The 225,649-nt window shown below is 60.5% G+C and carries 223 protein-coding genes and 1 tRNA gene (1 of these 224 cut by a window edge); 109 read left to right on the top strand and 115 right to left on the bottom strand.

All coding sequences use genetic code 11. The annotated features are described in order from the left end of the window. Nucleotides 1-1,112, top strand: the 3' portion of a protein-coding gene (locus tag AAD018_RS01120) for an ATP-binding protein (protein ID WP_367313978.1). Its footprint begins 259 nt before the window's first position; the window shows 1,112 of its 1,371 coding nt (coding positions 260-1,371); its start codon lies beyond the left edge, outside the window; the stop codon is at nt 1,110-1,112. Nucleotides 1,113-1,119: 7 nt separating this feature from the next. On the opposite strand, the gene AAD018_RS01115 is transcribed toward AAD018_RS01120, so the two are convergent. After that, nucleotides 1,120-2,175, bottom strand: a complete 1,056-nt coding sequence (locus AAD018_RS01115; protein WP_367314226.1) for an AbrB family transcriptional regulator — start codon at nt 2,173-2,175, stop codon at nt 1,120-1,122. A 54-nt stretch (nt 2,176-2,229) separates the two neighbouring features. Here AAD018_RS01115 and AAD018_RS01110 point away from each other — a divergent pair, with 54 nt between their 5' ends. The 6 genes from AAD018_RS01110 to radC all read left to right on the top strand — a co-directional run bounded on the left by AAD018_RS01110 (nt 2,230) and on the right by radC (nt 9,495). After that, entirely contained in the window at nt 2,230-2,901 is a 672-nt protein-coding gene (locus AAD018_RS01110; protein ID WP_367313979.1) for a GntR family transcriptional regulator, read from the top strand. Continuing rightward, complete coding sequence (gene tcuA, locus AAD018_RS01105; RefSeq protein WP_367313980.1) at nt 2,891-4,291, top strand: FAD-dependent tricarballylate dehydrogenase TcuA; 1,401 nt, start codon at nt 2,891-2,893, stop codon at nt 4,289-4,291. Before AAD018_RS01110 ends, tcuA begins: the two co-directional genes overlap by 11 nt. Continuing rightward, nucleotides 4,281-5,363: a tricarballylate utilization 4Fe-4S protein TcuB gene (tcuB, locus tag AAD018_RS01100; protein WP_367313981.1), complete on the top strand. Its 1,083-nt coding sequence runs from the start codon at nt 4,281-4,283 to the stop codon at nt 5,361-5,363. The genes tcuA and tcuB overlap by 11 nt, the downstream gene beginning before the upstream one ends. Before the next feature lie 167 nt (nt 5,364-5,530). Beyond that, on the top strand, nt 5,531-7,456 hold the full coding sequence (gene dnaK / locus AAD018_RS01095; protein WP_367313982.1) for a molecular chaperone DnaK: 1,926 nt from the start codon (nt 5,531-5,533) through the stop codon (nt 7,454-7,456). Between the two features lie 69 nt (nt 7,457-7,525). After that, complete coding sequence (dnaJ, locus tag AAD018_RS01090; RefSeq protein WP_367313983.1) at nt 7,526-8,674, top strand: molecular chaperone DnaJ; 1,149 nt, start codon at nt 7,526-7,528, stop codon at nt 8,672-8,674. Nucleotides 8,675-8,739: 65 nt separating this feature from the next. After that, nucleotides 8,740-9,495: a RadC family protein gene (gene radC / locus AAD018_RS01085; protein ID WP_367313984.1), complete on the top strand. Its 756-nt coding sequence runs from the start codon at nt 8,740-8,742 to the stop codon at nt 9,493-9,495. 3 nt (nt 9,496-9,498) lie between these two features. On the opposite strand, the gene AAD018_RS01080 is transcribed toward radC, so the two are convergent. Both AAD018_RS01080 and secA read right to left on the bottom strand, forming a co-directional pair. After that, the gene (locus AAD018_RS01080) at nt 9,499-10,419 is read right to left on the bottom strand and encodes a hypothetical protein (protein WP_367313985.1); all 921 of its coding nucleotides are present in this window, start codon (nt 10,417-10,419) and stop codon (nt 9,499-9,501) included. Between the two features lie 101 nt (nt 10,420-10,520). Then, nucleotides 10,521-13,232 carry a preprotein translocase subunit SecA gene (secA, locus tag AAD018_RS01075; RefSeq protein ID WP_367314227.1) on the bottom strand — a complete coding sequence of 904 codons (2,712 nt, stop codon included), beginning with the start codon at nt 13,230-13,232 and terminating at the stop codon, nt 10,521-10,523. A 203-nt stretch (nt 13,233-13,435) separates the two neighbouring features. Between secA and AAD018_RS01070 the strand changes: the two genes are divergently transcribed. Genes AAD018_RS01070 through mutT form a run of 3 tightly spaced genes read left to right on the top strand, consistent with a single transcriptional unit; the run spans nt 13,436 to nt 15,940 of the window. Beyond that, complete coding sequence (locus AAD018_RS01070; RefSeq protein WP_367313986.1) at nt 13,436-14,329, top strand: peptidylprolyl isomerase; 894 nt, start codon at nt 13,436-13,438, stop codon at nt 14,327-14,329. 1 nt (nt 14,330) lies between these two features. Then, nucleotides 14,331-15,545 (top strand): bifunctional glutamate N-acetyltransferase/amino-acid acetyltransferase ArgJ, encoded by a 1,215-nt coding sequence (gene argJ, locus AAD018_RS01065; protein WP_367313987.1) that lies wholly within the window; start codon nt 14,331-14,333, stop codon nt 15,543-15,545. After that, nucleotides 15,542-15,940, top strand: a complete 399-nt coding sequence (mutT, locus tag AAD018_RS01060) for an 8-oxo-dGTP diphosphatase MutT (RefSeq protein ID WP_367313988.1) — start codon at nt 15,542-15,544, stop codon at nt 15,938-15,940. Before argJ ends, mutT begins: the two co-directional genes overlap by 4 nt. 311 nt (nt 15,941-16,251) lie before the next feature. Here mutT and infB read toward each other — a convergent pair whose 3' ends face one another. The 6 genes from infB to pip form a co-directional block, all read right to left on the bottom strand. Beyond that, on the bottom strand, nt 16,252-18,720 hold the full coding sequence (infB, locus tag AAD018_RS01055) for a translation initiation factor IF-2 (RefSeq protein WP_367313989.1): 2,469 nt from the start codon (nt 18,718-18,720) through the stop codon (nt 16,252-16,254). Between the two features lie 9 nt (nt 18,721-18,729). Continuing rightward, complete coding sequence (locus tag AAD018_RS01050; RefSeq protein ID WP_367313990.1) at nt 18,730-19,353, bottom strand: RNA-binding protein; 624 nt, start codon at nt 19,351-19,353, stop codon at nt 18,730-18,732. 17 nt (nt 19,354-19,370) lie between these two features. Further along, nucleotides 19,371-20,987 (bottom strand): transcription termination factor NusA, encoded by a 1,617-nt coding sequence (gene nusA / locus AAD018_RS01045; RefSeq protein WP_367313991.1) that lies wholly within the window; start codon nt 20,985-20,987, stop codon nt 19,371-19,373. Beyond that, nucleotides 20,987-21,568 carry a ribosome maturation factor RimP gene (gene rimP / locus AAD018_RS01040; RefSeq protein ID WP_367313992.1) on the bottom strand — a complete coding sequence of 194 codons (582 nt, stop codon included), beginning with the start codon at nt 21,566-21,568 and terminating at the stop codon, nt 20,987-20,989. The genes nusA and rimP overlap by 1 nt, the downstream gene beginning before the upstream one ends. Before the next feature lie 165 nt (nt 21,569-21,733). Then, entirely contained in the window at nt 21,734-22,366 is a 633-nt protein-coding gene (locus tag AAD018_RS01035; RefSeq protein WP_367313993.1) for a CDGSH iron-sulfur domain-containing protein, read from the bottom strand. A gap of 57 nt (nt 22,367-22,423) precedes the next feature. Further along, nucleotides 22,424-23,431 (bottom strand): prolyl aminopeptidase, encoded by a 1,008-nt coding sequence (gene pip, locus AAD018_RS01030; protein WP_367313994.1) that lies wholly within the window; start codon nt 23,429-23,431, stop codon nt 22,424-22,426. 46 nt (nt 23,432-23,477) lie between these two features. On the opposite strand from pip, the gene ubiG reads away from it, so the two are divergent. Next, on the top strand, nt 23,478-24,233 hold the full coding sequence (ubiG, locus tag AAD018_RS01025; protein ID WP_367313995.1) for a bifunctional 2-polyprenyl-6-hydroxyphenol methylase/3-demethylubiquinol 3-O-methyltransferase UbiG: 756 nt from the start codon (nt 23,478-23,480) through the stop codon (nt 24,231-24,233). Here the strand turns inward: ubiG and AAD018_RS01020 are convergent. The 4 genes from AAD018_RS01020 to AAD018_RS01005 are packed head-to-tail and all read right to left on the bottom strand — an operon-like array spanning nt 24,208 to nt 26,480. Then, nucleotides 24,208-24,654, bottom strand: coding sequence for a MarR family winged helix-turn-helix transcriptional regulator (locus AAD018_RS01020; RefSeq protein ID WP_367313996.1), 447 nt, complete (start codon nt 24,652-24,654; stop codon nt 24,208-24,210). The two genes, ubiG and AAD018_RS01020, sit on opposite strands and share 26 nt — an antisense overlap. Then, nucleotides 24,654-25,475, bottom strand: a complete 822-nt coding sequence (locus tag AAD018_RS01015) for a carbon-nitrogen hydrolase family protein (RefSeq protein ID WP_367313997.1) — start codon at nt 25,473-25,475, stop codon at nt 24,654-24,656. Before AAD018_RS01015 ends, AAD018_RS01020 begins: the two co-directional genes overlap by 1 nt. Beyond that, on the bottom strand, nt 25,472-25,729 hold the full coding sequence (gene grxC / locus AAD018_RS01010) for a glutaredoxin 3 (protein WP_367313998.1): 258 nt from the start codon (nt 25,727-25,729) through the stop codon (nt 25,472-25,474). The genes AAD018_RS01015 and grxC overlap by 4 nt, the downstream gene beginning before the upstream one ends. Nucleotides 25,730-25,766: 37 nt before the next feature. Further along, complete coding sequence (locus tag AAD018_RS01005) at nt 25,767-26,480, bottom strand: ComF family protein (protein ID WP_367313999.1); 714 nt, start codon at nt 26,478-26,480, stop codon at nt 25,767-25,769. Here AAD018_RS01005 and AAD018_RS01000 point away from each other — a divergent pair. Together AAD018_RS01000 and hemH are read left to right on the top strand one after the other, a co-directional pair. After that, entirely contained in the window at nt 26,461-27,333 is an 873-nt protein-coding gene (locus AAD018_RS01000; RefSeq protein WP_367314000.1) for a methyltransferase domain-containing protein, read from the top strand. The genes AAD018_RS01005 and AAD018_RS01000 overlap by 20 nt on opposite strands. A gap of 50 nt (nt 27,334-27,383) precedes the next feature. Then, nucleotides 27,384-28,448 carry a ferrochelatase gene (gene hemH, locus AAD018_RS00995; RefSeq protein ID WP_367314001.1) on the top strand — a complete coding sequence of 355 codons (1,065 nt, stop codon included), beginning with the start codon at nt 27,384-27,386 and terminating at the stop codon, nt 28,446-28,448. Nucleotides 28,449-28,463: 15 nt separating this feature from the next. Here the strand turns inward: hemH and AAD018_RS00990 are convergent, their stop codons facing one another. Beyond that, a complete protein-coding gene (locus tag AAD018_RS00990; protein WP_367314002.1) occupies nt 28,464-28,646 on the bottom strand; it encodes a hypothetical protein in 183 nt (60 codons plus the stop codon). 27 nt (nt 28,647-28,673) lie between these two features. Continuing rightward, on the bottom strand, nt 28,674-29,273 hold the full coding sequence (locus AAD018_RS00985) for a L,D-transpeptidase (protein ID WP_367314003.1): 600 nt from the start codon (nt 29,271-29,273) through the stop codon (nt 28,674-28,676). Nucleotides 29,274-29,439: 166 nt separating this feature from the next. Here AAD018_RS00985 and dalA point away from each other — a divergent pair, with 166 nt between their 5' ends. Next, the gene (gene dalA / locus AAD018_RS00980; protein ID WP_367314004.1) at nt 29,440-29,946 is read left to right on the top strand and encodes a divisome-associated lipoprotein DalA; all 507 of its coding nucleotides are present in this window, start codon (nt 29,440-29,442) and stop codon (nt 29,944-29,946) included. An 18-nt stretch (nt 29,947-29,964) separates the two neighbouring features. Here the strand turns inward: dalA and AAD018_RS00975 are convergent, their stop codons facing one another. From AAD018_RS00975 to hslO, 7 genes are all read right to left on the bottom strand, one after another. Next, nucleotides 29,965-30,456, bottom strand: coding sequence for a L,D-transpeptidase family protein (locus AAD018_RS00975; protein WP_367314005.1), 492 nt, complete (start codon nt 30,454-30,456; stop codon nt 29,965-29,967). Between the two features lie 119 nt (nt 30,457-30,575). Beyond that, on the bottom strand, nt 30,576-31,760 hold the full coding sequence (locus tag AAD018_RS00970) for a class I SAM-dependent RNA methyltransferase (RefSeq protein ID WP_367314006.1): 1,185 nt from the start codon (nt 31,758-31,760) through the stop codon (nt 30,576-30,578). Further along, entirely contained in the window at nt 31,761-33,593 is a 1,833-nt protein-coding gene (locus AAD018_RS00965; RefSeq protein WP_412005196.1) for an ABC transporter ATP-binding protein, read from the bottom strand. A gap of 311 nt (nt 33,594-33,904) precedes the next feature. Next, nucleotides 33,905-35,749, bottom strand: a complete 1,845-nt coding sequence (locus tag AAD018_RS00960) for an ABC transporter ATP-binding protein (RefSeq protein ID WP_367314008.1) — start codon at nt 35,747-35,749, stop codon at nt 33,905-33,907. Between the two features lie 84 nt (nt 35,750-35,833). Beyond that, the gene (locus tag AAD018_RS00955; RefSeq protein ID WP_367314009.1) at nt 35,834-36,979 is read right to left on the bottom strand and encodes a CCA tRNA nucleotidyltransferase; all 1,146 of its coding nucleotides are present in this window, start codon (nt 36,977-36,979) and stop codon (nt 35,834-35,836) included. A 66-nt stretch (nt 36,980-37,045) separates the two neighbouring features. After that, entirely contained in the window at nt 37,046-37,645 is a 600-nt protein-coding gene (locus tag AAD018_RS00950) for a CoA pyrophosphatase (protein ID WP_367314010.1), read from the bottom strand. Then, on the bottom strand, nt 37,632-38,630 hold the full coding sequence (gene hslO / locus AAD018_RS00945; RefSeq protein WP_367314011.1) for an Hsp33 family molecular chaperone HslO: 999 nt from the start codon (nt 38,628-38,630) through the stop codon (nt 37,632-37,634). The genes AAD018_RS00950 and hslO overlap by 14 nt, the downstream gene beginning before the upstream one ends. Nucleotides 38,631-38,699: 69 nt before the next feature. On the opposite strand from hslO, the gene AAD018_RS00940 reads away from it, so the two are divergent. Then, entirely contained in the window at nt 38,700-39,158 is a 459-nt protein-coding gene (locus tag AAD018_RS00940) for an NUDIX domain-containing protein (protein ID WP_367314012.1), read from the top strand. On the opposite strand, the gene AAD018_RS00935 is transcribed toward AAD018_RS00940, so the two are convergent. From AAD018_RS00935 to AAD018_RS00925, 3 genes are all read right to left on the bottom strand, one after another. After that, nucleotides 39,115-40,269 (bottom strand): PP2C family protein-serine/threonine phosphatase, encoded by a 1,155-nt coding sequence (locus AAD018_RS00935; protein WP_367314013.1) that lies wholly within the window; start codon nt 40,267-40,269, stop codon nt 39,115-39,117. The genes AAD018_RS00940 and AAD018_RS00935 overlap by 44 nt on opposite strands. Before the next feature lie 201 nt (nt 40,270-40,470). Next, nucleotides 40,471-41,712: a threonine ammonia-lyase IlvA gene (ilvA, locus tag AAD018_RS00930; protein ID WP_367314014.1), complete on the bottom strand. Its 1,242-nt coding sequence runs from the start codon at nt 41,710-41,712 to the stop codon at nt 40,471-40,473. Continuing rightward, nucleotides 41,705-42,469 carry a hypothetical protein gene (locus tag AAD018_RS00925; RefSeq protein ID WP_367314015.1) on the bottom strand — a complete coding sequence of 255 codons (765 nt, stop codon included), beginning with the start codon at nt 42,467-42,469 and terminating at the stop codon, nt 41,705-41,707. Before AAD018_RS00925 ends, ilvA begins: the two co-directional genes overlap by 8 nt. Before the next feature lie 120 nt (nt 42,470-42,589). Between AAD018_RS00925 and AAD018_RS00920 the strand changes: the two genes are divergently transcribed. Beyond that, complete coding sequence (locus AAD018_RS00920) at nt 42,590-43,807, top strand: argininosuccinate synthase (RefSeq protein ID WP_367314016.1); 1,218 nt, start codon at nt 42,590-42,592, stop codon at nt 43,805-43,807. A 33-nt stretch (nt 43,808-43,840) separates the two neighbouring features. On the opposite strand, the gene AAD018_RS00915 is transcribed toward AAD018_RS00920, so the two are convergent. Next, nucleotides 43,841-43,975: a DUF1508 domain-containing protein gene (locus tag AAD018_RS00915; RefSeq protein ID WP_412005195.1), complete on the bottom strand. Its 135-nt coding sequence runs from the start codon at nt 43,973-43,975 to the stop codon at nt 43,841-43,843. Nucleotides 43,976-44,522: 547 nt separating this feature from the next. Here AAD018_RS00915 and msrA point away from each other — a divergent pair. Continuing rightward, complete coding sequence (msrA, locus tag AAD018_RS00910; RefSeq protein ID WP_367314018.1) at nt 44,523-45,182, top strand: peptide-methionine (S)-S-oxide reductase MsrA; 660 nt, start codon at nt 44,523-44,525, stop codon at nt 45,180-45,182. A 76-nt stretch (nt 45,183-45,258) separates the two neighbouring features. Here the strand turns inward: msrA and AAD018_RS00905 are convergent, their stop codons facing one another. Further along, entirely contained in the window at nt 45,259-46,125 is an 867-nt protein-coding gene (locus AAD018_RS00905) for a ribokinase (RefSeq protein WP_367314019.1), read from the bottom strand. 96 nt (nt 46,126-46,221) lie between these two features. On the opposite strand from AAD018_RS00905, the gene mutS reads away from it, so the two are divergent. Beyond that, the gene (mutS, locus tag AAD018_RS00900; RefSeq protein WP_367314228.1) at nt 46,222-48,804 is read left to right on the top strand and encodes a DNA mismatch repair protein MutS; all 2,583 of its coding nucleotides are present in this window, start codon (nt 46,222-46,224) and stop codon (nt 48,802-48,804) included. Nucleotides 48,805-48,811: 7 nt separating this feature from the next. Here the strand turns inward: mutS and AAD018_RS00895 are convergent, their stop codons facing one another. From AAD018_RS00895 to AAD018_RS00875, 5 genes are all read right to left on the bottom strand, one after another. Next, a complete protein-coding gene (locus AAD018_RS00895; protein WP_367314020.1) occupies nt 48,812-50,218 on the bottom strand; it encodes an efflux transporter outer membrane subunit in 1,407 nt (468 codons plus the stop codon). 167 nt (nt 50,219-50,385) lie between these two features. After that, nucleotides 50,386-51,834 carry an oligosaccharide flippase family protein gene (locus tag AAD018_RS00890; protein ID WP_367314021.1) on the bottom strand — a complete coding sequence of 483 codons (1,449 nt, stop codon included), beginning with the start codon at nt 51,832-51,834 and terminating at the stop codon, nt 50,386-50,388. A 9-nt stretch (nt 51,835-51,843) separates the two neighbouring features. Further along, nucleotides 51,844-53,502, bottom strand: coding sequence for a hypothetical protein (locus AAD018_RS00885; RefSeq protein WP_367314022.1), 1,659 nt, complete (start codon nt 53,500-53,502; stop codon nt 51,844-51,846). A 1-nt stretch (nt 53,503) separates the two neighbouring features. Continuing rightward, nucleotides 53,504-53,932 (bottom strand): GtrA family protein, encoded by a 429-nt coding sequence (locus AAD018_RS00880; protein ID WP_367314023.1) that lies wholly within the window; start codon nt 53,930-53,932, stop codon nt 53,504-53,506. Beyond that, entirely contained in the window at nt 53,929-55,401 is a 1,473-nt protein-coding gene (locus AAD018_RS00875; RefSeq protein WP_367314024.1) for a UbiA family prenyltransferase, read from the bottom strand. The genes AAD018_RS00880 and AAD018_RS00875 overlap by 4 nt, the downstream gene beginning before the upstream one ends. 165 nt (nt 55,402-55,566) lie before the next feature. On the opposite strand from AAD018_RS00875, the gene AAD018_RS00870 reads away from it, so the two are divergent. After that, nucleotides 55,567-56,430 carry a sulfotransferase family protein gene (locus tag AAD018_RS00870; protein WP_367314025.1) on the top strand — a complete coding sequence of 288 codons (864 nt, stop codon included), beginning with the start codon at nt 55,567-55,569 and terminating at the stop codon, nt 56,428-56,430. Here the strand turns inward: AAD018_RS00870 and AAD018_RS00865 are convergent. The 7 genes from AAD018_RS00865 to AAD018_RS00835 all read right to left on the bottom strand — a co-directional run bounded on the left by AAD018_RS00865 (nt 56,427) and on the right by AAD018_RS00835 (nt 65,556). Further along, nucleotides 56,427-58,619 (bottom strand): GumC family protein, encoded by a 2,193-nt coding sequence (locus AAD018_RS00865; protein ID WP_367314026.1) that lies wholly within the window; start codon nt 58,617-58,619, stop codon nt 56,427-56,429. The two genes, AAD018_RS00870 and AAD018_RS00865, sit on opposite strands and share 4 nt — an antisense overlap. Before the next feature lie 147 nt (nt 58,620-58,766). After that, entirely contained in the window at nt 58,767-60,044 is a 1,278-nt protein-coding gene (locus tag AAD018_RS00860; protein WP_367314027.1) for an O-antigen ligase family protein, read from the bottom strand. Continuing rightward, nucleotides 60,041-61,621 (bottom strand): GMC oxidoreductase, encoded by a 1,581-nt coding sequence (locus AAD018_RS00855; protein ID WP_367314028.1) that lies wholly within the window; start codon nt 61,619-61,621, stop codon nt 60,041-60,043. The genes AAD018_RS00860 and AAD018_RS00855 overlap by 4 nt, the downstream gene beginning before the upstream one ends. A 19-nt stretch (nt 61,622-61,640) precedes the next feature. Next, nucleotides 61,641-62,789 (bottom strand): glycosyltransferase family protein, encoded by a 1,149-nt coding sequence (locus AAD018_RS00850; protein ID WP_367314029.1) that lies wholly within the window; start codon nt 62,787-62,789, stop codon nt 61,641-61,643. Next, the gene (locus AAD018_RS00845) at nt 62,786-63,760 is read right to left on the bottom strand and encodes a sulfotransferase family protein (RefSeq protein WP_367314030.1); all 975 of its coding nucleotides are present in this window, start codon (nt 63,758-63,760) and stop codon (nt 62,786-62,788) included. Before AAD018_RS00845 ends, AAD018_RS00850 begins: the two co-directional genes overlap by 4 nt. A gap of 78 nt (nt 63,761-63,838) precedes the next feature. Then, nucleotides 63,839-64,582 carry an acyltransferase gene (locus AAD018_RS00840; protein WP_367314031.1) on the bottom strand — a complete coding sequence of 248 codons (744 nt, stop codon included), beginning with the start codon at nt 64,580-64,582 and terminating at the stop codon, nt 63,839-63,841. Further along, nucleotides 64,582-65,556 (bottom strand): lysylphosphatidylglycerol synthase transmembrane domain-containing protein, encoded by a 975-nt coding sequence (locus tag AAD018_RS00835; protein WP_367314032.1) that lies wholly within the window; start codon nt 65,554-65,556, stop codon nt 64,582-64,584. Before AAD018_RS00835 ends, AAD018_RS00840 begins: the two co-directional genes overlap by 1 nt. 227 nt (nt 65,557-65,783) lie before the next feature. Here AAD018_RS00835 and AAD018_RS00830 point away from each other — a divergent pair, with 227 nt between their 5' ends. Both AAD018_RS00830 and AAD018_RS00825 read left to right on the top strand, forming a co-directional pair. Continuing rightward, nucleotides 65,784-66,674, top strand: coding sequence for a glycosyltransferase family 2 protein (locus AAD018_RS00830; RefSeq protein ID WP_367314229.1), 891 nt, complete (start codon nt 65,784-65,786; stop codon nt 66,672-66,674). Next, on the top strand, nt 66,665-67,753 hold the full coding sequence (locus AAD018_RS00825) for a glycosyl transferase family 2 (RefSeq protein ID WP_367314033.1): 1,089 nt from the start codon (nt 66,665-66,667) through the stop codon (nt 67,751-67,753). Before AAD018_RS00830 ends, AAD018_RS00825 begins: the two co-directional genes overlap by 10 nt. On the opposite strand, the gene AAD018_RS00820 is transcribed toward AAD018_RS00825, so the two are convergent. After that, a complete protein-coding gene (locus AAD018_RS00820) occupies nt 67,691-68,590 on the bottom strand; it encodes a hypothetical protein (RefSeq protein ID WP_367314034.1) in 900 nt (299 codons plus the stop codon). The two genes, AAD018_RS00825 and AAD018_RS00820, sit on opposite strands and share 63 nt — an antisense overlap. A gap of 3 nt (nt 68,591-68,593) precedes the next feature. Beyond that, on the bottom strand, nt 68,594-69,391 hold the full coding sequence (locus AAD018_RS00815; RefSeq protein ID WP_367314035.1) for a hypothetical protein: 798 nt from the start codon (nt 69,389-69,391) through the stop codon (nt 68,594-68,596). A gap of 73 nt (nt 69,392-69,464) precedes the next feature. Here AAD018_RS00815 and AAD018_RS00810 point away from each other — a divergent pair, with 73 nt between their 5' ends. From AAD018_RS00810 to AAD018_RS00790, 5 genes are all read left to right on the top strand, one after another. Then, the gene (locus AAD018_RS00810) at nt 69,465-70,601 is read left to right on the top strand and encodes an FAD-dependent oxidoreductase (RefSeq protein WP_367314036.1); all 1,137 of its coding nucleotides are present in this window, start codon (nt 69,465-69,467) and stop codon (nt 70,599-70,601) included. Between the two features lie 197 nt (nt 70,602-70,798). Then, nucleotides 70,799-73,378: a family 16 glycosylhydrolase gene (locus AAD018_RS00805; RefSeq protein WP_412005153.1), complete on the top strand. Its 2,580-nt coding sequence runs from the start codon at nt 70,799-70,801 to the stop codon at nt 73,376-73,378. Between the two features lies 1 nt (nt 73,379). Next, a complete protein-coding gene (locus AAD018_RS00800) occupies nt 73,380-74,411 on the top strand; it encodes an NAD-dependent epimerase/dehydratase family protein (RefSeq protein WP_367314038.1) in 1,032 nt (343 codons plus the stop codon). After that, the gene (locus tag AAD018_RS00795) at nt 74,408-75,154 is read left to right on the top strand and encodes a class I SAM-dependent methyltransferase (protein ID WP_367314039.1); all 747 of its coding nucleotides are present in this window, start codon (nt 74,408-74,410) and stop codon (nt 75,152-75,154) included. Before AAD018_RS00800 ends, AAD018_RS00795 begins: the two co-directional genes overlap by 4 nt. Nucleotides 75,155-75,163: 9 nt before the next feature. Then, complete coding sequence (locus tag AAD018_RS00790; RefSeq protein WP_367314040.1) at nt 75,164-76,873, top strand: hypothetical protein; 1,710 nt, start codon at nt 75,164-75,166, stop codon at nt 76,871-76,873. Here AAD018_RS00790 and AAD018_RS00785 read toward each other — a convergent pair. From AAD018_RS00785 to AAD018_RS00775, 3 genes are read right to left on the bottom strand one after another with little or no spacing between them, the layout of a single operon-like run. Next, nucleotides 76,840-77,268 (bottom strand): hypothetical protein, encoded by a 429-nt coding sequence (locus AAD018_RS00785; RefSeq protein ID WP_367314041.1) that lies wholly within the window; start codon nt 77,266-77,268, stop codon nt 76,840-76,842. The two genes, AAD018_RS00790 and AAD018_RS00785, sit on opposite strands and share 34 nt — an antisense overlap. After that, nucleotides 77,265-78,677: a GMC oxidoreductase gene (locus tag AAD018_RS00780; protein ID WP_367314042.1), complete on the bottom strand. Its 1,413-nt coding sequence runs from the start codon at nt 78,675-78,677 to the stop codon at nt 77,265-77,267. Before AAD018_RS00780 ends, AAD018_RS00785 begins: the two co-directional genes overlap by 4 nt. Further along, the gene (locus tag AAD018_RS00775) at nt 78,674-80,056 is read right to left on the bottom strand and encodes a glycosyltransferase family 4 protein (protein ID WP_367314043.1); all 1,383 of its coding nucleotides are present in this window, start codon (nt 80,054-80,056) and stop codon (nt 78,674-78,676) included. The genes AAD018_RS00780 and AAD018_RS00775 overlap by 4 nt, the downstream gene beginning before the upstream one ends. Nucleotides 80,057-80,376: 320 nt before the next feature. On the opposite strand from AAD018_RS00775, the gene AAD018_RS00770 reads away from it, so the two are divergent. Continuing rightward, nucleotides 80,377-83,844 (top strand): G8 domain-containing protein, encoded by a 3,468-nt coding sequence (locus AAD018_RS00770; protein WP_367314044.1) that lies wholly within the window; start codon nt 80,377-80,379, stop codon nt 83,842-83,844. 237 nt (nt 83,845-84,081) lie between these two features. Then, entirely contained in the window at nt 84,082-85,239 is a 1,158-nt protein-coding gene (locus tag AAD018_RS00765) for a Gfo/Idh/MocA family protein (RefSeq protein WP_367314045.1), read from the top strand. Here AAD018_RS00765 and AAD018_RS00760 read toward each other — a convergent pair. The 3 genes from AAD018_RS00760 to AAD018_RS00750 are packed head-to-tail and all read right to left on the bottom strand — an operon-like array spanning nt 85,176 to nt 88,566. Further along, on the bottom strand, nt 85,176-86,357 hold the full coding sequence (locus AAD018_RS00760) for a glycosyltransferase family protein (protein WP_367314046.1): 1,182 nt from the start codon (nt 86,355-86,357) through the stop codon (nt 85,176-85,178). The two genes, AAD018_RS00765 and AAD018_RS00760, sit on opposite strands and share 64 nt — an antisense overlap. Beyond that, nucleotides 86,354-87,364 (bottom strand): glycosyltransferase family 2 protein, encoded by a 1,011-nt coding sequence (locus AAD018_RS00755; RefSeq protein WP_412005152.1) that lies wholly within the window; start codon nt 87,362-87,364, stop codon nt 86,354-86,356. The genes AAD018_RS00760 and AAD018_RS00755 overlap by 4 nt, the downstream gene beginning before the upstream one ends. Next, nucleotides 87,361-88,566, bottom strand: coding sequence for a glycosyltransferase family 2 protein (locus tag AAD018_RS00750; protein ID WP_367314048.1), 1,206 nt, complete (start codon nt 88,564-88,566; stop codon nt 87,361-87,363). The genes AAD018_RS00755 and AAD018_RS00750 overlap by 4 nt, the downstream gene beginning before the upstream one ends. Before the next feature lie 195 nt (nt 88,567-88,761). Between AAD018_RS00750 and AAD018_RS00745 the strand changes: the two genes are divergently transcribed. After that, complete coding sequence (locus tag AAD018_RS00745; RefSeq protein ID WP_367314049.1) at nt 88,762-89,922, top strand: polysaccharide biosynthesis/export family protein; 1,161 nt, start codon at nt 88,762-88,764, stop codon at nt 89,920-89,922. Here the strand turns inward: AAD018_RS00745 and AAD018_RS00740 are convergent. Together AAD018_RS00740 and AAD018_RS00735 are read right to left on the bottom strand one after the other, a co-directional pair. After that, nucleotides 89,919-90,917, bottom strand: a complete 999-nt coding sequence (locus AAD018_RS00740) for a glycosyltransferase family protein (RefSeq protein ID WP_367314050.1) — start codon at nt 90,915-90,917, stop codon at nt 89,919-89,921. The genes AAD018_RS00745 and AAD018_RS00740 overlap by 4 nt on opposite strands. A gap of 380 nt (nt 90,918-91,297) precedes the next feature. Continuing rightward, nucleotides 91,298-92,242 carry a glycosyltransferase family 2 protein gene (locus AAD018_RS00735; RefSeq protein WP_367314051.1) on the bottom strand — a complete coding sequence of 315 codons (945 nt, stop codon included), beginning with the start codon at nt 92,240-92,242 and terminating at the stop codon, nt 91,298-91,300. Between the two features lie 14 nt (nt 92,243-92,256). On the opposite strand from AAD018_RS00735, the gene AAD018_RS00730 reads away from it, so the two are divergent. The 3 genes from AAD018_RS00730 to AAD018_RS00720 all read left to right on the top strand — a co-directional run bounded on the left by AAD018_RS00730 (nt 92,257) and on the right by AAD018_RS00720 (nt 95,294). Further along, nucleotides 92,257-93,309, top strand: coding sequence for a glycosyltransferase family 2 protein (locus AAD018_RS00730; RefSeq protein ID WP_412005151.1), 1,053 nt, complete (start codon nt 92,257-92,259; stop codon nt 93,307-93,309). Then, complete coding sequence (locus tag AAD018_RS00725) at nt 93,306-94,379, top strand: Gfo/Idh/MocA family protein (RefSeq protein ID WP_367314053.1); 1,074 nt, start codon at nt 93,306-93,308, stop codon at nt 94,377-94,379. Before AAD018_RS00730 ends, AAD018_RS00725 begins: the two co-directional genes overlap by 4 nt. 177 nt (nt 94,380-94,556) lie before the next feature. Beyond that, nucleotides 94,557-95,294 carry a sugar transferase gene (locus AAD018_RS00720; RefSeq protein WP_367314054.1) on the top strand — a complete coding sequence of 246 codons (738 nt, stop codon included), beginning with the start codon at nt 94,557-94,559 and terminating at the stop codon, nt 95,292-95,294. Between the two features lie 37 nt (nt 95,295-95,331). On the opposite strand, the gene AAD018_RS00715 is transcribed toward AAD018_RS00720, so the two are convergent. Then, nucleotides 95,332-95,577, bottom strand: a complete 246-nt coding sequence (locus tag AAD018_RS00715; RefSeq protein WP_367314055.1) for a hypothetical protein — start codon at nt 95,575-95,577, stop codon at nt 95,332-95,334. Nucleotides 95,578-95,670: 93 nt separating this feature from the next. Here AAD018_RS00715 and AAD018_RS00710 point away from each other — a divergent pair, with 93 nt between their 5' ends. Both AAD018_RS00710 and AAD018_RS00705 read left to right on the top strand, forming a co-directional pair. After that, nucleotides 95,671-96,576: a glycosyltransferase family 2 protein gene (locus AAD018_RS00710; RefSeq protein WP_367314056.1), complete on the top strand. Its 906-nt coding sequence runs from the start codon at nt 95,671-95,673 to the stop codon at nt 96,574-96,576. 431 nt (nt 96,577-97,007) lie between these two features. Beyond that, nucleotides 97,008-97,589, top strand: coding sequence for a glycosyltransferase (locus tag AAD018_RS00705; RefSeq protein ID WP_367314057.1), 582 nt, complete (start codon nt 97,008-97,010; stop codon nt 97,587-97,589). On the opposite strand, the gene AAD018_RS00700 is transcribed toward AAD018_RS00705, so the two are convergent. Continuing rightward, complete coding sequence (locus AAD018_RS00700; RefSeq protein WP_367314058.1) at nt 97,586-98,152, bottom strand: nucleotide exchange factor GrpE; 567 nt, start codon at nt 98,150-98,152, stop codon at nt 97,586-97,588. The two genes, AAD018_RS00705 and AAD018_RS00700, sit on opposite strands and share 4 nt — an antisense overlap. A gap of 14 nt (nt 98,153-98,166) precedes the next feature. After that, the gene (hrcA, locus tag AAD018_RS00695; protein ID WP_367314059.1) at nt 98,167-99,225 is read right to left on the bottom strand and encodes a heat-inducible transcriptional repressor HrcA; all 1,059 of its coding nucleotides are present in this window, start codon (nt 99,223-99,225) and stop codon (nt 98,167-98,169) included. 104 nt (nt 99,226-99,329) lie between these two features. Between hrcA and rph the strand changes: the two genes are divergently transcribed. The 3 genes from rph to hemW are packed head-to-tail and all read left to right on the top strand — an operon-like array spanning nt 99,330 to nt 101,795. Continuing rightward, nucleotides 99,330-100,037 (top strand): ribonuclease PH, encoded by a 708-nt coding sequence (gene rph, locus AAD018_RS00690; RefSeq protein ID WP_367314230.1) that lies wholly within the window; start codon nt 99,330-99,332, stop codon nt 100,035-100,037. Continuing rightward, on the top strand, nt 100,037-100,648 hold the full coding sequence (gene rdgB / locus AAD018_RS00685) for an RdgB/HAM1 family non-canonical purine NTP pyrophosphatase (protein ID WP_367314060.1): 612 nt from the start codon (nt 100,037-100,039) through the stop codon (nt 100,646-100,648). Before rph ends, rdgB begins: the two co-directional genes overlap by 1 nt. Beyond that, the gene (gene hemW, locus AAD018_RS00680; RefSeq protein ID WP_367314061.1) at nt 100,638-101,795 is read left to right on the top strand and encodes a radical SAM family heme chaperone HemW; all 1,158 of its coding nucleotides are present in this window, start codon (nt 100,638-100,640) and stop codon (nt 101,793-101,795) included. Before rdgB ends, hemW begins: the two co-directional genes overlap by 11 nt. Here the strand turns inward: hemW and AAD018_RS00675 are convergent. The 7 genes from AAD018_RS00675 to hemJ form a co-directional block, all read right to left on the bottom strand. Further along, on the bottom strand, nt 101,792-102,658 hold the full coding sequence (locus tag AAD018_RS00675; protein WP_367314062.1) for a ParB/RepB/Spo0J family partition protein: 867 nt from the start codon (nt 102,656-102,658) through the stop codon (nt 101,792-101,794). The two genes, hemW and AAD018_RS00675, sit on opposite strands and share 4 nt — an antisense overlap. Further along, nucleotides 102,655-103,485, bottom strand: a complete 831-nt coding sequence (locus AAD018_RS00670) for a ParA family protein (RefSeq protein ID WP_367314063.1) — start codon at nt 103,483-103,485, stop codon at nt 102,655-102,657. Before AAD018_RS00670 ends, AAD018_RS00675 begins: the two co-directional genes overlap by 4 nt. Continuing rightward, entirely contained in the window at nt 103,478-104,068 is a 591-nt protein-coding gene (gene rsmG, locus AAD018_RS00665) for a 16S rRNA (guanine(527)-N(7))-methyltransferase RsmG (protein ID WP_367314064.1), read from the bottom strand. Before rsmG ends, AAD018_RS00670 begins: the two co-directional genes overlap by 8 nt. A gap of 1 nt (nt 104,069) precedes the next feature. Beyond that, a complete protein-coding gene (gene mnmG, locus AAD018_RS00660) occupies nt 104,070-105,935 on the bottom strand; it encodes a tRNA uridine-5-carboxymethylaminomethyl(34) synthesis enzyme MnmG (RefSeq protein WP_367314065.1) in 1,866 nt (621 codons plus the stop codon). Between the two features lie 8 nt (nt 105,936-105,943). Beyond that, nucleotides 105,944-107,227, bottom strand: a complete 1,284-nt coding sequence (gene mnmE / locus AAD018_RS00655) for a tRNA uridine-5-carboxymethylaminomethyl(34) synthesis GTPase MnmE (protein ID WP_367314066.1) — start codon at nt 107,225-107,227, stop codon at nt 105,944-105,946. A 19-nt stretch (nt 107,228-107,246) separates the two neighbouring features. Beyond that, nucleotides 107,247-108,518: a transcription termination factor Rho gene (rho, locus tag AAD018_RS00650; protein ID WP_367314067.1), complete on the bottom strand. Its 1,272-nt coding sequence runs from the start codon at nt 108,516-108,518 to the stop codon at nt 107,247-107,249. Between the two features lie 113 nt (nt 108,519-108,631). Beyond that, on the bottom strand, nt 108,632-109,081 hold the full coding sequence (hemJ, locus tag AAD018_RS00645; RefSeq protein WP_367314068.1) for a protoporphyrinogen oxidase HemJ: 450 nt from the start codon (nt 109,079-109,081) through the stop codon (nt 108,632-108,634). A 407-nt stretch (nt 109,082-109,488) separates the two neighbouring features. On the opposite strand from hemJ, the gene AAD018_RS00640 reads away from it, so the two are divergent. Genes AAD018_RS00640 through dnaQ form a run of 4 tightly spaced genes read left to right on the top strand, consistent with a single transcriptional unit; the run spans nt 109,489 to nt 112,172 of the window. Further along, nucleotides 109,489-110,088, top strand: coding sequence for a Maf family protein (locus AAD018_RS00640; RefSeq protein ID WP_367314069.1), 600 nt, complete (start codon nt 109,489-109,491; stop codon nt 110,086-110,088). Then, a complete protein-coding gene (locus tag AAD018_RS00635) occupies nt 110,085-110,909 on the top strand; it encodes a shikimate dehydrogenase (RefSeq protein ID WP_367314070.1) in 825 nt (274 codons plus the stop codon). Before AAD018_RS00640 ends, AAD018_RS00635 begins: the two co-directional genes overlap by 4 nt. After that, nucleotides 110,906-111,490: a dephospho-CoA kinase gene (gene coaE, locus AAD018_RS00630; protein ID WP_367314071.1), complete on the top strand. Its 585-nt coding sequence runs from the start codon at nt 110,906-110,908 to the stop codon at nt 111,488-111,490. Before AAD018_RS00635 ends, coaE begins: the two co-directional genes overlap by 4 nt. Next, nucleotides 111,483-112,172 (top strand): DNA polymerase III subunit epsilon, encoded by a 690-nt coding sequence (dnaQ, locus tag AAD018_RS00625; protein ID WP_367314072.1) that lies wholly within the window; start codon nt 111,483-111,485, stop codon nt 112,170-112,172. The genes coaE and dnaQ overlap by 8 nt, the downstream gene beginning before the upstream one ends. Here the strand turns inward: dnaQ and secB are convergent. Further along, nucleotides 112,169-112,693 (bottom strand): protein-export chaperone SecB, encoded by a 525-nt coding sequence (secB, locus tag AAD018_RS00620; RefSeq protein WP_367314073.1) that lies wholly within the window; start codon nt 112,691-112,693, stop codon nt 112,169-112,171. The two genes, dnaQ and secB, sit on opposite strands and share 4 nt — an antisense overlap. A 54-nt stretch (nt 112,694-112,747) precedes the next feature. Continuing rightward, a complete protein-coding gene (locus tag AAD018_RS00615; protein WP_367314074.1) occupies nt 112,748-113,224 on the bottom strand; it encodes an FxsA family protein in 477 nt (158 codons plus the stop codon). Nucleotides 113,225-113,329: 105 nt separating this feature from the next. Between AAD018_RS00615 and AAD018_RS00610 the strand changes: the two genes are divergently transcribed. The 3 genes from AAD018_RS00610 to AAD018_RS00600 all read left to right on the top strand — a co-directional run bounded on the left by AAD018_RS00610 (nt 113,330) and on the right by AAD018_RS00600 (nt 115,592). Then, entirely contained in the window at nt 113,330-113,989 is a 660-nt protein-coding gene (locus AAD018_RS00610) for a Tim44/TimA family putative adaptor protein (protein WP_367314075.1), read from the top strand. A 41-nt stretch (nt 113,990-114,030) separates the two neighbouring features. Further along, complete coding sequence (mltA, locus tag AAD018_RS00605) at nt 114,031-115,008, top strand: murein transglycosylase A (RefSeq protein WP_367314076.1); 978 nt, start codon at nt 114,031-114,033, stop codon at nt 115,006-115,008. 239 nt (nt 115,009-115,247) lie between these two features. Beyond that, the gene (locus AAD018_RS00600; protein WP_367314077.1) at nt 115,248-115,592 is read left to right on the top strand and encodes a Smr/MutS family protein; all 345 of its coding nucleotides are present in this window, start codon (nt 115,248-115,250) and stop codon (nt 115,590-115,592) included. On the opposite strand, the gene bchO is transcribed toward AAD018_RS00600, so the two are convergent. The 4 genes from bchO to crtA all read right to left on the bottom strand — a co-directional run bounded on the left by bchO (nt 115,589) and on the right by crtA (nt 119,783). After that, nucleotides 115,589-116,401, bottom strand: a complete 813-nt coding sequence (bchO, locus tag AAD018_RS00595) for an alpha/beta fold hydrolase BchO (RefSeq protein ID WP_412005150.1) — start codon at nt 116,399-116,401, stop codon at nt 115,589-115,591. The two genes, AAD018_RS00600 and bchO, sit on opposite strands and share 4 nt — an antisense overlap. A 34-nt stretch (nt 116,402-116,435) precedes the next feature. Continuing rightward, nucleotides 116,436-117,788, bottom strand: coding sequence for a VWA domain-containing protein (locus tag AAD018_RS00590; RefSeq protein ID WP_367314079.1), 1,353 nt, complete (start codon nt 117,786-117,788; stop codon nt 116,436-116,438). 271 nt (nt 117,789-118,059) lie between these two features. Beyond that, nucleotides 118,060-119,067, bottom strand: coding sequence for a magnesium chelatase ATPase subunit I (gene bchI, locus AAD018_RS00585; protein ID WP_367314080.1), 1,008 nt, complete (start codon nt 119,065-119,067; stop codon nt 118,060-118,062). Next, nucleotides 119,064-119,783 (bottom strand): spheroidene monooxygenase, encoded by a 720-nt coding sequence (crtA, locus tag AAD018_RS00580; RefSeq protein WP_367314081.1) that lies wholly within the window; start codon nt 119,781-119,783, stop codon nt 119,064-119,066. The genes bchI and crtA overlap by 4 nt, the downstream gene beginning before the upstream one ends. Before the next feature lie 199 nt (nt 119,784-119,982). Between crtA and AAD018_RS00575 the strand changes: the two genes are divergently transcribed. From AAD018_RS00575 to tspO, 3 genes are read left to right on the top strand one after another with little or no spacing between them, the layout of a single operon-like run. Continuing rightward, nucleotides 119,983-121,521, top strand: a complete 1,539-nt coding sequence (locus tag AAD018_RS00575; protein WP_367314082.1) for a phytoene desaturase — start codon at nt 119,983-119,985, stop codon at nt 121,519-121,521. After that, a complete protein-coding gene (gene crtB / locus AAD018_RS00570; RefSeq protein ID WP_367314083.1) occupies nt 121,518-122,534 on the top strand; it encodes a 15-cis-phytoene synthase in 1,017 nt (338 codons plus the stop codon). Before AAD018_RS00575 ends, crtB begins: the two co-directional genes overlap by 4 nt. 36 nt (nt 122,535-122,570) lie before the next feature. Further along, complete coding sequence (gene tspO / locus AAD018_RS00565) at nt 122,571-123,032, top strand: tryptophan-rich sensory protein TspO (protein ID WP_367314084.1); 462 nt, start codon at nt 122,571-122,573, stop codon at nt 123,030-123,032. 57 nt (nt 123,033-123,089) lie between these two features. Here the strand turns inward: tspO and AAD018_RS00560 are convergent, their stop codons facing one another. The 3 genes from AAD018_RS00560 to crtD form a co-directional block, all read right to left on the bottom strand. After that, nucleotides 123,090-123,350, bottom strand: a complete 261-nt coding sequence (locus AAD018_RS00560) for a hypothetical protein (RefSeq protein WP_367314085.1) — start codon at nt 123,348-123,350, stop codon at nt 123,090-123,092. Nucleotides 123,351-123,445: 95 nt separating this feature from the next. Further along, nucleotides 123,446-124,303, bottom strand: a complete 858-nt coding sequence (gene crtC / locus AAD018_RS00555; RefSeq protein WP_367314231.1) for a carotenoid 1,2-hydratase — start codon at nt 124,301-124,303, stop codon at nt 123,446-123,448. Beyond that, entirely contained in the window at nt 124,288-125,853 is a 1,566-nt protein-coding gene (gene crtD / locus AAD018_RS00550; protein ID WP_367314086.1) for a 1-hydroxycarotenoid 3,4-desaturase CrtD, read from the bottom strand. Before crtD ends, crtC begins: the two co-directional genes overlap by 16 nt. Nucleotides 125,854-125,951: 98 nt before the next feature. Here crtD and AAD018_RS00545 point away from each other — a divergent pair, with 98 nt between their 5' ends. From AAD018_RS00545 to AAD018_RS00480, 14 genes are all read left to right on the top strand, one after another. Further along, the gene (locus tag AAD018_RS00545) at nt 125,952-126,830 is read left to right on the top strand and encodes a polyprenyl synthetase family protein (protein WP_367314087.1); all 879 of its coding nucleotides are present in this window, start codon (nt 125,952-125,954) and stop codon (nt 126,828-126,830) included. A 28-nt stretch (nt 126,831-126,858) separates the two neighbouring features. Then, the gene (locus AAD018_RS00540) at nt 126,859-127,959 is read left to right on the top strand and encodes a methyltransferase (RefSeq protein ID WP_412005194.1); all 1,101 of its coding nucleotides are present in this window, start codon (nt 126,859-126,861) and stop codon (nt 127,957-127,959) included. A 117-nt stretch (nt 127,960-128,076) separates the two neighbouring features. Continuing rightward, nucleotides 128,077-129,018 (top strand): chlorophyll synthesis pathway protein BchC, encoded by a 942-nt coding sequence (gene bchC, locus AAD018_RS00535; RefSeq protein WP_367314089.1) that lies wholly within the window; start codon nt 128,077-128,079, stop codon nt 129,016-129,018. Further along, nucleotides 129,015-130,016, top strand: coding sequence for a chlorophyllide a reductase iron protein subunit X (locus AAD018_RS00530; RefSeq protein ID WP_367314090.1), 1,002 nt, complete (start codon nt 129,015-129,017; stop codon nt 130,014-130,016). The genes bchC and AAD018_RS00530 overlap by 4 nt, the downstream gene beginning before the upstream one ends. A gap of 16 nt (nt 130,017-130,032) precedes the next feature. After that, on the top strand, nt 130,033-130,191 hold the full coding sequence (locus AAD018_RS00525; protein WP_367314091.1) for a hypothetical protein: 159 nt from the start codon (nt 130,033-130,035) through the stop codon (nt 130,189-130,191). Next, nucleotides 130,188-131,681: a chlorophyllide a reductase subunit Y gene (gene bchY, locus AAD018_RS00520; RefSeq protein ID WP_367314092.1), complete on the top strand. Its 1,494-nt coding sequence runs from the start codon at nt 130,188-130,190 to the stop codon at nt 131,679-131,681. Before AAD018_RS00525 ends, bchY begins: the two co-directional genes overlap by 4 nt. Nucleotides 131,682-131,838: 157 nt before the next feature. Beyond that, complete coding sequence (bchZ, locus tag AAD018_RS00515) at nt 131,839-133,299, top strand: chlorophyllide a reductase subunit Z (RefSeq protein WP_367314093.1); 1,461 nt, start codon at nt 131,839-131,841, stop codon at nt 133,297-133,299. Between the two features lies 1 nt (nt 133,300). Beyond that, complete coding sequence (gene pufQ, locus AAD018_RS00510) at nt 133,301-133,525, top strand: cytochrome PufQ (RefSeq protein WP_367314094.1); 225 nt, start codon at nt 133,301-133,303, stop codon at nt 133,523-133,525. 105 nt (nt 133,526-133,630) lie between these two features. Continuing rightward, nucleotides 133,631-133,789: a light-harvesting antenna LH1, beta subunit gene (pufB, locus tag AAD018_RS00505; RefSeq protein WP_367314095.1), complete on the top strand. Its 159-nt coding sequence runs from the start codon at nt 133,631-133,633 to the stop codon at nt 133,787-133,789. A gap of 12 nt (nt 133,790-133,801) precedes the next feature. Further along, nucleotides 133,802-133,972 (top strand): light-harvesting antenna LH1, alpha subunit, encoded by a 171-nt coding sequence (pufA, locus tag AAD018_RS00500; protein ID WP_367314096.1) that lies wholly within the window; start codon nt 133,802-133,804, stop codon nt 133,970-133,972. 93 nt (nt 133,973-134,065) lie between these two features. After that, nucleotides 134,066-134,914 (top strand): photosynthetic reaction center subunit L, encoded by an 849-nt coding sequence (gene pufL, locus AAD018_RS00495; protein WP_367314097.1) that lies wholly within the window; start codon nt 134,066-134,068, stop codon nt 134,912-134,914. Further along, nucleotides 134,907-135,833 (top strand): photosynthetic reaction center subunit M, encoded by a 927-nt coding sequence (gene pufM / locus AAD018_RS00490; RefSeq protein WP_367314098.1) that lies wholly within the window; start codon nt 134,907-134,909, stop codon nt 135,831-135,833. Before pufL ends, pufM begins: the two co-directional genes overlap by 8 nt. Nucleotides 135,834-135,846: 13 nt before the next feature. After that, a complete protein-coding gene (gene pufX / locus AAD018_RS00485; protein ID WP_367314099.1) occupies nt 135,847-136,080 on the top strand; it encodes an RC-LH1 core complex protein PufX in 234 nt (77 codons plus the stop codon). A 475-nt stretch (nt 136,081-136,555) separates the two neighbouring features. After that, nucleotides 136,556-136,909: a hypothetical protein gene (locus AAD018_RS00480; RefSeq protein WP_367314100.1), complete on the top strand. Its 354-nt coding sequence runs from the start codon at nt 136,556-136,558 to the stop codon at nt 136,907-136,909. Nucleotides 136,910-137,072: 163 nt separating this feature from the next. Here the strand turns inward: AAD018_RS00480 and AAD018_RS00475 are convergent, their stop codons facing one another. Continuing rightward, nucleotides 137,073-137,711, bottom strand: a complete 639-nt coding sequence (locus AAD018_RS00475) for a winged helix-turn-helix domain-containing protein (protein ID WP_412005193.1) — start codon at nt 137,709-137,711, stop codon at nt 137,073-137,075. Nucleotides 137,712-137,748: 37 nt separating this feature from the next. After that, nucleotides 137,749-138,021 carry a hypothetical protein gene (locus AAD018_RS00470; protein WP_367314102.1) on the bottom strand — a complete coding sequence of 91 codons (273 nt, stop codon included), beginning with the start codon at nt 138,019-138,021 and terminating at the stop codon, nt 137,749-137,751. A 171-nt stretch (nt 138,022-138,192) separates the two neighbouring features. Between AAD018_RS00470 and AAD018_RS00465 the strand changes: the two genes are divergently transcribed. The 5 genes from AAD018_RS00465 (at nt 138,193) to AAD018_RS00445 (ending at nt 141,583) form a co-directional block, all read left to right on the top strand. Then, nucleotides 138,193-138,684: a hypothetical protein gene (locus AAD018_RS00465; RefSeq protein WP_367314103.1), complete on the top strand. Its 492-nt coding sequence runs from the start codon at nt 138,193-138,195 to the stop codon at nt 138,682-138,684. 117 nt (nt 138,685-138,801) lie between these two features. After that, a complete protein-coding gene (locus tag AAD018_RS00460) occupies nt 138,802-139,407 on the top strand; it encodes a ribonuclease HII (RefSeq protein ID WP_367314232.1) in 606 nt (201 codons plus the stop codon). 97 nt (nt 139,408-139,504) lie between these two features. Next, nucleotides 139,505-140,620, top strand: coding sequence for a site-specific DNA-methyltransferase (locus AAD018_RS00455; protein WP_412005149.1), 1,116 nt, complete (start codon nt 139,505-139,507; stop codon nt 140,618-140,620). 179 nt (nt 140,621-140,799) lie between these two features. Continuing rightward, a complete protein-coding gene (locus tag AAD018_RS00450; protein ID WP_367314105.1) occupies nt 140,800-141,135 on the top strand; it encodes an ArsR/SmtB family transcription factor in 336 nt (111 codons plus the stop codon). Next, the gene (locus AAD018_RS00445; RefSeq protein ID WP_367314106.1) at nt 141,128-141,583 is read left to right on the top strand and encodes an SRPBCC domain-containing protein; all 456 of its coding nucleotides are present in this window, start codon (nt 141,128-141,130) and stop codon (nt 141,581-141,583) included. Before AAD018_RS00450 ends, AAD018_RS00445 begins: the two co-directional genes overlap by 8 nt. Before the next feature lie 13 nt (nt 141,584-141,596). On the opposite strand, the gene fliP is transcribed toward AAD018_RS00445, so the two are convergent. Genes fliP through fliF form a run of 4 tightly spaced genes read right to left on the bottom strand, consistent with a single transcriptional unit; the run spans nt 141,597 to nt 144,769 of the window. Beyond that, on the bottom strand, nt 141,597-142,313 hold the full coding sequence (gene fliP / locus AAD018_RS00440; RefSeq protein WP_412005148.1) for a flagellar type III secretion system pore protein FliP: 717 nt from the start codon (nt 142,311-142,313) through the stop codon (nt 141,597-141,599). Between the two features lie 20 nt (nt 142,314-142,333). Further along, a complete protein-coding gene (locus AAD018_RS00435) occupies nt 142,334-142,597 on the bottom strand; it encodes a FliM/FliN family flagellar motor switch protein (protein WP_367314108.1) in 264 nt (87 codons plus the stop codon). Further along, a complete protein-coding gene (locus AAD018_RS00430; RefSeq protein WP_367314109.1) occupies nt 142,590-143,180 on the bottom strand; it encodes a FliH/SctL family protein in 591 nt (196 codons plus the stop codon). Before AAD018_RS00430 ends, AAD018_RS00435 begins: the two co-directional genes overlap by 8 nt. Beyond that, a complete protein-coding gene (gene fliF / locus AAD018_RS00425; protein ID WP_367314110.1) occupies nt 143,180-144,769 on the bottom strand; it encodes a flagellar basal-body MS-ring/collar protein FliF in 1,590 nt (529 codons plus the stop codon). The genes AAD018_RS00430 and fliF overlap by 1 nt, the downstream gene beginning before the upstream one ends. A 111-nt stretch (nt 144,770-144,880) precedes the next feature. Here fliF and AAD018_RS00420 point away from each other — a divergent pair, with 111 nt between their 5' ends. The 10 genes from AAD018_RS00420 (at nt 144,881) to AAD018_RS00375 (ending at nt 154,447) form a co-directional block, all read left to right on the top strand. After that, on the top strand, nt 144,881-145,357 hold the full coding sequence (locus tag AAD018_RS00420) for a flagellar basal body-associated FliL family protein (RefSeq protein WP_367314111.1): 477 nt from the start codon (nt 144,881-144,883) through the stop codon (nt 145,355-145,357). 9 nt (nt 145,358-145,366) lie between these two features. After that, nucleotides 145,367-145,708, top strand: coding sequence for a hypothetical protein (locus tag AAD018_RS00415; protein WP_367314112.1), 342 nt, complete (start codon nt 145,367-145,369; stop codon nt 145,706-145,708). A 2-nt stretch (nt 145,709-145,710) separates the two neighbouring features. After that, nucleotides 145,711-146,271 carry a MotE family protein gene (locus tag AAD018_RS00410; RefSeq protein ID WP_367314113.1) on the top strand — a complete coding sequence of 187 codons (561 nt, stop codon included), beginning with the start codon at nt 145,711-145,713 and terminating at the stop codon, nt 146,269-146,271. Nucleotides 146,272-146,346: 75 nt separating this feature from the next. Continuing rightward, nucleotides 146,347-147,216 (top strand): flagellar motor stator protein MotA, encoded by an 870-nt coding sequence (gene motA / locus AAD018_RS00405; RefSeq protein WP_367314114.1) that lies wholly within the window; start codon nt 146,347-146,349, stop codon nt 147,214-147,216. Then, nucleotides 147,216-149,408 carry a hypothetical protein gene (locus AAD018_RS00400; protein WP_367314115.1) on the top strand — a complete coding sequence of 731 codons (2,193 nt, stop codon included), beginning with the start codon at nt 147,216-147,218 and terminating at the stop codon, nt 149,406-149,408. The genes motA and AAD018_RS00400 overlap by 1 nt, the downstream gene beginning before the upstream one ends. 66 nt (nt 149,409-149,474) lie before the next feature. After that, nucleotides 149,475-150,170: a transglycosylase SLT domain-containing protein gene (locus AAD018_RS00395; RefSeq protein ID WP_367314116.1), complete on the top strand. Its 696-nt coding sequence runs from the start codon at nt 149,475-149,477 to the stop codon at nt 150,168-150,170. After that, nucleotides 150,167-152,254 (top strand): flagellar biosynthesis protein FlhA, encoded by a 2,088-nt coding sequence (gene flhA / locus AAD018_RS00390; protein ID WP_367314117.1) that lies wholly within the window; start codon nt 150,167-150,169, stop codon nt 152,252-152,254. Before AAD018_RS00395 ends, flhA begins: the two co-directional genes overlap by 4 nt. Then, the gene (locus AAD018_RS00385) at nt 152,251-153,021 is read left to right on the top strand and encodes a flagellar biosynthetic protein FliR (RefSeq protein WP_367314118.1); all 771 of its coding nucleotides are present in this window, start codon (nt 152,251-152,253) and stop codon (nt 153,019-153,021) included. Before flhA ends, AAD018_RS00385 begins: the two co-directional genes overlap by 4 nt. Then, nucleotides 153,018-154,091 carry an EscU/YscU/HrcU family type III secretion system export apparatus switch protein gene (locus AAD018_RS00380; RefSeq protein WP_367314119.1) on the top strand — a complete coding sequence of 358 codons (1,074 nt, stop codon included), beginning with the start codon at nt 153,018-153,020 and terminating at the stop codon, nt 154,089-154,091. Before AAD018_RS00385 ends, AAD018_RS00380 begins: the two co-directional genes overlap by 4 nt. Nucleotides 154,092-154,108: 17 nt before the next feature. Beyond that, nucleotides 154,109-154,447, top strand: coding sequence for a hypothetical protein (locus AAD018_RS00375; protein ID WP_367314120.1), 339 nt, complete (start codon nt 154,109-154,111; stop codon nt 154,445-154,447). On the opposite strand, the gene AAD018_RS00370 is transcribed toward AAD018_RS00375, so the two are convergent. The 9 genes from AAD018_RS00370 to AAD018_RS00330 are packed head-to-tail and all read right to left on the bottom strand — an operon-like array spanning nt 154,438 to nt 158,905. Further along, a complete protein-coding gene (locus tag AAD018_RS00370; protein ID WP_367314121.1) occupies nt 154,438-154,899 on the bottom strand; it encodes a flagellar basal body-associated FliL family protein in 462 nt (153 codons plus the stop codon). The two genes, AAD018_RS00375 and AAD018_RS00370, sit on opposite strands and share 10 nt — an antisense overlap. Nucleotides 154,900-154,910: 11 nt before the next feature. Continuing rightward, nucleotides 154,911-155,645 carry a flagellar basal body L-ring protein FlgH gene (flgH, locus tag AAD018_RS00365; protein ID WP_367314122.1) on the bottom strand — a complete coding sequence of 245 codons (735 nt, stop codon included), beginning with the start codon at nt 155,643-155,645 and terminating at the stop codon, nt 154,911-154,913. After that, nucleotides 155,632-156,045: a flagellar basal body P-ring formation chaperone FlgA gene (flgA, locus tag AAD018_RS00360; protein ID WP_367314123.1), complete on the bottom strand. Its 414-nt coding sequence runs from the start codon at nt 156,043-156,045 to the stop codon at nt 155,632-155,634. The genes flgH and flgA overlap by 14 nt, the downstream gene beginning before the upstream one ends. Further along, nucleotides 156,042-156,827, bottom strand: a complete 786-nt coding sequence (flgG, locus tag AAD018_RS00355) for a flagellar basal-body rod protein FlgG (RefSeq protein WP_367314124.1) — start codon at nt 156,825-156,827, stop codon at nt 156,042-156,044. Before flgG ends, flgA begins: the two co-directional genes overlap by 4 nt. Nucleotides 156,828-156,836: 9 nt before the next feature. Further along, nucleotides 156,837-157,553 (bottom strand): flagellar hook-basal body complex protein, encoded by a 717-nt coding sequence (locus AAD018_RS00350; RefSeq protein WP_367314125.1) that lies wholly within the window; start codon nt 157,551-157,553, stop codon nt 156,837-156,839. A gap of 3 nt (nt 157,554-157,556) precedes the next feature. Further along, the gene (locus AAD018_RS00345) at nt 157,557-157,826 is read right to left on the bottom strand and encodes a flagellar biosynthetic protein FliQ (RefSeq protein WP_367314126.1); all 270 of its coding nucleotides are present in this window, start codon (nt 157,824-157,826) and stop codon (nt 157,557-157,559) included. 3 nt (nt 157,827-157,829) lie between these two features. Beyond that, the gene (gene fliE / locus AAD018_RS00340; RefSeq protein ID WP_367314127.1) at nt 157,830-158,108 is read right to left on the bottom strand and encodes a flagellar hook-basal body complex protein FliE; all 279 of its coding nucleotides are present in this window, start codon (nt 158,106-158,108) and stop codon (nt 157,830-157,832) included. 11 nt (nt 158,109-158,119) lie between these two features. After that, the gene (gene flgC / locus AAD018_RS00335) at nt 158,120-158,512 is read right to left on the bottom strand and encodes a flagellar basal body rod protein FlgC (protein WP_367314128.1); all 393 of its coding nucleotides are present in this window, start codon (nt 158,510-158,512) and stop codon (nt 158,120-158,122) included. 3 nt (nt 158,513-158,515) lie between these two features. Further along, on the bottom strand, nt 158,516-158,905 hold the full coding sequence (locus tag AAD018_RS00330; RefSeq protein ID WP_367314129.1) for a FlgB family protein: 390 nt from the start codon (nt 158,903-158,905) through the stop codon (nt 158,516-158,518). 81 nt (nt 158,906-158,986) lie between these two features. Here AAD018_RS00330 and AAD018_RS00325 point away from each other — a divergent pair, with 81 nt between their 5' ends. Then, nucleotides 158,987-160,348 carry a FliI/YscN family ATPase gene (locus AAD018_RS00325; RefSeq protein WP_367314130.1) on the top strand — a complete coding sequence of 454 codons (1,362 nt, stop codon included), beginning with the start codon at nt 158,987-158,989 and terminating at the stop codon, nt 160,346-160,348. Nucleotides 160,349-160,472: 124 nt separating this feature from the next. Here the strand turns inward: AAD018_RS00325 and AAD018_RS00320 are convergent, their stop codons facing one another. Next, nucleotides 160,473-162,059, bottom strand: a complete 1,587-nt coding sequence (locus tag AAD018_RS00320) for an ABC transporter substrate-binding protein (RefSeq protein WP_367314131.1) — start codon at nt 162,057-162,059, stop codon at nt 160,473-160,475. A gap of 148 nt (nt 162,060-162,207) precedes the next feature. Between AAD018_RS00320 and AAD018_RS00315 the strand changes: the two genes are divergently transcribed. The 5 genes from AAD018_RS00315 to AAD018_RS00295 all read left to right on the top strand — a co-directional run bounded on the left by AAD018_RS00315 (nt 162,208) and on the right by AAD018_RS00295 (nt 167,985). Beyond that, nucleotides 162,208-163,008 carry an OmpA/MotB family protein gene (locus AAD018_RS00315; RefSeq protein WP_367314132.1) on the top strand — a complete coding sequence of 267 codons (801 nt, stop codon included), beginning with the start codon at nt 162,208-162,210 and terminating at the stop codon, nt 163,006-163,008. An 87-nt stretch (nt 163,009-163,095) separates the two neighbouring features. Continuing rightward, the gene (locus AAD018_RS00310; protein ID WP_367314133.1) at nt 163,096-164,406 is read left to right on the top strand and encodes a flagellar hook protein FlgE; all 1,311 of its coding nucleotides are present in this window, start codon (nt 163,096-163,098) and stop codon (nt 164,404-164,406) included. A 26-nt stretch (nt 164,407-164,432) separates the two neighbouring features. Then, a complete protein-coding gene (gene flgK / locus AAD018_RS00305; protein ID WP_367314134.1) occupies nt 164,433-165,860 on the top strand; it encodes a flagellar hook-associated protein FlgK in 1,428 nt (475 codons plus the stop codon). 11 nt (nt 165,861-165,871) lie between these two features. Beyond that, nucleotides 165,872-166,873 carry a flagellar biosynthesis protein FlgL gene (locus AAD018_RS00300; RefSeq protein WP_367314135.1) on the top strand — a complete coding sequence of 334 codons (1,002 nt, stop codon included), beginning with the start codon at nt 165,872-165,874 and terminating at the stop codon, nt 166,871-166,873. 41 nt (nt 166,874-166,914) lie between these two features. Continuing rightward, nucleotides 166,915-167,985 (top strand): flagellar basal body P-ring protein FlgI, encoded by a 1,071-nt coding sequence (locus AAD018_RS00295; protein WP_367314233.1) that lies wholly within the window; start codon nt 166,915-166,917, stop codon nt 167,983-167,985. A gap of 296 nt (nt 167,986-168,281) precedes the next feature. Here AAD018_RS00295 and AAD018_RS00290 read toward each other — a convergent pair whose 3' ends face one another. Together AAD018_RS00290 and AAD018_RS00285 are read right to left on the bottom strand one after the other, a co-directional pair. Further along, the gene (locus AAD018_RS00290) at nt 168,282-169,628 is read right to left on the bottom strand and encodes a TrkH family potassium uptake protein (protein ID WP_367314136.1); all 1,347 of its coding nucleotides are present in this window, start codon (nt 169,626-169,628) and stop codon (nt 168,282-168,284) included. 3 nt (nt 169,629-169,631) lie between these two features. Beyond that, nucleotides 169,632-170,267 (bottom strand): potassium channel family protein, encoded by a 636-nt coding sequence (locus tag AAD018_RS00285; RefSeq protein WP_367314234.1) that lies wholly within the window; start codon nt 170,265-170,267, stop codon nt 169,632-169,634. On the opposite strand from AAD018_RS00285, the gene AAD018_RS00280 reads away from it, so the two are divergent. From AAD018_RS00280 to AAD018_RS00270, 3 genes are all read left to right on the top strand, one after another. After that, the gene (locus tag AAD018_RS00280) at nt 170,163-170,474 is read left to right on the top strand and encodes a hypothetical protein (RefSeq protein ID WP_367314237.1); all 312 of its coding nucleotides are present in this window, start codon (nt 170,163-170,165) and stop codon (nt 170,472-170,474) included. The genes AAD018_RS00285 and AAD018_RS00280 overlap by 105 nt on opposite strands. Before the next feature lie 524 nt (nt 170,475-170,998). Next, a complete protein-coding gene (locus tag AAD018_RS00275) occupies nt 170,999-172,561 on the top strand; it encodes an ABC transporter substrate-binding protein (protein WP_367314137.1) in 1,563 nt (520 codons plus the stop codon). Between the two features lie 101 nt (nt 172,562-172,662). Then, on the top strand, nt 172,663-174,636 hold the full coding sequence (locus AAD018_RS00270; protein ID WP_367314138.1) for an OmpA family protein: 1,974 nt from the start codon (nt 172,663-172,665) through the stop codon (nt 174,634-174,636). A gap of 54 nt (nt 174,637-174,690) precedes the next feature. Here the strand turns inward: AAD018_RS00270 and AAD018_RS00265 are convergent, their stop codons facing one another. After that, on the bottom strand, nt 174,691-175,992 hold the full coding sequence (locus tag AAD018_RS00265) for an alpha/beta hydrolase family protein (protein ID WP_367314139.1): 1,302 nt from the start codon (nt 175,990-175,992) through the stop codon (nt 174,691-174,693). A gap of 180 nt (nt 175,993-176,172) precedes the next feature. On the opposite strand from AAD018_RS00265, the gene AAD018_RS00260 reads away from it, so the two are divergent. The 8 genes from AAD018_RS00260 to AAD018_RS00225 all read left to right on the top strand — a co-directional run bounded on the left by AAD018_RS00260 (nt 176,173) and on the right by AAD018_RS00225 (nt 184,388). Next, nucleotides 176,173-177,150: an ABC transporter permease gene (locus AAD018_RS00260; protein WP_367314140.1), complete on the top strand. Its 978-nt coding sequence runs from the start codon at nt 176,173-176,175 to the stop codon at nt 177,148-177,150. Beyond that, nucleotides 177,147-178,109: an ABC transporter permease gene (locus AAD018_RS00255; protein ID WP_367314141.1), complete on the top strand. Its 963-nt coding sequence runs from the start codon at nt 177,147-177,149 to the stop codon at nt 178,107-178,109. The genes AAD018_RS00260 and AAD018_RS00255 overlap by 4 nt, the downstream gene beginning before the upstream one ends. After that, nucleotides 178,106-179,092 carry an ABC transporter ATP-binding protein gene (locus tag AAD018_RS00250; RefSeq protein WP_367314142.1) on the top strand — a complete coding sequence of 329 codons (987 nt, stop codon included), beginning with the start codon at nt 178,106-178,108 and terminating at the stop codon, nt 179,090-179,092. The genes AAD018_RS00255 and AAD018_RS00250 overlap by 4 nt, the downstream gene beginning before the upstream one ends. A 56-nt stretch (nt 179,093-179,148) precedes the next feature. Then, the gene (locus tag AAD018_RS00245; protein ID WP_367314143.1) at nt 179,149-180,132 is read left to right on the top strand and encodes an ABC transporter ATP-binding protein; all 984 of its coding nucleotides are present in this window, start codon (nt 179,149-179,151) and stop codon (nt 180,130-180,132) included. Between the two features lie 85 nt (nt 180,133-180,217). Then, a complete protein-coding gene (locus AAD018_RS00240) occupies nt 180,218-180,829 on the top strand; it encodes a paraquat-inducible protein A (protein ID WP_367314144.1) in 612 nt (203 codons plus the stop codon). Beyond that, a complete protein-coding gene (locus AAD018_RS00235; RefSeq protein WP_367314235.1) occupies nt 180,805-181,443 on the top strand; it encodes a paraquat-inducible protein A in 639 nt (212 codons plus the stop codon). The genes AAD018_RS00240 and AAD018_RS00235 overlap by 25 nt, the downstream gene beginning before the upstream one ends. Continuing rightward, nucleotides 181,440-183,824 (top strand): MlaD family protein, encoded by a 2,385-nt coding sequence (locus AAD018_RS00230; protein WP_367314145.1) that lies wholly within the window; start codon nt 181,440-181,442, stop codon nt 183,822-183,824. Before AAD018_RS00235 ends, AAD018_RS00230 begins: the two co-directional genes overlap by 4 nt. Nucleotides 183,825-183,827: 3 nt before the next feature. Then, on the top strand, nt 183,828-184,388 hold the full coding sequence (locus AAD018_RS00225) for a PqiC family protein (RefSeq protein ID WP_367314146.1): 561 nt from the start codon (nt 183,828-183,830) through the stop codon (nt 184,386-184,388). Here AAD018_RS00225 and AAD018_RS00220 read toward each other — a convergent pair. From AAD018_RS00220 to AAD018_RS00200, 5 genes are all read right to left on the bottom strand, one after another. After that, nucleotides 184,385-185,953 carry a hypothetical protein gene (locus AAD018_RS00220; RefSeq protein ID WP_412005147.1) on the bottom strand — a complete coding sequence of 523 codons (1,569 nt, stop codon included), beginning with the start codon at nt 185,951-185,953 and terminating at the stop codon, nt 184,385-184,387. The two genes, AAD018_RS00225 and AAD018_RS00220, sit on opposite strands and share 4 nt — an antisense overlap. A 229-nt stretch (nt 185,954-186,182) precedes the next feature. Next, nucleotides 186,183-187,376 carry a CaiB/BaiF CoA transferase family protein gene (locus tag AAD018_RS00215; protein WP_367314148.1) on the bottom strand — a complete coding sequence of 398 codons (1,194 nt, stop codon included), beginning with the start codon at nt 187,374-187,376 and terminating at the stop codon, nt 186,183-186,185. After that, nucleotides 187,376-188,884 (bottom strand): tripartite tricarboxylate transporter permease, encoded by a 1,509-nt coding sequence (locus AAD018_RS00210; RefSeq protein ID WP_367314149.1) that lies wholly within the window; start codon nt 188,882-188,884, stop codon nt 187,376-187,378. Before AAD018_RS00210 ends, AAD018_RS00215 begins: the two co-directional genes overlap by 1 nt. A 3-nt stretch (nt 188,885-188,887) precedes the next feature. Then, a complete protein-coding gene (locus AAD018_RS00205; RefSeq protein ID WP_367314150.1) occupies nt 188,888-189,370 on the bottom strand; it encodes a tripartite tricarboxylate transporter TctB family protein in 483 nt (160 codons plus the stop codon). Nucleotides 189,371-189,373: 3 nt separating this feature from the next. Then, nucleotides 189,374-190,342 carry a Bug family tripartite tricarboxylate transporter substrate binding protein gene (locus AAD018_RS00200; protein ID WP_367314151.1) on the bottom strand — a complete coding sequence of 323 codons (969 nt, stop codon included), beginning with the start codon at nt 190,340-190,342 and terminating at the stop codon, nt 189,374-189,376. On the opposite strand from AAD018_RS00200, the gene AAD018_RS00195 reads away from it, so the two are divergent. After that, nucleotides 190,268-191,353 (top strand): LysR family transcriptional regulator, encoded by a 1,086-nt coding sequence (locus AAD018_RS00195; RefSeq protein ID WP_459382419.1) that lies wholly within the window; start codon nt 190,268-190,270, stop codon nt 191,351-191,353. The genes AAD018_RS00200 and AAD018_RS00195 overlap by 75 nt on opposite strands. Before the next feature lie 4 nt (nt 191,354-191,357). Here the strand turns inward: AAD018_RS00195 and comE are convergent, their stop codons facing one another. From comE to AAD018_RS00145, 10 genes are all read right to left on the bottom strand, one after another. Next, a complete protein-coding gene (gene comE, locus AAD018_RS00190; RefSeq protein WP_367314153.1) occupies nt 191,358-191,912 on the bottom strand; it encodes a sulfopyruvate decarboxylase subunit beta in 555 nt (184 codons plus the stop codon). Nucleotide 191,913: 1 nt separating this feature from the next. Then, nucleotides 191,914-192,411, bottom strand: a complete 498-nt coding sequence (locus AAD018_RS00185) for a sulfopyruvate decarboxylase subunit alpha (RefSeq protein WP_367314154.1) — start codon at nt 192,409-192,411, stop codon at nt 191,914-191,916. 51 nt (nt 192,412-192,462) lie between these two features. Then, entirely contained in the window at nt 192,463-193,464 is a 1,002-nt protein-coding gene (locus tag AAD018_RS00180; protein ID WP_367314155.1) for a zinc-dependent alcohol dehydrogenase, read from the bottom strand. Between the two features lie 27 nt (nt 193,465-193,491). Next, nucleotides 193,492-194,799 (bottom strand): histidinol dehydrogenase, encoded by a 1,308-nt coding sequence (hisD, locus tag AAD018_RS00175; RefSeq protein ID WP_367314156.1) that lies wholly within the window; start codon nt 194,797-194,799, stop codon nt 193,492-193,494. A 149-nt stretch (nt 194,800-194,948) separates the two neighbouring features. Beyond that, on the bottom strand, nt 194,949-195,254 hold the full coding sequence (locus AAD018_RS00170; RefSeq protein WP_367314157.1) for a DUF4387 family protein: 306 nt from the start codon (nt 195,252-195,254) through the stop codon (nt 194,949-194,951). Then, on the bottom strand, nt 195,247-196,602 hold the full coding sequence (locus AAD018_RS00165; RefSeq protein ID WP_367314158.1) for an acyclic terpene utilization AtuA family protein: 1,356 nt from the start codon (nt 196,600-196,602) through the stop codon (nt 195,247-195,249). Before AAD018_RS00165 ends, AAD018_RS00170 begins: the two co-directional genes overlap by 8 nt. Then, the gene (locus AAD018_RS00160; RefSeq protein ID WP_367314159.1) at nt 196,602-198,107 is read right to left on the bottom strand and encodes a tripartite tricarboxylate transporter permease; all 1,506 of its coding nucleotides are present in this window, start codon (nt 198,105-198,107) and stop codon (nt 196,602-196,604) included. Before AAD018_RS00160 ends, AAD018_RS00165 begins: the two co-directional genes overlap by 1 nt. Before the next feature lie 9 nt (nt 198,108-198,116). Further along, entirely contained in the window at nt 198,117-198,557 is a 441-nt protein-coding gene (locus AAD018_RS00155; RefSeq protein ID WP_367314160.1) for a tripartite tricarboxylate transporter TctB family protein, read from the bottom strand. Continuing rightward, nucleotides 198,557-199,525: a Bug family tripartite tricarboxylate transporter substrate binding protein gene (locus AAD018_RS00150; protein WP_367314161.1), complete on the bottom strand. Its 969-nt coding sequence runs from the start codon at nt 199,523-199,525 to the stop codon at nt 198,557-198,559. The genes AAD018_RS00155 and AAD018_RS00150 overlap by 1 nt, the downstream gene beginning before the upstream one ends. Before the next feature lie 397 nt (nt 199,526-199,922). Next, nucleotides 199,923-200,954, bottom strand: a complete 1,032-nt coding sequence (locus AAD018_RS00145) for a LacI family DNA-binding transcriptional regulator (RefSeq protein WP_367314162.1) — start codon at nt 200,952-200,954, stop codon at nt 199,923-199,925. 100 nt (nt 200,955-201,054) lie between these two features. Between AAD018_RS00145 and AAD018_RS00140 the strand changes: the two genes are divergently transcribed. Together AAD018_RS00140 and AAD018_RS00135 are read left to right on the top strand one after the other, a co-directional pair. Beyond that, a tRNA-Arg gene (locus AAD018_RS00140) sits at nt 201,055-201,131 on the top strand. A 30-nt stretch (nt 201,132-201,161) separates the two neighbouring features. Continuing rightward, nucleotides 201,162-202,196 carry an NADP-dependent oxidoreductase gene (locus tag AAD018_RS00135; protein ID WP_367314163.1) on the top strand — a complete coding sequence of 345 codons (1,035 nt, stop codon included), beginning with the start codon at nt 201,162-201,164 and terminating at the stop codon, nt 202,194-202,196. On the opposite strand, the gene AAD018_RS00130 is transcribed toward AAD018_RS00135, so the two are convergent. Further along, entirely contained in the window at nt 202,193-203,332 is a 1,140-nt protein-coding gene (locus tag AAD018_RS00130; protein ID WP_367314164.1) for an alkane 1-monooxygenase, read from the bottom strand. The genes AAD018_RS00135 and AAD018_RS00130 overlap by 4 nt on opposite strands. A gap of 53 nt (nt 203,333-203,385) precedes the next feature. Beyond that, a complete protein-coding gene (locus tag AAD018_RS00125; protein WP_367314165.1) occupies nt 203,386-204,429 on the bottom strand; it encodes an A/G-specific adenine glycosylase in 1,044 nt (347 codons plus the stop codon). A gap of 63 nt (nt 204,430-204,492) precedes the next feature. Here AAD018_RS00125 and AAD018_RS00120 point away from each other — a divergent pair, with 63 nt between their 5' ends. Together AAD018_RS00120 and AAD018_RS00115 are read left to right on the top strand one after the other, a co-directional pair. Continuing rightward, nucleotides 204,493-204,996, top strand: coding sequence for a DUF721 domain-containing protein (locus tag AAD018_RS00120; RefSeq protein ID WP_367314166.1), 504 nt, complete (start codon nt 204,493-204,495; stop codon nt 204,994-204,996). A 15-nt stretch (nt 204,997-205,011) separates the two neighbouring features. Beyond that, nucleotides 205,012-205,674, top strand: a complete 663-nt coding sequence (locus AAD018_RS00115; protein WP_367314167.1) for a DsbA family protein — start codon at nt 205,012-205,014, stop codon at nt 205,672-205,674. On the opposite strand, the gene lpxK is transcribed toward AAD018_RS00115, so the two are convergent. The 9 genes from lpxK to AAD018_RS00070 all read right to left on the bottom strand — a co-directional run bounded on the left by lpxK (nt 205,671) and on the right by AAD018_RS00070 (nt 214,553). Beyond that, nucleotides 205,671-206,648: a tetraacyldisaccharide 4'-kinase gene (lpxK, locus tag AAD018_RS00110; RefSeq protein WP_367314168.1), complete on the bottom strand. Its 978-nt coding sequence runs from the start codon at nt 206,646-206,648 to the stop codon at nt 205,671-205,673. The two genes, AAD018_RS00115 and lpxK, sit on opposite strands and share 4 nt — an antisense overlap. Next, complete coding sequence (locus AAD018_RS00105) at nt 206,645-207,730, bottom strand: 3-deoxy-D-manno-octulosonic acid transferase (protein WP_412005192.1); 1,086 nt, start codon at nt 207,728-207,730, stop codon at nt 206,645-206,647. The genes lpxK and AAD018_RS00105 overlap by 4 nt, the downstream gene beginning before the upstream one ends. 122 nt (nt 207,731-207,852) lie before the next feature. Continuing rightward, complete coding sequence (locus AAD018_RS00100; RefSeq protein ID WP_367314169.1) at nt 207,853-208,098, bottom strand: DUF4170 domain-containing protein; 246 nt, start codon at nt 208,096-208,098, stop codon at nt 207,853-207,855. 90 nt (nt 208,099-208,188) lie between these two features. Then, the gene (locus tag AAD018_RS00095; RefSeq protein WP_367314170.1) at nt 208,189-208,977 is read right to left on the bottom strand and encodes a bestrophin-like domain; all 789 of its coding nucleotides are present in this window, start codon (nt 208,975-208,977) and stop codon (nt 208,189-208,191) included. A 68-nt stretch (nt 208,978-209,045) separates the two neighbouring features. After that, the gene (locus tag AAD018_RS00090) at nt 209,046-209,816 is read right to left on the bottom strand and encodes an inositol monophosphatase family protein (RefSeq protein ID WP_367314171.1); all 771 of its coding nucleotides are present in this window, start codon (nt 209,814-209,816) and stop codon (nt 209,046-209,048) included. Further along, nucleotides 209,809-211,158 (bottom strand): TldD/PmbA family protein, encoded by a 1,350-nt coding sequence (locus tag AAD018_RS00085; RefSeq protein ID WP_367314172.1) that lies wholly within the window; start codon nt 211,156-211,158, stop codon nt 209,809-209,811. The genes AAD018_RS00090 and AAD018_RS00085 overlap by 8 nt, the downstream gene beginning before the upstream one ends. 45 nt (nt 211,159-211,203) lie before the next feature. Further along, nucleotides 211,204-213,249 (bottom strand): DNA helicase RecQ, encoded by a 2,046-nt coding sequence (gene recQ, locus AAD018_RS00080; RefSeq protein WP_367314173.1) that lies wholly within the window; start codon nt 213,247-213,249, stop codon nt 211,204-211,206. A gap of 84 nt (nt 213,250-213,333) precedes the next feature. After that, nucleotides 213,334-214,116, bottom strand: a complete 783-nt coding sequence (locus tag AAD018_RS00075) for a Crp/Fnr family transcriptional regulator (protein ID WP_367314174.1) — start codon at nt 214,114-214,116, stop codon at nt 213,334-213,336. Between the two features lie 149 nt (nt 214,117-214,265). Continuing rightward, nucleotides 214,266-214,553: a YggT family protein gene (locus tag AAD018_RS00070; protein ID WP_367314175.1), complete on the bottom strand. Its 288-nt coding sequence runs from the start codon at nt 214,551-214,553 to the stop codon at nt 214,266-214,268. A 112-nt stretch (nt 214,554-214,665) separates the two neighbouring features. On the opposite strand from AAD018_RS00070, the gene AAD018_RS00065 reads away from it, so the two are divergent. The 5 genes from AAD018_RS00065 (at nt 214,666) to AAD018_RS00045 (ending at nt 219,149) form a co-directional block, all read left to right on the top strand. Next, nucleotides 214,666-215,235: an acyl-CoA thioesterase gene (locus AAD018_RS00065; RefSeq protein WP_367314176.1), complete on the top strand. Its 570-nt coding sequence runs from the start codon at nt 214,666-214,668 to the stop codon at nt 215,233-215,235. A 70-nt stretch (nt 215,236-215,305) separates the two neighbouring features. Further along, nucleotides 215,306-216,703, top strand: a complete 1,398-nt coding sequence (locus tag AAD018_RS00060) for an MFS transporter (protein WP_367314177.1) — start codon at nt 215,306-215,308, stop codon at nt 216,701-216,703. Continuing rightward, nucleotides 216,670-217,590: a penicillin-insensitive murein endopeptidase gene (mepA, locus tag AAD018_RS00055; RefSeq protein ID WP_367314178.1), complete on the top strand. Its 921-nt coding sequence runs from the start codon at nt 216,670-216,672 to the stop codon at nt 217,588-217,590. The genes AAD018_RS00060 and mepA overlap by 34 nt, the downstream gene beginning before the upstream one ends. After that, nucleotides 217,563-218,438: an esterase-like activity of phytase family protein gene (locus AAD018_RS00050; protein ID WP_412005146.1), complete on the top strand. Its 876-nt coding sequence runs from the start codon at nt 217,563-217,565 to the stop codon at nt 218,436-218,438. The genes mepA and AAD018_RS00050 overlap by 28 nt, the downstream gene beginning before the upstream one ends. Before the next feature lie 84 nt (nt 218,439-218,522). Next, nucleotides 218,523-219,149 (top strand): queuosine precursor transporter, encoded by a 627-nt coding sequence (locus AAD018_RS00045; protein ID WP_367314180.1) that lies wholly within the window; start codon nt 218,523-218,525, stop codon nt 219,147-219,149. Nucleotides 219,150-219,404: 255 nt separating this feature from the next. Here AAD018_RS00045 and AAD018_RS00040 read toward each other — a convergent pair whose 3' ends face one another. Continuing rightward, entirely contained in the window at nt 219,405-219,797 is a 393-nt protein-coding gene (locus AAD018_RS00040) for a SpoIIAA family protein (protein ID WP_367314181.1), read from the bottom strand. 63 nt (nt 219,798-219,860) lie between these two features. Between AAD018_RS00040 and arfB the strand changes: the two genes are divergently transcribed. From arfB to AAD018_RS00020, 4 genes are all read left to right on the top strand, one after another. Next, nucleotides 219,861-220,277, top strand: a complete 417-nt coding sequence (arfB, locus tag AAD018_RS00035) for an alternative ribosome rescue aminoacyl-tRNA hydrolase ArfB (protein ID WP_367314182.1) — start codon at nt 219,861-219,863, stop codon at nt 220,275-220,277. Nucleotides 220,278-220,316: 39 nt separating this feature from the next. After that, nucleotides 220,317-220,493 (top strand): nicotinate phosphoribosyltransferase, encoded by a 177-nt coding sequence (locus AAD018_RS00030; RefSeq protein ID WP_367314183.1) that lies wholly within the window; start codon nt 220,317-220,319, stop codon nt 220,491-220,493. A gap of 718 nt (nt 220,494-221,211) precedes the next feature. Continuing rightward, nucleotides 221,212-221,508 carry a hypothetical protein gene (locus AAD018_RS00025; RefSeq protein ID WP_367314184.1) on the top strand — a complete coding sequence of 99 codons (297 nt, stop codon included), beginning with the start codon at nt 221,212-221,214 and terminating at the stop codon, nt 221,506-221,508. A 235-nt stretch (nt 221,509-221,743) separates the two neighbouring features. Then, nucleotides 221,744-221,965: a hypothetical protein gene (locus AAD018_RS00020; protein WP_367314185.1), complete on the top strand. Its 222-nt coding sequence runs from the start codon at nt 221,744-221,746 to the stop codon at nt 221,963-221,965. Nucleotides 221,966-222,367: 402 nt separating this feature from the next. Here the strand turns inward: AAD018_RS00020 and pncB are convergent, their stop codons facing one another. After that, entirely contained in the window at nt 222,368-223,660 is a 1,293-nt protein-coding gene (gene pncB / locus AAD018_RS00015) for a nicotinate phosphoribosyltransferase (RefSeq protein ID WP_367314186.1), read from the bottom strand. Nucleotides 223,661-223,787: 127 nt separating this feature from the next. Between pncB and AAD018_RS00010 the strand changes: the two genes are divergently transcribed. Continuing rightward, nucleotides 223,788-224,546, top strand: coding sequence for a hypothetical protein (locus tag AAD018_RS00010; protein WP_367314187.1), 759 nt, complete (start codon nt 223,788-223,790; stop codon nt 224,544-224,546). Then, a complete protein-coding gene (locus AAD018_RS00005; RefSeq protein ID WP_367314188.1) occupies nt 224,543-225,472 on the top strand; it encodes a methionyl-tRNA formyltransferase in 930 nt (309 codons plus the stop codon). Before AAD018_RS00010 ends, AAD018_RS00005 begins: the two co-directional genes overlap by 4 nt. Nucleotides 225,473-225,649: the final 177 nt, after the last annotated feature.

Genomic DNA, 225,649 nt, shown 5'->3' with positions numbered 1-225,649 from the left:
TGTTTGTGACGGGATATGCCGTGCCGCCCATCCCGGTGAGCGGCGTGCCGGAGACGGAGGCGCCGTTCGTTCTTTACGACGGGATCTACAAGGGTCGCGACGTTCGGGTGCTGCGCCTTTGGGATGTCGGGCAGATCGGCGGTCTGAGCGGAACATTCACGATCACGGTCTGGCAGGATGCGGCGATCCGGCAGGATTACGTGAGGGAGACGGCGATCAACGTCATCGCGGTGATGGCGGCCCTGATCGGTGCGGTGGCACTGTGCGTCTGGTTCGGGGTCAAGCTGGGCCTGAAGCCGCTTCTGGATCTGGAGGACGCGATTTCGCGGCGCAGTCCGGACGACCTGACACCGATCCGGCGGCGCGTGCCGCCCGAAGCGGACGGGATCGTCACGCAGCTCAATTCGCTGATCGGGCAAATCCGGACGACCATGACGGCACAGACCGATTTCATCTCGAACGCGGCGCATCAGTTGCGCAATCCGCTGGCCGGGATCCGGGCGCTGGGCGACAGCATCATGACGGCGGGATCTCTTTCGGCAGCCAAGGCGCGGGCAGGCGATTTGATCGAGGCGGCCGGTCAGGCGAGCGATCTGGCCAACCGTCTGCTGACACTTGAGCGGATGCGGGCCGGGTCTGCCGGAGCCGGGTTCGAGGCGGTCGATCTAGCGGTGATCACGGTGCAGGCTGCGCAGGGCTTTGAAGAGCGGGCGGAGGCCGCTGGCGTCACGGTCGATATCGTCAGGCCGGAGCGGGATTGCCTGATCGACGGGGATCCCGTGATGCTGCGTGAGGCGATCGTCAACCTGATCGGCAATGCGCTGGCCCATGGGGGACCGGATCTGACGCGTCTGTCGATCACACTGGATCGGAGCGGGGATATCGTTCGATTGATGCTTGAAGATGACGGGCGCGGGCTGGAGGAGAAAGATATCGACCGGGCATTGGCCCGGTTCGGACAGGCGCAACCCGGGCGGGGCAGCGGGCTGGGATTGCCGATTGCCGAAGCGGTGGTTGCCCAGCATGGAGGGTCGCTCGCGCTCGATACCGGAGGGCCGGGGTTGCGGGTGACGCTGGACTTTCCGGTGCTCGAGCGGGTCGGAGCAATCTGAAGCGGGTCTACTTCTTGATGAAGAGGCGCGCGGCAAGCGGCGCTCCGGTGATGACGAGGAAGACGCGGGTCAGGTGGTGGACGATGACGACGCCGAGGTCGGCGCCGGCGACGATCGCGAGGATGGTCATCTCGGCCTGACCGCCGGGGGCGAAGGAGAGAAAGCCCTCGACCGGCGGGGCGAGTCCGGTCTGAACGACGATTTCGGTGAAGATGAAGGCCAGAACGGCGAGGATCAGAACGAAGGCGACGCCAGCGAGTACGTCCTTGCGCAGCTCGATCAGAGTGACGCCGACATAGCCGACGCCGATGCCCAGCCCGATGAGGAACTGCGCGGCGAGGATCGCCTCGGCCGGGGGGCGGCTGTTGATGAGACCCAACAGGGAGAGGATCGCCGTCAGGATCATCGGTCCAAGGATCGAGGCGCCGAAAAGACCGATCCGTTCGCCTGCTTTCCAGCCGATCAGCGCCGCCGCGATCATGATCGTAATCTCGGCGAGGGGCAGGTCCCGGGCCGGGGCGCCGAGCGGATTGTCGAGGGTGGCTCCGAAGCCGAAGATGAGGACGGCGGGCGCCACGGTCACCACGATCAGGACGCGGGTCGCGTGGATCAGCGACAGCGCGCGCCCGTCTCCGCCCGCCTCCTGACCGAAGATCACCATGTCCTGAAGCCCGCCGGGCATTGAGGCGTACCAGGCCGTCACTCGGTCAAAGCCGCAGATACGCTCGAAGAATGGAATACCGATCAGCGCGATCACGAGGAGATAGAGCGGCATGAAGGCGACCGATGCCGCCATTTGAGGGAGCTGTCCTACAACTTCGGGGGTGATCGACGCTCCGATCGCGACGCCAAGGATTGTCCGGGCCGCGATGCTGAGCTGGCCGAGGCCGTTCAGAGGGCGTTGCGCGAGAGCCGCGATCAGACAGGCAACCATCGGGCCGAAGAGAAATGGAAGCGGCAAGCCGAGCCACCAGAAGATCGCGACCCCGGCGGATGCGATGAGCACTGTCTCAAGACGACGAATGTGAGGTGACCCATTGCTCGAAATAACCGATTTCTCCATCTTGCGTCCGAGTGTATCCATCTGTATGCAATCTGCGGCAAAGGAGCAAGTTGCTTGGCGAAGTCGGATATTCCTCAGGGTCAGGATGCCTATCATCGGATCATAGCCGAGATTCGAAGCGGTGCGATGGTGCCGGGTGATCGGCTGACCGAGGTGGATCTGGCGGAGCGGTTCGGGATCAGCCGGACGCCGGTGCGCGAGGCGATCCGGCAGCTTGAAGCGGATGGGCTGGTGACGCACACGCCGCGGCGCGGGGCCACGATCCGGACGCTGGGGCCTGCGGAGATTTCCGAGCTTTACGACATGCGCGCGGTTCTGGAAGGCGCAGCGGCGCAGTTTGCGGCGCGGGCGGCGTCGGAGGTCGAGTTGGCAGAGCTCTCCGAGATCCATCAGGCGATGACGAAGACGAGCGATGCGGAGGAGCTTTACCGGCTGAACCAGCATTTCCATGCGGGGCTGCTGGATGCGGCGCGCAACCGGTTCCTGATGAAATCCGTCGCGGCGGTGACGAAGACGCTTCTCATCCTCGGACGCTCAACGATGGAAGAGGGGGATCGGGCCTCGGAGGCGCTATCCGAACATGCAAAGATCCTTGCAGCGCTAGAGGCGCGCGACCCGGAGACGGCAGGGAATGTGATGCGCGCGCATATCGCGGCGGCGCATCGGGCGCGGCTGCGGCAGCTTCGGGATCTTCGCGAGGATCGGGAGATTGCCGATGACGCTTGAAACCGTAGCAGCGCAGCATTGGGACGTCATCGTGGCAGGCGGCGGCAACGCCGCCTTGTGCGCTGCGATCGAGGCGGCGGAAAAGGGCGCGCGGGTGCTTATGGTCGAGGCCGCTCCCCTGCCCTATCGCGGCGGCAATTCGCGGCACACCCGCAACTTTCGCTGCATGCATCGTGGGCCGCTGTCGGTTCTGACGGACAGCTACGGCGAGGACGAATATTTCGACGATCTGCTTCGCGTGACCAAGGCCAATACAGATGAAGGTCTGGCGCGGATGGCGATCCGACTGTCCGAGGAGGCTTTGCCCTGGATGGAGGCGCATGGGATCCGGTTTCAGCCGTCGCTGTCGGGGACGCTGTCGCTGAGCCGGACGAATGCGTTTTTTCTTGGCGGCGGGAAGGCTTTGGTCAATGCCTATTACCGGACGGCAGAGGCTTTGGGCGTGCGGTTTCTTTACGAGACGCAGGTGACCCATGTGCATCTCGCTGGGGACCGGTTCGAGGCGGTGGATCTGCTTTGCGGGGAAGAGATGGCGACGGTCAGCGGGTCGGCCATCGTTCTGGCAAGCGGGGGATTTCAGGGCGATCTGGACTGGCTGGCCAGGGCCTGGGGGCCCGCGGCGCGCAACTTCCTGATCCGAGGGACTCCCTACAATCGCGGGGTCGTTCTGCGCGATATGCTCGATCAGGGCACGCAGAGCGTGGGGGATCCGACGCAGTGTCATGCGGTGGCGATTGACGGGCGCGCTCCGAAATTCGATGGGGGGATCGTCACGCGGCTGGATTGCGTGCCGTTCTCGGTTGTCGTGAATAAGGACGGTGCGCGGTTCTATGATGAAGGCGAGGATGTCTGGCCCAAGCGCTATGCGATCTGGGGCCGGTTGGTGGCCGCGCAGCCACATCAGGTGGCGTTTTCGATCATCGACAATAAGAGCCGGGAGCTGTTCATGCCGTCGGTCTACCCGCCCGAGACGGCGGAGACGATTGACGGGCTCGCGCAACGGCTAGGCCTGCCGGGGGTCAAGCTGCGCGAGACGGTGGAGGCCTTTAACGCGGCCTGCCGGGACGGGACGTTTCATCCGACGGAGCTGGACGGGCTGGCGACGGAGGGGCTGTCGCCGCCCAAGACGAACTGGGCGCGTCCGATTTTGGAGCCGCCGTTTTACGGTTATACCCTGCGGCCCGGTGTGACCTTTACCTATCTGGGTCTGAAGGTCGACGACACGGCGCGGGTGCAAGGCGCCAGCCGCGCGCTGGAGAATGTCTGGGCCGCCGGGGAAATCATGGCCGGGTCGATCCTCGGGCAAGGATATCTTGCCGGGTTCGGCATGACGATTGGAACCGTCTTCGGGCGCATCGCAGGCCGGGAGGCTGCCTCTCATGTCCTATGAAACTCCGGCCCTGACCGAGGCTGCGCGGCAAGTGCAGATCTGCAATGCCTGCCGCTATTGCGAGGGCTATTGCAGCGTCTTTCCGGCGATGTTTCGGGAGCGGACCTTTGCCTCTGGGGATCTGACGCAGCTGGCCAATCTCTGCCACAACTGCCGCGGCTGCTATTACGCCTGCCAGTACACCGAGCCGCATGAATTTGCGCTGAACCTGCCTGCGGCCCTGGCGGAGGCGCGGCGCGAGAGCTGGGAGCGGTTCGCCTGGCCCGGAACCTTGTCGCGGCTCTTCCAACGAAGCGGTGTTGCCGTCGCGGCGGCGCTGGTTCTCGGCGTGGTGCTTTTGTTCGCGGCGATCCGGGCGGTGCCGGATACAGGGAACGGGTTCTACGCCTACATGTCCCATGCGCTGATGGTTGCGATTTTCGCGCCTGCCTTTCTGGCTCCGCTCGTCGTGATCGGTATCGGGCTGAGGCGCTATTGGGCGGAGGTCGGAGGGCAGCGGGTTCAATGGTCCGATCTGCGCAACGCCGGGCGGAGCGCCGCGACGATGCGCAACCTGAGCGGCGGTCAGGGACAAGGCTGCAACTTCGAGGATGAGGATCGATTCACGAATACGCGGCGCTATCTGCATCAAGCGACGATGTGGGGCTTTTTGCTGTGCTTTGCGTCGACCTCGTCAGGGACGGTGCTGCATTACGGGTTTGGTCTGGAGGCGCCTTATGGGCTTTTCAGCTTGCCTAAGCTCCTTGGGGTTCCGGGCGGAATCCTGCTGACCGTCGGGGCGTTCGGGCTGGCCTGGCTGAAGACGAAGGCGGATCCTGCCTTGGGTGCTGCGCATCTTTGGGGGGGCGAGATGGCCTTTGTGTTGTTGCTTGGCCTGACCGGGGCGACGGGGCTGGCGCTTTATGCGGCGACGGGAACGGGTGCGGTTCCGGCTTTGCTTGCCATTCACCTGGGCGCGGTTCTGGCCCTTTTCCTGACGACACCCTATTCGAAGATGGCCCACGGCTTTTACAGGTTTGCGGCTCTCGTCCGCGATGCCCAGATTGCGCGGCGGACCGGCACCGCGGATTAGGGAAAAAAGACCGAACGTCACCCCGCCCTCTGGTTGCAGGCCCATTTCGGCAGCACTATATACGCCCGAGCCGCGCAGAAGAGTTTCATTCTGCGCCTGACCAAATGGTGCGGATGCCGACTTGGGTCCGCATTTCTCACATCGCCTGACGAAAGAGGGATATGAATATGGCTAAAGTAATCGGTATCGACCTTGGAACGACGAACTCCTGCGTTGCGATCATGGACGGCTCTCAGCCCCGCGTGATCGAGAATGCGGAAGGCGCTCGGACCACGCCGTCGATCGTGGCCTTCACCGATGAGGAACGCCTCGTCGGTCAGCCTGCCAAGCGGCAGGCGGTCACCAACCCTGACAACACAATCTTTGGCGTGAAGCGCCTTGTCGGCCGCCGGTTCGACGATGCGGATCTGGCCAAGGACAAGAAGAACCTTCCGTTCAACGTGGTGAATGGCGGCAACGGAGATGCCTGGGTCGAAGCGAAGGGCGAGAAGTATTCGCCGTCGCAGATCTCGGCTTTTATCCTTGGTAAGATGAAGGAAACCGCCGAGAGCTACCTTGGCGAAGAGGTGACGCAGGCCGTCATCACGGTTCCTGCCTATTTCAACGACGCCCAGCGTCAGGCCACGAAGGATGCGGGCAAGATCGCGGGCCTTGAGGTTCTGCGGATCATCAACGAGCCGACTGCGGCTGCGTTGGCCTATGGCCTCGACAAGAAAGAGACGCAGACGATTGCTGTCTATGACCTTGGCGGCGGTACGTTCGACGTGACGATCCTTGAGATCGACGACGGCCTTTTCGAAGTGAAGTCCACCAACGGGGACACGTTCCTGGGCGGTGAAGATTTCGACATGCGGATCGTCAATTACCTGGCCGGTGAGTTTAAGAAAGAGAATGGCATCGATCTGACGAAGGACAAAATGGCGCTTCAGCGGCTCAAGGAAGCTGCCGAGAAAGCGAAGATCGAACTGTCGAGCTCGTCCCAGACCGAGATCAACCAGCCGTTCATCTCGATGGATCCCAATGGCGGCCAGCCGCTGCACCTCGTCGTCAAACTGACGCGGGCCAAGCTGGAAAGCCTTGTCGGCGATCTGATCAAGCAGTCGATTGCACCCTGTAAGGCCGCGCTGAAGGATGCGGGGCTGTCTGTGGGCGATATCGACGAGGTCGTGCTGGTCGGTGGTATGACGCGGATGCCCAAGGTCATCGAGGAGGTGACCAAGTTCTTCGGCAAGGAGCCGAATAAGGGTGTGAACCCTGACGAGGTCGTCGCGATGGGCGCCGCCATTCAGGCCGGTGTTCTGCAAGGCGACGTCAAGGATGTGGTTCTGCTGGACGTCACTCCGCTGTCGCTGGGGATCGAGACGCTGGGCGGTGTATTCACCCGCCTGATCGACCGGAACACGACGATCCCGACGAAGAAGTCGCAGATCTTCTCGACCGCCGAGGACAACCAGAACGCGGTGACGATCCGCGTCTTCCAGGGTGAACGTGAGATGGCATCGGACAACAAGATGCTGGGTCAGTTCAACCTCGAGGACATCCCGCCTGCCCCACGCGGCATGCCGCAAATTGAAGTGACGTTCGATATCGATGCCAACGGCATCGTGTCGGTCGGCGCGAGCGACAAGGGCACCGGCAAGGAGCAGAAGATCACGATCCAGGCCTCTGGCGGATTGTCCGATGATGACATCGAACAAATGGTCAAGGATGCCGAAGAGAATGCGGAGGCCGACAAGGAGCGCCGCGAGCTGGTCGAGGCGAAGAACCAGGCGGAGAGCCTTATTCATTCGACCGAAAAGTCGATGGAAGAGCATTCCGACAAGGTCGATCCGACCACGATCGAGGCGATCGAACTGGCCATTGCTGCGCTCAAGGACGATCTGGAGACCGAGGATGCCGGCAAGATCAAGTCGGGCATCCAGAACGTGACCGAAAGCGCCATGAAGCTGGGCGAGGCCATCTACAAGTCGAGCCAGGAAGAGGCGGCTGGTGAGCAGCCCGCCCCCGAAGACGGGCCTGGCGGTGTGGATGACGACATCGTGGACGCCGATTTCGAAGATCTCGGCGACGACGAAAACAAGCGCGCGTCGTAAACGCATAACCGCTTGAGAGGCCGGCCCGTCAGACCGGGCCGGCCTTTGCGTTCCGAAAGGTAACGACCGATGTCAAAGCAAGATTACTACGAAACGCTCGGGGTCTCGAAAGGCGCATCTGCCGACGAGATCAAGAAAGCCTATCGCCGAAAGGCGAAGGAGCTTCATCCCGACCGCAACTCCGACAACCCGAATGCCGAAGCCCAGTTCAAGGAAGCCAACGAGGCCTACGAGGTTCTGAAGGACGCTGACAAAAAGGCAGCCTATGACCGCTTTGGCCATGCCGCTTTTGAAGGCGGTATGGGCGGCGCGCGGCAAGGCGCGGGTGGATTTCAGGGTCAGGGCGATTTCGCCTCGGCATTTTCCGATGTGTTCGACGATCTCTTCGGCGATATCATGGGCGGCCAACGTGGCGGCGGCGGACGGCGCGCGGCGCGTGGATCGGATCTGCGCTATAACCTCAGGATCACTCTGGAGGATGCCTATTCTGGTCTTCAGAAGACCATCAATGTGCCGACAGCTGTCAGCTGTACCGCCTGCAATGGGAATGGTGCCGAAGGTGACAGCGAACCGACGACCTGCCCGACCTGTTCGGGTATGGGCAAGGTGCGCGCCCAGCAAGGTTTTTTCACGGTGGAACGGACCTGCCCGACCTGTAACGGCTTGGGTCAGACGATCAAGGATCCCTGCCGGGTCTGCAATGGCGCGGGCCGTGTGGAAAAAGAGAGGGCGCTGAACGTCAATATTCCTGCGGGTGTCGAGACGGGAACGCGGATCCGTCTAGCCGGAGAGGGCGAGGCTGGCGTTCGTGGCGGGCCGACCGGCGATCTTTATATCTTTATCGAGGTTGCGGATCATCCGCTGTTCCAGCGAGATGCCAGCAATATCTATTGCCGCGTCCCCGTCTCGATGGCCGATGCAGCCCTTGGCGGCGATATTGAGGTTCCGACGATTGATGGTGGTCGCAGCCGGGTTAAGATCCCGAGCGGAAGCCAGTCTGGACGTCAGATGCGGTTGCGCAACAAGGGAATGCCTGCGCTGCGCGGAGGATCTACCGGCGACATGTTCATCGAGCTTGCCGTCGAGACGCCGGTGAACCTCACATCGCGGCAGAAAGAGTTGCTGAAGGAGTTCGACCGGCTGTCGGAAGACAACAATCCGGAGAGTTCGAGCTTTTTCAAGTCGGTGAAAAATTTCTGGGATTCGATGAAGGGATAAGCGGTCGGGAGCAATGCTCCCGGTCGTTAACCCTGTGCTAACATTCATCCCGGCACAGTGCCGGAATGAAGCAGACATCCTTCTTTGCCGAGGCTCCTTCGCCGATTATCGCTCCGGACGATGTGTCAGCGGTCACGCCGAAGACGCCGCCGTCCTACATCAGGGATCACCGCGCCCGGCTACGGGAACGGTTTCTAAGCGGCGGCGCGGAGGCTTTGCCGGACTACGAGCTGCTTGAGCTCGTTCTCTTCCGAGCGATCCCGCGACAGGATGTGAAGCCCTTGGCGCGGCAATTATTGGAGGAGTTCGGCGATTATAATGCTGTTCTGACGGCCGCTCCGTCCCGTCTTCTTGCAGTGCCCGGCGTTGGTCAGGCCGTTGTAACGGAGCTCAAGATCGTGGAAGCGGCGGCGGCGCGTCTGGCCCGGGCGCGCGTTCGCAATCAGCATGTCGTTTCAAGTTGGGAGGCATTGCTCGACTATTGCCATACGGTGATGGCGCATCGCGATACTGAGCAGTTCCATATCCTCTTTCTGAATCGGAAGAACGTTCTGATCATGGACGAGGCGCAGGCACGGGGGACGGTCGATCATGTGCCTGTCTATCCGCGCGAAGTGATCAAGCGCGCGCTGGAGCTGAATGCGTCGGCGCTGATCCTTGTGCATAATCATCCGTCGGGCGATCCAACACCATCGGAGGCAGATATAAGGGTGACCCGCGAGATCGAGGTCGCAGCGCAAACCCTTGGGATCGCGTTGCACGATCACCTGATTATCGGGCGATGCTGCGAATTGAGTTTCCGGTCGGAAGGTTTGCTTTAGACGTCAGATATCCGTCAGCATCCGCTTGAGGATCAGGTTCTCGCCGATAAAGTCGCAGTCGGGCATCGTGACATTAAGCAAACGACGCTCGAGCCCTTCGGTCTGTCCGGCCTGAAAAGCCTGAACGGCGATGGAGTGTCCGCAATTCCGCTCGGTCACGCGGGCCTCGACGGTGAGGCGGACATCGCTTTGAGCCAGGGGAAGCGTGTATATCTCGGCCTGGTATCCGGCTTTGAGGCTTGCATCGCCGAGACGGGTGATGAAGCCACCCGTTCCGTCCATGGCAACTACAGCATCCCGAGGCGCTTCGGCCCTGACATGGCCATCCTGCCAGTAGCCTGCACCGTTTTCCAACGCGTGAAGGCCAACCTCGCGGTGGCCCTGCCATTGCAGAACGACACGGTGGAAATCCGAAAATTCCGGCACATGGGCGGTGGCCATGGCCCCTTCACCACTTTCGAAAGCGGTGATGAAGAGCGCATCTTCCGCCAAAGCAGGCACTTCGAGAGCGACGCGCCCTTTGGTATCCGTGACCGCCGAAAATACCATGCCCTGATGGTGGACCGTCAGCTCTGTTTGAGGGCGGCATGGCGCCTCGACCGAGAGATAGACCAAAGCTGCGGCCTGGACACTTGCCGTAGAGCGGATCGCGCAGTCACGGCCAATCGACATTTCGGTTCCGTCAAGCTGGGTCGAGTAGGCCGCGACAATGGCGGGTCTGTCCAGATCGGACTGACCGATGACATCGACGCCATTCACCGATGCGACCTGAGCCACACCAGCCTGATCGATGGATGCCCAAAGCGCGCTTTCATCCGCATTGTAGCGAGAGCCTGTAATGCTCTCATTCTGCATGATGAAGCCAATTGCGGCAGCGACACCGAACGTGCCCAAAACAGTGGATACCTGTCTCAACCGAACCATGACTCAGCACTCTCCCCCACAGCAACCTCCCTACATTGGGAGGGCAAACTGGCAGCCTGTTGGCCTGCCTAAGGAAGCTTTCTGTTAGGAATGCGGCGGATTTACGCCAATTTGCCGTGACAGTGTTTAAACTTCTTGCCAGACCCGCATGGGCATGGATCGTTCCGTCCCGGTTTTCCCCAAGTCGATGGATCTTCCTCGTCGAAGCCTTCTAGAGCCAGCTCGGGATTCGGCCTAGGCGATTCTGCGAGATCCGATGCCGATGCCGCAGCGTCATTTGCCTGACGCTGCCGCTCTTCGAGATCGGCGATAAGCCGCTCCTGCTCTTCCTTGGACATCGGACGGATGCGGGCGAGTTTCTGGGTCACTTCCAAACGCAGGCTGTCGAGCATGATCTCGAACAGCTGGAAGCTCTCGTTCTTGTATTCGTTCAAGGGATCGCGCTGTGCGTAGCCCCGGAAGCCAACGACGGATCGCAGATGTTCGAGCGTTAGAAGATGCTCTTGCCACTTGTTGCCGATCGTCTCAAGCAGGAGCTGCTTTTCGATCGTCCGCATCGTCTCGTTGCCGAAGGCTTCAGCCTTTTCGGCCATGTAGTCGTCAGAGGCTTTCTCGAGCCGCTCGCGGATGTCAGCGTCGTCGACGCCTTCTTCGTCGGCCCATTCGACCACTGGCACATCGAGGCCGAGCGTCTCGCGCACCTGCGTTTGCAGACCCTCGACATCCCATTGATCCGCGTAGGAGCGCGGCGGCATATGTTCCGTCACAAGATCGTCGATCACCTGATGGCGCATGTCGGCGATGATCTCGTTCAGGTCCTCGGCTTCCATGATCTCGCGACGCTGGCCGAAGATGACCTTGCGCTGGTCGTTCATGACGTCGTCGAACTTGAGGAGCTGCTTGCGGATATCGAAGTTGCGCCCCTCGACCTTGGCTTGGGCTTTCTCGAGGCTCTTATTCACCCAAGGGTGCACGATAGCCTCGCCTTCCTGCATACCGAGGGTCGACAGCACCTTATCGAGCCGTTCGGAGCCGAAGATCCGCATCAGATCGTCTTCGAGGCTGAGGAAGAAAGAGGACTGACCGGGGTCGCCCTGACGGCCCGACCGGCCGCGGAGCTGGTTGTCGATCCGGCGGCTTTCGTGACGTTCGGTGGCCAGAACGAAGAGACCCCCGGCGGCAAGGACTTTTTGCTTTTCGTCCGCATGCTCGGCCTCGATGCGCTTGCGCGTCTCTTCGGGATCGGCGTCGGGGTCGGCCGTCAGCGCTTCGAGCACCTTCATTTCGACATTGCCACCAAGCTGAATGTCGGTGCCCCGCCCTGCCATGTTCGTCGCGATGGTCACCGCACCGAGCTTGCCTGCATCGGCGATGATCTCGGCCTCTTTCTCGTGCTGGCGCGCGTTCAGGACGTTGTGCGGGATACCGGCGGCTTTGAGCAGGCCGGAGAGGAACTCTGATTTTTCGATGGATGTCGTGCCGACGAGGATCGGCTGTCCTGTCTCGTGTGCGGCCTGAATTTCCTCGATGATGCCGTCGAATTTTTCCTTGGTGGTCCGATAAACAGCATCGTCCTTGTCGATGCGCGCGACCTCCCGGTTCGTCGGGATTTCGACCACGCCGAGACCGTAGATCTCGGCAAATTCCTCGGCTTCCGTAAGGGCCGTTCCGGTCATCCCCGCAAGCTTGTCGTAGAGGCGGAAGTAGTTCTGGAAGGTAACGGACGCGAGCGTGACGTTTTCGGGCTGGATCGGGACGCCCTCCTTGGCTTCGATCGCCTGATGAAGACCGTTCGAAAGGCGGCGACCGTACATCATACGGCCTGTAAACTCATCGATCAAAACGACCTTGTCGTCGCGGACAATGTAATCCTTGTCGCGGGTCAGAAGCTTATGCGCACGCAAGCCCTGATTGACATGGTGAACGATTGTTGTGCTTTCAGGGTCGTACATCGTCTGCCCCTCAGGAAGCACGCCCTGACGCGATAGCTCCTCCTCGAGAAATTCGTTGCCTTCATCCGTAAGGCTGATGCCCTGGTTCTTCTCGTCGATCTCGAAATGCTCGTCCTCGAGAGATGGGATGACCTTGTCGACCGTGATGTAGAGCTCGCTGCGATCCTCGGCCGGGCCGGAGATGATCAGGGGCGTCCGCGCCTCGTCGATCAGGATCGAATCGACCTCATCGATGATTGCGTAGTTGTGGCCGCGCTGATGCATCTGCGACAGCTCTGCCTTGCGGTTGTCACGCAGGTAGTCAAAGCCCAGCTCGTTATTGGTCGCATAGGTGATGTCGGCCTGATAAGCGTCGCGCTTTTCATCTTCGCTGCCATCGGAAAGGAGCGAGGCGCAGGTCAGCCCGAGGGCCGCATAGACCTTGCCCATCCACTCGGAATCGCGCTTGGCGAGGTAGTCGTTCACGGTGACGATATGAACGCCTTTACCGGTCAGGGCATTGAGGTAGGCGGGAAATGTCGCAACGAGGGTCTTGCCTTCGCCGGTGCGCATTTCGGCGATATTTCCCTGATGGAGAAAAATCCCGCCCATAAGCTGCACATCGAAGGCCCTGAGGCCGAGCGCCCGCCGCGCGCCTTCTCGGCAATTGGCAAAGGCCTCGACCAGCAGATCATCGAGGCTCTCGCCTTTCATGGCACGCTGGGCCAGTTCTTCGGTCTTGTCTTTCAGACCGTCGTCGCTGAGCGCTTCAAACTGGGGCTCCAACGCGTTGATCTTCTCGATGATAGGGCGGGTGGCCCGGATCTTGCGGTCGTTTGGCGATCCAAAGACCTTCTTCGCAATTGTTCCGATACCCAATATTCCGTCTCCGCTCTTCGCGATCATGTCAAACTGTGGGGAGGTCGCTTGCCCGTCCTGGCTCTGTCGCCTAGATCAAAGGCCAAGACTTGCCCGCTCAGGGCCTCTGAGGCGATGTAAGGGTCGCCTGCACCACTGTCAACGTCGGCCGCGGGCCGGTGCAATCATAACGTTGCGATCTCTCGTCGCTTGCCAAAGGACCCTCCATGATCCGTATTTCTTCCCTTCTTGCCGGCACGGCGCTGGCCCTTTCTTTTGCGTCGGCCTCTTTCGCCCAAGACGCGGCACCAGAGACGGCTGAGACCGTTGAGCCGGTCGAACTGACAGATGCGACGGCAGATACGGTCGTGGCGACCGTGAACGGGACCGATATCACTTTGGGCCATATGATCATCACGCGCGCGCAGCTGCCGGGTCAGTACCAGCAGCTTCCCCCCGACGTTCTGTTCGAGGGGATCCTCGATCAGCTCGTCCAGCAGACGCTTCTGGCCGAAACGCTCGAAGAGGATCCGCGCCGCGTCGAGCTGGCAATGGAGAACGAGGTACGATCGCTTCGGGCTGGAGAGGTCATTACCGGTCTGACCGAAACCGCGATCACCGATGAAACGGTCCAAGACGCCTATGATGCGCGTTTTGCCGAGACCGAGCCGGTAACCGAATACAATGCGTCGCATATCCTTGTGGAGACTGAGGAAGAGGCGACAGATCTGATTGCCCGCCTGACCGACGGGGCCGATTTTGCCGAGCTTGCCATGGAGGCTTCGACCGGGCCGTCTGGACCCAACGGGGGAGAGCTGGGTTGGTTCGGCCCTGGCATGATGGTCGCGCCCTTCGAGGAGGCCGTGGTCGAAATGGAGGTCGATCAAATCTCGGAGCCGGTTCAGACCCAGTTCGGCTGGCATGTCATCAAGTTGAACGAGACACGTCTGCAGGAGGCACCGCCTCTGGAGCAGCTTCGCCCCGAAATCGAAGGCGAGCTGCAGCAGCAGGCGATCGAGGATCGCGTGGCAGAGCTGACCGAGGGTGCCGAAATCGTTCGCCCGGAAGGACAGAACATTGATCCGGCGCTTTTGTCGGATCTCACATTGCTAAATCCTTGAGATGAAGCGATCTCCGCTTGCTCCGGATACCTTTCCGGAGCTGCCCGCTTTGCCCGGCCTGCGGTTTGCGACAGCCGCGACCGGCCTGCGCTACCAGGGCCGGGACGATCTGATGCTGGCCGTTCTGCCGGAAGGGACCGCCGTTGCGGGGGTCTTCACGCGATCCTCCACCCGGGCTGCGCCGGTTCTGGACTGCCAAAGCAAGATCCTTGGCCCGTCGCAGGGGGCCGCCGCTTTTCTTGTGAATGCAGGCAATGCCAACGCATTTACTGGACGGAACGGGACAAAGGCGGTCGAAGCCATCGTCTCGCGTCTGTCCGAAGTTGCGGATGTCCCGGAGACGCGCATTTTCACGGCTTCGACCGGGGTGATCGGAGAGGCGTTGGATCATGCGGCGATCACGCATCACATGAGTGATCTGGTCGAACGACTTGACGATAGTCATGTCGACGCGGCTGCGGCTGCGATCATGACGACCGATACCTTCGCCAAGGGCGCGACCCGCCAGGTTGCTATCGGAGACCAGACCGTGACGATCACGGGGATCGCGAAGGGGTCGGGCATGATCGCCCCCGATATGGCGACGATGCTGGTCTTTCTGTTCACTGACGCCAAGATCGGGCGGGCGGATCTTCAGAACCTCGTTTCGGCCCTGAACCAGCGCACATTCAACTGCATCACAGTGGATAGCGACACGTCGACGTCGGACACCTTGCTGATTGCGGCGACGGGTACATCCGGAGTGGATGTGACGGACAGCGTCGGATTCTCCTCGGCTTTGCATGATGTGATGATCGATCTTGCCCATCAGGTCGTTCGTGATGGCGAAGGCGCCTCGAAGTTTGTCGAAATTACCGTCACAGGCGCTCATTCCGACGCCGATGCCAGAACGATCGGGCTTTCCGTTGCCAATTCCCCTTTGGTCAAGACGGCGATTGCGGGGGAGGATCCCAACTGGGGCCGGATCGTCATGGCCGTGGGGAAATCCGGCGCTTTGGCGGATCGCGACCGGCTGTCGATCAAGTTCGGGGATGTTCTAGTTGCCCGTGAAGGATGGGTCGCACCTGACTACCGTGAAGAGGACGGTGTTGCGGAGATGAAGAAGACCGACATTCGGATCGGCATCGATCTGGGTCTGGGCGGTGGGAATGCGACGGTTTGGACCTGCGATCTGACCCATGGGTATATCGACATCAACGCGGATTACCGCTCTTGAAAGTTGTTCTGGTCTCAGCGGTTGCTTTGATCGACGTGGACGGCCGGGTTTTGTTGGCCCAGCGCCCCGATGGCAAGGATATGGCCGGTTTATGGGAGTTTCCGGGCGGCAAGGTCGAAGATGGCGAAAGTCCAGAGACGGCCTTGATTCGCGAATTGCAGGAAGAGCTGGGCATCGATACGTGGGAAAGTTGTCTCGCCCCCCTCACCTTCGCCAGCCATAGTTATCCCGACTTTCACCTTTTAATGCCGCTTTTTGCTTGCCGAAAATGGAACGGCACACCGCGATCTGTCGAAAACCAGGCGTTGAAATGGGTCAAAGCGTCGGATCTGAGTGAATATCCTATGCCACCAGCGGATATTCCACTCATTCCGATCCTCAGGGACTGGCTTTGACGACACAAAGTTGCGTAAAATTGTAGCAACCATGTAATTTTTTTGTATTTTTTGTGGTCAAGAGCAGTTTCTTAACTATCCTGATCTCATAAGTGTCAAAACGGGGAGAGGATTTGACATGTTGAGAACCATCACACTTGGAAGTTGTGTGTCAGTACAAGGTTTGTTGGTTAAAACTCTGGAGAACGGAAAAATGGTCGTTCAGGTCGGTAAGCAGACCTTTACGGGATCTCCGATCAACTGTTCTTAAGACATGAAAAAGGGCCCTTATGGGCCCCTTTTTATTTTTCGAAGAGGTCAGCGCTGACTTGTTAATCGAGCGTCCGCTCGACTTCCTCGCGTTCGAAGATCTCAATCACATCGCCAGCCCGAACATCGTCGTAGTTCTCGAATGCCATGCCGCATTCCTGACCTGACTGCACTTCTGGCACCTCGTCCTTGAAACGCTTGAGCGTCTTGAGGGTCCCCTCGTGGATGACGACGTTATCGCGCAGCAATCGCACGCCCGCGGACCGGCGGGCCACGCCTTCGGTCACAAGACATCCAGCGACCTTACCAACATTGGAGACCTTGAAGACCTCCTTGATCTCGGCGTAGCCGATGAAGTTCTCGCGAACCTCTGCCGACAGAAGACCCGATGCCGCGGCTTTCACGTCATCCACAAGATCGTAGATGACCGAATAGTAGCGGATCTCGACGCCCTTCTGGTTTGCCGTGTTTCGTGCCGTTGCGTTGGCCCGAACGTTGAACCCGAAAACCGGCGCATTCGACGCTTCCGCCAAGCCGATATCACTTTCGGTAATCGCGCCCACACCGGAATGCAGGACACGCACACGAACCTCGTCATTGCCAATTTTCTCCATCGCCTGAACGATAGCTTCGGCCGAGCCTTGCACATCCGCCTTGACGACAATCGGCATCTCGCTGACGTCTTCGTCCGCCTTGGCGTTGGCCATCAGTTGCTCGAGCGTGGTGGCGGCGCCTGCTGCAGCGCGCTTTTCCTTGGCTGCGTTGGCGCGGTACTCTGCGATTTCGCGCGCCTGAGCCTCGGTTTCGACCACATTCAGAACGTCGCCCGCCTCGGGCGTGCCATTGAGGCCGAGCACCTCGACGGGAACCGATGGGCCGGCTTCCTTGACGCGCTGACCCTGGTCGTTCTCCATTGCGCGGACCTTGCCCCATTGTTCGCCGACGACGAAGATATCGCCTTGGCGGAGGGTGCCGTTCTGCACGAGAACCGTTGCGACCGGGCCGCGACCCACATCGAGCTGGGCCTCGATCACGGCGCCGGATGCAGAGCGATCAGGATTGGCCGTCAGCTCGAGAAGCTCTGACTGAAGCGAGATAGCTTCGAGAAGATCGTCAAGACCGTCGCCTTTGACGGCAGACACTTCGACGTCCTGAACTTCGCCCGACATTTTCTCGACGATCACTTCATGCTGAAGCAGATCCGTCCGAACCTTGTCAGGGTTGGCAGCGGGTACGTCGATCTTGTTGATCGCGACGATCATGGGAACTTCGGCGGCCTTCGCGTGATTGATTGCCTCGATGGTCTGAGGCATCACGGCGTCATCGGCTGCTACGACAAGCACAACGATGTCGGTCACTTGCGCGCCCCGCGCCCGCATGGACGTGAATGCCGCGTGGCCGGGTGTGTCGAGGAAAGTGAGAGCCTTGCCATCCTGATCGACCTGATAGGCGCCGATATGCTGGGTGATCCCGCCGGCTTCTCCCTGAACGACACGCGCATTGCGGATCGCATCGAGAAGCGACGTCTTGCCGTGATCGACATGGCCCATGATCGTGATGACGGGCGCGCGGGGCTTCAGCTCGTCTGCCGAATCCTCTTCCTGCTGGATGACGTCCTCCACATCCGCATCGGAGACGCGGACGACTTTATGGCCAAACTCTTCGATGATGAGCTCTGCGGTATCGGCGTCGATGGTCTGGGTCTGGGTCGCCATGATGCCGCTTTGCATCAGCGATTTCACAACATCGGCGACGCGTTCGGACATGCGGTTCGCCAGCTCGGACACCATGATGGCTTCCGGCAGTCTCACCTCGCGCATGACCTTCTCGCGCTCAACCGGGCCGCCCATAGCCTTTTGGCGGGCGCGCTCCTGCTTGCGCTTCATCGCGGCGAGCGACTTTTGGCGTCCACCCTCGCCGCCGCGCAACGCTTGGTTCACGGTCAGCTTGCCTGACCGACGGCTGTCGTCGCGACTCTTGCCCTTTTGTTCGCGCCGCGGCTCTTCCCGCGTGGTTTTGCGCGCTGCGGGAGCCGCGCTTTTCACGCGACCGTCTTCAGCGGGAGCAGCCGGAGCTGCGGCGGCGGCGCGCGCCGCTTCGGCAGCGGCCTTCTGGCGTGCATCCTCTTCGGCCTTGGCCTTGAGTGCTTCTTCGCGCTCGCGCTCTTCGCGTTCCTTGGCTTCCGCTTCTTCGCGGCGGCGCTCGCGCTCTTCGGCGCGGGCCTTTTCTTCGGCCGCGCGCTTTTCAGCGTCCTCGGCTTCGCGGGCCTTTGCAGCCTGAAGCGCCTTCAGTCGGCGGTCCATCTCGGCATCGGTGATACCTGCGGGCCTACGCGATGGATCACCACCACCCACAGCGTTTCCGCCGGGTCCCTTGCCTCCGCCAGCCGCACCCGGCTTGGGAACGACAACGCGCTTGCGCTTCGTTTCAACCACGACATTTTTGGTCCGGCCATGACTAAAGCTCTGCTTTACGTTCCCCGGACGGGAGCCGCGCAGACCAAGTGTTTTTTTGCCGTCACTATCGCTCATAAAGCTCGTCTATCCTTTCGTGGAGGCCCCATCGCCTTCACCATTTCGTCGCAAACCGCGTAGTTTCGCGGCTTCCTCTACAACACGATTACCGAGTCCACCAGCGGCAAGCGCTGCATGTACCACAGAATGCCGCCCGAACGCCAAGCCCAATTCGGCCTGGGTCAGACAGTCGAAATATCGGGCCCCTTCCGGGGTCCAGAGTTTGGCCTTTCCGCGCTCTGACGCGTCGCTGGCCTGAAGTAAAACGCGGACCCGTTCGCCGCCCGCCAGCCAGCCCTTTACTTTTTCGAAGCCCGTGACCGCACGCCCCGACTTGCGGGACAGCGATATCAGATCGATGACACGTCGGGCCACCTGCCGCTCGACCTCTGCCGCGAGGTTTTCGGGAACCTTCACCGGCATTTTGGCCGCGCGGGCAAAGAGCTTTTTCTGGACCGCCTTGTCCAGAGCCGCCTTGTCAGACGCAACATAGATACCCCGGCCCGGCAGTTTTCCCAAGATATCCGGCACGACTTCATTGTCAGGACCGATCACGAACCGGAGAAGGGCGTCCTTGGGTCCGCTTTCTCCGCTCGCGATACAGCGTCTCTCCGGTTCACTCCGGTCTTTGTCTCGGCCGCCGCGGGTCATGGCGCGCTCCCTGGCGCTCAGGCTTCCGCTTCCTCCGGCTCGCCTTCCTCTTCCGCCTGATCGGCTACCAGATCATCGGGATCGACCCAGCCAAGCATAACGCGGGCGGTCATCACCATGTCCTGAGCTTCCTCGAGCGAGACATCGAACGGTTCGAGCACGCCGTCATCCTTGACGCGTTCACCTTCGACTGTCGTCCAGCCACCGGCCAGCTCCCAGTCGGCGCAAGTCGCGAAGTCTTCCAGCGTTTTCACACCATCCTCGGCCAGCGCTTGAACCATTTGGGGTGTCAGACCCTCGAATTCAACCAGACTATCCTCGACACCCAACTCGCGGGCTTTCTCGAGAGCGGCCTTGTTCTGCGCTTCGATATGATCGCGGGCACGGGCCTGCAATTCGCCCGCCGTTGCTTCATCCACACCGTCGATGACGAGCAGTTCCTCGACTTCGACATAAGCGACCTCTTCGAGGTTCGTGAACCCTTCGGAGACGAGAAGCTGGGCAAAGAATTCGTCCAGATCGAGCGTGTCCATGAAGAGCTTCGTACGCTCTTCGAACTCGGCCTGACGACGCTGGCTTTCCTGCTCTTCGGTCATGATGTCGATATCGAGACCGGTGAGCTGGCTAGCCAGACGGACGTTCTGACCACGACGACCGATGGCGAGCGACAGTTGCTCTTCGGGGACGACGACTTCGATCCGCTCGGCGTCCTCGTCCAGAACAACCTTGCTGACTTCAGCAGGCTGAAGCGCGTTAACGAGGAAGGTCGGCATATCCTCGTTCCAGGGAATGATGTCGATCTTTTCGCCCTGAAGTTCGTTAACGACGGCCTGCACCCGGCTACCGCGCATACCGACACAAGCGCCGACGGGATCAATTGAGGAGTCGTAGGAGATGACAGCAATCTTCGCTCGGCTGCCCGGGTCGCGGGCAACGGCCTTGATCTCGATCACGCCGTCATAGATCTCGGGCACTTCCATCTCGAAGAGCTTGGCCATGAACTCCGGCGCGGTGCGCGACAGGAAGATCTGCGGTCCACGCACTTCGCGGCGGACATCCTTGATGTAGCAGCGGATCCGGTCGTTCGGGCGGTAGCTTTCGCGGCCGATCTTCTCGGTCCGGCGCAGAACGGCCTCGGGTGTCGTACCCAGATCAACCACGACGTTGCCGTATTCCTCGCGCTTGACAAGCGCGTTGACGATGGTTCCGGCGCGGTCCTTGAACTCTTCGAACTGGCGGTCGCGTTCAGCTTCGCGGACCTTCTGGAGGATGACCTGCTTGGCCGATTGCGCGGCGATCCGGCCCATTTCGACCGGAGGAACTTCCTCGACGAAGGTGTCGCCGATTTCGGGGTTCTCCATATACTGCTTGGCCTGATCGACGGTGAACTCGGCCTGATAATTCTCGAGCTCTTCCTCGTCGACGACCGTGCGGACACGGGTAAAGGTCGCCTTGCCGGTTTTGCGATCGATGCTGACGCGGATGTCCATTTCGGCGCCGTAGCGGCTTTTCGCGGCGCGGGCGAGGCTCTCTTCCATGGCCTCGACCACGAGGCCCGGATCGATCATCTTCTCGCGCGCCACGGCCTCGGCCGTCTGCAAGAGCTCAAGCTGGTTTGCTGACGTAATCGCCATCAGGTCTTCTCCTCTTCGGGACCATCCACGATGGTCTGAATCTCATCGAATTGCGTCTCGTCCACCTGCCCCGCATCCTTGCGGGTCTTCAAAACATCGCGGATCAGGTCGTCAGTCAGAACGAGCTTTGCATCGCTCAGCCACTCGAACTTGAGCCCAATCGTGCCTTCCTCGATCTCGATCAGAACCTCGTCGTTCTCGGTCCCGGCCAGCACGCCCTTGAAGCGGCGGCGCCCCTCGATCATCTCGTCGGTTTCGATCTTGGCGACGTAGCCCTCCCACTGCTCGAAATCCTTGAGCCGGGTCAACGGCCGGTCGATCCCGGGGCTGGAGACCTCGAGCGTGTAGGCGTCCAGGATCGGATCCTCGACATCCATAAGCGCCGAGATGGCAGTCGAAATCTCGCCGCATTCGTCGACTTCGATCTGACCGTCGGGACGTTGCACCATGATCTGCAGCGTCGTCGACTTGCCCGACATCAGACGCACGCGCACCAGTTCAAACCCCATCCCCTCGATCAGAGGCTGGATGATTTCGGTGATCCGGCGGTCGATGGCTGCCTTGGCGATGAGGTCCGACATGATGCCTTTCAAGCACAAAAAAACGGGCGCGCGGCCCGTTCGAAGATCCGGTGGAGTATCAGGTTTGGACCCCGACGCGCCGCTGTTGAAAGCGATATAGGCCCCTCTCGGCGGCGATGCAAGCCCAAGGAAAGCGACCTTGGACCCGATCGCGCCAGCAGGCAGTCAATCGTCGTCCGACCACTTCTCGTTATGGTGTGTTCCGTCGCAAAACGGCTTCATTCCAGAAAGGCCGCAACGGCACAGAACATATTTGTCCTTCGTCGCGCCCTTTGCATCAAGCGGCGCATCGATCCAGGCGCCCGTGATCCAGTAAGGGCCGTCCTTTTCGACATGGACGGTCACGCGGTCCGGGATCAGATGGCCCTGATCCTCCATCTGGAGCGCGCCGGAGGGGCAAGCCCGGATCACGGCGGGCAGTTTGGTATCCTCTGCCTTGTCCGGCTTGATCCACGGAGCCTCGCCAGTTGTGAATGCCTCGGGCGCAAGCTTTACGCACTGTGCTGCATGCGAACATAAGCGCGCATTGTAGAGAACCGTCTGATCCGATCCTTCATAGCTGCGCAGCTTGTCCTTTCCGGAAGGTTCATTCTCGGTCCGGCTCTTGAAGCCGGTCTTGCGGTGGGTTCCGTCGCAGAAGGGTTTGGTCGAGGACCGGCCGCACCGACAGAGGCTCATCGTCTCTTTGATCTCGACCGGCTTTCCATCGGTTCCGATCATGCCGGTGGCGTTGTGGACCAGAATGGGGCCGTCTTCTTTTTCCTCGATCCGAGGAGATGCGTTGGCTGGATCGGTCATCGAATGCTCCTTGGGACCTGTCTCGCTACAGGCCCAACACTCGAAACCTTTCTTGGTTCAGCGACCGGTGCCGGCCTGGATCGAGGATCCGGGTGTGCGCCGCGCGAATTTGTCCATGGCGGAGACAAGCTCGGCACTGATCCCAGGCTCTGACAGGGCGTGACCGGCGCGGGTCACCATTCTGAGGCGGGCGGCAGGCCAGGCCTGCGCCAGCTTATAGGCCGATTCCGGCGGGCAGATCATGTCGTAACGGCCTTGAACGATCACGCCAGGAATGTGTTCGATTCGACTCATGTTCTTGAGGATGTGGCCGTCGCAGTCGAGAAAACCGCCGTTGCGGAAATAGTGATTCTCGAGCCGGGCGAAGGCGCGAGCGTAGTCAGCAGGGCTTTCGGCGGAGCCTCCTCCGCTGTCGATGGACGCCAAAGCGTTCTCCCACGCAGCCCAGGCTCGGGCATAGCGCGTCTCGAGCATCAGATCGCCCGAGAACAGGCGATGTGCATAGGCCCCGATCAGGTCGCCCCGTTCATCAGGCGGAATGAGCGAGGTGAACCGCGTCCACAGCTCGGGCCAGAAGCGTCCGGCACCGCCGGAATAGAACCAATCAAGCTCTGCCTTCGTCATCAGGAAGACGCCGCGCAGGATGATCGCCTGAACGTGGTCGGGATGAGTCTGCGCGTAGATGAGCGCAAGTGTCGCACCCCAGCTACCGCCGAAAACCATCCAATCGTCGATCCCGAACGTTTCGCGAATCAATTCGATGTCACGCACGAGGTGCCAGGTCGTGTTGTTGTCGACACTGGCATGGGGACGCGAGCGACCGCACCCGCGCTGATCGAACAGGATGATCCGGTAGAGATTCGGATCGAAATAGCGGCGCATTGCAGGGCTACAGCCGCCTCCGGGCCCGCCATGGAGCACGATGACAGGGATACCGTCGCGATTTCCGCATTGCTCGACGTAAACGCGGTGGCCGTCGCCGACGTCCAGCATCCGCTGATCGAACGGATCAATGGGCGGGTATAGATACTGACCCGCGCCTTTTTGCCCTGCGCTTCTGTCCATAGGAGATCTATATAGAAGAGGAATGATCCCCGCCACGGAGAAACAGATGTCATTCGACACAACAGTCGATCAATCGGAAGTTGCCAAGTTCGAAGCCATGGCGGCGGAGTGGTGGGATCCGGATGGCAAGTTCAAGCCGCTGCATATGCTCAATCCCTGCCGGCTGGACTACATCACGCGCCAAATCTCGACGGAGTTCGACAGGCCGCTTGGGCAGGACATGCCGTTCAAAGGATTGCGGATCCTCGATATCGGATGCGGTGGCGGTCTGTTGTGCGAGCCGATGGCACGGCTTGGTGCGGAGGTTGTTGGCGCCGATGCGGCGGCGGGGAATATTCCTGTGGCGCAGATCCATGCGGAACAATCCGGGCTCGAGATCGACTACAGGCACACGACGGCGGAGGATCTTGCCGAAGCGGGAGAGCTGTTCGACGTCGTTCTGAACATGGAAGTCGTGGAACACGTGAGCGACCCGCTCTCCTATCTTACTGCTTGTTCCGCGCTGCTTAGGCCCGGAGGGCTACATGTCTGCTCCACGCTCAACCGCAATCCGAAGAGCTATGTCGTTGCGATCATCGGGGCTGAGCAGGTCATGCGCTGGCTGCCGAAGGGGACGCATGAATGGTCCAAGTTCATTACGCCCGATGAGCTTTATGATCTTTTGGAGAAGGCCGGGCTCGATCCTGTGGATCGCAAGGGGTTCGTCTTTAATCCGCTGACCTGGTCATGGCGGCTGTCGGACCGGGATCTAAGCGTGAATTACGTCACAGCAAGTCTTAAGCCGGATCCTCGCCCAACCTAAGGCGCAGCTCTCGCAGGACAGGAAGGGTCACGCGGACCCGGTCGCTCCCAAGGGCCTTGATTGTGGTGTCGAAGAGCGGAGAGATCGCGGAAACGGCGGCATCCCGGGCGGCCCGGCCCGACGGGCTGATCGTCACCAGCTTTCTGCGGGCATCGTCCCAGTCAGGCCGCACATGGATATAGCCCTGCCGTTCCATCCGGTTGAGTGTGTTGGTCATGGCGCCGCGTGTCAGGTGAAATGCGCGAGCCAGCTGCGCTGGCGTTCGTTCCTCGCCGCGATGAGCGAGGTGGTTGAGCAGCGTAAAATGCGAGAGCTCCATCCCCTTTGGCAGCGCCTTCGACAGACGGTCGCGCGCCAGTTGATCTATTGTCAGGATCTCGCTGAAAAGAGAGATGGCCAGATTGACGTCGCTCTCTGCCATCAGGGTCCCTCGAAATCGCGGTCATGACTGAGAGACGGGATCCTTTGGCGGGCCTTATCAACTTCGGAGAGATCGAGATCGACAATCGTCAGCCTCGGTTCGGTTCCGGCATCGCTGATGATCTCGCCCCACGGATTGACGACGAGGCTGTGTCCATAGGTCTGACGAGATTTCCCGCGGGTCGCCGGATGTGTTCCGACCTGAGCGGCGGCAACGATGAAACACCCCGTCTCGATCGCGCGGGCGCGCAGCAGCGTATGCCAATGCGCCTCTCCCGTAACCGCCGAGAAGGCGGCGGGCACCAGCAGAACCGTCGCTCCGGCCTGGGCCAAGGCCCTGTAGAGCTGAGGAAACCTCAAGTCATAGCAAATCGACAGGCCGATCTTGGCCTCCTCGACAGGTACCATGACAGCACGATCTCCGGCGGTGTAGGCGTCGGACTCGCGGTAGGTTTCGTCAGGCGAGATTTCGACGTCGAACATATGGATCTTGTCGTAGCGTGCGATCACTTCTCCACGAGGATCGATCATGAAGGATCGGTTCACGAAGCGATCCCCGGATTTCAGCGCAAGCGAGCCGATCGATAGCCAGATCCCCAGAGAGCGAGCGAGGCCGCACAGCTCTTCAAGATGGCGATCTTCACCTTCGGTCTGCAGCACGGCTGTTTGATGTGTCCGGCTGGTCGACACGCAATTCGTGACCTCCGGTGTCGCAATGAAGCGCGCGCCCTTTGAGGCGCCGTGGCGGATGAGCGCGATCGTTCTTGCTAGATTCTCCCCCGGATTGTCCGAGGAGGTCAGCTGAAGAAGGCCAATTCTCACGCCGCTAGAAGACCATCGAGTTTGCCGGCCCGTTCGAGCGCGTAAAGATCGTCATATCCGCCCACATGCGTCTCACCAATAAAGATCTGCGGCACAGTGCGTTTGCCACCCGCACGCTCGATCATCTTGGGCTTTTGCGCGGGGTCCGCCAGGACGTCGATCTCTGAAAAACTGACCCCCTTCTGCGTCAGGAGGCGTTTGGCCGCGTGACAGAATCCGCACAGCGGGGAGGTGTAGATCTCCACAGGGTTCATTGAGACGTCCTTTCGAAGCTTGCGGTCTTCCTCTTATCTAGGGGGGCGAAGCGACGCGGGCCAGTGTCAGAATGCAGACATCTTCGGCCCCGGCGTCCTGCAAAGCTTTTGTGGCGACGGCAAGCGTCGCGCCGGAGGTCATCACATCGTCCACAAGCAGGACGGACTGTCCTGCTACAACGGCGCCATAGGCGAGATGCGCCTCGATCGCGCCATCGAGTGCGGCAAAACGCGCGTCCCGGCTGTGTCCATCGAGCATTCTTGTGCGTTTGGGTCTGATGAGAGCGCGAGGATGGTAGGTCAGGCCGCTTTGGCGGGCGACCTCTTGCGCAAGAACCGCCGCTTGATTGTAGCGGCGCGAGATCCGCCTGCTCCAATGGCTGGGCACGGGCACGACAACCATGTTCGAGTTCAGCAAATCACGGCCTGACGACAGCATCCAGCGTGCGGCGGGCGCTGCGAGATCTAGCCGGTCGCCGTGTTTGAGAGACAGGACAAGCTTTCGGCCGATCCCTGAATAGAGCAACGCCGCCCTGCCCGCTTTCCAGGGCCGCTCCAGCGTCATGCACGCATCGCAGCACAGATCCGGCGTTCCCTCGCCCATTAGAGGGACACCGCACAGATTGCAGATCGCACCTGCGATGAATGTCGTCTCTGCCCAGCAGTCGGAGCACAGGGCGAAATCCTCTTCCGTGAAGGCATCACAGGAGAGACATTGCGGCGGATAGACCATGCGTACGACGCTTTGCATTGGCGTGCGATCCTTCTACATCAGCCACATGTCCACGCAGCCCCCCCTGTTTGACCAAACCAGGCTTGAGCGGAACCGGCAGTCCGCAACCGAGATGTTCCTGCAGGAACGGGCGGCGGATGGTATTCAGGAAAGACTGGCCGAGGTTAACAGGACGTTTACCGCGCCTGCGATTGTTACGCCTTTTCCCCAGCTTTGGAGGGGCCGCCTTGAGAACGTTCTCTGCGTTCCGCCGTCTGACCTGCTATCGCTGGGAGAAAGGCAGCACGATCTGGTCGTACATTCCCTATCGCTTCACGCTGCGAATGATCCGGTTGGCCAGCTTGTGCAGGCGCGTCTTGCCTTGAAACCCGACGGATTGATGATTGCCACAACCTTCGGCGGACAGACGCTGCATGAACTGCGGGCAAGCCTCGCAGAAGCCGAGATTGCGCTGACAGGCGGGCTGTCCCCGCGCGTCTCTCCGATGGCGGATATCCGGGAATTTGGCGGGCTGTTGCAGCGCGCGGGCTTCACCCTTCCTGTGGCGGATCGAGATCGGTTTGATGTGCAGTATCGGGATCTGCGCCACCTGCTGCGGGATCTCAAGGCGATGGGCGAAGGCAACGCGCAAACCGCGCGACAAAAAACCATCGCACCGAAAGATCTGTTTTCGCTGGCCGAGCGTATCTATAGGGATCGTTTCAGTGATGGCGCAGAGACCCTGACGGCCACATTCGAGATGATTACGTTGACGGGATGGGCCCCGGCGCCGGATCAGCCAGTTGCATTGCGGCCCGGTTCGGCCAGTCATCGACTGGCGGAAGCGCTGAACACGACAGAGGTCGCCATCGCGCCGGATGGACTTAAATAAGACAGATCGCCCTTTAGAAGCGGGGCGATGAGACAGACCGAGGACGATAGATGTTTGATGCCAGCCTGCAGCCCGCACGCGTACCCGTCCATGCGGAGGAAGATCATCCTAAGATCAAACCGGCCCGCGTCGGGATCCTCGTAGCAAATCTCGGAACCCCCGATGGGACCGATTATTGGTCCATGCGCCGCTATCTGGGAGAGTTCCTGTCGGACCGGCGGGTCATCGACTATTCCCCATGGCTCTGGCAGCCGCTGCTGCAGCTGATCATCCTGAGCAAGCGTCCTTTCAGCTCGGGGGCGGCCTATAAGTCGATCTGGAACGAGGAGGCGGATGAGAGTCCGCTGATGACGATCACCAAGGAGCAGACGACCGGGATCCGGGACAGGATGCATAACCGCTATGGCGATCAGGTCATGGTGGATTTCTGCATGCGCTATGGCAATCCATCGACCAAATCCAAGATCCGCGAGATGGTAGAGGCCGGATGCCGTAAGATCCTGTTTTTCCCGCTATATCCCCATTACGCGGGTGCGACCTCGGCTACGGCGAACGACCAGTTCTTTCGCGTCTTGATGGAGGAAAAGTGGCAGCCCGCGGCTCGTATCGTGGAGCCTTACTTTGACCGGCCCTCCTATATCGAAGCGCTCGCCCAATCGATCGAGCGGGCCTATGCGAAGCTGGAGAAACGCCCCGATATACTCGTCTGCTCGTATCATGGCGTGCCAAAGCGATATCTGCTCGAGGGTGATCCCTACCATTGCCAATGTCAAAAGACGACGCGGCTGCTGAAAGAGCGGCTGGGCTGGCAGGATACCGAGATCAAGACGACGTTTCAGTCACGGTTCGGACCTGAAGAGTGGCTGAAGCCCTATACGGTCGAAGAGGTTGCGCGGCTTGCTGAAGACGGCAAAAAGAACATCGCCGTTTGTGCGCCCGCCTTTTCTGCCGACTGCATCGAAACGCTCGAAGAGATCAACGAGGAGATCAAGGAGAGCTTTGAAGAGGCGGGCGGCGAGCACTTCACCTACATCCCCTGCCTCAACGCCGATGCGGAGCATCTGGATGCTTTGTCCGAGATCATCGAGGAAAACCTGAAAGGCTGGCTCGACTAAGCCAGCTTTTGCGCGTCAGCTTGATCCGCTTGCGACGAGTAATAGCAGAAGAACCGGAAGAACGAAGGTGGCCGCCGATGGGCCGACCGGCGGCGGCGTGTCTTCGACCACGATCGGCGGGGCGGCCTGAGTGACCTCCTGAGACATTGCGGGCATTGCCGCTCCGATCAGGAAGGTCGCGAGAACGAGTTTCTTCATCATGCCCCCAAGAGCGGTGGATCTGGCTTAGATCAATAGGACCTGAGCACCGTTCCGGGTCAATGCGTAAAGTTCGGCGATATGCTCGTTATAAAGACCGATGCAGCCGTTCGATGACCGACGGCCGATCTTGCGCGTGTCATGCGTTCCGTGGATTCGGTAGTACTTCCAGCTTAGGTAGAGGGCATGAGTGCCAAGCGGATTGTCGGGACCTGGGCCAATGAAATCGGGCCATTCGGGGTTCCGCCGCTTCATCGCTGGTGTCGGTGCCCAGGAGGGGCCTTCGACCTTACGAATAACGGAAGTGCGGCCGCGTCGGGTCAGATCCTCGGTCAGTGGGACCGAGGTCGGGTAAAGCTTGTAGATCGACTGATCCTCCGACCAGTAGTGCAGCGCACGTGACTGGATATCGACCAGCAGCGCGCCGCCCCGCAAAGAGGAGAAATACGGCCGCCAGTCCAGCGTCCGGAAGCTGGAGATGTTACGCCGCTGGCTGTTCGAGAGATCGCCCTCGAACTCTGTCGTGTTTGCGGTCTGCGCGATCGTGCCGGTTCCAAGACTGGCAGCGGCGGTTGCGGTGGCAAGAAAGCCACGGCGGCTGAGCGATTGTGGCGTTTTGCGGTCCATTTTTGCCTCCTGGGCGGGACGAATCGTCGACTTCGTAATTTAGGGACCAGATAGCGCAGGCACAAATCAAAGTCCCGTTAAGACATTGGGGCCAAAAAGACTGCGTTTGATGTGCAACTGCGAAATCGCTATGTCGGTTGCAGCTTTTTTGACAGACAGGACGCAGATGCTTCGTTTTCCCTTTATAATTGCGACATTAGCGATTCTTCTCTCAGCTTGTACCACGACGCCTGCCGGTGTGTCCGGCGGCGGAGAGACGTCGCGGATCTACCAGATCGACCGGCGGGATACCGCGGAGATCCAGTTCCGGATGCTCGATGGCGTGAATGCGCTTAGGTCGGCCTCGGGTCGCGCGCCGCTTGAGTTGGACGCGAACCTGAACGCGGCAGCGGCGACCCATTCGCGCGACATGGCGGTGCAGAACCGGCCTTGGCATTTCGGATCGGACGGGTCTTCGCCCATTGATCGGGCGCGCCGCGTTGGATATCAGGGTCAGCTTTTGGGCGAGAATATCTCGGAGACCTACGAGACCGAGCTGGAGACGCTTGCCGCCTGGATGGAGCTGCGCGAGACACGAGATGTCGTGCTTGCGCCTGATGCCCGGAAGATGGGGTTTGCCTGGTTTCAGGAAGACGGCGGAAAGATCTGGTGGACCTTGGTCACCGGGACCTAAGCCGCAATTCGTTGATCCTTAAGGGAAAATGTCGATCGGCGTGCCATCCTGAACCATGGCGTAGATCTCCTCGATCTCCTTGTTCGAAACCGCGATACAGCCCCAGGTCCAGTCATCGTTCCGGCGAAGTTTTTTTGGCGTGCCGTGAATGAAGATATCCCCGCCGGGAGAGATACCGAGTTGTTCGGCGCGGGCGATATCGAACTCGTTCGGGTAGGAAATCCCGAGAGACAGGTGGAAATTGCTGTTTGGATTGCGCCGGTCGATAAAGTAGGCCCCCTCGGGCGTGCGGCCGTCGCCTTCGATCGATTTATCGCCGGACGGCGCGAAGCCCAGTTCGAATTCGTAGCTGCTAAGCACTTGGTTATGATGGAACAAATGCATCATGCGCTGGTCTTTGAAGACAACGACACGCGTGACTTCGGGGCCATCGTAGCTTTGGAATTTCGAAGACGAGCAGCCGGCCAAAAGCACGGCGGCGAAGAGAAACGCGGCTAATCGGTAAAACATGTCAGACCTGCTCGTGTTCTTGGGTTGCCTGTTCGTTGGAGCATTCGGTGTGCTCCTTTTTCGTTAAAATAGAAGAGTGTTGGAAACAGGGCAATGCGGCAAGACGTGGTTAAAGCTGATTAGCAGCGGGTGAGTTGTGCGGCGAGCTCCACATGAGCGGCCCAGCGAAACTGGTCGATCGGTTGAACCCAGTCGAGCGTATATCCCGCACCGGTTAAAACCTTCGTATCCCGTGCGAACGTTGCGGGGTTGCAGGACAGGGATGCGATCCGGGGCGGGCCGCCCTTGGCAAGTTCCGCCATTTGAGCCGCTGCGCCGGGACGGGGCGGATCGATGACGACCGCGTCGAACTTTCGAAGCTCACCTGTGTCCAAGGGGCGTCTGAACAGGTCCCGCACCTCGGTCGTGATGGGTTTGAGGCCTGTTGCCTGCCGGGCGCCTCTTTCGAGCGCGTGGACCATATCGGCATCCCCCTCAATCGCATGAACGGCAGAGCGTTCAGAGAGGCGCAGGCTGAACGTGCCGCAGCCGCAGAAGAGATCCGCGATGTGGTCTGCAGGTCCCGCCGCCTCAAGCGCTGCAGCGAACAGCGCGTCCTCGCCGGATTGTGTGGCTTGCAGAAAGGCTCCGGGAGGCGGAATAACCTGAACCGTTCCAAAGGTTTGAGCTGCATGACCCGTGTCGTAGACCGGCTCGTCATTCCAGACGAGCCGCGCGAGGCCATTTTGCCCGGCAAGCCGCGACAGGTCTTCCCGCAGCTCTCGCGTCAGGGGTCTTTCCGTCTGTACGAGGATATCGAGGCCGCTTTCAGCTTCGGTGACGGTTAGGGCGATCTCGGTTTTTCGGGAGGCGGCGAGGCGGGTGATCTCTTCGTAGCTGTCCATCCCAGCGAGGAGCGCGGGCGTGATAAGCTGGCAGTCCGGGATCGACACGATCTGATCGGAGCCGATGCGGTGAAACCCGACGAGCGCCCCTGCCTTAGTGCGACGACCGGACAGCTTGGCGCGGCGGCGGCTTTTGGGCGGGGAGGTCAGGATCGGGCGGATCTCGGTCTCCAGCCCTTGTGCGGCGAGGGCAACGCGGATGATATCCGTTTTCCACTCCGCCACAAACGCGTCCGATGCGTGTTGAACCACGCAGCCGCCGCAGGATTTGAAATGACGGCAAGGCGGGCGAACACGGTCGCTGGACGGAGTGATTATCCGTTCATCCTCAACCACTTCGCCCGGAAGTGTTCGAGGGATAAGCGTGCCATCTATCGCACGGCCCAGACCGTGATGCGTCAGCGCGATGATCTGCTGCATCTACTCGGCCGCCTTGGTGGTGAGGAAGCCGCCGGACTGCCGCTGCCAATAGCGCGCATAAAGCCCGTCTTTGGCCAGAAGGGCGCTGTGCGAGCCTGTTTCGACGATATGGCCGTCCTCGAGCACGACGATCCGGTCCATGCGGGCGATGGTCGAGAGGCGGTGGGCAATGGCGATCACGGTCTTGTCCTCCATCACCGTATCGAGAGCCGTTTGGATCACGGCTTCGACCTCGCTGTCGAGGGCGGAGGTCGCCTCGTCAAGGATCAGGATCGGGGCGTTCTTAAGGATCGCGCGGGCCAAAGCGATCCGCTGGCGCTGGCCGCCCGAGAGCTTAACGCCCCGTTCGCCGAGATAGGCGTCGTAACCGGTATTACCTCTGTGATCTTTCAGATCCTGAATGAAATCATGGGCTTCCGCGCGTTTAGCGGCGGCGATGAGTTCCTCCTCGGTGGCGTTGCGCTGGCCATAAAGGATGTTGTCGCGGGCGGTTCGGTTGAACATCGCGGTGTCCTGCGTGACCATTCCGATGGCGCGGCGCAGGCTGTCCTGAGAAACCTTCGAGATGTCCTGACCGTCGATCAGGATCCGGCCCGTTTCGGCGTCGTAGAGACGCAGGAGCAGCGAGACGAGCGTCGACTTCCCGGCCCCCGAGGCGCCGACCAGCCCGATCTTTTCGCCCGGCGCGACGGTCAGATCGATCGCCTCAATCCCACCGGTTTCACGCCCGTAGCTGAAGCTCGCCTTGTCAAAGGAGATCTCAGCGGCGTTTACTTCCAAGGGCTTAGCGTCCGGCGCATCGGTGATCGTGGGGCGCGGCGTAAGGGTGCGCATGCCGTCCTCGACCTCGCCGATATTCGAATAGATGCCCATCAGCGTGAAGCTGACCCAGCCGGTCATTTGCGAGATGCGAAGCGACACTGTTCCGACGGCGGCGATGTCGCCGGGGGTGGCAGCCCCGGCTTGCCAGAGGGCCAGGACAGCGGCTGTCAGAGCCACGGGGAGGATGGCGGCGATGATGGTGAGCAGGAAGCGGAAGAGCGAGGAGATCGAGCCGAAATCGATCATCCGTTCGCGGTAGGTCTCCATGGATTTGATCGCGACATCGTCCTCGTGCTGGGCGCTGGCGAAGAGCTTGACGGTTCGCATATTTGTAATGGTGTCAACGACTTGTCCCGATACGGCGGCGCGCGCTCCGGCGCGGGCGGCGGCGCGGATGCGGATGCGGGGCAGGAACCACGTGATGAAGCGCAGATAGGCCAGCAGCCACAGGGCCAGCAGGATCGCGATGCGCCAGTCGATGGTTAACAGCAAAAGGGTTGCCGCCGTCATGGAGGCGAGGGCGAAGACGACGGTGTTAACTGTTTCGATGGTGACCTCAGTGACGGCACGGGAGGCCTGCATCTGCTTTTGGGCGATGCGACCGGCGAAGTCGTTGTCGAAGAAGGTCACGGATTGCCCGAGTGTCCAGCGGTGCAGGCGGGAGAGAACGAGCGAGCCGAGGCTTGGGCCGATAACGACCGATTGCACGAAGGAGAAAGCGCCGAAGACGATGGGTCTGAGGATCAGGAAGAACGCCGCTATGGCCATGAAAAGAAGCGCGTTTTCCGAGAAGACCTGACCTTCGCCCGAAGCGAGGGCGCTGTCGATCATGATGCCGAGCAGGATTGCTCCGAGCACGTCGAATGTGCCCGTTCCCATGGAGAGAACGACTGCCAAAAGCAAAAACGGCCAGGCGCTGGAGACGCTCCAGACGAGGAACTTCCACAATGTCTGCGGCGGTGGCTGATCTGTCCGGGCGAAGGGCGCGATCAGATTAGCGGCGCGATTTATCCATGCGGGACGGGCGATCGGATTAACCTTTCGCGGCAAAGGGTGAAGCGGGAAGTAGAGATTTGTTCACCTTATTCCCCCGGCCAGCGGTGTCAAAGGTAAGAATATACGGCCGGCTTGTTGCTGCCGGGGTCTGACCCCAATTTCAAGTCCCCGAATCGCAGTTAATACTGAGCAAAACCGAAAATCGGGCTTTCGGTATCCCGTCGGTATTACGTCGGTATATGGTCGGTGGATTTGCACCGACACCCGCAGTTAACGGACCGCCCGGTTGATTTGCCGTGCAACGGCGGGAGCCGAGCGGTCTCGGCCTACTCTGCCGCCTCATTCAGGGCGAGAAATCCACCGGACTGCCGCTTCCAGAAACTGGCATAAAGACCGCTCTCTTCGAGCAGCGCGTCGTGCGTTCCGTCTTCGACGATCCGGCCGTCATCGAGGACGAGGATCCGGTCCATATGCGCGATGGTCGAGAGCCGGTGCGCGATGGCGAGGACGGTCTTGCCCTCCATCATCGTCTGCAGGGTGCGCTGGATGGAGGCCTCGACCTCGCTGTCGAGGGCGGAGGTCGCCTCGTCGAGGATCAGGATCGGCGCGTCCTTGAGGATCACGCGAGCGAGCGCGATCCGCTGGCGCTGACCGCCCGAAAGCTTGACCCCGCGTTCGCCAACCTTGGCGTCGTAGGCAGGACGGCCTTCGTTGTCGGCCAGATCGAGGATGAAGTCATGCGCCTCGGCCCGTTTGGCGGCGTCGATCATCTGTTCATCCGTCGCTCCAGGGTTGCCGTAAAGGATGTTGTCGCGGATCGAACGATGCAGGAGAGAGCTGTCCTGCTGGACCATGCCGATGGCGCGGCGCAGGCTGTCCTGCGTCACATGGCTGATATCCTGTCCGTCGATCAGGATGCGCCCACCTTCGGCGTCGTAGAAGCGCAGCAGCAGCTTGACGAGCGTCGATTTGCCCGCGCCGGAGCGGCCGACGAGGCCGACCTTTTCGCCTGGCGCGATGTTCAGCGTGATGCCGTCGAGGCCGCCAGAGCCCTGACCGTAGTGGTGGCTGAGATCCTCGATCCGGATTTCGCCGTTGGGCACGCTTAAAGCGGGAGCCGATTTGGCGTCGATGAGCGTGACGGGCTGAGCAATCGTTTCCATCCCTTCAGCGACGACGCCGAGGTTCTGGAAGAAGTTCGAGACGGCCCACATGATCCAGCCGGACATGCCGTTCAGGCGCAGGGTCAGCGCGGTCGCCGCCGCTACGACGCCGATGGAGGCCGTGCCGCCGATCCAGAGCGCGACGGCCCAGCCGACGACGCCGACGATCAGGAACCCGTTCAGGATCGTGAGCGCGATATCCATGATCGTGTAGATCCGCATCTCGCGCATGAAGGTCGTGCGGGTGCCTTCGATGGCCTCCTTGGCGTAGGACAGCTCCCGGTCGTGGTGGGCGAAAAGCTTGACCGAATGGATGTTCGTATAGGCGTCGACAACGCGGCCCGTGACCTCGGACCGGGCGTCGGAGCTGGCCTTGGATGCGGGGCCGACGCGGCGGACGGTCCAGACGACGAGCGCCGCATAGAGCGTGAACCAGATCAGAAGCGGAATGGCGAGGCGCAGATCGGCATCCGACAGCAGAACGGCGGCGCCGACCAGATAGGCGAGCGCGAAGGTGAGCGCGTCGAAAATCTGGAAGATCGCCTCTCCGGCGGCGGGTGGGGTCTGCATGATCCGGTTGGAGATCCGGCCCGCGAAATCGTTCTCGAACCAGCCGACGGACTGGCGGAGCACGTGGCGGTGGGCCCGCCAGCGGATCAGGGTGCCGAAATTGGGAAGGATCGAATTGTTCAGGATCAGCACGTCGAGCATCTGGACCGCGGGGCGGATCAGAACGATGAAGGCGGCGATAAAGAGCAGCTCGGTCCCGTAATCGGTCAGCAAGGTGTCGCGATTTGCATTGCTCAGGATGTCGACGACGCGGCCCATGTAGAAGATCAGGCCGACCTCGATCGCGGCAACGACGACCGATAGCAGCGCGGCCAGGATCATCAGCTTTTTGAACGGTTTCGAATAGTCGAGCAGGAACGGCCAAAGCTTGCGCGGCGGAATATCCGTTTCGGCATAGCTTTGGAACGGGTCGATCAGGTTTTCAAAAAACCGGAACATCGGAAGGCCTATCTGTTGTGCCTAATTGACACGTCAGTGAGTCGGGTTCGGTTTACACCAGCGGTTGCCGGATGTCCCGACCCGTCAGACCTGTGCGAGAAGCTCTGCCTTTGAGAGGGTGAAATCAGAGAGGATCCAGTCGGTTTCGAGCTGTTTGAGCATCCGGCCAAGGTCCGGCCCCTCAAGATCGGGCAGGTCGGCGGCGCGCACAGGGAAGGCCTGGGCGCCCGCCCGGTCGATGCGGTCGAATGTGTCGGGACCCGGCGGCATGCCGATATAGGCGGAGCGGATAAGCTCTGCGTCGCGGGCGATGTCGGTGCCGTGGCGGTAGGCCTCCATCCCTGGATCGGCGGGATCGCTGAGGCGCGCGCGCAGGGTCGTCAGGCGGCCCTGATCCTTGCGGGACAGGCGCAGATGGGCGGTCTCTCCGCCGAGGCAGGCGAGGCGGCGCAGAGCGTGGGGGCCGGTTTGGGTGGCCTGTTCGTGATAGACGAGGACCGGGAGCGCGGTGGCATCGGCGCCGGGCATGAGCCGGGTTAGAAGCCCTGCCTGTGCCATCGCAGCGACGGCGGGACCAGGGTCGGGGGCGGAGAGGAGTTTGAGCAGCTCCCCGGTCACGCGTTCGGAGGAGAGATTGTCGGTGAGATAGGCCAGATCGGCGCAGGCGGCGAAACCCTCGGGGTCGAGCCCGCGATCCGGGTTGCCGTACCAGGCGTGGAAGCGAAAGAAGCGGAGGATCCGCAGCGCATCCTCGAGGATGCGGGTCGCGGGATCCTCGATGAAGCGGACGATGCGCTTGTTCAGGTCGGGCAAGCCTTTGAGCGGATCGAGGAGGGTGCCGTCGGGCTGGGCATAGAGCGCGTTCATAGTGAAGTCGCGGCGGCGGGCATCCTCCTCGACCGAGGTCGCGAAGGCGACGGTCGCGCGGCGGCCATCGGTTGCGACATCGCGGCGGAAGGTCGTGATCTCGATCGCCAGATCGTCTGCCACGACGGTGATGGTGCCGTGATCGATACCGGTGGGGATCGCCTTGAGGTTTGCCGTTTCGGCGGCGGCGATGACCTGCTGCGGGGTGGCGGAGGTGGCGATGTCGATATCGGCCACCGGTTTGCGCAGGAGTGCGTTGCGCACGCAGCCGCCAACGAAAAGCGCCTGATGGCCCTGCGAGGCAAGGCTCGCGGTGATCTGTTGCGCGCGGGGGTCGGTGAGCCAGTCGGCGGAGATCTTCATCGGGGCACCTTGAAAATACAGCGCTAGGCTTCCCCTGTTCGGGCGAACTTGTCCAGTCCGGGGCGATCAGACGAGGCGGTCCGCGAGGGCGCGAAGGATCCGGGCGGTGGCGCCCCAGATGTAGTAGGGGCCGTAGGGGACGGTGTAGAAATGGCGCGGTTTCCCCTGCCAGAGGCGCGATTGGACGGCGAAATTGGCCGGGTCGGTGACATGGGCGAGGGGAACGCGGAAGATCTCTTCGACCTCGCCGGGTTCGGGTCTCTGGGCGAAAGGCGCGGCGATGTGGCCAACGATCGGCGTGACGGTGAAGCCGGTGACAGTTTCGTGCGCGGGGAGCGTCCCGACGATGTCGACAAGGCCTTCGGGCAAGCCGGTTTCCTCGCGTGCCTCGCGCAGGGCGGTGGCGGTCAGATTGGCATCGGTGCGGTCGTGTTTGCCACCGGGAAAGGCGATCTGGCCGGGATGCATCTTGAGCTGCGCGCTGCGCTTGGTCAGCAGGACCTCGAGGCCGGAGGGCGCCTCGATCAGCGGCACGAGCACGGCGGCCTGCCGGAGCTTGCGCGTCTCGGGCAGGGTCACGTCGCGGTTCAGATCATAGTCCGAGGAGGGCGCACCGGGGCGGGCGAGGGCCGCCTCGATGCGCTGGATTGGGTCAGTCGGCGGCACGGCGCCGCTCTTCGGCTTCGAAGCCAAGCGTTTCGGGCTGGAATTCGTAATGGGCGCCGCAGAACTGGCAGTCGGCGGTGACGATGCCGTCGTCGGTCGTCATGTGCGCGATGTCCTTGTCGGAATAGATGGACAGGCTTTCGCGGACACGGTCGGCCGAGCAGCTGCATCCAAAGCAGACCAGTTGCGGGTCGTAGACGCGCGGGCTTTCCTCGTGGAAAAGCCGGACCAGAAGATCGGTCGGCTGCACGGAGGGGCCGATCAGTTCGAGCTCTTCGACGGTGTCGAGGAGCAGGTTGGCGCGGGTCCAATTCTCCTCTTCGTCTCCGTCGAGCATGTCGGTCGGCGCAAGCAAGCCGTCCTCGGCGGTGCCGCCGTCGGTTTTGGCGAAGGGGGAGGCCTTGGGCATATGCTGGAGCATCACGCCGCCCGCGCGCCAGTGCTCGGGCCGCCCCGGCGCCTGCGAGCGCCCATAGGAGAGCGCGAAGCGGGTCGGCAACTGCTCGGATTGCGCGAAATAGGTCTCTGCGCAGGACGAGAGCGACCCGCCGGCGATGGGGGTGATGCCCTGATAAGGGGTCATGCCTTGGCCCTGATCGATGAGGATGGCGAAGTAGCCCTTGCCGATCAGCTCGAACGGGGGGACGTCCGCGAGGCGGTCCTCGTCGAAGCTGGCATAGGCGCGGATGCGAGCGGGCGAGCCTTCGGCATCGGGGCCGTAGTAATCGGTCGCGATCAGGCGGGCGGGTCCGTCGCCGCGCACCTGAAGCGACAGCTTCCAGCGCAGGTCGATGGTCTGGCCGATCAACGCGGTCAGCAGGCACATTTCGGCGACGAGCGCCTCGATCATGGGCGGATAGTCGTACTGGGCCAGCACCTGATCAAGGGTGCCGTCGAGCCGCGCGATGCGGCCGCGAATGTCTGAACGGTCGAGCTGAAACGGCAACACGGTGTCGTCCCAGGCAATCTGAGAGCCGAGGGTCATGGGCTTTCCTTAATGGCCGGGGGTTGGCATACCGGCCCAATATAGGGGCGGCAAGCGGGCAACCAAGGGATGCGACGTTACGGGGAAGCGCCAGTGGCCGGTCAACGCTACGTCCTGCGGCCCGGGGTTTATGCGGTTTTGCCCAAAGGCGACGGGGTTCTTCTGACCGTGCAGGCCGGGCCGGACCCGGAGCTGGAACTGCCGGGCGGCGGGGTCGATCCGGGCGAGCAGCCGGTGCGCGCCTTGCACCGCGAGGTGCTGGAGGAAACCGGCTGGACCATTGCGCGACCGCGCCGGATGGGGGCGTTTCGGCGGTTCGTCTGGATGCCGGAATACCGGATCTGGGCCGAGAAGGTCTGCACGATTTATCTGGCCTATCCGGTACGGCCGGTCGGGCCGCCGCTGGAGGCGGAGCATCTGCCTGTGGTTCTGCCGCTGCGCGAGGCGGCCGCGGTGCTGGGCGAGCAGTTCAGCGGCGGATTTGTCAGGGCTCTGGCGAGATCGGAGTTCCACCGGAAAAATCGATGAGCAGGGCCGAGATGTCATCGGGGAAGTCCTGATCGCTGGCAAAGCCGTTCAATGTCCAGATCATCGCGTCAAGAAAGGCAGGACCCTTGAGCGCGCGATTCTCGCGCATCAGCTCGATCAGTCCAGCTTCGAGGAGCATGTTGCCGTCGGGATCGATACAGTCCGTGACGCCGTCCGACAGAAGCAGGAGGCGGTCGCCGGGATGAAGCGTCACCTCGCTTTCTTCGTAGACCGCGTCGGCGATCAGGCCGATGGGGTAGCCGCCGTCGCCCGCCAGTTCGATCGCGCCATCGGCCCGCTGGATCACGGGATGGGGATGACCAGCCTGCACGAAATTCACGCGCCCTGTTTCGAGATCGCAATGGCCCACGATCAGCGTGAAATACTGATCGGTCCGGATGTCGTTCAGGATCGCCTCGTTCAGGTGATAGGCCAGTTCTGCCGGATTGCGGGGCCGCGCGGTGCCATCGGTGTCGAAGGCGATGGCAATGTTTCGGCGCAGGCTTTGGTGGGACATCAGGCCCGCGATGCGCGATGCCATCAGCGCCGACGGGATGCCGTGGCCGGAGACATCGAAGGCGAAAAAACCCACTTTCGTCTTGCCGACGGGGAAATACGAGACAAGGTCGCCGCCCAGGCTGTGCGCCGATTGCAGCATGATCGAAAAGCGGGCGCTGCCGTAGTCCCGCGTGGCGGGCGGCAGTAGCGATTGTTGCAGATGCTTGGCTTCGACCAGATCCCGTTCGAGAACCTCGTAGCGGTCGCGAAGTTGTCCAAGCGAGGTTTCGGCCATTCGTTTGCGAGCGGTGAGGCCGCGCATCTCGGCCGCGATGCGGTCCAGCGCGATCAACCGCGTCTCAAACGCGGCCAGATCGAGCGGTCGGAAAAGCAGGTCGTCGGCCCCTGCATGGATGGCGGTATCCGCCGACATCATCGTGTCGGGATCGGCGAGAAGCAGGATCCGGGGGATATAATCGAGATCCATCTCCATCACGTCTTCGCAGAGCGAAAGGGCGGAGCCGTCGGCAACGGTCTGCGCCACGACGATCAGGTCGGGCGGATCAACCGACAGATGTGATTTCGCCTGGGCGATGGTGGGAACGCGGGTCATCTTGCGATCCGCAAATAGCGGCCGGATCGCCGCAAGAGTGACCGGGTCGAGGCCCACGAACAGGACCGTGCGCGCCCGGCCCTGACCTGAGGACGACCCAGAATGAGCGATAGCTTTGGCGTACAACGGCGTGCCTTTGCGTCCGGTAGTGTTGACCTTTAGCGCTACGCGCGTCGTCTTAAGAACCGGTGAAGATAAACCCTAAACCAGAAACTCGGACAGGATTTCGTTATCGGTGATATCGGTGAAGGCGAAGCCTGCCTTGTCGAGGCGCGAGAAAAGCGCGGGGAAATTCTCCTGCGCTGTCGTCTCGATCCCGATAAGGACGGTGCCGAAGTTGCGCGCGGATTTCTTGAGATACTCGAACCGCGCGATGTCGTCCTGGGGGCCGAGGATCGACAGGAACTCCTTCAGGGCGCCGGGGCGCTGGGGCAGGCGCAGGACGAGGTATTTCTTGAGGCCCGCGCTGCGCTGGGCGCGTTCGCGCACCTCGGGCAGGCGCTCGAAGTCGAAATTGCCCCCCGTGGTCACGCAGACGACGCGCTTGCCTTTCACGCGGTCCTTGATGTCCTTGAGCGCGTCGATGGAGAGGGCTCCGGCCGGTTCGAGAACGATGCCTTCGATGTTCAGCAGCTCGAGGATGGTGGTGCAGATGCGGTCTTCGGAGACGGCATAGAGATCCTCGATCTTCATGTCTGAAAGGCGCGCGAAGGGGCGGTCGCCGATCTTGGCGACGGCGGCGCCGTCCACGAAGCTGTCAAGCGTATCGAGCCTGACCGGCTCGCCCTTCAGGAGCGCGGCGCGCAGGCTTTGGCCGCCTGCCGGTTCGATGAGCGCCATCTCGGGTAGGCTTCCGGTCGCCTTCCAGTAGGCGCGCATGCCCGAGGAGAGGCCGCCGCCGCCGACGGGAAGGACGACGAGGTCGGGCGGGTGAGGGATCTGGTCGTCGATCTCGACCGCGACGGAGGATTGCCCCTCGATCACGTCATCATCGTTGAAAGGGGAGAGGAAATGCGCGCCGGTCTCCTCGCAATGGGCCTGCGCGGCGGCGAGCGTTACGTCGAGGTAATCTCCGGTCAGCTGAACGGTGATGTTGTCGCCACCAAAGATGCGCGTCTTGTTGACCTTCTGGGCAGGCGTGGTGACCGGCATGAAGATCGTGCCTTCGGCGCCGAAATGGCGGCACATGAAAGCGATGCCCTGCGCGTGATTGCCCGCCGACGCGCAAACGAACCGCGTGCGCCCCGCTTCGATCTGCTTACCCATCGCGTTAAAGGCGCCGCGGATCTTGTAGGAGCGGACGGGCGAGAGATCTTCGCGTTTGAGCCAGATCTCGGCATCGTATTTCTCGGACAGATGGGCATTGAGCTGGAGCGGCGTACGCGGGAAGACCGCGCGCATCGCCTCGGTGGCGCGGCGCGCGGCTGAGACGAGATCAGGCAAGCTCCCGGCCTTCGACATAGTGGCCGTAGAGGGTGGTGAGGATCGAGATGCCGATCAGGGTGATCAGAATGTTCGGCACGGCCAGCAGGAAGGGCTGAACCGCGATGGGCAAGAGCTCGGCCAGGAAGGCGAAGGGCAACGCGACGACGAACAGGAAGATGGCGCTGAGCGCCGCGAGGAAGATCATCGTAAGGGTTGTTCCGGAGGTCCTTTCCCATGTAGCCACAAGACCTTCGGCCTGACCGATTGCGGCAGCGGGCAGGATGACCGACAGCCGGTAGAAGGCGGCGATGGCAAAGACGACGGTGGCGGCGACAACGAGAGCAGGAAGCGGAGGCGGCAATGCGCCTGCGAGCAGGACGCCGAGACCCACAAACACCACCAAAACGATGCCGATAAGGATGCTCCACCCGAAATAGGCAAGGATCCGGCCCGCGGGCGCCTTGCCTTCGGACGTCTGGCTATTGCCTGCCAAAAGCACGTAGCGATGCCAGGCCACGGCAAGCCACAGGGTGACGATGAGTTGCACGATCCCCGCAAGAGAGATCACACCGAGCCCCTCTGCCGCCCCGCTTCTTACGGTGCTGTTGAAGTCATTCTGCGTCTCCAGCACCTGCTCGAGGCTGAGCGATGTGGCGGAGGCTACGACGTAAGGGGTAGCGATTGTAACGATGATCAGCGGTATTGCGAGGCGCAGCACCATATCGCGGCTGCCGTTCAGCATCTTGAGCGCGTGGACGAAAATTTTCCAAGCCATGGGGACGTCTCCGAAATTTTGGGTGACACTGCACCGCGCGAGGGAGGCGGACAAGGAGAACTTGCCCCCCCTTCGATCACGCGGTAGCAGCCGCAGAGCACAAGTCCGGAGGCCCGATCCATGTCCGCACCCAAGAAAGTTGTCCTAGCCTATTCGGGCGGGCTCGACACGTCGATCATCCTCAAATGGCTGCAGACGGAATATGACTGCGAGGTCGTGACCTTTACCGCCGATCTGGGACAAGGCGAGGAGCTGGAGCCAGCGCGCAAGAAGGCCGAGATGATGGGTGCGAGCGCCATCTATATCGAGGATCTGCGCGAGGAATTCGTGCGTGATTTCGTCTTTCCGATGTTTCGGGCGAATGCGGTCTATGAAGGGCTTTACCTCCTGGGCACGTCGATTGCGCGGCCCCTGATTTCCAAGCGGCTGGTCGAGATCGCCGAAGCCGAAGGCGCCGATGCGGTGGCGCATGGCGCGACGGGCAAGGGCAACGATCAGGTGCGGTTCGAGCTGGCGGCCTATGCGCTGAACCCCGATATCAAGGTGATCGCGCCGTGGCGGGAATGGGATCTGTCCTCGCGCACCAAGCTGATCGACTTTGCCGAGAAGAACCAGATCCCGATCGCGAAGGACAAGCGGGGGGAAGCTCCGTTTTCGGTGGATGCAAACCTGTTGCACACGTCTTCGGAGGGGAAAGTGCTGGAGGATCCGGCGGTGGCCGCGCCTGATTACGTCTATCAGCGGACGGTCGATCCACGGCACGCACCGGACGAACCTGAGGTTATCGAGGTTGGGTTCGAGCGCGGAGATGCGGTGTCGGTGAACGGGGAGGCGTTGTCACCGGCGGAGTTGCTGACCAAGCTGAACGAGCTGGGCGGCAAGCACGGGGTCGGGCGGCTCGATCTGGTCGAAGGGCGGTTCGTGGGGATGAAGTCGCGCGGGATCTACGAGACGCCGGGCGGGACGATCCTGCTGGAGGCGCATCGCGGGATCGAGCAGATCACGCTCGACCGGGGGGCTGCGCATCTGAAGGACGAGCTGATGCCGCGCTATGCGGAGCTGATCTATAACGGCTTCTGGTTCTCGCCCGAGCGGGAGATGCTGCAAGCGGCCATCGATGCCTCGCAGGGGCATGTGACAGGGACCGTGCGGCTGGAGCTGTATAAGGGCTCTGTCCGGACCATCGGGCGCTGGTCGAAGCATTCGCTGTATTCCGAGGCGCATGTGACGTTCGAAGACGATGCGGGCGCCTATGATCAAGCGGATGCGGCGGGGTTCATCCAGCTGAACGCGCTGCGGCTGAAACTGCTCGCGGCGCGGGATCGGCGTTTGAAGTGAGGCGGGCAAGCTACCGCTCGCCCGCCCCTGAGGTTAGGTTCTAGCTCTCTCGCGTACTGGTGCGCTATTTGAAGCTTTCACCAAATTTACCGCAGATAGAGCATCGACACGGTTTACGTAGCCTTCGCCAGAGTTTGCGATTTTCTTGTGATTTGCTGCGTACAGCATCCATCGCCAACCTTGGTAGGACTCGTAGTATACTTCGAAATACATTCGTCGTTCTCCGTCCAAGTTAGGTGTCGTGCCCGGCGGAGTTGCCGGAAACGACATGGACGCCGCATCTTGCTTGACGAAAGCTCGTATTGCCGCAAAGATTACGACACGTTGAAAGACGAGCTGCCGTATGCGGCAGTCATGGGGCGCCTATTGTGAGTAGGCGCCCCTCATTGATTCCGGGACTTCTCTGATGAGTCGAGTCTTTTCTTCCAATTTCCACCACAATTGGGTGAGAAGCCAATAGATTGTGGATAAGTCGGGTCTCAGACACCTCATGGAGTGTAAACATAAGATGATTGTTGATCTCTTCCTTTAAACCGAGATCTACAGTCGCGGTTGGAGTGTCAAAAAGGACCAGACGCGGCCAGGCGGTGCCGGGCCAAAAAGGGCCGGCTTAACTGAACTGAAACGTCTCTCACGTCCCTGTGCTTCACGGCGGGGTGAGTTGAGGTTGACCGTTGGATGGCGGAGTCTGGCTCCTAACCGATGGAGGACCGTCATGACGACGTTTGAGAATGTGAAGACTGGGCTTTTGGCCCTTGCGATCGTGGCCGGTGCTTTTGTGCAGGCAGGTGAGGCGAAGGCTCAAGCTACGGAGAGCCTTGTCGTGGCCGGGGGCTGTTTCTGGTGCGTGGAATCGGATTTCGAGCGGGTTCCGGGTGTGATCGAGGCGGTGTCGGGCTTTGCCGGGGGCACCGTGGCCAACCCGACCTACAAGCAGGTCGTGCGCGGCGGAACGGGGCATTACGAGGCGGTCGAGATCACCTATGATCCCGCTCAGGTCAGCTATGAGCAGCTTCTGACGCTGTTCTTCCGGTCGGTCGATCCGACGGATGCGAGCGGGCAGTTCTGCGACCGGGGGCAGAGCTATGCCACGGCGATCTTCGCTGAGACATCGCAGCAGCGCGCCATCGCGGAGGCTGTGAAGGCGCAGGCGGCGTCGGATCTGGGACAGGCGGTGGTCACGCCGATCCTGGGGGCCGCGCCGTTCTATCCGGCGGAAGCGTATCATCAGGATTACTACAAGCAGACCGAGGTGATCCTGACCCGGCGCGGACCGAAGTCGAAGACGGAGGCCTATAAGTTCTATCGCTCGGCCTGCGGGCGCGATGCGCGCGTCAAAGAGCTTTGGGGCAGCGCAGCGCCGTTTACGGGGTGAAGCTCGGCGACCGGTCGGGCTTGGCGGCCCGATGCCGCTGGCAGAGGTATTTTTGGCAAGATGAGGACGGCGGCGCCTAGAACTGGGCGTCCTGCACCTCTTTGAGGTCGGGGATGACGTCTGCGGTGCCTTCGCGCTGGACCATGAGGGCGGCGGCGCGCGTGGCCTGGCGGATGGCCTGCGCGATGGGCTGACCCCGGTCGAGACCGGCGAGGAGATAGCCGGTGAAGGTATCACCTGCGCCGGTCGTGTCGACGGGCGTGACCTTGATCGCGGGATGGTGAGTCTCCTGCTCGCGAGCGATGTGAAGGCAGCCCTCGGCGCCTTTTGTGACAACGATATCAGAGAGTCGCAGGTCCATCAGCGTGGTGCCGAGGGCATCGGTGAGTTGCGTCGCCTCGACCTCGTTCAGGACCAGAAGGTCGAGATGGGGGAGGACGGCGCGGACGGCCTCGGCCTCGAACGGGGCGGCGGCATAGGCGATCCGCAGGCCGAGGCTGCGGGCCTTGGCGGCGGTCCCCTCTTGCATGGTGGTTTCGTTTTGCATGACGCAGATGTCTCCCGTCGCGGCGGTCGAGAGGGCGGCGTCGATGGTCTGCTGCGGGATCGCGTGATTGGCGCCGGGATGAAGGATGATCTGGTTCTCGCCGTCCTCGGCCACGGCGATGATCGCGTGGCCCGTCGCGGCCTCGACGTCGGCGATGAAACGGGTATCGACGCCATACTCAAGGAGCCGGTCGCGGGTCCAGAGACCGTCGGAGCCGATGGCTCCGATATGGCAGGTATGGGCACCCGCGCGGGCGGCGGCGACCGACATGTTCGCGCCCTTGCCGCCGAGTCCGGTGGAAAACCCTGTCGAGCCAATGGTTTCGCCAGGCCCGGGCAGGTGCGGGAGGCGGTAGAACCGGTCGATATTGATGGAGCCGAGATTCCAGATCGTCATGGCGCGTGACGGTAGTTGCGAAGGGCGGTGCGGGCAACTAGGCAAGGGGTCCAGGAGGGATGTCTTTTGGCCAAGGATGAGAGCACCGTCACGCCGATGATGGCGCAATATCTGGAGATCAAGGAGGGGCATCCGGACGCTCTGCTGTTCTACCGGATGGGCGATTTCTACGAGATGTTCTTTGACGACGCGGTCGCCGCGGCCGAGGCGCTGGATATCGCGCTGACCAAGCGGGGCAAACATCGCGGCGCCGATATTCCGATGTGCGGGGTGCCGGTGCATTCGGCCGAAGGGTATCTGCTGACGCTGATCCGCAAGGGGTTTCGCGTGGCTGTCTGCGAACAGATGGAGGATCCGGCGGAGGCGAAAAAGCGCGGCTACAAGGCGGTCGTGCGCCGCGAGGTCGTGCGGCTGGTCACGCCCGGGACGCTGACCGAGGAGAGCCTGCTGGAGGCGCGGCGGCACAACTATCTGGCCGCATTCGCCGAGATCCGGGGCGAGGGTGCGCTGGCCTGGTGCGATATCTCGACGGGCATGTTCCGGGTGATGCGCTGCGCGCCGGGGCGGCTGGGACCGGAGCTGGCGCGGCTTGCGCCGCGCGAGATCCTGCTGAGCGAAGGCGCGGGATCGCCGCTGGAGATGGAGGGCGTTTCGGTCACCGAGCACAACCGGCTGGCCTTTGAGAGCGGGCCTGCGAAGGCGCGGTTGGAGCGGTTTTTCGATGTTGCCTCGCTCGATGCGTTTGGATCGTTCGGGCGGGCGGAGGTGGCGGCGATGGGGGCGCTGCTGGATTATCTGGATCTGACACAAAAGGGGCGGCTTCCGCTGCTGCGGCCTCCGGCGCAGGAAAGCGAGGAGGCGGTGGTGCGGATCGATGCCGCGACGCGCCGAAATCTGGAGCTGTCGCAGGCGCTTGGCGGCGGGAAGGCCGGATCGCTCCTGGCGGCAGTGGACTGGACCGTGACGGCGGGCGGCGGACGGCTTTTGGAGCGGCGGCTGTCGTCTCCGTCCCGGCTGCGGGAGGTTGTGACCGGGCGGCTGGATGCGGTGTCGGCGCTGGTCGAGGATCCGCTTTTGCGCGGGGATCTGCGGGATCTGCTGCGCCGGGCGCCGGATCTGGACCGGGCGGTGTCGCGGCTGGCGCTGGACCGGGGCGGGCCGCGGGACCTTGCTGCGGTGCGCAATGCTTTGGACGCGGCGGAGCGGCTTGCCGCGCGGATGCCGGAGGGACTTTCGACGCTTCTGGAGGCGGCGCGCGCCGATCTGGCTGGGCAGGATGAGTTGAGGGATGCGCTTGAAGAGGCGCTTGTGGCGGAGCCGCCGCTTTTGGTGCGGGATGGCGGGTTCGTGGCCGAGGGGCATCTGGAGGCGCTGGATGCGGCGCGGCAATTGCGCGACGAAGGTCGGTCGGTGATTGCCGGGATGCAGGCGGAATTTGCTGATCTGACCGGGATCGGGGCGCTGAAGATCAAGCATAACAACGTGCTGGGTTATTTCGTCGAGGTGACAGCAACCCATTCGGCAAAGATGCTGGGCGAGCCCCTGAGCGAGACGTTCATCCATCGGCAGACCACGGCGAATGCGGTGCGGTTTACCACGGTCGAGCTGTCTTCGCTCGAGACGCGGATCCTGAATGCGGGGGCCGAGGCGCTGGAGCTGGAGAAAGCGGTTTTCGGCGATCTGAGGCAGTTGATTATCAGGCGGGCCGCCGATCTGGCGCAAGTGGCCCGGGCCTTGGCCGAGATCGATCTGGCGGCAGCTTTGGCCGATCTCGCGGTGGCGGAGGACTGGACCCGGCCGGTGCTGGAGGACGGGCGCGCGTTTGAAATCACGGGCGGGCGGCATCCGGTGGTCGAGGCGGCGCTGAAGGCGGACGGCGCGCCGTTCGTGGCGAACGATTGCGATCTGACCGAGCATCGGGTGCAGCTGCTTACCGGGCCGAACATGGCGGGCAAGTCCACGTTCCTGCGGCAGAATGCGCTGATTGCGGTGCTGGCGCAGATGGGATCCTTCGTTCCGGCGGGGGCTGCGCGGATCGGGCTGGTGTCGCAGATCTTCAGCCGGGTCGGGGCCTCGGACGATCTTGCCCGGGGGCGGTCGACTTTTATGGTCGAGATGGTGGAGACGGCGGCGATCCTCAATCAGGCGGATGACCGGGCTTTGGTGATACTCGATGAGATCGGGCGGGGGACGGCCACCTATGACGGGCTGTCGATTGCCTGGGCGACGCTGGAGCATCTGCATGACGTCAATCGGTGCCGGGCACTGTTTGCGACGCATTATCACGAGCTGACCGCCCTGGCCGGGGGGCTTGCAGAGGCGGAGAACCTGACGGTGGCTGTGAAGGAGTGGGAGGGCGATGTCGTCTTCCTGCATGAGGTGCGGCAGGGGGCTGCGGACCGCAGCTATGGCGTTCAGGTTGCCAAGCTAGCAGGGCTGCCCGAGGCGGTTGTGGCGCGGGCGCGAGCGGTTCTGGAGACGCTGGAAGAGGGCGAGCGGGACAAGGATCGGACGACGTTGATCGACGATTTGCCGCTCTTTTCGGTGCCTGCGGCTGCCCCCGCCAAGGCGGAGCCGTCAGAGGTGGAGGCGGCCTTGCGCGAGGTGGATCCGGATGGGCTGTCGGCGCGGGAGGCTCTGGAGCTGATCTATGAGCTGAAGGGAAAGGTGGCGGGGTGACCCCTGCCTATCCGGCGGAGGCGACCTGGAGGGGTGGCACGTTGTAGCCTGCCCCGAGCGCGATCATCAGGGTGATGTAGTCGCGGCTGGTCTGGCGCAGGTTGGAGCGGAAGTCGGTGCGGGCGTCGGCCAGACGGCGCTCAAGCTCGATAATCTGGAGGAGCGTGATCTCTCCGCTTGTGACCAGGCTGCGGGAGAGGCGAAGCGCGCGTTCGTTCTGCTGGACGGCCTCGCCGGATTTGGCGGCGGCCTGCTGGGCGGCGCGGTAGGTGACGAGAGCGGTTTCAACCTCTTCGATGCCTTGCAGGACGGTCTCAGCCCAGAAGAGATAGGCCTCGCGGGCGCGCGCCTCGGCGGCGGTGACATCGGCACGCAGGGCACCCTGATTGAAGATCGGGATATTGAGCGTGGGGCCGAAGGACCAGGTCTGGACCTCGACGGCGCTTTGCTGGCTGGCCTGGATCGAGCCGCCGATCTGCAGGCTGGGATAGAGCGCCGCACGGCGGATGCCGATTTCGGCGAAGGCTTGCAGGTATCTTTGTTCGGCGGCGCGCACGTCAGGACGGTTGCGGATCAGGTCAGCCGGCACGCCGATGATGATGTCGGTCGAGGGGACGGGCTGCCGGGTGACGGCCGAGAGCTGCGGGTCGAGCGTTCCAGCGGGCAGGCCGAGCAAGGTTGCGATGCGGTTCTTCTGACGTTCGATGCTGGCCTGCTGGAGGGGGATCTCAGCCTCGGCGGTGCTGAGCGACGCCTGCGATTGGGCGAGGTCGAGCTGTGTCGCCTCACCGGAGTCGAGCAGGGTGCGGGTATTGCTGAGAGTCAGGTGGCGGGAAGTGACATCGGCCTGACGCGATTGCAGGAGAAGCTGGAAGAAGCGCAAATCGACATAGGCCTCTGTGATCGAAGAGAGAAAGAGGAGGCGCGTGTTGTTCTGGTTCTCGAGCGCTTCGGCAAGAAGGGCCTGATCGCGAGCGCGGCGGTTTCTGAGACCGCCGAAGAGATCGACGATGTAGCTGGCAGAGGCGCCGACCGTCTTGTTGAAGGTGCTGTCGCGGTTCGACGCGCCGCTTTCGGTGGCTTGGGCGGAGCCGCTGGAGGAAAAGGGCCGACCGGAGGCGGCGGCGACCGCTTCGGCGGCGCGGACGCGTTCGAGGACCTGAAGAAGGGTCAGGTTCTGCTCGAAGCCGCGATCCACGAGCGAGTTGAGCGTCGGATCGTCGAATTCAGTCCACCAGCCGATGGTTGCGAGGCTTGCCGGACTGCCGTTTTGGGCAATGGAGAAGGAGGCGGGCACGGCGGGCGCATCGCGCAGGGCGACACCGGTGACGTCGCATCCGGCGAGCGCGACTATGGTGGCCGCTCCGACAAGACGACGGACCCAACTTGGGCAAAATGAACGAAAAATGCGCATAGGACCTGCCCTGCGTTGAAGTGAAACTGCCTCGGTCACCGGCTTCTTTGCGAGCCGATTTGGGAGTTTGTAGCGCGATACGACGCTGTTTCGGAACAGGTTTTCGCCCGAACCCGCTATTTTCGGCGGATTTCGGAGCGGTTTGTGGTTCTGAGGCAACCCGGGGGTCAGGACTGGAAGACGGCGATTGCGGCGCGGATCTTGCGCCGTTCGACCAGAGCGGTGGTGCCCAGAGCGGCGGCTGCGAGGGCCGCGGAGAGGGCAAGTTCGGCGGGATAGCCGATGCCGGAGGATCCCGCGATCCAGATGTGGAGACCGGCGAAAGCCGCTCCGATCGCGGTCGGGACGGCGAGGGTCCTGAGGCAATCGGCCATTCGCAGCGGGACGATGCGGGCGGCGAGTGCCCAGGCGCGGGGCGCGATGAGCAGACCCCAGATCGTGAGCGAGAGGGCGACAGCGTTGAGGCTGATCGCGGCAGCGGCGACGACGAGGACCGACTTAAGCAGCGTTGCCTCAATGGTCAGGCGCACGAGCAGGTCGGTGCGGGCCGTGGCCCGGAAGAGGCAGGCGAGGCAGACGACGGAAATGGCCTCGATCGCGAGGCCGGGGATGGAGAGGGCGAAGATCGTCGCGACCGGGGTCCAGTCGGCGGAGAGGAGGATGGTGAAGACGGCCTCTCCGGCAACGGCGAGGAGCGCGAGCGGCGGGATCAGTGCGACGGAGAGAAGGCGGAGGGAGGCCAGATAGATCGCGACAAGGCGGTCCGGTTTATCCTGCGCCTTGGCCATGCGGACATAGACGACGGTGGACATCGGTCCGGCGAGACCAAGCTGAGGGACGCGGGCGAAGCGCTCGCTCATCGAGTAAAGACCGAGCGGGGACTGGCCGAGTCCCTTGCCGACCGCGACGACGGCGACCTGCGCGCGCACGGTGGAGATGGCCGAGATAAGAAGCGCGTCCTTGGCAAAGATCAGATGCGGCTTGAGCAGGCGGGCCGAGAAGGTGAGGCGCGGCCGAAACTCGGTGAGCCAGAGGATGCCAGCGAGGCGAATGACCGCTATGGCGATCTGCTGGGCGACGAGGGCCCAGACGCCCGCGCCTGCGAGGGCGAGAAGGACGGCGAGGCTGAGGCTGATCACGGTGGTTGCCATCTGGACGGAGGCGATACCTGTATAGTTTTCGCGGCGTTCGATCTCGGCATTGGGGGCGGCAGAGAGCGCGAGAAAGAGTGGCACGACAGAGAGGGCGGCGAGGACCGGGATAAGATCGGTTTCGCCATAGAAAGCGGCCCAGCCGGGGGCGATGGCGAGAATGAGCAGCATCAACGCGATGCCGACGCCGGTCAGGAGCCAGAAGACGCTGGACCATTCGGTGAGGTCATAGCCGGGAGAGCGGATCAGCGAGCGACCCAGACCCGCATCGCTGAGCACGCTGCAGAAGACGACGACGGTCATGGCCATCGCCATGAGCGCGAATTCCTCGACCGTGAGTGCGCGGGCGATGATCGGCAGAACGAGGATCTGCGATAACGCCAGGACGGCGCGCGCCGAGACAAGCGAGCCGACATTGACGAAGAAACCCCGGCGCGGGGCCTCGGGGGTGGGGCCAGCGGTCATCGGCGCGCCTTACTGGCGGATCTCGACGGTGTCCCACTCGAGGCGCTCGAGGCCGGGACCCTCCGCCGTTTCGAGCCAGTCGGGCTGTGCAAACCCGGGCCAGCACTCATCGCCGGAGGTGAAACGGACGGGGATGTAGGCCGCGCGGAAATCGGGATCGGTGAAGAGGCCGTCGAAGGCTGCGTCGTCGGTGGACCAGAAGGCCTGCCCGGTTCCGTTTGCGTTGCGGGTGCAGGCGCGGTTGAAGGCGGAGAGCACGTCGGGCTGATGCGCCCAGAAGGTCGGCTTGTCGAAGCTGGCATGATTGCGCATGCCCTCCTTGACGGGGTTGGCATGGGCCATGACGGTCCAATTGAGGCCGAGAAGGTCATAGATCTGGCCATCATAGGCAAGCGCGATACCGCCCGCGGGGCCAACGCCGATGGAGGGGCGCGGTTCGAACGTGTTGAGGTAGGTGCCGAAGCCGAGGCCACGCTCGACAAGAGCGTATTCCTTCAGGATGTCGAAGCGGGCCTGGTAGTACTGGACCCAGCCGAGGACCATGAGCGCAGCGGCGGCGGCGCCGACGGACCACCAGGCCATGCGCACACGGATCGCGGCGGCCAGGGCCAAGACGAACGCGACCGGCAGGAGCGGGCCGATCGGTTGGTAGAAGCGCCAGAGGACGAAGTGATCGCCGCCCAGCGCGGCATAGATGGCGAGCGTGCCGAAGATCGTGGCGGAGGCCAGAAGGAGCGCCTTGGCGCCGGGGGCCCGCAGGCGCAGAAGCGCGAAGACGGCGGCTCCAGCCCAGGCGACGACGAAGGCTTCGATCAGAAGGCCGCTGAGGACGAAGTCGAAGAGGTATTTCAGCCCGTCCTTGAGACCCTGAAGCGTGTCGGAGGAGACCTTGGCGTAGAAGGTATTGGGGAAGGGCTGACCGAAATAGCTGATGCGGAAGAGGGTCAGCGCGACGAAGGCGGCGACGCTGAGGGCCAGCGCGGCTCCGATCAGGCGCCAGGCGTAGAGACGCAGGATCAGGGCGAGCGCGAGAAGTCCGGCGGAGACGGCGATGCCCTCGGGGCGGATCAGCGGAAGGAGCGTGGCGAGGATGAGGATGCCGGGGGCGGTGACGCGGCCGTCTTCGCCTTCGGCCAGATCGCTGAGCAGGACGAGGAAGGCGAGGAGGGCGGCGGACCAAAGCGCGACCTCCATCATCGTCCAGACGGTCCAGAGGAAGTAGCCGGGGATCGCGAGAAGGATTGCGGCGAGACCCGCGCGGATGACGGTGGGGTCTAGGTCGAACCAGATAGCGAGGCGGTGTGCAAGGCGCAGGGCGGAGTAGACCGCCGTGAAAGAGAGGAGCGCGCAGAGGAGAAGGATGATCGGCTCGGGTGTGGCGGTCAGGCTGTAGACCAGCGTCAGGAGTAACATCCAGAGGAAGGTGGTGGAGCCTTCGACGCGTTCTCCGCCGACATTGTAGACGTAGCCCGCGCCGCTTGCGACGTTTTCGGAGTACGAGCGGGTGATGGCGGCATCGTCGATGCCGATGAGGGGGATCCCACCGACAAGCAGATAGGCGAGGGCCGCTCCGAGGACGACAAGAGCGGCGGCGAGCGCGAGATCGAGCGAGCGCTGACCTGCGAGCGCGGCGGAGAGCGGGCGTGCGGGAGACATGGTCTGGGTCATCTCAAACCGACTTGGCGTCTGAGGCCGCTCCGGTGCCGAAGACGAAGCGCTTGTCGAGCGGATATTTAATGACATAGCCGATGGCGAGCCCGATCACGCCGCCGACCTCGCGCATAAGATGCGTCTCCCAGATGAGCCAGAACGTGTATTCGGTGCCCCAGAAGACAGCGGTCGTGGCGACCCCCATCAGGGTGTAGAGGCCGAAGAGCTTGGCATGAGTCGCCGTTCCGGTCCGGCGGTCGTCAAAGATCCAGACCTTGTCGAGGATGTACTTCACGACGAGCCCGACTAGCGTCCCGACGCCTATGGCAATCTCGACCGAGGCCGCGCCGTCATAGATCGATAGGGACAGGCGTTGGGCGAGAAGGTTGAGGATCGTGGCGATGACGGCAAAGGCCGTATACCGCCGGAGAAGGTCTTTGGTGGTCATAGGAGGGCACTCAATACAAAAATGAAACCGAACATGGCGAAAATAGCGAGGCTGACCCGGTCCTTGATGGCGAAGATGATCGGATCGTCATCCATTAGTCCCCGGTGGGAGATCATGGCCGCGCGGCTGATCCAGTAAAGGATCAGGGGACAGGCGAGCCAGAGAAGGCGCGGTTCTCCGTAAAGGGAGCTGACGCTTTCGCTGGAGACGTAGAGCGCGAGGACGAGCACCGAGCAGTAGCCTGCGGCAAGGACAACGCCGAGGACGACGGGCAGATCCGTCGTCTGGTAGCCGCGCCCATCGGTGGAGGTCTTGCCGCGTTTGACGAGATCGGCCAGTTCGGACTGGCGTTTGACCGCCGCGAGCGCGAGAAAGATGAACATCGAGAAGGCGGCGAGCCATTCGGAGAGGACGACGCCCGCCGCGACCGCTCCGGCGACGAGGCGGACGGTGTAGAGCGCGGCGAGCATCCAGATATCCACCATCAGCTTGCGCTTGAGATAGAAGGAATAGAGCGTCGTCAGCGCCACGTAACCCAGCAGAACCAGCAGGAAGAGCGGGCTGATCAGGACTGCCATCGTCAGCGATACAGCGAGGAGGATTGCGGTCTGGATCGCGCCGTCCTTGACCGACAGCGTGCCGGCCGCGAAGGGGCGGTTGCGCTTGCGGGGGTGGCGGCGGTCGACCTGCAGATCGAGCATATCATTAATGAGGTAGATGCTGGAGGCGGCGAGCGAGAAGGCGATGAAGGCCAATGCTGTGATGCCCAGCGCGCCGGGATTGTGCGCGGCGATGGCGGGCACGAAGATCAGCAGGTTCTTGAGCCATTGGTGCGGGCGCATGGCTTTGAGCCGGATGCGGGCTTGTTTCGCGGGATCGGGGGCGGGAACGAGGGTTTCGACCTCTCCGCCATGGCTGCGGATCGACGGTTTGAGCGACGGGCTGGCGGCAACGGTGATCGCCTTGCGCGCGGCGGACCAGACCGGCAGGTCGGCGCGGGCATCGCCGACATAGTCGAAGCCACCCGCGCCAAAACGGTCGGTGAGATAGGCGGCTTTCTCGGACCCGCCGAGGTTGCGGGTGCCGTCGGAGCCGACGATCTCGTCGAAGAGGTCCAGATCTCCGGCGATGCCGTCCGCCTGCCGTTGGTCGGCTGCCGTGACGAGCAGGACCGTGCGGCCCTCGGCGCGCGCCTTTTTAGCGAGGGCGATCACCTCGTCCCGCAAGGGCAGATCCTCGGATGTCAGGACTACGCTGTCCGCGACGTGGGATTTGAACGCCGCCTTGCCTTCGCGGAGCCAGCCGGGGGTCTTCCTCAAGTCGGACGGCTTGTCGGAGGCGAGTTTGAGCAGCGCCTCGTGCAGGGTGTCGGATGAGGTCAGCGTGCCGTCGAGATCGACGACGAGAGGGAGCTGCGCCTGATCCGCATCCTGTGTCTCGCTCTTTGGGGGGGAGACAACAGTGTTCACGACGGGACTCCGGACATAGCGCAACTCATGACCTGGCTTGATCGGGCGGCCGAAATGGCTCAGCATCCCTGTTAAAATCAGCACGTATACAAATAACTTATTTCCGTTAACTCGTATCGCGGGGCCGCCGAAAAGGCAATATTGTTGGCCCGGACAAGGATCTCCATGACCTCATCTGCTTATCAACCGAGCTTTGTCGGGATCGGCGTGCAGAAATGCGCGACCTCCTGGCTTCATGAAGTGCTGCACACGCATCCTGAGATCTACATGTCAGACCCGAAGGAGATCGAGTTTTTCTCTGCCTTCTATGATCGGGGCTATGAATGGTATGGGCGGCACTTCTCGGACAGCGCAGGAGCGAAAGCACGGGGAGAGACGTCGCCATCTTACTTTTATCATCCAGCGGTGCCACAGCGGATCCGGGCCTACCGGGAGGATATGAAGATCATCGTAATCTTTCGCGATCCGGTGGCGCGGGCGTTTTCGAACCACCTGCACGAGGTGAGGGCCGGGCATTTCACGGCAAGCGAGGCGTTCGAGGACGGGCTGGCCAACAATCCCTGCTATCTGGAGCAAAGCCGTTATGCCACGCATTACCGGCGCTGGGTTGAGGTGTTTCCCGAGGCGCAGCTTTTGCCGTTGATCTTCGAGGAGATCATCGCGGAGCCGGAGACAGCGGTGCGGCAGGTCTACGAGTTTCTGGGTGTCGATCCGGCGGCGGAGTACGATAGGTCGCGCAAAAGCTCGAACGAGAGTGTGGCCTATCGCAATGCCGGGCTGCAGGGCGTGTTGCAGGCCGGGGGACATGCGCTGCGCCGGGCGGGGCTGGGATCGAAGCTGGAGGCGGTCAAGGAGATCGGACCGGTCAAGCGGCTGATGGAGCTGAACAAGCGGGATCTGCGGGCCGAGGTCCCGAAGCCGTCCGAGGCGCTAAAGGCGCAGCTGGCCGAGGAGCTAGCCGGGGAAATGCGCGAGCTGGCCGGGATCATGGGCCGGACGTCGCTTCCTTGGCCGAGCTATCCGGCCTAGGCCGACACGCCCGTCAGCACCGCGCCGCGCTTGCGGGCTTTGAGCCGTTCGAAGACGCGGCGGGCGTTACGTAGGGGTCCGGCGCGGGTCCGCTTGGCGTCGACAACGAGCAGGGCGGAATGCAGAAGCTCGGGTGTCATGATGGCGTCGACATCGGTTTCCATTGACGGGGCGTCGAAGACGATGACGTCGAAATGTTCCTTCATCTGATCGATCATCGTCTGCGCGCGGGCGGTGCTGAAGACCATGGATGGATCGGCGCTGATGACAGAAGCGGGCAAGACGACGAAATCCACATCCTCGGTGATCTTGATCGCATCAAGGAGCGGCGTGTCGCCGTAGAGAACCGAGAGCAGATCGTCCTCGGCTTTAAGGCCCAGCGCCTTGGTCAGGCTGGCGTGGCGCAGATCGGCATCGACGACGAGGCAGCTGCGACCCTTCTTCATCGCGGCCCAGGCGATCATCAGGGCGACCTGCGATTTGGCGGCGGTGCCATCCGAGGTGACGACGACGGTTCGCACGTCCCCTTCGATATTAAGATCGACATTGTTCCAGAGCGCGACTGCGGCCTTACCGATGGAGGAGGACGGACGCTTGAGCTGACGCCAGAGCGCGTTCACCCAGCCGCTGCCGCGCGGCAGACGCGGGGCGCGGCCGAAGAGCGACAGGCCGGTAAGCGAAGTCACATCGCTGGCGGTGGCGATGCGCTTGGGCATCAGATGCAGCAGGAAGGCGAGCGCGAGGCCGACGAAGAACCCGGCCGCGGTGCCAAGGACGGCGACGACCTGCTTGCGCGGATAGGCGGCGGCGCCGGGAGGGGAGGCGTAGGAGATTACCTCGGCATCGGTGCTTTGCAGGTTCTGGATCTCGCTGGTTTCCTTGAACCGGCCCAGGAATTCCTCGTAGACGCGGCGGTTGGCCTCGGCGATGCGTTCGAGCTGGTTAAGCTTGATCTGCTCGTTGGAGCGGACAAGCACGGTCGCTTCGAGATCGCGCAAGCTGCTTTCGAGGGCGAAGACGACATCGCTCATGATCTCGGCGCTGTTGACGAGCTGTTGGACCTCGCGCTGAACCTCGATGGCAACGGCTTCTTCGATCCGCTCCATCGCGCGGCGGATGGACTGGACCTGTATCGCGTCCTCGCCAAAGGAGATGTTGGCGGTGGCCTCGTCCCGGCGCAGGGCGGCAAGATCGTCGCGATAGGCCGAGATCACGTCGGAGGTCAGCACATCGGCGGCGGCAAGCGCGCCTTCGGTTTCGGTCAGATCGGCGAGCTTGGTCGCGCGGGCGGTCGATTCGGCGAGAGTCGCACGGGCATCGGTGAGCTTGGAGGTCAGCTCTCGCATCTGCTGCTCGATGCGTACGCTGCTGTCCGCGCCGGCTTCGATCCGGGTGCGGTAGGCGAGCGCTTCCATCTCGGAGGCTTCGAGTTTGGTTGCCAGATCCTCGACACGGCCTTCGAGCCAACGGGTGAAGCGCTGGGCGGCCTCGAAACGTTTGTCGGTCAGGAAGTTGATGTACTGATCGGTGACTGTGTTGACGATGGCGGCGGCCTTTTGCGGGGATTCCGACGTGGCCGAGACCTGCACCACGAAAGAGCTGCCTTGCTGGCGCACGGAGACGGCGCCGCGAAGATCGCCGACGACGGGTCCTAGATCGCCGAGCACGCGGTCGCGCGCAGTCGATGCGTTCTGGGTCGCCTCGCTGAGCGAATCGGCGGATGGCGGAGGGGCGTTGTCGGGAATGAGCGCGCGTAGCTGATCCTCGACCCAGGAAATCACAGGAATGCGGTCTTCGTCAGGGCGCAGTTCGGGATTGAATTCAGGATCGGTTTCGAGACCGAGCTCTCCGATCACGCGGACCAGAAGCTCGCTGGATCTGAGGATCGCAAGCTCGCCCTGGATGACGGTGTTCGAGACCGCCTGCGCCTCAAGCAGGTCGAAATCGCTCCGGGCGGAGAGGTTCTGTTCGCCCAGAAGCATCTGGCCATAGGCGGTATATTTCGGCGTGATGGAGGTAACGAGGTAGAGCGCGATGGCGCCGCCCGCGACGGTGCAGGCGAAGGTATAGAGCCACCGCTTGCGCAGGATGCCAATGACATCGCCAAGTTCGAGCGGGCGCGTCTTATCCTCGGGCCAGTAAGGCGCCGTTTCTGCGTTTGCCGGATTGATCGCGACGGGATCGTTCATGTCTTCCCCCCAGGGATACTCGTAAATACACACACAATGTCGGCGCGGGGTGCCGGGAAATTCCTGTAAAAATACGCCGAAGCGCCGTTAACTTTTAACGGATGATGGCACATTGCGAAAGATGTGTTTGGCGGATGCGTCATAGGGTCATTCCGCTGCAACAGTGCGGGGCCGGAAGACAGGCAGCGGCGCCCGGCGGGGCGCCTCGGACAGACGGTCGCGCAAGGCAAGGAGCGCGCCGATCGTCAGCAGCATAGGCAACTGGGAGAACGGGGCCATGAGGCCCGCCTCGGTCATGCTGCGAACCATGGTGACGGAGGAGATGGTGAAGAAGAAGACGGTCGGGATGGCGTTGTAGACCAGAACCGCGCGGATCACCTGAAAGAGGCTCCACGATACAGCGAGCACGGCGATGCCGAGGCCGATCAGGCCCTGGTGGACGGCGATTTCAAAATAGGAGTTATGGAAGGAGAAATGAGCGTGGTATTTCTTGTGGAACTCCTCATAGATGCGGCGCGCATCCGACGTCCAGTCCTGCGGGGTCCAGAAGCCGCCATCGCCGACGCCGAGATAGGGGTGCAGGCGGATCTGCTCGGTCGCATAGGCCCAAAGGGTCGTGCGGCCGGTCAGGGTGGTATCCTTGTCGAAGATGGCGAGCACCTGTTCGACCGGATTGACCTCTTCGAAGGCGAGGATGGTGGCCATGAAGGAGAGGGTGATGGCCGTACCTGCAAGGGTGATCACCCAAAAGACGGGGCTGCGCAGGCGGCCTCCGGTCGGGAGGATCCCGAAGAGGAAGATCGCCATGATCGCGCCCGCGCTGAGAATGACGGCGGTGGCCGAATGGGCGACGAAGATCAGGTTAAACGCCAAAAGGGCCGCGGCTGCAGCGCCGAGACGGATCATGCGGGGAAAGCCCTTGTCGAGGACCACGCAAAGCGCGGAGACCAGCAGAATGACCATGGCCGAGCCCATGGCGTTCTTGCTGGAGAAGACGCCGCGCTGGGCGAGCCCTCCGGAGAGCGGTGCGAGGAAAGACAGGACGGCGAAGATCGCGCCAGCGATGACCATGGCCAGCATAATCTGCCGTCGCGAGAGGCGCAGGCTGGCGTAAAAGCAGATCATGATGGTCAGCAGGAGCTGGGCCGCGTTCTTGAGGATCGTCTCGGTTTCGACCCCCCAGCTGACCGACAGGAAGAGCCAGATCGGGAAGAGGAACAGCACCCAGGCGCGTTTGATCAGCGGAAAGAGGAGCGGCAGGTCCCGGACGAAGGCCCAGGAGAAATAGAGCGCCAGCGGGTAGAGCAGCAGCTCGTCATTGGGGAATTGCTTGAAGGTGACTATGAGCCAGAGCGTGACGAGGAGCTGATCGCGCAGGCCATCGCGGCTTTGGGCCAGCCATTCGGAGGAGGAGGTCATCGTCATTGCGCGGCCCTCGAGGCGGAGCGGGCATCGGCCAAATGCTCGGCCAGGCGCAGGGCGAATGCGACGACCGATAGGGTCGGGTTGGCCTGACCGGAGACGGGGAAGACGGACGCGGAGGCGATGTAGAGGTTATCGGTGTCGTGGACGCGGCAGTTTTCGTCGACGACGCCGTTCGAGGGGTCAGCGGACATGCGGGTCATGCCGATCTGGTGATAGCCGTCGCGCGATTGCTGGCGGATCCGCTGGGTCAGGATGACATCTGCATGAGGTATCGTGACTGTCGCCAGACGCGCCTCTTCGAGGCGTTTGGCCAGGACGCGGTGGGCCTCGACCAAGGCGTCGACGGTTGTATCGTCGTAGCGGAAGTCGATCTTGAGCTTGGCGCGGCCGAACCGGTCGGTCTCTCCGGAAAGAGTCACGCGGCTGTCGGGGTCGGGCAGATGTTCGGCATGGTAGGCCAATCGGTAGGGACCCGCGCCGCTGAGCCTGAGGCGATCGGGCGCGCGGGCGCCGGAGCCAACGAGGCGGCTCCAGGCGGCGCCCGCGACGCTGGCGGTGCCGGACGGATCGCGCAGGATGTTGGACAGATGCACGCCGAAGCGGGGGGCGCGGCCTTTGCGGCGCAGGAGTTCCTTGAGCGAGAGCTCTCCGGATCCGTGTCGGGGATCGCTGGCGGGCAGGTTCTCGATCCAGAAGACGATATTGGTTCGCGCGCCGGAGGTGAGCGTCAGCCGCCTGCGATAGGGCGTGGTCTGGCTGCGTTCGTCATAGCCGAAGGCGGCGGCATCGCGGGGGTCAGTGAAAAGCAGCTCTCCGGCGCTGCCGGTGAGGTGGCCCATGTAGTAGCGGCCAAGGGGGCCATCGCGTCCGCCGAAGCGTTTGGCGTCCTTCCGCTGGTGCAGCAGGAGAAGGCGCGTCGTCTCGAGCCCGCCGCAGGCCAGGACGACCTTACGGGTCGGCAGGTACTCAGTTTCCCCCTTGCTGGACAGGGTGAGACCGACCACGCGGGGGCCGTCGAGATCGAGATCGAGCACACTTGTTTCGGGTAGCAGATCGAGACCCGGACCGGCGGTGCGGACCTTGTTCTGGACGTCGCGGATCTGCTCGGGCAGGCCGAGCCGTTCGACACGGTCAGCGCGCAGTCCGTCGACATTGACCCATTGATGGGGCGGGTAGGACAGGAAGTCGCCGGTGCTTTGCAGAAAGTCGGAGGCAGGCATAACCCAGGGCAGATACTCGTCGTAGCGGATGGGCCAGCCGGGTTCGTCGGTGGCTTTGCGGGGGCCGAAATCCTCGGGGTTGAGCGGAACCGAGCGGCGACCCCAGCGGTGGAGCGAGCCGCCGACGGCGCGCACATTGGTCTGGGCGCGGGTGTCGTGGGGGACGCCGGGCGGGATCTGAGGCTCGTCGTCGGGATCGGCCTTGCGCGGAGCGGCGAAGCTACCCTGTTCCAGAAGAAGCGTTGCCAGCCCTGCCTTGGCGGTGCGCAGAGCAAGCGCAATCCCGGCGGCGCCTGCGCCCACGACGACAAGGTCGTAGGACCGCGCCTTTGCCTCGGTCAGGGTTATGACCGCCATGGGAGATCCCTTATCGCCGTCATCCGCGCGCGCCTACCGATTGCCGACGCATCAGGCCGATGGTCTTGCGCAGGGCGGTGATCGGGGTCGCCGCTTTGCTGCCGAGCCGGGAGACCGAGCCGGTATCGCGCCGCAGACGCGCGAGACGGGCGGAGACCGCTGTGGCGCCGTACAGCGTCGCAACGGTGTCGCGGACAGACGCGGCGCGGGCGCGGGTGGCGGTGGCGTTCGTCCTCAGATGCGTGAGGGCTGCGGCGACATCCTGCGGGGCGGCGTAGCTTGCCAGCTCGCCGAAGGTCCCCTTGAGGCGGGGGTCGAGAAGGCAGGGGCGGCCCATGAGCATCGCTTCGGTGACGGTACGGCCGAAGGCTTCGACCCAGCGGTCGCTGTGGTGGAAGGCGAAGACGTCGAGACTGTTCAGGAAGGTTGCGACGGGTTCTTCGTTGAAGGCGAGCAGCTCGGCAGTTGCGGGAAGGGCCGATGTCAGCTCGGGCAGGCAGCCCATGATGCGCACGCGCCAGTCCGGACCGCCGTCGAGGGAGCGGCGGATGTCCTCGTGCGTGTCGGGCCATTTGAGCGGGTCGGGGCGGCTGTGACGGCCGAGGACCGGGGCAGCGGGATCCGAGAACGGCGCGCGGCTTGCGGTCCAGAGGGCGGGGTCGAAGATGTTGAGCCAATCCTCGGAGCTGAGCCGCAGAAACGGGGCGAAGCTGCGCAATTGCTGGCGGACGAGGCCCGACACCGGGGCCCAGAGCGGGCGCAGGCCGAAGGCCCTGTCGATGGTGCGGTTAACGCGGAAGGGGCTGTATTCGAGCGATCCGTCACCCCGGAAGGGCGGGTGATGGGCGACGAGGACGGCGCGGTCCGCCGTGATGGCGATGCGGTCGCTCAGGCCCGCATGGAAGGGAAGCGGGTGGTGCAGGAAGGCGATGTCGGCGCGGATGGTGTCTCCGCTATGGACGGTGACGGTGTCTGGGTGATCAGCGAGTGCAAGCAAGTCGGGGTTGGGCCGGTCGGGGGCGTTCTTAAAGAAATCCGACGAGACAAGCGCGAGGCCCAGCGTGGCGCCCTGCGCGCGGAAGGCGGCCGCATCCGCCAGAAGCGCGGTGGCGCTACCGCCCGAAAAGCGCGGATCGGCGACAAGGAGGATATCGCAGCTGCGCATCATCCTCGGCCCTCGAACCCTTTCCAGACCTGCGAGAGATCCCGGTCCAGCAGGTCGGAGAGGCCTGCATTGCGGGCCGATAGGTGCTGCGCAAGGTAGGCGCGGGTCGCCTCTGCCATCGGGGGGGCCTTTTCGCGGGTCAGCAGAAGCGGCGCGACATAGGCGAACCAGCGGTAATGCATCTTGTGCCAGAAGGGCGAGATCTGTCCCGAGCCTTCGCCCATATGGGTTCGGTAGCGGCGCGCGACGATGTGTTTGCCGACACGGTTCTGAAGCCGCTGGAGCCCCGGGCGGCTGGGATAGAGCGTGCGGTTGAACCACGTCTTGGCCGTCTCGAGCGACATGCGGGGGGCGTCGATAAAATCGGTGAGGCTGTCGATGGTGTCCTGCTGGTCGGCGAGGAAATCCTCGAAAAGGACGACGCGGACCTGCGCGGGATCGAAGGTCTTAAGGTAAGTTCGCAGATGCGGCGCGAAGGTCGAGCCTTTGAGGATCGACGCATGATCGATGATCGCCTGCTCGAAGGTCGCGCTGGTGCGGGCGCTTCGGATCAGGTGCCAATATTGGGAATAGGCGCGCTTGACCGGGTCGCGGAGCATGAAGACCAGTTTGACGTCCGGCAGGAGGCTTTTGATGCGGGCGGGGGCGACCTCGGAGAAGAGATAGGTTGTCGAGTCCTCTCCGATCCGGCGAACGGACTGGAAGGGCGCAAAGCGGGAGGCATACCAGGCGTAGTTGTCTGCATGGGCAGGGCGGGCGTCGAACCACGACAGACCTTGCTGGCCCGCGAAGAGGAAATCGGGATGGGTGATCGGGTCGTCGGCGTCGAAATAGTGGATCTCCTCGTCCGGCAGACCGATCTCGGGGTTCTGGCCGAGAATGAAATGCAGGGAGGTCGTGCCGCATTTGGGCGCGCCGCCGATGATGAAATCCGGAAGACGTGTGGCCTGTTGGCCCGAGACGCTCATATCCATGATCCGACCTTCAAACTCTTTAATAAAAACGGGAGTGACTTTACGTCCATTTCCTTGCGCTGCCAAGGGCGGGCGGGCTTACTCTCTTTGAGCGATCGCCTTGGCCGGGACACCCGCGACGATAGAGTTCGAGGCAACGTCGCGGGTGACGACGGCCCCTGCCCCGACAATGGCGCCGTCTCCAATGGTCACACCGTCGATGATGCGCGCGCCCGCCCCGATCCAGACGTCATTGCCGAGGATCACGGGGCCTTTCGTATTCAGGCCCTGATCGACCATGGGGCCAGCACCGAGAGCGGTTTTGTAGCGTCCGCCGCCGAAATAGCATTGGCCTGCGATGATGGCGTGGTCCCCGATCTCGATGCCGGAGACGGCGCTGAGGCAGCTTTGACTACCGATGGAGCAGGAGTGGCCGATGCGTAGATAGCTGTCTTTGACGACGAGGATGGTATCGCGGGCGATGAGCGTGCGGTCTCCGATCACGAAACTGTCCGGGCCTTGCGCGCCGCGCGCGTCGAGGTGGCAGCCGTCGTCAATGAGGACATTCGCACCGATCCTCATTTGGCCGGGGCAGCGCAGGGAGAGGTTGCGACCGAAGGCCGCGCCGGAGCCGGTTTCGGCGAAAAGACCTGGGAAGAGCGCCTTGCGTAGCGCGAATCCCAGCGCGCCGGAGCGGCCCGCGGCGAGCATCATGGCCAATTCGTAGCGCAGAAAGGCCGCCGTGCCGGGCTGGCCGATAAAGAAGGCGCGGTATTTCGCGATGGCCGATCCGCCGGAGGTGACGGTGTCGACGACGCGGTCCTTGTGGGGGTCTTCGGTCATCACAGCTCCCGGATTGCGGCGGGGCGGGTGCGGCGCAGGGCGAAGACGATACCGCCGATCACGCCCATGACGAGGACCGTGGCGAACTCGACCCAGGCGAAGGCGAGCGCGGCGCTTTCATCGACGGCCCAGAGACCGAGAAGGAGAACGAAGATCGCCTCGCGCAGGCCGATGCCGTTGATCGAGACGGGTGCCATCATGACAAAGATGGCCAGCGGGACGATCACGAAGAAGGCTGGGAAGGGCACGCCAAGGCCCAGCGCTTCGGAGAGGATCCAGTAGAAGACGACGACGTTGATCTGCAGAAGGACCGAGAGGGCGAAGGTGGGGAGCAGGACCCGGTAGCGGCCTTGGTAGAGGCTGAGGGCGTCGGTGAATTTGCGCAGGATGCGGGCGGGTTTGGACACGGGGTCAGATTGCTGGGTGCCCCCGCCCGGCAGCCGGATGAAGGTGAGGGCGAGCAGGGCCGCGATGAGGCCGGCGCCGGCGATGAGCCAGATCCAAAGGTTGCCGAGGTCCAGAAGCTCCGTGCCGAAGTAGGCGACGGCGATCAGGGCAAAGATCGCAAGGGCGGCCAGACCGAGCAGGCGGTCAACGACGAGCGAGACGACGGCGAGGCCCTTGCCTGCCCCTGCACGCCAAGCATCGTGGGCCCGCAGGGCGTCTCCTCCGATGATGGAAGGCATGAACTGGCGCACGAAGATCGAGGCCAGCGTGGAGCCGAAGAGATAGGGCAACCCGGGCCGGACATCGTGTTCGGACAGAAGCAGCGACCAGCGGATGGAGATGATGCCAGCGCCGAGCACCTGAAGGCCGATGGCCAGCGCGATGAGACCGAGATTGGCCAATTCGATGGACGACATGACGGCGCTTAGATCGGCGCGCGCGACGATATAGGCGACGAGACCGAGCGAGATTGCGGCCTTAAGCGCAAAGACACCATATTTGCGGATGGGCGATGGTTCGGATGGCATGGGGTGAACGCTGTCCCCTGATTTACAAAACGATCCGCGCGGGCGGGAAAACTAATAGGTCAATAACACATCCCCAGAGGACATTTGGAAAGGCCCCTTGTCCAGACTTGACAGGGCGAATGTCTGGGTGCGATGCAAAAAGGACTGAATATTGCGTTTTTCTTTTTGTTTCGTGCCTTCATGTGAAGGATTGCCAAGTTTTGACCGTTCGTCCTGAAATCTGCGTCGTGATCCCGATTCTCAATGAAGAGGAGAGCGTGGGTCCCATGTATGACCATGTCATCAAGGCGCTGGACCCTCTGGAGACCCCGTTCGAGATCATCTTTGTGGATGACGGATCGACCGACCGTAGTTTCGAGCTGTTGTCGCAGATGGCGAAGGACGATCCGCGAATCGTCGTGCTGAAGTTCCGCAAGAATGCGGGGCAGACGGCCGCGATGATGGCGGGGATCGAATATGCCCGCGGCGACATGATCGTGACGATGGACGGCGATCTGCAGAACGATCCGGCCGATATTCCGATGATGCTGGCCAAGATCGAAGAGGGCTATGACCTTGTGATCGGGTGGCGGATGAACCGGCAGGACAAGTGGCTGTCGCGCAAGCTGCCGTCGATGGTTGCCAACAAGCTGATCGGAAAGATCACCGGATTGCCGGTGAAGGACAACGGCTGTTCGCTGAAAGTCTATCGGTCGAGTGTCATCAAGCGGGTGCCGCTTTATTCCGATATGCACCGGTTCATTCCGGCGATGACGTTGCCTTTAGGGGCGCGCATTGCGGAGGTGGGCGTGCGGCACCATGCGCGGCAGTTTGGCGTGTCGAAATACGGATTGTCGCGGATCTTCAAAGTGTTGCTGGATCTGATCGCGATCAAGATGCTGCTTCTCTTCGCGGATAAGCCGATCCGGCGGTTCTTTGGCCTGGCCGTTCTGGCCTTTGTTCTGACGCTGGTCAGCCTGTGGCCGTTGCTGGACGCCTGGGCCGGGGATCACAGCGTCATGATGCAGACGACGATTACGATGTTGCTGGGATCATTGAGTGTGTTTTTTCTTTTGTTGGGGGCCGTCGCGTCGCTGGTTCATCAGCGGCTGGGTGGGGTGAATTTGAGATGGGACTAGTGGGAATCGATACGAGCGAAACCGAAGCTGTCGCGATTGGAGGATCTCCGTCGTCGCAGGTGCCGAAGCTGTCCGTTCTTGTCGCCGTAGATGGGGATGGGGTTGGGCTGGAAGAGCTGCTGCTGCTTTACCGTGATGCTTTGGATGCGCATGGGGAAAGCTACGAGCTTACGCTGCTCCATGAGGCAGGAGAGGCTGGATCGCAAAAGGCCATCGAGGCGCTGAAGGGCAACTGGCCGGAATTCGGAACGCTTGGACTGCGGCCCTGGAATGGCGAGGATGCCGCGATCAAGATGGGAATCGGGAGGGCGCGCGGAGAGATCGTCGTGACGCTACCGAGTTGGCCGGAGATCGATCCGGGATCGATCGGCGCGCTGATCGAGGCGGTGGATGGCACCGATATGGCCATCGGGCGGCGACCTGTCCGTGACGCCTCTGCCATGCAGAAGCTGAGAACGGGCGCGACGCATGGGCTGCTTCGGCTGCTGTTTCAGCACAAGTTCAACGATGTCTTTTGCCGCTCCCGGGCCGGGCGCAAGGATGTGTTTGCCGCTGTCACCGAGCTTGGCGTGCGGCAGCATTTTCTGCCGGTGATCGCCGTTTCGGAAGGCTACCGCGTCACCGAGGTCGACGTGGATGTGCCCAGTCAGGAGCAGCTCAAGGGCATCTACCGGTTCAAGGCGCAGGCGCATATCGGCGCCGTCGTCGATCTTCTGACGCTCTTTGTCGGGCTGAAGTTTCTCAAGCGACCCTTGCGGTTTTTCGGGGCCATTGGTCTGCCCTTGATGATCCTCGGGGTTTTCATCACCACCCTTCTCGTTATCGATCGCTTTGCCTTCGGCACATCACTCGCGGACCGCCCGGCGCTCGTTTTTTCGGTTATGATGGTGGTTCTGGGCATCCAGATCGTCGCTTTGGGGCTGGTGGGGGAGATCATCATCTTCTCGTCCAGTCGGCGCATGCGCACCTATGAGATCGACGAGATCATCCGGGGGCGCCCGACAGCGGCGGAGCGGTCAGCGGCGGAGGCGGTGCAGGAGGCTGAAAGCCCACCAAAGGGCGATGACCGCCAGTCCTAGATAGCTCGCCCAGTCGCGGAGTTGGCCGTGATGCCATTGCATGAGGGTGACTTCGAGGGTGGTTGGGCTTTCGAAGCGGCCCCGGATCGAGACCTTGGCAGGCTCGGTCAGGACACCCGTTGCGGAGCCCGTTACAGTCAGGCGCTCGCGGGTCCAGATGGCGAGGGTTGGTTCTCGGTTTTCAATAATGAGGCGAGCGCGGTCGAGCTCGAGTTCCTTGCCGGTGCGGTTTTCGGCATCCGCGAGGGTGGCAACATCGTGCAGGTCGGCGGCGAGGACGGAACTGCGCAAGGCGAGCGGGGCAGTGAGGTAAGCCGTCATGAGGAGGAGTACCGCGAGAGCCGCGCCTTTACGTGGCAGGATGAGGTCCGACCCGTCGGGGCGTTCGCGGACGGCGATGTAGGCCAGCACTCCGAGGCCCAGCGCGAAGAAGATGAGCGTCGCACTGTCCTCGGGCCAGAAGAGGCCGAAGTTCGTCAGATGCCAGTCGAAGGGCGCGAAAAGGAGGACTCCGTTTCCAATCTTGGTTTGCAGGGCGTCGAGAAGAAGATGCAGGAGACTTCCGGCGGCGAGCGTCAGGAAGACTGCGAGCCGGTTGCGGCTGAAAAGCGCGAGCGCAGCGCAGAGCAGAAGGCTGACCGCGAGGCTGCTTTGCGCGATGGCGTAGATCCGGACCTCGATCGGTGGAAGGTCAGTAAAGGCGCCTGCGAGACGCTGACCAATCCAGGGAAGATCGGGGAGGATGCAGCCCAAAAGGATCCATTTGAAATCGGCCCTGCGATAGCCGAGCCGTGTCAGAACCGTCTGGATACCGATATGTCCGAGGGTTGCGGGCATGGGTCAGGTCTTGATCCGGGACGGGGTGCGCAAGAGGATTTGGTTCACGACCATGCCGGGCGTGCTGTCCCGTCTGCCGTAGAATTTGGGCGACGTGGTTTGTTCCATGAGCCACGTTTTGAAAGTGGCGAAGGGTGTCTGAGGATCGAAGGGAGCAGATACCTCGATCCCGTAGCGGCCTGTCCGCGCGACATCGCCGCGAAGTGGAAGAGGATCGGAGCCAGCAAGGCAAAGCCAGCCCGCCTTTTCAGCCTGATCGAGAAGCGACGGACGCGGCCAGAGGCGGGGCCGGACGGCACTGTCGGCGAGGAAAATTTCGCGCGGCGCGGTGCGGCGGTCGATGAGGGAGGCCACGTGATTTCCTCGGTCACCCATCCATTTGCCGACGCCCCAAGGGAGGACGGCGAGCGCCTGTTTTTCAGTGATGTCCGCGACCGTCTCGTCAAGCGAAAGACCGTCCGACGGGGGGGCGGGCATCCCGAGGGCGAGCACCTCCAACCGCTCTTTCGTGACGATCTGACGGCCCGCGACGATGGCGATCCGGGAGCCGTCCTTGTGGTGGGCCAGCTGAGTGACAGCTTCGTCGGTGGACGTGATGTTCCAATCGCGCTCTTGCGCGGGAAGATCGGCGAAGCGGCTCAAAGTGGCCGTTTCCGTGAGGCAAAGCATGCCGGTCACCGGACCTTCCTTTCCCCTCATATTCGCCTGCGCCGCATCAAGCATGTCGGCGGCTGTCGTGCCGGGGTAAAGATGAACATGCGTGTCGACGCGGTAGCCGGTAGAGGGGTCGGTTTGGGACATGAAGGGCCTTTGGGCTGCCGAACTGGTACGACAGGGGTATCCTATCGGACCGAAAGCTCAAATGGAGCGGCGAATGGCCCATGATCTGATCGTGATTGGCGGCGGGATCCATGGGGTGATGACGGCCTGGATCGCGGCGGAGCGTGGGTATGACGTCTGCCTGCTAGAGAAGGATCAGCTGGGCGGGGGCGCCAGCGGGGGGTGGTTTGGCATCCTGCATGGCGGGCTGCGGTATCTACAGGGGATGGATCTGCGGCGCTATCGGCAGTCGGTGATCGAACGGCGCTGGTTCATGCGGACGTTTCCCGAGCATATCACGCTGCAGCCCTTTCTGATGCCGCTGTACGGGCAAGGGTTGAAGCGACCAGAGATCTTTCGAGCCGCATTTGCTGCAGATGCGGCGCTGTCTGTGGATCGGGGGACGGGGGTTGCCCAAGAGCTGCAACTGCCGCGCGGGCGGGTGATTTCTAACGCCGTGGTGCTCGAGCATGCATCATGTGTTTTGGTCGAGGGACTTGAAGGTGGTGCGCTTTGGTCCGAGGCCGTGGTGCCGGATATGAACGCGCTGTTTGCGGCAATCGCTGCGCGGACGTCAGCGGCGGGTGCAATTTTGCGAGATGGCACGGCGGTTGCCGCGCCTCTGGTGCAGGACGGGCGGATTGCAGGCGTGACGCTGGAGGACGGAGAGGAGATTCGGGCGCCAAAGGTTATCAATGCGGGCGGCGGTGCGGCAGATGGTTTGGCGATGCGGCTCGATCCGGACTATCGCGCGGAGGGCGGGTCTGCTCTGGCGTTCAATTTGATGCTGGACCGGCCGCCGCCGTCGGAGTGCGGTCTGGCGCTTTACGGTGGTGCGGGGACAGAAGCGTTGTTTCTTTATCCGTCCGGAGAGCGGACCTTTGCAGGGACGTGGTATTTGCCGTGGACCGATGGATCCGGGACGGAGGTGCCCGAAGATGCTGTTCGGGCCATGCTCGATGCGGTGGATGAACGCACGCGGGGGCTTGGTCTGAGGATCGAGCAGGTACAGCCTGTGCGAGGCGGGCTTTTGCCTGTGACGCGGGCGGGAACAACGCAACTTTGCGGGGCGGACCGCTTCGTCGATCATGCGGCGCATGGGGGACCGAGCGGGCTTTATACGGTGCGGGGCGTGAAATTTACGACGGCCCCTGCGGCTGCGCGGAAGGCCTTGGCGCTCGCGGGGATGTGACGGCCGGGAGCGGGTGATTGATGCAGTCTCGGATTCGCGTTAACGTTACGGTATATTTAAGAAGGCGGCTCTCGCTGCTGCCTATTCGAGTTTGAAAGATCTGGCATCGTCGTCCTGGTGCCGTTGTTTGTGAGAATGGTTTGGTTTCGCTCATGACGTATTTGGTTTCCGCAGGGGTTTTTCTGATCAGTCTTGGAATGGCGGCCTCGCTTTCTGCGGAGGGGCACGGCGAGGCTTTCGTCGATACGTTCGAGACACTGGATGACGCGCGCTGGCGGATCGCGGAGCATACGGTACCGGCGCGGTTCAATCAGACCTCCTGGTCGGCAGCCTATGTGGATCATACTCCCGGGACCCTGACGCTTAGGTTCGACGATACCGAAAAGGACGGAAAGCCGTTCACCGGGTCCGAGATCAAGACGCGGGGCTGGGCGCATTACGGACGCTATGAAGTGACGATGAGGCCCTCGCCGGTCGAGGGGATCCTGTCGTCGTTCTTCGTCTATACAGGACCTTTTTTCGACGATCCTGTCAGCGAGATCGATTTCGAGTTCAAAGGCGAGGATACGACGCAGGTTCTGCTGACCTACCACACACCCGAAGGCAGCGACGGGGAGTTTGTGGATCTTGGGTTCGATGCTGCGCTCGAAGAGCACACATACGCGTTTGAATGGGAGCCTGAACGGATCCGCTGGTATGTAAACGACGTGCTGCTGCGCGAGGTCGAGGCGGACGAGATTGGAATGCCCAGCGCGGCGGGGCAAATCTATATGAGCGTCTGGAGCGGAGCGAGCGATTTCACAGGCGTGCCGCAGCCGGGCGCATCAGGCGAGGCGGTCTATTCGCGGGTGGCCTTCACGCCGCGCGAGGCGCCGGTCGCCCTGCCCGATCAAGCTCATGTCGCATCCGGGGCTTCGGTTGAGATCGACGTTCTGGCCAATGACAGCGCTGTTAAGGGTGCGCTGGATCCAGGCAGTGTGGAAATTGTCGAGGCTCCGTCTGCCGGGACGGCGACGGTGATGGAGGATGGGCGGATCCTTTACGAGGCTGCCGCCGAAGGGGGCATACAGGAGCTGACCTACCGGGTGCGGGCAGGTGAGGCTTGGTCGAATGCGGCGACCCTGGCTCTGGCGGTCGATATGCCGATCCTCGAGACATTCTCGACCGATCGGGGCGGGTTTCATTACTCCGACAGCGCCTTTCGCAACGCCACCGCGCATGACGAGGCCGCGCTGTCCCAACCGCGCGGGCGGATCGGGGTCGCCTTGGGGCAAGGTGAATTTGTGGACACGGTTGAGGACCTCTCGGGCGGGTGGTCGCGATCGTTCACGCTGAGCGAGCCGATGCAGGTGACGCTTGATCTGGGCTACCGGTTACGGATGAGGGGGCCCTTTACCAACCCGGCCCGGGCGGAGGCTTTGGTCAAGCTGAACGAGACGCTTCATCTCGTGAACGAGATCACGGTGGATGGACAGACCGCGCGGGCCGATACCGGCGACCAGACGGCACGTCTGGATCTGGGTGTTCTACCTGCCGGAACCCATGTTCTGACGCTGGGCGGGTATCTCAGCCGGCGGACGTCCGAGGCCGAACGGGCGAACGTGTCATTCGATGATGTGAGACTGAGCCTGTCGCCCGCGCGCGCGGCTCAGGAAGATGCCCGTTTCGCCATTCTGCCGGAAGTGGCAAATCCGCCTGCCCCAGCACTTCTCGAACAGGTGTTCGAGGACGGCTCCGGAGGGTTCTCTTTCACGGCTGATCCTGCAGGAAGCGCGGTTGGATCCGCGACTGACGGCGCTTTGCATCTTGGCTTTGCGGGTCGCGAGGAGGTTCCGGACGAGCAAGGGATCCGGGGGGTCTGGAGCGCGCCGGTTGCCATAGGCAACGGACAAGGCGCGACAGTTACGCTTCGACACCGCATCGTAGCGAGCGATCCGGATGCGGCGCAGTCGGTCGCTGTCTTCGTTTCAATCGGCGACAAGGTGATGCCTCTTTTCGGGCCTGCGCAGGACGCGGGTGGGCCGTTTACGGAAACGGTAATTGAGTTCGAGACATTGGATGCCGGGCGGCAGACAATCAGTCTTGGTGCGGCGACGCGGACTGCGAAGACGGCGGAGTCGAATGTTGATATCAGCTTCGACGCAGTAACCGTCGAGATGAGACCCCAAGATCAGTCGGCTGGTTTGGCCTTGGACGCTCCGGACCCCTGGTTGGACGAAAACGAGGCGCGGCTTGCAACCTTCATCCTATCGGGGATGGAGCGCGGGTCGGAGGCCTTGATCGTGATTTCCGATGGAGCATCGGATGTGATGCAGACGACGGATACGAACGGCGCGATCCTTTTTGATCTTGGCGCGCTGTCGGTGGGTCCGCTGTCGAGCGAGCTGATCGTGACGGACGATGCCGGAGAGATGATGCGCGTGCCTGGGCCACCCCTACAACTGCGGGAGGGCGCGGGCGATGACGATCTGGATCTGGCGCTGACGAATGGACGGCTTGGGCGGGGCGAGGATGGCGCGTTGGCGGTTCGGCTTGATGTGATCGGGCTGGATACGGATGCGACAGCGGTTGTCACCGTCGCGAATGGGGATGAAGTGGTCACGGCGTCAGCGGCCTCGGACGGATCTGTGATCCTGCCCTTGGGCGAGGTGCGGGCCGAGGTGCTGACAAGCCAGGTCGAGGCAGTGGATGCGTTCGGCAATTCGAGCGTTGTCGTCGGTCCCGATCTGGTTCCGGATCCTGCGCTTGTTCCGGCGCAAGACGCGGCAGGGAACTAGGATGGGGGACAGTTTGCTGGCAGATCGCCGCGCGCTGGTGACCGGAGCGACCGGCTTCACCGGATCGCATCTGGCCCATGCGTTGCGCGCGAAAGGGTATCATGTGAGGGCCTTGGTGCGCGATCCGGACGGGGCGAATGCAAAGCGGCTGGCAGAGGGCGGCATCGAGCTGATCCAGGGCGATATCGGCGATGCAGAGGCGATTGACCAGGCTGTGGCAAGGATGACCCACGTCTTCCATATCGCGGCTGTGTACCGGACAGCGAACCACAGCGACGCCTATTACGAGAGGATCAACCGCGATGCGGTCGGCTACGTGTTGGAGGCCGCCAACCGGCACGGGGTAGAGCGCATCGTTCACTGTTCGACCTGCGGTGTGCATGGCGATGTGGCCGAAATCCCCGCGAACGAGGAGACCGCATTCAATCCCGGTGATGTCTATCAGCGCTCGAAGCTGGCCGGAGAGATGCTGGCGCAAGAGGCCGCGCGAGCAGGCGCTCCGGTGTCGATCGTGCGACCGACTGGGATTTACGGGCCCGGGGACGATCGGTTTCTGAAGCTGTTCCGCACGGTCGAGAACGGGACGTTCCGGGTCTTTGGGAAAGGCGATATCGCGTATCATCTGACCTATATCGACGACATGGTGGACGGTCTGATCCTCGCTGGAGAGCATCCGGCGGCAATTGGCGAGGTCTTCTTGATCGGGGACGATAGCTACACGACGCTCGACGGTCTGGTGGCGGAAGTGGCGCGAGCGGTGGGCGTGAAGCCTCCGTCGCTGCATCTGCCGGTGGTGCCTTTGATGCTGGCGGCGACGGCCTGCGAATTCGCGTGCCGCCCGTTCGGAATCGATCCGCCTTTGCATCGAAGGCGGGTGGCCTTCTTCACCAAGGCGCGGGCGTTCTCGGTGGATAAGGCGAAGGATCGGCTGGGGTTTCAGCCGAAGGTGCCGCTGGCGGACGGCATTGCGCGAACCGCTGAGTGGTATCGGCAGGAAGGCTGGCTCAAGGGCTCCGGGAAGACGGCGGCATGAGCGCGAACCCCGTCCAGATCGTGCCCGATATCGGGTCGGATCGGCCTGATCTTGATCCATCGACGGACCGCTATGCGGCGCGGTTTTCCGGTGCTGCCGGGGAATGGCTATTGTCGGTGCAAACCCGGGCGCTGCGCGATCTGATGCCGGAGGGGACGCATCATCTGCTGGATGTCGGCGGGGGGCACGGGCAGATCGCGCGTCCGATGCTGGAGGACGGGCACCGGGTCACGGTCCTTGCCAGTGTGGACGATGCCTTTGGAAGATTGCCGGAGCTTCAATCTGATCGACTGACACTGAAGACCGGGTCCTTGATGGATCTGCCGTTCGAGGATCAGAGTTTCGACGTCGTGACCTCGTTTCGCATGATGGCCCATGTCGGCGATTGGGAACGGCTTCTGCGCGAGATGACGCGGGTGGCGCGGCACGCTGTGATCTTCGATTTTCCGACGCCGTCCGGTGCGAATGCGCTGGAGCCGCTGCTTTTTGGGCTAAAGAAACGGATCGAAGGAGATACGCGGCGTTTCACGGTGATCCGAGCGAGCGCGGTCCGGCAACATCTGGAGAGCCTTGGTTTTGCGCCCGGGCGGTCCATTGGTCAATTCACGCTGCCGATGGTGGTTCACCGTAAGCTGGCCCGGCCCGCGATTTCGCAGCGGATGGAGGACGGTCTGACCGCTGTTGGACTAGCATCGGCCATCGGGAGTCCGGTTGTGATGCGAGCAGACCGGAAGGCAATTTAGGACATGACGATGGCCTTGGCGACAGAACGCAGCAGCCCCGCGCGCCAGAGCGCCCTTTTTGTCGGTGCGCTTCTGCTGGTCTTCGGGCTGGCCTTCGTGAGCCGGATCGCGATGCTGGGCGCGCCACCAATTTATGATGAGCTCTATCAGCTGGTTCCTGCCTTAAGTTACCATGCGGGAGAGGGGTTTTCCGTCCTCGATGGGACCTATGATCGGGCCTCGGACTTCACGCGGCTGATCGCGGCCAGTTTCGACCTAACAGGGGAGCCGTCCTGGTGGGCAGCGCGACTGATCCCGTCGGTGCTGCCTGGTGTTCTGCTGGTCGTCGCGATCTTTGCGTGGGCTTGGCATGTCGACAGACGAGGGACGGCGGTCATCGTCGCGGTGTTCCTGATCCTTTGGCCGAACGGGATCGAGGTGTCTCAATATATCCGGTTCTATGCCCTTCATGGGCTTCTGTTCGTACTGGCTACAATGGCGGTTTATGCGGTTTTTGAGGAAGCGCGAACCGTCGCGATAAGAGTGGGCTTGCTTCTGGGCGCGGGGATCCTTCTGGCAGCGGCCTATCGCTTGCAGATGCTCACGCTGCTTGGCGCCGGTGCTTTGGGACTTTGGGTCGCCATGGCATATGGGCCGCGATGGCTGCGGGAGATCCCGTGGGTGAAGTGGGCCGTTCTGGCGGCGGTCGTCGTCGTGGGGGGAGTTCTGGCAAGCGGAGTGTTGAACGACACTTTGGGGTGGCTTTGGACGACCTATCGCTGGGAGCCATGGCCCGCCTCGGGGGATACGACCTTCTATCATCGCGATTTCAGGGACAACTATCCGACGTTTTGGCCTCTCTTTCCCGTCGCCGCGCTGATCGCGCTGCGAGTCAATTTCAAGCCAGCGTTCTTCTGTTTGGTGCTATTCGCGGTTTGCTTTGTATTGCAGACCTTCGGGGGGCTTAAGAACATCCGGTATCTGTATCCAGTGATGCCGTTCCTCTTTGTGATCTGGGGGATCGCTTTGCGGGCGGTGATCAGTGCGGTCTTTGGGTGGCTCATTGAGACGTCGCGGGAGGCGGTGTCGCCCCTGGTGGCGGAGCGCTGGGTGCGGCCGGTGGCGTGGAGCGGGATCGTCGTCGCGCTTGCCTTTGCGTTTTTTGCCAACGCGGCCTTCGTGCGGAGTGTCGGGTTGATTGCGGGGCTTAATGACGGCGAGCTTTTGGGCAAGGTTCGGTGGCAATGGAGAAGTGCCGAGGAGGTCGTCACCCCCTGGCTGGAGCGGGGCGCGCTGGTCGTGACAACCGAAGAGATGCGGGCCGTGGAATGGCTGGGGGATTACGACGTGGGCTTCAACCGGCCGCGGTTTTCCGAGCTTCTCTATTCCTTGGGGCCCGATACGCAGGCTTTTGCGGCGGATTTTCGGACTGGTCGTCCTTTGACGGGCGATGTCGGTGACATCGAGCGGTTGATTGCATGCCATCCGGTAGGAGTTGTTTTGGCGGACGCGCCGTGGGCGCGATCAGGGAATGCACTGCGGCTGCGAGAGGCTGCGCAGCTGAGCGGCGCCGAGGCGGTACTGTCGCGGCATGACGGGATGGCGATGCTCGGTTGGGAACGCGAGGGGGGCGCAATCGGGTGTAATGCGCTAGCGGAGTTGGAGGGATCCGCGGCGGAGCGGATTTTGAGCGGCGCGCGGCAGCCTCAGACGTTGTCTTCGGCGAAGGCAGAGAGGTAGAGGCCGCAGTCGGGCTCCCACGGGGCGGGGTTGGAGTAGTCGAAACGGTCGGATCGGCCCTGCCGCATCGCGATAATGTTGCTGCGGGTCAGGATCGTCTGGAGAAAACGCTCTTTGAGATTGGAGGCGTCGGGGATCAAGTAGATCCGGTCACCGCGCCATGAGAAATAGACCTCTGCGGCTCGCTTTTTCAGCGACTGGCTGTCGGAGATGACAGCCGTGTAGTCGTCGATGAAGGCGTCGATGCCGTCAATCTTGAGGGCGTCCTTCCCGAAATGCTCGGCGGTGACCCGGCGCAGGAAGCCCGTGGTTCCACCGCCAGCAATTCCGAGAGCTGCGAGCGCCGTTATCGCGCCTCCGCCAGCTAGAAGGGTGCGGCGCGTGAGTTTGTTCATAGCAGGTCTCCGCTGCGTAGCGACAAGGCGGACAGGGTGAGCGTGGGGTTGGCGGCTGCGCCTGTCGGGAAGGTGCTGGCACCGAGGCAGAGAAGGTTGGAGATGCCGTGAACGCGGCCCAATGGATCAACGACGCTGGTGACCGGATCCTTGCCCATCGGGGTGCCGCCGATGACGTGAGCCTCAGTCGGTTCGAGATCGCCGATCCGCGAAACCTCGTAGTCGAAAGGAATAATGTCGGAGAGGTTGTCCACTGCCCGCGCAAGACCGGCGAGGGCGTAGTCGGTGTGACCATGCCAGACGAGTGTCGGCTCATCGTTCTCGAGGATGATGCGGTTGCGGTCCTGCGGTAGATCCTCGGCCACGAATTTTAGCTTGAGCCGCTGGAGCCATTTGCCCGGTTCGAGCCGGAGGGATGGCGGGGCATTCCAGCTTTCGATGAGGACAGAGGCCGCCTCGGACCTGAAAGGGCCGTCGTAAAAGCCGTAGCCCAAGCCGGTAAAGGAGGAGCCACCGTAGTAATTGTCGAACGGGATATCGAGCCAGGCGAACTGGCCGACCTGTTCATGAATGCCTTTGCCGACATGCTCTCCGCCAAGCTCCGATCTGAGGAGGATGGCAGAGGTTCCGATCGGGTTCGCGGCAAGCGCGACGAGGTCCGCGTCGATGCGGTGTTCGGCGCCATCCCCGGTCCGGACGAGAGCGCCGGTCGCTTCACCTGCAGAAGTTTCGACGGTGCGCAGTTCGGTATCGGTCAGGAGGTGGAAGCCGTCATCGGTCATCTCCTCCAGAGCGTTCAGGATCGTGAATTTCGCATCGACCGGGCAAAGTGTGCAGGCTCCCGAGGCGCAACAGGTCGGACGGCGCCCGCCATTGGAGCGGGCAGAGGGCATCGCCTGCCATCCCAGATTGCCCTCGCCGAGTTTGCGATCCGCGCGGGAGAGAATCGGGGCCGGATAGGGATAAGGGGCCGAGCGAGGCGTAAAGGACGTTTCGCTGTCGCCTGCGATCTCCATGATCTCTTCGGTACGGAGGAGATAGGGTTCGAGCGTATCGTAGGAGATTGGCCAATCCTGCGCGATGCCATAGCGCGTCTTGAGTTCGAGATCGCTCGGGTGGAAGCGCGGGGTGTTGCCCCACCAGCAGTTGGAGCCGCCGCCGACCTGATGGCGGATGGTCCAGTCTTTCCGGTGACCCGAGCGGTTATCCTGCCGGACCGGGGCCGGTTTGTCGTGAAAGCGCCGGTCCAGCTGGGTCTGGCGGTCAATGAAGGGTCCTCTTTCAACAAAAAGGATCTGAAGACCACGCTCGCGAAGGGCATAGGCGAAAAAGAGGGTGGCAAAGCTGGATCCCGCGATGACGACGTCCCATTGCCGGGACGTTGCCGAGGCGATCTCGATCCGGTTCATCGGGTGGCGACCGGTCGGGTCCGTCCGGCGAGACGGGGTTCAATTTCGGTTCTCAGGAACTGGTCGAGCTTTTGCCTGTAGGCCGCCGGCGTGAACTCGCGTTTGACATAGGCGCGTGCATTCGTGGCGAGGCGATCGCGGAGGTCCGGATCGGCGAGGAGCATTTCGAACCCTTCGGTCATATCCTTCGGTGCGGCTGTCACGAGATGGGCGACTTCGTCGGTCAGGACCTGAGTGTGGGTCGGCAGGCGTGTCGCGAGGAGGGGACGGCCACTGTCGAGATAGGAATAGACCTTCATCGGCGTATTACGCCCCTGCATGCGTGGCGAGGTCACGATTGTAGCGGCGCGAAGGTAGGGCCCGAGATCGGCAACCGGGCGCGGGCCAAGGAAACTGACGCGGTCGGCGATGCCGAGCTCGAGAGCGCGGATACGGTTCTCGGCGATATGCTGTTCGTTGCCGCCGATCACCACGAGCCGCGCGTGTGTGCGATCGGGGTCGAGACCGGCAAATCCGTCGAGAAGAAGATCTATCCCCTGATAAGGCTCGAGATTGCCGACATAGACGATGGTCGGCTCGTCGAACTCCATGTCCTTCGGCGCCGGCCGCGGGTCGTTGTCGTCAAGCATGGTGACATCTTCAAGCACCTGGACTGGCAAGTCGGCGTCATGTTCACGGACCGAGTCGCGCAGGGCCTTGCAACAGACCATGGCGCCGATGGCGGAGCGGCAGGCCCAGCGCTCGACCGTCGACAATGCACGCAAAATAGGGGCAGGCAGGTCGTATTTGTCATCGAGCTGTTCAGGGATCGAGCTGTCGATATCGGCGATATACGGCACCCGGAAGAGAGGACGCAGCGCCATAGCGATATAGGCAGATTCCTCGACCGCGATAACCAAATCGTAGCGGGACCGGATCATCCGTGCGATGGCGTAGGGGATCATCACGCCGTCGAGCAACAGCTTCTTGAGCGAGAAGCCGGGCGGAATATTCGACAGGCCGGGGATGCGTGGAAGACGGAAGAGACGGCAATTCGCGATCTCGACATCGTCGCCTTCGGGGAAGGTCAAAACGTCGACGGTATCACCGCGCGCGGATAAACCTTCGAGCATCATTTTTATGGCGATGGGGGTGCCGCGCAGCGTCATAAATGGCTGCGGGGCGAGAACAAGAACTCTCATCGAAGCAAACCTCAAACAATGTCTTAGCTTGGCATCAAAAAGAGACACTGTGAAGGCGCAGGACAGCGACGATTCGCCTTTGACGCTGTTCTCACGATGGCGGAATCGATTAATTTCCGGACCGATCCGGAAAATTTCCATAGTTTTTCGCAAAGATAGGCCTGCTTTGCCACATTTCGCAGGCGGATTTTCACCCATCTCAAAATCAAGGCTTTGCGGTGTCCAACCCCTTGAACCGCAACCAGTCCTGTCTGAGCTGAATATGTCCTAGTTTGGCGTGATTACGTGACACAACCCTGAATTGTCTGCGGTTTTTTGCTCACTCGCTAGGTTTGCCTGAGGTCATCTTTGTAACTTATTTCTGCCGTTGTTAGCGATCTCATTACGGCCACAATCGCTGTGAACGGAGCAAACCGTACGGCTTTAGGCAACGATTAACTATAAGCGGTTAACTCTGTTGGCCGGACTAGATGGCGAGTTAGGCACCTGCTGCGAGGCGGTTGCTTCAAAGATAAGAAGTGAGTGCGGCGATGGACGGCATGATGAACGACGGAACGCAGATGGAGATGGATTCGTCTGCGACGGGCAGCCACGGGGGTCATGGTGGGCACGGAGGACACGGAGGACACGGAGGACACGGAGGACACGGCGATGGATCGACTGCTCATCCCGACGACAAGGACAAGGCCGTCGATCATCAGCGCCTGCTCGACCTCATGCCGGAGAAGGGCGACAAAGGTGTCGCCGTTGCTGTCAATGACGGATCTTGGTTCGATCCCGATACATGGGCCGATGGACGCGTGCCGTCGGACGGTCAGAGTGTCCTGATCTCGCACGGTGTATCGGTACAATATGACGGGGTCAGTAACGCGAGGCTTGACCGTGTCGGAGTCGAAGGTGAGCTGCATTTTGCGACCGATACTGACACCAAGCTGGTCGTTGACACCCTTCTGACCGGCCCGATGTCCACGCTGACGATTGGCACTGAGCGCCGTCCGGTAGAGGATGGCGTCACGGCGGAGATCATCATCCACCGCGACAATGGTCCGATCAATGTCGCGGAAGATCCTGGCCAGTTGTCGAAGGGGATCGTGACCCACGGCAAGGTGGAGATCGTGGGCCAAGAGAAGGACAGCTTTCTTAAGGCGTCGGTCGATCCCAAGAAGGGGGACAGCTTTCTCACATTCGATGAGCGTCCGGAAGGATGGCAGGCGGGCGACAAGCTGGTCGTGGCGGGTACGAAACTTGTTGGCGATAACGAATTTCAGGACGAGATCGTCACGATCAAGTCGATTTCGGCCGCGGGCGACGGGACTTATGTCGTCATGCTCGATCAAAAGCTGAAATACGATCACACGACGCCGGACACGATGTCGGGCGCCGAATTTCAGGTGCCGGTTGCGAACTACAGCCGCAATGTCTTTATCGGGACCGAAACGGATGACGCCGCTTATCTGGAGGACGGCAAGAGCGTGCCTGTCGATGAGCGCGGACATGTCATGTTCATGCACAATAGCGACGTGACGGTGAAGAATGCCGAGTTCTTTGAACTGGGCCGGACGGATAAGTCGATCCCGCTCGACAGCGATGACAATGTCGCCGGGCGCTATGCGCTTCATTTTCACCGCACTGGCGGCGAGGCGGTTGATGAGCCCGCCTTGGCGGAAGGCAATGCGGTCTGGGGCAGCCCCGGTTGGGGTATCGTTCACCATGACGCCAACTTGGATGTGGTCTCGAACGCGGTCTTCGGTGTGAACGGGGGCGCGATCATTGCCGAGGCTGGCAACGAGACCGGGCGCTGGCATGACAACATCACGATCCAGACGACCGGAGAGTACGTTACTTTCAATTCGGAGCACGGGAACGCCACCGATCATCCGGCGGCGCGTCAGCAGAACCACGACGACTCGTTTCATCAGGGGATCGGGTTCGGTTTCAAGTCCCGGATGATAGAAACCACGGACAATGTGGCGGTTAGCTCGAACGGGGCGGGCTATTCGTTCTGGCCGATGGGTAAGGAGGATGGCTCTCCGTCCCATATCGATCCGCTCGTCTCGGATTTTGAGAGCATCTATGGCTACGATCCGTTCTTTGGACATGAGGACGTGTCCGCTTCTAAGATCCCGAACCGCGTCTTCACCGGTAACGAGGCGATTGCCTCTCATGTCGGTCTGAATACGAGCGCGGACAAGCGGCCCTCGGGAACCGATGTAACGACGGTGATCGAGGATTTCACGGCCTGGGAAGTCGGCGCGGGTGTGGTCGGGTTCTATCAGCGGGATTACCTGATCAAGGACAGCGTCTTTGTCGGTGTCGAGGGCGGGCTTACCGGCGATCACGTCAAGAGCGCGGCGGGCAACAGCACGACCGGAGTGCTCAGCCGCGAGTTTCACGAGCTGAAGCTGGTCAACAATCACTTCGAGAATTTCGACTACGGGGTTTGGGAGAAAAACCACGACAAGGGTGAGGAGTATACTCACGTCATTCTTGGCAATACCTATATCGGCGTGAAGGACAAGCAGGCGCTTGGCATCGATGGCGCTTTGGCGTCGGCCTACAAGCTGAACTACGATGGGTCGAACTGGAAGACGAAGGTCGATCTGGGAACGCTGTCGGCGAAGGTAGATCTCAAGAAATCCGATTTGGTCATGACGGAAAGCTATGATCGGTTCTCGGTCGTCGTGACGAAGACCGATGCGCTTGGCTCCGTCGAGCTGGTCATGGGGTCCGAAAAAGGCCGCTATCAAAGTGCCAGCCAAAAGACGTGGTGGTCCGAAAACGCGGCGAAGAATGGATACTACACCAAGGATGGCAGCTACTTTGTCATCGTGGATATCGCGGTGTCGGACCGGGTGACAGGAACGGTCGCCGTGATGCCTGTCGCAATCGAGCTTGAGTTCATCGACCGCCCCGGAGACTTCCCGAATGGCGCGATGAATATGGGTCGTCTGCCAAGCGATCTGGCGGATGACGGCGTCGGCAAGCTCGAAATTGTGGATCTGCGCGTGATTGGGGAGAGTGGAAATCAGCTGGATACCGGTGCTCCAGATCCTGATCCGAAGCCCGATCCCAAACCAGACCCGACGCCCGATCCAGATCCAAAACCGGATCCGGACCCCGACCCGAAACCGGATCCCGATCCCAAGCCGGATCCTGATCCAGACCCCAAACCCGATCCGGATCCAAAGCCTGATCCCGACCCTAAACCGGATCCAAAGCCCGATCCCGAGCCAGGGACGGGAGAGGCGGAGCTTGTCCGGATCGAGTCGCAGACGTTCAAGGGCAACTGGTCGGATGTGATGAAATACACGCCCGATAGTGATCTGGCGGTGTCCAACGCGACCATATCGTTCGATTTCAACGCCGATTCAGTAAGCGGTCGTCAGGGTCTATTCTCCCGTGATGCGACGGGAACCACGGGCGATGGGTATCATGTGTCGGTCTGGATCGAGGACGGGACGATGATCGTCCGGTTCCAGAATGCGGAGGAAAGCGTTCGGTTCGAGGTCGATGGCATTCGCTCGAAGACCGATCATTCGGTTGAGATTGCCTTTGGTCCGGACGGGGTTTCAGCCTCTATCGATGGGCAGGAGATCGGGTCGGATGCCGGTTTCGATATGACTTGGGAGACCAGCCCCGAGCATATCCAGATCGGTGCCTTCGGCGGGAAGACCGATAGCGGCAGTAATCGGTATCACTACATCTTCGAAGGCGAGATTTCGGATCTTTCGATCACAAGCAAAGCCGAGAAACCGGTGAAGGCGGAGCCCGGTACAAGCCTGGTTCTGACAACCGAAAAGCCGATGCAGGGCGCCGAGCGGTTTGCTGGTCTGACGGCGGAAGAGCAGATAGCGCTTGAGGCCGAGATCCCGGAGATCTTCGAGAAGGAGGCTGACCCGGAGACCAGTTCGGCGATCATGATCAACCGCTGGGTGGACGAGTTTGTCTGGGTCGATCAGACGATCGAGACTTTCGATCTGGGCTGACGGCGGCTCGATTTAAAAGATCGTCAGGGATCATCGCCATCATGGCGGTGGTCCCTTTTCTTTATCGATGGCTTGGCTCCAACTTGTGCTTGGCGGCGAAAAGAGGAAGGGTGCGACTATTCAATTAAGCGACTTGTTCATAGTGATGATTGCCATGATGTCTTTTTCCCACGCGACCTTCTCAGCCTTCGTAAACGTCGATGATTGCTTTGATCTGAAGCCGAGGTCTCTTTCAGTATGACGGCGGGTATTGCCTTTGTGGGCTGCGGATATGTCGCCGATCTTTATCAAAGTGCGCTCGCCAACTGGAGCGAAACGCTTGAGCTAAAAGGGGTCTATGACCGCGACCCGAAGCGGCTCAAAACCTTTGCCAAGCATTACGGGCTCGAGACCTATCCGTCCTTTGATGCCCTTCTGGAGGATCCGGAAGTCGAGATTGTCGTGAACCTGACCAATCCTGACGAGCATTACGCAGTTACAAAGCAGGCGCTCGAAGCCGGACGGCATGTCTATTCGGAAAAGCCGCTTGCGATGGACTTGGCAGAGGCGCGGGAACTGGTGGAGCTAGCAGCGGATGAGGGCCTGCATCTTGTCTGTGCGCCTTCGAGCGCCTTAGGGGAGGCCGCTCAAACCTTGGCTAGAGAGGTGCAAAGCGGGGCACACGGCAAACCGCACCTTGTCTATGCCGAGCTTGATGATGGGATGGTGCACAAGATCGGCTACCAGAACTGGAAGACAGCTTCAGGCGCATTCTGGCCCGCGAAGGACGAGTTCAAGACAGGCTGTACGATCGAACATGCTGGCTACGCGCTGACTTGGCTGGTTGCGATGTTCGGCGGAGTGCGGCGGGTTGTTTCCTTTGCCAGTTGCCTTGTGCCCGACAAAGGCAAGGACACGCCGCCGGACTACGACACACCGGATTTCAGCTGTGCCTGTCTGGAATTTGATAATGGGGTCGTCGCGCGGATGACGAACAGCATTATTGCGCCGCATGACCACCGGTTCCGGGTGTTCTGCGAGAACTCTGTTCTCGAGGTGGGCGAGACCTGGGACTATTCCGGCAAGGTTCGGGTGACGCCAGTTCCCAAGAGCAAGATGCGGCGCGGGGCGATCAAACTGCTTGGGATGACAGGGTCGCGCAAGATCAAGCCGCAGAGCCAGCGCAAAATCTCGACCGCCAAGCGAGGATATCCGATGGATTTTGCGCTGGGCGTCGCCGAGATGGCGGAGGCGCTTCAGGAGGGGCGGGCGCCTCGACTGGCCGGGGAGTTCTCGCTGCACATCACAGAGGTGTCGCTGGCGATCCAGTACCCCGAGCAATTCGGGACCGACTACCGCCCCGTTTCGGCCCCCGGTCCGGTTGCCGCGATGGAATGGCGGTCCGAAGAGGACTGACTGCCCAAGGCTGTCTCTATCATCCTATCGATGAGCTCGGGCTCTTCGACGAAGAGCGATCTGGGCGCGTTGAGTAGTTTCTTTTGCATCGTGGAGATGTCGGATCGATCTGCGATAAGCCGGGAAATGGCAGCGGGCAGGCTGGTCTCGACCGGGGAGTCGAGCAAGAGCCCCGCTCCATTCTCGGCGATCCACCGGGCGGTTTCCGTCCCGGCCGGAGCGAGTGCTGGTGTCGCGAAATACCCGCCTTCGTAAATGCGGTTTGGGAGAAGCCAGACGGAATTTGCCTCGTCTTCGTACCAATCACCCGCCCAAACAAGATCGACCTCTGAATAGATCGCCTCGAGATCCTTGGGTGCCTCGTAGCGGCCGTGGAAGGTGATGTTCGGGATACCCTCAATCTCGCCTTCAAGGTCGGGGATGACGGTTCGGGCCGGATATCCTCTAAGCGTGACTTCGATATCGGTCGGGTAGGTTCGAGCCAGATCGAGCAGCAGATCGAGCGATCTGCGGCAGCGGAGATTGCCGAACCAGCCGATGCGGAGCGGGCCGGTCGAGGCATGCTCAGGCGGTGACGGACGAGGCGGGAGGTCCGGCACATCGATCAGCCGGTTCTCGATCAGAAAGGTGCGGCAGACCTTGGGGTAGTACTTCCGGAAATGCTCTGTCGCGAAGCGGGGGGACGAGATGACGACGAGCGAAGTCTGCTTGAGAAACGCCCTCTCGGCCCGCCGGAGCATGCGGGCGGTGAGTGCGTCCCCCGTCAGGCGGTGATGGACGTCGAGGCATTCGTAGACGATCGGAGCTTTGAGCCGAAGGTTGCGACGCAGGGTAACGGTGAGAGCGAGCATATCGAGGTTGCGGGCGTAGAGGATCGTCGCTCGTTCGAGATCTTCCTTGTACTCGCGAGTGATGTGGAAGCCAGACCTGACATTCTTGATCCTCTGCCAGTAGGCGCCATCAAAGGTTTCCCCAAGATCGACATTGGCCCACGGGACAGGTTTCGCAGGGCCGCGGCGCGGCATATAGCCGATGACCTCGTGGCCAGCCTTCTGAAAGGCCGCGGCGCGGCGGGCAACGGCTGCGTCATTTACGTTATGACCGAAGAACGCGATCATGTTTGACTGACCGGGCTTGCTGGGATGTGTGGGCGGCCTTTGGCAAGCCGAACAAGGAAGCCGAGACCCCAGGCGAGATGCATGATGCCCAGCGCAAGGCCAGCGATGAGGCCGCAAGCGGAATGCTTTGTCAGCGCAGTGCTAAGGGAGACTATCACGAGAAGAAAGAGATAAAGAGCGGGCCAGACGATGCTGAGGGATGTAAAGGGGAGTGCGATCAAACTGAGTGCTAGCAGCAGGACATTCACGACCGGTATGAGCTGGCGAAGTTTTGGCCGGATCAAGTGTTTGAGGCAGGTCTGCGCGCGGCCTTGTCCGTAGTTGAAGTATTGACGCCAGAGACCCTTGGCCGAAGCGCGAGGATAGTAGCCGATGCGGATGTCGCTTTCGAGCCAGATGCGTTCACCTGCTTCGATGAGGCGGCGATCAAATTCAGCATCCTCGTTCGCCACGAAATTGGTGTCGTATCCGCTGAGCTTGCGAAAGGCTGAAGCGCGGAATGCGGCGTGGTGTCCATGATCGACAAAGCCAGACTTCGTCCCGCCGCGATGAGCGGAGCCACCTGCGCCAAGCTTGGAGTCAGCGATCCAGGCGAGGCCCTTTTGGAAGCACCCGGCCTGCGAGATGGCATCCATCGGGATGACTACCGAGGCGGCGTCGACCTCGGAGAGCTTTGCGACGAGGCTTGAGACGAAGCGGGGAGGATAGTCAGCGTGGGCATCGCAGCGGATGAAGATGTTGGAGCCATCGAATTCCGGCGACAGAAGAAGGTTCATGGCGGCGGCCTGGGTTCGGCCGGGATTGTCGATGAGGCGGATGTTCGGATGCGTCTGTGACAGCGTCTTGACGATATTACGGGTCCGGTCGGTACTTCCTCCGTCCGCGACGAGGATCGGGCAAGTCGACGCGAGGGGATCACCTTCGATGAGTTGCTCGAGAGTGCCAGCGATGTAGCGTTCCTCGTTCAATGTTGGGATAAGGACCAGCGTTTGGGGCAAGTCGGTCACCATCCGTAGACGTCCAGCGGAAGAGTTTGACGTTCGGTCAGATCACTGTCTGGCGCGTTATTTTTTGACCAGAGCAGCGGAGCGGCGAGCGATGCGATCGAGATGGCTCGGGGCAAGTCTCGGGACTGAACGGCTGTTCGACCATGCCAGAGTGCGCCGCGTCGCAGGGCGTTGAGGATATCCGTGCCGGTCCGGCCTTTACCGCTTAGCGACTTGAGTTTGCGGAGGGTTACGGGCTGAAGTGCTTCATCGATGCCGTGTTTTCCTGACATGGCACGACGGGTGATAGCCGTTTCAACAGATGTGAGGGGCCGGCCGGGGTCGAGAGCGGCGGCGGCCGTGAAATCCTCGAGCGCGAGATCCCAGTCGGTTCGACGAGCATAGACCGTACCGCGCTGCAAAAGAGCTGCGCGATGGATCAGGTCGGGGTCCGTGCTTTGGTAAAGCGCTTCGTAGAGGCTGAGCGGGAGAGTCTCCCGGACATCACGAAAGATCTTGAGGTCATGGCTTTTCCAGACAGTGTCCGACTGGTCAGCCGTGTGTTGTGCTGATGACGGACCACGTGCTCCGTCATGTTTGCGCTGGAGGAAAACGACGTCCTCGAGGATGCGAACCGGATTGCGGGAGGCGAGTCGAAGGAACATCTCGTAGTCGATGGACCGGGAGAGGTCTTCGCGGAAGGGGCCGGCGTCTTGCAGCGCTTGTCGTCTGACAAGGGATCCGTTCTGGAAGAAAAAGATATCCTCGAGAATATGGCGAAGCGGGCTGCCCGAGGAGAGATCTGGCCAGTATCCTGTGTCGTATGTCTTGCGGTTGCCTTTTGCATCATCGCGAAACCGAAGGTGCCGACCTGCGACAAGCGCCACGTCAGAGCTATCAAAGCCTGCCATGAGAGTCTGTGTCGCCATGGGAAGAGCGACATCGTCGTCGTCGCAAATCCACACATACTCTCCCGAAATCTGCGCGAGAGCCGCGTTCAGAGCTTTTGCCTTGCCACCATTCTTGGACGTGAACGCGCGGACAAGGGTTGGAAATCGTGCTTCTAGATCCGCGATGCGTTGTGGAGTGTCGTCGGTGGAGCCGTCATCCCAGATGACAATCTCGCTGACCGGGCGAGTCTGTGACGCTATGGCTGCAATGGCCTCTTCCAAATACGCTCCACGGTTGAACGTGGGGACTATCGCGCTGATCTCACCAGCCACACTCAAATTCCTACTGCGTCAAACAACTAATCAAACTATGACTGTGAGTAGACATCTTGTGTTCGGTCTTGTCCAGTGAGGTCACCCTTGCCGCTTTTTCTCCGCATCGTTTCAGTTCGTCTTTTGGGCCGTTTTTCGAAGGTCTGGCCGCGTTCCCTCTGGTTACTCTTGCTTTGCTTAGGTGCAAGCGCAGCTGTGGCTGAGCGCTACACCGTGGGTGCTGGTGACCGGCTGTCCGTGCGGGTCGTCATTTGGGAGGATACGACGCGGCGCTACGAAACCTGGGATGCGGTCAGCGGAGAATATGTCGTACAATCGGGCGGCTATCTGATGCTGCCTGTCGCGGGACGAGTGGATGTTGCCGGCCAGACGACGGCAGAGCTGTCGGATACGATTGGAGGCCTGCTTCAGACGGTCGTGAGTTTTGTTCAGCCTCCGTCGACCGCCGTCGAGGTCGTGCAGCACCGGTCGTTCTATGTCGTGGGCGATGTGCAGCAGCCCGGCGCCTATCCGGCGCAGCCCGGTCTGACCGTGGCCCAAGCCATTGCCTTGGCGGGAGGAGAGGCGGTACGCAATCTGGATGAGCTGGGGGCGATCCGGGATGCAGGTGCGATGCGCGATCTGCAGACGTCGATTGCGCGAGCGGATTACAGAATTGCCCGGTTGCGAGCGGAAATCGACGGCATGGATAGCCCCGGTTTTCCAAGCGAAACCCAGCATCCTGACGGAACCGACGCGTTGTTGCAAATCCAGGCTGAGGAAGAGGCAGTCTTTGCATCGCGTAAGGCAGCCATCGATCTGGAAACCGAGGCGCTGGAGGAGCTCAAGGCGCTTTTGACGTCCGAGATTGAAGGGCTGGAAGCGACGATGGACCGGGTGGACCTGCAGATCGAGTCGGCGAGGGAGAACCTAGAGAACATGGAGAGCTTGGCGGATCGCGGGCTGGCGCGTCAGCCGCAGATCGTGGATGCACAGCGGCGGCTCTTTGATCTGGAGAACCAGCTTCAGGCCCAAAGCAACGCCCTTTACCGCGCCCAGCAAAGCATCAAGGAAGCCGATCGGGATGCGGTCGCGCTGCGCACGCGCCGCTCGACCGACGCGGCGACCGAGCTGCAACGGGTGACTGCAGATCGAGAGGCTCTGATGATCCGCAGATCCACGCTCAGAGAGGTTGCCGCCCAAACAGGCAGCTTCGTGGGAACTGCGGATGAAGATGATATCGTGATTGACCTGACAATCTCGCGGGACGTCGATGGCAGCTTGTCCGAGTTCGTCGCGGAACCCGGTCAGGCCATCATACCCGGCGATATCCTTCGCTATCAGAGACGGCTGAGAGAGGCGGAAGACGGTCTTTAATCACCAGATTGCACAGACGCTTGGCCGGAGCCGATTGTCTCGAGATATGCGACCAAGTCGCAATTGTTGAGCCTCTCTCTGGCAAGCCTAGCGGCACGGCCAGCCTTGTCTTTCCGAAGGTCGGGATCGTCAAGAAGCCGGATCAGAAGGGCGACGACGTCTTGTTCCGTCTCGGCATGGCTGACGAGATCGTCGAGGCGCCCGCCATAAGCGTCAAGCGTCTTGCTATGGCAGACGATGCAACATCCAAGCTCAAGGTAAGTGGCCAGTTTTATGCTGATTCCGCTCATTACCCTTGTGGGCGCAAAACCGATCGTGTCGGGGCCAGCCAAGTCTAGCAGACTTTCCAGTCGGTGCTTGAGAATGACGCCGGGAGGGGCGGTCTGGATCATCTCCGCGATTTCACCCACGATCCAGAGCTCTGCCTCGGGGCGGGCCTTATGCACCTCAGGCCAGATCTCGTTGAGAATTGCGTCCAGAGCATCGAAGTTTCCACCGTGCTTCACGCCGATAAAGACGACCTTTGCCTTCATGGACGGGGCCGGGTCGGGGATGTTGGCTGAAATTTTTGGGGGCAGCCAGATGTGACGGCAGTTGGGTAGCCGTTCCTCCAGGGCGGCGGCTTCGGTTGCGGATGCGTGAATGCAAAGGTCGACATCGGCCAGCCGGGCTGCTTCTTCTTCGAAGGAAGGGGACGCATGATCGGGGGGAAGGCCTGCGTCAATGAAGGCTTTGCTACGCATGGAGAACAGGTCGTGCAAAAGTACGGCTTTCGCATCGGCTTGGCAGTCCCTCAGAAGTGGAGCCAAGGAGCTGTATTCGCCCACGACCAATTGGGACCGAACGGCGTTGACCGCTGCGACAGTGCGGGCCGCCTCTCCTGTCTCGGGTGGCAGACCAAGTGTGCTGGGGATCGATGGACGCTCGGCCTCCCGCCTGCCTTTCAGGAGCCAAAGCATCTGGCGGCCCAGACGATACGCGGCGCGTCTCCACACATACGGATCCCGCGCGATGTAGAGAGATCCGATCCGCCATGTCCCTGGCCACGTGAGGCTACGTCCCTTGGTTCGGAACACCGGGTCCGGGCGGGAGATCGGCCTGCTGCCAAAGCTCGATCTTGGGGTCGCGACGATCCGGACGCCGAAACCGGCTTCTTCAAGAGAGCTCATGCAGTTCAGCAGATAGACAGCGCTCCCGGACAGCGCATCGTCAAGGCGCCGTTGGATGATCACAGTCGCAATCCTGCGATCTGGTTGGGGATCCGATGATATTTCCAAGCCGGCGCCTCGTTCAACGGGACCATTCAGTCTCGAGGCTTGCACATCTTTACTCGTTAACATGACACTTCAGCGCGCGGGGGCGCCCTATTTCCTTTTCAAAACACGTTTCGTCGCTTCAGACGTTTTGCAACAGCTTCGGTCATCTGGCGGCTAACCTTTATCGCGGTGCGGGGCCGGGCGGCAAAGATCGACAGGATGCGGCGCAGATCCCTGTTCTTCAATGCGCTGATCGCCTGCTCAGACCGCATCATATCTGTCAACGCTGTTCGGCGCTGGGCAAAAAGCATCTTTGTCCGGGCCGAAAGGCTGTCCTGATATTTATTGAGAAACCGCGTATCGGCGTTGATCAGCGATTGAATGTGATCGGGGTTCGCGCGATGAGATACCGATCCAGGACGGACGCAATAAAGATAATCAGGAGACATGGAGACGACGACCTTTGCGCCTTTGGCCAGCGCTTCGAAGATCAGATGGCAGTCCTCGCCATTTCTCAGCGTCTCGTCGTACTGCAAGCCCTCCCGATCAAGGAAGCTCTTCCGGAAGAGAGGCTTGAGATATCCCAAGCTCGGTGCGTCGTGTCTCACCATGTTTCGGGCGACATAGTCTTCCAGCGAAAGCAGGGTGCCATCAGTGACGTCTGTCTCGGAAAGAAAGGCCGATCCCTCGACGGCGGAGCCATCCGGCGTCACGGGCACAAAATTTCCCAAGACGACATCCGCGCCCGTCTGCTTTGCCAGGCGGATCATGTTCGAAAGCCTATCCGGGCGCGTGGTGTCATCGGCATCAAGGATGGCGATCCACTCTGCGGTTGCAAGCTCAAGGGCCCGGTTGCGTGCTGCGGCTGGGCCACCGTTCCGGATCAATCGATCGACCTGAACGCCCGGAAAGGTTCTGGCTTTACAGGCCGTCTGATCCTGTGATGCGTCGTCGACAATGATAATTTCAGGACGGATACCGGTTTGCGCGAGCGCGCTCTGGATGGATCGCGAGAGCGTCGCTTCGGCGTTATAGGCGGCAATGACAAGAGTTGCGTCAATCATCTGGTCGATTATGCTTGAATCAATGTGTTTTACAGTATCTCGGCTTTTTCGATGAAAAGATATTCATTTTGACCGGCACGTCGTCAGATGAGGCGGTCGGGCCACCGGATGTTGCGGTCATCATACCCGCCTGGAACGCCGAAACGACGGTTTCCCGCGCTATCGACAGCGCTTTGTCTCAAGTTGGCGTATCGGTGGAAGTCATTGTCGTCGACGACGCGTCTACGGACGGTACAGTCCGAGTCCTGAGCGATTTGGCGGCATTGGACAGGCGGGTAACGTTCTTGCAGCAATCCCGGAACATGGGGCCGGCGGCTGCCCGCAATCGTGCCTTGGATGCTGCGACCGCGCCTTATGTCACGCCGCTCGATTCAGATGACTTTATGGAAGAGGGACGGCTTGCGACGCTTTTGGATCTCGCGAAACAGGGATCTTGGGATATTGTGGCAGACGATCTTTACAAAATGGTTGCGGGCTCGGATGAAATGTCGAGAACGCGTCTTTGGTCACGCAAAGAAATTGGTGTCCAGGCTGTCGATCTGCCTTTCTTCGTGAAGGGCAATCTATCGGAGCTTCATGGCGATCGGGGGGAGTTGGGATTCCTGAAGCCCTTAATTTATAAAGCCTTTCTAGATCAGATTGGTCTTCGATATGACGAGGGAATGCGGCTAGGGGAGGACTACCTTCTTTACGCGACAGCTCTGGTTCAGGGCGCGCAGTTTTGTCTGACGGATCCAGCTGGATATGTGGCTGTCGTGCGGGACGATTCTTTAAGCGGTTCGCACCGTGCGAAGGATTTGGGCGCCCTGGTTCAGGCAGACAGTCAGCTTTTGTCGGAGGTTTCAGATGATCCGCAGGCCAAAGCCCTGATTCGTCGTCATCGGCTTGAGACCTGGAAGCGTTGGGCTTGGATGCGTCTCATTGAGGCTGTGCGAGACCGTGATGGTCGCGAGGTATTTGCGGCGTTTCGGGGACCGCCCGGCGTGGGATTATCGCTCATGGGGCGGCTTGCCGAGCAAGCCTATCTTCGGACAGCACGGCGGCTGAGCGGGAGGGCCTCTCGATGACCGCTCGGATCCGGTGGGGCGTTATCGGCGCGGGCAATATCGCCAAGCAGTTTGCCGGAGATCTTCGGCACAGCGAGTTCGGCGTTCTAGGCGCTGTGGCATCCAGATCCGGCGAGCGGGCTGCACAACTGGTCAAAGTGTATGACGGATGCCGCGTCTTTACCGACTACGAGGCGCTATGCCGCGATAAAGAGATCGATGCGATCTACGTGGCGACGCCGCCCAGCTTGCATCGAGCCCACGCCATTATGGCTATGGAGGCCGGTAAGGCCGTTCTTTGCGAGAAACCTTTCGCGGCAACACTCGAGGATGCGGCTGCGATCAAGGATACCGCGCTCTCCAATGGCACATTTTGCATGGAAGCGATGTGGACACGGTTTCTGCCAGGTCTTCAGGATACGGTTGCGCGCGTGGAGCAAGGGGAGCTTGGCGAGCCGGTTCATCTTCATACGACTTTGGGCTTTCCTCGGGTAGAGCGAAGTGGCGATGCGATCACCGATCCCGCGCTTGGGGGTGGAGCGCTTACAGATCTAGGATGCTATTGTCTTGCGATGGCGCAGACCTTTTTCGGGGAAGCGAGGGTAATCTCGAGCCGGATCACGCGATCGGAAGGTGGTTCGGTGCGGTCTGTTTCCGTGCATCTGGCCCATCAAACCGGGACCTCTACTATCGTCGCCAGTCATGACGCCGCACTTCGCAACACAGTGGAGCTGACAGGCACCAAAGGTCGTTTCATGATCGAGGCGCCCTTTATCAGTGCGAGGGCTGTGCGGTGGAAGCCTGCGGGACCGCCTTTGGATGCCGCTGCCTCGCGACAGGGCGGTCTTAAGGCAGCTCTTCAAACCTCTCCTATCGGTCCAGTGCTCAGACGAGGCTTGGCACTTGTTCGACCCCCCGATGGACGGATCAGGCGCTACACTTATCCGGGGACTGGATTGCAGTTCCAAGCGGATGAAGTTGCGAGATGCCTCAATGAGGGAGTGCGGGAAAGTCGGCTCTGGTCATTGGATGCGACCTTGTCTGTTCTAGAACTGATCGAGAGGGTAGGCGACACCACTGCCGATGAATAAGGCGGCATATGTGGCATATCTGTGGCATATTTCACGCTGGCAGCGACGAGAACAGACCGTTTCATATCGTTACACGGCAGCTTGTTTACAACAGATTAAGGAAGTATTAACGCTAGGGTACATCGGTTGTATTTTTGCCGATTTTGAACGGTTGAATAGGTTTTTGGGGGAAGATTGATGTCTTTTTTTGGACACCCGGTGCGTCGGGAAGGACGTACAACGCTTGCTGCTAACCGTAACGTTGAAGAAGTTTTGACTCGACCTCGGTCATCGGGGCCCTTCGGTACACCTTCGACACAGTTCGGTAAGCGGAGCATGGATATCTGCTTTGCGATCATGATGCTCGTGCTGTTCGCTCCGGTTCTGCTGACGATCTGCATCTGTCTTTACGCAAAAGGTCAGCGGCATCTCTTTTATCAGCACAAACGCATCGGCAAAGATGGTCGGGAGTTTGGATGCTTCAAATTCCAGACGATGGTGGCAGATGCGGACCTTCGTTTGCGCGAACTGATCGAAGGAGATGAAGAGCTTCGCAGGGAATGGGCTGAGACCCGAAAGCTGAAATCGGATCCAAGGATCATCCCGGGTATCGGTGCGTTTTTACGGTCGTCGAGCCTTGATGAGCTTCCGCAGCTCTTCAATATTCTCCGTGGCGAAATGAGCCTTGTGGGACCGCGTCCTGTCACGAAAGACGAGCTTGACGTCTACTATGGCGTCTTCAAACGACATTATTTGATGGTGAAGCCCGGACTGACCGGGCCTTGGCAATTAGGTGGACGATCGGACACGTCATATGACGAACGGGTTCAGCAGGACACCTGGTATGTCGAGAATGCGACGCTGATGACGGATCTCAGCATCTTTGTCAGAACCGTCACGATGTTCCTGACCGCGCGTCTCAAGGGATCGTGCTAGACCGACCTCCGCCGTTCTATTTGCGGATGCGGGCGGTCTAGTTCGCCAGGAAGGAAGAGCGATTTGTCTTCCGTGCCGCGACGAGCCGGAAGTATAGAAGCGTGAACGGACCATTCAGAACCCAGGCGAGCATTATGCCAAAGAGGATTGATCCCCCCATCGCAATTGCGACCGATACGGAAAGAGCTGTTGTCAGAACCAGCGGGATAATCAGGTTCATCAGACGGAGCCTGTTTGCTGCGCCTGACTGCTCTTGCTCGAAGTCTCCCCACTTCTCACTCATGGATCCAAGTCTTTCTTTTTCTGCTTCTCGTTCAACTTCAACCCATCATAAGTATGATTTCGGCGACAAAAGGCCGACATCGTGTCAGTTATCATGAGAGTTTGTGTTGGCATCTGCACATTTCAGCGAGACAGTCTGACTACAACTCTCGAGAGTGTTTCCAATCAGAAACTACCCCAGGGTGTCAAGCTTTCCGTGGTCGTAGCTGATAATGACGTCGAGGCCGTTCTATCTCAGGACCTGGCGCGGCTTGCACGTCAATTGGAGCTAGAGCTGACCTATATTCATGCACCGGCGCGCAATATTTCGATCTCGCGCAATGCCTGTCTCGAGAATGCATCCGGGGGTTATCTGGCCTTCATCGATGACGATGAGATTGCGGAGCCCAACTGGATCGCTCGACTTCTTGATGCCGCTCGGTCGACCGGCGCCGGCGTTGTCTTTGGACCCGCCGATGCGGTTTATCCTGCATCCGCCCCAGCTTGGATTCGGGAAAACGACTTCCACTCTAACCATCCAACCACGCGCGATGGTGTGGTCGAGACTGGGTATTCGAGCAATGCGCTGCTGGATCTTAGGGATCCGAAGGTGAGCGAGACACGGTTTGATCTGTCATTCGGGCGAACGGGAGGCGAGGATATCGATTTCTTCTTTCGCCTTCATCAAAAGGGCGTCCGCATGGTCATCGCAGATGAGGCCCGCGTCCGAGAGCCTGTGGATCCGCAGAGGCTTTCGCTGAAATGGCTGCTGCGACGCAAGTTCGCCGCTGGGAAGATTTACGGACATTGCGCGACCGCAAGCCGGTCGGCGCGGCAAGTTCCCTTGCGTCTTCGAAGCGCGGCCAAAGCCCTTTACTGTGGGATCAGGGCCGTTCCATCGGCACCGAGCCGAACGCGGCTCGCTTTTTGGGTCATGCGATCAAGCTTCCATTTCGGAGTGTTCTTCGGAACGCTCTCACCGCCTCAGCGCGAGGCTTACGGCGTAGACACGTTGAAATGACAGATCCGGCGCGGACGGTCGTTCTTTTCTACGACGGGTTCGAAGCTCAGGCGATTGATCGTCCCTTGGGGCGAGTTCAGTCCTGGGCCAGGGGGCGGCTACGGGCAGGGTATCGGACCCTTCGGCGCAAACAGCTTTATACGGGGTACTATACCGCCTTTCTCAATCTAGTTGCCGGCCTTCGATCCCAAGATGTGAATGTTCGGATTAACGATTTCGCGTATGCACGTGCGCATTCCCAAGACCCGATCGGGATTTCGGGATATCCGTCCGTTTTCAAGAAAGTGCAGCTCGAGAATCCGGCCGTTTTCGGACCTGGTTTCGTACCCGACCCCGCGGATCTTGAAGCCGTAATTCAAGACTGCAACCTGAAGATCGTCACCTTACCATCCGAGTGGCCCTGCAAGATCTGGCGGCCTCACTTCGGAGATATGATCCAGCCGATGTTCACTCCGGTCGATGTCGCGCACTGGCCTGACTTGAGTGGTACCGAGAAGTTGGTCGATGTCGTGATCTACGACAAGATCCGCTGGGATCGCGAAGCGCGTTGCGCAGATCTTCTTGAGCCGCTGAAGGCACATCTGGATCAGCAGGGGCTTACCTATACTGTTCTCCGATATGGGCATCATCATCTCAGTCAGTTCAAAGAGGCGCTTGGGTCATCCGGAGCGTTGGTTTTTATATGTGAACATGAGGCGCAAGGGATCGCCTATCAGGAAGCGCTCGCGTCCGGCATCCCGGTTCTGGCCTGGGACGAAGGACGCTTACGGGATCCCCGGCAGGCCGCGCTCGCACCCGAAGGTCTGGTCGTATCGTCAGTTCCATACTTCGACAACCGGTGCGGCATGACATTCAAGATCGCAGATCTCACTGAGAGCTTCGATCAGTTCTGGAGCCGGCGAGAGGCCTATCGCCCGCGGGACTATATCTCTGAGGCTCTCAGTCCAGCTGCAGGCGCCCGCCGTTATCTCGATCTTCTGGATGCGGCGAAAGCTCGGGCAACCTACAGTTAACCGGTCATCGAGCTGACGCCGACTTGAGCGGGTCGCAACAGGCGGTCATGCAGCATAAAGCCCTCAGCGGCCACTTGGATGATGTCGCCTGCCTTAGTCCCTGGAAGCGGAGCTTCAAACATTGCCTCATGATGTTGGGGATCGAAGCGATCGCCAACCTCGGGATTGATCTGTTCGATCCCGTGCTTCTTGAAGACGTTGAGAAGCTCGCGCATCGTCAATTCGATACCTTCAAGGAAAGCTGCGTCTACACCTTCCGGTGCAGCTTCGAGGGCACGTTTGAGGTTATCGTAGACCGGCAACATATCGCGGGCGAGTTTAGAGCCGCCGTAATTCTCGGCCTCACGGCGGTCGCGGTCGGATCTTTTGCGAGCGTTCTCCGCATCGGCCAAGGCGCGCATGAAACGGTCCCGTAGATGATCGCGTTCGGCGCGGATCGCCTCAAGGTCGCTGACCTTCTCCTGCGTCGGATCTTCCTCGGCAAGCGTTTCAAGATCGACCAGTTCTTCTTCGAGGGCATCGATATCGTCGAGGAAGATGTCTTCTTCTTTCGGGTCGGCCATATTGCGCGTCCTTCTTAACTCCGGTCCGACAGCAGCTTTCCGACAAGCTGCGCGGTGTAATCTACGATCGGCACGATGCGGCCGTAATTGAGCCGGGTCGGTCCTATGACACCAACCGCGCCGATAATCTTTCGATCTGCGTTCATATAGGGAGAGACCACGAGAGAGGAACCCGAAAGTGAGAAAAGCTTGTTCTCTGACCCTATGAAAATACGCACGCCTTCGCCCTCTTCGGTCAGCTCGAGGAATTCCGCAATATCCCGCTTGCGTTCAAGGTCGTCGAAGAGCGTCCGTATCCGGTCGATATCGAGCGCCTGATCTTCAAGAAGGTTCGCTCGGCCCCGAACGATAAGACGTTCGGTGCGCTCACCCTCATTCTCCCAGATGGCCAAACCCTGTTCGACAAGGGATTGAGCGAGGCTGTTCAGCTCCTGCCGATGCGTGCGAATCTCCTCGGCAATTACCGGGCCCAGTTCGGACAAGGTGCGACCTTCGGCGAGTGAATTGAGGAAGTTTGCGGCCTCCCGCATCGAGGATGGTGTCTGACCCGGCGGCGGGGTGAAAACACGGTTCTCGACATGACCATCAGCGAAGACAAGGACGACCAGCGCGCGGTCAGGCGCCAAAGAGACAAATTCGAGATGCTTGATCGGCGCTTCGTGCTTGGGCGTCAGGACAAGGCTGGCACCATGGGTAACCCCGGAAAGCGCGGATCCAACCCGGTCGAGCAAGGCGGAGACATCGGTACGGTCGTTGCCAAGCGTCTGATCGATCATCGAGCGGTCGTCGCCGGCGAGATCGGACACCTCGAGGAGACTATCCACGAATAACCGCAGTCCGTTCTGTGTAGGCACCCGGCCCGCAGAAATATGAGGACTATCAAGCAGACCCAGATATTCCAGATCCTGCATCACGTTCCGGATCGTCGCCGCGCTAACTTTCTCGGACAGGTGTCTGGTCAGCGTGCGCGACCCAACAGGGTTGCCCGTTTCCAGATAGCTCTCAACCAGCTTGCGAAAGACTTCTCGCGAGCGATCGTCAAGATCCGAGATGAGGGTTGGGTGATCGTTCATCGGAGACCTATGTAACGATCTTCTCTGCCAATCGGTAGGCCCGAGGTCTTGGAATGCGGCGGTGTGGCGCGTATGGCGAGCACAGTCTTTCAAAAGGAATCGATATGCGACCTTCGGGACGAAATCTGGACCAAATGCGCGACATCTCAATCGAAACGGATATTACCAAGCATGCGGAAGGCTCCTGCCTGATCCGGGTGGGGGATACCCATGTGCTGTGTACCGCATCGGTTGATGAAAAAGTGCCACCGTTCCTGCGCAATAGCGGACTGGGCTGGGTGACCGCGGAATATGGAATGCTGCCGCGCGCGACGACGACGCGGATGCGGCGGGAGGCCAAGAATGGTCAATCAGGCCGGACACAGGAGATTCAGCGGCTGATTGGTCGAAGCCTGCGCGCGGGTGTGGATCGTGTGGCATTGGGCGAACGGCAGATCGTAGTGGATTGCGATGTCATTCAGGCTGACGGCGGAACCCGATGCGCATCGATCTGCGGTGGATGGGTTGCGTTGAAGCTAGCGGTGAACGCTTTGATGAAGGCAGGCGATGTGATCTCGGATCCCTTGTCGGAGCCGGTCTCGGCCGTGAGTTGCGGAATTTATGCCGGCCAACCCGTGCTGGATCTGGATTATCCGGAAGATAGCGAGGCTGGCGTTGACGGAAACTTCGTTATGACAGGCGAGCGTTTGATCGAGATCCAAAGCTCTGCCGAAGGAACCACTTTTTCTCGCAACCAGTTTGAGAAGTTGATGGATCTTGCGACGCAAGGATGTGCAGAATTGATGAAGGAACAGGTTTTGGCAGTATCTTGATGCGTAGGTTTGATGGAAAGCGCCTTCTGATGGCTACCCATAATGCTGGAAAGCTTGAGGAAATGGCGGCGCTTCTCAATCCCTACGGTGTTAAGCTGAGTTCAAATGCGGATGACGGGCTGCCGGAACCGGATGAGACGGAAGATACGTTTTTGGGGAACGCTTTGATCAAAGCTCAAGCTGCGGTAAATGCGACCGGACTGCCTGCTTTAGCCGACGATAGCGGAATCGAGATTGACGGGCTGGATGGTCAGCCAGGGGTCTACACCGCAGATTGGGCCGAGACGCCGCACGGGCGTGACTTCGTGGTTGCGATGACAAAAGCATGGGACATGCTTGAAGCGCGGGATGCACCGGCTCCCCGAACGGCGCGTTTTTGTTGCACACTTGTCCTGGCTTGGCCCGACGATCATTTCGCGTCCTTTGACGGTAGGATGGAAGGCCAAATCGTCTGGCCGATGCGGGGCGACCAGGGGCACGGATACGACGCTATCTTCATGCCGGACGGATACGATATCACCTTCGGTGAGATGGATCTTTCGGAGAAGAATCGCATCAGTCATCGCGCCATCGCCGTACAGAAGATGATCGAGGGGTGTTTTGCTCGCTGACTGGCAACGCGGTGGCTTTGGCATTTATGTCCATTGGCCATTTTGTGCGGCGAAATGTCCGTATTGCGATTTCAACAGCCATGTCGTGGATCGAGTAGATCAGAAGCGTTGGCGCCAAGCGCTGGTTTCCGAAATTGAACGAGTCGCGGCGCAAGTGCCGGAACGTGCGGTGTCGACGGTCTTTTTCGGAGGAGGCACGCCTAGCCTGATGCCGCCCGAGACAGCCGAGGCCGTTCTGGAGGCCATCCGTGCAAACTGGGCAATCTCGAACGATCTTGAGGTTACGTTGGAAGCCAATCCGACGTCATCGGAAGCAGGCAAGTTTCACGACTTTTTCGATGCTGGTATCAATCGTGTGTCGGTGGGCCTCCAAGCGCTGAACGATGCAGATCTTACTCGGCTAGGTCGGCTTCATACGGCTGCGGAAGGGCGGGCGGCGTACGACATCGCGCGATCGATCTTCCCGCGGGTTAGCTTTGATCTGATCTACGCGCGACAGCATCAGAGCCTTGAGGCTTGGAAGGCAGAGCTGGAGGATGCTCTGTCAATGGATCCGAACCACATGTCTCTTTATCAGCTGACGATCGAAGACGGGACAGCTTTCAAGAGACGCTTTGACACCGGAGGCTTGCGAGGTCTGCCAAGCGAGGATCTGGCTGCGGATCACTATGAACTGACGCAGGATCTTTGCAGCGAGGCAGGACTGCCTGCATACGAAATTTCAAACCACGCGGTGCCAGGCGAAGAGGCTCGGCACAATTTAATCTATTGGCGATGCGGAGACTATGCGGGGATTGGACCCGGCGCTCACGGGCGTCTGACATTGCCGAACGGGCGTGTAGCGACTGCGTCGGAACCTATGCCAGGACGTTGGATCAGTCTCGTTGAAGGGTCTGGGACTGGAAATATTGCAACGGATGTTCTGAATCTTCGGGAACAAGACGTTGAGCTTTTGCTAATGGGTCTTCGAACTCGCGAAGGCATCGATATCAGCCGATTTCAAACAAAAAGCAAGGGTTTGTATAATAAGATCAGTGACTTAGAGAACGTTGGAGTTGTTGATTTGTCGGAGTCCACTCTCCGAGTGACCGATAAGGGACATCTTCTGCTGAATAGGATTCTGCAGGAGCTAACATCCAGCCTTTAACTTTGGCTAAGAAGCCCCAACAGGTCATCCAACTGATCGAGTGACTTGTATTCCAGAGTGACCTTACCATCTTCCGGCGTCTTTCCCCGGATTATCTGAACAGGCATCTTAAGCTGTGCTGAGAGATCCTCTTCTATGCGGCGCGTATCAGCGTCTTTGGTCACCACCTTTTTCGGCGGCTTTTGGGCGTTATCCTTCTGCGCGTTGGCCAGTTTCTCAGTTGCTCTCACCGATAGACCGTCCCTGACGACACGGCGCGCCAGTGCTTCAGGATCATCGGATGTGATAAGCGCACGCGCGTGTCCCGCCGAGATATCGCCTTTGTTCAAGAGGGTCTGCACGGAGTCGGGGAGGCCCAAGAGTCGCATCAGGTTTGCGATGTGACTACGGCTTTTCCCCAGAATCCGCGAAAGCTCTTCTTGGGTATGGCCAAAACGCTCGATCAGCTGTTTGTAGCCGGCACCTTCATCTATCGGGTTCAGATCAGATCTTTGGATATTCTCAATAATTGCGAGTTCCAGCGTTTCTGTATCGCCAAGCTCTCGAATGACAACCGGAACTTCATGGAGTTGAGCAAGCTGGGCTGCACGCCAGCGGCGCTCACCCGCTACGATTTGGTAGATGTCACCTTGTGGTCTGACAATAATCGGTTGGATGATACCTCGTTGCCGAATGGAATCGGCCAACTCCTCCAGACTGTCCTGATCAAAGCGACGCCTTGGCTGATCGGGATTTGGTTGGATCTTCTCAATCGGCAACTGGCTCTCGGCGCTTGGCGTAGTTGCGGTTTCAGGCGGGAGTTCTGCCATTAACGCAGACAGACCTCGCCCAAGGCCCCTGTTCTTGCCGGATTTTGTTGTCATGCAACACCTTCTTGAATGGGATTTTGCGCGGCATCGCGGCGTCCAATCAGTTCGGCTGCAAGAGCGCGATACGATTGAGCTCCCCGTGACTGTCCGTCGTATTGAAGGACAGACATTGAGAATGATGGCGCTTCGCTCAAGCGAACATTCCGTGGGATCACCGTTTTAAACACAAGATCCCCTAACGTGTCGCGCGCATCAAAATCCACCTGTTGAGCCAGACGGTTCCGACCATCAAACATCGTCATAACAACCCCTTCGATCCTGAGATCAGGGTTAGCTGAACTTCTAATCTCGCGAACGGTGAGCATTAGCTGAGAAAGGCCTTCAAGAGCGAAAAACTCACTTTGAAGCGGTACGAGAAGGCTATTGCTCGCAACCATCGCATTCAATGTAAGAAGATTGAGGGAAGGCGGACAGTCAATGAGGACAAGATCAATCGCCTCTTTCCAAGCTTCATCAAAGCTTAATGCTGAGCGAAGCAGAAATATCCTGTCCTTTCGATCCATGAAGTCGATGTCGGCAGAACTCAGATCTGTCGTTGACGGAATAATCCATAGATTTTCTACGTTTGTAGGCTGCATTCCCTTAGTTATCGAAACATCACGGCTTAGGACGTCGTAAGTTGTATCCTTGCGCCTGTCCGGACCGATCCCTAACCCAGTGGAGGCATTTCCCTGCGGATCAAGATCCAGCAGGAGGATACGATATCCTTTCTCAGCCAAGGCAGCTGCAAGATTGACAGCCGTCGTGGTCTTTCCGACCCCGCCTTTCTGATTGGCAACAGAGATAATCCTTGGTTCTGGCTGTCCGGCTAGGTCAGACACGTTCAAGAGCTCCGACTTGAAGAAGTACCCCGTCATCATCGGTGGTACTTTGATGCTGCTTGAGATGGAAGCGCCAATTCTGTCGAGCTGCGCTTATCTCTGCCGAAGCTGCCTTTCCCTTCAAAAAGAAACACTCTCCACCGGCGGCGAGGTGCGGATAGGTGAGGTTGAGAAGATCGGGAAGGGGGGCTAGTGCCCTTGCCGAAATGGCATCGGCATTAAGCGGCGAAATCGCCTCGATCCGATCAGCCTGTATGGTGATCGACAGGTTCATCATCACTGCAGTGTTTCGGAGAAAGGCCGCTTTTCTCTTATCGCTCTCAACTAGAGTAACGTGGAGCGCTAGCCCGGCTTCGTCTGCAAGAATTGCAATAACAAGCCCTGGAAATCCGGCACCCGAACCTAAGTCAGCGTATGCCTTTGTGTCACAAAGTAGTGGAAATAACTGTGCCGAATCCGCGATATGTCGCTTCCAAATATCCGCTTCTGTTGTACGACCAACGAGATTGATATGTTTGTTCCACTTCAGAAGCTCATCCGTGTATAAATGCAGCCTCTCTGACGTTTCACGTGAAACATCCATCTTAGGATGCTTTTCGTCGCTCTTGACCTCGAACTTTGGCAAGAAGGAGGGTCAGGGCTGCTGGAGTCATACCTTCTACACGGCCTGCCTGCGATATATTGGCTGGACGCGCTTTGGAAAGCTTCTCTTTCAGTTCATTCGATAGCCCTTCGATATCCATGAAGGACAGATCATTCGGGATGGAGATGCCGTCATCTCGTTGAAGCGCCGCCAAATCTTTTGCCTGGCGTTCCATGTATGGCGCATACAGCGCTTCATTATAGAGTTGTCGTTGAGTGGCTAGATCAAACTTCGAGAATGAAGGCGCAAGTGTCTCTAGCCCCTCCATCGTGACGCCACGTAGGCCTAATGCTTCAAATACAGACCGGTTTGGCCCATCAGGGTTCAAAATTGCGCCTGTATCGGCAAGCTCTCGTGAGGAAACCTTGAGGTCCTGCATCTCTGCTCGCGCCCTAGAAAGGCGAGTCATTTTAGTCTGAAACGCCTCCCATTGCGCATCACCGACCAATCCAGCTTCCCGACCGATTGCGGTGAGCCGCTGATCCGCATTGTCTGCGCGGAGGTAAAGCCGAAACTCAGCCCGCGAGGTGAACATCCGATACGGCTCTTGAACGCCCCTGATCGTAAGATCATCGATCATGACGCCTATATAGGACTGCTGCCTTTCAAATGAGAGCGTCGTCCCCTGACTTACCTTCAATGCAGCATTCGCTCCAGCAACAAGACCTTGCGCTGCCGCTTCTTCGTACCCGGTCGTCCCGTTTATCTGTCCGGCAAAATAAAGCCCGGAGATCTCTGGAAGCTCGAGATACGCATTTAGAGATCGCGGATCGAAGTAGTCATACTCAATCGCATATCCAGGCTGAGTAACAACGGCCTTCTCCAAGCCGCGGATAGAACGGACGTAGTCGGCTTGTACATCTTGCGGCAAAGAGGTGGAAATACCGTTCGGATAGACAATATTGGAGGTCAGGCCTTCAGGTTCTAGAAAAATCTGATGTGACGCCTTATCCGCGAACCTTACAATCTTGTCTTCGATCGAGGGGCAGTATCGAGGCCCTTTGCCTCCGATCTGGCCTCCGTACATCGCTGACCGACTGAGGTTTCGCTGGATAATATCGTGGGTCTTGGAATTAGTCTCTGTCAGTCCGCAGTCTACCTGGCGGCATTGAAGAGTACTCGTCGTACTCGATAAGAAAACAGGATCTTCATCACCGGGCTGTTTCTCGAGAGCGTCCCAATCAATGGTTGTTCCAAGAAGACGAGGAGGTGTTCCAGTTTTGAGCCGCCCTTGTGGGAGCTTAAGCTCTGCGAGCCGCTTGGCTAGGCGGGTCGATGCACTATCATTAAACCGACCGCCTGAATAATTCTTGTCCCCGATATGAACGATACCTCGAAGAAAGGTCCCAGCGGTTAGAACAATCGCCTCGGCGGATACGATGCTTCCATCTCCAAGGCAAACACCAGTCGCTCGCCCTGCCTCAATCTGAAGGTCGATAACTTCGCCCTCTACCACAATCAAGTTAGCTTGATTAGCAACGTGACTCTGGACGAAGTCGGCATATCGAACGCGATCGGACTGCGCTCTCGGTCCTTGAACGGCAGGGCCCTTGGAGCGGTTTAGCAGCCTGAACTGAATACCTGCATAATCCGCGGCGTGAGACATCACACCGCCTAGAGCATCTATTTCCCGGACGAGGTGCCCCTTGCCGATACCGCCGATCGCAGGATTGCAGGACATTTTTCCAAGATCATCGCGGGACATCGTAACGAGAACTGTCGGCACACCAATGCGAGCTGAAGCACATGCCGCCTCAACGCCTGCATGCCCGCCACCGATGACAACTACTTCTGCCGCCTGTTTCACGTGAAACGTCACTTTCCTATACAAAATGAGCTGAAGACATCATCTAACACATCATCTGGTGTGACGCGACCTATCAACATGTCCAGTACGAAGAGGGCAGCCCGTATCTCCTCTGAAACCAGTTCCTCGTTCAAACGATTCTCGATCGCTTCTTGAGCTGCTCCCAAGTTTTCCGACGCTTCAGAAAGCACGTTCCGATATCTATCTCGCAATAGAAGCTGCTTGCTCAGCTTACCGACCTCCAGCCTTTGGGCTACGGCTTCTCTCAATTCTGCTAAACCTTCACCGGTTAGGCCTGATACCGATAACCCATGAGATCGACCAAGATCCGCCTTAGCTCCGACGATGAGATCCTGAGCGCGGGAGGGGAGAACCATGTTGTCTGGCTGCTCTCCGAGATAGATCCTAAGATCTGCCATCTCAGCCGCAGCGATTGCTTTCTCCACACCCAGGATCTCGATCTCATCATCTGACTTTCGGAGGCCTGCCGTATCCATCAATCGGATTGGAATGCCATGCCAGTTCAAGGCGGTCTCGACGATATCGCGGGTCGTTCCTGGGATTGGTGTTGTTATAGCAACATCGCGATCACTTAAAGCGTTGATCAAGGTAGATTTTCCGGCATTCGGGGGACCGAGGATTACAACTGAATATCCTTGTCGCAAACGGTCAGAACTCATTGAGTTCGACAAGATATTACTAATTTCAAGCCTCACGGATTGAACAAGATCTCCAGCGTCTTTCCATACCTCAGCAGGAACATCTTCGTCGGAAAAATCGATTGTCGCTTCGAGAAGTGACAGTGCTTTGATCAAGATCGCGCGCCAGCTTTCGATTTTTTCAGATAACACCCCAGACAGTAGCGACATGGCTTGCCGCCTCTGCAAATCGGTCTCGGCGTCGATCAGATCACCCAAAGCTTCGACTTGTACGAGGTCTAGCTTGTCGTTCTGAAGCGCGCGACGTGTAAATTCCCCGGGATCCGCCGGCTGAAGATCTTCGATGCGATCCAACTCTCTTAGGAGATCTTTGATGACCGCAGCACTGCCATGGCAGTGAAACTCAACACTATCCTCGCCGGTGAAGCTGTCGGGACCGGGAAAAGACAACAGCAAACCGCGATCGATCAGCTCTCCATCGGATCTGCGAAAAGATCTCAAAGACATGGCGCGGCTGCGAGGTTTGTGTCCCGTGATCATCTCAGCCGCATGAAAGGCCGCAGGCCCGGACACCCTGATGATAGAAACGCCCGCCTTACCCGGAGCCGTCGCTTGCGCGAAGATCGTCGTCACTTTGCCTCAAGCTCACCCTTTACGCGTTCATCGAGTCGAAGAAGTCCGAGTTGCTCTTCGTCTGTTTGAGTTTCGAAATCAGGAACTCGATTGCGTCAGTTGTACCCATTGGATTGAGAATACGGCGAAGCACGTAGGTTTTTTGCAGATCGTTCTTATCGACAAGCAGATCTTCCTTCCGGGTCCCGGATTTCAGAATATCCATCGCCGGGAACACCCGCTTGTCCGCAACCTTTCGGTCCAGAACAATCTCGCTGTTACCCGTTCCCTTGAACTCTTCGAAGATAACCTCGTCCATACGGCTCCCGGTATCGATCAGAGCCGTTGCGATAATGGTCAGAGAGCCGCCTTCCTCGATGTTCCGTGCAGCGCCAAAGAAGCGTTTTGGCCGTTGCAGGGCATTCGCATCGACACCGCCTGTCAGGACTTTGCCTGAAGATGGAACCGTCGTGTTGAAGGCGCGGCCGAGGCGAGTGATCGAGTCGAGCAAAATCACGACATCTCGCTTGTGCTCCACCAGACGTTTTGCCTTTTCGATCACCATCTCAGAGACCGCCACGTGTCGTGTGGCCGGCTCGTCGAAGGTCGAACTCACGACTTCGCCTTTCACCGAGCGCTGCATATCAGTGACTTCCTCAGGCCGCTCGTCAATGAGCAAAACGATCAAATAGCATTCCGGATGGTTCGCCTCGATTGAAGAGGCGATATTTTGGAGAAGAACAGTTTTACCGGTTCGTGGCGGCGCCACGATAAGCGATCTCTGTCCCTTTCCGATGGGCGCGACGAGATCGATGATCCGTGCCGAACGATCCTTGATCGTCGGATCCTCGATCTCCATCGTCATGCGTTCATCGGGGTAAAGCGGTGTAAGGTTGTCAAACGCAACCTTGTGTTTGGCCTTCTCAGGATCTTCAAAATTGATCTTCTCTACGGCAACGAGGCAGAAGTAGCGTTCGTTATCGTTGGGCTCTCGAATAACACCTTCGACCGTATCGCCTGTACGCAGGGAGAACTGCCGGATCATGTCCGGTGAGACATAGATATCATCGGGACCGGGAAGGTAATTAGCTTCTGGTGACCTCAGAAATCCGAACCCATCCTGAAGAACCTCAAGAACGCCGTCACCGCCGATGACCCATTCATCCTCGGCCCGTTCTTTCAAGATCGAGAACATCATCTCGCCCTTGCGCATCGTCGACGCGTTCTCGATCTCGAGCTCCTCTGCCATCGACAAAAGATCTTTCGGGCTCTTCGCCTTTAGATCGGCGAGATTTAGACGGTTATCGCTCATAGGAAGGGATCCTTGCGCAGACTGCGCGGGAGAGGGTCAAAGGTTTGACAGATGAAATAAGCACCAGGACTGGCGTTGAACTCGCAGATAGAAATTTCCCGCCAAAGAGTCAATCAGAACCAGATCGGCCGGACGATGACAGCAATGACGATGATGATCATAAGGACCGTCGGAACTTCGTTTGCGATCCTATAGCCACGGCCGCTGATTGTGTTGGTGCCAGCAAGAAGTTCTTTGCGCTTCTTCGAAAGCCAGCCATGATAGCCGGACATGAGGATCACAGCGATCGCCTTCAACCAGGGCCAAGCTGTTATCCAGTCGATCACACCCGGGGTAGCGACCATAAGAAGGCCGAAGATCCAAGTCGCGATCATCGCCGGGTTCATGATCGCCTTGAGGAGGCGCCGCTCCATCCGCTGAAACATTTCCTCTGTCTTGGATCCCGGCTCAACCTCTTCGACGTGATAAACATAGAGGCGAGGAAGGTAAAAGATGGCAGCCATCCACGCGATCACAGAGATGACGTGTAGAGCTTTGATCCATGGATAGAGGTCTGCGAGCATTTCGAGGTCCTTCAGCTGACCTTCTCTTTATAAAATATATATAAAGAAGAGTAGGGTATGTAGGAGATCCAGAATCTGTGGATTATCGATCTATCCAAGTATTATTCCCATTGGGTCGATCTGTGTGCAAACTGGTTTCTGATATAGGAAAAGAGAGAAAACTAAAAATTTTTTCAATAATATCAAGAACCTAGGATAAATCAGCGCGATTCTTTTCTGTGGACGAAAGGTGGGACACTGCGATAATCGCTGACTTACCCACAAACGCTCCCTGTTTCTTATCGACGGTGCATATCCAAAGAGGATCTGGCTCGGAATTCTTGTCTTTACCTGCAGCCCCCTAAAATCGGCACCTTTGTTCGTCAGCTCAGGTTGATCTCTACGCCACTTTCCCACAGATCTATCCTATGCCGCGTCCCATCGTCCTCGCTTCTTCGTCCGCCATCCGGAGCCAGCTTCTGTCGCAGGCGAGGGTGGATCACGAGACATTCCCCGTTCGAATAGATGAGGAATCGATCCGTGCATCAATGACAGCAGAGGGCGCTCCACCCCGAGATATCGCTGACAAGCTTGCGGAACTGAAGGCGATCAAGGCCGGGCGGTCATCTCCTGACTCTGTTGTGATTGGCGTGGATCAGGTCCTTGAGCTGGACGGTCAGCTTTACAGCAAACCCGTTAACCGCGCCGATGCAATCGCACAATTGAGTAAGTTCCGTGGACAGCGACACAAGCTCTTCTCGGCCGCCGTGGTCGTTGTTTCCGGTGAAGTCGTCTGGCGGCATATCGGTATGGTTCAGATACAGATCAGGAACGTATCGGATGCCTATCTTCAGGACTATGTGGATCGGAACTGGGATGAGATCCGGTACTGCGTGGGTTGTTATCAAATCGAAGGAGAGGGTGTTCGCCTGATGTCTCAGGTCAGCGGCGATTACTTTTCTGTTCTCGGTTTGCCGCTTCTCGAGCTTCTCGGGTATCTTGCCTTTCGAGAGGACATTGCAGGATGACAGGCCGTATCCCTCTTGCGGGTGTCGTGGGGTCCCCAGTCGGTCACTCGAAGTCACCGACGCTCCATGGTCACTGGCTCAAGCAGTACGGTCTTCCCGGTCACTACGTGCCGCTTCATATCGAAGCTGACGACTTTGAATCCGTCATCAGAACCCTCCCCAAGGCGGGTTTCGTGGGAGTGAATGTCACTGTCCCTCATAAAATCCGCGCGCTTGATATCGCAGATACGTCATCGAAATTTGCTGAGCGCATAGGTGCTGCGAACATGCTGACGTTTCGTCCTGATGGAACGATCTATGCGGAAAACAGCGATAGTTATGGATTTTTGGCTCATCTTAAGCAGTCAGCGCCGGACTGGAGGTCTCAGGACGGTCCCGTGTTGGTTCTCGGCGCCGGTGGCGCAGCGCGAGCGGTTGTGGCTGCGTTGATAGAAGACGGCGCGACGGATGTTGTTATTGCCAATCGAACAGCGTCGGCTGCGGAAGATATCGCGTCAGTGGCCAATTGCTCAACAGTCGACTGGTCGGATGTCGGATCGATCATTGAAGAGATGCAGACCATCGTGAACACCACGTCGCTTGGGATGACCGGAATGCCGCCGTTGCCGATGAACCTGAGTGGTTTGCCTGCGGGTCAGACAGTCATGGACCTGGTTTACGCCCCCCCTGAAACAGAGCTTTTGGCCCGAGCCCGACAAGCGGGATGTACAGCCGTGGATGGTCTCGGGATGCTGCTTCATCAGGCTGTGCCAGGTTTTGAACGGTGGTTCGGGGTGATGCCTGAGGTTGATGCAGAGCTGAGACGGGCGGTCCTTGGATGAGTGTCCTTCTTGGTCTTACCGGTTCTATCGCAACAGGCAAAACAATCACGGCAAGGATCTTTGCGGAAGAAGGCATATCTGTCTGGGATGCAGACGAGGCTGTTCACCGTCTTTATGCCAACGGGGGCAATGCCGTCGTACCGATCTCCGAGGCCTTTCCAGATGCTATCAAGGACGGCTCTGTAGATCGGCAGGTTTTGAAAACCGAGCTTGAGAAAGATCCGTCAGCCTTCGATCGGCTGAATTCTATCGTGCATCCTCTGGTTCGTGACGATCGAGAAGCATTCATCAAAAATCACGATGAACCAATCTTACTCTTTGATATCCCTCTGCTTTTCGAAACCGGCGCCGAGGCGTGGTTACATAAGACGATTTTGACAACGATAGACATCGACGAACAAAGACGTCGTGTCGCTGCCCGTAGGACGATGACTGAAACACAGCTAGAGTTGATATTATCTCGGCAGATGCCGGATCGAGAAAAGCGCAAGAAAGCAGACTACGTCATCGAGACATGGAGTAAGGTTCATGTCAGGCGGCGTGTGAAAGATATTCTGAAAGAGATTTCGACCGATGCGTGAGATTGTACTTGATACCGAAACCACAGGGTTCGAACCGGCAGATGGTGACAGGATCGTTGAGATCGGCGCCGTTGAGCTTCTAAACCATGTTCCGACAGGGAAAACGTATCACCAGTATATCAACCCCGAGCGATCAATGCCGAGAGACGCTTTCGAGGTTCATGGTCTTGGTGACGAGTTTCTGAAGGACAAACCTGTCTTTGCTGATGTGGCTGCGGCTTTTGTCGACTTTGTTGGACACGACAAGCTCATCATTCACAATGCAGCATTCGACATGAAATTCCTGAATGCCGAGCTGGGTTGGCTCAACCTGCCTTTGTTGCCTATCGACCAAGCGATAGACACTCTTGCGATCGCAAGACGCCGGTTCCCCGGAGCGCCTGCATCACTTGACGCTCTGTGCCGGCGGTTTGGCATCGATAACTCATCGCGAACCCTGCACGGCGCGCTACTCGATAGCGAGATCCTGGCCGAGGTGTATCTCGAGCTCATCGGAGGAAAACAGCCTGGTCTGATTTTGTCGTCGGACAACAAAAAGACCGAGAAGGCTGTAGATAATACGTGGCGAGCTACACCGCGTCAGAAGCAACTTCCTCCCAGATTGACGGAGGAAGAGGAAGCCTCCCACCGATCCTTCGTCGAACAGATGGGAAGCAATTCTCTGTGGGTGCGGAAAGCTTAGACTTCCGCGACCTTCTGCTCTTCGGTTCGACGCGCGATTTCCTGGCGATATAGCGCAAGGAAGTCGATCGGCTCGAGATTGAAGGGAGGGAAGCCACCGTCGCGCGTGAGATCGCTTACGATCCTGCGGAGATACGGGAAAAGAAGGCGCGGACACTCAATCAGAAGATAGGGGTGAAGCTGCGCTTCTGGCAGACCTTCGATCATGAATATGCCAGCATACTCGATCTCAAGCAGGAAGAGTTGATCGCCCTTGTCCTTTGCTTTCGATGAGACGGTCAGCTTGATGATGACTTCATATTGATTGTCGGCACCGCGTTTGCGGGCGTCGAGCTTCACCTGAACCTGGATCTCGGGAGTAACTTCACCGGTGACGCCTTTCTGGGCCATGACGTTTTCAAACGACATGTCACGCGTATATTGCGCGAGAATACGCTGACGGATCTCTACCTGCTGAACCTGCTGCGGATCAGTGGTTCCATTCGGTGCCTGTGGTGGGGTGTCGCTGCCGTTCTCGGCCATCGGGATGCTCCAGAAATGATTTCGCGCCCTGTTAACAGAGCGACCGGGGCCTCTTCAATGGCGTGTCCAGCCGGAGGGACGATGAGTTGGTTTTTGCTCTGGCGGGACTTCGGTAAATTCGCCGTCGATGACGCCGTCGTCACGAGACGCTGGTCTGGGTCTTTCTGCCGCCCCCGCCTCGAAGACTTGAATGCGATTTCGCAACGTCTCGAAGAGCTTGCGCTGAACCAACGGTGTCAAAAGAGCGAGGCCGACCGTGTCGGTAAAGAATCCAGGTGTCAGCAGAAGAGCCCCGGCGACAAGAACCATCGCTCCTGTCACAAGCGGTCTGGATGGGTCGGAGAATTCGGACATTGATCTGCGAAGGGCCGTTAGAGCCTGGCGTCCCTGACTTCGCACCAGATAGGTCCCGAGAACTGCAGTCAGCACGACAATAAGGAGCGTCCAGCCCGTTCCGATCAGAGATCCAACCTGCAGAAAGAGGAAGATCTCGAGGATCGGTATCGCGATAAAAAGGATCAAAAGCGGCATGCCGGGCTCCAGTTGCCTCTGCTGGCCGGTGGACGTGGCCTGTTGCACGTCCTAGATAAGATTATAACGCACCGTTTCTATAGCCCGAGTTGAAAGAGCCCGTCCATGAACTCTCCTATCCTTCAGCTGCTAGTCCTTGCAGGAATTGCCGTATTCCTGATTCTGCGGCTTCGGAGTGTTCTTGGGACACGGGAAGGCTTCGAAAAACCGCCCCTCCCGGTGGAGCGAGACACGCGACCACGCCGGCGGGAGTTTGAGGTGATCGAAGGTGGCCCGGATCACGACATCATCGATCATGTGCCGGAGAACAGCGAATCCGCTAAGGCTCTGATGTCGATGAAGGCCGCGGAACCCACTTTCAATGTGAGCGAGTTCCTGAGCGGCGCGCGCGGGGCTTACGAGATAATCCTCATGGCGTTCGAGAAAGGAAATCTGTCCGAAATCAAGGAGTTCCTTTCGGACGAAGTGTACGAATCCTTTGCCCAAGTCGTGGAACAGCGCGAACGTGAAGGCCTCACCATTGAGGCGACGTTCATCGGTGTAAGCGATGTTGCCTTGAAAGAAGCGACGTTCGAGCCTGATACGAAAACAGGCGAGATCACGATGCGTTTCATTGGTGAGATGACCAGCATTGTCCGGGATCGAGGCGGTGATATCATCGAAGGCAGTGAAACTGAGATCAAGCGCCAACGCGACGTCTGGACCTTTGCCCGCGCGATGGGATCAGACGATCCGAACTGGACACTGGTCGCCACTGCCGAATGAAGTGGCTCTCTGTCCTGGTGGTGTGCCTCGGGACTATGGCCATGGCAGACATCCGGATCACACAACTCGACTTCTCGGACCTTTACGGCTGGCCCAATGACGATCACACCGAAGCTTTAGCCGTCTTCACGGAAACGTGCGGCATTCAGCAAGATGACGATTGGCGCAAGCTGTGCGATCTGGCCAAGCGGGGGCCTAAAGCGAGACCTTTTTTCGAGGAGCATTTTCTTCCACTTTTCATCGAAGACGGAACCGACATGCTCTTCACCGGGTATTTCGAGCCGGAGATTGAAGGATCGCTTGAGCGAGGTGGTAGGTATCTTTATCCGCTTTATGCCATGCCGCCTGATATCGAACGAGGTATGCCTTGGCTGACTCGACGGGAAATAGAATATGGCGGCGTGCTGGAGGATCGCGGGCTTGAGCTTGCCTGGCTGGTGGACCCGGTAGATCTCTTTTTTCTGCAGATCCAAGGATCGGGCCGTATTCGTCTACCCGACGGTACGGTCCGGCGCGTGGGCTACGGCGGATCGAACGGCCATCCTTACTCGTCCGTAGGCCAAGAGTTGATCCGTCTTGGAAAGCTTCAGCCACACGAAGCGTCTGCTGGCCGTATCCGGTCCTGGGTCCGCGAGAATGGCATAGAGGGGACGGACCTTCTACGTGTGAACGACAGCTTTGTCTTCTTTCGGCCGGTGAATGAAGTTCCGCCTGAGAAGGGACCGATCGGCGCGATGAACCGGTCCGTGACAGCAGGTCGGACGATCGCGGTCGATCCGGATCTTACGCCTTTGGGTGCGCCCGTTTGGATCGAAAAGGAAGGCGTGACCCCCATGCGGCGCCTCATGATCGCACAAGATACCGGATCAGCGATTAAGGGGGCGCAGCGGGCCGACATCTTCTTTGGAACTGGCGACCAAGCAGGCCGGGCCGCTGGGCGCATCCGCGATCCCGGACGAATGGTCGTTCTTCTTCCGCGAGACCGGGTCTTTGCCATGAGACAGCGGCTTCGCCAGTGAAGAAGTCTCGACGATTAAGCGCCGAGGACAAGCGCCTATGGGATCAGATTGCGCGCAAGACCGTTCCGCTGGAGCGGAATGGGTTTCCAATCTCTGAACCAAAAACTGTCTCTCCAGGGCGAGAGGTGAGGTCAGATGAGAAGGCGATCCAAATAAAGCCGTTCGAGATCGGATCACGGACTTCCAAGACCGGTACAGCCTGGCCCAATCTCAGATCATCGGAAGCCCCTGAAATTCAGATGGATAAGAAGGCCTACAAGCGCCTCTCCAGAGGAAAACTAAATCCTGACGGTAGGATAGATCTACACGGTATGACACTGAGCGAGGCACAGCCCGCCCTGCAATCTTTCATCCTCTCGGAGTATGCGGCGGGGTCTCGACTGGTTCTTGTGATTACCGGAAAGGGTCGAACAGAGCGGGATACGGGGAGCGTCTTTTCTGCTCACCGAGGAATTCTCAGACGGTACGTACCCGAATGGCTCAGAATGGCCCCATTGAGGAATGTCGTTCTCGAGGTGCGCGAGGCCCATCAACGTCACGGTGGAGGCGGCGCGTATTATGTCTATCTGAAGCGTCTTCGCTAGCTCTCGTCTTCTATGATCTGTGCAACACGCGACGGATCTTCTTCGTGCGCCAGATGCCCCACCCCGTCTAGGAGGTGAAAACTTGACCCAGCGAGCTTCTCGGATGCCTGTTTCGACACCTGTGGTGGCACTGTCTTGTCGTTCGCCCCAGCGATGAGTGTGACCTTCCCTCGGTGCTTCGGCAGAGTTCGGAGGAGTGGCGTGAGATCCCATTGCGCCATCATCGTCAGCGTCGCATCGACATGATCTCTGTTCGTAATCAGCCGTCGGTACAAGTCCAGTCCTGCTCGGTCGATATCGGATCCCGTCCCCTCGATAAGGCGTCGGATCGCTGTGGGCGACGATGCTGTCGATGCAAAGAGATCGGGGATAAATGGAGTAAGAGCCAGGACCTTGGCCAATGCAGGAAAAAGCCAACCAGCAACCCCTTCAAATTTTCCAAGGGCGGCATTGATCCCAACGACCTGAGTGCTCGGTGCGTTGAGCGTCATTTGCAGGGCAAGCGCCGCTCCGGCCGAGTGTCCGACGATCAGGTTGGGTGTCCAATTCTCTTGCTGACAAAGAGCCTCAATGTCAGTCGCCATGTTGGCGAGACCGCATCTCTGCCTGTTTCCAAGCCGTGTGAAACCCTGTCCCGGAAGATCAATTGCTATGACGCGTCTTGTCTGCTTCAGGATCGGAAAAAGGCCTCGCCAGCTTTGCGTTGCTCCTCCTGCGCCGTGCAACAGAAGGGTAACCGGGCCTTCGCCCGCTTCTTGCACGTGCCAGCGGTGAGGCGCGCTATCTACAAACCTGGAATACTCTGCCATTGGCCAATCGGCAGCATCCCCGGGCCAGCGCATATCAAACGCTTGTCGTAGATGTGACGGCTTCGGACAGGCGGCTCGCGTCGGCGCGCGGCATCGGTAGATAGATCGCGTTCATCGATGTGGAAAGCTCCTCAAGAGATCTGCTCGCGCGTTTGCCTGTGTCGATCACGATTGCCTCGATTTGGTGCGCCTTGATTTGCGACGCGAGCGTTTGTGCATCTCGGCTCGCTCCGACCCTGTCAGCAGTTCCGTCGAGCCTGATGTTCGGACGACCATCCGTCAGAAGTACGACCGTAGGTGTCATGCCTTGCTGACGCGATCTGAGCGCTAGACCTAAGGCGTCCCGCAGACCAGAGGCCAGTGGAGTTCCACCACCACCCGGTAGGTCAGCCAGCTTTCTCTTTGTGCGCACCAGAGACCGGGTTGGAGGAAGCAGTGTCTCTGCGTCATCCGCCCTGAAAGCGATGAGTGAGACGTGATCACGGCGGGCATAGGCCTGCGACAGCAGAAGCTCTACGGCGCCCTTTGCTTCTCCCAGCCGGGAAATAGCGGCAGAGCCGGAGGCATCCACGACGAAGATCAGCAACCGATCGGACAAGCTTTCGTATCGTTTGAGCCGAATATCGGAGGGGAAGATCCTGACCCGCTCCCCTTGCCCCCGCATCTTTTGCCAAGGGGCGGCGGCCCTGAGTGTCGCTGGGATGTCGATCGACCGCGCACCGCTTAACCGACCTGGTCTTGACGGTAGGGGCCGGCCGCGACGGTTGCCTTTCTGGCGCGCGCCTGAACCGGATCCCTTCGCAGCGCGAGCTGTCCTGCTTTTGAGCTGCTCCAATAATCCGGCGGGAAGGCTCGACGCCACAGCGTCGAGAAGAAGGTCTTCGGGTATGCTAGTGCTCGTGTTATCTGATGATGGCTCGCTGTTTTCGCTCTCCTGAGGCGGATTCTCTTGTGTTGGCTCCGGCACTCGAGTCGCGCGGTGGGCGAGGACAAGACGAACTGCCACAAGAAGATCTTCGTCTGTCACGATATTTCGCGAGAACAGGGCTGCATGCATTCGCGCTGTCTGCACTGCCTGAAGACCCGATCGTGGATTCAAGATGCCCAGCGTGCTGCAAGTCTCTGCAACACAGTTGGCCAGATCGTCGATAAGTGGCGGAAGGCAATTCGACCCGGGGGCAATGACTGGTACGTGAAACGCGCTTGCTTGGACACCCGTCAGATCGATCTTGAACGCGAGCCGGTCCGAAAGAGCTGTCGGCAGCATACCTCCCTCGTCGAGGCTTTCATCCATGGCGAATACAGGCTGCTGCGCTCCCGTATCGATATATTGTGCAACACGCCCCGCCAGACCGGGCCGGATCCGCTCTGCGTTCGGGATGATCAATGGGCGGCCCCTTTTTAGAAGGCCTAAGGTTCGCGACGTGCTATCGCCGCCGAGCGCGGCTACCAAATCGACGGCACCGAAAAGTGTTGCGTCCTCGGTTTCAGGGTGAAGGCGTTGCTGGTCGGGAAAAGTGTCACGAATGGCTTCTTCGGCTCTCGACCTTGGGGCGCCATGTCTTGCGACGATATGTAAACCGCCAAGGCTCGCAGGCCTGGCACGAAGAACAGCCAACGCGATCGCAAGATCGCGCCCTTTATCGGAAAGACCAGGATCAGGCGCTAAGGACATCTTCAACGACCCGCGCCACGCGTGTTGCTCCAGTGGCCTCGTCCAAAGGATCGCGCCTTAGTCGATGGCCTAAGGCGATGGAGGCAATTTCCCGAATATGCGGTCGTGCCAGTGCGGTGTCATCTCGCCATGCGGCGAAGGCTCGCGCCGCTTTGAGAAGCGTCAGCTCTCCCCTTAGGCCATCAGAGCCAAGCGCAAGGCAAAGCTCCGCGATATCTGTCAGAATTTCGTCCGACACTTTCAACGTCTTCAACGTTCGCCTTGCCCGCTCGATCCGGTCTCGGATCGCGGCATCTTCCGCCTGCCAGCGCAGCATGAATGCGGCATGATCGTTGTCATAGGCATCACGTCGTTTGATGACCTCGACGCGATCCGCCGTTTGCGTCGGCGATTTGACCTCGACCGACAGGCCGAACCGATCCAACAACTGCGGGCGAAGATCGCCTTCTTCAGGATTTCCTGACCCGACCAGGACAAAGCGGGCTGGATGCCGAATAGACAACCCGTCACGTTCGACGACGTTTTCTCCGGATTGCGCAACGTCCAAGAGAAGATCGACGATATGATCCTCCAGCAGATTTACCTCGTCGATATAAAGGTATCCCCTGTTTGCCTGCGCCAGAAGCCCGGGCTGGAACACTTTCTCCCCGCTAGTCAGCGCGCGTTCGATATCCAGGGCCCCCGTTACACGATCTTCGGTGACACCTAGCGGGAGATCGACCACAGGGGTCAGCTTCCTAATCGTCTTCTTCGTCGCGATCCCCGACCAGTCCGGCACCTGCTTTGGCGTCTCGCTATTCACAGGACATCCCTCGACAGCTTCGATCTTCGGCAGAAGCGCAGCCAACGCTCTCACAGCTGTCGATTTTCCGGTCCCGCGATCGCCGAAGACCAGAACACCGCCGATCGACGGATCGATCGCCGTCAGAATAACGGCGCGTTTCATCTCTTCCTGACCGACAATGGCCGAGAACGGGAAAGAATCTTTCATTTCAGGACCTCCAAAGGCGATGACCCGTCCCATGTTCCAACGTCGGACGTAACTTCGAACCGGGCGTAAAGCTCTTCGCGGAACCAGCCCTCTGATCGCACCGCCTGGATTGCCTCGGCATGAGCGCCTGTCCGGGCGAATTGAGCCATCTTAAGTGCGTCTGGCCAGATGGAGAATGTGACTTGATGAAGCCATGGCACTTCTCCGAGGCCGATTTTGAATGCGACGTTTCGGTCTTGACCGATAGCGCTTGAGATGTCGGGAACGCGGCGCCAGAACCTCATCAGGATACTGGGTCGGATGGTGGCTCGTGTAAGAGCAGCCATAGGCCTGTGTCGCTCGTCTTTCTCTGAGGCCTGATCCGCACCGGCGGGCACGAACGGCTGGCTGCCCGACCATTCGCCACGCGATGAGAGGGGTGCCAAAAACACAGTCCAGGTCTCGGCAGCCTTCGTACGATAGCGTTCAAAGACCCTGCTTTCCAAAATTCTCGCTCGCGCGACACTTTCATTCGGCCACGTCGCGATCACAGCATAGACCGCAGTGTTCGGAAGCGGTGTGAAGCCTTCTCCCGTGCCGCTTCCGCAAAGCTTCCAGAATCCGAGATCAGGCAGCCTCGAAAGGGACAGACGGGCCGCTCCCATCATCCACAGAGCCCAAAGCCTGTGACGCAACGATCCAAAGCGAAAGAAGCTGATGCTGACGGTCTGACCCATTCCGTATCCTAAGTGTCAACTTATGCTTACACATGCAGATTGATATGGAAAGTGCGACCCAAAGCCGTCTTCCGGAGAAATAAGCTAATAGCTCTTAGATCTAAGCGGGCTGAAGGGATGGGTAAATATCTCAGTGATTCATCTCCCGCCAAGCAACTGAGAGATTGTCAACTATAGTTGACAGACCTATCCTAAGATCATGCAGACGACTCCCCAGACAAAAGAGACATCTGATCAAGCGCTGGTCATTGGCGCCGGCCTTGGCGGCCTTGCAGCAGCGATGCGCCTTGGGGCGAAGGGGTATCGCGTCACGGTACTCGATCGCCTTGACCGTCCTGGCGGCCGCGGATCCTCGATCACACAGGATGGACACAGGTTCGACCTTGGTCCGACAATCGTGACCGTTCCGGCGGTCTTTGAGAACTTGTGGACAGCTTGCGGTCGCGAGTTTTCCAAGGATGTCGATCTTCGCCCTCTCGATCCGTTCTATGAAGTCCGATGGCCAGACGGATCCCGGTTCCGGGCCTCTCACGACATGGAAGCCGAGGTCGAGCGCCTGTCGCCGCGTGACATCGAGGGGTTCCGGAAATTCCTAAAGGACGCCAAACGCCGATATGTCGTTGGTTTCGAAGGCATGGTCGCCAAGCCGATGAACCGCCTCAGCGATACCATTCGTGTCCTGCCGGAATTCGCGCGCCTCCGTGCGGACAAGTCAATTCTAGGGCTCGTCCGATCGCGAGTACGGGATGAACGACTTCGTATGGCGCTGTCGTTTCATCCGCTTTTCATCGGCGGCGACCCGAGGCATGTGACGTCCATGTACGGTCTCGTCAGTCATCTGGAGATGATGTTCGGCGTTCATTATGCAATGGGAGGTGTTCAGGCCATTGCCGATGCAATGGTCAAGGTTATCCAGTCTCAGGGAGGTGAGCTTCGGCTTGGTGTCGAAGCGGATGAGATCCTTGTTGAAAACAGCTCTGTTCGAGGGGTCCGCCTGAAGGACGGCGAGATGCTCGCCTCACGCTTGGTCATCAGCAATGCCGATGCAGGCCACACCTATGACCGCCTGCTTAAGAAAACGAAGAAGCGGCGCTGGACCCCCGAAAAACTCAAACGGCAGCGCTGGTCGATGGGGCTTTTTGTCTGGTATTTCGGGACCAAGAATAGTCGCGCTCTCTGGCAGGATGTTGGACATCATACAATCGTCAACGGGCCACGGTATGAAGGCCTTTTGAAAGATGTCTTCATAACCGGCCGCTTGGCTAATGATATGAGCCTTTATCTTCATCGACCGTCGATCACAGATCCGTCTGTCGCGCCTGCCGGAGACGATACATTCTATGCGCTCAGTCCTGTTCCGAACCTCGCCCATAAGGATTCAGTGGATTGGGAAATCAAGCTGGAGGCCTATAAATCAAAGGTGGCGGCTGAGCTGGAAAAGATCATCCCCGGGTTTCAGGACCGCCTCTCGACGGATCTTGTCTTCACGCCCCAAGACTTCAAGGACCGCTACCTATCTCCCCATGGCTGCGGTTTCTCCATCGAACCGCGTATCCTGCAAAGCGCTTGGTTCCGCCCGCATAACCTGAGCGAAGAGGCCCGCGGTCTATACCTGGTGGGGGCAGGCACGCATCCCGGTGCAGGGCTTCCGGGCGTAGTCTCAAGCGCAGAAATCGTGGCAAACCTGATCCCAGACGCAAACGTTCAGCTCGATACACCGCGGATGGCAGCCGAATGATCCGGCCGGACGATCTTATCCACTGCAAGAATGCGATCCGTACTGGCTCTCTTTCCTTCCATTCAGCGTCCAAACTCTTGCCTGGCTCGGTTCGGGATCCGGCGCTCGCTCTTTATGCCTTCTGCCGTCTTGCAGATGACGAGGTCGATGAAGGCCAATCAAAGGAGCGGGCGGTCATTGATCTCGAAAACCGGTTGGCCTTGGTCTATGCTGGCACGCCGCGGAACGCGCCAGAGGACCGCGCGTTCGCCGCGATTGTTGAGCAGTTCGATATGCCGCGCGCTTTGCCAGAAGCTCTGCTCGAGGGATTGGCATGGGATGCGATTGGGCGACGATACCAGACGCTATCGGATCTTCACGCCTACAGTGCGCGCGTAGCTAGCGCCGTGGGCGTTATGATGTGTGTCCTGATGGGCGTCCGCGACCGGCATGCATTGGCTCGCGCGTGTGATCTGGGGGCTGCGATGCAGCTGACCAATATCGCGCGGGATGTAGGAGAGGATGCGCGTGCGGGCCGTCTTTATCTTCCGCTTGAGATGCTGGATCAGGAAGGTCTCTCGGCTGAACAGTTTCTCAACGACCCGCAGTGCTCGGATGAGATAAAATCGATCGTCGCCGAGCTACTCAAGGCCGCCGATCGGCTCTATCTCCGATCGCAAACCGGTATCGCCGCCTTGCCGAGAAGCGCGCGGACGGGCATTTTCGCGGCACGGCTGATATATGCGGGGATCGGTTCAAGCATTCGGCGAAATGGTTTTGACTCGATCTGCTATCGGGCCCGGACCACGAGCCTTCAGAAAATGGGCTGGATCTCCCAAGCTGGACTGATGACGCTTGCGTCCTGCACAATGCCAAGATCAGCCGTCATTTACGGAAAACCCCTGGCAGAGACAGCGTTCCTCGTGGATGCGGCCGCTCGTTCCAGCCCTGCGGGACCATGGGGCGAAGGGCGCAGCGGGGATCTGATCGCGGTCTTTGCTGAGCTAAGGGCCCGTGATGGAATGCGTGCTTAGACCTGACATTCACCGACATCTTCGACGAAAGCGATAATGGATATTCTTGTCTTTTTTATCTTCCTCGCTGCGTGTTTCGGAGCAGGAGCCACAGGCGCTCTTTTTCCGCCGGGGGAGTGGTACGAAAGCCTTGATAAACCTGCCTGGACACCCCCGGATTGGGTTTTTCCTGTTGCCTGGACGACGATCTATCTTCTGATAGCCTTCGCCGCGTCTCGTGTCGCTTCACTGGATGGGTCGGCCTACGCTATGGCCTTCTGGTCTCTCCAGATTGCGCTCAATGCGCTCTGGACGCCCGTCTTTTTTGGGCTGAAACGGCTGAGAGAGGCGATCTATGTCCTGGCGCTTCTTTGGCTGGCAGTCTTGGGGGCAACCCTGTCCCATTTTCAATTGGATCTATGGGCTGGCCTTGCCTTTATTCCTTACCTGCTTTGGGTCACTGTTGCGGGCGCCTTAAATGTGAGTGTTTGGCAGCGAAATCGAAGTAGCGAGGCATAGCCGGAAACGAAAAAGGCCGCGGTTCAAAACCGCGGCCTCTCGCATTCAAAAGCTGGTTTAGTTAGCGACGATCGCCTCGATACGGTCGCCTTTGTCACCTTCGCTGATGTCGGAAGATGAAATGATGCCGTGGATCTGAGCGAGCTGAGCAACGGTCAGGTCGCGGGGATCAACATCAATGTCGAAATCCTGCAGGGCAGCAGCAGCATTTTGCTCGAGCATGGAAAGGGCAGCGCCCATGTCTTCCATGTTCGCGTGAGCTTCGGCGTTCGCCATGAGAGGAGCGGAGAGAAGAGCGGCAATAGCAAGCATGCGCATTAGTGTATTCCTTTGTTTATTGTCTTCATGAGGAAATCGTATCCCCAATCAACATAGGTAACGCAAAACTGACACAAACAGTTCCATCGCGACAATCAAGTTAGATCAGGCATCCGTGATCGCCAGACTTTTTTTCGCGGCACTCGGACAGCAAGCATAGGCTTAAGCCACCTGGAGGCGTATCGATCAAGATCCAGCGCCTCGTGCACACCTTGAAGGCGCTCCCCATCAATCTGGGTCTCCACGACAGATCGGGAATAAAACGGCGCGTCTAGCATCGGCTTGATCTGAACGGGCGTATGACCCAAGTCCGCTCTAGATTGACGCTTCAGGTACCAACCCGTCCGTTTCATCTTGGCCAACTCTCCCGCTTTGACTTGCTCAACCGACCCATTGGATCCAAACCGAAAAGACGCAGACAGATCCGAGCCATCTCGACGCTCCGAATCATAGAGGCAAAGGCTTCCACCTCGGCTCGGAAAGCGGCCCCAAGTCCAATAGCTGAAATCCGCCTCAAGCGGTCTGGTGCCAAAATTGGCATCAAAATAGCCGTGACCACTCCAACGCCATTGATCATCGTTAAGGTCGACATCAATCCGCGCGGTCGGCGCAAACGGCCGCCAGACGTGAGCGCCGTCTTTCGTCAAAGGAAGCTCAACGCCGGTCAATGCGGTGGGTGTGAGCCGCACCTGTCCGCGAAGCCGCCCGATCTTAGGAAGAGAGGAGATCTCGTCGATATCAATGATGAGCGTCTCGCCGTTCCAAGACATCGAGGACGGACCAATCTCCAGTGTATCGGAATGCCGTGTCAGCGCCGTCTCGCCACGGTCCGTCATGGCGAATTTTCCGCCTTTGCCGTAGGTCGCAACGTTCATGCAGCAGTGGTTCGCTGGATTTCCTCGTCCTGACCACGCGTACCACGGAGAAAAGACAGACCCTATGAAGCCGATGATCGAGATGGCGCGCGTTCCATCGTCGCTGACGCCGTCGACATACCACCAGGCGTATCCGCCGGCCGGGACATCGAGGTCGAAATTCGGTCTTTCAAAATCGCCTCGGCCGCATGCCGGCCTGAGAGCGTCGCCATCGGTATGCCCGCTCCCGGATGCACTCCGCCGCCCGCCAGATAAAACCCCTTCAACGCTGTTTTTGCTGTCGGCCTCCTGAACGCTGCCATCATCCCATGTGGGGATCGCCCGTATAGCGACCCGCCCGAGTGAGGGAACAGGCTGTCGAAGATCTTCGGCGTCGTCAGGCTGTCTGCCTTGGGCTCGTCCAGAAATGTCAGACCGAAGTCCTTGAGCTCTTTGAGTATCATATGGTGACATTCCGGCTGTCCTTCACACACGGTTATGGGAGGGGCGTTCATGATGATCTCGAACCGTTCAGCATCGGTAGGTGCAGCATCACCGCCACGGTCCTGGGCGCAGACATAGAGGGTCGGTTTTTCGGGAAGCCCTCCACGTTCGAGCGGCCCAAATTCCGTCTTCGAATCATCTCCGAAGAAAACATTGTGATGGCTCAGCTTCGGTCCATCAGCAGGGAGCCGCGAGGCGAATGCCATGACCTGGGCCGATAGGCTGCGGGCAGCGTTCGCCCGCTTGGAGACGAGCGAGGTTACCTCTGCTCCCAAGGCCCCATCGGCCAAGGCAAGCGGATCACCGTTAAATACGACGGCGTCGGCCAGAACCCTATCCCCGTTACAGATTATTCCTGCAACATGCCCGTCTTCGGCCAGAATAGCCGTCACATCGGCGTTGTAGTGAAACGTCGCCCCTCGGTCCTCGGCCAGTTTCTCCAATGCAAGGGGAAGCTGGTGGATCCCGCCATCGATGCTCCAGACGCCCTGCGCCTCCGCGTCCGAGATTAACGAAAGAATGGCGGGAACCCGGCTCGGCAGACCGCCCACGTAAGTTGCATATCTCCCAAAGAGCTGGGCCAGCTTCGGCTCGCGGAACTGTTGCTGCAAACTGGTCTCGAGCGACGAGAACGGCGTCATCTGGCGAAGAACCGATGGGCGCCCGAGCGTCTGCAAGATCAAAGTAGTAAGCGACGGCGCCGCCGTTTCAATCATCGATGGCTCGAACGCCTGAAACAGCGCTGAAGCGCGACGTCTGAAGCGGTCGTAGTCGCCAGCCGCATCCGCTCCGAAGGCGCGTTCGACCTCTGCCATCGTTGCCTCCGGATCGGCGCACAGATCGAAAGTGGTCCCGTTCTTCCAAAAGTGGCGGGCTATGACCGGCGCGGCACGGAGCGTCAGATGATCAGATAGCCGCTCGCCAACATCGTCGAAAAGCTGCTCGAAAATCCGCTTTAGCGTAACGACAGTGGGCCCTGCATCAACGGGTCCCGCGACTGACGGCACCGTCCGGATCTTCCCTCCTGGCGCCGCGTGACGCTCGAAAACCTGAACCGCATGTCCCGCATGAGACAGCCGAAGCGCAGTCGCCAACCCGCCTATGCCGGCTCCGATCACAATTGTCCGAGGGTGCTGTGCAGCCATGAGATCCTCACTGCCGGACAGTGTTGACTCGTATCGGCAATGTGTCCAGTCTAGTTGACACATTAGGCGTCAATTCCGTCGTCGTTCAGGAGATGGTCATGAGCTTCTCTCAAAGGATCGACAATGCACTGACCCAGGTCATCAGGCGGGGGCAGGCGGAACCGGCGCCCGGCAAGTTGGCATCCTGCCTTGATTATTCGGTGTCTCCCGGCGGCGCGCGCATCCGGCCAACCATATTGATGAGTGTCGCCGCAGCTTGTGGAGACGACGCTCCCGAACTCACCGATGCAGCTGCCGTCGCGTTGGAGCTCATCCATTGCGCCAGCTTGGTCCACGATGATCTACCTTGCTTTGATGATGCCGACATGCGCCGGGGAAAGCCTTCCCTTCATAAGGCTTATGGCGAACCACTCGCGGTTCTAACAGGCGATAGCCTTATCATTCAGGCATTTCAGACCCTCGCTATCGCCGGACAGATCGAAGCTTCGCGGGCATTGCGTCTCATCTCCATCCTGTCAGAGCGTACGGGAATGCCGCACGGCATCTGTGCGGGACAAGGGTGGGAGAGTGAGGATCAGATTGACCTGCGCGCCTATCATGTAGCCAAGACCGGCGCCCTTTTCATAGCGGCGACCCAGATGGGCGCCGCGGCTGCAGGTCAGGACCCCGAACCGTGGGAAGAGCTTGGCTCGCGGATCGGAGAGGCATTTCAGGTCGCGGACGATCTTAGAGATGCCCTTTGCGATCAGGCAGAGCTTGGAAAGCCCGCAGGTCAGGATGATCTTCATGGACGTCCCAACGCAGTCGCATCCTTCGGGATCGAAGGAGCGGTGACGCATCTTAGAAATATCCTTGGCGGTGCCATCGCCTCTATCCCGTCTTGCCCGGGCGAGGCTGCGCTGGCGACGATGGTTCGCGCGCAAGCCGAACGGCTGACTCCGGTCTTTGCCACGCGCCGTACTGTCCCCGGGGAGTAGCGTGGTTTCGACGCCAGCAGGGCGGCGCTTGGGGCTGTCCCTGAAAAGACCTAACCCATCAACTACATTCGCCCGTCTCATCGCAAACCCCGGGTTCCAAAGGTGGGCCGCGCGGTTTCCCTTAACGCGGCGATTGGCCCGAAAGGACGGAGAGGCGCTATTCGACCTGGTCTCCGGGTTTTGCCATAGTCAAATCCTACAGGCCTTCGTCGCCTTGGATCTGCACACGTTGCTTTTGGACGGACCAAAATCTCTCGACAGTCTCGCACTCCAAACAAAGGTCTCGCATGATCGTCTTGCGATCCTTTTGCAGGCCGCCGCGGCGCTTGGCCTCGTCAAAAGAAAGCGCAAATCATACAGCCTTTCCCGAAAAGGAGCTGCGCTGGCGGGTGTGCCGGGTCTTTCCGAGATGATCCTTCACCACGACATCCTTTATCGGGATCTTCGCGATCCGGTTGCCTTCTTCAAAGGAGAGAGCGAAACCGAGCTTGCCGAGCTTTGGCCCTATGTATTTGGCCAGAACGCGGATCTGCCGAAAGAGACCGCCGACCGGTATTCCGCTTTGATGAGCGGAAGTCAGGCGCTTGTTGCAGAAGATACCTTGAGAGCTGTCACTCTCTCGGATGTTCGCTGTCTCATGGATGTCGGCGGGGGACGTGGCGCCTTTCTGTCAGAGGTCGCCAGGCGGTATCCTGACATGGAGCTGAAGCTCTTTGATCTGCCCGGTGTCGTGTCGGATGTGCCGCTCGAGCTGTCTGGGGTCGTTGACATACATGCCGGTTCGTTTCGGGAAGATCCACTACCGGAAGGAGCTGATGCTATCAGTCTGATCCGCGTTCTTTACGACCATCCGGATCACATCGTCTCCGATCTACTGACCAAAGTGTACGAAGCTCTCCCTGACGGTGGACGCCTCATTATCTCGGAACCGATGTCTGGCGGTGACAGGCCGGAACGGCCCGGGGATGCTTACTTTGCCATCTATACGCTTGCCATGCGAACAGGCCGAACACGCTCTGCGGCCGAGATTTCCGATCTATGCCGAGCTGCCGGTTTCACCGATATTCGGATCCCTAAAACAGCTCGCCGATTTGTCACGAGCTGTCTTACGGCTGTAAAGCTAAGTTGACACTTTTTTGTCCATCTAGATTGACAGAGATCAACGTCTCGTTATCCTGACAGCAGAACTGGTTCTATCCCGTGTGATTCACGGAACTTCCCCGAACCAGCACAACCGGGAGGCCACATGCATACAGAGGCCGTCATACTCAGCGGACCGCAGGCGCTCTCGGTCGGTCATGTCGCTATCGCCTCTCCCGATGCCAATGATCTGGTTGTCGATATTCATCATTCCGGCATCTCCACAGGGACCGAAAAACTCTTTTACAATGGCGAGATGCCGCCTTTTCCCGGCATGGGCTATCCGCTCGTCCCCGGATACGAGGCTGCAGGCGAAGTCGTTGAAGCGGGCCACCTGACGGGTTTCAAGCCGGGCGATTATGTCTTCGTCCCAGGATCAAGCTGTTACGAAGATGCACACGGCCTTTTCGGTGGTGCGGCTGCGCGGCTTGTCACACCGGCCAGCCGTGCTGTCCGGATCGATCCTGCCTTGTCCGCAGAAGGCGCGTTGCTCGCGCTTGCCGCGACGGCGCGACACGCGTTGGCGGGACCGGAAAACGAACTGCCGGATTTGATCGTTGGCCACGGCGTCCTTGGCCGTCTTCTCGCACGTCTGACGATTGCCGCCGGCGGCCCGCCTCCAACTGTATGGGACATCGATCCCGCCCGCCACGAAGGGGTGCTGGGCTATGAGGTCTGCCACCCGGATAAAGATGAGCGGACCGACTACAGAGCCATCTACGACGCCTCCGGCGCCGGATCACAGCTCGACCGTCTCATCGGTCGCCTTTCCAAAGGCGGTGAAGTTGTTCTCGCAGGCTTCTATTCCGATCCATTGTCCTTCGCCTATCCGGCAGCCTTCATGAAAGAGGCGCGGCTCAGGGTTTCGGCGGAATGGACGCCGGAAGACCTAAGTGTCACGCGCGATTTGATCGAAAGCGGTCATCTCTCTCTTGCCGGCCTGATCACCCATCGTCGCGACGCTTCGCACGCGCCGGAAGCCTACGCGCAGGCTTTCTCCGATCCCGACTGCCTCAAGATGATCCTCGACTGGAAAGGTCACGCATGACGCTCGATGTCCCCAATCTCAAAGAGTTCGACCAGCGGCTGCGGGATGAGGCGGGCGAAGACCTTGCCGACATCCAAACCGAAGAGCCGAAGTCCAAAACACAGATCATCGCGATCTACGGCAAGGGCGGGATCGGCAAGTCCTTCACACTTGCCAATCTCAGCCACATGATGGCCGAGCAGGGCAAGCGCGTCCTGTTGATTGGATGCGATCCAAAATCGGATACGACGTCGCTTCTCTTCGGCGGTAAGGCCTGTCCGACGATCATCGAAACCTCAACAAGGAAAAAGCTCGCGGGCGAAGAAGTCGCCATTGGTGATGTCTGTTTCAAGCGCGGCGGTGTTTTCGCGATGGAGCTTGGCGGCCCCGAAGTCGGTCGCGGCTGCGGCGGGCGGGGTATCATCCACGGGTTCGAGCTGCTCGAGAAGCTGGGCTTCCACGACTGGGATTTCGACTACGTTCTTCTCGACTTTCTGGGCGACGTGGTCTGCGGTGGGTTTGGCCTGCCAATCGCGCGGGACATGGCGCAGAAAGTTATCCTCGTCGCATCGAACGATCTCCAAAGCCTTTACGTGGCCAACAATGTCTGCTCGGCGGTCGAGTATTTCCGCAAGCTCGGCGGCAATGTCGGGGTCGCGGGCCTCGTCGTGAACAAGGATGACGCGTCCGGGGAGGCGCAGGCCTTCGCCGAGGCGGCGGGCATTCCGGTGCTGGCCAGCATTCCACAGGATGACGATCTGCGGAAGAAATCGGCGAACTATCAGATCGTTGGCACAGATGCATCGCATTGGGGCGCTCTCTTTGCAGAGCTGGGCGATAACGTCGCCGAGGCCCCGCCAGTACGGCCGACGCCGCTCGATCAGGACGGACTTCTGGCGCTCTTTGACGGGAGCCAAACCGGCGCAGATTTTGTTCTGGAGCCTGCAACCGATGCGGATATGCGCGGCAAGAACGCGGTCCTGCGCGAAAGTCTCGAGGTGATCTATGACGATGCCTAGCGACGGACAAAATCACGTGGAAACGGAAAAACTTCTCGATGAGAGCATGCAGATGCTCGACGCCGCAGAAGAGAATTTGGATCGTGGGGTTCAGCATTTGCAGCGGGCGAACGCCCTTCTCGAGCAGACTGAGCGACGGAAGTCTGCGCCGATCCAGAATAGCGAGACTTTATGACCGAGGTGAAGGCACTCGAAGGATCGCCATGCCAATCCGGTGAGACACTGGACGCGGCGACGCGCAAAGCGGGCGGGTCCGAGATGCTTGATCGGTACGCGGCGGACTATCCGGTCGGGCCGCACGACAAGCCTCAATCGATGTGCCCGGCCTTCGGATCATTGCGTGTGGGCCTCAGGATGAAACGGGTCGCGACCGTCCTTTCGGGGTCGGCCTGCTGTGTTTATGGCCTCACCTTCGTCAGCCACTTCTACGGCGCGCGGCGGTCGGTCGGCTATGTGCCGTTCGACAGCGAGACACTGGTAACGGGCAAGCTCTTTGAGGATATCCGCGAAAGCGTCCATGCTTTGGCCGATCCGGCGGAGCGGGATGCGATCATAGTCACGAACCTCTGTGTGCCCACGGCGTCAGGCGTTCCGCTGCGGCTTTTGCCCAAGGAAATCAACGGAGTGCGGATCGTCGGTATCGATGTGCCCGGCTTCGGAATTCCGACCCATGCCGAGGCAAAAGACGTCCTGGCTGGAGCGATGTTGGCCTATGCGGCCGAAGAGATCGCAAATGGTCCAGTGCCTGCACCGGCCGCTGGCAAAGCGGACAGGCCGACGGTGACGCTGCTGGGCGAGATGTTCCCGGCAGATCCGATCATGATCGGGCGGCTTCTTGAGCCTTTGGGATTGGCGGCGGGGCCGGTCGTGCCGTGCCGGGAGTGGCGGGAGCTTTATGCCGCGCTTGACTGCGGGGCGGTGGCGGCGATCCATCCGTTCTATACGGCGAGCGTTCGGGAATTCGAGCGGGCGGGGCGTCCTGTCGTGGGATCGGCGCCGGTCGGACGGGACGGAACGGCGGCTTGGCTCGCCGGGATCGGAGAGGCATTTGGCCTGTCTTCCCAGAAGGTTAGCGAGGCACAGAACGCGGCTTTGCCTGCGATTGAGGGGGCTTTGAAGGGCTCCCGGATCAATGGGACCGTGACCGTGTCGGGATACGAAGGCTCCGAGCTTTTGGTGGCGCGGCTGCTGATCGAGAGTGGAGCGAATGTGCCTTATGTGAGCACGGCCTGCGCAAAATCGCGGTGGTCCGAACATGATGCGGAATGGCTTGCGGCGCGGGGTGTCAAGGTCGTCTTCCGGGCGTCGCTCGAGGATGATCTGAGCGTGATGGAAGGGGTGAAACCGGACCTTGCCATCGGAACGACTCCAGTTGTGCAGAAGGCGAAAGAGCTTGGGATTCCAGCGCTTTACTTCACCAATCTGATATCCGCACGGCCCTTGATGGGTGTGGCCGGAGCGGGGTCCTTGCAGCAGGTCGTGAACGCCGCGATGGCCAACAAGGATCGTATGGCGAAGATGACGGAATTCTTCGAGGGCGTGGGGTACAAGGACACCTCTGGCGTCTGGGAAGGCGATCCGAATGTGCGGGAGGATTTCCGTGATCTGAACCTGAAGAAACTCGCCAAGCAGGAGCGCGCCCGCAAGGCCGCGGAGATGATCTGATGGCGATTTCGGCATGCGGTATCCGGTCGGTATCCCGTCGGTATCGTGTCGGTGCAATTGTGGCATCCGGCGATGAGTATTTTTGGCCAGATGAAGCGAGGATCCCTCTAGAGGCGCGCGTTAACCTTAACGGAGCGTCAGGATTCCGGAGAGCGCCATGCTAGTCACCGACCACGACAGAGCAGGCGGATACTGGGGGGCGGTCTACGCCTTTTGCGCCGTCAAGGGATTGCAGGTCGTGATCGACGGTCCGGTAGGTTGTGAGAACCTGCCTGTGACCTCGGTTCTACATTACACCGATGCGCTTCCTCCGCATGAGCTGCCGATCGTCGTGACGGGTCTGGGCGAGGAAGAGCTTGGGCGCGACGGGACGGAAGGCGCGATGAAGCGGGCGTGGAAGACGCTCGATCCTGCGCTCCCGGCGGTTGTCGTGACGGGATCGATTGCAGAGATGATCGGCGGGGGTGTGACGCCTCAAGGGACAAACATTCAGCGGTTCCTGCCGCGCACCATCGACGAGGATCAGTGGCAGGCTGGAGACCGGGCGATGACCTGGATCTTTACCGAATTCGGCATGACCAAGGGCCGGATGCCCAAAGAGACCGCGCGCACCGAAGGATCGAAGCCCCGGGTTAACATCCTTGGCCCGATGTACGGCACGTTCAACATGCCCTCCGATCTGGCCGAAATCCGGCGTCTGGTCGAAGGCGTCGGGGCCGAGGTCAACATGGTGATGCCGCTGGGCGCGCATGTGGCCGAGATGCGCAACCTCGTGAATGCAGACGCCAATATTTGCATGTATCGCGAGTTCGGGCGCGGCCTGTGCGAGGTTTTGAACAAGCCTTATCTGCAAGCGCCGATCGGGCTGGAGAGCACAACCAAATTCCTGCGCAAGTTGGGCGAGATGCTGGATCTTGATCCCGAACCGTTTATCGAGCGCGAGAAGCATTCCACAATCAAGCCGATCTGGGATTTGTGGCGGTCGGTCACGCAGGATTTCTTTGCCACCGCCAGCTTCGCGATCGTCGCCAATGAGACCTATACGCGCGGCATTCGCCTCTTCCTTGAAGAGGATATGGGCCTGCCCTGCGCCTTTGCGACGGCCCGGGTGGCGGGCAAGAAGACGGACAACGAGGACGTGCGGGTGCAGATCGGGGCGAAGAAGCCGCTGATCGTGCTCGGGTCGATCAACGAGAAGATGTATCTCGCTGAACAGAAGGGCGGGCATGGGCCTCAGCCCGCGTTCATCCCGGCAAGCTTTCCCGGCGCCGCAATCCGGCGGGCCACGGGCACGCCCTTCATGGGCTATGCGGGAGCGACCTACCTGATCCAGGAAGTCTGCAACGGGCTTTTCGATGCGCTCTTCCATATTCTGCCGCTGGGCACGGAGATGGATGCAGGCGCCGCGACGCCGACCCCATTACGACGCGATTTTCCATGGGATGCGGAGGCGCAGGCGAAGCTCGACGAGATCGTCGCGTCCCATCCCGTCCTCACACGAATTTCGGCAGCCAAGTCGCTGCGGGATGCGGCCGAGAAAGCCGCCCTTGAAGAAGGTCACGACCGTGTCGTGATCGAGACGGTCACTCGTCTTCAGACTGCACTGGGAGGTGCCTGATATGACAGACTTCACGTCCGACGTCGTAGTTTCCAAAACCCGGAAGGCTCCGCCGAAACGCGAATACTACGCGTATTTCGGGGTCATCTTCCTGGCCACCCTGCCGCTTGCCATCGTGACCTGGCTGCTTAAGGCGGCCCGCCGGATGGAGCTTCCCGAGAAGGGACCGATTGCTGCTGCCTGGAGCCAGGCGCGCATCATCACGCCGATGATCTTCACGGCATGACCGAGCTGAGGGCCGCGAGGCCCGCAGAACCGCGGGGGGTTCGCCCCCGCACATACCCGGCCGCGGGGTCTGCGCGGTTTCAGTTCATTTTTCCGGAGGAAAAGCATGGCTGACAGAACGGACCTGTCCTTTACGGGTCTTACAGACGAGCAGGCGCAGGAGTTGCACTCGGTCTATATGAGCGGTCTGACGATCTTCACGATCATCGCCGTGGTCGCTCATATCCTGACCTACATCAAACTGCCCTGGTTCGCCTGGGGCTGAGGGAGATAGATCATGGCACAATTCTACAAGATCTGGCTCGTCTTTGACCCCCGCCGCGTCTTCGTGGCGCAAGGCGTCTTCCTGTTCCTGCTTGCAGCGATGATTCATCTCGTCCTGCTTAGCAATCCAGGGACGAACTGGTTCCAGCGGGCCTTCGCCGACGAAGTCGTCGTGGCCGAATAAGACCGGTTTGAAGATATCGCTGCGGGCGGGGACGCCCCGCCCGCGGCAAACGACACGAAGCGGGGCGGTCTGCGCCCCATTGGGAGTTTCGAGATGGCACAGCTCAGTTTCGAGAGAAAGTATCGCGTCCGAGGCGGGACGCTCGTCGGCGGCGATCTGTTCGATTTCTGGGTCGGGCCGTTTTATGTGGGGTTCTTCGGGATCACCGGGTTCTTCTTCACCGTTCTGGGGACGATCCTGATCTTTTACGGCGCGGCCATCGGGCCGACCTGGAACCCCTGGCTGATTTCAATCGATCCGCCAGCCCTGGAATACGGACTTCAGGCGGCGCCCCTGGCCGAAGGCGGGCTGTGGCAGATCATCACGATCTGCGCGCTGGGCTCGTTCACCTGCTGGATGATGCGCGAGGTCGAGATTTGCCGGAAGCTGGGGATGGGCTATCACGTGCCCTTTGCCTTCGGGGTCGCGATCCTGGCCTATTTTACGCTGGTGGTTATCCGTCCGGTGCTGATGGGTGCCTGGGGGCATGCGTTCCCTTACGGGATCTTCAGCCACCTCGATTGGGTGAACAACGTGGGCTACGCCTATGGCAACTTCCACTACAACCCGGCGCACATGATCGCGATCACGTTCTTCTTCACCAACGCGCTGGCGCTGGCCTTGCATGGATCGCTCGTTCTGTCAGCGGTCAATCCGGCGAAGGGCGAGGAAGTGAAGTCGCCCGAACATGAAGACACCTATTTCCGCGATCTGATCGGCTATTCGATCGGACCACTCGGCATTCACCGGCTGGGTCTGTTCCTAGCGCTGAATGCGGGCCTGTGGAGCGCGATCTGTATCGTCGTCTCGGGTACGGTCTGGTTCGAGGAGTGGATCGTCTGGTGGTACTGGTATGTCGATCTGCCGTGGTGGATCAATCTCGAGGGAGGCGTCAATGGCTGAGTATCAGAACATCTTCACTCAGGTGCAGGTTCAGGGCCCCGTCGAGATGGGCATGGACAGTGATGCCAACATCGCCGAAGGGCGGCTTGGGAAGGGGGGCTTCTCGCCTCTCTTCGGGCTCTTCGGGAACGCGCAGCTGGGGCCGATCTATCTCGGCACGTTCGGGATGATCTCGCTGGCGACCGGAGCGATCTGGTTCGTCATGGTGGGCATGAGCTTCTGGGCGCAGGCGGGGTACAACCCGGGCGTGTTTGCGCGCGATCTGTTCTACTTTGCGCTGGAGCCGCCATCAGCCGATTACGGTCTGAGCATTCCGCCGATGGCGGAAGGCGGGTATTTCCTGATCGCGTCGTTCTTCCTGCTGATATCGGTGCTGACCTGGTGGGTGCGCACCTATCTCAGGGCCGAGGCGCTGGGCATGGGCAAACACGTGGCCTGGGCCTTTGCGTCGGCAATCTGGCTCTTTCTGGTGCTGGGACTGTTCCGGCCGATCCTGATGGGGTCGTGGTCCGAGATGGTGCCTTACGGGATCTTCCCGCATCTGGACTGGACGAACCTTTTCTCGATCACCTACGGGAACCTCTTCTACAACCCGTTCCATGCCTTGAGTATCGTCTTCCTCTATGGATCGGCCCTGCTTTTCGCGATGCACGGCGCGACCATCCTGGCGGTCAGCCGGTTCGGCGGAGAGCGCGAGATCGAACAGATCATCGATCGCGGCACGGCGTCCGAACGGGCGGGTCTGTTCTGGCGCTGGACCATGGGGTTCAACGCGTCGATGGAAGGGATCCATCGCTGGGCCTGGTGGTTTGCGGTGCTGACAACGCTGACCGGCGGCATAGGTATCCTGCTGACCGGAACGGTCGTCGACAACTGGTTTGTCTGGGCACAGGACCACGGCTACGCGCCGCTGAATTAAGGAGATCGGCGAGATGAGTGAGAACCACGACTATCTGAGAACCGCCGGCGCAAGTCGCCTTTACGGAGACGTTCTGCTGCTGCAACTGAAGGGGGCGGCCTATGCGGCCGTCGTTCTTCTGGCGCTGCTTGCGGGCTATATGGTGCTTTTGGGAATTTCGTCGCTGTTGCCGCCGGAATCGAAAGAGGCACTTGATCCAACCCCCACGTCTTCACTGATCGTAGAGGAGCTCTCTCCCTACGCGTGATCGGGAGCCTTGCCGCTCCTGAGCCGGTTCGGGCGCTCTCCCCTGACCGCCCGATCCTCGGAGGTTCGTGTTTGCGCGGATCCTCCGGTTCCCTTCCTGTTGGCTACAGGAAAGCGGCACCGCGTCAGCCTTGGTTGACGCGGTGCCATTTTTTTTCGCCGCGCCTCGGCGCCGAACCTGCGTTAACCATATTTTTGATCGGATCTGTCGTAGGAAAGCGACAATCACCCTATGGCTGTGGGTCATGTTCCGGGCGCGGGCCTATTTCCATTGAGACTCGCTGAATTTTGCCGCTCGCGCATTCGTAGTTCGTTTGGAAAACGCTGCAATTGCCGATATTAATCACAAGCTTATGACCGTGCCGGTACGCGATAGCCTTCTTGGCAAGGTGATCCAATGAGGGTCTAATTGGAACGAATAACGGCGCCGGGTCGTCATGATATCAGGGCAGTGTGCAGGAAGCGGGTTTGAACACGTGAGTATTCCAAGAGATGCGGCGCTTGATCAAATGATCGAGTTTGCGATGGAAGAATTGCTCTCTGGCAATTCCAACAGAAAGCGCGGGATGGTTCGGAAAATGGCCGAGACCTGGCCGGAGGAACCTGCTCTGGCGCTAGTCTATGCCGTCACATCAGCGACCGAGACGATCGAGGATACGTTTCGGGAAAAGGCGCCAGAGGATCCGGTGATCCCGCTGGGCTACAGGCTGTCGGCACTGATCTCGGCGGATGTCCATGCGGTGCAGTCGATGGGTCAGGTCCCGTCGATGGCCGAGGATCTGCTACATTTCTGGCGCCGGGTGGATCCGCTGTTTTTGCGGATGCAGTAAGCTGCTGGAGGCTGGGACGGCGCGCGGTCTGGGCTGCGCCTGACCGACGCCCCGCCCACCCTCCCCGGCGGTTTTGTAGATGTTAGGGTTGGTTCCGGGGCTTCTTCTGGGCTTCGCCCGTTCGGCCCTGAAATGCTCCACTGGAGCATTTCCAGGACGGGCCTCACACCATTCGAATGACGTCTTTGTCGATGGCAAGCATGTAACCCCGGCGGGCAATGTTGCGCACCAGAAGCTCCGAGACCATCTGGTTCCCAAGCGTATCCCGCAGCCGTTTGATCCGGGTGGCCCCTGCGGCTTCTTCGCAATCGGCGGCGGGCCTGCCCGAGATCATGCCTTCAATCTCGGCGCCCGAAAGGACGTCATCGTCCATTCGCGCCTCGGCAAGAACCGAAAGGGTTTCGATAGCCGCCTCGGTTAGCTTGAATTCGAAGTTGTTGAGATAGACCACATTCTGATCTCGGCTGATCAAAAGCGAATTGACCTGGATGCCCGTCCGTTCGATCTGGGCCATGCGGCGGTTCAGCGTGATGAGCATCACCAGAAAGACCAAAGCAGCAATGAGAAGTGCTGTGGCGAAGACCAGAAGCACGAAGATCACGACACGGTAGCTGGTCAGGATGTCCGAAAACGATGTGCCAGACTGGGCGAGGATCTCGAGCAACTTGATCTCGGCGCCGGAGGTCAGATCGTCATTCTCGACAAAGATCTGCTCGACCCGCGCGTTAAAAGCGTTGGCATCGGGCAGATTCAGAAAGAGCAGAATGGCGGTAATCAGAAGGACCGCGACGATGGCGGCCATTCCACCTGCAACAATCCGGGAGCCGGCCTGACGCGCTTCAGAAGCGGAGGAAGAAGTTACCTGCACTGCCCCGCCTTTCATCCAGCCCACTCTCGTCGAACACCGACACCACATTCAAAAGCTGCCACCCCGTCCCGTCAAGGCGACGCTCGAGCTGGGATCGCGCATTGTTGCGGTTGCAGGGTTCCGAGATTTCCACAACGCCGTAGTGAAGGCGCAGAGGATCATCCTGCTTGGCCTTGTAGTCGGCATAGCAGGCTGCCTGTGCGGGGGAAGCGAGCAGGACCAGAGCTGTGAGTGCATGTTTCATGGCTCGACCATAAAGCGGGAGCGCGCGGGATATTCAATAACGGCGGCGTTGGGACAGGTGCTATCCAATAGCGCTGTGGCGATATTGTCTGACGGATCTTGGGGCGTCCAGCCTGGGGTCAGCACCACCGCATAGGGCGGGGGTGCACGAGACCACATGGGGAGACCCCACATGAGACATTCCTTCTTTGGCCTTGTGATGGGCTGCGTGCTTGCGCTGACAGGCGGTGGACCAGCTTTGGCCGACAACTCCGATATGAGCGACGTTCTGCGGTTTCTTGTGGACCGGGTCGAAGCCCAACGACAGGAAGACGCTCGCCGCGCGGAAGCCCGCCGCGAGCGGGAGCGCCGAAACCACCGGGACAGGCGCCACCGGAACGACAATGACGATGATGATGACGACGATGATGATGACGGAGGGGATCGCCGGGCACGGCATGGCGGCGACCGTCTTCCCTATGCGCTTCCAGCGCGCTGTCTGAGGTCGTTTGACCGTCAGGTGAGAGGCCAGGTCTTCATGGCCCGCTGCCTTAGAGAGAGAGGCGTTCGGGTCGGGCAGCTTCCGCGCTACTGCGAGGTTCGTGTGCGGACCCGGAACGGAGACAGGCGCGCCTTTCGGCAGGGCTGTTTGCGGAACGTCGGCTTCTACATCTCGCGCCGCTAGACCCTATGACCGGCAGGCCGATCGGGGCCTGCCGCTTTGGAACAGGGAGGATCGGTGATCGCTGGGATCCTCTCTATCCGGTTGCGTCGCGGATCAGAACGCGGCAGATCGCGCGACGTGACGCAACCGGACCTTTCCTTTGAAGATGCTGCCCGGGCGCGCGGCTTGCTGCGGGTCGCGGGGGTCGACGAGGTCGGGCGCGGACCATTGGCCGGGCCGGTCGTGGCGGCGGCAGTCGTTCTTGACGTGGCGCGGATCCCAGAAGGCCTGAACGACAGCAAGGTTCTGACAGCGCGCCGCCGCGAAGATCTGGCGGAGATGTTGGGCGCTTGCGCTCAAGTGGCCATAGGGCAGGCCAGCGTCGAGGAGATCGACCGGATCAATATCCTGGAGGCATCGCATCTGGCAATGATGCGAGCGGTCGCGCAGCTAGGCGCCGTTGATCATGTTCTGATGGACGGCAACCGGTTGCCGCGCGATCTGACCCTGTCGGCAGAGGCGGTGGTGAAGGGCGACGGACGGTCATTATCGATTGCGGCAGCCTCCATCATCGCCAAAGTGTGGCGCGATCGCCTCATGGTGGATCTTGCGCAACAGTGGCCGGGCTACGGATGGGAGCGGAACTTCGGTTATCCGTCGAAAGAGCACAGAGAGGCTTTGGTTCGGCTTGGGGTAACCCCAGCCCATAGGCGGTCCTTCAAGCCGGTGCGCAACATGTTGTGACAAGCGAATTTTGCAAGTCATTGATTCAATAAAGATTTTGACAGCGAATCAGGTCTGACTCATGTTCAGGGCAACGAGCGGGACAACTCGCCGGGACATGAGGCAGACGATGATGACGACGACAAAAAGCGCTTCGGCGCTTCCTTTGAACACGATTCTGGACGGGGATTGCGTTGCCGAAATGGCAAAGCTGCCGGACGGGTCCGTCGATCTTATCTTTGCCGATCCGCCCTATAATCTTCAGCTTAAGGGCGAGTTGCACCGCCCCGACAATTCGCGTGTCGATGCCGTGGATGATGCATGGGATCAGTTCTCGAGCTTTGAAGCCTATGATCGGTTCACATCCGCCTGGTTAGCCGAGGCGAAGCGGATCCTTAAGCCTGACGGTGCAATTTGGGTCATCGGCTCCTATCACAACGTCTTTCGTCTAGGCGCCGAGCTGCAGAACCAAGGCTTCTGGATTCTCAACGATGTGGTCTGGCGCAAATCGAACCCGATGCCGAACTTTCGCGGCAAGCGTCTGACAAACGCGCATGAGACGCTGATCTGGGCGTCGCGCAGCGAAGGGGCGAAATACACGTTCAACTATGAAGCCCTAAAAGCGCTGAACGAGGGTGTGCAGATGCGGTCGGACTGGGTTCTGCCGATTTGCACCGGGCATGAGCGGATCAAGGGCGCGGACGGGGCGAAGGCGCATCCGACGCAAAAGCCCGAGGCGCTGTTGCACCGGGTCATTCTGGCGACGACGCAGGTGGGGGATGTGGTTCTGGACCCGTTCTTCGGGACTGGCACGACCGGCGCCGTGGCCAAGATGCTTGGACGGGACTTCATCGGGATCGAGCGGGAGGCGACCTATCGCGAGGTCGCCAAGACGCGGATCGCGAAGATCCGGAAATTCGACCGGCAGGCGCTGGAGGTCACGGCTTCCAAACGAGCCGAGCCGCGGGTGCCGTTTGGCCAGCTGATTGAGCGCGGGATGCTCCGTCCCGGCGAAGAGCTGTGGTCGCTGAACGGTCGCCACAAGGCAAAGGTCCGTGCTGACGGCACGTTGATCGGGGACGATATCAAGGGATCCATTCATCAGGTGGGGGCCGCGCTGGAAGGCGCGCCGTCCTGCAACGGATGGACCTATTGGGCTTTCAAGCGCGACGGGAAGATGGTGCCCATCGACCTGTTGCGACAGCAGATCCGGGCGGAGATGCACGCCCACTGAGCCGCCCGTGCCGGAGGAGGTCCTCCGGTGCTACTGGCCCCGCCGATCCGGTTGGATCTGGCGGGGCTTTTTTTGCTCTGATGCCGTAGTTTTCTTCTGACATATCGCCATCATCGGAAAACTTAGCCATTCAGCTATCTTTTGATTGACCCTATCGATCCGACGATTTAGTTAGCCATATGGCTAATAATATCGATCATGTCTTCTCTTCCCTGGCCGATCCAACGCGCCGCGCCGTGATTGCACAGCTCATTACGGGTCCCGCACCTGTATCCGAGCTGCATGGGCCGCATGATATGGCGCTCCCCTCCTTCCTCAAACATCTGGGCAAGCTCGAATCCGCTGGGCTGATCCGATCCGAGAAGATTGGGCGCGTTCGGATGGTTCATATCGAGGCCGCTCCGTTGGTTGAGGCTGAGACGTGGTTGACGCAACACCGGCGTCTTTGGGAGGGCCGGCTGGACCGGCTGTCCGCATTGGCGGAAGATTTTCAACAGGAGGACCCTGATGGCTGATTTCGCGACCCTAACATTGGACCGGGACATCGCGTGCACTCCTGCTCGCTTGTTTCGTGTGATGACGGACCGAGAGCTTCGTCAGACATGGAGTGAACCGAACGACGAGAGCGTTCTGATCATCGACGAATACGACTGTCGCCCAGGCGGGCGCGAAGAGATCCGATGCGGTCCTAAAGAGGCGCCCGAGTTCAGAACGACGGGTCTGTTTCACGTGGTAACGCCGGAGTTTCTGTCGCTTACCGATATGCTGATCGTCAACGAGGAGCTTGTTTCGGTTTCGCTATGCGGTCATGAAATCGCAGAAGGTCCGAAAGGCAGCACGCTTTGTGTTACCTTGCAGATCACGAGCCTCGCCGGAGCTGACCTGTTCGATGAGTATCGCGGCGGGTGGTCTGCGGCAGTCGACAGTCTCTCAAAGCTGGCATCTGAGCCGGAGCCATCCTGATCGGCGATGCACGCTAGAAATAGCTGCGAACGAGGCTGCCCGCGATCAGGCTCCACCCATCGGCGACGACGAAGAAGGCCAGCTTGAAAGGAAGCGACACGATGGCCGGCGGGACCATCATCATGCCCATCGACATCAGGATCGCCGCGATCACCAGATCGATGATCAGAAACGGCATGAAGATCAGAAACCCGACCTGGAAGGCGCGCGCGATCTCGGACAACAAAAATGACGGGATCAGGACAGAGAGTTTTGCTTCAGGAATCGGGCCATTCGGATCAGTATCGGGCCGGAGATCGGCCAAGGCCGCGAAAGTATCGGGATCGATACGGCCGGACATGAAAGTGCGGAACGGATCGAGCGTCTGGGTGAAGGCCGCTGGTATTTCGATTTCACCGTCCAGAAGTGGCGTGATGCCGTTCGTCCAAGCTTCGATGAAAACCGGCTCCATCACGAAGTAGGTGAGAAACAAAGCGAGGCTGACGATCAGCATGTTGGGCGGGGATTGCTGAAGCCCGATCCCCTGCCGCAGGATGGCCAGCACGGTCACGATAAACGGAAAACAGGTGATCATCATCGCGATGCCCGGCACGATACTGAGCACCGTGATAAGCACCAGCAGCTGGATTGATCGCGTCGCCAGAGAGCCGTCATCCTCGAACGAGAACGGCAACTCCTGCGCGGAAGCAGGCCCGCCATAGATCAGTGCCATCACGCTTAGCAGCGTCATGGCGAGGAGGCGCATGCCGGTCAGGACAATGATCCGTTCAGATCGGCGACTTCGGTCAATCGCACGGCAAGCTGACCCGCCGATTCTCCGTCGAGTTCCTGCAATTCACCGCGGGCGATCAAGCGGTCTCCGATATAAAGCTCGACCGGATCATCGATCTTGCGGTCCAGCGGCAGGACCGCGTTTTCGCCCAGTTCCAGCAAATCCTTGATAACGGGGCGCGCCCGGCCGACAGAGATCGTCACTTCGATAGGGACGTTTGAAAACGGAGATGTTTCAGACATGGGCGGCCTTTCGGGACTGTTCATGGAAGAAAGCTTCGACCGCGACGCCGATATCCGAGACGATCGCGTCGAGATCGAGAAGGGTTTCACTCTCCGCCTGCGTGACGATCGCCTGTAGAGGGGTCAGCGTGTCGTCGGCCTGCACGCGGGCGGGGAAGGTTTTCGCCTCTGTTAGGGCGGCTTTGATGCGCTCTTTGGCCTGCGGTGCGACGCGAATTTCAAGCGCGTGCTCTGCAACCAGGTCGGCCTTTGTCGCGACCAGCTCGCTGATATGCTCTGTCAGGGTTGCCTCGGCCATCCGCGGCAGAACTGCCTCGGCCATGGTGCCGATCAGCGGTTTGAGCGCCTGCTGAAGGTGAAGGGCAGCCTCGCGATAGCCGAACGACATATCGAGAAAGGTCTGCACCAGCTGCGCGTGAAGTCGGTCCTGCTCGGCCCCGAGCTGTTCTTTCGCTTCGGCCTGTCCGGCAAGACGCCCTTCCTCATAGGCGGCCAGACGACGCTCTTCCTCCGGATCACGTAGCGGGACGCCGCCTGCGACCATGTCCTCCCGGAAGTCTTCGTAGATCATCGCTTTGCCCATCACGCGCGCTCACTCGGGCGGGGGGCATCGATCCAGTTGCGCAAAACCTCGACAGTGTCGTCCTGACGTTCACCGATCAGCGACCGAAGCCGGTCGACGGGATCCTCAACCTCCTTCGGCTTGCCGGAGACGACAGGCATATCGCCAAGCGACGCGCCGCTTGTATCGATTTCCCCTTCGAGGGCCGGAGTGGCGGATGCAGGCGAACGGCGCGGCGGCGTCGGGGCCGGAAGCTCTGCTGGCATGCTTGCATTCGAGAGAACCGGGCGAACAACAAAGAGCCCAAGAATTAGAGCAACCAAGGCGAGGATCCCGATCTGAATCAGCTGCATAACGTCGAGGTTCAGAGGCAGCCCGCTTGGCGTCATCGCTTCGGTGCCCATCGGCACGACCGGATCGAAGGACATCGATTTGATCGTAATGACGTCGCCGCGCGCCTCGTCAAAACCGACCGCCGAGGCCACAAGCTCCTCCAAAGCCGCCAGCTCCTCCGCTGGGCGCGGAGCCACGATGCTGTTGCCGCTTGCATCCGTCTGCGGCACACCGTTGACAAGAACGGCGACCGTCAGCCGCTTGACCGCACCGGGAACCCGCAGCACCTCCCTTTGCACTTCCGAGATATCGAAATTCACCCGCTCGCGGGTCTCGCTGTCATTGCTGTTGGAACTTCGCTCCTGACCGTTTGCTTCTCCGTCGGGCAGGTTCGACGCGACGGTGACATTGCCGGAGCCGCTGTTCTGCGAACTCGACGTCTGTTCTTCTGTATCGGTGCTGATCGCCACACGGCTACCCGGATCGACGGTGCGTTCGGTGATCTGCTCTGTCTCGGTGACGGTATCGAGGCTCACCTCCACGACCGCATTTCCATAACCGACCCGTGCCTCGAGGAGGCGCTCGACCCGGTCGCGAACCGATGCGGCGCGGTCGCCGTCCTGCGCCAGAGCCACGGGATCTTCTGTCCCGGCAATAAGCCCGCCTTCGGTATCGATGACCGCCACGTCATCGGGCGAGAGGCTGGATACGGCAGAGGCGACGAGATAGCGAACGGCCTTGGCCTGTGGAACGGTAAGCGTTCCCCCATTCGTCGTGACAGTCACAGAGGCGGTTGCCTGGGTACTTCGGTCAAAGGGCCGCTGGGACGGGTTCGAGATGTGGACGCGGGCCGACTGCACCAGAGAGCTGGCCGCAATCGTACGCGCAAGTTCGCCCTCTTTCGCGCGCCAATAGGCGGCGTCGAACATCTGTGAAGTGGTCCCGAAACCTGACAGCGAATCGAGAAGCTCATAACCCTGAGAGGAGTTCGCGGGCAGACCGTCACTGGCCAGGGTCATCCGCAGCGTATCGCGCTGCGCCCGGTCCACAAAGATGCTGTCGCCGCGCACCTCGTAGGCGACACCCTGCTGCTCCAGAGCGGCCACGACCTGTCCGGCGGAGTTTGACTCCAGCCCGGCATAAAGAAGTGTGAGATCGGTTTGCGCGGCAGACCGGCCCAGCATCAGGACGGCGACAAAGACGATGAGGGTCGATGCGATCACGGCAATGCGGCGACCGGCAGTCAAGTTGGACCAAAGGGAGGCGACGTTCTGCACCTGGTTCCTCCTGAAGAGTGACTTTTCTCGTCAATGGACCATCAGCCTTAACAATCGGTTAGTTCTCCATCGGCTATGACCGTTTCGCACGACAGCAGAAGAAAGACCGTCATGGCCGAAACCGAAGACACCGATATACCCGCGAAAAAGAAGTCCAAGCTTCCACTCGTGCTGGGCCTTGTCCTCGCTTTGGCGGGCGGCGGCGGCGCATTCTACGCGATCTGGTCGGGGATGTTGCTTGCGCCCGAAATGGAAGAGACGGCACAGACGCCTGCCGAACTTCTTGAACCGGTGGCCTTTGTTTCGCTTGATCCTATCGTGATCTCGCTGCCGCGCAGCAGCGCGCATAAGCACCTTCGCTTCCGTGCCGAGGTCGAGGTCGAACCGGCTTATCAGGAGGAGGTTGCAGCCCTCAAACCCCGGATCATCGATGTCATGCATACCTATCTCGGCGCTCTCGAACCCGAACAGATCGAGATGCCCGGCGCGCTGGCTCGGCTGCGCGGGCAGATGCTGCGCCGGTTGCGCGTGGTCGCGGGCGAAGGTCGCATTCGCGATCTTCTCATCGCTGAATTCGTTCTGGACTAGGAGGTTCCGATGGCTCTGATATCTGACATTCTACTCTTCGCCGGGGCGCTCGGAGCAGGCTTTTACTGCCTGATTCTCGCAAGACGTCTTCGCAAGTTCAACGATCTCGAAAGCGGTGTCGGCGGCGCGGTCGCCCATCTTGCGGCGCAGGTCGATGATATGACGCGCATTCTGGCGGAGGCTCAGTCGGCGGCGCGGGACTCGTCGGCCTCGCTCGAAGGGCTGACGACACGTGCCGAAGGCGTATCGCAGAGGCTGGAACTCATGCTTGCCTCCCTGCACGATCTGCCAGACCTGCCCGAGGAAAAGCCGCGACGCCAGTCCCCCAAGACAGCCAGCGCCGGTCACTGACGATGTCCAAAACAGGCAAGGGAACGCTGGGAATATTGGCGGTTTTGCTCGTCGGATCTGGCGTATTGCGGGTTGGCGAGGGCACCGGCTGGGTTTTCGCCCAGACGGCAGATGAAGGGCAGATCGAGGGCGATGTCGCGGTCTGCGATCCAGACGGCATGCTTGAAGAAGTCCTCGCTGCGCTCCAGACCCGCGAGGATGAGGTGCGCGTGCGCGAGATCGCCGTTCAAAACCGCATCGTGGCGCTCGATCTCGCAAACGATCAGATCGATCGCAAGCTGGCCGAACTCGAGGCTGCCGAGGCGTCACTGGCCGAAACACTGGCGGTTGCTCGAACCGCAGCTCAGGACGATCTGACAAGTCTGAGCGGCGTCTACGAGGCGATGAAACCCAAGGACGCCGCGTTGCTCTTTGCGGAAATGCCACCTGAATTTGCCGCAGGGTTTCTGGGCCGGATGAGACCTGAAACCGCGGCCGAGATCATGGCCGGTCTGCCCGCTTCGAACGCCTATTCGATCAGCGTTGTGATGGCGGGCCGAAACGCGCTCGTTCCGACCGAATAGCGGTCAGAAGGAGTTTCTTAACGGTCTTCTGTCACAAAGGCCGAAGCAAATTCCATGTAACGGGCGGCTCACCTCATGATCGGCATCGTCGGTATCTTTGTTGTCTTCATAATGGTGTTCGGCGGGTACCTGATGGCCGGCGGCAAGCTTGGTATTATAATCAAGGCACTGCCGTTCGAAATGACGATGATTGGCGGCGCTGCCCTCGGATCGTTCTTGATCAGCAACAGCATGGCGGGCGTCAAACACACTGCCAAGGATCTCGCCAAGGTTTTTAAGGGACCGCGCTGGAAACCCGAAGATTACCGCGATCTGCTCTGCCTTCTCTTCGAACTGATCAGGCTCGCCCGGTCCAAGCCGCTCGCCCTCGAAGAACACATCGAGGCGCCCGATACATCCGATATCTTTGGACGCTACCCCCGCATCCTCGCCGATCCCGAAGCGGTCGCCCTGATTTGCGACACGTTGCGGTCCGCATCGATGAACTACGACGATCCTCACCAAGTTGAAGAAGTGCTGACCAATCGGCTTGAGGCGGGTCATCACCACCGCCTGCATTCCAGCCACGCGCTCCAGACGGTTGCCGATGCCCTCCCCGCGCTTGGCATCGTCGCCGCGGTCCTTGGCGTGATCAAGACGATGGCCTCCATCGATCAGCCGCCTGAGATTTTGGGAAAGATGATCGGCGCCGCCCTTGTCGGCACGTTTCTTGGAGTTTTTCTGTCCTACGGGTTCTTCGGCCCCTTCGCGGCCCGGGTCAAAAACGTAATTGAGGAAGACGCCCATTTTTATCAGCTCATTCGCGAGGTTCTGGTCGCCAATCTTCATGACCATCCCACGAATATCTGCATCGAGGTCGGCCGCCAGAACACGCCCAGCCACAACCGCCCCAGTTTTGGCGATCTTGAAGATGCCCTGAAAGATGTCCGGAAGGAGGCCGCCTAATGCTGCGCGGGCTCATCCTGCTTTGCTACGTTCTGTCCGCCTTCCCGGCGGTGGGTCAGACCATTTCCGTCCGGTCGGGAGAGCACGAAACGTTCACACGATTGGTTTTCGACCGCCCCCTCTCGACCGAATGGGAGCTGGAGAAATCCGATTTGGGCTACTCTCTGCGCTTTGATCCACCGGCCGAGATCAACCTGCGCGGTTTGTTCGAACTCATCCCCCGCGACCGGATCCGCGACGTAAGGCCCGGTGAAAATCCCGGCGAGGTCGATCTGGTTCTGAATTGCGCGTGCCCCATCGAGGCGCGCCTTTACCGCGACAGATACCTTATCGTGGATACGTTCGATCCCGCGGAAGGCAAGACAGCGGATCTGCAGGAACGGGTGTCGGGACCTGTCTTCAGGCGCCCAACCCCCCCTATTCTGCCCGTCGTCCTACCAGATGATGGAGCCCTCTCGACCAGCGGCGGACCTGTTTCACTCCCCATTACAACGGGGAACAAAGATGCAGTTGCCCAGCGTGTCGACGAGGCGCGTGCAGATCTTTTGTCGAGCCTCAGACGTGGGGCGCAGGACGGACTTCTCGATTTCGTCGACCCTCAGGATGACACCAGCTTGGAGGGGATGCCGGAAAACGCACCGGGTCCCCCTCTTCCACTTCCCGATCTGCCTCAACTGCTTCTCAGATCGCAGACCGCGATCGAAACCGCACGCCCCGAACCACAGCAATTTCCTTTGGCCTGCATCGAATTCGCCCTTCTAGACATCACCGATTGGGGCACCGAGGACGATTTCGAAAGCCAGATCGGCCCTCTGCGCCAAAGCGTCTACGGCGAATTCGACCGTCCCGATCAAGACGCGGCGAAGGCGCTTGCGCGTCTCTATCTGTATTTTGGCTTCGGAACCGAGGCACAGCAGATCGCAGCGCTTTACGGTACCGGGGATCCGACCTGGCAGGCAATCGACGCAATCGGACATATCTTGGACGACGATACCCCGCCTCCTTCTCCTCCACCGGGGATCCGGGGATGTGGCGGCGATCTGGCCCTGTGGCGCGCGCTGTTCCATCCTGAAGATCTTCCTGATCACCCCGCCGACCGAAGCGCTCTGAAAAGGGCGGTCCTCACCCTTCCACGGCATTTACGCACGCGGATCGGAGTATTGGCCGCCGACAGGTTCATGAATTCCCAACATGCTGAAATCGCAAATGATATTCTGAATATCACGAAGCGTAATACTGTCGACACAGATACGGATGCGACAATCCTTGGGGCTCAGGCAAAGGCTGCGACTGGCCAAGAGGAAAAAGCCTCCGACGTACTGCAGGAAATGGCCGACGATAACCCGCGGGTTACGCCCGGCGCTATGTTGTCTTTGGTCCGTCTCAAACTTCAAGAGGAAGAGGCGCTTTCAGATAGCGAGATGGAGTTGCTCGAGACGCTGCTCCACGAACACCGCCGAACATTGGATTACTTGATCATGGTCGAAGCTTTGTCCGGCGGGCATTTGTCTCGCGACGAATATCAGGCCGGTCTGGACTTTCTCGACGACGCTGACCTTTCCCCATCGATTGATCGCGAGCTTCGCTCTGCCTTGATCGGGGATGCCACGCGAGAGGCCGGTGACGGTCTGTTTCTCAGGCTCGTCGCTCAGACCTCCTCTCGTGATCTGAATCCTGATAAGGCAAATGCCGTCGCCCAAAGACTGACTGATCTTCGGTTGCCTGCTCTTGCTGCTCCGTTCATCGCGGAAGAGACGACCCGCGATACGGCGGCCGACCGCAGATATCTGCGCGCCAAAGTGGCCGCGCTGCGCGGGGATGTGGAGACAACGAACAGCGAATTGATCGGCTTGTCGGACGCTCGTGCAGCCGCGATCCGCCAAGAGGCTGAAGGCGGCGGCGGCGCCTTGTTGACCGATGAGGATGCGCCGGAGGCGCAACAGGCCGGACCGGAGCGGCTCTTTCGAGCGCGCGCCTGGGACCGGCTGGCATCGCAGTCAGATGACGACTTCCTCAGGGAGGTGGGTCGTCTAGCTCGTCTTCCTCAGTCGTCCGATCCGTCCGAGCTGCCCAATCGGATCTCTCTTCAAGACCGTGAAACGGCTTTGGCCGGATCACGCGCGACACGAGAGCTGATGCAAGACCTTCTGGACCGGACCGAAATCGATCCATCAACAGCTCAGCAGCAATAACGAAATATCAACCTTACCCAGCATAAACCAAGCGCAGGTCTTACGTCAGAAGGGCGCGCCAAAGACATGCTGATATCTGCTGATCTTACCTGCCGAGTCGCGCTTTTCACGGTGATCACCCTTTTCTGGACCCCTGCCGTATGGGCCCGTACAGAGGCAAATCTGTGCCGAACTGCGGCCGCGCAAGCTGCGCAAGCATATGACGTTCCACAGGACGTGATGCTCGCGATCACGCTCACGGAAACAGGACGAACGCGCGATGGGTCGGTCGATCCTTGGCCGTGGGCGGTCAATGTCGGTGGTCAGGGCTACTGGTTCGACAAGGAGGACGAGGCCCGCGCGTTCGTCTTTGGCCAGATCAAGGCGGGCGTCCGAAATTTTGATATCGGGTGCTTTCAGATAAACCATCGGTGGCACGGCGATCGCTTCGCCTCGGTCGAAGAGATGTTTCAGCCCCTGCCCAATGCAGACTACGCCGCTCGTTTTCTCAGGGATCTTTACGAGGAACTCGGAACCTGGTCCGGTGCCGCCGGTGCTTATCACTCCCGGACCGAGGAACTCGCCACACGATACCGGGCCCGGTTTGACGCGATCCGTCAGACGCTGGATCCTGCCCCGGACGTGATCGTTGCAGCAGGGACGATTGCGCAAGACTCGCGCCAAAGCCGGGTCAACACCTTTCCCCTCCTCAAAGGCGATCAGCAGACCAAGGCGATTTCGCCTGGATCCCTCTTCCGCGAGAAACGGCGGAACAGCAAATGACAGGCTTCTCCGCCAAGGCACTCTTTCGCCCAACGATTCTGCTTGCTTTGGCATTGATGGCGATCATCGTCATGATGATCTTGCCCATGCCGGCCTGGATCCTCGACATCGGCCTTGCGGCCAGCTTCGCGCTGGCGATTCTGATCTTTACCGTCACGCTTTTCATCGAACGACCGCTCGATTTCTCTGCATTTCCGACGATCCTGCTCGCGTCGTTGATGCTGCGACTGTCCCTGAACGTCTCTTCGACCAAATTGATCATCGGCGAAGGCCATACCGGCACCCATGCGGCGGGACAGGTGATCGAAGGCTTCGCGATGTTCGTCATGGGCGGGTCTGTCTTTCTTGGTCTCGTCGTCTTTGGCGTTCTGCTCATCGTCAATTTCGTCGTGATCAACAAAGGCGCGACGCGGATGGCGGAGGTCGGCGCCCGCTTCGCTCTCGATGGCATGCCGGGCAAGCAGTTGGCCATCGACAGCGATGTCTCGGCGGGCGCGATCGATCATGCCGAAGCCAAAGAGCGGCGCGCGACCGAGCAGGCGGAGACGACCTTCTTCGGATCGCTCGACGGGGCCTCTAAATTCGTCAAGGGTGATGCGATTGCGGGCCTTCTTATCACACTTCTCAACCTGGTGATGGGTCTCGTTATCGGCACGGTCATGCATGATATGCCGATCGGGGAAGCCTTTGAAACATATACCATTCTCACCGTAGGCGATGGTCTGGTCTCACAGGTTCCGGCGGTGATTATCTCGATCGCATCGGCTTTGCTGCTCGCCCGCGGCGGCGCGACCGGCGCGACCGACCTCGCGATCGTCTCGCAACTGGGCCGGCATCCCGCCGCGCTCGTCACGGTGGCGGTTCTCATGGTGCTGTTCGCGATGGTGCCAGGTCTGCCTTTCGTTCCGTTTCTCGCTGGAGGTCTTGTTCTGGGTGGCTGCGCCTTTCTCGCGATGACGGCGTCGGACGCACCGACCGAAGACGACCAGCCGGAGGAGAAAGATCCGTTGCCATCTGCATCCCGGTCCATGGGCGACGTTCTCGACCTTGATGACATCCATGTCGAATTCGCCCCCGATCTGGTCGGTATGGTTCTCGACACCGGGACGGGTCTTGACGCGCGGATCGCGAACATGCGCACCCATGTTGCCACCGAATACGGTGTCCTGCTGCCCGAGATCCGGCTGACCGATGATGCCGCTTTGGCGCCCGGCACCTATGTCATAAAGGTCCAAGGGGTGGAGCAGGCCCGCGACACGCTGATGCCGGACCGCATTCTTGCCCTCACGAACGGAGAAGACACACCGCGCCTCGAAGGCACTCGGACGGAGGAGCCGGTCTATGGTGCGCCCGCCCTTTGGATTTCGCAATCGGATCAGGATGTTGCTGCGCTCGATGGCCTGACAACGGTCCTTCCGACAGAGGTACTTGCAACCCATCTTCTCGAGGTGATCAAACGCAATTTCCCGCGTCTTCTGACGCTCAAATCGCTTCGCCGGTTGTTAGACGAAATGACTGGCCTGACCGATCCGATCCGGGCAGAGGCGAACCGAAAGATGCTCGACGAGCTGATCCCGGACAGGATCACGGTGGACATCCTCCTTTCGGTGCTGCGCCTGCTGCTTGAAGAGCGTGTCTCGATCCGGAACCTTCCTCTTATTCTCGAGGCGACGGCCGAGGGGCGGCTTCTGCACGGCTCTGCCGAAAGCATTGCAGAGCATGTTCGCCAGCGGCTCGGCTTCCAGCTTGTTGCCGGAATGCGGCGCGACGACGGAACGATCCCTCTGGTTCAACTTGCCCCGGAATGGGAGGAGACGTTTGCGTCTTACCAGCTCGAGACCGATCGGGGTCTGGGAGAGGTCGCTTTGCCGCCCGATGACTTCAACCGGCTGGCCAAATCCATCGCAGAACGGATCGCGGAGGCTGGCGAAGCAGGCATTTTCCCCGCCGTCGTTACCTCGACCAGACGGCGGCGCTTTCTCAGAACCGTGATGACGGCCAAGGGGATCGCCAATCCCGTTCTCTCTTTCGAGGAGATCGGGATCGATGCGCGGCCCTCGCTTGTCGGTCTTGTTCCGGCATGATCGCGATCGATGCGGAGCTTCTGGATCTGTCGCGAACCGGGCTCCTGACTGCTGTTGCGGTCTTTCTCAGGATCGGAGCGATGATGGCTCTTCTTCCTGCCTTCGGGGAGCAGATGATCCCCGTCCGGGTCAGGCTCGCCACGGCTCTTGCCTTCACCGCGATCGTGACACCTGCCGTTGCGCCTCAGCTGGGGCAGATCGAGCAAATCCGGCTGATCTATTTCGGTACGGAGGCCCTGACCGGCCTTTTCTGGGGTATCCTGCTTCGGTTGCTCGTGATGACGCTTAGCATCGCAGGCTCCATCGCCGCGCAATCGACGTCCCTGTCGCAGATCCTAGGCGGCGCGTCGGTCGAACCCTTGCCTGCCATGGGCCATCTCATGGTGATGGCCGGTCTGACCCTTGCGGTGATCCTGGGGCTCCACGTGCATCTCGCGGCAATGATGATCGAGACTTACACGATCACTCCTTTCGCCCAGCGCCTTGATGCGGATCTGGTTTCGACCATCGGCCTGTCGCATGTTCGCCGCGCCTTCGCGCTCGCCTTTTCGCTGGCCGGGCCGTTCGTGATCGCCTCGGTTCTCTACAATGTCGCGCTCGGGGTCATCAATCGGGCCATGCCGCAGCTGATGGTCTCCTTCGTCGGCGCCCCTGCCCTCACGGCGGGCGGGTTGTTCCTGCTCTTTCTCACGCTGCCCTATATCCTGACTGTCTGGAGCGGGGCGCTCAACGCGTTTCTCGTCCAACCGGCGAGTGCGCCGAGATGAGCGATGAGGCGTCGGAGAAGGAGCATGAACCCTCCCAGAAAAAGCTCGACGATGCCCGAAAGAAAGGTGAAATCCCCCGATCCACCGATCTGACAACCGCTGCGGCTTATGGCGGATTTCTGTTGGCCGCCGGGACATTGGGGGCCACCTCCCTGCAATCTCTCGGAACCACTTTGAGCATCCCGCTCGATCAGGCGGTGGAGATGTCGGATTTGGTCTTTTCCGAAAGCGGGACACCCCTTGTCGGCGGCCTACTGGCCAAAACGACGCTCTACACCTTGCCATGGATCGGGCTGGCGGCAGGTCTGTCCCTTTTGGTGATTATCGCGCAGCTCAGTTTCGTTGTCGCGCCGACAAAGCTTGCACCGAAAATGTCGCGGCTGTCTTTCATTCAGAACGCGAAGAACAAATTCGGTCGGACCGGTCTTTTCGAATTCGCGAAAAGCGCCGCCAAGCTGATCATCTTCTCCGTGGCGCTTGGCATTTTTTTGACGTCCGAGAGGATGCCGATCCTCCATTCCCCATCGATGGAGCCCGCCTCGATCATGAGTCTTCTCGGCCGCATGATCATCGCCTTTTTGATGATCGTTCTCGTCGTGGCGACCTCGATCGGTGCGCTCGATTTCTTCTTTCAGCGGGCCGAACATCTAAGAAAGAACAGGATGTCCCGCAAAGAGCTGATGGACGAGAACAAGTCGTCCGATGGCGATCCCGCGATGAAGCAGCGGCGCCGGCAAAAGGCCTATGACATTGCAACCAATCAGATGCTGGCCGACGTCCCCACGGCGGATGTCGTCCTTGTCAATCCAACCCATTACGCCGTTGCCCTGGTCTGGAGCCGCGCGGCGGGGACAGCTCCGGTTTGCGTCGCCAAAGGGAGTGACGAGATTGCCTTGCGCATCCGCGAAATCGCCATGACGCATGGTATCCCGCTTCGCCACGATCCTCCGACCGCCCGCGCCCTTTTCGGCTCTGTCCAGGTCGGGCAGCAAATTTCGACCGATCATTATCGCGCGGTCGCGGCCGCAATCCGGTTTGCCGACCGTCTCAAGCGGAAGCGTCTGAAATGAAGTCCAATCACGCCCGAATGAAAGATCTCGTCGACCTCACCCAAATGGCCTGGCAGGCCAAACAGGCCGAGCTGCAGTCCATCCGTAGGCGCGAGGCGTTGATCCGCGATGCTCTTCACGCCCTGAAGGATCGACAGAGTCCTGCGTTTCAAACCGAAAGTGAGGCTGGAGATGCAGGTCTTCTGGCGCGCGCCGATCTGGCCTGGCAGCGGTGGAAAGAGCGAGAAAGCAGGCGCCTGAATATTGAGTTAGCTCTAGTCATGGCCGAACTGGCTGAGGGCAAAGCACGGACCAAACGCGCCTTCGGCCGACATCAGGTGATGCAGAAACTCGCCCAGAAGATCGATCACATCTGAACGTCCTGCCGGACAATTTCGATGATAAGGACATCGCGCACTTCAGACCCGACCGCGTCTCTTGCTGCTGCAAGAAGATTCCGGCGAAGGGCCTCAAGTAGATCGGTTTGCGTGAAGGGCCCTTCGAATCCCCCAAGATTGGCGTGTTCGAAGAGCACCCGCAAAAACGCGTCGCGAATGCGCGGTTCGCGATTATAGACGGTGTTCTCGGCACCCTCATCGACCTCGAGACTTAGCGAGAGAACAACCAAGGACCGAACGGTCCCGTCGACCACGACAGGCACCACGAACTGATTGTTCAACCGCGCAAAGACAGAGGTCGCCTCCATCTCGGGCGCGTCTGACATCATATCGCCCGACGCGGTCTCACTGGCAGGCCGGAGCGTAAGCCCCGCGCCAACACCCGCGCCGATACCAACCAAAGCAAGGACGAGAGGCAGAACTAGCTTCATCGCTTGGCTCCTTAGAACGGCAGAAGAATATCGGTGATCTGCTGGCCGTATCGGGGCTGTTGCACATCGGTGATCTGTCCCCGCCCGCCGTAGGAAACACGGGCCGACGCGATCTTGTCATAGCCGATCTCGTTCTGGCGGGTGATATCCTCGGGCCGGACAAAGCCGCTCACAAGAAGCTCGCGCACTTCGAAATTCACCCGCACCTCCTGCGTTCCCGCAATCGCGAGCACCCCGTTGGGAAGCACGTCGGTGATCGTGGCCGCGACCCGCAGGGTCAGCTCCTCGTTCCGCCGGACCGATCCGTCGCCGCTGCTGCTGCTCGAGGAATTCAGATCGACCGCATCCGCAAGGCTCGCGCCTTCCGGCAAACGCGGATCGATGCGCTGCGGAATGCCGATCAGGCTGGGTACTGACAGGCTTTCCGATCCGCCGCGCGAGCGCTGTGTCGAGTTCGAAATTTCTGCGCTGTCGTCAATCTCGATCACGACCGTCAGGATATCGCCGCGCCCCATCGCGCGGCGGTCCCCCCAAAGCGACCGGGGGCCTCCTTCCCACAAGGAAGCCTCCGCAACAGGTGGCGGCGTGGTGATCTCCAACGGCAATCCGGGGCTCAGCATCGCCGCATGTTCGGGGGAGGCCCGCACCGGTGTCAGCTCTGGCGCGCGACCGACATTTTCGACCCGCGCGCAGGCGCTGAACAACAGAACGCTCACCAGCAGACGAGCGGATTTAAGGGGAAACATAGGCAATGCCCTTCTGGCTGAGTTTCGCTGTGACCGTGGTTCGGGAAGAAAGGTTCATGACGCGGATCACGTCGCCGACCCCGCCCCGTCCAAGCGACCGGCCCTCCGTCGTGATGGTCAGCGCGCCGCTTTGGAAAACCAGAGGAACAAGATCGTTCCGGTCCACGATTGCCGGAGGTCCCACATCCGCAGGCCGGATCGGACGCCCGGCATAAAGAGCCACCCGCGCTTCCATCCCGATAACAAGATCCACGTGATCCGCCGCATCGGCGGTCGTCACCGTCAGCAATTCGACGTCGGACGCGGTGATGACATCGGTTGCCCGGATCGTACGCGTCGCCACCACCGTCTCCGCGAAGGCGGGGGTGGTGAGCGCGAGGAAGATCAGAACGCGGATCATCGGATCTGTACCGTGGCGCCAAGCATCTGATCGGCAGCGCTGATGACCTTGGAGTTCAGCTCGTATCCCCGTTGCGCCTCGATCAGATCGGTCACCTCCTTGACCGCATCGACCGAACTGTCCTCGAGATATCCCTGACGCAGAACGCCCAGCCCGTCCTGTCCCGGGCTCGCGACCAGCGACGGTCCAGAGGCGGGCGTCTCGAGAAAGAGATTGCTCCCGATCGCCTCAAGCCCCCGCGCATTCGTGAACCCCGCGAGGCTGAACTGTCCCAGGCGTTCGGGTTCGACACGGTCGGCGAATTCCGCAAAGACCTCGCCTTCGGCATTGATCGAAATCGACCGAGCATCGCGCGGGATCGTGATATCGGGCACGACCGGAAACCCGTCCGAGGTCACGATCAGACCGTCACCCGTGCGTTTGAGCCCGCCATCGCGCGTATAGGCCGCGCGCCCGTCAGGCAGCGTCACTTCAAGATATCCGTCGCCTTCGATGGCAAGGTCCAGATCGCCGCCCGTCGCGGACAGCGATCCCTGCGACAGGATCATCGACACCGCCGTCGCGCGTACTCCTAGACCCAGCTGAACCCCGGTCGGCAGAACCGTCCCGTCGGTTGCATTGATCGTGCCGGGCCGCGCGATCTGCTGGTAATGCAGATCGGCGAATTCCGCGCGCCGGGCGTTGTAGCCGGTGGTATTCATGTTGGCGAGGTTGTTGGAAATGACCTCGACCCGCGTCTGCTGCGCTGTCATTCCGGTCGCCGCTATCTTCAAAGCCCGCATCGGGACCTCCTATTGTCCAAGAACCCTGAGGATCGACCGGATGCGCTCGTCCTCCTTGTCGAGAAAGGATTGGCCCAACTCGTAGGCGCGCTGCACCTCGATCATCCGGCTGACCTGCAGCAGGGGATTGACGTTTGATCCTTCGAGAAAACCCTGCAGGATCCGGCCTTCCTCTGCGGGAGCGACCTCGCCCTCGACCCGGAACCGGGTTCCTTCCTCGCGGATCAGATCCGCGCCCTCTGCAGGCAGAACGAGGCCAATCTGTCCGATCGGCCGTCCTCCGGCACTGACGGTCCCGTCTGCGGAAATACCGATGGCGCCAAGGCCCGGCGGCACGAAAACCGGCGCGCCTCCGGCATCCAGAACACGCTGTCCGGTGTCTGTCACAAGATCGCCGACCTCGTTGGGGGTAAAGTGACCGTCCCGCGTCAGACGCGGCCCTTCCGGCGTTTCGATCTGAAAGAAGCCGGCCCCCTCGATCGCCAGATCGAAGGCGCTTCCCGTCTGCGAAAGACCGCCTTGCAGAAGCGACGTGTTGCGGGCCTGGGCAGAGGCCATCGAGAGGGAGGCATCATCGCTGCCCAGCTCACGGATGTACTCCGAGAAGACGATGCCTTCCTGGCGAAAGCCCGTTGTCGACGCATTCGCGATGTTGTTGGCAACAATGCGCATCTCGCTCAGAAGGCCCGATTGCCGGGTCAGCGTGGTATATCCGGCATTCTCCATTGATCAGCCTCCTGCGATGATCGGAACGAGAGTGGTCTGAAAGAACGAAACGAGCGTCTCGGTCATGAACCCCATGGTGATCCAGAAAGCCGCGACGATGGCGCCCAGTTTGGGCACAAAGGTGAGCGTCATTTCCTGAATAGAGGTCAGCGCCTGAAACAGCCCTACGATCAGGCCGGCAGCCAGTGCCACCGCGAGGATCGGCAGCGAGATGATCCCCGACACCCAAAGCCCTTGGCGCAGCGTGTCGTAGAAGACCGTCTCTTCCAGCATGGGTTAGACCGGCATCCTGAGGATTTCCTGATAGGCCTCGACCACCTTGTCCCGGATCGTCACGGTCGTTTCGATGGCCAGTTCGGTCTGGGCCAGCGCCTGGACAAGCGAATGGGGATCCATCTGCCCGGTCATCGCCTTGGTCGCCGCTGCCTCGCCGCCTTGAAGCGTCGCCGCGAAATCCGCGGCCAGACGGCTTGCCGCCCCTCCCGCGGGATCTGGCGCGGTCGCGTGCCGGGTGGACTGGTAGGCCTTGGCGGCCAGTGAGCTTGTCAGTTCCATGAAAACGCTCCCTATTTCTTGAGCAGATCCATCAGGGACGAGGACATTTTCCGCACCTGATCGAACATTTTGAGATTGGCCTCATAGCTGCGCTGCGCCTCTCTGGCGTCCGCGATCTCCATCACCAGATCGACGTTCGAGCCATCGAAATACCCCGCCTCATCGGCCATCGGATGGGACGGGTCATGGATCCGCGGCAACGTGGAATGATCGAGCTTCATAGCGCCTGCCACGACCCCGCCAGAGGCTTGGCCGCGGTTCATCTCCGCCTCAAAGCTCATCAACTTGCGCCGGTAGCCCGGCGTATCGGCGTTGGATATATTCTCGGATGTATACCGAAGCCGCATCGCCTGCGCCTGCATCCCGCTGGCGGCCGTTTTCAGTGCGTCGGAAAACTCTGTCATGGATCAGGCCCGCCCAAGACTGACGCGCAGGACAGTCATCGCGTGGCTGTAGATCGCAAGCGCGCGGTTATGTTGCCGCTGGGCGTCGACAGACCTCAGCATCTCGGTCTCGAGCGAGACATTGTTTCCGTTGGGCGACATCGTCCCGACATCCTTGGAGGCCACTGTCCTCCAGTTGTCAGAGCGCATATCGTTCCCGAAATGTTCCTGTCGCGTCGCGCGCATGTCGAAGCGGTCCGGCGCGGAATAGACCGTGCGAAAATCTTCCACAGTCTGGCTGCGATATCCGGGCGTATCCGCATTCGCCATGTTCTGCGCCACCAGCGCCTGATGCTTTCCGGCATGCCGGGCCATCTGATGGGCAACGTCAAAGAGTGTGAGGCTGTCGTACAAGGGGCTCTCCCAATCAATCTAAATCAACGCTTAACCCCGATTCCCTAAGAAAGGGTTGTCTTGCCATCGAAAGGGATCGACATGCCGTCCACCGACCTCGATCTGACCCATCTCACTGGCTGCATCCGCGTGCCGAAGCGGCATCATCCGGTTGGCCGGATCGTGTCCGTCAGCGCCGCATCGGTCACGCTCAGTGGGCTGGCAGAGGTTGCGCGTCTGGGCGACCGGGTGCATCTTCTTGGCCCGCAAAAGCTCAGCGCAGATATTTTCGAGATCTCCGGTGATTGCGTATCGGCTCTGACCGATGGTCCCGCGAACGGTCTACGGGTTGGACAGCGGATGCGGCTGGCGGAGCAGGCCGATCTCTCTGTGGATGACAGCTGGCTGGGCCGGATCGTCGATCCCTACGGCGTCGCGCTCGATGGGGATCCGCTTATGGCGGGGCCCGTTGCGCACCCGTTGGTGACCGCTCCTCCCCCGCCTGCTACGCGCCGTGCGCTGGGCGACCGGCTGGAGACGGGGCTCCGCGTCTTCAACACCTTCCTGCCCATCGCACGCGGCCAGCGGCTTGGTCTTTTTGCAGGCTCCGGCGTCGGCAAATCGACCCTTCTGGGAACGCTGTGCCGACAGGTCGATGCGGATGTCGTCGTGATCGGTCTGGTGGGCGAGCGCGGGCGCGAGCTTCGCCACTTCATCGAAGACGTCCTGGGCCCGGACGGCATGGCGCGCGCGGTCATCGTAGCGGCCACCTCCGACATGGACGCCCAGCGTCGCAAGCGCTGCGCTTTGTCGGCCATGACCGTCGCTGAACACTTCCGCGATCAGGGCAGGCAGGTTCTGCTTGTCATCGACTCGATCACCCGCCTTGCCGAGGCCCATCGCGAGACCGCGACCGCCGCTGGCGAGGCCGCCAATCTGCGCGGCTACCCTCCCTCAACGGCTCATATGCTCACATCGCTTTGCGAACGCGCAGGCCCCGGAGCGGGGGAGCAAGGCGACATCACCGCCATCTTCAGCGTCCTCGTGGCAGGCTCGGACATGGAAGAGCCTGTGGCCGACATGCTGCGCGGCGTCCTCGACGGACACGTGGTGCTCGATCGCGAGATTGCCGAACGGGGCCGCTACCCCGCCATCGATCTGCTCAGATCGGTTTCACGCTGCCTGCCCGCCGCGGCCAGCGAAGAAGAGAACGATCTGCTGACCCGCGCCCGCGCCCGTCTCGCCGTCTATGAACGGTCCGAAATGATGGTACAGGCAGGGCTTTATTCAGCCGGCACCGATCCCTCCATCGACGAGGCCATGGCGACCTTTCAGGATCTCGACGCGTTCATCGCCGCCCGGGAAGAGGACAGTCTCAACACCAGCTTCGTCGCGCTGAAACGCCTTCTGGATCTTGCTGCCCGGAAGGGCAAACTCACCGCAAACCACCCCACACCGCTCTGAGACCTGCGCTAGGCGCTTTTGGCTGCCTCAGAACGACACCGCCAACTGCACACGGTCCCGAAAGACGGAGCGCAAAAAAAAGGCCCCGCCGCATCATGCAGCGGGGCCTTTGATATCGTACCGCTTACGACGTCTGCATCGAGAAGTGCTTGAACTTCGGCTGATCCTCGACATCGACTTCAGTGCCGACATTGCCGCGCATGCCCCAGTTCAGAACCTGGTGATGGACCGGCAGATACAGCGTCTCCGACTGCATCACCTCCCAGATCTCCGCGATCGTCGCGTCCCGGACCTCCAGATCGGTTTCGGAGGACAGCGAGACGATCATGGCATCGACCTCTTCGCTTGAGTAGCCGGTATTGTTCCAGCTTCCCCGCTCGTCGCCGCGCGTATGGGTAAGGAAGTTGAAGACATACTCGGAATCGTAGGTCGGAACGCCCCAGCCCAGCATGTAGAAGTCGGTCTCACCGTTCTGGATCAGCGGGAAGTGCTGCGCCTTGGGTTTGGCGTCGAGGTTTACCGTGATGCCGATCTGGCCGAGCATGCCGACCGCAGCCTGGCAGATGCCTTCATCGTTGATGTAGCGGTCATTCGGGCAGTCGAGCGTGACCGAGAAACCGTCGGCGTAGCCTGCCTCTTCCATCAGCGCCTTGGCGGCATCCATGTCGCCTTCAGGCACAGCGTCGAGCGCTTCGGTCCAGCCGTTGACGAAGGGGGGCATGATCACGCCCGTCGGCTGGGACTGGTCGCGCATCACCACTTGGCGGATCGCATCGCGGTTGATCGCCATGTTCATCGCCTGCCGCACCCGCACATCGGCGAAGGGGTTGGCACCGTCCACGTCATCGGCCTCGATATCATCGGCCCCCATGTTCATGCCGAAAAAGATCGTCCGGTTCTGGGGGGCCGCCTTAATTTGAAGGCCATCAGTGCCATCGACGCGGTCGAGATCCTGCACCGGCACGTCCTGGATAAAGTCGACCTCGCCCGAAAGCAAAGCAGCCACGCGCGTCGCGGCATTCTGGATCGGGGTGTACTCGATCCGGGTCACTTCCATCGGGAACTCGCCCAGGCCCCAGTAGTCGGCGTTCTGCTCAAGAACGGTACGCACATCGGGCTCGCGGCTGACCAGGGTGTAGGGACCGGTTCCGTTGGCATTCGAGGCGGCATAGGTCGTCTCGCCGCCTGCGATGTCCTGCACCTCGACCACGTCATTCGCCTCGGCCCAGCCGCTATCCATGATGAAGAGGTTGGTGAAGTTGTTGGGTAGGATCGGATTAGGCCCGTCGGTGACGAACTCGACCGTGTAATCATCCACCGCACGGATTTCGACGACGGAGTTCAAAAGTTCCTTCATCGCGGAGTTTTCCGACTTCGCCCGGGTAAAGCTGAACACGACGTCTTCGGCCGTCATCTCGGCGCCATCGTGGTAGGTCACGCCTTCACGCAGGTTGAAGACCCAGACATTCGGATCGTCTTCCTTGACCGCCCAGTCGGTCGCGAGGGCGGGCTCAAAGACGCCTTGGGTGTCGCGGATCACGAGCGGCTCGTAGATCTGATGGGCCAGCGTATGCGTTGGGCCTTCGTTCTGCGCATGCGGATCGAGTGTGAGGCTGTCGCCCGCGCGCGCCCAGCGGAGCGTTTCGGCGCTGGCGCCCAGTGCGGTCGTTGCCGCAAGCGCCGTGGCAAGTGTGAGTGTCTTGTAAGTCATTTCTGATCTCCCTGTGAGATTGACCAGCCTAGCATGGCCGATCCGGCGGGCGATGCAAGCAGGTGACCGAATGGATCGTATTTTAAAGATTAAGCTCGGGTTCATTCCTGGGGGGTAAGCCTTTGACCGAACCATGCGGAGCGAAGACATGGCCAAGACCAATGAACGGCCCATCATCATCAAGCGCAGGAAAGTGGTCGGCGGTGACGGTCACCATGGTGGCGCTTGGAAGGTTGCCTACGCCGATTTCGTGACCGCGATGATGGCTTTCTTCATGCTGATGTGGCTGCTCAACGCCACAACGGAAAAACAGCGCAAGGGTATCGCGGACTATTTCTCTCCCACGATCCCGATCAACCGGATTTCAGGCGGCGGCTCCGGCGCGATGGGCGGCGACAGCGTCATGGCGGAGGAGGATCTGGCCTTTAACGGTGAGGTTCCCGACCGCGCAACAGGCGCGATCGAGGCGGGCGACAGCACCGCCGCGGCCTTCGCCCAGATCGAGGAGATGCTCACCGGCAGCGGCGGCGAAAGCCGGATCGCCGATGATCTTCTGGCCCACATCGTCACGCGCGTCACCGATGAAGGCCTGATTGTAGAACTGTTTTCTCTGCCCGAGGCGCCTCTATTCCGGCCCGGAACGGAAGAGCCGACGGATGTATTGCTCGCGCTTACCGATGTCGTGGAAGAGGCGTTTTCGCTCGTTCGCAACGATGTCGCTGTTGGCGCCCATGTCGCCGCCGAACCGATCGTCATCGCAAGACCAAGCGTTTGGCCGATCTCAGTCGCGCGGGCCGAGCGGATGCATGATCTCCTGCGCAGAGAGGGGATCGCAGACGCCCGGTTCGCTCGGGTCACAGGCCATGCGGACCGCGAACTTTACGGGATCGACCCTCTATCGATCCGAAACGATCGCATCGAACTGGTGCTGCTTCGCTCGGACGGATGAGCCGATCCGGCGTTAGGGCCGCGTTAAGGCGCGGCCTATAGAAAGAACAAAAGCGGCCCAGCGCCGACATAGTCAAAAGGGACCACGATGACGATTTCATCCTCTCTCAATGCCGGTGTGGCCGGGCTCGCCACGAATGCAAGCCGGTTGTCCACGATCTCTGACAACATCGCGAATTCCTCGACCTACGGCTACAAACGTGTGACCGCCGATTTCCAGTCGATGGTTATCGAAAGCGGCACAGGTGCCTATTCCGCAGGCGGCGTGCGAACGACAACGCAGCGGTTGATCGATGAACGCGGCTCGCTTGTGACCACAAGCAACGCCACGGATCTTGCCGTCCGGGGCCGGGGCCTTCTTCCGGTCACAACCGAAGTGGCAGTCGGCGTCGATAACGGCGACACGCCGCTTTTGCTGACGACGACAGGATCCTTCCGCACCGATAGCGAGGGGTACCTCAAGACGACAGACGGTCTGGTCCTGATGGGCTGGCCGGCAGAACCGGACGGCACACTGCCGAACTTTTCGCGCGATACCAAAGTCGGTCTGGAACCGATCCAGATTGCCGCCAACCAGTTCGCGGGCGAGCCGACGACACGGATGACGCTTGGTATCAACCTGCCCGCAACCGAAACGGATGCCTCCGCCTCGGGCGATCCCGAGGTGCTATCGATCGAATATTACGACAACCTTGGAACCTCCGAAAACCTCGCCCTGGAATTCTCGCCTACGATCCCCGCAACCCCTCCGGGCGGCTCTTCCAACGAATGGACACTGACCCTTCGCGACTCGGCGTCCGGCAATGCGGTCGTCGGCCAATACACCCTGGCCTTCGATGACAGTCGCAGCCAGGGCGGCACGTTGCAAAGCGTCACGCCCATCAGCGGCGGCGGCTATAATCCCGCAACCGGAGAGATCGATATCACCGTGAATGGCGGCCCGCTCTCCATCGATATCGGCCGGATCGGTGAAGCGGATGGACTGACGCAGCTCTCGGACAGTTTCGCGCCGGTCTCGATCAACAAGGATGGATCGCCCGTCGGCAACATGACCTCGGTCGAGGTGGATCAGAACGGGTTTGTCTACGCTAATTTCGACAATGGCATCACCCGAACGATCTACCAGATCCCGCTGGTCGATGTGCCCAACGTCAACGGTCTGCTCGCGCTGGACCGCCAAACCTACTCTCCCACCCAGGCCAGCGGCTCGATCTTCCTGTGGGATGCCGGCGATGGCCCGACCGGCGATGTCGTAAGCTTCGCCCGCGAGGAATCGACAACCGATGTCGCCAGCGAACTGACCAATCTTATCCAGACGCAACGCGCCTATTCCTCGAACGCCAAGGTCATCCAGACGGTCGACGAGATGTTGCAGGAAACCACCAATATCAAGCGATAGCCCCCCCCTAGGAGGCGGAGACGAAGATGAGCATCACCCAGTCCATGGCCAACGCGCTCAGCGGTTTGACAGCAGCATCCCGCACGGCAGAGGTGGTCTCGTCAAACCTCGCCAACGCCCTGACCGATGGGTACGGACGCCGATCGATCGAACTGACCGGTCAAGCCTATGGCGGCACAAGCGCTGGCGTGCAGGTCGTCGGCATTTCACGCAACGTGGATGTTGCCCTGCTGGCCGACCGCCGCATCGCCGATGGTGCGCTCAGCTCGGATCGCTCCATGCGGGAGGCGGCCTCCCGCCTCGAAGATCTCATGGGCGATCCAGCTTCAGGCGGCCATTTGGCAAACCGGATCAACGATCTTGAAGGGGCCTTCAGACTGGCCGCGTCCGATCCGTCCTCTCAACTGCGTCTGGACGGGGCCGCCGATGCGATTGTCAATCTTGCCCGCGAATTTAACCGGATCGAGGATGGCGTCCAGACGATCCGCCTCGATGCGGAAACCTCGATTTCGAAGCAGGTCGAGCGGTTGAACCAGGCCCTTGGCGCGATCGAAACCATCAATGCCGATATTCAACGATCCGGCTCGAATGGCCTTGACGTGAATGCGCTTCTCGATCAGCGGCAGATGCTCGTTGACGAAGTGAACGAGATCGTTCCTGTCCGTGAACTTGTTCGGGACAATGGAAGGATCGCGCTGATGTCCCAAACCGGCGCGCTGTTGATCGACGGCAAAGCCACCCGTTTCGAGTTTGACCCCGTCTCGACGATGACGGCCGATCTCTCTGCGACCAACGGGACGCTGGACGTCCTCACAATGAACGGTCTGCCGTTTGAGCTGCCATCCGACCCGCCTGCGGGATCTCTCTCCGCCGCCTTTCAGGTTCGCGATGAGACAACTGTCAGCCTTCAACGCTCCGTTGACGCCGCCGCTGCCGAGGTCGCCGCGCGCCTCACCGGCGCACCCGCAAGTTCGCCGGATGCTCCGGGTGCCAACGATATTCTTCTCGACGGGTCAGGCGCCGTCGATCTCGCGGATCTGACGGGACTTGCCGGGCGGCTTTCCGTCAACGCCAAGATCGTAGCTTCGTCCGTGGTCCTTAGGGATGGTCTTGACGCGATAGCGCCAGGGGCCGCGGGGGATGCTCGCCAGTTGAACGGCTTTGCCAGCGCCCTGTCGTCTCGCAGCGCGATCCTTCCGGGCACGCAAGCAGATACCGCTGCTGGGATCGCGACCAGTCTCGTATCGGACATCGCGTCCCTGCGCCTGGCCGCCGAGCGAAACGAAAGCCTTTCCGCTGCCCGCGCCGACACCCTCAAGGCGGCAGAGCTTGCCAACGGCGTTGATTCAGATGCGGAGCTGCAGCAGCTGCTTCTTGTCGAACAGAATTATGCCGCCAATGCGCGAGTGATCCAGACCATCGACGCCCTGATCCAAACATTGATTGAAATCTAGGAGGATGCTGAATGGACCGCATCGGTGATCTCTCGCAAACGTTCATGACGCGCCGCCAGAACGTTGCGCTTAAGACGGACCTCAACCGCCTCACAGCTGAACTCTCCAGCGGCCAAATCTCGGACGTCTCCGCAAGCGAAAAAGGCGATCTGGGCCGCGCCGGTTATCTCGAAACCACTCTATCGCGTCTCTCTGCGCTCACCCAGACGGCCAATGAAACGAAAAGCTTGCTGGAAGCCACCCAGATTGCGCTGGAGCGTGTGACATCCCAGACCGGCGGTGTCGCAAGGGAGGTTCTTCAGGTTCCTGCGCCGCGATCTGCGGCGGATATCATGCAACTCTCGGACATTGCATATGACGCGTTCACAGCAACTGTCTCGGCCTTGAACAGCTCCGTCGCCGGAACGTCCCTCTTTGCAGGCGACAACGTCAGCGGAGCAGCGCTTGTTGATGCCGATGTGATCCTTGCCGACCTGACATCCGCAGTCGCGGGCGCGGCCTCAGCCGCAGATCTCAAAGCCGGTATAGACGCGTGGTTCAAGGATGCAGGCGGCGGCTTCGAAGCGACAGCCTATCTGGGCTCGACCGATCCCCGCGCGCCCGTCGTGCTGGAAGGCGAAGATCAGGTAAAAGCCAGCGTTCTTGCAAGCGATCCGGCCCTTCGTGAGACGCTTGCAGGTCTTGCTATGGCGGTCCTTTCATCAACTCACGGCGGCTTTGCCGATCCGGCGGAGCAGAATTCAGCAGTCACACTCGCGGTCGACAGTCTTTTAACGGCTGAGCGGGGCATGATCGGCTTACAGGAAAAAGTCGGACGGGAAGAGTTCAAACTGGAGACAATCGCGGTGAGAATAGCCGCAGAAGACACTGCCCTTCAGATCTCCCGAACAGAACTGCTGGAGGCCGATCCGTTTGCGACCGCCTCCGCTCTTGATGAAATGCAGATCCAGCTCGAGCTTCACTATACATTGACGGCTCGCCTCTCCCGCCTCTCGCTATCGCAGTACATCTGATGACGCCGCTGATCCATATCCTCGCCATCATCGGCCTCGCAATGACGATGGCGGCCCCTCTTTCAGCCGGCCCGATCCGCCTGAAGGACCTCGTGGAATTTGATGGAGTTCGAGGCAACGACCTAGTGGGCTACGGCTTGGTCGTCGGTCTGGACGGGAGCGGAGACGGGTTGAGAAACTCCCCGTTTACCGAAGAAATCATGTCCAATATCCTCGAACGGCTTGGCGTCAATATCACCGGCGAACAGGTGCGGCCAAAGAATGTGGCGGCTGTGATCGTGACGGCGACGCTGCCGCCTTTCGCACGTGCGGGTAGCCAGATCGATGTAACCGTTTCTGCTATCGGGGACGCAAACAGCCTGCTTGGCGGAACGCTCATCATGACGCCATTGAATGCAGCGGACGGCGATATTTACGCAGTGGCGCAAGGTCCGCTGATTGCGGGAGGGGCTCAAGCGGAAGGCGATGGGGCGCGTGTGGTTCAAGGCGTTCCAACTACAGGCGTCATTCCCGCTGGCGCGCGGGTCGAAAGGGAGATCGATTTTGATCTCTCTTCCCTTCAGGACGTCCGCCTTGCCTTGAGAACGGCGGACTTCACAACAGCTGCGCGGATCGAAAACGTGATAAACCGCGAATTCGGGCGCCGCGTCGCGGTGATGCTGGACTCGGGGACGGTCTCATTCGACATCGCGCGCAGCGGAATGCGCTCTCCTGCCCACGCGCTGGGCAGGATCGAAAATCTTCTTGTCGAACCGGAACGAAAGGCGAGGGTCGTGGTCGACCAACGCTCCGGCACAATCGTCATGGGAGCAGACGTGCGAATTTCACGCGTGGCGATCAGCCAGGGGGGATTGACCCTCCGCGTGGAGGAGGCGCCAGAAGTCGTGCAGCCCAATCCCTTCGCCCCAGGCGAAACGGTCATCGTTCCCCGAACACGGGTCGGTCTTGAAGAGGAAGTCGGAACAGGCCTCGCGGAGATCCCCGACGGAACCACCCTGTCCGAAGTTATATCCGGACTGAATGCGCTGGGCGTATCGACACGGGACATGATCGATATCCTGAAGAACATGAAATCGGCAGGTGCGCTTCATGCGGATTTCATCGTGAACTAGAACCGCATGGTCTGGTCCATTTGCTCTCGTTCGAAAGCATCAGAAAACCCAAAGCTACCCTTATGCTGAGAACGATAAATCTCGATGTCTGACCGAGCTAACCTTGACACTCGCTCAGCCGATCTGCCGACCATCATATAGAGGAGCAGACTAAATCGGTCTCACTAGCGCAATGATCGAGATGCCCCCTACCCAAAAAGGAAACCACCGCTCTCAAAATGACCGGCCTGCCTCAGACGCTCGCCCGATCACGCCGCCCCGAAGCGACATAACCCCATGGCTGAAAGAATCGAAAATCACCCCAGATAAATCTGGCCTTTCGGATACTTCACCCGTGGCAGCGACCGTGTCGCCAAGAAAAATCCGATCGTCAGCGGCCCGACCCGTCCGAGAAACATCATCAGAATGATGAAGGCCCGTCCAAGACCGTCCAACTCCCCGGTTGCGCCCATCGAAAGGCCCACCGTGCCAAAGGCCGACACAACCTCGAAGATCAGATGGATGAACGGTCCGTCATGGGTGATCGACGTCACGAAAAGGCCCGTCAGGATCAACAGGATGCTGACCGTCGTCAGCGCCAGCACCTTCATAATCTCTTCCAGGCCCAAGCTGCGCCCAAAGGCGTTCAACTCCGAACGGCGGCGGAAGAAGGCGATGGTGGCCAGGATCAGCACGATCAGCGTGGTCACCTTGATCCCGCCCGCGGTCGAGGTGCTGCCTCCGCCAACGAACATCAGCATAATCGTCAGAAGCGTCCCCGTTTCGGTCATCGCGCTGGTATCAAGTGTGTTGAACCCGGCCGTCCGGGGCGTCACCGCCTGGAACCAGCTCGCCCAGATCCGCTCCCCGGTGGTCTCCAGACTGCCTAGCGTCCCCGGATTACTCCATTCCAGAGCCGCGAATAGAAGCCAGCCCCACAGGATCAGAAACAGCGTTCCGATCAGCATCAGTTTGCTGTGCAGGGTAAGCTTCTTGAAACGACGCTTTTGGTAAATATCGCCGATCACGATAAAGCCCAGACCCCCCAGAATGAACATGATCGTAATCGTCAGATTGATCGTCGGACTTCCCACATAGCCCATCAAGCTGTCGCTGAAGGTTGAAAAGCCGGCATTGTTGAACGCGGAAATGCTGTGGAAAATCGCGTGCCACAGGCCCATCCCAAAGCCATGATCCGGAATAAAGACGAACGAGAGAAAGACGACCCCCACCAGCTCGCAAGCGAGCGCCAGCACGATGATGATCCGCACCAGAACCGTCAGATTGCTCATCGTTGTTTGGTTCAGATCCTCGCGTAGGATCAGCCGTTGCGGCATCCCGATCTGAATACCCAACGCCGACAGGACCAGCACCGCAAAGGTCATCAGACCCAAACCGCCCAACTGGATGAGAAACGCAATCACCGCTTGGCCGAACACCGTAAATGCGGTCGCCGTGTCCACAACAATTAGCCCCGTCACCGTCACCGCCGAGGTCGACGTGAACAGAGCATCGCCCAGCGTCACCTCGCCATGGTTCGAGATCGGTAGCCAAAGCAGCACCGTCCCGATCAGGATGAATGTCAGGTAAAGCAGCGCCAGAACGGCAGGCGGCGGTAGATCCCAGCCTTTGCGGGTCGGCACTCCGATCGGACGGCGTACCATGCGTTAAAGGCTCGACGCAAAGCTGCGCAGGTTCGACCTCTGCCCCAGCAACAGCACCAGATCGTCCTTCTGCAGCGTACATTCCGCGCCGTCCTGACCGACAAAATCCGTCCCGCGCATCACGCCGATGCAGCGCAGATCGTACTCGTCCCGGTAATCAAGGCTGTTGAGGCTCTTGCCCTCTAGGCTTTCGGGCACCTGAAAATTCACCACGTGATAGCCGTTGCCGAGGCTCACGTAATCCCGGACCAGCGGATTATGCAGCACCTGCGCGATATGTTTGCCAACCTCAACTTCCGGGTGAATAACACGGTCGACGCCCAGTTTGCTGAGGATGCGGTGATGCGTCTTCGTCTTCGCCTTGGCCCAGACCAGCGGCACCCCGATCATCTTGAGATTGATGGCCGATACGATGCTCGCTTCAAGGTCCGAGCCCATCGCGACCAAGGCCACATCGCATTCCGACAGGCCCGCCTCGCGCAAGGCCGCATCGTCGCGCGCATCTACGATCAAGGCCTGATCGACGATCTCGGAATGATTGCTCACGGAGGCTTCATTCAGATCGACCCCGATCACATGATTGCCGAACCGCGCCAGTTCCTTGGCGACCGTGCTGCCAAAATTGCCGAGCCCGACAATGCCGAACGTTCTCTTCTTGGGGGGCACGCAAAAACCTTTCCAAAAAGGAGGATAGCAACACCCGAGATGAGCACCGCGACTGCGTCCAAAACAACCGAAACCGAATTTGGTTTCCTGACGAAAGACAAACAGGACCAGCTTGGCCTGCGAATCTTACCCGCCTTGGAAGCTCGCGTGGTTGATCGTAAAACCCACAATGATGGCTGAATGCGGCCTTTCCCTGAAGAAACGAGAGAAATCGCTGACCCATACGTCACGCGGAACTGACGCAAAAGAAGACTGACAGCTTATCGCATCGCGATGTCCAACTTGGCCCGACCCACGCGCACAAGCGTTGGCCGAAGCCGATCTGACCCGAAGGAGGCTCGCACCGGTTGTATCCCTGTCCAGCGGACAAGACCGATCAACCGGGCTGATCTTCGTCCCGTAGCGAGCAAGGAGGGTCAATGTCAGCTTCCCCGCAATCCGCCCGGCGGCAGATGCTCCGTCACTTTGAGCCCGGGCAGTTCAACCCACACAGCCGCCAAATCCTGAGTGTCCGTTGATTTTCGCACAAGCCGCAACGCACGATGCGTCAACCGAAGATCATTCCGAAAATCCACTGACGGAATACCGACACGATACCGACGGGATACCGAACCCCCGATTTCGAGGAATTGTCCATGTTAACCCTTGATTCGCATCGGCGTCCGGACACATCCTTCCCAACGCCCGAAAGAACGGAGTTCGCCATGCGTCTGATCTTGTCTATCGCCGCCACCTGTCTCGCGACACAGCTTCCCGCCGAGGAATTCCGCTGGGCCGGCACTACCGATCCCCAGACGATGGATCCCCATGCGGTCAATGCCGCGCCGGTTCTGGGCTTTTTGAACAATGTCTACGAAGGCCTGGTACGCCGCGACAAGGAGATGCGGATCGAACCCGCTCTGGCCACCTCTTGGGAGCCGATCGAAGGCGGCGCAGGCTGGCGCTTCATCCTGCGCGAAGGCGTAAAATTCCATGGAGGAGAGGACTTTAGCGCCGAAGACGTGATCTTCTCCTACGAACGCGCCAGCTCGGAAGAGGCCGACACATCCAGCTGGTTCGCTCCTGTTGAACGGATGGAAATGGTCGATGAGTTCACCGTCGATGTCTACACCACCGCCCCCAATCCGATCTTCCCCGACAGCATCGCCAACTGGATGATCATGGACAGCGGCTGGGCCGAAGCCAACAATGCCACGCGCCCCAATAAGGAAGGCGAAAGCTACACCACGCTCAACACCAACGGCACCGGCGCTTTCCGCCTCACCGACCGCCAGCCGGGCCTGCAAACGGTTCTCGAACCGTTTGACGGCTGGTGGGGCGAGATGGACAGCAACATCACCCGCGCCACCTTCACTCCGATCCAAAATCCCGCCACCGCCGTTGCTGCATTGCTCTCGGGGGATGTGGATCTGATCAACCCGGTTCCGATCCAGGATGCCGAGCGGCTTTCGCAGGCAGATGGCGTTAAGGTCATCCAGGGGATCGAGGCGCGGGTCATCATGCTGGGCTTCGCTCTGGAGGCCGCAACCCTGACGGGGGGCGAGAACGAAGGCGATGCGAACCCCTTTACATATCAAAAGGTTAGGCAAGCGATTGCGCAAGCCATCAACGTGCCTGCTATCCTTCAAACGATCATGCGCGGTAACGCAGAACCCGCCTCCCAGCTTGTCTCGCCAGCGATGCGCGGCTACTCCGAGGCTCTTGCTGCTCGCCCCGAATATCAGGTCGAAAACGCGCGCGCCCTGCTGCGGGAAGCGGGTTATCCGGACGGATTTTCCTTCAGTCTCAAATGCCCGAACGATCGCTATCTGAACGACGAAGCCGTCTGCCAGGCTATTACCTCGATGCTCGCTCAGGTCGGTCTCGACGCGCAGCTCGATGCTATGCCGGTCCGTAATTACTGGCCCGAGTTGCGCGAAGACAACTTCGATATGTACCTTCTGGGCTGGTCTCCCGGCACCTTCGACGCCGAACATCCCATCCGCTTTCTTGCCGCAACACCGGATGCCGAAGCTAAGCTGGGAAGCTGGAATTTCGGAGGTTTTTCCAACCCTGAGGTCGACCGGCTCCTTCCCCTGATCCAATCCGAGATCGACGAGCCAACACGTCAGCAGATGCTTGATGAGGTTGCGAGTATTATTCAGGACGAGGTGGCCTATGTGCCGCTCTACGTCCAACCGCTGCTTTGGGGTGCCCGCGAAGAGGTCGACCTGACGCAGCGCGCGGATGATTTTCTCATTCTGCGCTGGATCACGGTCGGCAGCTGAACACCGATCTGGATCGACATGGAAAGCCGGGGGAACCACCCCCGGCAAATCGTCGTTTCTTTTCAGAACGGTGGCAAACACCGACAAGGAAAGGGCGACCTATGCGCAAGATCTCATTGAAATCGACCACTGCTCTCCTGCTCTGCCTCGGCTTTGCCCTGCCAACCTTGGGCTATGCGCAGGAAGCGGCTCCCGAGACGGCGGATATATGCCCGGAGGATCTCTCCGAAGCGGATTGCGAACTTCTGCTCGAAACGCAAGACGGCGAAGAAGGCGCGGAAGGAACCGAGGCCGGCGCTGAAGCTGAAATCCTGGAAGAGGCAGAGCCCGCAGAGCCCGCAGAGCCAGCAGGTGATGCCATCCCCGCCGAGGGTGATGTGCCCGCCGAAGGAAACGAGCCCGCGGACGGAAACACGGCTGCCGACGGCTCCGAGACGGTTCAGCCCGCTCCTGCCGATCCAACCCCTGCCGAGGACATGGTGGCTCCCGCCGAACCCGCGGAGGGCAATACGGCGGCTGACCCCGAAGCGGTGATAACCGAGACAGATCCAGCCCCCGAACCGGACGAGCCCGCTGATCCCGATGCCGTCGTCGAGACGCCCGAGCCATCTATAGTGACGGAGGAAGGTGATAACGCATCGCCCGAGACAGAGGAGACACCTGCTGACGAGGTCGCGACTGACGATGCCGTTTCGGACGATCAGGTGGTGGAAGACGCCGAACCAACCGAAGAGGCGCCAGTTGAGCCCACAGAGGAGGCTCCAGCCGAGACGGCCGAGGAGATACCGGTTGAGGAAGGTGAGACCGAGGCATCCGATGAGACCGTGACAGAAACTGCTCCCGAAACGGACACGGTCGAGACGGAAGCGCCCGACCCTGCAACGGAGGAAAGCACGGCGCAAGAGGATACCACCGAAGGTTCCGAGGCGCAGACAGATACAGAGGCATCGACGGAAACCGAGGTCGCGACCGAAGAACCCGAGGTTATTCAGGAGGATACCGAGGAGAGCACCGCTGCCGCCAACGAGACCCCTGAGGCTGAAGCGACTGCGGAGGTCGAGACCGAGGCGGCGCTTGACGAAGGTGATGTACAGACCGAGGTCGTAACCGAGGAGACGACGCGGTCCAGCGACGAGGACTTCGAAACATCTGCAAGCGGCAGCGATAACGATGACGAGGACGGGTTGTCCAACCTCGAAAAGTTTGCGCTTGGCGCTGCAGGTCTTGTCGTTCTGGACCAGATCATCGGCCAGAACGAGCGTGTCGTTTCCAATACCGGCGACCGTGTCGTCGTTCAGCGGAATGATGGTGAATTTTACGTCCTGAAAGACGACAATGCCCTTCTGCGCCAGCCCGGTGTCGAGGTTTCAACGCGCACTTTCGACGACGGATCGACGTTGCAACGCGTCAATCGCGAAGATGGCTCTCAGGTCGTCACAATCCGGGCAGCGAATGGGCAGGTCCTTCGCCGGTCGCGGATCCTTCCTGATGGCACAGAGATCCTGCTGTTCGATGATACATCCGAGGCCGAACCTGTTGAGGTCACCGAACTGCCCACCGTCGAGAACCGCAGTATTTCTCTTGAGACCGCAACCGAAGAGGAGTTGCGCGCAGCTCTCTTTGCCCGAGAGATCGAGGCGCTCGACCGGCGCTTTACGCTTCAGCAAATCCGCCAGATTCGCGCTGTTCGCGAGCTTATGCCCGTGATCGAGTTGGACGCGGTGACATTCGATACCGGCTCTGCCGCGATCCGGGCTAGTGAGGTGGATGATCTCATCTCAATCGGCGATACGATGAGCGCTGTCATCGCAGAAAATCCCTATGAGGTTTTTCTGATCGAAGGGCACACGGATGCGGTTGGATCGGCGACGTCCAATCTTGCCCTTTCTGACCGGCGGGCGGAATCTGTCGCGCTCGCTCTGACAGAGTATTTCGATGTCCCACCCGAGAACATGATCGTTCAGGGCTATGGCGAGTCCAACCTCAAGATCCGGACGCAGGTTGCCGAGCGGGAGAACCGCCGCGCCACGGTCCGCCGGATCACGCCGCTGTTGCGCACAGCATTAGTGGACTGATGCTGAACTGGCTGGCGCCGATGCGGCGCCAGCCATGTTTCGCGCCAGGGCCAATCACTCCCCGGCGCGCAGCCACTCAAACCGAAGTCCCTTTGCAGTCCGGTTCGCAAACCCCCTCCAGTACGTGTGATCCTCAGCCTGATTGCCGCTCTCGTCCATGGCCCAGACGCCTTCTTCCGCGACCGGGATCAGGTCGAGATAGCCAACGGCCTCCGCCTCTCCCCGCAGATACGCATCGAGCCAGACGGTCACGAAGTGCTGCGCGATGTTGTTCATCCGGGTCGTGTCCCAAACCGCATCCGCATAATGCTCGAACGGAGCGAAACCGAGCTCCTCGTCGAATTGATAGCTGACATCTGGCGCAGGATATGGCGCAGCGGCGTTATGGTTTGCATGTTCGAATGTCAGAAGGGCACGATCCGTACCGGTCATCTCTTCCCACATCAAGCGCACGCCATCTTCGTAACCCGACACGTCGTCCTGCGATCCAGCGATAAGAAATGTTGGAACGGCTACCCCACCCAACCCTTCGGCTGTCCAGACATCGCGCGACCGGCCCCAGGGGGCGAAGGCAATGATCGTCTGAATGCGCGGATCCATAGGCGCTTCGATTGCGCCGCTTCGGTTGACGGAAAGCAGCCCATGAGGCGCCCCGAACGAGAGATCAACCGCAGCCTCGGAGACGCCGCCACCGGCAGCAATCACCGCTCCGTATCCGCCCATCGAATATCCGACAATCGCCGTGCGTTCGGCGTCGACCAGTCCTTCGAGAAATCCAACCTCCGCATCGAGTCGCGCCATTTCCTCAAGCACGAAAACCTGATCCCCCGGCCGGTGGACGAGCGTGGATCCGAACGCATCCTGATCGCGATAGGTGCTGTCCTGATGATCGATCGAAGCGACCACATACCCCTTCGAGGCGATATTCTCAGCCAGATGCGCCAGCAGGAACCGATTGCCGGGATACCCATGGCTGACGATAACCAGCGGAAAAGGCCCATCGCCGGAAGGTTTGGCATCGCGCACGGCCAGTCCCGCCAGTGTCACAACGGTCCTGCCATCTCTTAGATAGGCGTCCATCGTCGTTGCCCCGTCCGCTCCATCGCCGGCCGGATACCAAACTTCCGTGACCAGCTGACGATCCGTGAGAGGCAGGGGGTCGGAGAGAGGCGCATCCGCCGCTATGGCCGTGACATCCACCAGATCGGGACGGGTCAGCTCGAGTGTCCGAACTCCAACTGCATAGCTGCCATAGGCAGCCTGCTCAGGTGCATCTGGTCGCTGGACATCGATCCGGGTCTGCGCATCAGCCGCCGTGGCAAGGGCCAGAGCGGCCAGCATGATCAATCGGGTCATCGCAATATCCTTGTCTGGAAACCTTCCTCAACCATAGAACGAACAAGTGAAGAGATGCATCCTGTCGTGGTTAAATACCTTTCCGCAAACGGTCCGGTTGACCCTCTCAAATGCTTCGGAGGCAATCTCATAAGAGGCAGGACGCTTGACCCTCCTCGCCTCCCGCCGCACAACCGGTAAATGCTCGCCTATATCATTCGCCGTATGTTTCAGTCGCTGCTTGTCCTGCTTGTCGTCGGCCTCGTGGCGTTTTCCTTGTTTCGATACGTCGGTGATCCGATCGATAACCTTCTTGGCCAAGAGCGGACGGTTGCCGACGTAGACCGCCTTCGCGACAGCCTTGGCCTGAACGATCCCTTCGTCGTTCAGTATTATAATTTTCTGGCAAAGGCCGTTCAGGGCGACTTTGGCATCTCGTATCGGCAATCCCGCCCGGTAGCTGAGATCATCGCCGAACGCGCCCCCGCCACGCTTGAACTCGCGGCCATATCAGCGCTTTTCGCAATTGGATTGGGCATCGCGCTGGGCGTCTTCACCGCCATCAGGCGACGAGGGATCGGGGCCAATATCATCATGTCGGCCTCGCTTATCGGGGTCTCTCTCCCGACGTTTCTGATTGGCATCTTGTTGATATACGTCTTCTCGGTCGAGCTGGATTGGCTCCCCTCATTTGGACGGGGGCAGGTCACCGATTTGGGCTGGTGGACGACAGGGCTCCTCACCCCGTCGGGACGCGAGGCGATTATCCTACCTGCCATCACGCTTGGTCTTTATCAGATGACGCTCATCATGCGTCTGGTGCGATCGGAGATGCTGGAGGTGCTCCGGCAGGACTATATCCGCTTTGCGCGCGCCCGGGGGCTGCGCGAGCGTGCGATCAATTTTCGCCATGCGCTCAAGAACACGCTTGTTCCGGTTATTACGGTTACGGGGCTCCAATTGGGCGCGATCATCGCGTTCGCCATCATCACCGAGACGGTGTTCCAATGGCCTGGCGTCGGACTTCTTTTCATCAATGCGATCCAGTTCGTCGATATCCCGGTCATGGCCGCTTACTTGATGCTGATTTCAGTCATGTTCGTTGGCATCAATCTGATCGTCGATCTGCTTTACTTCGCAGTTGATCCTCGGCTCCGCATCGAAGGCCGCAACACATGACCGACAAAACCGCAGATCTGCCGCAGCCAGCCGCTGTTCAGCGTCCCTCTCGCTTCAAGGAGCTGTGGGAGGCAGATCTCGTCTATAACCTCAGACGCTCCCCGGTCGCACTGATCTCACTGATCGTGACGCTGGTTCTGATCCTTGCGGCGGTGTTTGCGCCCTTGATCGCACCTACGAACCCGTTCGATCCGGCCTCGCTTAACTTGATGAATGGGTTCTCAGCGCCAGGCGTGCCGAACGCATTTACCGGCGACACCTTCCTTATGGGCACCGACGACCAGGGTCGTGACGTCTTTTCGACCATTCTCTACGGGATGCGAATCTCGCTGTTCGTAGGCGTGGCGGCCGTCCTTTTCGCCATGATCCTGGGCATCACGCTGGGCCTGATCGCGGGCTATGTGGGTGGTTGGATCGAGACGATCATCATGCGGATCGCCGATGTGCAGCTGACCTTCCCTTCGATCCTCGTGGCCATGTTGATCACTGGCGTGGCCAAGGGATTCACCCCGCCCGCCTATCGCGACGAAGTGGCAATCTTCGTGCTTATCCTCGCGATCGGTCTTTCGGACTGGGTGCAGTTCGCCCGTGTCGTGCGGGGCGCGACCCTCGTGGAGAAGAACAAGGAATACGTTCAGGCGGCCCGGCTCATCGGACGGTCTGGCGGCGGCATTATGCTTCGACACATTCTGCCGAATGTGCTGTCGCCCGTCCTCGTGATCGCGACGATTTCGCTCGCGCTTGCCATCATCGCTGAAGCGACGCTCAGCTTCCTAGGCGTCGGAGCGCCTCCGACGCAGCCCTCCCTCGGGACATTGATCCGCATCGGTCAGGGTTTCCTTTTCTCTGGAGAATGGTGGATCCTCTTCTTCCCGGCAGTGACCCTTCTGACCCTTGCTTTGGCCGTGAACCTGCTGGGGGATTGGCTGCGCGACGCTCTAAATCCGAGGCTGCGATGACCAATCCCGTGCTGTCCGTCCGCAATCTCACGGTCGAGATTCCAACCCGTACCGGTCTGCTGAAACCCGTCGACGGCATCTCCTACGACATCGCGGCGGGAGAGATCCTTGGCGTCGTTGGCGAGTCCGGGGCTGGCAAGTCGATGACGGGCAATGCGGTGATCGGCCTTCTCGATCGACCCGCGCGAATAGCCAAGGGCGAAATCCATGTGAACGGGCGGCGCATCGATACGCTTTCGCGAAAGGAGCTGCGACAGATCCGGGGTAAGGAGATCGGAATGATCTTCCAAGATCCGCTGACATCGCTCAACCCGCTCCTGACCATCGGCGATCAGTTGACCGAAACGATCAGCGAGCATCTCGACGTCACGGATAGCGAAGCAAAGGCGCGGGCGGTTCGCGCATTGGACGAGGTCGGGATCCCGGCGGCGCGGGACCGGATCGACGCTTATCCGCATCAATTTTCGGGCGGTATGCGCCAGCGCGTTGTGATCGCGCTCGCCCTTTGCGCGGAGCCGTCGCTTGTAATCGCCGATGAGCCAACGACCGCACTCGATGTCTCTGTCCAGGCGCAGATCACAGCGCTTCTCAAACGGCTTTGCCGCGAGCGGGGCATGGCGGTGATGCTCGTTACGCACGATATGGGTGTGATCGCTGAAACCGCCGACCGGGTCGCGGTCATGTATGCGGGCCGACTGGCCGAGCTAGGCCCTGTGCGTGAAGTCATCACCGCGCCTATGCACCCCTATACTGATGGTTTGATGCAGGCGACGCCCGATGCGTCCGAAGGCGCGACCCGCTTGCGCCAGATCCCCGGCGCTATGCCACGTCTTGGCAACCTGCCGACCGGTTGCGCGTTCCATCCACGCTGTCCCTATACGCAGGACAAGTGTTGCCAGGATCCATCGCCGACCCGCGCCGCGACTGACGGGCGCGCCGCCTGCTGGTTTCCGTTGACCGAACGCGCTGCGGTCCCGGCCTGAGCGATGGGTTGCAGGATACCAATTCTAAGGCAAGAGGCCGACAAGGGACCGATAGAATGCCCCTAGACCAGACCCCTGACCCACTTGTTTCGATCCGGGGCCTCACACGGATCTTCGACGTCTCGAAACCGCTTCTGAACCGCATCGTTGAGCGCTTGCCGAAAAGGCTGCTCACGGCTGTCTCCGACGTATCTTTCGACGTGCCTGAGCGAACGACTTATGCGCTTGTCGGCGAATCCGGATCCGGGAAATCCACGATTGGCAAAATGGTCGTCGGGTTGCTTCCTCCCTCGGACGGAGAGGTTGAAATCGAAGGGATCAACCTTGCCTCCGAAACCGATCCCAAAAGGATCGACCAGGTGCGTTCGGACATCCAGATGATCTTTCAGGACCCCTATGCGTCGCTCAATCCGCGTTGGCGCGTTCGGGACATCATCACAGAGCCGGTTCGGATCAAAGGCGGCAAGACTGAAGGTCTGGCCGAACGGTTGCTCGAACAGGTCGGCCTTTCCGCGGCGGATGCGATAAAGTTTCCGCATGAGTTTTCCGGAGGTCAGCGGCAACGGATTTGCGTGGCACGCGCGCTTGCCTCCGAACCCAAACTGATCGTTGCGGACGAGCCCACATCGGCGCTCGACGTATCGGTGCAGGCGCAGGTTCTGAACCTGATGAGCGATCTGAAGGACGAATTCGGTCTGACATATATCCTGATTTCCCATGACCTCACGGTTGTGAGGCATATGGCTGACCGCATCGGGGTTCTCTATCTCGGCCGACTTGTCGAAGAGGCGTCACCTGATGCCCTCTTCACCAATCCCAAACATCCATACACTCAGATGCTGATCGAAGCCGCACCGCGAATGGATGGCTTCGGGCGCGAAATCACACCCCCTGAAGGGGAGATCCCCGATCCGATATCTCCCCCTTCTGGATGTGCCTATCATCCCCGCTGCCCCATAGCGGTCGAGCAATGCTCGAAAGAGCGTCCCCAGCTTGAACGGAAGGGAGAAAGCCGGGTCGCCTGTTTTCTGGCCAAGTAGGCCAGATGGCGGATCTGCGGCTGGCTCTGCCTGGGAAAAGCAGGCAAGGTAGGGGTCAGTTCACTTCTTATTGGCGGCCCATGCCATGATCGACACCAAGGACCTGATCGCCTGCCCAACCTGCGACGCGCTTTGGCGTGCCGCCGAGCCAAAGGAAGGCGAGCGCGCCGTTTGCGGGCGCTGCCACACGGTCTTGCGCACGCCGCGCAAAGGCGAGGCGACGCGGATCACCGCGCTCGCCCTGACCGTCGCGATCCTGCTTGTGGGGACGATATTCCTGCCATTCCTGCATATCTCGGTTCGTGGCTTTTCGAATGACAGCTCGATCGTGGACGCGGCCCTTGCCTTCTCTGAAGGTCTGACGACACCGCTTGTCATCGCCACCGTTGCCATGGTCCTCCTGATCCCGCTCGGTCGCGCACTGCTTTTGCTCTATGTCGTGGCGCCAATCGCATTCACGGGCCGTCCTCAAAAAGGGGCTGCCACCGCATATCGCTGGTCCGAAGATCTCAAGCCGTGGTCTATGGCAGAGATCTTCATTCTGGGTTGCGCCGTGGCCCTCGTTAAGGTGACAAGCCTTGCCACGGTCGTCTTCGGGTCAGCCTTCTGGCTTTTTTCGATCCTCGTCATCATTACCGTTTTTCAGGACGGCTTCCTGTCCCGTTGGTCGATATGGCAAACCCTAGATCAAAGCTGATCGCGGTTACCGCGCGGGATGCCGGGCTGGTTGGGTGCACCAGATGCACTGCGGTTTGGCCGATGGATCATACAAGATGCGGCCGTTGCAAGGCGCCGCTGCAATCGCGAGATGATCGCAGCCTAAGCCGAGTCTGGGCCTGGTGGTGGGCTGGCCTGCTGTTCTATATCCCGGCCAATGTCTACCCAATGCTGATCACACGCACTCTGCTCGAAGAGCAGGAGAGCACCATTATCGGCGGCGCGATCGAGATTGCTCTCTACGGCGACATTCCGGTAGCGGCGATCATTCTGTTTGCCAGTGTCGTCATCCCGCTGTCGAAATTTGCTGCAATTGCCTTCCTGGCGATCAGCTCGCGCCGAGGGACGCGTGTTCCGGGGCAGCAACGCCATCTGCTTTATGAAGCGGTAGAGTTTATTGGCCGCTGGTCTATGATCGACGTCTTCGTGGTTGCGATCACCTCGGCGCTGGTGCAACTCAATGTTGTCGCATCGGTCACGCCTGGTCCTGCTGCGATTGCTTTTGCTTTATCGGTTATCTTTACCATGCTATCGGCACAAAGCTTCGACAGTCGCATGATCTGGGATCAGATCGAAGGAGATGAGCGCGCGTGAGCCAGCCCCCCGAGGTCGAGATTGAACCGGTGCGAGAAAGCCTGTGGCAGAGGATCTCTGTCGTCTGGCTGATCCCCCTGTTCGCCGTGCTGATCGCCTTTGGCCTTGCCTGGCAGAACTACGCTGAGCAAGGACCTTATGTTGAGGTTTACTTCAACGAAGCCACTGGGATTGAAGCTGGCGAAACGCCTGTCCGTTACCGGGACGTCGTTGTGGGTATTGTCGAGGATGTCGGCTTTACCGAAGATCTGTCACGCGTCCGTGTCGGTTTGCGGCTTGAGCCTGAAGTTGCTCCTTACGTTGATGACGATGCTCAATTTTGGATCGTGTCGGCCGAGGTTGGACCGCGCGGGGTGACAGGGCTCGAGACGGTTCTATCCGGTGCGTTCATCGAAGTGTTGTGGGACAACAATGCCGAAGGTCTGCAAGCCGAATTTGCAGGGAGCGATCATGCGCCTCTGGTTCGTCCGGGGCGTGAAGGTCTCAAGATCCTATTGCGGGCAACTTCCGGCGGAGGTTTGGTCGAAGGCACGCCTATTCTTTATCGCGGGATCGAAGTGGGCCGGATCGGCCGCCCTGTAATTTCGGAAGATGGCAATTACACAATCGCCGAGGCCTTTGTCGAAGCGCCGCATGACCGGTTGATCAACTCCTCGACCCGTTTCTGGGACACCTCTGGCTTCACATTTTCTATTGGTGCCGATGGCGCAGAGATCGATTTTCAGTCGCTCGCCGCGCTTCTCGGAGGTGGTGTCAGTTTCGATACCGTCATCTCGGGCGGTCAACCGATCAGCGACAACCAGCTCTTCCGCCTTTTCGCCGACGAGAATAGCGCCCGCAGCAGCGTTTTCGCCGATCCAGACAACGAAACACGCGTTCAGGTGATGACCGTCTTCGATTCCAATGCAAGCGGGTTGACGGTCGGCGCTCCCGTTCAGCTGGGTGGAATCACTGTGGGGGAGGTCGTCGGCCTGACCGGCCTCATCGATGAAGCCACCTTCGGTGACGTCAATGTGCGCCTTCTGGCGACGCTGGCGATCCGTCCGACACGGATCGGCCTCGAGGACGACGTCGGACGGGACGAGGTTCTCGATCTTCTCGAGACACAGGTGCAGGAGGGTCTCAGGGCGCGTCTTGCTGCCGCAAACATTCTGACGGGCGGCCTGAAGATCGAATTGACTGACATTCCGAACGCGGTCCCCGCGAGCATTGATCGCGCTGCGATCCCGTTTCCCATTTTTCCAAGCGTCGCGGCGGAGCTCGACAGCGGCGCCGCCACAGCCGAGGGAATCCTCGACCGCATCAATTCGCTTCCGGTCGAAGAGGTGCTCGCCTCTGCCATTAATCTCATGGACAATACCAGCCGTCTGTTAGGCAGCAGTGAAATCCAGGCCATTCCCGGTGAGGTAAATGGCCTCCTGCAGGACACGCGCAATCTGGTTGGATCCGAGGAGATCCAGGCGATCCCCAACCAAATCGGCGCGACCGCAGAGGCTATAGCGGAGGTCGCTCAGGATCTGCAGGCGATTGTCGATCAATTCGAAGAGCAGCAAGGGATCGAGCGTCTGCTTGCCGCAGTGGATGCAGCTGGACAGACCGCAGAAGCTTTGACGGCCCGGACGGACGGCATTCCCGATTTGATTGACCGGATCACCGATCTTGCGGCGGATCTTGATGCGCTCGATCTCGCAGGTGTCGTCAACCGGACCGAGGCTCTTCTGGCCTCGGCGGACGAGCTGATCTCATCGGAAGATACATTGGCCTTGCCGGGGCAGCTCAACGCGGCCTTGGTGGAGATCAACACCTCTCTGGCGACTTTCCGCGAAGAGCAGGGGATTGAAACGCTCGTGGCTGCGATCGAGGATGCGGGCAATGCCGCAGCGGCTCTTGAGCAATCGATGGAGCAGTTACCGCAATTTGTCGACAACATCACGCAACTGTCCGAGCGGATTCGAGATCTCCCGCTCGACGCGGCGGTGACAGAGGCCGCGGAGTTCCTTGAAAGCGCGTCGGCTCTTCTTGAAACCGACGGCGCCGCTGAGCTTCCATCGAGCCTTAACGGCGCACTAGCTGAGGTCGAGGCTGTCCTAGGGGAACTACGTGCGGGCGGTGTGGTCGAGAATGTAAACGGGGCCTTGGCCTCTGCCTCGAACGCGGCATCGGCGATCGAAACCGCGACCGAAACCCTGCCTGCCGTCATCCAACGGCTCAACGCCGTCCTGGCACAGGCCGGCGACACTCTGGCGTCTGTTGGAAGCGAGTCTAGTCTGAACGCTGAAGCTCGCGCTGCGCTTCGAGATATCCAACGCGCCGCCGATGCCGTCGCGTCCTTGGCCCGTGCAATCGAGCGGCGGCCCAACTCTCTTTTGACGGGACGGTAAATAATGCGTTTTGTGATAGCTTTTATCGGTCTTGCGTTTCTTGCGGCATGTGGCGGTGATCCCGCCCTTCGCTTTGCGGTGCCGCAAGCTCCGCCCGGTGACCGAATCGCGATCTCTGCGCGCAGTGTCGAGGTACGGGAAGTCACGCTTCCAACCTACGCCAGCTCTGAAGAGATCTTCTTTGAGTCATCGACTGGATCGATCTCTTCGGACCCCTCCCTGCTCTGGGCTGACGATCCGCGACGGGCTATGACGCTGTCTCTCTCGCGCCTGATCGGGGAGGTTACGGGAGCACAGACCGCCTCTGAACCATGGCCATTCGAAGCGTTCGCAGAGGCGAGAGTCGAGGTTCGCGTCGATGAGATGATCGCCGGAGCGAACGGTCTTTTTCGGTTATCCGGCCAGTATTTTGTCGCCAGCGACAGCAGCCGCGTCAGGGAGCGCTCGGGCACTTTCTCACTTGCAGCGCCCTACAATGCGGAACAGGGCATCCCGTCTATTGCTGCTGCAAGAGCCGCTGTTCTCCGCGATCTCGCCCGCCTGATCGCGAGTGAGGGCCTTTAGGCGCCATCCTGACATGACTGTATGCCTAAGCTGGCCACATCCGGAATGGTCTGCCTAAATGCCTCGAGAGCCAAGCGTATTTCACTCTCTCGCTCTCGCTCAATAAGGTAAAAATCGACATCTGCATATGCGGCCGTGACCGCTGGTGTAGTTAACGTCGCGATCCGGCACCATTCAGCCGGGATCGCTTCATCAAACACCTCGGTGTAGATCATCGCATAGGCAATGGTCTTATTTTCAGTCTGACCGACGATCTCTTCTGTTCTAAATTCGCCGCGCCGGTTTTTTTGACGCGCCTCCTCCGATCCCAAACCCCACAGGTCAAGAACATAAATCTCGTTCTGGTAAGACACGTAGCCGAGATCGTTGATCGCAACTGGGTAAGGAAAGAACTCCGTGGAGAAGCGGTGCATCTGATATTGTTGTGCAAATATATTCTCCGACGCTCTTGCCGTGTCATTCTGAACGCGAAGATAGGGGACCGCGACAGCCAGAATGAGAGCTGAGGTTCCAACGATCCTGAGCCATAGACGATTGGTTTTCTCACGAAGCCAGGGCCCATAGAGGTAAAGGAGCGAGACCATCGCAATTCCGACAACGTATATCTCGTACCTGCCGAACCATCCGTAGTCCCCCGCAAGAAGATGAGCGAAGACGGCAAACCCTCCAACCATACCAATCACCGTATCTGCGCGAGTCCTCGAGGGCTCGGAGATGGCTAAAACGATTAATGCAAACGCAATCAGGACAACGGCACCTGCACGACGAGCAACGCCAACCCAGAGCGTATCCTTGAAGGTGGTCAAAATGCCTGAAAACCCACCGTCAACGGCAGTCTCTGCAATCGCGGATTTCGACATGACCGAGCTGGGCAGGATTGGCAAACCCAGACGCGTCATGAAGACCACATAGGCGGTAAGGCAAAGCCCCAGCACCACACCCGTGACAAGAGCAAGCCTGATGTGCCGGTATACCACCAATGCAACAAGCGCGGCCAAGGAAAGCGCCAGACCTTCGAACCGGATGAGGGGTGCCAGCACGATGCCACTGATAAGCATCCAACTGATCCCCTGCCCATTGGCGAGGGCGATGACGCCAACCATGATCCAGAGAGAGGCAAGAATATGAAGGGGATGCTCCATCCCGGTCAGCGGTAGCGCGACCATATTCAGCGCGTAGAGAAGAAAGGGCAGAACAAATATCGCCACCATTACGGACGATTGAGCTGCGGGATTTACAGCGTGGCGCCAATAAATGCCAGCAAAGATCCATGCGACCGCCATCATGGGGAGGATGTTCAGGACAAGCGGCATCCAATTGTTCGGACCGATGGCAATCGCTCCGGCGAGGAGAAAGGGATAAATGATAGACGAGGATGGTGAGGCGTACTCTCCTTGGTTAACCCCGTATCCGCCCTGCAGGATCGTCTCTGCCAAGGAGAGATGAATGTAAGGATCATCGAGCGAATAGACCAAAAGCCCATCTGTTCGAGCGAGGCAGGTCAGCACAAGCACGGTGGTCAGAACAGAAAGCATGATAACGGCTGCGAGCTGGTACAGTCGCATCGGCCGATCAATCGATTGGGACGTAGACAAAATCGACCTCGTTCATTCGCAATCCGGAGCCGATGATCGTCGCCGAACCTGACAGCGTTCTACTACGTCGATGCCCGACGAATAAAAAGCCATTCACATCAAACTACAGTTTGGATGAGGCCTTGGACAAAGATGAGGCGAGTTTGGGGCCAATGCCTATGACAAAAAGGCCTGTACCGGTTTTGCCAGTGAAATGCGATTAGGCCGCATCCCCTTGGACCACTCCCGCTTGGAGAAGCGTTGCGATCGCTTGAGAAGCATATCCAAGCTCTTCCAAGATTTCGATTGTATCCTGACCGAGCGCGGGAGGGTCCGATCTGTGCTTGGGTTCTACATTCATAAAGCGGAATGGTAACTGCGCACCGATCTGGCCTTCGGTGCGATCCTCGGACTGGCCTGTCGGGAGGGCGATCGCGTCCGGCAGATCGCGCAACTTGGCGGCCGGGACGCCTTCCCGCCAGAGGATTTGTTCCCACTCGTCGGCATCCCGCTCCGCCAGAATCGTTCCAAGCGGTCCTGCGATAAGATCTGCATGGGCATCGCGGCCCCTGCGTGTGGATAATCGATCATCCTCGAGCCACTCGATCTGACCGAGCGCCTTGGCGAGCCTACGAAACTGCCCGTCTTCGTTTACGCCCAAACTGATATGGCCGTTGCGACAGGGAAACGTTCCCGAGGTCACCGAGCGGCTGTTGGCAGCATTGCCGCGCCGCTGGGGTACCGATCCCGTCAGTTGATAATCGGTAATCGTAGAGCTCATTAGGCTGAAAGCCGTTTCAAGCATTGAAACATCGACGAAAGAGCCTGTGTTTGTCTGGGTACGCGCGAACAATGCAGACGTCACAGCAAATGCTGCTGAAAGTCCGGTGGCGTAGTCGATAATCGGGGCACCGGTCCTTATCGGGCCGCTTTCTGCGGTTCCCGTCATCGACATGAGGCCGCTGACTGCTTGTATATTCACATCATAGGCGGGCGTATCGGCCATTTCTCCGCCACGTCCGTAGCCCGTCATCGCGCAGTGGATCAGCCGACTATTGATAGCGCGTGTTTCTTCTTCGGTGAGGCCAAGTCGCTCCAACGTCGAAGGCCGGTGGTTCTCGACCAAGACATCGGCGCTCTTCAGAAGGCGTCTGAAGACGTCGCGGCCAGTCTCTGCTTCAAGATCGATTGCAATGGATCTCTTGCCGCCGCCCTGCGTCATGTAGGCCGTGCTCATTCCCTTCGCGGCGCGCGCCTTGTCGGTCCCGCCCCGGTGCCGGATCGCATCTCCTGTGACCGGTCGCTCTACCTTGATGACATCGGCGCCAAGCATTCCAAGATAATAGGCGCAGGCCGGTCCAGCCAGGACATGGGTCCAATCGATCACCCTTATCCCGCTAAGTGGAGCAGACATCACGCATCTCCCAAAGCATGTTTACCCGCCCGGCGGCGCAGTGATCTGGTCCGCAGAAGGAGCGCCGCAACCCCGATCAGCAGGAAGGCCAGAGCGATAGGGCGGGTCACGAAGATCAGCATGCCGTTATCTGACAGGAGCAGCGACTGCCGGAACGCTTCCTCTGCTCCGCCTGCGAGCACGAACGAGATGACAAAGGCGGCGGGATTGAAGTCAAGCTTGCGCATGACCCATCCAAAGAACCCTGCTGCCACCATCACGTAGACGTCGAAAAGATTTCCGCGTGACGTGTAGGCGGCGACGAATGAGGTGAGAAATATGATCGGATAGAGGACCTGCATCGGGATCCGCGCAATGAATCGGCCGACGAAGGACGCTCCGTAATATCCGATCAGGCCGTACATCACGATACCGATGAGACCGCAGGCAAAGAGCGAGTAGATCAGCTCTCTGGATGTGAGAAAAAGCGTAGGTCCGATCTGAATCCCGTGGATAAGAAAGACGCCGATCAGAATTGCTCCGATGGTCGAGCCTGGAATGCCCAGCGTCAGCAAGGGGGCCATAGACGGCCCTGAAACGGCGTTGTTGGCCGCCTCGGGGGCGGCTACGCCTTCAAGCGCTCCGGTGCCCCATGTCTCAGGGTTCTTTGCGCGGCGCTTCCCTTCCCCATAGGCCACGAACGCGGCGATGGCCGAGCCAAGTCCGGGCAACATTCCGATGAACGCTCCAATGAACGAGGAGCGCGCGACATGTGGCAGACATGGCCGGTACTCGCTCCAGCTCAGCTGATCATTCGCCGGATCCCGCTCCGACCCGCCTAGGATTTCGGTTGGTTTTCCGCGCTCTTCGATCTGGGCAAAAACTTCTCCCAGAACGAAGATCCCGATCATCAGCGGGACAAGTCCAATCCCGTTACTCAGGTCAAAGCTGCCGAAGGTGAAGCGTTCGGTCGAGCTGATCGGATCGAGGCCGATCGTGTTGACCAGAACCCCTAAGGCAGCAGATGCCAGCCCGCGTGTGATCGACTTTCCGATGACGGATCCGATCACTACAAAGGCCGTGACATAGACGGCAAAGAGTTCGGGCGGCCCCAGCTTCAACGCAAGGGCAGCGATCCATGCGACGCCGAGGATCAAGAGGATCTCGCCGGTAAAATCGCCAATAACGGAAGAGATAGTCGCGACCTTCATCGCCTTGCCCGCCTTACCGCTCCGGGCCAGCGGATAGCCGTCGAGCTGTGTGGCAGCGGAGGCTGCTGTCCCCGGCGTGTTGAACAGGATCGCGGCGATGGACCCGCCGTAGCGCCCGGATTTTCCGATGACATAAAGAAAGGCGAGCGCCGGAAGAGGTTCCATATAGAACGTCAGCGGCAACAGCATTGCGATAGCAGCGGAGGCGGTCAGTCCCGGAATGGCTCCGACGACCATTCCTACGATTGCGGCCAGAAAGACCCATCCCAGCAGGACCGGATCGCTTAGAACCGTCCCGAGGCCAACAAAGATATCCACTGGTCAATATCCCCCAAAGACATCCAACAGATCGAACCAGTCGCCAAGCGGGGGGAAGACACCGAGCAGTTCAAAAAAGATCAGATGGTACATACCGGGGCACAGAAAGGCTGCGAGCAGAAGGCCCAAAGGATGCCGAACCCCAAAAATCCAAAGGGCGACGGGCGCTGCGACGAAGGTCGATGCCAGATACCCGAAGCGGGCCATCGCCCAGATATAAAGTAAAGACAGTCCGAGAAGCGCGAGAATGGCTGGCCCATTTCGCTTCAGCTCTGCCTTGGTCTGCGACGCCTTCGGCGAGGAAGAAATGACCTCAACTGCACCAAGACAGATCAGGACGATGCTCGCACCTAAGGGAAACATGCGGGCTCCCCAGCGACCATATTGATCGAGAGGGATCAGGAAACTTGTAATCGCGGCACCAACCCCCAGCAGGATCAGTGCCGCTCCGACGAGGCGCGGAGCAGGAGAGGGGTCCGCGCTCACCGTCTAACCCTGTGTCTTGAGGGCGTCGATGACAGGCTGGGTCGCTTCCTGCATCTCTCTTAGGCGGGCCTCCGTTTCAGCGCCCGTCAGGAAGGCCGGAACGTTCCCACGCTCTCTCATGAGTTCGGCGAACTGATCTGTCTCGGCGATCTGCTTCAGCGCCGCTTCCATGCCGGAAATGATCTCTGGATCCGTGCCTTTCGGAGCGAAGAACACGATAGGAGACGACACCGCAGCGTAGTCAAAGCCCAGCTCTTCGAGGGTTGGCACATCATCGCGGATCGGATCCCGCTCTGGCGCGACGAGAGCCAGAACGCGAAGCTCGTTCTCAAACCCGGCAGCTTGCTGGATTCCGACGAAGGCAAAGTCGACCTGCTCTCCGATCACGGCCGCCCGGGTTGGGCCGCCCCCTTTGAAGGGTACATCCTGCGCTTCCAGACCGTTCAGGTTGAGGAAGCTCTGCCCGGCCACCTGGTGGAAGCCGCCCCGGCCGTTATGAGCCCATCTCAGGCTGCCCGGATTGGACGATAGGGCGTCGACCAGATCCTGCACGGTCTGGAACGGGCTCGCTGCCGGCACGATGATAGCCGGGGTCAAATTCCCGATCTGCGCGATGATCTCGAAGCTCTCGAACGGATTGACTTCGGTCTCTCGCAGCATCGAGGTGAGAAGAAAGGATCCGGCTGACGTCACCATGACAGTGTTTCCATCCGGACGCGCGCCTGCGGCTTCCGTCGCACCGGTGATACCCGACGAGCCAGGCTTGTTCACGATTACCAGCGGGACAGGCAAGATATCCTGACCGGCTGCCGCAGCGGCTCGGGCCAGCGCATCGGTTCCACCACCGGCAGCATAAGGTAAAATTGCATTGATTGGACGTCTGGGCGTCCAGTCCGCATGTGCGAACGATGTACCGGTTACGATAAGCGCACCGGCGGCGGCTCCTGTTTTCAGGACGTCGCGTCTATTCATCTGATCCTCCCTGATCGGCCGCGTTCTTGGCGACCAGAGTACATTACCGGTTTATTCTTTGTAGAAAAAACGCAATTATTCGCAATCAATTTCGAGAAATTGGAAGATATGAATCTAAGGTCTCTTCGCGTTTTTGTTCTCATCATGGATGAAGGAACGCTCAGCCGCGCCGCCGATCGGATGAACCTGAGTCACTCCGCTGCCAGCCGCCTGATCCAGATCCTCGAAGAGGAGTTCGATGTCGTGCTATTCCTGCGCGACAAGAAGCGGCTCATCCCCACACTCGAGGCCGAACAGTTCTATCCGGAGGCGCTTCGCATTCTCTCTCAGGTCGATGACATCCCAAATGTCTTAGCGCAGGCCAGATCCGGTCAGCAGCCGCCCTTGAGGATCATTTGCCATTCCCGGATCCAGAATAGCCTCGTTCTCCCCGCGATGTTCCATATGGGAGAAGCCTTTCCAAATCAGGCGCTCAAGCTCGAGATCTACCCCAGACGGGACCTCGCCCGGCGCATTGCTCATCTGGGATACGATATCGTCATCTCTACATTGCCTCTGCCCCTCGAGGGATTGAAGCCCGAGACGCTTGGTTCGACCGAACTTGCTGTGGCGGTTTCGCGTCACCATCCTTTGGCCGCGCGCGCTTCTTTGAGCATCAAGGACCTTGCTGGATATTCCTATGTCGCTCTCGACGAGACGACCGTCATCCGGCAGATCGTCGACCGGGAACTTGCTCGTGCCGATATGTCGATCAACGTCACGCATGAGGTCTCCACCAGCGCGGCAGCCTATCGGCTGGTCTATCGCGGCAGCGGGTTCACTTTTGCGGATCCGATTGCACTCGACCCAGAACTTGAGAGCGAAATACGCCTCATCCCGTGGCGGCCTGTTGCCCGGGTCGATTTTGGCTACTTTCTGTCACCGCAATCTCGCCTACGGGAGACAGCGCAGGACTTCGCTGCGCTGCTCCGCGAGGAATTCAAGAAGCGATCCGAGGCGAGTTCGATCTAGGCGATTAAGCCTTGACCGCTTCCATGAACCGGTCCCGGATCGTGACCGGGTCCTTCGTGATGACAGGCAGCTTGATGTTGCCGCTCTCGCATTTGCTGACGATGATCGTCATCTTCCCGCTATCGATTGCCGTTTGTAGCGCCGCACCGGTCTCCTCGGCCGCGCATTCCACCACGGTGTCGCATCCGCAGGCTGCTGCGACTGCGGCAAGCGATGTCTTTTTGCCAGCATAGGTCGGCTGGTCTCCGGTCGAGCCGTAGGAGCCGTTGTCGATGATGAGCAGAATAAAGTTGTCCGCCACATTGTTCGCGATCGTTGGAAGCGTCCCGAGGTTGGTCAGTACCGACCCGTCGCCATCGATCGAGATCACGGTTTTGTCCTGCGCAAGCGCCACCCCAAGACCGATAGAGCTGGCGAGCCCCATCGTGCCAAGCATATAGAAGTTGCTCGGCTGATCATCGATCATATGCAGTTCCTGACTGGGCAGGCCAATATTGCAGACGACAAGATGATCGCGAAGGATCGGCGCGATTTCCTTGAGAATCTCTGACCGGATCATCTCAGTATCCTCCCCAAAAGGTCGCGTCCGTCAGAATGGCGACGGGCTTGTTGCACATAAACGTATATTTCAGGATCGCGTCGAATTCCTCGGCATCCTCCTGCTTATGGAAATGATAGGTCGGGATCTGCAGCTGATTCAGGAGCGCTTTGGTGTGAACGGCCATCTCGACCTGACAGGCGACGGGCTCCTTCAGCTCTCCACGATAGGAAATCAGCATGGGAAGCGGCATTCGGTAGAACTGGGTCAGCGTCACGAGTGTGTTGATCGTCACGCCGATGGCCGTGTTCTGCATGATGATGGCCGGTCGCTTACCTCCCATAAAAGCGCCGGCACAAAGCCCCATGCCCTCGTCCTCTTTGTTCGAGGGGATATGGTAGATCTCGGGGCGCGCTTCGACTTCATCGATCACGCCGCCAAGCTGCTTGCAGGGCACCGTGGTGATGAAAGACACATCATTGGCGACGAAATCGTCGACCATTTTCTTGCTGATATTCACGTCGTTGCAGCTCCTTGTCTGGCATCGTTTGCTTGGTGCGGATCGATTGACCTATGCCGGACCCCGTGGGATCAGCACGATCTTAGGGCACGGGCTGTTGCCTGCCCGGATGTCTCTGAACGCTTGTGCGCCGTTCTCTAAAGGACGACTCTCGAACCAGTCGAGAGCGCCGAGGCGACCATCGAAAATGGCCTGCGCCGTCTCGGCAAAGTCGCTGGACGTATAGGTATAGGTCCCGACAAAAGTAATCTCTTGCAAGGTCATCCGGCGAATGTCGAGACCGCCGGTATCCTCCCCCAAGCCGATATGGATGATCGCGCCGCCGGGGCGGGTCCGTGCGGAGGCGAGGGCGCGCGTGGCAGACAGACCGACACCATCAATGACGAGATCGAAGAGATCATCCGTCGCAAGGTCCTCTACGCAGAGAACTTTAAGATCGGAAACTTCCTCGAGATAGGCCCGCCGCTTGGGATTTTCTTCAACAAGGGCAGTTTCGCTTACGCCGCGTGCCCTCAGGCTCAATGCCGATCCCAAGCCGATCGCGCCCCCTCCGATGACGAGGACCCGCGGATTATCGAACTTTTCACGGAGTAGATGTTGACCAATGCGCGCACCGTGCCATCCGCAAGCGATGGGCTCCGCAAGACAGGCCTGCTCAAGAGGCACATGATCCGGCACAGAGACGAGGTTTCGCCCCGGGATCGCGATCCACTCTGAAAAGGCGCCTTGGCGAGGCGGCATCGAGATGATCTGCCGGGTGCCGCACAGGTTGTCGCGACCGGAAAGGCAAGCCGGGCAGGCGCCGCAGGTCACCAGAGGATTGATCGCCACCCGCTCTTTGTTACGCGGCCCGTCTTCGACAATGCCAGCCGCCTCGTGTCCGAGAATAAGAGGCGCGGGGCGGCGCTCGTCATGACCGAGATAGGCATGCATATCCGATCCGCAGATCCCAACCGCTTCGATCCGAACAAGATGCTCGTCGCGCCCCGGTACCGGCATCGGCATCTCGCGATACCTGAGTGTCTCGACATCGTCGTATACGAGCGCCTTCATCACCGAGTCGCGGCTCTACCGGTGGCGCTATCCATTGGCGCTAAGGTCAAAGACCTCGCCCGGGAAGTATTTGGCAAGCCGAACATCCGCCGTCCTTGCATGCCCTTCCATCCCCTCAAGGCGCGAGATCCGGGCAGTGGCTTCTGCGATGGGTTTGGCGCCGTCCCGCGTAGATCGCTGCCAGGTTACGATCTTCATGTATTTGTGGACGGAAAGGCCCCCCGTGTAAGACGCAGCGCCAGAGGTTGGCAGGACATGATTGGTCCCGCTTGCCTTGTCGCCGAAGGCAACGGTCGTCTCTTCGCCGAGGAAAAGCGATCCGTAGCAGGTCAATCGCTCGAGCCACCAATCAAGATCCTGCGCCTGCACCGTCAGATGCTCCGGCGCGTAGGCATCCGAGGTCGCCGCCATCTCCTCGCGATCGGCGCAGACCATGACCTCGGCATAGTCGCGCCAGGCCGCTGCTGCGTTCTGCCGGTTCACCTCGGGCAGGTCGGCAATCAGATCCGGAACGAGCTTCATCACCTTCTCGGCCAAAGGTCGGCTGTCGGTCACCAGCCAGACGGGTGAGTTATACCCGTGCTCTGCCTGGCCCACGAGGTCGACAGCTACGATCATCGGGTCCGCCGAGGCATCGGCTAGGATCAGGCTATCGGTTGGACCGGCAATCATGTCGATCCCGACCCGGCCAAAGAGGATCCGTTTGGCCTCTGCCACGAACTGATTTCCAGGACCCACGAGGATATTCGCTCGGGGCAATCCGAACAGCCCGAAGGTCATGGAAGCCACGCCCTGAATTCCGCCCATCGCCATGATCGTATCGGCCCCGCAGATATGTGCTGCATAAACGATAGCGGGCGCGATCCCGACATCGGGCCGCGGCGGAGAGCACGCAGTGATGTGCCTGCACCCTGCGACCTTCGCGGTTGTCACTGTCATCACGGCGCTGGCGATATGGCTGTACCGCCCGCCCGGAACATAGCAGCCTGCTGCATCTACGGGGATCGCCTTTTGGCCAGCGATAACGCCCGGGACTATTTCGACTTCGACATCTTGCGTGCTGTTCTTTTGCGCTTCGGCAAATCGACGGACATTGTCATGGGCAAATCGAATATCCGCCTTTAGCTTTTCCGGAACCAATTCGCAGGCCGCTTTGATTTCTTCAGCGCTCAGAATGATGCTGCCGTCGTAGTTGTCAAACTTCTTCGCATATTCGAGGGCAACGGCATCTCTGCCCGCTTCGATATCGGACAAGACGGTTTGAACCGTCTCGCTGACCTCGGACGCGTCCGACTTTGAGGTAAGAGCAGCCTTCTTGAGGTATTCGAGCGCCATTGCCATCCGTCCTTCGTATCGATGTCACGCAAAGTGTGGAGGCAAGAAAAGGCGAAACGCAATATGAATGACGGCGCCTTAGCCTCCGAAAACGAAGAAGCGCAGCGCGCCGCTTAAAAGACGGCTGGTCCCTTCGGAAAAGCGGAAAATTAGGTTCTGATTTCGATCAATCCGACTAGGACGGCCCAGGATGCACCATGCATGTCGCGGTCTTCCAGAGTGCCCTGAGTCGCGGGCCGTGGAAGGCTGTATTTGATAACGTAAAGGTCCGGCATCTCGAAGGTCTTCACGGCGCTTTCCTCGGCCTTGAAGCAATCGGCGATTTCAGCGGATGACAGTCCATTCCGGACCCTTTCGAACGCCGTTTCCGATCCACAAAAGATATCGATTGTCAGCCAGAACGGGCCTGCATTCTTGGTCCGGACCTTCTCGGCTATTTCGTTCAGCCTAGCCAATATCCTGAACCTCCAGACGAAATGCCTCCATTGGATCATCCAGCTTCAGCGTATGGTTCAGAACAAACTCGAAAACCGCGCCGCGTTTGAGTTCGGGCGGCGAGAAGAGGAATGCGAATGTGGGCTGCTCTTCTGTGGATGTCAGAGGATGATGCAGCAGGTAGGGATTCAGCATCTTCCCGATCTCGTCCGCAAGGTCCTCGGTGCGGGCGGTGACAATCCCAAGAACGCCGATCTCAATAGGATTTGCCTGCTCTGTCTCGAGCGGACCAAAACTGGCCGATTGCCCAATCAGGCGAAGCTCGATGGTGAAATCATCGCTGTCGAGGTTCAGTCGATTGCGCGCCTTCGCGCTGCATTTCTCTAGGATGTCGTCTGCCCAGATCTGAGCATTCTCAACGTATTTGGGATCCCTCAGAAGGCACATCAAGATAACCTGAAATCCCGCGATCCGAGCACCCTCCAGCTTGACCGTGTAGTCTTTGGACGGGACCCACTTCGATCCGGTGACCCGGACGCTGGTGTCATCGACCGCCTCATAGCGTGATTGCCGGGTATCGAGATGCCCGCCCGGCTCGTAAAGGATGAGAGGGTCGCTGTTCTCATACAGCATGTGGGCCGACACTGTATGCGGGCTGGCGCGCGATCCGTCGGCAAGCGGCGTCACGGTAAAGCCGGTATCGTCAAAATCGATCAGCACGACGCCCGATTGTGGATTAGTCGCACAAAGCGCACCGCATTCGCCGATCTTGGCGCCATGCCAGGCGGCCCCCGCATCGCATCCCTGCATCAAAGGCAATGCGGCGATAATGGCGGTGTCCGTTGTTCGCCCCGCGATTACGATGTCGGCGCCAGTCTCCAACGCCGCTTGGATCTGCTCGGCTCCAGCCAGTGCGACGATATTGGTGCAGCTTTGGATGACTTCCGCGTCGATCTGCGGCGCGTTGGGAAGAGGCGTCACCTTTCCGGCTGCAAACCGTTCCGCGATCATTGCCGGATCCTGCGAGCTGCGGAGAACGGCGAGTTTCAGGGGCCGGTTCTGTTCGGCTGCGATCTCCTTGGTGATCTCGACCATCCAATCGACGGCGCTGTCCGCCCCGCATGTCCCCGACGTGCCGATCACCAGCGGAACACCGGCCTTGGCGCGCGCCTCCATCAGGCCCGCCCACTCCGTCTTGATTGAGGCGCGGGCATATTTGGATACGCCTCGGCCCAGATAGGCAGGACCACTATCGGTCGATCCTCCGTCGATCACGATGATGTCTGGCTGTGCGGCCAGACCCCGCTCCAGCGCGGTTTGATCGTAGTTCAGCCCCAACGCGCCGGAGGGGACAAGGACGCGGGTCATCAGTCGGTCACCGCCTGCGGTTTCTTCAACACGCCGCGCAGGAACATTGGGGCGACGAACCCGGCAATGGCCGCGATCCAAAGCCCGATGGCGATTGGTGTCGAGAACAGGAACATCGCGTCTCCGTCCGACAGGACCATGGCGCGGCGCAATGCGTTTTCCATGTTTCCTCCAAGGAGAATGCCCAGGATTACAGGCACTGTCGGGATATCCAGCTTTCGCAGGACATATCCCAGAACGCCGAAGGCGATCATCAGAAGGAGGTCGAAGTAGCTTCCCGATAGCGAATAGATCCCCACGAAGGAGATCATCGTCACGCCCGGCAGCAGAACCCAGGCGGGGACGGTCAGGATCCGGACGAAGATCTTCACCATCGGCACGTTCATCAAGAGAAGCACGACATTCGCGATCAAGAGCGAGGCGATCAGACCCCAGACCACCTCGGGCCGATCGGTGAACAAGGTCGGCCCTGGTGTGATATTGAGCGTCATGAGAAGAGCGAGCAGGACGGCTGTCGTGCCAGACCCCGGGACGCCCAGTGTCAGCATCGGGACAAGCGCGCCACCGGCAGCAGCGTTGTTGCCCGCCTCTGGTGCGGCTACGCCTTTGGCCACGCCGGTTCCGAAACCGCCGGATTTTCCGGCGACGGATTTTTCAGTCATATAGGCCAGAAATGAGCCAAGCGAGGCCCCAGCTCCGGGGAGGATTCCGGCGATGAAGCCGACGCCGCTGGCACGTAGCATCGTCCATTTCGTATGAGCGATATCCTTCCAAGGGATCGTCACCTTCTCGAGCTTGACGCCAATGGTCGAGGCCTTGCCGTGGCTTTCGATGAAGAAGAATACCTCGGCAATCGCGAAGAGACCGACGATAGCCACGAGGAAATCGATCCCATCCATCATGTGCATATTGCCGCCCGTCAGACGCGGCAGCCCCGAGGAGTTGTCGACCCCGATCATCGCGATCCCCAGACCGATGCAGGAGGCCAGCGCGGCCTTGGCCTGATTGTTCGAGGCCATGCCGCCGAGGGTACAAAAGGCGAGCAGGTAAAGGGCGAAATACTCAGCCGGGCCAAAGAGATAGGCAACCTGTGCCAGCATCGGAGCGAGTAGCATCAGGCCGACGGTCGCGAGAAAGGCTCCCACGAAAGAGGCGACACCGGACAAGACCAGCGCATCCCCGGCGCGGCCTTGCTTGGCCATCGGATAGCCGTCGAGCGTGGTCATCAAGGCGGGTTCGTCACCTGGGATATTCAACAGAATCGAGCTGATCCGGCCGCCATACATCGCGCCGTAGTAGACTGATGTCATCAGGACCAGCGCCGCTGTTGCATCGAGGCCCAAAGTGAAGGTCAGCGGGATCAGGATGGCCACGCCGTTGGACGGGCCGAGCCCGGGAAGCGCTCCGATAATGGTGCCGAGGAAGCAGCCGATGATCGCGAGCATCAGCGTGTAGGGCGAGAGCGCGATGGAGAACCCCAAGGCCAGGTTGGACAGCATTTCCATATCGTATTCCTAACCGACCAGCGCTTTGGGCAAGGCGATGAGCCCTAGCCCCAGCCCGTGTTTGAAGAGCAGGAACAAACCGACGGAGAGACCCGCTCCCGCCAGGATGGCGGGCAAGGCGCGCGGTGAAATCTGAAAGCTCAGGATCGCGGCGGTGATCGCGGTCGGGATGATAAAACCGAATGGTTTCAAGGAGTAGGCATAGGCCACGAGAACGACGACCGCGATGGCAAGCGAGAGCCATGTCTTCCAGCCCGGCCAGTCCGGGTCGGGATCCGGGCGGACCAGCATGACCAGACCGCAGATCGCGGCGACGGCTCCGATGCCGATCGGGAAGGCTTTGGGGCCGACGGGATCTGAGAGAAAACTTGTCTGGATCTGCGTGGCGCTCGCGATATAGGCGAGCGCCACAAGAACAGTGATCAGACCGAAGATCCGATCAGAGGCCATTACTGAATGACCCCGATATCCTTCGACATCGCGTTGATTTCGCTGACAAGATTGTCGACGTAACCTTGAAAGTCGTCACCGACGAGAGTGAAGGGCGCAAGGCCGTTCGCCTCCATCGCGGCTTTCCATTCGTCGCTTTCGGCGACCATGGTCAGCTTGTTGGCCCAGTCCTGAAACTGCGCGTCGCTGATGTCCTTGGGCACGTAGAGACCCCGCCAGTTGACGGCGACAACATCGTAGCCCTGCTCCTTGGCGGTGGGGATATCATCGAAGCCCGGAACCCGCTCTTCGGTGAGGACGGCGAGGGCGCGGACTTCACCCGCATTGAGAAAGCCTACCACTTCGGACATGTCGCCGGACATGGCTTGGGTAAAGCCGCCGACCGTCTGCGTGATCGCGTCCGCTCCACCATCGACACCGATATATTTGACGGCTGTTATGTCATTGAAATCAGCGCGTTGAAGGATCATCAGCGGTTTGAGGTGATCGAACCCGCCGACGGCAGATCCGCCTGCAAAAGCGACCGAGCCGGGGTCTGCCTTGATCGCTTCGACAAGGTCATTCAGCGACTGATATTCGCTGTCCGCAGCCACCACGATGACGCCCGGATCGGCCCCGATGGCGCCCACGAAACGGACCTGATCGGCGGTCATTCCGGCATAGGCATTCTGGGCCAGGCGGGTGGTTGTGGCGGAGGAGGCGGCGACGAAAAGATCGGCGTCATCGCTGCGTTCGTTGACGACGTGACCGTAGGCGAGGCCTCCGCCGGCGCCGGCCATGTTGGTGACCTGAACCGGCTGATCGACCGCTCCGATGTCGTACATGATCTTGCCGATCTGGCGGCAGGTGAAATCCCAGCCGCCGCCGGGGTTGGCCGGAGCGATGCATTCGGCAGCGCTGGCGCTATTGACGGCGCCAAAAGACAGCACGGCGCTAACGGCCAATGCCTTGAAAAGACGTGGTTTCATAGAGTTCTCCCTAAACTCAGGCGGGGTTTGTCCCGCTCTTGTTCCGGCGGGGCCGGTGAATCCTCCTCAGATACCGGTCCGCTGGAAAGACAGGATGTCGCAGTTCAGATGCTTTGGCCAGAAATTTGATATTCGGGGAGGTGTTGCGCCCGAGAGAAACGGGAGTGGCCGCTGACGGGAGAGGTTCTGGAACGGGGGACGAATCGGGTCCTTGAAACGCAGGTTAATGCGGCGCGATTGGCGAAATCGAGGGTTCGGTATCCGGTCGGTATTACGTCGGTATCTGGTAGGTGGATTTTCGGACCGATCCGGCGTTAATGCATCGCGCGATGCCATTTCGCGCAACGGCGATGAACAATCGCAGTTACGATATCATGATTGATCACGTGAATTGAGGTCAGCTGCCCCTGACAAGCGTGTCGCCGGTGGTGAGCTTCGGCTGAAGCTCGATGCGCTCTCCGGCGGCATCCTCCCGGTCTTCGGCGCAGCTTTTGGCGATGATTTGCGCTGCCGCCTCTCCGATTTCGCGGCGGCAGGCATCCATCGTCGCGAGTTGGACCGGAAGACCCTGAAGCAGTTCCACCCCGTTGAACCCGGCCAGGCCGATGTCGTGCGGGATGCGGGCGCCCTTTTCGCGAAGATGGATCAGACCGCCCGCGCCGATCATGTCGTTGGAGTAGTAAAGGAAGTCCAAATCGGGGGTGCGGGTCAGCATCGCCTGCGTCATCTCGCGGCCCTTGGCGAGCGCGGAGCCGCCGGAATAGAATTCCTGATCTGCGATCTCGATCCCGCCCTTGGCGAGCCGTTCGGTAAGGCCTTCGAAGCGTTTGCGGGCGCGGTGATCGAGCGGCATCTTGGTGCCCATGAAACCGATCCGCGTGTAGTCGTTTTCGAGGATCGCCTCGGCCATGAGACGGCCTGCGCGGCGGTGCGAGATGCCGACGCAAGCATCGATCGGCTCTCCATCGACATCCATGATCTCGACCACAGGGATGCCTGCGGCCACGAGCATCGCGCGGGCCGCATCGGAATGTTCGAGGCCGGCCACGATGACACCGGAGGGGCGCCAGGAGAGCATTTCGTAGAGGACACGCTCTTCCTTTTCGGGATTGTAGTCGGTCACGCCGATCACCGGCTGAAGCGGGGTGCCGTCGAGCGTGTCCGAGATCCCGCGCAGCACTTCGGGAAAGACCATGTTGGCCAGCGACGGGATGATGACGGCAACGAGGTTGACCCGCTGCGAGGCGAGCGCCCCGGCGATTTGGTTCGGCACGTAGCCGAGTTGCTTGGCCGCATCGCGGACCTTGAGGCGGGTCGCTTCGGAGACATCTCCCTTGCCGCGCAGGACGCGGGAGACTGTCATTTCGCTAACACCCGATGCTTCGGAGACGTCGCGAAGGGTCAGGGTGCGTTTGCGGCCGGTTGTCACGGGATGGGTCCTTCCTGAGAGCAGGGACAGGCTATCGCGGTGCGGCTTGGCTTCCAAGGGTTGCCATGTGTCCCTCGTCGAGAGAAAACGGATCCGCAGCGGCCCCGTAGCTCAGCCGGATAGAGCGACCGCCTCCTAAGCGGTAGGCCACAGGTTCGACTCCTGTCGGGGCCGCCAAGTCCTTTCACGTCCATCAGGAGCTTCCCCATGTCCCAATCCGCTACTGCCATCACGCTCGCCTCGCGTCCGTCGGGGAAGCCGACCCCTGATAACTTCAAGCAGGAGGAGCTGGAGCTGGGCGATCCCGGCACCGGGGAGCTGCTGGTTCGGGTGATCTGGCTGTCGCTGGATCCTTACATGCGCGGGCGGATGGACGACGCGAAGTCCTATGCTGATCCGGTGGCGATTGGGGATGTGATGGAGGGCGGCGCGGTGGCGGAGGTTCTGGTGTCGAACCACGACGGCTATGCGGCCGGGGATATCGTCACGGGGCAGATCGGGTGGACCAGCCATGCAGTGGTGTCAGGCGATGAATTGCGCAAGCTGGATCCGGCGATTGCGCCGATTTCGACAGCTTTGGGCGTTTTGGGCATGCCGGGGATGACGGCTTGGGCGGGGCTGAACGAGATCCTGAAGGCGAAGGAGGGGGAGACGATCCTTGTCTCTGCCGCGACAGGCGCGGTGGGCGGCGTTGTCGGGCAACTCGCCAAGGCGAAGGGGATGCGGTTTCTGGGTGTCGCGGGTGGGGCTGAGAAATGCGCCTATGCGACCGAGACGTTGGGATATGACGCTTGTTTCGATCACTACGCACCGGATGCGCGGGAGCTGCGCAGGCAGATCGCCGGGGCCGCGCCGGACGGGGTCGACTGCTATTTCGAGAATGTTGGCGGCAAGACGCTGGAGGCGGTGACGCCGGTTCTGAACACTTATGGGCGGATCGCTTTGTGCGGGATGATCGCATGGTATTCGGGGGCGGGCGTGGCCGAGGCGATGCCGCTTCCCAAGATGTGGCGGACGATCCTGACGCAGCGGCTGCGGGTGCAGGGGTTCATCGTGACCGACCATTTCGATCGGTTCGGGGATTTCCTGCGCGAGGTCGCCCCAATGGTGGGTGATGGCCGCGTGGCGGTGAAGGAGGACGTGACCGAGGGGCTGGAGAATGCGCCCGCCGCCTTTATCGAGATGCTGGGCGGCGGGAATTTCGGGAAGACGCTGGTGCGGGTCGGCCCCTATCCTTCTTAGCGTGGAAGGGGGTTGGTCGCGGTCTTGTACGGCGTCCAATCCTCGATCTCGGGGTAGTAGGTCTTGCGCCACTGGCGGACCCGCGGGTTCATGTAGCGGCGCCAGACCGGCGGGATCATCGCCAGCATCGTCATGACGGGATAGCCATAGGGCAGCTGCGGTGCCTCGTCCTTGTCGTAGGTCTGAAGCAGCGGGAAGCGGCGGTCAGGCTTGTAGTGGTGGTCGGAGTGGCGCTGCAGGTTGATGAGCAGCCAGTTCGACGCCTTGTGGGCCGAGTTCCAGGAATGGCGCGGCAGAACATGCTCGTATTTGCCATCGCCAAGATGTTTGCGGGTCAGGCCGTAATGCTCGACATAGTTGACGAGCTCGAGCTGCCAGATCGCGATGAAGGCCTGCGCCACGAAGAGGAGCACGCCGATCCAGCCTGCGATCAGGAAGGAGAGGATGAGGAAGCCCAGTTGCAGCGCGCCATAGCGCCAGAACGGGTTCTTGAGATCCCAGACGGGTTTGTCGCGGCGGGCGAGCATCGCCTTCTCGGCGTTCCAGGCGGAGGTGAAGCATTGATGCAGGACGCGCGGGAAGAAGGTGTGGAAGCCTTCGTTATAGCGGGCGGTCACGGGGTCCCTTGGGGTCGCGACATAGCGGTGATGGACCAGCATATGCTCGGACCGGAAATGGCTGTAGAGCGCCATGGCCATCAGGATGTCGCCCATCCAGCGTTCGAGCTTGGGTTTTTGGTGCATCAGCTCGTGCGCGTAGGTGATGCCGATCGTGCCAGAGATGATGCCCATATTGGCGATGAGGAAGAACACCTCCCATCCCGCGAGGTGATCGGCGCGGACGGCGTACCACATGATCGAGAAGAGCGTGATCGCCTGGACGGGGGCCCAGATGATCGTGATGAGCTTGTACCAGCTGAGGTCGGCATCGGAATTGGGGTCGGGGTTGGCGTCCTCCATGCCGAGGGCGGCATCCACGAGGCTGAAGAGATACCAAGTGCAGATCGGCAGCAGGAACACGGTCCAGCCACCGTTGAGCGCGCCGATCCAGGCGATGGGCACGAGGCCGAGCGACAGCCAGAAAGGGGCTGCGCGCGAGAAGCGGCTGAGTTCGGGTGGTGAAACCGTGGTGGTCATTGTGGATGTCCCCTGCTCTTTGACGTGTAGGTTACGTCAGGTGAGCGCGCGGATCAAAGGCGTCGTAACGTCTCGGGGGTGAGATCCCAGACCTTGCGCATCAGGGTCGGCAGGCTGGACGGGCGGAAATCGGCGCGGGGGACGAAGACGCCTCGGTGGGGTTCTGCCGATGCGGGAGCGGTGGCTGTGTGGATGGCGAGGCGCAGGTGGAAATGAGTGAAGGTGTGGCGGGCTTCGGTGCCGGTGTCCTGCCAGGTCGCGTCGAGCGGGGGTGCAGGGGCCGGATCGTCCGACCAGTCGGTGGTCGGCCAGGCGAGCATCCCGCCCAGAAGGCCTTTGTCCGGGCGGGTCTCGAGCAAGACCGCTCCGTCTTCGCGGATGGCGACATAGGCGATGCCGAGGCGGGTGGGTTTGGGTTTCTTGGGGGTCTTTTTGGGCAACTCGCCCTGGGTTCCGGCGGCGCGGGCGCGGCAGGGATCGCGCCACGGGCAGATGCCACAGGCCGGAGATTTGGGCGTGCAGATCGTGGCACCGAGATCCATGACAGCCTGGGCGTAGTCTCCGGGGCGCGTCCTTAGCGTCAGCGCGGCGGCATGGCTGTGGAGAATCGGTTTGGCCTGAGGGAGCGGCGTGTGTTCGTCGTGCAAGCGCGACATGACGCGTTCGACATTGCCGTCCATGACGACCGAGGGCTGGCCAAAGGCGATGGCCGAGATGGCGGCGGCGGTGTAGGGGCCAATGCCGGGGAGGGTCAGGAGGCTCTCGTAATCGGTGGGGAATCCGCCGCGGGACGCGACCTCGCGGGCACATTTGAGCAGGTTGCGGGCGCGGGCGTAGTAGCCAAGGCCCGCCCATTCGGCCATGACGGCAGCGTCTTCGGCCCCGGCGAGGTCCTGAACGGTGGGCCAGATCGTAGCAAAGCGTTCGAAATAGGATTTGACGGCGGCGACGGTCGTCTGTTGCAGCATCACCTCGGACAGCCAGATGCGATAGGGATCGGGCGCGGCATTCGATCCGGGCGGGATGCGCCAGGGCAGATCGCGGGCGTGGCGGTCGTACCAGTCCAGAAGGAGACCGGGGAGATCCTCGTCACGCATTCTTTATGCTCGCTCCGTCCGGTTTCGCTGGCTGCTCGCAGGCTGCCTCTTTAGGTTGGGGCTATGACGATGCGCAAGTCCTCGACCCGGCATGGCTTTGCCCGCGCCTCTGGCCTGGTGCAGGGACAGATCCGGCGCGCGAGCGAGACGCGCGGCTTTGCGGTGGCCAAGCTGCTGACACACTGGGCCGAAGTGGTCGGGCCGGATCTGGCCAGCAAGGCCGAACCGGTCAAGGTCAGCTATGGCAAAGGCGGGATCGGCGGGACGCTGACGGTTCTGGTGAAGGGAAGCCTTGCGCCGATCGTCGAGATGGAAAAGGAACGGATCCGCGAGCGGGTGAATGCCTGCTACGGATATGGAGCGATCAAGGCGGTGCGGATTACGCAGACCGCGCCGCACGGCTTTGCCGAGGCGGCGACGCGGTTCGACGCAGCCCCCTTGAAGCGGCCCGCGCCGGATCCGACATTGGTCCAAACGGCAGAGCGCAGCGCGGATGGGGTGGATGATCCCGGATTGCGCGGCGCGCTGGAGAAACTGGCACTGAATGTGCTGTCGAAAACGCGATGATGCAGGAGATTGCGGATGTTGAAGCGTAGAGCGGTTCTGGCCCTTGGGGGCGCGGCCTTTGTCGGCGGCGGAGCATATCTGCTGACCCGCCCGATGGCCGGGGATCAGACCTTTATTGGTGCGGTAGAGGCGCAGCAGGCTGCGGATGTCGACACGTCCGGCATCATCGAGATGGTGCAGGGCGCCGAGGATGCGCCGGTAACGATCACCGAATATGCCAGCTTTACCTGCCCGCATTGCGCGACTTTCCATGCCAACCAGTATCCGCAGCTCAAGGAAGAGTTCATCGATACCGGCAAGGTGCGGTTCACCTATCGCGATGTCTATTTCGATCGTCCGGGCCTGTGGGCCGCGATGATCGCGCGTTGCGATCCGAACCGGTTCTTCGGCATTGCAGGCATGCTTTACGAGCGGCAGGGCGAGTGGACGCAAGGGGACGGCCCTACAATCGCCGAGAACCTTAAGCGGATTGGGATTGCGGCGGGGCTGGATGCCGAGCGGGTCGAGGCCTGTCTGGCCGATGGCGATACCGCGCAGGCGCTGGTGGCCTGGTATCAGCAGAATGCCGCAGCCGACAACGTGCAGGCGACGCCGACGCTGGTCGTGAATGGCGAGACGATGTCGAACATGTCCTATGAGGACCTCAAGGCCGTGATCGAGGAAGAGCTGGGCAGCTAAAGGTCCAGCTTTTTCAGCGCTATGTCGAGCGGCTCGGGGTCCTTGATCGCGAGCCGGACCGGCAGCGTCAGGACCTGAGCGCGCAGGTTGTCCGGCAGGCGGACGGCATCCTTTTCCGTGGTCACGAGCTGTGCGTTGAGGCGTTTGGCGTCCGAGAGAAGGCGCGCCATGAGCGGCTCCGTCAGCGCCTGATGGTCGGCCAGCGGCTCTCCGTGGATCAGGTTGGCGCCGGTCTGGCGGAGCGTGGCGAAGAATTTCTCGGGATGGCCGATGCCTGCAAAGGCCAGGACGGGCAGGCCTTGCCATGGCATACCGGTGAGGAGCGGCTTGAGCTCTGCGGTGAGGTGCGGGAGGGGGATTGTCCAGCTTTCGGAAAAGGCCTGTTGAGCCGGGTCCGAACCGATGGAGAGCAGCAGGTCGGCACGCCTAAGGCCCGCCTCGACCGGTTCGCGCAGGGGGCCAGCGGGGAGGCAAAGGCCGTTGCCAAATCCCTTGGCCGCATCGACGGTGATGATCGAGAGATCCTTGGCCACGGCGGGGTTCTGAAAGCCGTCATCTAGAAGCAGAACGGTTGCGCCAGCGGCAGCGGCGGCGCGCGCCCCGGCGGCGCGGTCCTTGGCGACCCAGGTGGGGGCGAAGGCGGCGAGGAGGAGTGGCTCGTCTCCAGTCTGATCGGCGGTATGGGCGCTGGGATCGACCTGGACGGGGCCGTCGAGCGTGCCGCCATAGCCGCGTGTGACGATATGGGGCTGCGCGCCCGATCGGGTCAGCTTTTCGGCCAGATGGATGGTGGTGGGCGTCTTGCCGGTGCCGCCCGCATTGAGGTTGCCGATGCAGATGACAGGGATCTCGGGGCGGATCTCGGGGGGCCTGGCGACGCGCCGGGCGGTGGCGGCGGCATAGAGCGCGCCGAGGGGCTGGAGCGCGCGGGCCTGAAGGCCGGGCGGGCGATACCAGAAGGCGGGCGCTTTCATATCTCGAGCGCCTCGACGGTCAGATCGACGAGGCGGTCCGTGGTTTCGGCGCCTTCGGAGCCCAGGCTCCAGGCGGCGGTGGCCAGCGCGGCTGCGGTGTCGGGCGAAAGCAGGTCGCGGACGGCCAGGCCGAGGCGCGCGGGATCGAAGATCTTGCGCAGGGCGCCTGCATTCAGCAGGTGCTCGTAGGCGGTGCTGAGCGCATGGGGTCCGGCGATGATAGCGGAGCCTAAGGCGGCGGCCTCGCGCGGGTCGGATTTGCCGTCTCCGGCGAAGGTGCCGCCCATCGCGACGATGGGGGCGATGCGGTACCAGAGGCCCATCTCCTCCTCCAGATCGGCGACATAGACTTCGATCATGGGATCAGGATCGTCGCCTCGGCTCCGCAGGCCGGCGGTGAAGCCGGCCAGGGTCGCGACCTTCTCCATCGACGCGGCATCCTCCGGATCGTTGGGCGCGAGGATCAGGAGGAGCCGGTGGGTATGGGCGCTGGCCGTGCGGTGGGCGTTGATGCAGAGCCGCGCCTCCTGCAGGCCGACGCCTGCGCCCAGCCAGACGGGGCGGCCCGAGAGCAGATCGGCGATGGCCGTGCGCTCGGCTTCTTGGCAGGGCAAGGCAGGGGCGCCGCGTTCGAGGAGGGATGCGGTTTCGATCCCGTCGGGTTCGGCGCCTGCCTGTTTGAGGCGTTGGGTTTCGTCTTCGTTGACGGACATGATCCATTCGAAGCTGCGGAGCGTCGCGCGGGTGAGGCCCGGGATTTGCGAGGTGTTGGAGATCTGGAGACGGCCGATATCGGCCTCCACGAAGAAGCGGACCATCTCGCGCCGGGTGGAGCGGCTGACGAGGGCCGGGGAGAGCGGGCCGCGCGACCAGATGAGGATATCGGGCCGCCAGTGATCGAGGAAGGCCTCGCCGCTTTCGACAGTGTCTTCGGGCGCGACGTCCAGAAGGACATTGGGCAGGGTCCGGCTGGGATAGGTGCCGGTCATGATCACAGTGGCCTCCGGCAGGATATCGAGCAGACGCTGGGCATAGGTCATCAGGCCGGGGCCCGCGTCGGGCTCTCCGGCATGGGCCCAGATGACGGGGCCGATCGCGGGGCGGAGCGGGCGGTCGTCGCGTGTGGGCGCGCGCCGTCCGCGATGGAGCGACTCAAAGAGCCGCAGTGCGGTCCCCGGCCGCCCCCGTGAGATCGGCCTGCGGGTCAGGTGCCGAGCTCTTCGGTCGGGGAGGCGGCGGTTTCCTCGTCGCGCAGCCGGTGAATATGGGCGATGAAATAGCGCATATGGGCGTTGTCCACAGTGCGCTGCGCCTCGGATTTCCAGGCGTTATAGGCGGTATCGTAGTCCGGAAACATACCGACGATATGGATGTCGTCGACGTTCTTGAACGCGTTCTTGGTCGGATCGATCAGCTCTCCGCCGAAGACGAGATGCAGGCGCTGGGTCATGGATGAGGCTCCGCTGGATGGGTTTGGGCGACCCTACGGATTGGCCGGGAGGCGTCAAGGCGGGGCCTTGGCGTCCTCCGGGCCGGACGCTCACATTTTCATGGCCTCGACGGTGGTGATCAGCTTGGTCTGGTCAACTTCGATTAGGCCGCGGCGCGGGCGGTCGAGATCGATGATGAGAAAGACGAGGATCACGATCAGGATCATCATGGCATAGATTGGAACGCCGGGCCGCACGCCAGAGATCGCGGAGGCGAAGCCGATCACGCCGCCGAGCAGGATGAAGGTGCCGAAGAGCAGGAAAAGGACCAATTCGGGCACATGCCGGTCGATGGCAGCATCGCGGCTGGAGAGCGCATCGATCATGTCGTTGAGGCTGGCCGCGAAGGCCATGGCGACGGGGCCGCCGACCTCGCGCGCCTCGTCAGAAGCCAGCGTCCAGAGATTGCCGAAGATGGTTTCGGCGGCGCGGATCAGTTCCTCGCGGCGGTCGAAATCGGCGGCAGAGACGCGGGCGGCCTCGACCCGGACGATCCCGTAGCGGGAGAGCAGCGCCTTGGCCTCCTCCCGCCTCTCGTCACTGAGCAGATCGGTGCGCAGCCAGGCAGTGCCGAGCGCGTTCGCTTCGTTCACGACTTCGGTCGAGCGCTGATCGTAGCGTCCAAGCGACAGCGAGAAGGTGAAACCCAGAAGGAGCGCCAGAAGACCGAGGAGCGAGCCCTGGACCGCGTTGGCCTGACTCTTGCTTTCTTCGTTTTCGTTCATCTGGAGGCGCTTGCCGGTCACGGTCCCGAGAAGCATGGCGCCGACCATCAGGGCAAAGAGACCGAAGGAGACGAGATATGAGGGGATGTCGTACATGAGTTCACTCTGGGCCACGGGTTCGGCAACCTTTCGCTTATGACGCGTCCGATGCAGACAGCACAAGAGCGGTGATGCGGCAAGGCTTACGCGAGGCGGCCTGTGATCTCGGCGTGGAGGGTGGGATTGGCGGCCACGATGCCGTCGGTCATCGCATCCTCGCTGTTGAAGCTGAGGGCGCGGTGGCGGCGGTCGGTGACGCGGGCGCCCGCCTCGCTGGCGATGAGGGTTCCGGCGGCGATGTCCCATTCCCAGGTTGGGCGCAGGGTGATCATCGCGTCGAATCGGCCTTCGGCCACGAGGCAGAGGCGGTAGGCCAGCGAAGAGCGGAAGTGGCGGTCGATGGGCGGGGGGCCATCTTTCCAGCGTTCGGGGACGAAATTCGGTTTCGCGCCCAGAACGGTCGCGCCGTCGATCTCAGTCCTGTCCGCGCAAGTGATGGGTTCGCCGTCCCGTGTCGCGCCCTGCCCCGCCTCGGCGGCATAGAGCCTGTCCCGCGCGGGCATGTAGACGGCGGCGGCTGTGATCCGGCGCTCATGGGCGAGACCGATGGAGATCGCCCAGTCCTTGCTACCCTCGATGAAGGCGCGGGTGCCGTCGATGGGATCGACGATGAATTGGCTGTCGGTGACCTGCCTGCGGGCGGTATCCTCGGTTTCCTCGCTGAGCCAGCCATGGCGGGGACGCTCGTTCAGAAGGTGCTCGCGCAGGAAGACGTCGACGGCGAGGTCCGCTTCGGTCACGGGGCCTGCGCCGTCCCCTTTGTCGCGCACGCGCAGATCCGCGTCCTGAAAGAAGTCCATCGCGATGGCCCCGGCCCGGCGGGCGGCCTCTGTCAGAAGGTGGAGGTCAGTCACCGGCGAGGGTCAGGCTGTCGATTAGAAGCGATGGGACCACGCGCGACAGCCATGTGCGCGCGTCGTTGGCGGGCACAATCCGGGCCAGCATCTCGGGCAGGGAGCCTGCGATGGTGCATTCGTTGACCGGGTAGGCGATCTCTCCGTTTTCGATCCAGAAGCCGGAGGCGCCGCGGGAATAGTCGCCGGTATTGGGGTTGATGGTCGAGCCGATCATGGAGGTGACCAGCAGGCCGGTGCCCATGTCGCGCATCAGATCCTTGCGGGATTTGTCCCCTTGGGTGAGCGCGACATTGGTCACGCTGGGGGCCGGGACGGAGGACGGGCCGCGCGCGGCGCTGGCAGTGCTTTGCAGGCCCAGTTTTCGCGCGGTTGCCAGATCGAGCGTCCAGCCAGTGAGCGTGCCTTTGTCGATGATCTTGCGGGCCGCGGTCGGCAGGCCCTCGGCGTCGAAGGGGCGGGAGGAGGGCATGCGGCGGCGCAGGGGATCTTCGGTCAGGTCGAGGTGATCGGGCAGGAGTTGTTGGCCCTCGCGCCCCAGAAGCCAGGACGAGCCGCGCGCGATGGCGTTGCCGTTGGCCGCCTGCAGGAGGTGCCCGATCAGCGAGGAGGAGATGCGTTCGTCGAAGAGAACCGGGTAGGTGCCGGTCTTGGGCTTGCGCGCGCCCGCGCGTTCGGCGGCGCGGGTGCCGGCGGTGGTGCCGATCTCTGCCGGGTCGCGCAGATCGCCGGCGAAGACGCGGTGATCGCCGTCGTAGTCGCGCTCCATCTCCGTGCCGGTGCCGCTGATGGCGACGCAGGAGAGGCCGTTTTCGGTGCGCCCGTAGCCGCCTTCGAACCCGTTGGAGGCGGCCAGATGGATGGTGCGGCGTCCGTAGCCTGCGCTGGCGCCCTGCACCTGCGTGACGCCATCCATCGCCATCGCGGCGGTCTCGGTGGTGCGGGCCGCCTCTTCGAGCGCGGCGGGATCGGGTTCGGGGGCCGGATCGGTCAGCTCGAGCCCGGCGGCATCGCGCAGCTGCGAGAGCTGGGCGGGATCGGCGAGGCCGATATGGGGATCTTCGGGGGCTTCGCGGGCCATGGTGACGGCGCGGCTGGCCATCTCCTCGATCGTGTCGGGGCGGATGTCGGAGGCCGAGACGGTCGATTGCCGCTGGCCGATGAAGACGCGCAGGCCGACATCGATGCTCTCACTGCGTTCGGCCTGTTCGAGCGCGCCCGCGCGCACATCGACCGAGACGGAGGTGGCATCGATGGCCATGGCGTCGGCGGCGTCCGCTCCGGCGCGGCGGGCGGCATCGAGGAGCTGGGCGGTGAGATCGGGGAGGGCATGTTGAGGCATGCGCAGGGAGGTAGCCCGGGGGTGGCAGGGCTGCAAGGGCGGCAATCAGCCCTCGCGCAGGACGTCCAGAAACGCGGCGCCAAAGCGCTCAGCCTTTTGCGGGCCCATGCCGGGGATCTTCTCGAGAGCGCCCAGGCTATCGGGGCGGCGTTCAGCGATGTGGCGCAGGGTGGAGGTCGTGCAGGACATGTATTTGCCTGTGCCGTCCTCGCCGCGCGCCAGCGCCGATTGCGCGTCGGTCAGGCGGTCGAATGCCTCGCCCTGGGGTTTGCCCGCCAGTTTGCGGCGGGCGGGGTGGACGGGACCCGGTTCGGCGCCGGTGATGACCTCGAGGAACGCCGTGCCATAGCTTTCCAGCTTTTTCGCGCCAACGCCGCCGATGCGGGCCATCTCGTCCAGCGTCATGGGGCGCTTTTCAGCCATCTCGATGAGGGTGCGGTCGTTGAAGACGATATAGGCGGGGCCGCCCAGCGCCTCGGCCAAGGCGCGGCGTTTGGCCTTGAGCGCGGAGAGGAGCGGCGCATTCTCTTCGCTGACCAGCTCTCTCACCGCCGGGCCGCGTCCCTTGGCGGCGGTGATCGTGTCGCGGCGCAGGGTGATCGTTGCATCGCCCTTGAGGATGGGACGGGCCGCCTCGGTCATCCAGAAGGCGCCATAGCGGTCGGGGTCGGGGCGGATCAGGTCGAGGCCCATCATCTGCCGGAAGATCGCCTGCCATTGGCGGCGGTCATAGTCCTTGCCCACGCCGAAGGTGGGCAGGCTGTCATGATTGCGGGACGTGATCTTGTCGGTGAGCTGGCCGAGCAGGATGTCGATGAGATAGCCCGCGCCGAAGCGCTGGTCGGTGCGTAGGATCGCGGAGAGGGCCATGCGGACGGCGGTCGTGCCGTCGAACGTATCGGGCGGCGTGTCGCATAGGTCGCAATGGCCGCAGGGCTGCGCCGTCTCTCCGAAATAGCCGAGCAGCGTCGTGCGGCGGCAGGCGAGTGCCTCGGCCAGACCCAGAAGCGCGTTGAGCCGTCCGTGATCGGCCATGCGGCGTTCAGGCGGGGCCATGCCTTCGTCGATCTGGGCGCGACGCAGCTTGATATCCTCGGGGCCGTAAAGGGTCAGCGTTTCGGCGGGGGCGCCATCGCGTCCGGCGCGTCCGATCTCTTGATAATAGGCTTCGATCGATTTGGGCAGGTCGGCATGGGCGACCCAGCGGATATCGGGTTTGTCGACGCCCATCCCGAAGGCGACGGTGGCCACGACGATCAGCCCGTCTTCGGTGGTGAAGCGGTGTTCGGTCTGGCGGCGCATCTCGGGGTCCATGCCGCCGTGATAATGCGTCGCGGAATGGCCTGCCTCGCGCAGGGCCTGGGCGAGCGTTTCGGTCTTGGCGCGGGTGCCGCAATAGACGATGCCGGAGCGGCCCTTGCGGGCGCCTGCGAAGTCGAGGATCTGCGCGCGGGGGCCGTTCTTGGCGGCGAAGGCCAGATGGATATTCGGGCGGTCGAAGCCGTGCAGGAAGGTGGCGGGCGCTTCGCCATCGAAGAGCTTTTCGATGATCTCGACCTGGGTTTCGGCGTCGGCGGTCGCGGTGAAGGCGGCGAGCGGGACGCCAAGACTGCGCCGAAGTTGGCCGATGCGCAGGTAGTCAGGACGAAAATCATGGCCCCATTGGCTGACGCAATGGGCCTCGTCCACGGCTATAAGCGTGGTATTCGCGCGGCGCAGCATCCGCTCGGTTCCGCCCGAGGCGAGGCGTTCGGGCGCCATGTAAAGCAGCTTGAGCCGACCCTCTTCGAGGGCCTGCCAGATGGCATCGGTTTCCTCGTCGGTATTGCCGGAGGTGAGCGCGCCCGCCTCGACGCCCGCCGCCTTAAGAGCGCGGACCTGATCGCGCATGAGCGCGATCAGCGGCGAGATCACGACCGTCACGCCGTCGCGCGCCAGGGCTGGAAGTTGGAAACAAAGCGATTTGCCCCCGCCGGTGGGCATGATGGCCAGCGTGTTGCGGCCTTGGGTGACGGCGGTCACGATGTCTTCCTGACCGGGGCGGAAGGCATCGAATCCGAAGACGTCTCGCAAAAGCGTGGCAGCGCTCATCTCGGGGCCTGTTTTTATGGTTATCGCTCGATTGCGATATCCTTCCCATACCGGGAATCGGTAAACAAGCGACATAGACGCGCGCTAGATCTGAAACTCGGCCAGATGTTCGAAATCGAAATGGGACATCTCGCTGAGCGCCTTGACGTCATCGAGATGCACATGATCCCGTTCGAGCGTGATGATCTTGCGCTGCCGGAGATCCATGAGCTGACGGTTCACATGGACGATGCTGAGCCCCAGCGTATCGGCGAGATCGGCCTGGGTCATGGGAAAATCGAGCCACTCGCCATTGGTTTCTCCGATCAGGCGCATTCGCGATCTAAGCTCAAGCAAAAGATGGGCGATCCGCTGTTGCGCGCCCAGACGGCCCAAACGGACGGCCTGATCGCCGAGGATGGCGAATTCCCGTGCGGTGCACCAGCTAAGGCCCGCCGCGAGAACCGGGAATTTCTGCGAAATCTCGAGCATACGGCGCGGATCGACGACGGCCACCTTGCAGTCCGTCAGGGCAGCGGCGCTGTAGGTCGCCTTGCTGCGAAAATTGACATGCAGCCCGAGAATATCGCCGGGCAAGACGTAACTGAGGATCTGTCTGCGCCCCGACGGGAGCAGAACGTAGCGCTTCGCCCAGCCTTCCATCATGATGAAGGTGGTTCGCAGATCATTGCCGTCGGTGATGAAATCAGTGCCCGCTGCGATTGCGAGAGTGTTGTTTTGAAGCCCTTCGAGGAAATCGATTTCCTCCTGCGATAACAAGGAGATGGCGCCAAGCTTACGCACGATCGCGCTTTGATCGTCGGACGGCTGCAGATCCGCGACGATCCCGGGTCTTGTACCCTCTATGTTCTTCTTACGTTCTGACATGTGTAAGCTTTTTAACTTAAGTTAAGTGTAAGCCTGTGGTTTACACTTTAGCAGAGCTAAGTCGGAATCGCGACGAGGCACGAAAAATGCGCGAAAAACCTTGAAGTTTTTCGGCAGAGTTCCCACGCGAGGCGGAATGCGCCTGGTCTTTAGACGAGGAGGGCGATGTTGTTTCGCAGGATGATCTCGAGCGCGATGATGGCGAAGAGCACGATCAGCGGCGACAGATCAAGGCCGCCCATCTGGGGCAGCCGTTTTCGGATCGGGGCATAGACCGGTTCGAGCAGACGCTGGAGACCGTACCAGATCTGCGAGACGATGGGCTGACTAAGATTCAAGACCTGAAAGCTGATGAGCCAGCTCAGGATGAAATGCGCGAAGATCAGAAGCTTTGCGATCCCCAGCGCCATCAGCAGAATTTCGATCAGTGATACCATCGTCGTCTCCTTGGTCCGGCCAGAGAGGTAGGCGTTTGCAAGCTGTGTCACAAGGGGCGCTTGACGCCCGATAGGGTGCGTGGTGAGAGCGGCGGGCAAAGGAGAGCTGCCGATGTACCCGTTCATTCGACTGGCCAAGGAAGTCTGGATCCACCGCAAGACGCCGGAGCTGCCGGTGACCGGGACCCATGTGAGCCATCATCGGTGCTGGCCGCAGGACCTCGATGGGTTTCTGGAGATGAATAACGGGCGGATCCTCACGATCTTTGATTTGGGGCGGTTCGGGTTGGCCCGGCGGGTTGGATTGCTGCGGGTTCTGCGTCAGGAGCGCTGGGGCTTAAGCATGGCGGGCGTGTCGGTGCGCTATCGCAAGAGGATCACGCCGTTCACCCGGTTCCGGATGGTGAGCCGGGCCGTGGGCTGGGATCACCGGTTCTTCTATATCGATCAGCAGATCTGGATCGGGGAGGATTGCGCGGTGCAGGCGCTTTACCGGTCGGCGGTTGTCGAGCGCGGAAAACTGGTGGATCCAGGGCGCGTCTTTGCCGCCTTGGGACGCGAGGAGCCGAGCCCGCCCTTGCCGGACTGGGTCGGAGCCTGGATCGAGGCGGATGCGACGCGGCCCTGGCCGCCCGAGCCTGTGGATCCGGGCGATGAGGGGTCTGAGCGCCACACGATCTGACGCATCTGAACGCGCCGCTTGCCAGAGAGGGGGCCGGTCTGTCTTATCGCCGTCAAGGGCGGGAGACGGTATGGGCCAGATCAGTAAGACAAAACGCATCCGGGGCTGGATCGCGTTCGATTTCGCGACGCAGCCGTACTATACGCTTGGGCTGACCTTTATCTTCGGGCCCTATTTCGCAGCGGTGGCGACGAGCTATTACGCGGGGCTGGGACTGGACGAGACGGCGGCCGATGCGCGGGCGCAGTCGATCTGGTCGCTGGGGCAGACGATCGCGGGGCTTTTCGTGGCGTTCACGGCGCCGATCCTCGGCATTCTGGCGGACCGGGCGGGGCGGAAGATCCCTTATATCGCGGTGTTCTCGCTGTTCTATTTCGCGGGCGCCTGGTCGATGTGGTTTCTGACGCCGGATGGGAGCACGCTGATCCTTGTGCTGGTGCTATTCTACGTCGGGTTCATCGCGGGCGAGAGCATGCTGAACTTCGTCAACGCGTTTTTGCCTGCGCTGGGCGAGGATGAGGAAACGGGCAGCATTTCGGGGACCGGCGCGTCGATCGGCTATGTGGGCGGGGTGATCTCTCTGTTTATCATGCTGCTCTTTCTGGCCGAGAACGAGACGGGCCGGACGCTGATCGGGCTGGAGCCGCTCTTTGGGCTCGATCCGGAAGCGCGGGAGGGGACGCGGTCGGTGGGGCCGCTGATCGCGATCTGGTTCGCGGTCTTCATGGTGCCATTTTTTATGTATGTGCGCGACGAGGTCGGGCCGAAGATGGCGCATAAGGTCGGCAGCATCGGGTCGGAGCTGAAGGTGCTGGCGCGAACGGTCGTGCGGCGGCGCAGCCTCGGGGCGTTTCTGCTCTCCTCGATGCTTTATCGGGACTCGCTCAATGCGCTTTATGCCTATGGCGGCGTCTATGCGACGCTGGTGCTGAACTGGTCAATCACCCAGATCGGTGTGTTCGGCATCGTGGGCGCGATCACGGCGGCGGTCGTGACGTTTCTGGGCGGACAGGCGGACAAGAGGTTGGGGCCGAAGCCGGTCATTATCGCCTGTATTCTCGCTTTGATCACGGTGACGACGGTCATGGTGGGGATGTCGCGGGAGATGTTCTTTGGTGTGGCGCTGGACGAAAGCAGCACCTTGCCGGACATCGTCTTTTACGTCTGCGGGGCGATCATCGGTGGCGCGGGCGGCGCGATCTATGCCGCGTCCCGCTCCATGATGGTGCGTCATACCGATCCGGCGCGCCCGGCAGAAGCGTTCGGGCTATTTGCGCTGTCGGGCAAGGCGACGGCGTTTCTGGCGCCCGCGCTGATCACGCTCTTCACCTGGTGGCTTCAGGATCCTCGACTGGGTTTCATTCCGGTGATCTTTCTCTTTCTTTTGGGCCTTCTTTTGTTAGGCTGGGTCAACAAGAACGGAGATCGAGCCGAATGGTCCGCCCCCTTATCGCCGCAGCCCTCCTGACGCTTCTGACCGCCTGCGGGGGGGAGGAGACCGCCGAGACCACGACGCAGGTCTCGACGCAAAGTCAGCCCGCCAATAACGGGGACGGCCGGATCGCCAAGCCGCTTTTCGGGGCCGAACGCGTGGCCTCGCAGCAGCAGCCCGCCCCTTTGGGCGGTTATGCGAGGGGCTGTCAGGCCGGTGCGGTGCAACTGGCCGAGACAGGACCGACCTGGCAGGCGATGCGATTGTCCCGCAACCGCAACTGGGCGCAGCCGAGTGCGGTGGATTTCGTGCAGGAGCTGAGCCGGTTCGCGGCCACGCAGCCGGGATGGAACGGTCTTTACATCGGCGATATGAGCCAGCCGCGTGGCGGCCCGATGCTGACCGGACACCGGAGCCACCAATCGGGGCTCGATATCGATATCTGGCTGCGGCCCGCCGATCGGCTTAACCTCAGCCAGACGGCACGAGAGAATATCTCGTCCATTTCGATGCGCCGGGCCAAGGGGGCTTATACGAACGATCAATGGACGCAGGCCCACATGAATATCATCCGGGAGGCGGCGAAGGATCCGCGCACGGCCCGGATCTTTATCTTTCCGGGCGCCAAGGTCGCGATGTGCAACGCCGAGACCGGCAACCGCGATTGGCTGCGCAAGATCCGGCCCTGGTGGGGCCATCACTACCATTTCCACGTGCGTCTGAATTGTCCCGCCGGTGCGACAGGATGCGAGAACCAGGCGCCGCCTCCTGCGGGCGATGGCTGCGCGGATGCGGAGCAGTGGGTGCGCAACATCCTGAACCCGGCGCCGCCTGACCCGAATGCCCCTGCGCCCGCGCCGCGGCGCGAGCTGATGATGTCCAACCTGCCCGCGCAATGCGGTGCTGTGCTGACCTCGAACTGATCGTCTTGCTGCGGATCTGCCTTTTGGCGCTGCTTTGCGCCGGGTCGGCCTGCGCGAAGCCGGACCTTGTCTCGCATCTTGTGCTGACTGCGCAGAGCGACGCGTTCGGGGGGTTCTCTGCCATTGAGGTGTCGGAGGATGGCGCGCGCTTTACCGCGCTGACGGATCGGGGATCTTTGGCGACCGGCACACTGATGCGGGAGGGCGATGCGCTGACCGGGGTGACGGATCTTGAGTTCCGTCCGCTCGAGCAGGTCGGACAGGCCGGGTCGCTGCCGCGCAAGATCGACAGCGAAGGGCTGGCGTTGGCCGGGGATGGCGCGCTGTTCATCTCGTTCGAGCTGGTCCACCGGGTCTGGCGCTATACCGAAGCGGGCGGCGGGGAGCGTCTGCCTGCCCATCCCGACTTCGACAATTTCCAGATGAATTCGGGGCTGGAGGCTTTGGCCATCGACACGGATGGCGCGCTCTATGCGGTGCAGGAAAGGTCGGGCGCTAAGGATCGACCCTTCCCTGTCTATCGCTTCGACGGCGCTGCTTGGTCAAAGCCCTTCACCATCGCCCGGCGCGGGGAATATCTGCCGACGGGTGCGGATGTTCACGGGGGCCGCTTGTATCTGCTCGAGCGCGGCTTCACCGGTTTCGCCTTTCGAAGCCGGATCCGGAGCGTCGCCTTGGACGGCACCGATGAGCGGGAGCATCTGGAGACGGCGATCTTCGATCACGGCAACCTTGAAGGGCTGTCGATCTGGAAGGATGCGGGCGGCGCGCTGAGAGCGACGATGATCTCGGACGACAACTTCAACCCGCTTCAGACGACCGAGATCGTGGAGTACCGGCTGGATTGACGGACGGCCCCGGGTGATCTAGGCAGCCGCGTCCGCCGTGCTGGCGGGCCAAGTGCCGCACCCTTGTCAAAACGGAACAGCTTCATGACCCGCACCCTTTTGCCTGGCATCATCGCCATGGCCCTCATCGTCGTTTCCTCCAACATCCTCGTGCAGTTCCTTCTGCTGGACGGGTTGCTGACATGGGGGGCGTTCACCTATCCGTTCGCGTTCTTGGTGACGGATCTGATGAACCGGCTTTACGGCACGGCGGCGGCGCGGCGCGTGGTGCTGGTAGGGTTCGCTGTCGGGATCGTCTGCTCGCTGATCGGCTCGCAGATCATGCTGGAGTTTGGACCGGCGGTGCCGCTTAGGGTCGCTGTCGCCTCGGGGACGGCCTTTCTGGTCGCGCAGTTTCTGGACGTGGCGATCTTTGCGCGCCTGCGGGAAGGCGCCTGGTGGCGTGCGCCGCTGGTCTCGTCGCTGTTGGGATCGACGGTGGATACGGCGCTCTTCTTCTTCATTGCCTTTTCCGCGGCACTCTCGTTCGGCGCGGCGGATATGGCCGTGAGCTGGGCGCAGGAGTCGATGCCGTTCCTGACGGTGGGACCGATGGTGCCGCTTTGGGTCACGCTGGCGGTCGCCGACTGGAGCGTGAAGCTGGCGATCGCGCTGATCGCGCTGATCCCGTTCCGGCTGATCGTCACGCATCTGCGACAGACCGCCGCCTGACGCCCCTCATGGTATTTTTCGTTTGGCGGATCGCAAGATCTATGGCAGCGTTCGGTCAGGCGAAACATTCAGAAAGGAGGTGATCCAGTGATCAGAGAAGCATTGGAGATACGTGTCGGGACAGCTTGGGAGGTCCGCAACTAGGCAATCCTAGGGGCGACAGCCTGTCAGGTGGACGAGGTTCTAACCGACCCACCTCCGTCATTCTCGAAAGGGCCGTCACGTCGCCGTGGCGGCCCTTTTTGCGCTGGGCTATTAGGCGGCGGTGCGTTCGGCGCCGACTTCGCGCCAGGCGATGTGTTCGTTGTCGCGCGAGAAGGTCTGCGCGTCGACGGGGAGGATGGCGCCCATAACCTCGATCATCTTTTCGGCGGGTTCGGGGGCGCCGACAACGACGTATTTTCCGACCTTGGAGACCGAGCGGATGCGGGATTTCAGCGCTTCCCACGAAAAGCCCGCGCCGGCCTCTGATCCCTCGTAATCATCGAAGATCATTAGCATATTCACCGTCTCGAAGCGGTCGAACTGGTCGTTCATGTAGTCGGCCATGGCTTCCATGTCGGTGCGGGTGACTTCTCCGGTGATGTGGAAGGCGAAGACGTGGGGCTGGGACGTGGGGGCTTCTTTGATGGAAGGCAGCTGGAGCATGGCGGGATCCTTAATGTTTGATAGAAGGGGAACGCCCGGTGCGGGGAGGCTGTTCCGAGAGGGATGATGCGGATCAACGATAAAATTTCGCTGGAAGACTGGGAGGTTACGGAGCAGTTCATGCGCGCTTCGGGGCCTGGCGGGCAGAACGTGAACAAGGTCAACAGCGCTGTCGAATTAAGGTTTGAGGCGGAGCGATCTCCGAACTTGCCTGATTCGGTTAAGAGGCGGCTGCGACGTGTTGCGGGGCGGCGGTGGACTAAGGATGGGGCCATGGTGCTTCAGGTGAGCGAGGAGCGGTCGCAGCAGCGCAACCGGGAGATTGCTCGGGAGCGGCTGAAAGCCCTTATTCTCAAGGCGCTCGAGGTGCCGAAGCGGCGGGTCAAGACGCGGGTGTCGGCGAATCAAAAGCGCAAGCGGGTGGAGGCCAAGAAACGGCGGTCCGAGATCAAGGAGGGGCGCGGCTGGGAGAAATTGTGAGCCGCGCTAGATGCTTCGGGAACCACGAGGAGAGAGACGATGACCGAAGACCCGAAACCGTCCCGCGGGATGCCGCGTTCGCTGATTTATGTCCTTATTCCATTGGGGTTCGTGCTGATCATCGGGTTTCTGATGCTGGGCGGCGCTACGGTGAACGAGCTTGAGGATCAGGGGCAGACACCGGACGTTCTGGAGACCGAACCGGCGGAAGATTAGGCCCGGAGGGGCAGAGAGGTTAACGGCTCGAGGGGCCCCGAAAACGGGATGTCGGCATCCGGGCGGCATCCGGTCGGCATGTGGGAGGAGGCACTTTCGCCCAAGACCGAGGGTTAACGGAGCGCGCGGTGGAGTGCGGTTCGGAACGCATAAGCGGAGGCTTACGGGTCCGGGTGCCCGGGCGGCGACTTATAAGTGAAGGCTTATGGGTTGGGTTTGGACGGGTGAGGGCTCTGTCGCCAAGGGGGGGTCGGCCGGTTGGTTGGGCCCGGTGGGTCTTGGACCGGGCGGGGTGAGCGTTTGCCGCTGGGTGGTGCAGAGGTTGCTTGGGCTATGCCTGCTTTTGCTGTGGGGTGATGGGTGAAACAGCTACCCTACGTTTGCTGGGACGTCTGAGCCAGAGCTCATGGGTCGGTTGTTAAACCAAGCTATTTCGTTGGTAGAGACGTACAGAGGGGCTAGGAGGCCTGTTACATATCGGTAACTAACTGGAGGTTGATCGTCGACGGAGGGCAAACGTTCACTCTGATTTTGCTTGGTTGATATTTCGATTGTTCGATCTGGAAATCCCATAACCCTTTGAAAATATTGTGTAAGTGGAGGGGTGTCGCAAAGGCTAGTTCTGTTGCGAAGAGTTGATTATCTGTAGGACGCGTGCGAAGTAGAAGATTCATGCTTTCGACACTATTTAGTATTCTAATATCAACGGAGGTGTTCGATGACTAAGCTCGAGGAAAAATCTATCGATGATGTCGTGCGTAGCCTTGTCTCGGAGCGCTTCGATGGGATCACGATTGTAGATGTGAACATTGAAGAGGACGTCGATTTCGACGGAAATCCCATCCTTCGTGTGTCAGTTGTCTATGATGCGAAGGACGACACTTCCGCCGGTCGTAGCTTTGCTGGCCTTCTACGCAATCTTCGACCGGCTTTACATGGTAGGGGTGAAGAACGTTTCCCTGTAATGTCGTTTGTTGATTCTTCTGAGGTAGGAGTGCTTCCTGGAGCCGCTTGATCTACTCGCTACTGCAAGAAGGTTAGCAAGACTGGGAGGAGGGAAACCTCGCCAGACAGACCTGAAGCGTGCCATGAGTACTGTCTACTACGCTCTGTTTCATGCACTTTGCAGACAATGCGCTGACTGTCTTATCGGAACTCAGAGCTCTGATCGCAGTAACGCTGCGTGGCGACAAGCATATCGCGCAGTTGGGCATGGTTACGTTAAGAGTTGTTGTGAAAATCAAAAAGTCATGAAGAAGTTTCCGAAAGAAATTGAAGATTTTGGCAATGCGTTTGTAACTGCTCAGATCAAAAGGCATTCTGCAGACTATGATCCGGAATATCGGATTCTTCGATCAGAAGTCCTCGCAGACATCGACTCAGCGGGTGAAGCGATAAGGGCATTCAAAAAATGCTCGATCAAAAGCCGTCGTGCCTTCGCTGCTTGGGTTACGCTAACAAATCGTAAATAGGTACAATCACTAGACTCAGTCTACGATCAGCGGGTATATGTTGTGTGGGTTCTCGAATCGAAGAGCATCGAATGGACGATGTAATTCGGCATCGAGAGCGACAGGCTCAACCTGTCTACTTTGCCAAAGGAGAAGACCAATGGCTAAAAGTACCAAGAAAATCGGACGGAGCGCCAAGACTGGCCGCTTCACGACGATCAAGAAGGCTCAGCAACAGGCTTCCACGCATGTTGTTGAGACGATTAAAAAGCCCAAGTAAACGGGCTTCAGGGCGGTTTCCTTCCAGGGGCTCCGCCCTGTTTTCATACAGAGAAGCATTCTAAGAAGCAATGGACTGGTTTTTTCTCTCCTTTATGACGCTCTCTAAGTGCTTTAATTAATTGGAAATATTAAACGAAATTCTCAGACCACAACCTCCATCTCCGCCTGCTCTCCGACCCCAAACACACGCTTGTACCGCTCTACCTCCGCCTCAGGCCCCATCGCCTTGCGGGGGTTGTCGGAGAGTTTGACGGTGGGTCTACCCTCCGCCGCGACGGCTTTGCAGACCAGGGAGAAGGGGGCGAGGGCGTCTCCTGATGTGAGGCCCCGGAAGTCGTTGGTCAGCAGCGTGCCCCAACCGAAGCTGACCCGGGTGCGGCCTGCGAATTGGCGGTGGAGCTCGGCGATTTTGGCTTCATCCAGACCGTCGGAGAAGATGATGAGCTTCTCGCGAGGATCCTCTCCGCGCGATTGCCACCAGCGGATGGCGGTTTCGGCGCCGGTCGCGGGATCCCCTGAGTCGATGCGGATGCCGGTCCAGCCTGCCAGCCAGTCGGGGGCGTTCTGCAAAAAGCCCTCGGTTCCGTAGGTGTCGGGGAGGATGATGCGCAGGTTGCCGTCATGCTCTTCGTGCCAGTCGGAGAGCACGTCGTAGGGGGCGCGGGCGAGCGCAGTGTCGCCTTCCGCCAGCGCGGCATAGACCATGGGCAGCTCATGGGCGTTGGTGCCGATCGCTTCGAGGTCGCGGTTCTTGGCGATCAGGCAGTTGGAGGTGCCGGTGAAGGCTTGGCCCAGCCCCTCCTGCATGGCCTGCACGCACCAGTCCTGCCAGAGGAAGGAGTGCCGGCGGCGAGTGCCGAAATCGGCGATCCTCAGATCGTCGAGCGCGCGCAGGCGTTCGATTTTCTCCCAGAGCTTGGTCATGGCGCGGGCGTAGAGGACCTGAAGCTCGAACTTGCCCATCGTTTCGAGAACCGCGCGGGAGCGGAGCTCCATCAGGATGGCGAGGGCCGGGATCTCCCAGAGCATGACCTCGGGCCAGGGACCTTCGAAGGTGAGCTCGTACTGATCGCCGACGCGCTCCAGGTGGTAGGGCGGCAGGCGGAGGTTCTCGAACCAGTCCATGAAGGCGGGGGTGAACATCTGGCGCTTGCCGTAGAAGGTGTTGCCGCGCATCCAGGTGCTTTCGCCCCGGGTGAGGGAGAGGGAGCGGACGTGGTCGAGCTGTTCGCGCAGCTCGCCTTCGTCGACGAGGGTGGCGAGCGGGATATGGGTGGAGCGGTTGATGAGCGAGAAGGTGACCTGCGTGCGGGGGCTGCGCCGGAAGACGGATTGGCACATTAGGAGCTTGTAGAAGTCGGTATCGATGAGGGACCGGACGATCGGGTCGATCTTCCAGCGGTGGTTCCAGACGCGGGCGGCGATATCGACCATGGCATTCCTTTCGGGCCAGATCGTTAGAGCGCGGGGCCGCGGCGTTGGCAAGGGCGCGCCGGGTCCCTTTCCGTCGCCGGGCTTTCATGGCAGAGACAGGGGAACGACAGACGAGCGACAGGCGCAGATGACACAGACCGCACGCCAGATCGAGGCGGGCCGGGAGATCCGGTTCGATTACGACGAATACGCGCAGATCCTGGATGCGATGGCCCCCCGGATCGTCGATTTCGAGGCGGCGGCGGGGCGGGACCGGTTCGTGGTGCTGCGCCATGATGTGGAGTTCGATCTGGACCGCGCTGTGGAGATGGCGCGGATCGATGCGGCCAAGGGGGTCGCGTCGAGCTTTTTCGTGCAGGTGGCGAGTGACGCCTACAATCCAGCGGGACCTGCGGGGCGCGCGGCTTTGACCGAGATCCGGGCTTTGGGGCACTGGGTGGGGCTGCATCTGCACCGGATGGGGCTGGGGCCGGAAGATCGCGCGGCCTATGAGGCCGAGATCGCCGCGCAGGCCGGGATGCTGGCGCAGGCGCTGGGCGAGCCGGTAACGCGGATGAGCTATCACCGACCCGCGCCCTGGCAGCTGGAAGAGCGGTCGGATCACGTCTGCGGTCTGCTCAATGCCTACGGGCCCTCGTTTTTCGAGTTCAGCAAGGCACCTGCGGAGATTGTCTATAGCTCGGACAGCCAAAGGGATTGGCGCTACGGTCATCCGCTCGATCTAGTGGACCGGCCGAAGGTGCAGCTTTTGATGCATCCGGACGAATGGACCGCCGCTCCGGTGACGATGGCGGGCAATTTCGCGGCCCTGACGGACGATGCGAGCGCGCGGTTGCAGAGGACCTTCGAGGCCGAGTGCAAGCATTATGCCAAGAGGCATACGTGACGGCGTCTCTTGCTGTTTTTGGCAACAAGACCACGACCGAGACGCTTCTGCGCCATCTGATCGAGGGAGACATCACGCCGGATCTGGTGATCACGCTGGGCGCCGCGGCGCGCGGCAAGGTCGCGATTGCGGGGGCGAGCGACAGTCTGGGCGATCTGTGCCAGACGGCGGGAATCGAGGTTTACGAGGCCGAGAGCTATGCGCTCTCTTCCACGGCGGATCGCGCGTTTTTTGCCGGGCGGGACTTTGGGCTGGGGCTGTGTACCGGATGGCAAAGGTTGATCCCTCAGGCCGTTCTGGACCGGTTCGCGGCAGGGGTCTTTGGCTGGCACGGAAGCCTCATGGCCTTTCCGCATGGGCGGGGGCGGTCCCCGCTCAACTGGTCGATCCGGCTGGGCGGAGACCGGGTTTATCACAATTGTTTCCGCTATCGCGCCGGCGTCGATGACGGGCCGGTTTTCGAGATGCAGGTTCTGCCGATCACGCCCGAGACCGAGATCGCAGATCTTCAGGGCGCGGCGCTCGAGCATATCAAGGCGAGCGCGGTGGAGGTTATCCGGGCCTGCCGCTCCGGCTCGCTGGAGGAGCGGCTGATCGAGCAGCCGCCGGGGCCGTCGGTGATGCTGCCAAAGATCACACCCGACGATGGGCGGCTGACCTTTCAGCGCAGCGATGCGGCGGCCCTGTCCTGCCTGATCCGATCCTGCGCGCGGCCCTTTCCGGGCGCTTTCGCCACGGTCAATGGAACGCCCGTCGCGCGGATCTGGCGCGCAACGGTGCTCGAGGTGGACGGCCCGCCCGGGCAGGTGCGCCAGGCCGAAGACAGCGCGATCCTGATCCCGGCCCGCAACGGATCGCTCCGGATCGACGAGCTTGACATGCTGGCGGGGTCCTCAAGGGCGCTGGATGGCGCGGTGCTTGATTAAAAGAGCGGTCCGGTTGGGGGACGCCCTAAGTACGTTTGGGTCCGTTGATCATTCGCCCTGGCGCATGGGGTGGGAGGGCCAGGCTCTGTCAGGCAGCCTCTTTCGCGTCGCTGAACAGGTTCGGGACGAAGGCGATCTCATTTGCGACACGGCGCTCGCATCCTGCGAAATGGCCGG

The sequence above is a fragment of the Aestuariibius insulae genome, assembly GCF_040783535.2.
GTDB classification, from domain to species: domain Bacteria; phylum Pseudomonadota; class Alphaproteobacteria; order Rhodobacterales; family Rhodobacteraceae; genus Aestuariibius; species Aestuariibius insulae.
The sequence above is the reverse complement of the archived record's forward strand: the minus strand, read 5'-3'. Positions and strand labels throughout refer to the sequence as shown.

Coding starts and splice junctions, on each gene's coding strand:
- crtA (WP_367314081.1), bottom strand. CDS start 119,783: ATGGGTCAGACCGTCAGCATCAGCTTCTTTCGCTTTGGATCGTTGCGT.
- AAD018_RS00025 (WP_367314184.1), top strand. CDS start 221,212: ATGACTAAGCTCGAGGAAAAATCTATCGATGATGTCGTGCGTAGCCTT.
- tcuB (WP_367313981.1), top strand. CDS start 4,281: ATGTCCTATGAAACTCCGGCCCTGACCGAGGCTGCGCGGCAAGTGCAG.
- dnaK (WP_367313982.1), top strand. CDS start 5,531: ATGGCTAAAGTAATCGGTATCGACCTTGGAACGACGAACTCCTGCGTT.
- AAD018_RS00935 (WP_367314013.1), bottom strand. CDS start 40,269: ATGACCCGCGTTCCCACCATCGCCCAGGCGAAATCACATCTGTCGGTT.
- AAD018_RS00135 (WP_367314163.1), top strand. CDS start 201,162: ATGTCCCAATCCGCTACTGCCATCACGCTCGCCTCGCGTCCGTCGGGG.
- AAD018_RS00290 (WP_367314136.1), bottom strand. CDS start 169,628: ATGGTACGCCGTCCGATCGGAGTGCCGACCCGCAAAGGCTGGGATCTA.
- AAD018_RS00275 (WP_367314137.1), top strand. CDS start 170,999: ATGCGTCTGATCTTGTCTATCGCCGCCACCTGTCTCGCGACACAGCTT.
- AAD018_RS01035 (WP_367313993.1), bottom strand. CDS start 22,366: ATGACCGATCCAGCCAACGCATCTCCTCGGATCGAGGAAAAAGAAGAC.
- bchZ (WP_367314093.1), top strand. CDS start 131,839: ATGCTAGTCACCGACCACGACAGAGCAGGCGGATACTGGGGGGCGGTC.
- AAD018_RS00150 (WP_367314161.1), bottom strand. CDS start 199,525: ATGAAACCACGTCTTTTCAAGGCATTGGCCGTTAGCGCCGTGCTGTCT.
- AAD018_RS00085 (WP_367314172.1), bottom strand. CDS start 211,158: ATGCCTCAACATGCCCTCCCCGATCTCACCGCCCAGCTCCTCGATGCC.
- AAD018_RS00710 (WP_367314056.1), top strand. CDS start 95,671: ATGAGAGTTTGTGTTGGCATCTGCACATTTCAGCGAGACAGTCTGACT.
- AAD018_RS00415 (WP_367314112.1), top strand. CDS start 145,367: ATGGCTCTGATATCTGACATTCTACTCTTCGCCGGGGCGCTCGGAGCA.
- pufL (WP_367314097.1), top strand. CDS start 134,066: ATGGCACAGCTCAGTTTCGAGAGAAAGTATCGCGTCCGAGGCGGGACG.
- AAD018_RS00835 (WP_367314032.1), bottom strand. CDS start 65,556: ATGCCATCCGAACCATCGCCCATCCGCAAATATGGTGTCTTTGCGCTT.
- crtB (WP_367314083.1), top strand. CDS start 121,518: ATGATCCGGCCGGACGATCTTATCCACTGCAAGAATGCGATCCGTACT.
- AAD018_RS00195 (WP_459382419.1), top strand. CDS start 190,268: ATGTGCGAACGATGTACCGGTTACGATAAGCGCACCGGCGGCGGCTCC.
- pufA (WP_367314096.1), top strand. CDS start 133,802: ATGGCACAATTCTACAAGATCTGGCTCGTCTTTGACCCCCGCCGCGTC.
- AAD018_RS00125 (WP_367314165.1), bottom strand. CDS start 204,429: ATGCGTGACGAGGATCTCCCCGGTCTCCTTCTGGACTGGTACGACCGC.
- fliE (WP_367314127.1), bottom strand. CDS start 158,108: ATGGAACTGACAAGCTCACTGGCCGCCAAGGCCTACCAGTCCACCCGG.
- AAD018_RS00030 (WP_367314183.1), top strand. CDS start 220,317: ATGACCGAAGACCCGAAACCGTCCCGCGGGATGCCGCGTTCGCTGATT.
- AAD018_RS00805 (WP_412005153.1), top strand. CDS start 70,799: ATGGCGGCCTCGCTTTCTGCGGAGGGGCACGGCGAGGCTTTCGTCGAT.
- pip (WP_367313994.1), bottom strand. CDS start 23,431: ATGGACAGAAGCGCAGGGCAAAAAGGCGCGGGTCAGTATCTATACCCG.
- hisD (WP_367314156.1), bottom strand. CDS start 194,799: ATGGCGCTCGAATACCTCAAGAAGGCTGCTCTTACCTCAAAGTCGGAC.
- AAD018_RS00860 (WP_367314027.1), bottom strand. CDS start 60,044: ATGACGATGACCTCCTCCTCCGAATGGCTGGCCCAAAGCCGCGATGGC.
- hemJ (WP_367314068.1), bottom strand. CDS start 109,081: ATGCTCGCAGACCTCTATCCATGGATCAAAGCTCTACACGTCATCTCT.
- AAD018_RS00375 (WP_367314120.1), top strand. CDS start 154,109: ATGAAAGATCTCGTCGACCTCACCCAAATGGCCTGGCAGGCCAAACAG.
- comE (WP_367314153.1), bottom strand. CDS start 191,912: ATGATCCGGTCAGAGATTCTCAAGGAAATCGCGCCGATCCTTCGCGAT.
- AAD018_RS00785 (WP_367314041.1), bottom strand. CDS start 77,268: ATGAACAAACTCACGCGCCGCACCCTTCTAGCTGGCGGAGGCGCGATA.
- AAD018_RS00530 (WP_367314090.1), top strand. CDS start 129,015: ATGACGCTCGATGTCCCCAATCTCAAAGAGTTCGACCAGCGGCTGCGG.
- AAD018_RS00115 (WP_367314167.1), top strand. CDS start 205,012: ATGTTGAAGCGTAGAGCGGTTCTGGCCCTTGGGGGCGCGGCCTTTGTC.
- msrA (WP_367314018.1), top strand. CDS start 44,523: ATGACGACGTTTGAGAATGTGAAGACTGGGCTTTTGGCCCTTGCGATC.
- AAD018_RS00640 (WP_367314069.1), top strand. CDS start 109,489: ATGCCGCGTCCCATCGTCCTCGCTTCTTCGTCCGCCATCCGGAGCCAG.
- AAD018_RS00925 (WP_367314015.1), bottom strand. CDS start 42,469: ATGGCTTGGAAAATTTTCGTCCACGCGCTCAAGATGCTGAACGGCAGC.
- hemH (WP_367314001.1), top strand. CDS start 27,384: ATGTTTGATGCCAGCCTGCAGCCCGCACGCGTACCCGTCCATGCGGAG.
- AAD018_RS00715 (WP_367314055.1), bottom strand. CDS start 95,577: ATGAGTGAGAAGTGGGGAGACTTCGAGCAAGAGCAGTCAGGCGCAGCA.
- secB (WP_367314073.1), bottom strand. CDS start 112,693: ATGGCCGAGAACGGCAGCGACACCCCACCACAGGCACCGAATGGAACC.
- dnaJ (WP_367313983.1), top strand. CDS start 7,526: ATGTCAAAGCAAGATTACTACGAAACGCTCGGGGTCTCGAAAGGCGCA.
- tcuA (WP_367313980.1), top strand. CDS start 2,891: ATGACGCTTGAAACCGTAGCAGCGCAGCATTGGGACGTCATCGTGGCA.
- AAD018_RS00010 (WP_367314187.1), top strand. CDS start 223,788: ATGACACAGACCGCACGCCAGATCGAGGCGGGCCGGGAGATCCGGTTC.
- AAD018_RS00895 (WP_367314020.1), bottom strand. CDS start 50,218: ATGCGCATTTTTCGTTCATTTTGCCCAAGTTGGGTCCGTCGTCTTGTC.
- AAD018_RS00395 (WP_367314116.1), top strand. CDS start 149,475: ATGCTGATATCTGCTGATCTTACCTGCCGAGTCGCGCTTTTCACGGTG.
- AAD018_RS00300 (WP_367314135.1), top strand. CDS start 165,872: ATGGACCGCATCGGTGATCTCTCGCAAACGTTCATGACGCGCCGCCAG.
- hslO (WP_367314011.1), bottom strand. CDS start 38,630: ATGACCCTCGGCTCTCAGATTGCCTGGGACGACACCGTGTTGCCGTTT.
- AAD018_RS00060 (WP_367314177.1), top strand. CDS start 215,306: ATGGGCCAGATCAGTAAGACAAAACGCATCCGGGGCTGGATCGCGTTC.
- AAD018_RS00450 (WP_367314105.1), top strand. CDS start 140,800: ATGGCTAATAATATCGATCATGTCTTCTCTTCCCTGGCCGATCCAACG.
- AAD018_RS00855 (WP_367314028.1), bottom strand. CDS start 61,621: ATGGCGGTCATAACCCTGACCGAGGCAAAGGCGCGGTCCTACGACCTT.
- AAD018_RS00615 (WP_367314074.1), bottom strand. CDS start 113,224: ATGCCGCTTTTGATCCTTTTTATCGCGATACCGATCCTCGAGATCTTC.
- coaE (WP_367314071.1), top strand. CDS start 110,906: ATGAGTGTCCTTCTTGGTCTTACCGGTTCTATCGCAACAGGCAAAACA.
- AAD018_RS00475 (WP_412005193.1), bottom strand. CDS start 137,711: ATGGCCGCCATCGTCGCGGTCCTTCTGATTACCGCCATTCTGCTCTTT.
- AAD018_RS00575 (WP_367314082.1), top strand. CDS start 119,983: ATGCAGACGACTCCCCAGACAAAAGAGACATCTGATCAAGCGCTGGTC.
- ubiG (WP_367313995.1), top strand. CDS start 23,478: ATGTCATTCGACACAACAGTCGATCAATCGGAAGTTGCCAAGTTCGAA.
- AAD018_RS00050 (WP_412005146.1), top strand. CDS start 217,563: ATGCGGTGCTGTGCTGACCTCGAACTGATCGTCTTGCTGCGGATCTGC.
- AAD018_RS00040 (WP_367314181.1), bottom strand. CDS start 219,797: ATGCTCCAGCTGCCTTCCATCAAAGAAGCCCCCACGTCCCAGCCCCAC.
- AAD018_RS00380 (WP_367314119.1), top strand. CDS start 153,018: ATGAGCGATGAGGCGTCGGAGAAGGAGCATGAACCCTCCCAGAAAAAG.
- rsmG (WP_367314064.1), bottom strand. CDS start 104,068: ATGGATGTTTCACGTGAAACGTCAGAGAGGCTGCATTTATACACGGAT.
- motA (WP_367314114.1), top strand. CDS start 146,347: ATGATCGGCATCGTCGGTATCTTTGTTGTCTTCATAATGGTGTTCGGC.
- AAD018_RS00430 (WP_367314109.1), bottom strand. CDS start 143,180: ATGGGCAAAGCGATGATCTACGAAGACTTCCGGGAGGACATGGTCGCA.
- AAD018_RS00635 (WP_367314070.1), top strand. CDS start 110,085: ATGACAGGCCGTATCCCTCTTGCGGGTGTCGTGGGGTCCCCAGTCGGT.
- AAD018_RS00070 (WP_367314175.1), bottom strand. CDS start 214,553: ATGGTATCACTGATCGAAATTCTGCTGATGGCGCTGGGGATCGCAAAG.
- bchC (WP_367314089.1), top strand. CDS start 128,077: ATGCATACAGAGGCCGTCATACTCAGCGGACCGCAGGCGCTCTCGGTC.
- flgA (WP_367314123.1), bottom strand. CDS start 156,045: ATGATCCGCGTTCTGATCTTCCTCGCGCTCACCACCCCCGCCTTCGCG.
- pufM (WP_367314098.1), top strand. CDS start 134,907: ATGGCTGAGTATCAGAACATCTTCACTCAGGTGCAGGTTCAGGGCCCC.
- AAD018_RS00020 (WP_367314185.1), top strand. CDS start 221,744: ATGAAGAAGTTTCCGAAAGAAATTGAAGATTTTGGCAATGCGTTTGTA.
- AAD018_RS01005 (WP_367313999.1), bottom strand. CDS start 26,480: ATGCAAAGCGTCGTACGCATGGTCTATCCGCCGCAATGTCTCTCCTGT.
- AAD018_RS00720 (WP_367314054.1), top strand. CDS start 94,557: ATGTCTTTTTTTGGACACCCGGTGCGTCGGGAAGGACGTACAACGCTT.
- flgK (WP_367314134.1), top strand. CDS start 164,433: ATGAGCATCACCCAGTCCATGGCCAACGCGCTCAGCGGTTTGACAGCA.
- grxC (WP_367313998.1), bottom strand. CDS start 25,729: ATGAACCCTGTGGAGATCTACACCTCCCCGCTGTGCGGATTCTGTCAC.
- AAD018_RS00675 (WP_367314062.1), bottom strand. CDS start 102,658: ATGACAACAAAATCCGGCAAGAACAGGGGCCTTGGGCGAGGTCTGTCT.
- AAD018_RS00725 (WP_367314053.1), top strand. CDS start 93,306: ATGACCGCTCGGATCCGGTGGGGCGTTATCGGCGCGGGCAATATCGCC.
- AAD018_RS00420 (WP_367314111.1), top strand. CDS start 144,881: ATGGCCGAAACCGAAGACACCGATATACCCGCGAAAAAGAAGTCCAAG.
- AAD018_RS00385 (WP_367314118.1), top strand. CDS start 152,251: ATGATCGCGATCGATGCGGAGCTTCTGGATCTGTCGCGAACCGGGCTC.
- AAD018_RS00200 (WP_367314151.1), bottom strand. CDS start 190,342: ATGAATAGACGCGACGTCCTGAAAACAGGAGCCGCCGCCGGTGCGCTT.
- AAD018_RS00790 (WP_367314040.1), top strand. CDS start 75,164: ATGGCCTTGGCGACAGAACGCAGCAGCCCCGCGCGCCAGAGCGCCCTT.
- AAD018_RS00165 (WP_367314158.1), bottom strand. CDS start 196,602: ATGACCCGCGTCCTTGTCCCCTCCGGCGCGTTGGGGCTGAACTACGAT.
- AAD018_RS00400 (WP_367314115.1), top strand. CDS start 147,216: ATGCTGCGCGGGCTCATCCTGCTTTGCTACGTTCTGTCCGCCTTCCCG.
- AAD018_RS01080 (WP_367313985.1), bottom strand. CDS start 10,419: ATGGTTCGGTTGAGACAGGTATCCACTGTTTTGGGCACGTTCGGTGTC.
- AAD018_RS00265 (WP_367314139.1), bottom strand. CDS start 175,992: ATGACCCGATTGATCATGCTGGCCGCTCTGGCCCTTGCCACGGCGGCT.
- AAD018_RS00705 (WP_367314057.1), top strand. CDS start 97,008: ATGATCCAGCCGATGTTCACTCCGGTCGATGTCGCGCACTGGCCTGAC.
- AAD018_RS00975 (WP_367314005.1), bottom strand. CDS start 30,456: ATGTTTTACCGATTAGCCGCGTTTCTCTTCGCCGCCGTGCTTTTGGCC.
- lpxK (WP_367314168.1), bottom strand. CDS start 206,648: ATGAAAGCGCCCGCCTTCTGGTATCGCCCGCCCGGCCTTCAGGCCCGC.
- AAD018_RS00920 (WP_367314016.1), top strand. CDS start 42,590: ATGTCCGCACCCAAGAAAGTTGTCCTAGCCTATTCGGGCGGGCTCGAC.
- AAD018_RS00270 (WP_367314138.1), top strand. CDS start 172,663: ATGCGCAAGATCTCATTGAAATCGACCACTGCTCTCCTGCTCTGCCTC.
- mltA (WP_367314076.1), top strand. CDS start 114,031: ATGGCAGACATCCGGATCACACAACTCGACTTCTCGGACCTTTACGGC.
- AAD018_RS00760 (WP_367314046.1), bottom strand. CDS start 86,357: ATGATCGCGTTCTTCGGTCATAACGTAAATGACGCAGCCGTTGCCCGC.
- AAD018_RS00410 (WP_367314113.1), top strand. CDS start 145,711: ATGTCCAAAACAGGCAAGGGAACGCTGGGAATATTGGCGGTTTTGCTC.
- AAD018_RS00320 (WP_367314131.1), bottom strand. CDS start 162,059: ATGACTTACAAGACACTCACACTTGCCACGGCGCTTGCGGCAACGACC.
- AAD018_RS00560 (WP_367314085.1), bottom strand. CDS start 123,350: ATGCGCATGCTTGCTATTGCCGCTCTTCTCTCCGCTCCTCTCATGGCG.
- arfB (WP_367314182.1), top strand. CDS start 219,861: ATGATGCGGATCAACGATAAAATTTCGCTGGAAGACTGGGAGGTTACG.
- AAD018_RS00260 (WP_367314140.1), top strand. CDS start 176,173: ATGCTCGCCTATATCATTCGCCGTATGTTTCAGTCGCTGCTTGTCCTG.
- AAD018_RS00160 (WP_367314159.1), bottom strand. CDS start 198,107: ATGGAAATGCTGTCCAACCTGGCCTTGGGGTTCTCCATCGCGCTCTCG.
- mepA (WP_367314178.1), top strand. CDS start 216,670: ATGGTCCGCCCCCTTATCGCCGCAGCCCTCCTGACGCTTCTGACCGCC.
- AAD018_RS00610 (WP_367314075.1), top strand. CDS start 113,330: ATGAACTCTCCTATCCTTCAGCTGCTAGTCCTTGCAGGAATTGCCGTA.
- rdgB (WP_367314060.1), top strand. CDS start 100,037: ATGCGTAGGTTTGATGGAAAGCGCCTTCTGATGGCTACCCATAATGCT.
- AAD018_RS00225 (WP_367314146.1), top strand. CDS start 183,828: ATGCGTTTTGTGATAGCTTTTATCGGTCTTGCGTTTCTTGCGGCATGT.
- AAD018_RS00810 (WP_367314036.1), top strand. CDS start 69,465: ATGGCCCATGATCTGATCGTGATTGGCGGCGGGATCCATGGGGTGATG.
- AAD018_RS00345 (WP_367314126.1), bottom strand. CDS start 157,826: ATGCTGGAAGAGACGGTCTTCTACGACACGCTGCGCCAAGGGCTTTGG.
- AAD018_RS00075 (WP_367314174.1), bottom strand. CDS start 214,116: ATGTCAGAACGTAAGAAGAACATAGAGGGTACAAGACCCGGGATCGTC.
- AAD018_RS01050 (WP_367313990.1), bottom strand. CDS start 19,353: ATGACCCGCGGCGGCCGAGACAAAGACCGGAGTGAACCGGAGAGACGC.
- fliP (WP_412005148.1), bottom strand. CDS start 142,313: ATGACGCTGCTAAGCGTGATGGCACTGATCTATGGCGGGCCTGCTTCC.
- recQ (WP_367314173.1), bottom strand. CDS start 213,249: ATGAGCGCTGCCACGCTTTTGCGAGACGTCTTCGGATTCGATGCCTTC.
- AAD018_RS00970 (WP_367314006.1), bottom strand. CDS start 31,760: ATGCAGCAGATCATCGCGCTGACGCATCACGGTCTGGGCCGTGCGATA.
- AAD018_RS00765 (WP_367314045.1), top strand. CDS start 84,082: ATGACGGCGGGTATTGCCTTTGTGGGCTGCGGATATGTCGCCGATCTT.
- AAD018_RS01115 (WP_367314226.1), bottom strand. CDS start 2,175: ATGGAGAAATCGGTTATTTCGAGCAATGGGTCACCTCACATTCGTCGT.
- mutS (WP_367314228.1), top strand. CDS start 46,222: ATGATGGCGCAATATCTGGAGATCAAGGAGGGGCATCCGGACGCTCTG.
- AAD018_RS01070 (WP_367313986.1), top strand. CDS start 13,436: ATGATCCGTATTTCTTCCCTTCTTGCCGGCACGGCGCTGGCCCTTTCT.
- AAD018_RS00445 (WP_367314106.1), top strand. CDS start 141,128: ATGGCTGATTTCGCGACCCTAACATTGGACCGGGACATCGCGTGCACT.
- AAD018_RS00940 (WP_367314012.1), top strand. CDS start 38,700: ATGCGACGTTACGGGGAAGCGCCAGTGGCCGGTCAACGCTACGTCCTG.
- AAD018_RS00350 (WP_367314125.1), bottom strand. CDS start 157,553: ATGGAGAATGCCGGATATACCACGCTGACCCGGCAATCGGGCCTTCTG.
- AAD018_RS00990 (WP_367314002.1), bottom strand. CDS start 28,646: ATGAAGAAACTCGTTCTCGCGACCTTCCTGATCGGAGCGGCAATGCCC.
- AAD018_RS00470 (WP_367314102.1), bottom strand. CDS start 138,021: ATGAAACATGCACTCACAGCTCTGGTCCTGCTCGCTTCCCCCGCACAG.
- hrcA (WP_367314059.1), bottom strand. CDS start 99,225: ATGAACGATCACCCAACCCTCATCTCGGATCTTGACGATCGCTCGCGA.
- tspO (WP_367314084.1), top strand. CDS start 122,571: ATGGATATTCTTGTCTTTTTTATCTTCCTCGCTGCGTGTTTCGGAGCA.
- radC (WP_367313984.1), top strand. CDS start 8,740: ATGAAGCAGACATCCTTCTTTGCCGAGGCTCCTTCGCCGATTATCGCT.
- AAD018_RS00865 (WP_367314026.1), bottom strand. CDS start 58,619: ATGAACGATCCCGTCGCGATCAATCCGGCAAACGCAGAAACGGCGCCT.
- AAD018_RS00955 (WP_367314009.1), bottom strand. CDS start 36,979: ATGAAGATCTCCGCCGACTGGCTCACCGACCCCCGCGCGCAACAGATC.
- AAD018_RS00825 (WP_367314033.1), top strand. CDS start 66,665: ATGGGACTAGTGGGAATCGATACGAGCGAAACCGAAGCTGTCGCGATT.
- AAD018_RS00815 (WP_367314035.1), bottom strand. CDS start 69,391: ATGTCCCAAACCGACCCCTCTACCGGCTACCGCGTCGACACGCATGTT.
- flhA (WP_367314117.1), top strand. CDS start 150,167: ATGACAGGCTTCTCCGCCAAGGCACTCTTTCGCCCAACGATTCTGCTT.
- flgG (WP_367314124.1), bottom strand. CDS start 156,827: ATGCGGGCTTTGAAGATAGCGGCGACCGGAATGACAGCGCAGCAGACG.
- AAD018_RS00735 (WP_367314051.1), bottom strand. CDS start 92,242: ATGATTGACGCAACTCTTGTCATTGCCGCCTATAACGCCGAAGCGACG.
- dalA (WP_367314004.1), top strand. CDS start 29,440: ATGCTTCGTTTTCCCTTTATAATTGCGACATTAGCGATTCTTCTCTCA.
- AAD018_RS00100 (WP_367314169.1), bottom strand. CDS start 208,098: ATGACCCAGCGCCTGCATCTCGTCTTCGGCGGAGAGCTGATCGATCCG.
- nusA (WP_367313991.1), bottom strand. CDS start 20,987: ATGGCGATTACGTCAGCAAACCAGCTTGAGCTCTTGCAGACGGCCGAG.
- AAD018_RS00295 (WP_367314233.1), top strand. CDS start 166,915: ATGACGATGGCGGCCCCTCTTTCAGCCGGCCCGATCCGCCTGAAGGAC.
- bchI (WP_367314080.1), bottom strand. CDS start 119,067: ATGAAAGATTCTTTCCCGTTCTCGGCCATTGTCGGTCAGGAAGAGATG.
- bchY (WP_367314092.1), top strand. CDS start 130,188: ATGACCGAGGTGAAGGCACTCGAAGGATCGCCATGCCAATCCGGTGAG.
- rph (WP_367314230.1), top strand. CDS start 99,330: ATGCGACCTTCGGGACGAAATCTGGACCAAATGCGCGACATCTCAATC.
- AAD018_RS00885 (WP_367314022.1), bottom strand. CDS start 53,502: ATGACCCAGACCATGTCTCCCGCACGCCCGCTCTCCGCCGCGCTCGCA.
- rimP (WP_367313992.1), bottom strand. CDS start 21,568: ATGTCGGACCTCATCGCCAAGGCAGCCATCGACCGCCGGATCACCGAA.
- AAD018_RS00280 (WP_367314237.1), top strand. CDS start 170,163: ATGATTGCTCACGGAGGCTTCATTCAGATCGACCCCGATCACATGATT.
- AAD018_RS00130 (WP_367314164.1), bottom strand. CDS start 203,332: ATGACCACCACGGTTTCACCACCCGAACTCAGCCGCTTCTCGCGCGCA.
- AAD018_RS00240 (WP_367314144.1), top strand. CDS start 180,218: ATGATCGACACCAAGGACCTGATCGCCTGCCCAACCTGCGACGCGCTT.
- AAD018_RS00120 (WP_367314166.1), top strand. CDS start 204,493: ATGACGATGCGCAAGTCCTCGACCCGGCATGGCTTTGCCCGCGCCTCT.
- AAD018_RS00370 (WP_367314121.1), bottom strand. CDS start 154,899: ATGAAGCTAGTTCTGCCTCTCGTCCTTGCTTTGGTTGGTATCGGCGCG.
- AAD018_RS00850 (WP_367314029.1), bottom strand. CDS start 62,789: ATGATGCGCAGCTGCGATATCCTCCTTGTCGCCGATCCGCGCTTTTCG.
- pufQ (WP_367314094.1), top strand. CDS start 133,301: ATGACAGACTTCACGTCCGACGTCGTAGTTTCCAAAACCCGGAAGGCT.
- flgH (WP_367314122.1), bottom strand. CDS start 155,645: ATGTTTCCCCTTAAATCCGCTCGTCTGCTGGTGAGCGTTCTGTTGTTC.
- AAD018_RS00545 (WP_367314087.1), top strand. CDS start 125,952: ATGAGCTTCTCTCAAAGGATCGACAATGCACTGACCCAGGTCATCAGG.
- AAD018_RS00960 (WP_367314008.1), bottom strand. CDS start 35,749: ATGTTCCGGTTTTTTGAAAACCTGATCGACCCGTTCCAAAGCTATGCC.
- argJ (WP_367313987.1), top strand. CDS start 14,331: ATGAAGCGATCTCCGCTTGCTCCGGATACCTTTCCGGAGCTGCCCGCT.
- AAD018_RS00220 (WP_412005147.1), bottom strand. CDS start 185,953: ATGCGACTGTACCAGCTCGCAGCCGTTATCATGCTTTCTGTTCTGACC.
- AAD018_RS00455 (WP_412005149.1), top strand. CDS start 139,505: ATGAGGCAGACGATGATGACGACGACAAAAAGCGCTTCGGCGCTTCCT.
- pncB (WP_367314186.1), bottom strand. CDS start 223,660: ATGGTCGATATCGCCGCCCGCGTCTGGAACCACCGCTGGAAGATCGAC.
- dnaQ (WP_367314072.1), top strand. CDS start 111,483: ATGCGTGAGATTGTACTTGATACCGAAACCACAGGGTTCGAACCGGCA.
- AAD018_RS00775 (WP_367314043.1), bottom strand. CDS start 80,056: ATGGGTGAAAATCCGCCTGCGAAATGTGGCAAAGCAGGCCTATCTTTG.
- AAD018_RS00255 (WP_367314141.1), top strand. CDS start 177,147: ATGACCGACAAAACCGCAGATCTGCCGCAGCCAGCCGCTGTTCAGCGT.
- AAD018_RS00325 (WP_367314130.1), top strand. CDS start 158,987: ATGCCGTCCACCGACCTCGATCTGACCCATCTCACTGGCTGCATCCGC.
- AAD018_RS00840 (WP_367314031.1), bottom strand. CDS start 64,582: ATGACCGAAGACCCCCACAAGGACCGCGTCGTCGACACCGTCACCTCC.
- AAD018_RS00600 (WP_367314077.1), top strand. CDS start 115,248: ATGGATAAGAAGGCCTACAAGCGCCTCTCCAGAGGAAAACTAAATCCT.
- AAD018_RS01000 (WP_367314000.1), top strand. CDS start 26,461: ATGCGTACGACGCTTTGCATTGGCGTGCGATCCTTCTACATCAGCCAC.
- AAD018_RS00465 (WP_367314103.1), top strand. CDS start 138,193: ATGAGACATTCCTTCTTTGGCCTTGTGATGGGCTGCGTGCTTGCGCTG.
- AAD018_RS00155 (WP_367314160.1), bottom strand. CDS start 198,557: ATGGCCTCTGATCGGATCTTCGGTCTGATCACTGTTCTTGTGGCGCTC.
- AAD018_RS00435 (WP_367314108.1), bottom strand. CDS start 142,597: ATGTCTGAAACATCTCCGTTTTCAAACGTCCCTATCGAAGTGACGATC.
- AAD018_RS00235 (WP_367314235.1), top strand. CDS start 180,805: ATGGCAAACCCTAGATCAAAGCTGATCGCGGTTACCGCGCGGGATGCC.
- AAD018_RS01020 (WP_367313996.1), bottom strand. CDS start 24,654: ATGGCAGAGAGCGACGTCAATCTGGCCATCTCTCTTTTCAGCGAGATC.
- AAD018_RS00065 (WP_367314176.1), top strand. CDS start 214,666: ATGTACCCGTTCATTCGACTGGCCAAGGAAGTCTGGATCCACCGCAAG.
- infB (WP_367313989.1), bottom strand. CDS start 18,720: ATGAGCGATAGTGACGGCAAAAAAACACTTGGTCTGCGCGGCTCCCGT.
- AAD018_RS00820 (WP_367314034.1), bottom strand. CDS start 68,590: ATGCCCGCAACCCTCGGACATATCGGTATCCAGACGGTTCTGACACGG.
- bchO (WP_412005150.1), bottom strand. CDS start 116,401: ATGGCAGAGTATTCCAGGTTTGTAGATAGCGCGCCTCACCGCTGGCAC.
- pufB (WP_367314095.1), top strand. CDS start 133,631: ATGGCTGACAGAACGGACCTGTCCTTTACGGGTCTTACAGACGAGCAG.
- AAD018_RS00880 (WP_367314023.1), bottom strand. CDS start 53,932: ATGACCACCAAAGACCTTCTCCGGCGGTATACGGCCTTTGCCGTCATC.
- AAD018_RS00245 (WP_367314143.1), top strand. CDS start 179,149: ATGCCCCTAGACCAGACCCCTGACCCACTTGTTTCGATCCGGGGCCTC.
- crtD (WP_367314086.1), bottom strand. CDS start 125,853: ATGGCTGCACAGCACCCTCGGACAATTGTGATCGGAGCCGGCATAGGC.
- AAD018_RS00180 (WP_367314155.1), bottom strand. CDS start 193,464: ATGAAGGCGCTCGTATACGACGATGTCGAGACACTCAGGTATCGCGAG.
- AAD018_RS00800 (WP_367314038.1), top strand. CDS start 73,380: ATGGGGGACAGTTTGCTGGCAGATCGCCGCGCGCTGGTGACCGGAGCG.
- AAD018_RS00315 (WP_367314132.1), top strand. CDS start 162,208: ATGGCCAAGACCAATGAACGGCCCATCATCATCAAGCGCAGGAAAGTG.
- flgC (WP_367314128.1), bottom strand. CDS start 158,512: ATGACAGAGTTTTCCGACGCACTGAAAACGGCCGCCAGCGGGATGCAG.
- AAD018_RS00795 (WP_367314039.1), top strand. CDS start 74,408: ATGAGCGCGAACCCCGTCCAGATCGTGCCCGATATCGGGTCGGATCGG.
- AAD018_RS00045 (WP_367314180.1), top strand. CDS start 218,523: ATGACCCGCACCCTTTTGCCTGGCATCATCGCCATGGCCCTCATCGTC.
- AAD018_RS00845 (WP_367314030.1), bottom strand. CDS start 63,760: ATGGATATGAGCGTCTCGGGCCAACAGGCCACACGTCTTCCGGATTTC.
- AAD018_RS00985 (WP_367314003.1), bottom strand. CDS start 29,273: ATGGACCGCAAAACGCCACAATCGCTCAGCCGCCGTGGCTTTCTTGCC.
- AAD018_RS00780 (WP_367314042.1), bottom strand. CDS start 78,677: ATGAACCGGATCGAGATCGCCTCGGCAACGTCCCGGCAATGGGACGTC.
- AAD018_RS00870 (WP_367314025.1), top strand. CDS start 55,567: ATGACCTCATCTGCTTATCAACCGAGCTTTGTCGGGATCGGCGTGCAG.
- AAD018_RS00915 (WP_412005195.1), bottom strand. CDS start 43,975: ATGCTGTACGCAGCAAATCACAAGAAAATCGCAAACTCTGGCGAAGGC.
- rho (WP_367314067.1), bottom strand. CDS start 108,518: ATGAGCGATAACCGTCTAAATCTCGCCGATCTAAAGGCGAAGAGCCCG.
- AAD018_RS00905 (WP_367314019.1), bottom strand. CDS start 46,125: ATGACGATCTGGAATCTCGGCTCCATCAATATCGACCGGTTCTACCGC.
- AAD018_RS00310 (WP_367314133.1), top strand. CDS start 163,096: ATGACGATTTCATCCTCTCTCAATGCCGGTGTGGCCGGGCTCGCCACG.
- AAD018_RS00890 (WP_367314021.1), bottom strand. CDS start 51,834: ATGACCGCTGGCCCCACCCCCGAGGCCCCGCGCCGGGGTTTCTTCGTC.
- pufX (WP_367314099.1), top strand. CDS start 135,847: ATGAGTGAGAACCACGACTATCTGAGAACCGCCGGCGCAAGTCGCCTT.
- AAD018_RS00215 (WP_367314148.1), bottom strand. CDS start 187,376: ATGTCTGCTCCACTTAGCGGGATAAGGGTGATCGATTGGACCCATGTC.
- AAD018_RS00700 (WP_367314058.1), bottom strand. CDS start 98,152: ATGGCCGACCCGAAAGAAGAAGACATCTTCCTCGACGATATCGATGCC.
- AAD018_RS00250 (WP_367314142.1), top strand. CDS start 178,106: ATGACCAATCCCGTGCTGTCCGTCCGCAATCTCACGGTCGAGATTCCA.